The organism is Streptomyces sp. NPDC002640 (genome assembly GCF_053592575.1).
The window spans coordinates 1-180420 of sequence record NZ_JBSFVZ010000018.1 but is presented as its reverse complement, the minus strand read 5'-3'; the positions used below and the strand labels follow the sequence as shown (position 1 = coordinate 180420).

Genomic DNA, 180420 nt, shown 5'->3' with positions numbered 1-180420 from the left:
TTTCTTTTCTTCATTAACCGGCGCCCCGCCCGCTCTCCTCACTCCCGCACCCCCGGTCACCCCCCCCGTGGGCGGGGGGCTGGGTTCGGGGGCGGAAGCGCTCCGCCGCGCACGGCTCCCGACGACGCCATGGATCACCGCCCGTCGGACGCAGCCCGCTGAGGGCGGGCGGCCCGGGCCGGGCTTCGAGCGGCGGGCGGCCGGGACCGGTGCGGTCTAGGCATCCGAAGGGCGGGCCAGTGCGGCGAGTTCCGCGCCGGTGGAGACGGTGAGCGCGTGCATGCCGTAGAAGACGCGGCCGGTCACCGGGGAGAGGACCGGTGTCCGGCGGCCGTCCGCCGGATCCCGCACGTACCCGAGCACGCCGTCGGCCGTGACGTCGTCACCGGCGGAGAAGGCCGGGTACCACAGGCCGGTGGCCGGCGCGGTCACGGAGGCCGCCCATGTCCACGCGCGGACCGGCCCCGTCGACGCCGGAACGGACGGGGGCGTTACCTCCAGCACCGACAGCAGCCCCAGCAGCCGCAGCAGCCCACGGCTCAGCCGGTCGGCGGCCTCGGGGTCCCGTTCGCCGAGCCGGCCGGATTCGACCAGGACCGCGGGGACACCCGCGCGGGCGGCCGCCGCGTGGCTGTTGCCGCCGCTAGCGTCGAGTCCCGCGATCACGTCCAGGATGCCGATGGCGTGCGCCAACTCCCTCGTGCGGCGGTCCAGAACGGGGTCGCCGGTGAGCCGGTGGCCGACGAAGTCGCGCAGGTCCTCGTCGATGCCTCCGGAGTGGAGGTCGACGTAGGCGTCCGCGCCGGCGAGCAGGTGGGTGAAGTGCCAGGCGGCGAGCCGCTCGGTGGGCAGGCCGTCGGGGTCTCCCGGGAACACCCGGTTGATGTTGACGCCGTCGAGCGGTGACGCGGCCAGCCGGCCGTCGTACACCGCGGGCGGGTTGGCGACGGGGCAGACGACGACCTGGCCGTGGACCCGCCGGGGATCCAGGAGGTCCACGAGGCGGGCGGCGGCGTCGATGCCGGTGAACTCGCCGCCGTGCATCCCGGCCGTGAACACCACGCGCGGTCCGGGGTGCGTCCCGTCGACCACGACGAGGGGCACCTCCACGGCGGTGGTGCCCAGGTCGACCCGTATCCGGCCCCGGGTGACGTGGCCGGGTGCCGGGCGCAGCGGGGCGAGCGTCCAGGGGGCGGAGGTGGTCATCGGACGGCCCTTTCGTCGCCGGAGACCGTGGACGGCCCGGTGGAGTACAGCTCGCGTGCGGGGAGGGTGCTCACGATCCGGCCGTCGCGCAGGGTGGCCACCCGGTGGGCGAAGTGGCGGACGACGGCGAGGTCGTGGCAGATGAACAGGTAGCCCAGGCGCAGGCGTTCCTGCAGGTCGGTGAGGAGGTTGAGGATGCCGGCGCGGACCGAGGGGTCCAGGCCGGAGACGGGCTCGTCGAGGACCAGCAGGCGCGGCCCGCTCGCCAGCGCCCGCGCGATGCCGACCCGCTGGCACTGACCGCCGGAGAGTTCGTGCGGCCTGCGCCCGCCGAGGCGGACGTCGAGGCCCACCGTGTCGAGGAGTTCGTCGACGCGGTCCGGCCCGGTGACCGGGTCCCACCGGCCCTGCACCCGCAGGGGTTCCGCGATCGTGTCGCGGACGCGCAGGCGCGGGCTGAGCGAGCCGTAGGGATCCTGGAAGACCGGCTGGACGGCCGGGCGCGTCGCCCGGAGGGCCGCCGCGTCGAGGGTGGCCAGGTCCCGGCCTTCGAACAGCACCTGCCCGCTGTCGGGCCTGCGCAGCATGAGCACGGCGTTCGCGGTGGTCGACTTGCCGGCGCCGGAGGGGCCGATCAGGGTCAGCGTCTCCCCGGCCGCGATGTCGAAGGAGACCCCGTCGACCACCGGCCGGGACGTCCGGCGGCGCCCGCGGACGGGATGGCGGACGGTGAGGTCGCGCACGCTCAGCAGCGGGTTCACGCGGGGCTCTCCTTGCGGAACAGGTCCCGCGCGGTGGCGGGCACGTCCTGGTGGCGGTGGCAGGCCACCACGTGGTGGGCGGGGTCGTCACGGCCGGCGGGCCCCGCGGCGACGGGCTCGGGGGTGTGCGCGCGGCAGCGGGCGTCCGCCAGGGGGCAGCGGGGAGCGAACGCGCAGCCCGACAGGATGGCGAGCTCCTCGGGTGACGGCGGCGCCCCGCCGATGACGGGCAGCCGCCTCTCGGCCACCGGCTCGTCGGGAGGCAGCGAGGCCAGCAGCCCCGCGGTGTACGGGGCGCGCGGCCGGGACAGCACCGTGCCGACGGGGCCGGACTCCACGAGCCGGCCCGCGTACAGGACCAGCACCCGGTCGGCGTGGCGGCGGACCGCGGGCAGGTCGTGGCTGATCAGGAGCAGCGCCGCTCCGGTGGTCTCGCGCAGCGACCCGAGCACCCGCAGCAGCTGGTCCTGGGTCTCGTGGTCGAGCGCGGTGGTCGGCTCGTCCGCCACCACCAGGTCCGGCTCGTTGACCGTGGCCATGGCGATGACGGCACGCTGCCGCATGCCGCCGGAGAACTCGTGCGGGTACGCGCGGGCCCGCCGCTCGGCGTCGGCGATGCCGACCCGGTCGAGCGCGGCCACCGCCGCGGCCCGCGCGGCACGGCGTCCGAGGCGCTGCACCGAGCGTGCGGCGGCGGCCAGTTGCTCACCGACGGGATGGACGGGGCTGAGCACGGACAGGGAGTCCTGGGGGATCAGCGAGATCCGGCGTCCCCAGAGGCCCGCGTACGCCTTCCGCCCGGCCGGAAGGACCTCCTCGCCGTGGAGGCGGACACTGCCGGTCACCTTGGCGTCGGGCGGCGCCATGCCGACCAGGGCGCGGGCGGTCAGGGACTTGCCCGCTCCCGACTCCCCGGCCAGCGCGAGGATCTCGCCCGCCCGGAGGTCGAAGGAGAGGCCGCCGACCGGCCGGGCCACCGGCCTCGTGCGACCGCCGGGGAAGGTGACCGACAGGTCGCGCACGGACAGCAGCGAAGAGCGACCGGTCATGCGGTCACCTCCTTCACGGGAGACGGTTCCTGCAGAGGGGACGGGGCCTGCGCGGGGGAGGAATTCCGCACGGGAGACTGGTCCTGCGCGGGGGAGGGGTTCCCCACGGGGAACGGGGCCTGCGCGGGGGACGAGTCCGTCACGCGGGACGAGTCCGTCACGCGGGGCGGGCCGGAGGCACGGCGGGAGACGGTGAGGGCGGAGAGGGAGACCGCGAGGCCCGCCAGCAGGGCGAGGGCCGCGGCCGGAGCGAGCGCCGCCCAGGGAGCCCGCTCGATGTACGCGCGGGACTCGTCGAGGAGCAGCCCCCACTCCGGGGCGGGCGCCTGGGCGCCCAGGCCGAGGAAGCCGAGGGAGGCCAGCGCCAGCGCGATGCCCGGCAGCCGCAGGACCGCGTGCCGGGCCACCGGTCCGGCCACCGACGGCAGGATGTGCCGGGTCAGCACCCAGAACTCCGTGGCTCCGATGGCCCGTTGGGCGGACAGGAACCCGGCGGACCGGGTCTCCTGCACCAGCGCGGCGGCGTGCGCGGCGAGCGGCGGCCAGGAGATCGACGCCACCGCCACCGAGGCGCCCACCGTGCCGGGGCCGACGGCGGCGGCCACCAGGATCCCGGCGATCACCGGTGGCAGGGCGTTGGCGACGTCCGCCACGCCCGCGGCGAAGCGCGGCAGGAAGCCGACGACCAGGGCGAAGACGTAGCTGAGCAGGCAGACCAGGCCGGCGACCCCGACGGTGTCCCGGGCACCGTGCCCGAGCCGGGCCAGCACGTCCCGGCCCAGACCGTCCGTCCCCAGCGGATGCGCCCACGACGGAGGCATCAGCCGGGCCGCCGTGTCGACCGCGAAGGGGTCCCGCAGCATGCCCCACACGGTGACCAGCACCAGGACCGCCGCGAGGACCGCGGGCACCGCACGCCCCACCCGGCCGGTGGCGGCGCGTCGTGGCGCGGGCAGGGCGAGCGCCGCGTCCCGCAGTCCGGGACCGAGCAGCCGCGTGCGCGACACCTGCGCGGCGGCCCCGGCCGCGAGGCCCAGCAGCAGCAGGGCCAGCACCGCGCCCTGGAGCAGCGGCAGGTCCTGGGCCTTGGCGGCGCCCAGCGCGGTCCGGCCGATGCCGGGCACCGCGAAGACCGTCTCGACCGCCACGGCGCCTCCCGTGAGGCCCACCGCGACCAGTCCGAACTGCGGCGCCACCGCAGGGAGGGCACGCCGCAGCACCGCCCCGGCGATCCGCCGGGAGGAGACACCCGAGGCACGCCACAGCCCGGTCCACCGCTCGCCGGCCACGGCGGGCACGGCGTCGTCGACCAGCCGGCCCAGCAGGCCGCCCGCCGGCAGCCCCATGGCCAGGGCCGGCAGCACCATGGACCGGGGCCCCGTCCAGCCCGAGGTCGGCAGCGCCCCCAGCCACACCCCCAGCACCAGCAGCCCCACCGTGGCCAGCAGGAACTCCGGCACGGAGGCGAGCACGGCGGCCGGCGCCCCGGTGCCGGTGCGGCGCAGGGTCCCACGCCCCGCACGGACCACTGTGCCGGCGCACAGGGCGGCCGCGACCAGCAGGGCCACGACCAGGGAGACGCCCATCAGGGACAGCGACACCCGCAGGGCGCCGGCCACCGACGGCAGCACCTCGGCACCGGACACCCAGGACGAGCCGAGGTCGCCCCGCAGCAGCCCGGCCGCCCAGCGGGCCAGCAGCGCCGCCGGCCCGGCGTCCAGGCCGAGGTCCTCCCTGATCGCCCGGAGCGCCTCCTCGGTCGCGGCCTGCTCGGCGGACCGGGCGCGCAGCACGCTCAGCGCGGCGTCGCGCCCGGACAGCCACGGCAGCAGCCCGATCACACCGATCACGGTCACCAGCGCGGCAGCGCGCGCGGCGGCGGTTCTCATCCTGTGTCCTGTCCTGCTCGATCCTGTGATGCTGTGATGCTGTGATCCGGTGCCGGTGCCGGTGCCGGTGCCGGTGCCGGTGCCGGTGCTTATGCGCGGTGGGTGTCGGCGGTGACCAGCAGACGCTCGCGCGGGTCCTTCGCGGAGCCGACGACATCGGCGGCGTCACCCTGGATGACCCGCTCGTGCAGCATCGGGATCGCCGCGTCGCTGTTCAGGACGGCGGTCTCCGCCTCGAGGACCGCCGCGCGGCGGGCCGCGCCGGGCGGCGTGGTGTTCGCCTTGTGCAGGGCCTTGTCGACGACCGGGTCGGTGAGCTGGGAGAGGTTGAACGTCCCCTCGCTCCCGAAGTCGCTGGAGAGGTAGGCGGCCGGGTCCCCGGAGTCCAGCACCGTCGCCCGGGACAGGATGAACGCGTCGAACTTCCCGGCGAGCGCGTCGGACTCGATGTTGGCGTACTCGCGGATCTCCAGCTCGACCGTGAAACCGGCCTTCCGGAGCTGCTGCTGGAGCGTGGCGGCGACCTCGGGGAGTTCCGCGCGGTCGGTGAAGGTGCCGATGGTGATCTTCCGGCCGCGCGGATCGCCGGCCTCGACGGGCCTCGTGCGGCCCTTCCGCTGCTCGGCCCAGGGGACGGCGGGGCCCAGCAGCCCCTCGGCGACATCGGCGCGGCCCTCGTAGACGCCGTCCACCAGGGCTTCGGCGTCGATCGCCTCGCGGGCGGCGGCCCGCAGCGCGGGATCGGTGAAGGCGCCCCGTTCGGTGTTGAGGTACAGCGTGTTGGTGCGCGGCATGGGGACCTCGGTGATCTGGTCCTCCTCCAGCAGCGACGCCTGGGAGACCGGGACCGACTCCACGATGTCGGCCTCGCCGCTGCGCAGGGCGGCGGCCCGGGCGGTGCCGTCCGGCACGAACCGCACGTCGATGCCGGGAGCCTTCGCCAGGCCGCCCCAGTAGTCCTCGTTCCGGTCGAGCGTGGCCGAGCTGGTGCCGTGCACCTTCTTCAGGACGAACGCGCCGGTGCCGGTGCCGACCGGATTCACGGACCGGCCCGCGTACGCCTTGGCGGAGAGGATCGACAGCTGCGGAGAGGAGAGCCGGTGGGGGAGCAGCGGGTCGCCCTCGCCGGTGGTGACGGTGAGGGTGTCACCGTCGGCCTTCGCCGTCAGCTCGACACCGTCGAGGATGCGGGGCTTGGGGGCGGCCCCGGCGGCCTCGGTGAGGGAACGGGCCGCCGCCTCGGCGGTGAGCGCCGTGCCGTCGTGGAACCGCACGCCGTCCCGGACGGTGAAGGACCAGGTGCGCTCCCCGGTCCGCTCCCACTTCTCGGCCAGCGCCGCTCGGGGGTCGCCGTTGGCGTCCAGGGTGACCAGCGTCTCGGCGGTGCTCCACCGGGACAGCTTGAAGGCGTCGTCGCTCAGCGGGGACAGCCCGGAACGGGGCGGCTGCATCATGACCACCCGCAGCCGGCCCCCGTCACCGGAGGCGTCGTCTGTGTCGGGCCCGGCGGAGAAACAGCCGGTGAGCAGCAGGGCGGCGGCCGCGGCGAGGGAGGGGGAGGGCTTCATGGGGATGCGCACGGGGGTCTCTATCTATGTGGGGACACGCCTCGGGGGACTGACAGAGGACTATACATAAATGGTTATCGTTTCCAATAAGAGGGTGTGGGGTGGCACGCAAAAGCCCCGTCGGGGCGGGTGACCACAGGGGTCCCCCGCCCCGACGGGGCTCGGTCGGCCGGGTGGCGGATCACCGCCGCCCGGCCGGGGCCGGTGTCGTGTGCGGCGCTCTCCGGCTCAGGTTCAGCCGAAGTTCACGTCGCTGCACCACATGTAGGCCTGGTCCAGGTGCGAGGCCTGCCAGACCACGAACAGGATGTGGTGTCCGGTGTAGCCGGAGGTGTTGACGTTGAACCGGATGTCCTGCGCCGGGGCGTAGCGGCCGGTCTGCGTGATGAAGTCGAGGTTGCCCCAGCCCAGGGTCTGGGTCTTGGGGTTGAAGCCCTGCTTGCTCACGTAGACCTTGAAGTAGTCGGCGCCGTGGGACGCCTGGTCATGCAGCTGGACCGTGAAGTTGCTGGTGATGTTGGTCGTCTTCCACGCGCCGGGCTTGTCCAGGCTGGCGTTCCTCGAGAGGTTGTTGCTGCAGAGCGTCCCGTCGGGGGTCCGCGCCTGGAACTGGCCGCCCAGACCGTCGCGGAGGGCGCTCATCCAGTTCCACATGGTGTCGGCGTTGGCCTGGAACGCCTGGTAGCACATGGGGTCTTCGGTCTGCATGGCCGGGCTCATGTGGTTGCTGCCCCACGTCTTCCAGCACTGGTACGCGCGGGTGCCGGGGTTGACGATGGTGCCGTGGGCCTGTGCGGGGGTGGACCAGGCCAGTGCGCCGGCGACCACGGCGAACAGCATGACGAGCGCCTGGAGGGGTCGGCGGAGCGCCGACCGTGAGCGCCCGGGTAACGGACTCTTCTCGCGCATGTGGGGGGACTCCTTCCAAGGACAAAGCTATGATGGGAGCGCTCCCAACGCTACGACTTCTTCCTGAAATGTCAACGACACAAACGGAGTTGATTGCAAGGATGTCCGGTGAGCAGGGAGTTCACCCGCGAACCGGAACCCGGAACCGTCCCTGGAACCCTCCCCGAACCGGGCGCCGAGTCGCCTCGCCGGCCCGCGGGAACGGGCCCCCGGCAGCACCGGGCGGAGCGCGCCGGTCCACCGTCACTTCACCGAGATGAGATCTCATGAACCGCAACCGAGCCGCCGTCGGCGCCGTCGCCGTGACCCTGTTATCCGCCGGCCTCGCCGTCGGCCCGGCGACCGCCACCACCGCGACCGCCACAGCCACTGCCGCCACCTCGACCGAGACGAAGGCCCGCGTCGCGGCCGACTGGACGACCCAGTCGATCGTCTTCACCGCCGCCGCGGGGCAGGCCAACGACCTCAACGTCTTCGCCATGTACACCAGCGACGGGATCCGCCGGATCGGCTTCCGCGACGTGGTCCCGCTCGAACCGGGCGAGCACTGTGCGCACTCCAGTGCCGAGGACACCACCTCCGTCGTCTGCGAACTGCCCGCCGACAGCTCCCGGCCCGACAGGATCGACGTCCACCTCGGCGACGGCGACGACAGGATCGCCGCCTTCACCCCCGGGGTCGGCACCGTCGACGGCGGCGCCGGGGACGACGAACTGCACGCCCACACCGCACGCACGGTGCTGGGCGGCGCCGGCAACGACATGGTCATGGGCCCCGCGGCCCTGTACGGCGGCGACGGCATGGACCACCTGATGGGTGACGACGGCGACCAGCGCATGTGGGGAGGCCGGGGCGACGACATGATCGAGGGCTACGGCGGCGACGACACCGTGCACGCCGGCTCCGGCGACGACCACGCCATGGGCGGGGACGGCCGCGACGTCCTCCTCGGCGGTTCCGGCGACGACATGCTGGACGGCGAAGGCGACGACGACCTGGTCTGCGGCGGCACCGGGAAGGACGTCCTCGAAGGCGGAGCCGGCCGCGACATCGTCCTTCCGTAGACGCGCTTTCGGCTCCGGCTCCGGCTGTGGTCCTGGCCCGCGGCGCGAACGGCGTCGCGGGCACCGGGCCGCCGCGGCCGGTGGGCGCCCCGTCCTCCCCTCCCTCCCCGTGCCGCGTCAAAAGCACTGTCCTGTCTGCCAGTTGAGGCGGCCGGGGCGCAACACCCGCGGGTAGTCTCCTTACCTCCCGCCCTGTAGCCGGACACACGAGAGGAACCGACCATGCGCGCCGACAGACAGCAGCGCCTCGCCCGGCCGGACGAGAGGCGAGCGCTTCCTCGGCAGCCCGAGCAGGTCCCGGTCCTCCGCGAAGGCGGCCCCGCTGCCGCCGGGCGACCCGGCCCGATGTCCCCCGGGGGCGCGGGTGCCCTCCAGCGGACCATCGGCAACGCCGCGGTCGTCCGGCGCATGGAGCGCGAACGTCACCGGCACGGCCCCGACTGCCGTCATGCCACCGCCGTGCAGCGGCTGGCCGACGACGAGGAGGCGCAGACCGACGCCGTCGCCCAGGCCGATGCCGTGACCCGCACCGCGGGCAGCCCGATGCGGGCGGACGTCCGGCGCAGGATGGAAGGCGATTTCGGCGGGGAGGACTTCGGCGACGTCCGTGTCCACGTCGACCGCGGGTCGGCCGAGGCCCTCGGTGCCAAGGCCTACACCACGAAGACCAACCGGATCGTCTTCCGCAGCGCGGCCGACATGGACGACCACACCTTGCGGCACGAGTTGCAGCACGTCCGCCAGCAGCGAGCCGGGGGCGTACCCACGGGTGTCAGCCACCCCACGGACGCCCTGGAACGCGACGCCGAGAGCACGGCGGCCGAGCTGGGCCGGCAGCCGCAGGGCGTGCAGCGTGCCACGGCCGCGGAACACCCCACCACCAGGCCGGTGGCGGCCACGGCCCGCGCCGGTGTCGTGCAGCGCGTGCTGTCGAAGACCACGCAGAGCTTCTTCCAGACGTGGGCCGGAGCGGGCAGCCCTCGCCTCAACCCGGAGCAGAAGAACTGGGTGTGGAAGAAGCTCATCGAGATCAACAAGAACGAGATGGCGGTCAAGCGGCTCACGCCGGAGAAGGCGTTGGCGCAACTGGCCGAGCATGACCTGACCCCGGCCGCGATGGACGCGGAGATCGGCAGCGCGTCGACGGCGCGGCAGGCCGCGCCGCCGGAGTCCATGGAGCAGTACCAGGAGCGGGCCGAGGGCACCGTCCGCGACGCCGACCGCATCTGGCGCGAGCGACAGCCCGACATGCCCCGGCTGGAGACGCGGACCTTCGACATCGAGGGCCTGGGCCGGGGAACCGTCGCCATGCTCAAGAGCGCCTCGGCACCTCGGCACCCCGACATGCTGGCGTGGTTCTCGCACGGCTACGAGGACAAGCAGCCGATCGCCGTCGGCACGCCACGGCAGTACGGCTTCGCCGTCCAGTCGGAGCAGAGCCTGAACCGGGTCGGGGCCGACGCCCAGATCTTCGCGTCGCTGCCGGACGCCCTCGCGAACGCCGGGGTGGAGCCCACCGGCAACGCGCCGGGCGAGTACGTCCAGCCCCACCACGCCACCGAACTCTCCCTGGAGATCGACCGCGTGACCGGACTGGTGGACCACTGCGACGTGGCGGTCCTGCTGGACTTCCAGTGGTCCGACCAGGTCGCCGATGCCTTCGCCGAGGCCAGGAAGGCCGAAACCCCGCCGCTCGCCGTCATCGTCGACCAGGCACAGGCGCTCAACAGGTACACGTCGCTGCTGATCTACGCCTGCCGGACACCCTGGTCGGTCAACGCGGCCGCGGAGGGCAGCAGCAAGCTCAAGGCGAGCCTGCAGAAGGAACTCATGAGCCAAGGAGGGCTCTCCGCGGCCGAGGCGCTGGCGCAGGCCCAGGAGAAGTACGAAGGCTCTCCGCAGCGCGGCAAGGTCTACCGGTAAGGCGCCGCCTCGTCCGGCCGGGGAGACCTTGCGCTGGCGGTGGAGGCGGTTGCGGCGGTCGAGGCGACTGGCGCGGTCGACGCGGGCGAAGGGGCCGTTGCGGCCGGCCCGGCCGACGCCGCTCCCGGGCCTGGCCGTGCGGACCCTGGTGAGCGTGCGGACCGTGGAGTCCGGCGGGTCAGCAGCACCACGCCCCGGGCGGCCGCGGCGAACCCGGCCGTGGCGAGGAGGACGCCGAGGGTTCCGCCGTGGAACCGCTCTCCGAGCAGCCACAGGCCGATCGCCGCCGCGGCCAGCGGATTGGCGAGGGTCGAGGTCGCCAGGGGGGCACCGAGGCCGCCCCGGTATGCCGACTGGGCCAGCAGGACCGAACCGACCGCGAACCCGACTACCAGGACCGCCAGCACCACGGTCTGCGCCGCAGGCACGGAACGGGCGCTCCCTCGGGCGAAGGAGACCGCCAGCGTCTGGGCGAAGGCGGACCCCACCGCCGAGGCCACCCCGGACGCCACGGCGCGGAGCAGTCCGGCCGGGTCCCGGGGCGCGCACAAGGTGACCAGCAGCACCACCGTCCCGCCGGCCACCGCCAGCGTCGAGGCCGGTGACAGCGCCCGGTCCGGGGCCGGACCGGAGACGGTGAGGAGCAGGGCGGTGAGGCCCAGCAGGGTCAGGGCGGTGCCGCGCCGTTCGGTCCGGTGCACCCGGCGTCGCGCGACCCGTGCGCCCATCGGCACCGCGACGACGAGCGTCAGCGCGCCGAGCGGCTGCACGACGGTGAGCGGGCCGTAGCGCAGGGCGCCGATGTGCAGCAACGCGCCGCCCAGGTTCAGGCAGGCCGACGCCCACCAGGCGGGCGTCACCAGCAGTGCGCCCAAGGAGGCGCCGCGGGCGCGGGCGACGAGACGCTCCTGGCTCACGGCGGCCGAGGCGTAGGCGACGGCGGAGGCGAGGGACAGGGCGACGGCGAGGGCCGTGGCGTTCACCTGCCCGCCCCACCGCCGCTGAGGTCACCGGACTCGGTCCTCGCCACCCGCGCGGACTCGGTCCTCGCCACCGGCGCCGGGGTCTGGGCGTCGCGGTCGGCGAGCTCGGAAGGGGCTCTCATCTCCAGCCTTCTCACGGACGGTCGCACTGTGGCCGACCACGCACGGCGGCCGGTGTACAGCGTTATCGAAACGGTCTAGTATCGGTACGGCAGAGTACCGGTACGCGTCCGTATCGGTGAGGGTGGGGTGCCTCGCACGTGGCGGAAGGGGAGAGCGCATGGCCTCGCGGACGGAGGAGGGGGCGCGGCCGGACGGCTCGTCCCGTCGTTCCAAGATCACGCCCGAGCGTGAGCGGGAGTTCTTCGAGGCCGTGCTCGATCTGATCCGGGAGAGCGGCTACGAGGCCGTCACCATGGACGGCGTGGCGGCCGCGACGCGGTGCAGCAAGTCGACGCTCTACCGTCAGTGGAAGTCCAAGCCCCAGTTCGTGGCGGCCGCGCTGCGGGCCCGCCGCCGCGGCCGGTTCGCCGACGTCGACACCGGGTCGCTCGCCGGGGACCTGCGGAAGGTGGCCACCGTCATGGGGGAGAGGTCCGGCGGGGACACCCGCCTGTTCCAGGCCCTGGGCCACGCCGTCACGGTGGACAGCGACCTCCGCGACGCCCTCCGGGAGTCACTGGTCGCCCCCGAGGTCGCCGATCTGGAGGCGATCCTGCGCAGGGGAGCCGACCGGGGCGAGATCCCCGCCGGCCATCCGGCGCTGTCGTTCGTGCCGGACATGCTCTTCGGCGTGCTGCGCATGAGGCCGGTCGTCTCCGGCCGGTACGCCGACAGCGACCACATGGTGCGGTTCGTGGACTCCGTCGTCCTGCCCGCCCTGGGTGTCGATGTGGGGGCCGAGCCCGGGGCCGACGTCAGGGCCGCTCCCGGGGGTGGATGAAAGACCGGGCCGGCCGCCCGTGGGATGAGGCGGCGGGTCTGAGCGTGCCGCACGTGGGGACGGCGCGGCGCGCGACACGGACCGGGTGGAACGCCTCTTCGAGCGGGGAGGCGTCCCACCCGGTCCTTTTCCGTCCGTCCGGCTGTGGCGAGCCACTCAGCCGCTCCGTGGCGGCCACGGCAGTGCGGTTGCGTGACGCGAGGCGGCCCCGGACGAGGCGGCCGCATGCAGGAAGGCGCGGCGTCTCTCCAGCGCACGCGCGGCAGTTACTCGACGGCAAGGCCTGGCAGGCTCCCTGGAGCCGAGGGCGTTGCCCGGCGTATTCGCCGCTGCCCGGGAGGAGTTGGGCGGAGCCGACGCCTGGGGCCGTGGACTTTGTGAAGGTAGCGTGACCTCAACGCGAAGATCGGGAGGGGCGCATGCCGAGCAGGGCTGTGGTCATTGGCGCGAGCTTGGGCGGTCTGCTGGCCGCGGTGGCTCTCAGCAGCCACTTCGACCAGGTCGTTCTGATGGAGCGGGACGGTCTGCCCGACTCCGCCGAGGGCAGGAAAGGCGTCCCGCAGGGCCGTCACGCGCACATCCTCCTGCCCAGCGGCCGGGAGGCGATGGAAAGCCTGATACCGGGTCTCGATCTGCGGCAGACGGTTCTCGACGCCGGCGGCCGCGAGATCTCGATGACCGCCGACGCGCTCATGACGGGGCCCGCCGGCTGGTTCCGGCGCTGGCCGCGGAGGAGCCACTGCCTGCTCACCTGCAGTCGCGACTTCCTGGAGTGGACGGTCCGCCGCCACGTACTGGCCCGGCCGAACATCACGGTGACGAAGGACGAGGCCGACGGCCTCCTCGGCGACGCGGACCGGGTCACGGGCGTCCGCGCCGGCGCGGCACCGGTTGACGCGGACTTCGTCGTCGACGCGAGCGGACGGGGGTCGCGGGCCACCAGGTGGCTCGAAGGCCTGGGAACGACGGGCATCACCGAGGAGGTCGTGGACGCGGGACTCGTCTACGCGAGCCGCCTCTACCGCATCCCCGCCGGTGCGGAGCGCTTCCCCCTGGTGATGCTGCAGGCGAGCCCCGATCCCGGCACGCCCAGCAGGTCGGCGGCCCTCGTGCCCATCGAGGACGGCCGGTGGATCGTCAGCCTGAGCGGAACCCGTGGCGGCGAGCCCCCCGCGGACGCGGACGGCTTCGTCCGTTTCGCCCTGGGGCTCCACCACCCGCTCGTGGGCCAGCTGATCTCAGGTGCCGAGCCGATCTCCGACGTCCTCCGCACCCACAGCACCCGGAACGGACGGCGGTACTTCGAGAAGGCGCGTTCCTGGCCGGACGGGTTCGCCGTCCTGGGCGATGCGGTGGCGTCGTACAACCCCGTCTACGGGCAGGGCATGAGCGTGGCGGCGCTGAGCGCACGGGCACTCGCTCGCGAGCTGGAGCGAGGCGGCCCGGGGGCGACCGGCACGGCCCGCAAGGCGCAGAGGGCGATCGCGCGGGAGGTGGACGCGGCCTGGGCCCTCAGCGCCTCGCAGGACAGGTGGGTGCCCGGAGTCGAGGGAGACGGCCCGTCACTGGTGGACCGGCTCCTCACCCGGTACACCCGGCGCATGGCCCTGGTGGCCACCACCGCCTACGACGTCTCCGCGGCGATGTGTGACGTGACCACCCTTCAGCTGCCCGGCACGCACCTGTTGCGTCCCTCTCTACTGGCCGCGACGATCGCGGGTCCGAAGCTGCCACCCCTCGACGGTCCGCCGCTGACCGAGGAGGAGAGGGCGATCGTGCGCAAGCTGGACCGGAAGGCGAACCATCCCTGATCACGCCCGACCGCCCGCGGGTGACCGCGGACCGGGCCCCACCTAGTCGGTGAGCCGTTCAGGGCGGCTGCTGCTCCCGCTCAGTCCGGCCGATTCATGGGTCTCGGTTCGGAGGAGGCTGTGCAGTGCCGGGTCGCGCAGGGCCTGGGACAGCTCCACCAGAGCGGCCTCGTGCAAGGACACGAAGCCCCGGTGCTCCTCGGGTACTTCGGCCCGGCCGGGCCGAGCGGCCACGGAAATCATCGCGGCCGCGGCCAGCACGTCGACGCGCTCCGGGGCGCATCCCGCCCGAGCGGCATGTCGACGTGCCCGACGGTGCACGCGGTCGTCCAGGCTCCCGTTCAGGCGGTACAGGGCATCGCGGATCGCGTTGACCCGGCGCGTGAGGTGGAGGTGACAGTTCAGGCCCGACAGGCCGCCCAGCCGGACGGTGTAGCGGCTGTCGGACGGCACGAGGAGTCGGTGCAGCGGGCGGAGCCGAAGGACCACCAGGAAGGGCTCCAGCTTCCTCCGTCCCACGGGTACGAGGTAGCCCAGCATCACGAAACAGGTGCCGACAGCGACAAGGGCCGGCGCCACGTCCGTGCTCAGCGTGTCCCAGGAACGCCCGCCCCAGCGCGCCGCCACCGCCATCAGCTTGCAGACGCTGTACGCGGTCACGCTGATCCACCCGGTGAGGAGGAGGAGAAGCGAGCCGCGTACCCACCCGGTCGTCCGGCGGGACCACCGTGCGCAGAGCACCGCGGTGGCGAGTGCCGCGGTCAGGTGTGCCACCAGGTACACCACGATCATTTCCCTGATGAAGGGCGTCCCCGCGTAGTAGGTGTCGAAGTCGCGCCGCCTCTCGACCGGAGCGTCGCCGGCGAAGAACAGCGTGAACAGCGCCACGGTCACGAGCGCGTAGGCGACACCGCACACCAGGTTGGTGCGCCGCACGCGAGCTTCCGGTCCGCCGTACCACTGGATCATCAGCGTCAGCGACGCGGCGCTGAACGCCATGACGGCGCTGTAGGCGAGCGGTGCGGCCACGTTCGGCGTCGACGTGACGCTGTTCACCGCCGTCACGGTCGCCGGCGCACCGAAGACGAAGCTGCAGGCCCCCACGAAGGCGATGATCGCCACGGTGCGTCGGAGCGGGTCGTCCCGCAGGGCGCGGAAGCCCGGCCATTGAGCCAGCAGCCCTGTCAGGAGAGACCCGGCGGCCAGGTAGTAGATCCAGGATTCCATGTCAAGGAGTCTGGCGGGGGGTGGTCACCGGCGAGCTCCAGACAGCAAGGCAGACGAAGTTGCGACGACGATAATGCGCGCGAGCACCGGCTGACCATACTTCCGACACCTCGCCCCCCGGCCCCACGATCCACGATCCGGAACGAGGGCCTCGGGTACGCGCGGCCGGCGACGGCGCCGCCCCGACGAGGGGTGGTGAGCTACTCGCCGCTCCGTGGCGGCCACGGCAATGCGGTCGCGTGACCGGAGGCCGGCTCGGACGAGGCCGCCCGGCGCAGGTGTTCGGCGAGCGCCGCGGTGGCCGGGGACCCCGTGTGGTCCTTGTTGCCCCACGCCAGCAGGTGGTGGCGGCGGGCCCAGGCGTCCCGCAGCGGGCACACGTCGAGGGGCAGGCCGGGGTCGACGGCACGGCGCGGTACGACGGCGAGACCGGCGCCGGCGGCGGCCAGGGAGACGAGGACGTTCAGGTCGGCGACCGTGGTGCGGTGGCGCACGACCGGGGCGTGCGGCCCGAGACGCTTCTCGATCCAGCGGCGCAGCGAGGAGCCCGCGTCGAGGCCGACGAGGGGGTGCTCGGCGACCTCGTCGTAGGTCACCGCGGACCGTCCGGCGAGGACGCCGCCGGCCTGGCCGATCGCGACGAGGGAGTCGTCGCCGAGGGGCTCCATGCGCAGGCCGCGGTCCCCGGCCTCGTTGTCCAGGACGACCCCCAGATCCGCCGCTCCCTCGGCGAGCAGCCGCACGGTCCGCGGCGTGCGGCTCTCGGACACCGTGACATCGGTGTCCGGGTGGGCGCGGAGGAACGAGATCAGGGCCTGCGGCACCAGCCGGTGCATCGCGGAGCCCCCGCCCAGCAGGACGAGGGGAGCGGTCGGCGGGCGGGTGTAGCTCGCGACGGCGCTCTCCAGCCGCGCGGTCCGGTCGAGCACGTCGCGGGCGTGGCGGGCCAGGGTCGTGCCCGCCGGTGTGGGCCGCACGCCCCGGCGGCCGCGGACGAGCAGCGTCACACCGGCCTGGTGTTCCAGCGAGCGCACCCTGGCGCTGGCCGAGGGCAGGCTCAGGTGCATGCGGTGGGCGCCCGCCGTGATGGAGCCCTCCGTGACGATGTGGAGGAACAGCCGCAGGTCGTCCAGGTCGTAGCGCACCGGATCAGCCTACGGCCCAGGCTACGGCCCACCCGTGGGTTCAGCCTTGGGCCGAGCCTTAGGTCCAGCCTTAGGCAGGGTGCGCCGATTCCGCATTGTGGAACCGCGTCGCCGCGGGCGATCCTCGGCGGGTGATCGAGTTCCTCCTTGTCCTGCTGGCCGGAGTCGGCGCCGGAGCCCTGAACGCCATCGGGGGCGGCGGGACGTTCGTCGCGCTGCCCGTCCTCGTCGCCGTCGGCCTGCCACCGGTGACGGCGAACGCGGTGTCACGGATCGCCCTCGCCCCCGGCGCGGTGGCCGGCGCGTGGGTGTACCGGCGCGAACTGACCCCTGTCGGGGCCGCGTCCATCAGGGCGGTGACCGCCGTCGACGTGATCGGCGGTGGCGTCGGCGCCGGGCTGCTGCTGACCCTGCCCGCCGCGTCGTTCGACGTCGCGGCGCCGTGGCTGCTCGCCTTCGCCACGCTGGTCCTCGCCTTCGGCCACCACCTCTCCCGGGCGTGGGGCCGGGTCGCGGGCCGCTCCGTCGGCATGAGCGCGCGGGCCCTCCTGATCGGACAGTTCGCCCTAGCCGTCTACGGCGGTTACTTCGGCGGAGCCGTAGGCATGCTGATGCTGGCGCTGTGGAGCATCGGCCTCGGGCTCGACCCCGCGGCCGGCAACCCGATGCGGGTCGCCCAGCTCGCCGCCGTCCACCTCAGCGCGTCGGTGCTGTTCCTCGTCGCCTCCGACGCGCTGAGCGCTCCCCGCCCCCTCACCGCGATGCTGCTCGGCGCGGTGGCCGGGGGCTTCGCCGGCGCCCACCTGGCCCGCCGCCTCTCCTCCCGGCTGCTCCGGGGCATTCTGCTGGCGACCGCCGTGATCACGACCGTCCTGTACTTCCTGCGCGGCTGACCGCACGGAAAGGACCCGCCCGGCGGGCAGCCGGGCGGGTCCGTCGTGCGGGGTGGTGCGCGGCGGCCAGGTGCCTCCGCTGTCATGCGCGTGAGCCCGTGCCGAACCACGCCTCGGCGAGCGACGACAGCGTTCCTTCGGCAGGGGCGTCCAGTTCCCTCATGTACCAGGGGAGGTTGCTGTACACGTGCAGCAGCGTGTGGGCGAGCAGTTGGGACGGCTCGAAGATGTGGCCGTACGCCCTGGCGAGCCGGGCCAGCAGGTCCGGATCGCCGCCGGTGACGAACAGGCCGACGCCCACGAAGTCGTAGGCGCGGTCACCGATCATGGCCGGTTCGAAGTCGAAGAGCCCGGTCAGGCGCCACCCGTCGGGGTCGACGAAGAAGTGCTGCCGCATGACCTCGGTGTGCAGCAGGGAGCGGTGCGGGGCGCGCGGCAGGGGGACCGAGCCGAGGAAGTCCGGGATCTGTTCCAGCCAGGCGGCCGGCAGCCCGCGGGCGCGCTGCCGCTCCACGGCACCGGCGGTCTGACGGTCCAGGAACGCACCCCAGTCCCCGGGCCCGAGGACGTCCTCGAGGGGGTCAGGGCTGATCGAGTGCAGGACCGCCAAGGTCTCACCGATGTCGGCGACCAGCCGTTCACGGTGGCGTCGCGGCACGCGAGCCCACGCGTGGGCCAGGTTCTCACCGCGGAGCCGCGACATCAGGACGTACTGCCAGCCGTTCTCGTGCGGGCCGAACGCACGCACCCGCGGTGTGGGCACCGGGAGCCGCCCCTCGACGTGCGTCAGGACGCGGCCCTCGGCGACGCCGTCCGCTGCGGCCGCTTGGGGAACAGCTTGAGGATGTGCTCGTCCCCGACCGCGTAGACCGGCTGCGACCCGTCCGGGAGACGAGTGAGCGGCAGGCCGGCGAGACCGAGGCGGGCGCAGAGATCCTCCGCTCCGGGCCGCATCACCGTCTCGTCGGGGACGACGGCGTCCCACTCCTCGTCCGTTTCCACCAAAGGCAGCATGACCGGAGACGGTAGGTCGCCCGGTGCGGGGAAGCAACGCGGTTTTCCCGCGGAGCAGTCACCGGTCACCGGCGGCTGCACCGGCGGCTGCACCGGTGGCCGCACCGGTGGTGCGGCGAGGGGCCGTTGCCCTGTGACTGATCGATCGTTCTTACATTTCCCCTGGTACGGTGCGTGCAGCATTCGAGGAGTGGCCAGGGAGAAGGAGCGGGACCCGTGCCCAGCCAGCCCGCAGGACACAAGGCGATCGTGGAGGCGGCCCGCACGGAATTCTCCGAGCAGGGCTACGGCGCCACATCGATCCGGGACATCGCGAAGCGGGCCGGGGTGAGCCTGTCCGCGCTGTACTACTACTACAAGGGCAAGCAGGAACTGCTGGTCGCGATCCTGGACGAGGGCCTCGACGCCTACTTCGGCGCCTGCGAGCAGGCACTCGACGCGGCCGGCGAGGATCCCGCCGAGCAGTTGGAGGCACTCGTATCCGCGACGGTCCGCTTCCGCAGCGAACACCCCGTGAAGAGCAGCATCGTGCTCACCGAAGGACGCAGCCTCGAGCCCGAACACCTCGCGCGCTACCGCGAGAACGAGGAGCGGGGCACCCGCCAGTTCCGGGACGTCATCGAACGCGGTGTGGCCGAGGGCGTCTTCCTGACGCCGTTCCCGGACGACGCCCGTCGCGCGGTGATCGCCATGTGCAATGCCGTCGCGCAGTGGTACCGGCCCGACGGCCCGCTGGGCGTCGAGGAACTGGTGGAGCGGTACGTCTCACTGGCCCTCACCGTCGTCGAGTACCGCCCGCGCAGCGCGCGGCGCCCGGTGCGCGCCTGACCGGGAGCCTCGGTCGGGGGCTCGCCGGGCGCGGTCAGCGGGAGGGCAGGCCGCGCTGTTCGAGGACCTCCCGGAGCCGCTCGCGGCCACCCAGGCTCGCGGGGCCGGCGAGCCGGGCCAGGACGCGCGCGGTCCACGCGCCGGTGAGCCCGTGGGCACGGTTGTAGGCGGCCAGGCGCTCGTCGTACGCCGGGAGCGCGGCGTCGGCCCCGCCCGCGTCGTAGGTCTCGCGGTGCAGGACCGCGGTCTGGGGGAGGCGGGGCTTGACACCGGCGTCCTCCGCGGGGTCGGGGTGCCCGACCGCCAGCCCGAACACCGCCACGCTGTGCGGTGGCAGGTTCAGTTCCCCGGCGAACTCCTCGGGGTGGTCGCGGACCGCGCCGACGAAGACCGAGCCCAGGCCGAGCGACTCCAGCGCCACGACCGCGTTCTGGGCCGCCAGCGCGGCGTCGATGACGCCGAGCAGCGTGGACTCCAGGTAGACCGTGGCGTCGAGCGGCGAGCCGTTGCGTTCGGCCAGGCGGTGACCGCGGTCCAGGTCCGCCACCCACACCAGGAACAACGGCGCCTCCGCGACGAACCGCTGCCCAGCCGCCAGGTCCGCGAGCCGCCGCCGGCGCCCCGGATCGGTCACCGCGACGACGCTCCACGCCTGCAGGTTCGAGGAGGTCGACGCCGACGACGCCGCGGCCACCACGGCCCGCAGCTCGTCCTCGGTGACGGGGGTGGGCAGGAAGGAACGCACCGAGCGGTGACGCAGCTGCTGCTCGATGACCGGCGAAGTCGCCGCGAGGACGAAGTCCGGGTCGCCGTAGCGGGCGCCCGCCCGGTTGAGGGTCGTGGGATCGGTGAGGGTCATGAGGGACGCCTTCTGCGAAAGAGGGAGGGCCGGGGGAGGGGGAGTGCGGGTCGGAGTGTGACATGGGCAGGGCAGGGCAGGGTTGCGGTGCAGGGGCCCGGCGCCGACGGCGTGACGCCACCGCCGCGGCTGCGGGGGGTCACGGTCGCACGGTCACCGGGGCGCCCTCCGACGCGCGGAGCCTCGGCAGCAGTTCGTCGCCGATCCGGGCGATCTCCCGCTTGTAGGGCGTGTCCGACAGGACGAAGTGCGAGATGCCGAGCTCGCGGTAGCGCCGCAGCGCCCCGGCGACGTCGTCGGCGGAACCGACCAGCCAGGTGGTCCCGGCCCCGCCGCCGCCCACCGTGCCGGGCGTGGTGTAGAGGCAGGTGTCCAACACCTCGCCGCGGGCGGCCAGTTCGAGCAGCCGCCGCTGGCCCACCGCGGTGCTCCGGTTGCCGACAGCGGCCCAGCCGGGGCCTGCCACGCTCCCGGCCTGCTCGGCCATCGCGGCCACCTTGGCCTCCGCGTCGCGCCACGCCTCCTCGGTGGTGTCCCGGACCAGTGTGGTGATGCGCAGGCCGAACTCCAGCGGCTTGTGCCTGCGTTCGACCGCGGTCTCCAGCCGCCTCAGCCGCTCGATGCGTTCGGCCAGGCCCTCCAGCGGCTCCCCCCAGAACAGCTGCACGTCCGCCTCGGCGGCGGCCACCCGCTCGGCGGGCTCGGAGGCGCCGCCGAAGTAGAGGGTCGGATGCCGGTCGGGGTACCCGGCGGGGTGCGGCAGGACGGAGGAGTCCTCCACGGCGAAGTGCTCGCCCCGGTAGGTGACGTTCTCCTCCGTCCACAGGCGCCGGACCAGGTGGAGGAACTCGCGGGTGCGCTCGTAGCGGTTGGCCGGGTCGGTGGTGTGGTCGCCGTAGGCCGCGAGGTGGTCGAGCCCGCTCACGACGTTGACCAGCACCCGGCCGCCGCTCAGGTGGTCGAGCGTGGCGGCGCTGCTCGCGAAGTGCGCGGGCTGCCAGTAGCCGGGCCGCACCGCGATCAGCGGCTTGAACGTCGTGGTCCGGGCGGCCAGCGCGGCGCCCAGCGTGAAGGTGTCGGGGCGGCCCCAGCCGGTGCCCAGCAGGGCGCCCTCCCAGCCGTGGTCCTCCACGGTGCGGGCCAGATCGGTGGAGTGGGCGAGCGTGCCCCAGCCCTGCTCCCCGCCCGCGTCGTCGCCGCGGTGGCCCGGTTCGATCTGGTTGGGTATGTACCACAGGTAACTCATGTCGGTGTCCTGTTCCGTCAGGGATCCGCGCACGCCGGAAGGGGCGTGTCGGGACGCACGGCGGCAGCGGGCGCCGCAGCGTCAACAGCTGGTCTGGCGCGGGGAGTTCAACCGTGAGGACGCGGCGGCGAGGCGCACGCGCCGGGAGGCCGGGAGCCGGCGGAGGGGAAGAGCCGTCAGCGGGCGTGACAGGCGCTGGTGGCGATCAGCATGTGATCGACCACCCGGCGACTGGTCAGCGGGGTCCGCGGCATGGGCGAGAGACTGGCATCCGCCGAGAAGGGCGGTCAAGAGCCGCCCCGACCTGTTCGCGGACCCGTCACGCCACCGCAACACGCCCGCCGCGGCGCGCGGGGGACGGAGCCGGACGGCCGGGCCCGGGAACGGGCCGGACGGCCGGGCCCGCACCCGTCCTCCCCCCCCCCACTGCCCCGGTCGCCCCCGGTTGCCGCCGTCACGGCCGCCGGGTGAAGCACGTCACCGTTCGCCCGCGTTGGCCCGCACCGGCCCGGCCGGTAGGTTCCAGCGATCAAAGGGAAGGACGCTGTACGACTTCCTCGAACGCAGATACCCCTCGCACCATCCTCTGACGAGAGATACAGGTCATGTCTGCCCAAGAACCCACACCCAACCCCCCGCAGCGCATCGGCGTGGTGGCCGAGTCCGTGCCCGGCGAGACGCGGGTCGCGGCGACGCCCGCCACGGTGCGGCAGTTGCTGAAGCTCGGTTACCAGGTCGTGGTCGAACCGGGAGCCGGTGAGCCGTCCGGCTTCACCGACCAGGCGTACGCCGACGCGGGCGCCGGGACCGGTACGGCCTGGGACGCCGACGTCGTGCTGAAGGTGAACGCCCCCTCCGAGGCGGAGATCGCCCACCTGAGACCGGGCGCGACCCTGGCGTGCCTGCTCGCCCCCGCGCAGAAGCCCGAACTGCTGCGGGCGCTGTCCGACGCCGGGGTGACGGCCATCGCCCTCGACGCGGTGCCACGCATCTCCCGCGCCCAGTCCATGGACGTGCTCTCCTCCATGGCGAACATCGCGGGCTACCGCGCGGTCGTGGAGGCCGCGCACGTCTTCGGACGGTTCTTCACCGGCCAGGTCACCGCGGCGGGCAAGGTGCCGCCGGCCAAGGTGCTGGTGGCCGGCGCAGGCGTCGCCGGACTCGCCGCGATCGGCGCGGCCTCCAGCCTCGGCGCGATCGTGCGGGCCACCGACCCCCGTCCGGAGGTCGCCGACCAGGTGAAGTCCCTGGGCGGCGAGTACCTGCCGGTGCACGTGGAGCAGGAGGCGAGCACCGACGGCTACGCCAAGGCGACCTCCGCCGACTACGACCGCGCCGCCGCCGAGCTCTACCACCAGCAGGCCGCCGACGTGGACATCGTGATCACCACCGCGCTGATTCCGGGCCGGCCCGCGCCGCGCCTGCTGACGGCCGAGGACGTGGCCGTGATGAAGCCGGGCAGCGTCGTCGTCGACATGGCGGCCGCCCAGGGCGGCAACGTCGAGGGCACCGTGCCGGGGCGCACGGTCGTCACCGAGAACGGCGTCACCCTCATCGGCTACACCGACCTCGCCTCCCGGCTGCCGGCCCAGGCCTCGCAGATGTTCGGCACCAACCTGCTCAACCTGGTCAAGCTGCTCACCCCGGGCAAGGACGGCCGGCTGGCCGTCGACTTCGACGACGTCGTGCAGCGGGCCGTCACCGTGGTGCGCGACGGCGACGTCACCTGGCCGCCCCCGCCGGTCGCGGTGTCGGCCGCGCCCGCCGCACCGGCCGCCCAGCCGGCCGCCGAGTCCGCCGGGGCCGCGCCGAGGAAGAGCGGGACCACGCCCGCGGTCCGCTTCGGCCTGATCGGGCTCGGCCTGCTGGCGATGTTCCTGCTGGTGGCCTTCGCTCCGGCCCAACTGGCCCAGAACTTCACGGTGTTCACCCTCGCCGTGGTGATCGGTTACTACGTCATCGGCAAGGTCCACCACGCGCTGCACACACCGCTCATGTCGGTGACCAACGCCATCTCCGGGATCATCGTGCTCGGCGCCCTGCTCCAGATCGGGCACGACAGCCGGATCGTCACCGTCCTGTCCTTCACGGCCATCCTGCTGACGAGCGTCAACATCTTCGGTGGTTTCGCCGTCACCCGCCGCATGCTGTCCATGTTTTCGAAAGGCTGAGCCGAGATGACTTCCCTGACGGCATCCCACGCGGCGGACCTGGTCGCCGCCCTGTTGTTCATCCTCAGCCTCGCCGGGCTGTCCCAGCACCGCACGTCCCGGGCGGGCGTCGTGTACGGCATCGCCGGCATGGGTCTCGCGCTGGCCGCCACCGTCGTGGTGGCGGCCGATTCCGGCACGGCGGGCACGGTCGGGCTGATCCTGCTCGCGACGGCGCTCGGCGCGGTGATCGGTCTCTGGCAGGCACGCCGCGTCGAGATGACGCAGATGCCCGAACTGATCGCCGTGCTGCACAGCTTCGTGGGCCTGGCCGCCGTGTTCGTCGGCTGGAACAGCTACCTGGAGGCGGAGTCCGACGACCAGGCGCGGCAGGCCCTGGCGGACGCCGGGCTGCTCGGCATCCACCACGCCGAGGTGTTCATCGGCATCTTCATCGGCGCGGTCACCTTCACCGGCTCGATCGTCGCGTACCTGAAGCTGTCCGCCCGGATCAAGTCCCGTCCGCTGACGCTGCCGGGCAAGAACGTGCTGAACCTCGGCGCGCTCGGGGCCTTCGTGGTGCTGACGGTCTGGTTCGTCCTCGCCCCGAGCCTGCCGCTGATGATCGCGGTCACCGTGCTGGCCATGGCGCTCGGCTGGCACCTCGTGGCCTCCATCGGCGGCGGCGACATGCCCGTGGTGGTCTCCATGCTGAACAGCTACTCGGGCTGGGCGGCGGCCGCGGCGGGCTTCCTCCTCGACAACGACCTGCTCATCGTCACCGGCGCGCTGGTCGGCTCCTCCGGCGCCTACCTGTCCTTCATCATGTGCAAGGCGATGAACCGGTCCTTCCTCTCCGTGATCGCGGGCGGCTTCGGCATCGAGGCGCCGTCCGGAGGCCCGGAGGAGCAGGGCGAGCACCGCGAGGTGCGGGCGGCGGAGGTGGCCGAGGCGCTGGCCGGCGCGCGGTCGGTGATCATCACCCCCGGCTACGGCATGGCCGTCGCCCAGGCCCAGCACCCGGTCGCCGACCTCACGCGACGGCTGCGTGAGCGCGGGGTCGAGGTCCGCTTCGGCGTCCACCCCGTCGCGGGCCGCCTGCCCGGGCACATGAACGTGCTGCTGGCGGAGGCGAAGGTGCCGTACGACGTCGTCCTCGAGATGGACGAGATCAACGACGACTTCGCCGCCACGTCGGTGGTGCTGGTGATCGGCGCGAACGACACCGTCAACCCGGCGGCGGAGGAGGACCCGGCCAGCCCCATCGCCGGCATGCCGGTGCTGCGGGTCTGGGAGGCGGAACAGGTGATCGTCTTCAAGCGGTCCATGGCCTCCGGCTACGCGGGCGTGCAGAACCCGCTGTTCTTCCGCGAGAACACGGGCATGCTCTTCGGCGACGCCAAGCAGAGCGTCGAGGAGATCCTGCGCGCGCTCGACGCCGGCGGCGCGGGCGGGTCCGCCGACGGCCGCGCGGCGGGCACCGACGGCGGCCTCGCAGTCGCCCGCTGACCCCGGCCGCCGCCAGGGGCGGGCCGCCCGGGCGGCTCTGGGCCGGGGCCCGGCCGGCCGGGGTGGTGGGGCGTCGGTCCGGGGGCGGGGCCCTGCGGGGGCGGCGCGGCGCCCTGTGGCCCGGGGGCGGGCCTCGGCGGTTCCGGGCGGGCTCGGGCGTCGCGGTCCGGCCCCTGGCGGTCCGGGGGCGGGGCCGGGCTGTCCGGGGTGGTGGGACCCGGTCCAGGGCGGTGCACCGCTGGGCGGGAGCGATGTCCCGCAGCCTGGGGCGGGGCTCGGCGGTCTCCGAGTGGCTTCGGGGCGGTGCGGGTCCCCTTCGGCGGGCCGGTCCGGGTTGTCCGGGGTGGTGGGGTGCCGGTGCAGGGCGGTGCCTCGCGGGGGCGGGCTTCGGTGGTGTCCGGGCGGGCTTGGGTGGTCCGGGGCCGGGCTGTCCGGAGTGCGGTGCCGGTTCCGGTGCGGTGTCTCGCGGGGGCAGGGTTTGGGTGGTCCGGGCCCTCGGTGGTCCGGGCAGGCTCGGGCGGTCAGGGCGGTCAGGGCGGTCAGGGCGGTCAGGGCGGTCAGGGCGGTCAGGGCGGTCCGGGCGGTCCGGGGTCGGCCCGGGCCCGGCGGCCGGGGCGGTCGCGTGGCCGGGGCGGGAAGGGGCCGTGTCGTGCCGGGCGGCGGGTGTGAGGGGCCGCCTTCCGTGGGTGGGGCCGGAACCGGCGGCCGCGCCCAGGAGGGTGCCGTGTGGCCGGGGTGGGGTTCTGCGGGGTGGGGAGGGGCCGTGCCGTGCGGGTCGCGGCAGTCGTGAGGGGGCCGCCTTCCGGGGGTGGGGGGTGAGGGGGCCCGCGTGGCGTCGCTCGGTCGGGCGTCGTGCGGGCGAGCATGTGCGGGGCCAGCACCCCCGTCCCGTACCGAGGCGATGCGATGCCCGACCGCGCCGACGGCTCCCACCGTGAGGGCGTCGCGCCCGGCGAGAGGCCGCGACGCCGCCCGCCGGAGCGCTGGCTCTTCGGCGGCACCTACGGACTGGTGCTGGCCAGCGCCATGATCTCCGCGCTGGACGCGACGGGGGAGACGGCCGACCCCGGTTCGGACGCGCTCTGGCTGCTGCTCACCGCGCTGGCGTCGGCCGTCGCCCACGGGTACGCGCACGTCATCGCCCACCGGGCGACCGGCCACGCGGGAGCGGGCACCACCCGGCGCAGGGCGGTGCTCGCCGAGTGGCCGCTGGTCGCCGGCGTGCTGCCCACGACGGCGCTGCTCCTCGCCGCCCTCGCCGGGTGGTGGAGCGAGGACGCGGCGGTGGACGTGGCCCTGCTGTTCAACACCGTCGCCCTGTTCTGCGTGGGCGCCTGGGCCGCCCGCGCCGCCGGCCGCGGCCGGCTGTCCGCCCTCCGGGCGGGAGGAATGGACATGATGATCGGCTTCCTGATCATCGCGGCGAACGCGTTGATCCATTAGGAGGACCGCCCCCGGACGGCGCGTATGGTGGGAGGAGTGGCCCTCGGCGGGACCGGTCACCACCGCCCGCCGGCCCCGGGGCCCTCTTCGTACAGCGGTGGCGACACGGGCCGCCGCCGTCACCGCCACCCGACCGGGACAGGAGCAGCGCTGTGGACCGGACCCCGGCCGCCTCCTCCCCGGACGGCTTCGAGCAGCAGACGCTCTTCGACTGGTCCGCCGCGCCGGCCGCCCCGCCCCAGGGCGGGTTCCGGGACAGCCCCCGGGCGCGCAGGATGCTGGACGTGCGCCACGTGTACGCCGAACCCGCCGCGCTCGACTCCCCGCGCGGCCGGCAGATCCTGGCGCGGCTGCCCGACGTCCCCGTCACCGAGGTGCCCGGCCACTGGCGCATCCCCTCGCTCCACGGCGACGACGCCAACGTCGCCCGCTGGGCCCGCGTCAAGACCGAGACGCTCGTGCTGGGCGTCAAGCAGACCCTGACCACCCGCCCCAACGGCCGGTCCGCCGACTGGATCGCACCGGGCGCCTCCAACGGCTGCGCCATGGCCTGCGCCTACTGCTACGTGCCCCGCCGCAAGGGCTACGCCAACCCGATCACCCTGTTCACCAACATCGAGGCCATCGTCGCCCACGTACGGCGCCACGTCCTGGCGCAGGGCCCCAAGCGGGAGCCCAACCAGTGCGACCCCGAGGCGTGGGTGTACGACATCGGTGAGAACGGCGACTGCTCCGTCGACGCCCTTGTGAGTGACAACACCGCCGACCTCGTCGCCGCCTTCCGCCGGCTGCCCACCGCGAAGGCATCCTTCGCGACCAAGTTCGTCAACCCCGACCTGCTCGCCCTGGACCCCCGGGGCCGCACCCGGGTGCGCTTCTCGCTCATGCCGGAGCCGGACTCCCGCGTCCTGGACATCCGCACCAGCCCCGTGCCGGACCGCGTCGCCGCCGCCGCCGACTTCCTCGACGCCGGGTACGAGGTCCACTTCAACCTCTCCCCGGTGGTGCTGCGCCCGGGCTGGCAGCAGGACTGGGCCGACCTCCTCGACCACCTGGACGACGTCCTTCCCGCCCGGGTGAAGCAGCAGGCGGCCGCCGAGATCATCATGCTCACCCACAACCAGCAGCTCCACGAGGTCAACCTCGGCTGGCACCCCCGCGCCGAGGACCTGCTGTGGCAGCCCGCCGCGCAGGAGACCAAGCGCTCCGAGAACGGCGCCGTCAACGTCCGCTACGCCCGCGAGGTGAAGCGCGACGCCCTGGCGCGCCTGCGGGAGCTGATCGCGGTCCACGCCCCGTGGCTGCGCGTCAGGTACGCGTTCTGACCCGCGCACCCCGCGCGGCGTGCGACATTGCCTGGTGCAGGATGGGTTGATCCGTTCACGACGAGGGGGGCCGTGGTGCCGGGAAGACACGGGTGGTTGCTCGCGGGTGCGCTGGTGGCGGTCTGCGTGCCGCTGATCGGCCCGGCCGCGCCCGCCGGCGACCTCGTCGCCCGGCCCCTGCCCGCCGAAGCGGCCCCGGGCGTCGTCCCGAACCGGGTGATGACCTGGAACCTCTGCAACCCCTGCGGCGCCCGGAACGCCGACCGGGCGAGGGAGATCGCCACGTACGCCCCGCAGGTCGTCGGGGTGCAGGAGGCGTGCGTGGGCGACGTGGAGAGGATCCGCCACTACCTGCGGGCCCATTACGGGCTCGACTACCACGTCGCGTACGGGCCGGTCCTCGGCAGCCGGGGGCGTTGCGGGGGAACACCGTGGGCCCCGGGGGGCTACGGGCAGGCCGTCCTGTCGGCGGCGCCGGTCACGGACCGGGTGTCCGCCGAGTACCCCGGCGGCGGGTCGGAGGACCGTGGATATCTGGCGGTCACGACACGGGTGGGTGACCGGTCCGTGCGGGTCTTCGTCACGCACCTCGCCCAACGGCGCCAGGAGTCGGTCCGCGCGCGGCAGGCCGACGTCCTCGCCGGCGCGATCGGCGAGCACGACCGCGCCGTCGTGCTCGGTGACTTCAACGCCGTCCCCGCCGCCCCCGAGCTGGCCCCGCTGTGGTCCGTGGCCGGCGGCGCGGACGCCCGCTGCCGTCCGTCGTCGCCGGGCGCGGACTGCCCGACGACGACGGACTGGCTCAGCAGGTTCGACTACGTGTTCCTGCGGGGCCTCACGGCGCACGGGGAGCGGGTGCGGCCCACGCCCCACTCGGACCACGACCTGCTGTACGCGGACCTGGACGGGTGAGGCGCGACGGTGCCCGGCCGGGCGGCCGGGCACCGGGGACACCGGTCAGCAGTACAGGTTGCCGCCGGGGTCGACGCCGAGGATCTGGGCGAAGCGCTGGTAGGTGCTCACCCGGCTCTGCACCTGCGCGGGGTTCTTGCCGTCGCACTCCAGCGAGCCGTTGATGGAGCGGATGGTGTGGCCGAAGCCGGCGTTGTTCACCATGGCGTTGTGCGCGGTCATGGTGCCGGGACCGGACTGGGTGTTCCAGTACCAGAGGCCGGTCTTCCAGGCCACGGCCGCGTCCCGCTCGACCAGCCAGGGGTTGTTCAGCAGGTCGATGCCGAGCGCGGCGCCGGCCGCCCGGTAGTTGAAGTTCCAGCTGAGCTGGATGGGGCCGCGGCCGTAGTAGGCGGCCTGGCCCGCGGGACAGCCGTACGGCTGGCTCCAGTCGCAGTAGTGGGGGTAGTTGGCGGTGTTCTGCTCGACCACGTGCACCAGTCCGCCGGTCTCGTGGCTCACGTTGGCCAGGAACGCGGCGGCCTCGCGCTTCTTGGTGGCCTCGTCACCGGTGGTGGCGAAGCCGGGGAAGGCGCTGAGCGCGGAGGTCAGGCCGCCGTACGTGTAGAAGCCGTTCCGGCTCGGGAACATCTGGTTGAACTGCGCCTCGGTGACCACGAACGAGCCCACCGGCGTGCCGGGCCCGCTGTCGCAGGCGTACGGCTCCCAGTACCAGGTGCTGATGACCGGGTCGTAGCCCGGGTTGGCGTGCTCGGCGCGGTAGGCCTTTCCATCGGTGTAGCGGACGATGTCACCGGCCGCGTAGGACCGGCCGGCGACCCAGTTCGGGTAGCTCGAGCAGGCGGCCGCGGCGGCCTCACCCGCCGGCATGAGCACCGGTGTGACAGCGGAGAGGGCGAGAACGGCGACGACGGCGGACAGGCGGCGTCTCGACACGAGATCAACTCCCTTGCGGGCGGGGCCGTGACCCGCCGGAACGGACCGGGCGGCGTGCGCCGGGGCGCGCGGCCGGGCCGGCCGTGTCGTGGGGGACGGCCGTGGTGGGGGAGCCACACTCAACCGCATTGGTCTGTACCAGTCAAGACCGGCAGTCGGTCAACTGGGCACTGAAGCATGGGAGTTGCCGCTGTCGCGGCCCGGGGTGGCGTCCGCCACCGCGGGTCACGGTCGCCGTCCCACGGCTCGACGGGATCCGGTCGTCGCCGTCCCCCCCCGCTCGACCAGGCGCGGGGCCGCCTCGCCCAGGGTGGTGGAGTCGTCCCCCGGACGGCCCTGCCGGGACCGCCCCGCCGCTTGATCGTCCGCGTGCGGGGTAGCGCAAGGACATGGCCACCGACGACACCACCGCCGCCGCGAGCGGCTATGTGCAGCCCGAGGTCGACGTCAGGGCACTGACCGAGGTGCTCGACGGCGAGTACGCCGAGATCCGTGACCTCGTCCGAACCAACCTGGTGACGTACGCCTCCGTCCTCGAGGAGGCCGAGGAACTCGGCGTCGACGCCTTCCGCGAGCGGGTGCGCGAGCTCGTGGTGGAGATGGCGGCGACCGGGCAGACCGGCATGGGCTTCCCGAGCCGCTACGGCGGCGGCGGAGACATCGGGGCGTCGATCGCCGCGTTCGAGACGCTCGCCTTCGGCGACCTGTCGGTGCTGGTGAAGGTCGGCGTGCAGTTCGGGCTCTTCGGCGGGGCGATCCTCCACCTCGGCACCGAGCGCCACCACGCGGCCTACCTCCCGGACCTGATCACCGGGAAGCTGATGGGCTGCTTCGCGATGACCGAGACCGGGCACGGCTCCAACGTCCAGGCGATCGGCACCGTCGCGCGGTACGACCCCGACGCCCAGGAGTTCGTGATCACCACCGAGGGCGACCAGGCACGCAAGGACTACATCGGCAACGCGGCCCGGCACGCCGAGCTGGCGATCGTCTTCGCCCAGCTCGAGGTGGGCGGGAAGTCCGAGGGCGTGCACGCGCTCGTCGTGCCGGTCAGGCGCGACGGCGAGGTGGTGCCGGGCGTCCACATCGAGGACGACGGCCGCAAGATGGGCCTCAACGGCGTCGACAACGGCCGCATCCGGTTCGACGGCGTCCGGGTCCCGCGTGAGGCGCTGCTCAACCGGTTCGCCGACGTCACGCCCGACGGCGTCTACCGCAGCCCCATCGAGAACCCGAACCGGCGGTTCTTCACCATGCTCGGCACCCTGGTCCAGGGCCGGGTCAGCGTCGGCGGGGCCGGGATCAACGTCGCCAAGGTGGCCCTCACGATCGCCACCAGGTACGCGGTGCGGCGCCGCCAGTTCGAGGCGGCCTCGGACCAGGAGGAGCAGCTGCTCCTCGACTACGGGCTGCACCAGCGGCGGCTGCTGCCGCTGATCGCGAGGACCTACGCGCTGCACTTCGCGCAGGACGCGGTGCGCGACCAGCTCCACCAGGTGTTCTCCTCCGCCGAGGACGACCCGCAGGCACGGCGCAAGCTGGAGGCGCGGGCCGCCGGCACCAAGGCGCTCGGCACCTGGCACGCCACCCGGGTGGTCCAAGAGTGCCGGGAGGCCTGCGGCGGCGCCGGATACCTCGCGGTCAACCGGTTCGCCGCCCTCAAGGCCGACAGCGACATCTTCACCACCTTCGAGGGCGACAACCACGTCCTGCTCCAGCTCGTGGCCAAGGGACTGCTCACCCACTACGCGAGCGAGTTCGAGGACCTGGACCAGCTCGGCATGGTCCGCCACGTCACCAACCTCGCCGTCGAGACCGTCATCGAGAAGGCCTCGGTCCACAAGCTGCTCGAGCGCGTGCGCGACCTGCTGCCCGGGGGAGACGACTGGGACCAGGAGGCGGGTCTGCTCGACTCCGAGTACCAGCTCGCCATGCTCCGCTACCGCGAGGAGCACATGCTCGCCGGGCTGGCCCGCCGGCTCAAGCGCGGAATCGACCGCAAGCGCAACCCGGGGGTCGTCTTCTCACGGGTGCAGGACCACGTCATCGCCCTCGCCCACGCGCACGTCGAGCGGCTGGTCCTCGAGGCGTTCGTCGACGCGGTGCGGGCGCAGCCGGACGGCGGCAACAAGGTGGCGCTGGGCCTGCTCTGCGACCTGTTCGCCCTCTCGACCATCGAGGCCGACCGGGCCTGGTTCATGGAGCACGGCCGGCTGACCGTCCAGCGGTCCAAGGCCATCAGCCGCGAGGTCGGCTCGCTCTGCCGCAAGATCCGGCCCCTCGCCGTCGACCTGGTCGACGCGTGGGGCGTGCCGCCCGAGATGCTGCGCTCGCCCGACCTGGTCGGCTGAACGGCAGCCCGGGGCGCCCCGGGAGCGGCCGGGGAACGGCCCGTGAGCCGGGCCGGCCCCGGGCCGCACGGCCAATCCGTTGGCGCCGCGGACCGGGGCCGGGGCAAGGTGGCGGGCGTGAACGCGCTGACGGGCGGACTCGCCGCCAACCCCTCCCTGCCGAGCCGGCTCGTGGACCGGCTGATCGCGACGGCGGACGAGGAGCTCGCCCGGGAGCTCGCGTACCGCTCCGACCTCACCGAGCGGCAGGCCGCCGCCCTGGTGGCCCGCTTCCCCGGGACGGGCGTGCCCCTGGCGCGGGCCGGACGGCTGACCCCCGGGCAGGTCGATCCCGCCGAGCTCCCGGACACCGCGCTGGCCCTCCTCGACGAGGGTGCGGGGCCGCCCGAGTGGGCCCGGCTGTTCGCCCGCGACGCGGACACCGACCGCCGGACGCGGCTGGCCGCCTGCCCCGGGCTCCCGCCGGACGTGACGGCCGCCCTGGCCGACGACCCCGAGGTCGAGGTCGTCGCGGAACTCGCCCTGTTCGCGCCGGCCGAGGCGGCGGCCCGGCTCGCCGGGCACCCGCACGCCGAGGTGCGCTCCGCCGTCGCGGCCAACGAGAACACACCGCCCGAGGTCCTGGTGGCGCTGCTCACCGGCGAAGGGCTCGAACCGGCTCGGCACTGCCTGGTCTGCGACACGGCACCGGTGCCCTTCGTCCACGATCCCGGCTGCCCGAACCCCGACTGCGGCCTCCCGCCGGGCGCCGCCTGCGACGGCGGCCACGCCTCGACGCTGCTGGCGACGCGGGAGCGGGCCCTGCGGAACCCGGCCGTGCCCGGGGAGGTGGTGGTGCGCTTCGCCGGAGACCCGGTGCTCTGGATACGCGAACTCGTCGCCGCACACCCCCGGCTCCCGGCGGACGCCGGCACGCCGCTCGCCGCGGACCCGTCGCCCGCCGTGCGCGGCGCCCTCGCCCGGAACCCGGTGATCGGCGAGAGCCTCATGCGCGCCCTCTCCGCCGACGCCGATCCCGCAGTCCGCAGGGAGCTCGCGCACAATCCGCGACTGCCGCTCGACCTGCTCGCGGAGCTGACCGGCCGTTTCCGGTCCGGCGGCGGGCCGCTGCCCCGCGTCGCCTCCGCGTCCCCGGCGGAGGTCGCGCGACTCGCCGCGTCCCCGCACGCCCGGCTCCGCGCCCTGGTGGCGGCCCGTGGCGACCTCCCCGCCGCGACACGGGACGCACTGGCCGCCGACCCCGACGCCCAGGTCGCCAAGAACGTCGCCCCCCACCCGGGCCTCGACGAGGCGCTGCTGCGCGGCATGCTGGAACGGCACGGGGAACGCGTCGCGGCCAGGGTGGCGGCCAACCCCGGGGCGACCCCGCCGCTCCTGGCGGAGCTGACCCGGCACCTCCCCGGTGCCCGGAAGGCGCTCCGGGTCGTCGCCCGGCATCCCGCGGCCCCCGCCGGAGCCCTCGAAGCCTGCCTCGACGACCGGCAGGCCCGCCCCCTGGTCGCCCGCCACCCGCGGCTGCCCGTACCGCGGATCCTCGCGCTCCTCGACGACGGTGACGAGCGGGTGGTGGAGGCCGCGGCGGCCAATCCCTCGCTTCCGGTGGAGGAGATGGAACGGCTCGTGCCCTGAGCACGCGGCGACGGAGACCGCAACTCAAGTGAGACACAACGCGGTTGCGCGGCTGCCGTAGGTGTGGTGCGGCGGCGCCGGGTACACTCGCCGCACTGCTCCGGCAGGGCCTTGTCGTCGGCGAAAGAGAACTGGTGGACGAGCGTCACGCGTCGGAAAGCACGGTCACACATCCGCCTGCCCCCGAGGGGCCGTGGGTGCCGTTCCCGTCGGAGGCCCCGGCAGGGGCCGGCCTGACCGGCGTCGCCCCGCAGTGGTCCCCGTACGACGGCGACGGGTGGGACACCGGGGCCTACGACGGCTACGCGGCCCAGTACTTCGCGGAGGCCCACTTCTCCGCCCACGACACCGGCGCGCACGCGACGACGACGTGGGACACCGGGGTCCACGACACCACGGGTTGGGACACCGGCGCGCACGCGACGACGACGTGGGACACCGGGGCCCACGACACCACCGGTTGGGACACCGGGGCTCACGACACGACGGGCTGGGACACCGGCGCCCAGTACGCCGTCCGCGTGCCCGAGCAGCCCACCGGCGGACCCGACGCGGAGGACGGCTGGAGCGAGCGGGCGGCCGGCACCACCCCACCGGCCGGCACCACCCCGCCGCGGCCGGACCACGACAGGACCCCCGCCGATGTCGTGCCGGAGCCCGGGAGTCGCTCCCGCTCCGGCTCGCGCGGCCGCCGGCGCCCGTCCGCCCGGCGGTCACCGCTGCTGACCGTGGCCGTGCCCTCGGTCTGCGCGCTGGGAGTGGCCACGGTCGCCGCGGTCGCGGTGGCCGACCCCGCCGACGAGACGGCCTCCGCCGCACCGTCCTCCGAACCCAGACCGGTGCAGCCCTCCACCGACGACGCGTTCGCCTCACGGGTCAGCGGGCTCACCGACACGGCCAACGACTTCGGCGACCGGGCCAGCCGCGAGCAGGAACGCACCGACCTGATGGAGCGGCGCCAGGGCGAGATGCAGAAGGCGGCGGCCGAGGCCGCCAAGAAGGAACGTCTGCGCCCCAAGGTCGTCAGCCCGGTCACGCAGCGCGGGCTGAGCGCCTACTACGGGGCGGCCGGCGCCCGGTGGGCGCGCGGGCACACCGGCATCGACTTCCCCGTCTCCTACGGCACCCCCGTGTTCGCGGCCACCGACGGGGTCGTGAGCACCCGGACCCACGGGGCCCTGGGCAACATGGTCATCGTCACCGCCAAGGACGGAACCGAGACCTGGTACTGCCACCTCGCCAACTTCAAGCTCGCGCCCGGCGCGGTGGTGAAGGCCGGCGACACCATCGCCTGGTCCGGCGACACCGGCAACTCCAGCGGCCCGCACCTGCACTTCGAGGTGCACCCGGGCGGCGGCCCCGGCATCGACCCGCTGGGCTGGCTGGCCAGCCACAACATCGACCCCACCTGACAGCCGCCCCGCGGCGGCTCCCCGGGCGACACCGACGGGACGGACCAGGCGCACGGCCCGCCCCGCCGACGGCGTCAGCGGTCAGCGGTCGGCAGTCGGCGGTCGGCGGTCGGCGGTCGGCGATCAGTAGTCGGCATCGGAGTACACGACGACGCCACGCAGGTTCCGGCCGGCCGCCATGTCCGCGTAGCCCTGGTTGACCTCCTCGAGCCGGTAGGTGGTGGTGACCAGCTCGTCCAGCTTCAGCTGCCCGGACCGGTAGAGGCGCAGCAGCTTGGGGATCTGCGTGCGCGGCCCGACCCCGCCGAAGATCGGGCCCTGCACCCGATTCTGCAGCAGCGTCACTTCGAACAGGCTCATCCGCACGTCGAGGCCCGCGACACCGCCCATGCCGGTGACCACCACCTGGCCGCCCTTGCCGGTGAGGTCGAGCGCCTGCTGGACGTACTCGCCCCGCATCTCGCCCACGGCGACGACCACGACCTCCGCCATCCGGCCCCAGGTGAGGTCCGGGAGCTCCGCCGCCGCCTCCTCGACCGAGGCGTACGCGTGGGTGGCGCCGAACTCCAGCGCCTTCTTCCGCTTGAAGTCGACCGGATCGACGGCGACCACGTACCGGGCCCCGGCGAACCGGGCCCCCTGCACCGCGTTGATGCCGACGCCGCCGACTCCCATCACCACCACGCTGTCCCCGGGACGGGTGTCGCCGATCTCGGTGGCCGAGCCCCAGCCGGTGGAGACGCCGCAGCCCAGCAGGGCCGCCTTGTCCAGCGGGATGTCCTTCTCGATCCTGACGACCGAGGCCTGGTGCACCGTCACATAGGGCGAGAACGTGCCCAGCAGGCATATCTGCACCACCGGCCGGCCGTCGAGCGTGACCCGGAAGGACTTGTCGGAGATCGCCTGGCCGGACAGCAGCCCCGCACCCTCGTCGCACAGGTTCTGCAGGCCCGCCGCACACGGCGGACAGGTCCCGCAGGCGGGGATGAAGGCGGTCACCACATGGTCGCCCACCTCCAGGTCCCGCACGCCCGGGCCCACCTTGGTGACCACACCGGCGCCCTCGTGGCCGCCGAGCACCGGGTACAGCTCGACCGGTGAGGCCCCCGACGCGATGTGGGCGTCCGAGTGGCACAGCCCCGATGCCGCGAGCCGGACCTGCACCTCGCCCTCCACGGGATCACCCAGATCGACCTCGGTGATCCGCCACGGTGCGCCGACCTCGTCGAGAACCGCCGCCTTGACCTTCATGTGGTGCCTCCTTCACGCCGCCGGACAGGTGAGGGAGAACAGGTGACGGCCGCACCGGCAGGCGCGGGCGGCCCGTCAGCAGGAGCAGGGGACCGGGCTCCAGCGGCCCAACTATGGCGGAAGCCGCTCGCCGGGAAGGGCGCCCGCGCCACGACCCGCCCCTCCGGCGTGGCGTTCGGGGTGAACGAACGAACGATCCGTTCGCCGCCGTCCCGTCGCGGGTCTTGCCGGCACCTCGCACCTGCCCTAGAAACGGTCGCAAGCGCCGCACTCCGCGGCGGACCCGCCGCGGAGCAGGTCACGAAGGGATCCCCATGTATCCGGGTGCCCACGCAGTGAAGGACCCGCACCGCCCCGCCGTCGTGATGGCCGGGTCCGGCGAGCGGCTGACCTACGGGGAACTGGACGAACGATCCATCAGGCTCGCCGCCGTCCTGCGTTCCTCGGGTCTTCGCCGTGGCGACGTGGTGGCCCTCCTCTCCGACAACTCCCCGCACAGCTACGAGGTGTACTGGGCGGCCGTCCGCTCCGGGATGTACATCACCGCCGTCAACAGCCACCTCACCGCCCCGGAGGTCGCCTACGTCGTGCGGGACTCCGGCGCCGCCGCCCTGGTGGCCTCGCACGGCGTGGCCCCCCTCGCGGAGGAGATCGCCGGCGAGGTTCCCGGCGTCCGGGTGCGGCTCGCCTACGGCGGACCCGTCGCGGGATACGGCGACTACGAGACCGCGCTGGCCGCCGCGTCCCCGGAGCCGCCCGCCGACCAGCCCCGCGGCGCCGACCTCCTGTACTCCTCCGGCACCACCGGCCGCCCCAAGGGCATCAAGCCCGAACTCCCCGACCGTCAGGTGGACGAGCCCGGCGACGTCCTGGTCGAGGTGCTGCGCGCCTTCTACGGGTTCGGCCCCGACAGCGTCTACCTCTCGACCGCCCCGGTGTACCACGCCGCCCCGCTGCGCTACGGCGCCTCGGTGCACGCCCTCGGCGGCACCGTGGTCATGATGGAACGCTTCGACGCCGAGGGCGCGTTGCGCGCCGTCGAGCGCCACCGGGTCACGCACAGCCAGTGGGTCCCCACCATGTTCATCCGGATGCTGCGCCTGCCCGAGCGGACGCGCGCCGCCTACGACCTGTCCAGCCAACGGGTGGCCGTGCACGCCGCCGCGCCGTGCCCGCCGGACGTGAAGCGGGCGATGATCGACTGGTGGGGGCCCGTCCTCCACGAGTACTACTCCTCCACCGAGGGCGTCGGGATGACCTTCATCACCTCGCAGGAGTGGCTGCGCAAGCCCGGCTCCGTCGGACGGGCCGTCCTCGGCGAACCGCGGGTGTGCGACGACGAAGGGCGGCTGCTGCCCGCCGGGGAGACCGGCACCGTCTACTTCGCCCGCGACGAGAACACCTTCGCCTACCTGGGCGACCCCGAGAAGACCAGGGCCGCCTACCACCCGGAGCACCCCACCTGGGCCACCACCGGCGACATCGGACATGTCGACGAGGACGGCTACCTCTTCCTCACCGACCGCAAGGCGTTCACGATCATTTCCGGTGGGGTGAACATCTACCCGCAGGAGGTGGAGGACGCCCTCGCGCTGCACCCCGCCGTCCTGGACGTGGCCGTCATCGGCGTGCCGGACGCGGAGATGGGGGAGGCCGTCAAGGCGGTCGTCCAGCCGGCACCCGGCCACCTCCCGGGGCCGGAGCTCGAACAGCGGCTCATCGACCACGTCCGTGCCCGCATCGCCCACTACAAGGCGCCCCGCAGCGTGGACTTCGTCGACGAACTGCCGCGCACCCCCACCGGCAAGCTGGTCAAGGGCAGGCTCAAGGCCCGGTACACGGAGGGCTCCGGACCGGCGTCCTGACGCCGCGCCCCGGCCCGGGGGGCGATGCCCTCCCGGACCGGCCGGAGGGCGGGTGCCCGTCCCGGACCGGCCGGGGGCGGGGTGCTGTCCGTCCCGGGGACGGGCAGGTGGCCGGCCCGTCCCCGGGGCCGGCCACCTGGGCGGTGAACCACCGCCTCACAGCATCGACTTGAGCGTCTCCAGGTCGGTCAGACGCCGGGCCGGGTCGGGCGACACCGGGTCCACCTGGAGCGTCGTGACCCCGGCCTGCCGGTAGGCCTCGACCCGTTCGGCGACGTACCGGGCCGGCCCCACGAGCGAGATGCCGCGCAGCAGTTCGGCGGGGACCGCGGCCGCCGCCTCCTCCTTGCGGCCGGCCAGGTACAGGTCCTGGATCCGGGCGGCCTCGGCCTCGAAGCCGTACCGGCAGGCGAGGTCGTTGTAGAAGTTGCGCCCGCGCGCGCCCATGCCGCCGATGTACAGGGCGAGTTGGGGCCGGGCCAGGTCGAGGAGCCCGTCGACGTCGTCACCGATCGCCAGGGGCGCCTGCGCCACCACGTCCAGCGGGCCGAGCGCCGGGTCGCGCCGGGCGGACCCCTCGGCCAGCGACTGCCCCCACACGTCGCCGGCCTTCTCCGGGTGGAAGAAGATGGGCAGCCAGCCCTCGGCGATCTCCGCAGCCAGCGCCACGTTCTTCGGCCCGATCGCCGCCAGTATCACCGGGATGCGCTCCCGGACCGGGTGGTTGATCAGCCGCAGCGGCTTGCCGAGTCCGGTGCCCCGGTCGGCCGGAAGCGGTATCTGGTAGTGCCGCCCCTCGTGGACGACCTTCTCGCGGCGCCACACCTGACGGCAGATCTCCACCAGCTCCCGGGTCCGGCCCAGCGGCGCGTCGTAGGACACCCCGTGGAACCCCTCGATCACCTGCGGCCCGGAGGCGCCGATGCCCAGGGTGAACCGGCCGCCCGAGACGTGGTCCAGGCCGGCCGCCGTCATCGCGGTCAGGGTGGGAGTACGGGTGTACACCTGGAGGATCCCCGAGGCGATCTCCAGGCGTTCGGTGCTCGCCGCGATGTAGCCGAGCTGGCTGACCGCGTCGAAGGAGTACGCCTCGGCGACGAAGACGATGTCCAGGCCGGCCTTCTCGTAGTCGCCGAGCAGGGCGACGGTCTCCTTGAACCCGCCGCTGTAGCTGAGCGCCATGCCGATCCTCATGCCGTGGCCCTCCTCGTCCGCCGTGCCGTCCGCGACGGTGCGCGACCGTGTCGCGGTGCTGTGCTGACCGGGATCATCCGATGACTCCTCGTGCGGAGAGACTGTCGAGTTCGGTGTCGGTGAGGCCCGCCTCGGCGAGCACCCGCCGGGTGTCCTCGCCCGCCTCCGGCACCGGGCCGGGGGTGGTGGGGGGCGTGGCGGAGAACCGGGGCGCGGGGGCGGCCCGCAGCGGGCCGTCGCCCTCCAGGAAGGTGCCGCGGGCCGCGTTGTGCGGGTGCCGGGGCGCCTCGGTCAGGGAGAGCACGGGAGTGACGCAGGCGTCGGTGCCCCGGAAGTGCTCGTCCCACTCGTCCCGGGTGCGCCCCGCGAAGACCGCGGCGAACCGCCGGCGCACGCCCGGCCAGGTGTCCGGCGGGCCCTGCCGGGCGCACTCCGGATCCTCCGCCAGGCCCAGCCCCCGCACCAGCGCCGCGTAGAACTGCGGCTCGATCGCGCCGACCGCCACGTGCTCGCCGTCCGCGCAGCGGTAGGTGGTGTAGAACGGCGCGCAGCCGTCGAAGAGGTTGACGCCGCGTTCGTCGCGCCACATGCCTTGGGCGAGCATGCCGTGGGTCATGGACAGCAGGAGAGCGCTGCCGTCGGTCATGGCGGTGTCCACCACCTGGCCCTCGCCGGTCGCCCGGGCGTGGAGCAGCGCGGCGGCCACCCCCAGGGCGAGCAGCATCCCGCCGCCGCCGAAGTCGCCGATCAGGTTGAGCGGCAGGACCGGGTCGCCGTCCGCGGGGCCGATGGCGTGCAGGACGCCGGTGAGCCCGATGTAGTTGATGTCGTGACCGGAGGAGTGGGCGAGCGGCCCGTCCTGCCCCCAGCCGGTCATCCGCCCGTACACCAGGCGGGGGTTGGCGGCGAGACACTTCTCGGGCCCGAGCCCCAGCCGCTCGGCGACACCCGGCCGAAACCCCTCGATCAGCGCGTCGGCGGAGGACGCCAGGCGCAGCACGGCGGCGGCGCCCTCGGGCTGCTTGAGGTCCACGGCGGCCGAGCGGCGCCCGCGCAGCAGCACCGCGTCGGCCGGGGAGGTGACGGCGCCGGGCCGCTCGACCCGGACGACCTCGGCGCCCAGGCCGGTGAGCATCATCCCGGCGAACGGGACCGGGCCGATGCCGCCGAGTTCCAGGACGCGCACGCCGCTCAGCGGCCCGCCCGTCGGCCCGCCCGCGGCGGCCATCAGCGGCCCGCCCGGAACAGGGGGTGCGCGGGCCCGGTCGGCCGGACCGCCGGGCCGCAGTCGACCTCGGGGAGGCCGGGCCCGGGATCCCGGGGCCGGTGGACGGTGACGGCGACGCCGTCGGGGAAGGAGGTGCGGACGGCGTCGGGCATCGTGTCTCCGTGGGGGCGGGTCGGCGGGGATACGAGGGCGGATGCGGGAAGGCTGCTGCGGGGAGAGCCGCTGCGAGGGCGCTGCTGCGAGGGCGCCGGCTAGGGTCCGCTGCGGCCGGGCTACTTCGGGGCCATGCGGATGGCGCCGTCGAGGCGGATGACCTCGCCGTTGAGCATCGGGTTGTCCACGATGTGCGCGACCAGGGAGGCGTACTCCTCCGGCGCCCCGAGGCGAGAGGGGTGCGGCACCTGCCGGCCCAGCGAGTCGCGGAGCTCCTGCGGGGCCCGCCCCAGCATCGGGGTGTCGAACAGGCCCGGCGCGATCGTCACCACCCGGATCAGCCGGCCGGCCAGGTCCCGGGCGATCGGCAGGGTCATCCCGACCACGCCGCCCTTGGACGCCGCGTACGCGGCCTGCCCGATCTGGCCGTCGAAGGCCGCCACCGAGGCGGTGTTGACGACGACGCCGCGGTCGCCGTCCAGCGGCTCGTTCCCGGCCATCGCCGTGGCGGCCAGCCGGATCACGTTGAAGGTGCCGATCAGGTTGACCGTGACCACCTGGGTGAAGCGGTCCAGCGGATACGGCCCCTCCTTGCCGACCGTGCGGGCCGCGCCGCCTATGCCGGCGCAGTTGACGGCGATCCGCAGCGGGCCGCCCGCCGTCGCCGCCTCCACCGCGCGGGTCACGTCGCCCTCGTCGGTGACGTCACCCGCCACGAAGGCGGCGCGGTCGCCCAGCCGCTCGGCCACGGCCTCGCCGCCGGAGGACGGCAGGTCGAACAGGACCACCCGGGCGCCCGCGGCCAGCAGCCGCTCGGCGGTCGCCAGACCGAGGCCCGAGGCCCCGCCCGTGACCAGTGCGGAGACACCGTCGACGCGCATGGAACAACCCCACCTTCCCTGTGGCGGCGCGTGAGCTGCCGCGCAACGTACTTAGCGATCGTTCAGCGAGGGGCACTCAGGCAACCACAGGGCCCTGGCGGTGTCAACGCGGCTGCCACAGAGCCCTGTTGGCCTCGCGCTACGGGCGGGCGGCCCGTCCTCGTGGCATGCCCGGGACGGGGGAGCGGCCCCTCTGGACAGCGGCCGGAGTCGTCGTTAGCTTAGCGATCGTTCGACAGCCTCACCCCGCCGTGCCGTCGCCTCGAAGGAGCACCGTCATGCGTGACGCGGTCGTCGTCGACGCCGTCCGTACCCCCATCGGCAAGGGCAGGCCCGGCGGCGCCCTCGCGGGCATCCACCCCACGGACCTGTCCGCGCACGTCCTCCGGGCGCTCGCCGAACGCAACGGCCTGGACCCGGGCACCGTGGACGACGTCGTCTGGGGCTGTGTCTCCCAGGTCGGCGAACAGGCCGGCTGCATCGGCCGGTACGCCGTCCTCGCCGCGGGCTGGCCCGAGCACGTGCCCGGGCTCACCATCGACCGGCAGTGCGGCTCCTCCCAGCAGGCCGTGCACCAGGCCGCCGCCGGGGTGATCGCCGGCCAGTACGACATCGCCGTGGCCGGCGGGGTGGAGTCCATGTCGCGGGTGCCGATGGGGGCCACGCGTGCCGAGGGGCGGTTCGGGGAGGCGTTCGGCCCGCTGGTCGCCGGACGCTACGACCACGTCGTCTTCAACCAGGGCATCGGCGCGGAGATGATCGCCGAGGAGTTCGGCCTCGACCGCGCCGCCCTGGACGAGCACGCCCTCGCCTCGCACGCCAAGGCCGCCCGGGCCGCCGACGAGGGCCGGTTCAAGAACCAGATCGTGCCCGTCACGGTCATCGGCGAGGGCGGCGCCACCCGGGTGTTCGACACCGACGAGGGCGTGCGCCGCGGGGGCACCCCGGAGGCCATGGCCGCGCTGAAGACCCCCTTCAAGGAGGGCGGCGTCATCTCCGCGGGCAACTCCTCGCAGATCTCCGACGGCTCCGCCGCCCTGCTGATCACCACCAGTGAGATCGCCCGGCGCAACGGCTGGACCCCGATGGCGCGCTTCCACACCGGGGTGGTCGTCGGCGCCGACCCCGTCACCATGCTCAAGGGCCCGATCCCCGCCACCCGCAAGGCCCTCGACCGCGCGGGCCTCACCCTGGAGGACATCGGCGTCTTCGAGATCAACGAGGCCTTCGCCTCCGTCTCGCTCGGCTGGCAGTGGCAGACCGGCGCCGACCCGGCCCGCCTCAACCCCAACGGCGGCGCCATCGCCCTCGGCCACCCGCTGGGCGGCTCCGGCGCGCGCCTGATGACCACCCTCGTCCACCACATGAAGGACCACGGCATCCGCTACGGCCTCCAGTCCATGTGCGAGGGCGGCGGCATGGCCAACGCCACGATCCTCGAACTCCTGTGACCCCCGCGGCCGCCGGGTGAGCGGGCCACCCGGCGGTCGCGGAAGGCCGCGCGAGCACCGTTGACAGGGCGCACCCCCTCCAGCACGTTGGGCATGGCCACCGCCAGGTGACGGAGGGGTGAGCGCATGACGGACGAGAACGCCGAACCGCACCGCACCACCGAACCGCGCCGGACTGCGGCGCCGCGCCCGGCCGCCGTGCCGCGCCGGGCCGTCGGGCCGAGGTCCGCCCCGCTCCCACGGGCCGTCCCGGTGCAGCGTCGCGGCGACCGGGGGCTGCCGTACGTCGGCCAGCTGCTGGAGTACGCCGAGGACCCCCGTCGCCCTCTTCCGGCGGAGCTGGGGGCGCTACGGCCCGGTGGCCCCCTTCCGCGCCCGGGGCAGGAACTCGGTGATCCTCCTCGGCCCCGACGCCTGCGGCGAGGCGCTGCTCAACAAGGACAAGGCGTTCGCCAACGGGCCCCGGGCTGGAGGTCAAGGCGATCATGCACCGGCTGCTGCGCCACCACACCTGGACCGTCGACCCCGGCTACGTGCCGCCGATCGACCACCACTCCCTGCCGTTCCCCGAGGACGGGCTGCCGATCGCCCTCGCCCGCCGCTGACGACGGAGCCGTCCGCCTTCCGCCCCGTCGCACTGTCGTCCCCGCGGCCGTGATCGTCTAGCATGTCCATGTCATTCAGTGGGCGTCACCGGACCCAGGGGCAGGACCAACGATGAGAACGAAGGCGTACACCATCCTCGGAACGCTCGTGCTGGCGGCCGGCCTGGCCACGGCCCCCGGCACCGCCGTCGCCCAGGAGTCGGCGGCCGCGGCGGTCACCAAGATCAGCCACTCCACGGCGACCACGATGTTCCGCAACGCCGGCATCGGCTGGACGTCCAGCGGTGGCTGTTCCGACCGCAACAACCCGACCTGTACCTCGTTCGAGCAGCTCAACCTGGCCAGCGCGCAGGGCGCGGTGACGCTGCGGAACGCGTCGGGGTGTGCGATGACCATCACCGGCGGGACCGAGACCGGGCACGCGAGCGGGACGTACAGCCACTGGAACGGCTACAAACTGGACTACAGCCTGACCACCTGCCTCGGCAACTACATCACCGGCACCTTCACGCGCATCGCCGACCGCAGTGACGGCGCCGCCCAGTACCGGTCCGCCTCGGGGAACATCTACGCCCGCGAGAGCAACCACTGGGACGTCCTGTACTACAACTGCGGAGGCTGCTGACCCGGCCGGTCCCGCGGCGCGGTCCGCTCGCCGGGGCGGTGCAACGCCTCGGCGGCGGCCGCGAGGACGGCCTCCGTCACCCGGGCGAGGGCCGGGACGTCCAGCTTCCACTGCTGCCAGAACAGCGGGACGTCCAGCCGCCGGCCCGGCACCAGCTCCGTCAGCGCGCCCGTCCGCAGCAGCGGCTCCGCCTGGGGCTCGGGGACCAGTCCCCAGCCGAGGCCCGCGGCGACCGCGTCGCAGAAGCCCTCGGACGTGGGCACGTAGTGCCGCAGCCGCCCGGCCCCCGGGGCGTCCGGGTCCAGTGAGCGCGCGAACCGGTCCTGGAGCTCGTCCCGCCGGTCGAAGACGATCACGGGCGCCCGGGGCAGCAGGCGTTCCACCGGCCCGCCGGACAGGTGCCGCCGCGCGAACCCGGGGCTCGCGACCGGCAGGTAGCGGGCCAGCCCGAGCGGGCGCACCGTGCAGCCGGCCACCGGTTCCGCCGACGAGGTGAGCGCCGCCATGACCTGCCCGTCCCGCAGCAGGGCCGGGGTGTGCCCCTCGTCCTCGCGCCGCAGTTCGAAGGAGATCGGCGGATCCTGTGGCACCCGGGACAGCACCGGCAGGAACCAGGTGGCCAGCGAGTCGGCGTTGACCGCGATCGGCACCCGGGCCGGCGCCCCGGCGTCCGCCAGCCCCAGCTCGACGCCCGCGTCGTGCTCCAGCGCGGCGAGCTGGCGGGCGAACCGCACCACCACCTGCCCCGACTCGGTCGGACGCACCGGCTTGGTGCGGGTCAGCAGCACCCGTCCGGTGCGCTGCTCCAGCGTCTTGATCCGCTGGCTGACCGCGGACGGCGTGATCCGCAGGACGGCGGCCGCCGCGTCGAAGGTGCCCTCGTCGACGACGGCCAGCAGCGTCCGCACCTGGTCGTGCGGCAGGTCGGTCATCACGTCGGCTAATGATAGTTAAGAAAGTTGAGCTGTACTAATGAAGGGGGGCCGCCTAGCGTCGGACCCCGTGAACAGCGCTTTCCTCCCGGCGGCCCTCGCCGGATTCGGTACGGGACTCTCCCTCATCGTCGCCATCGGTGCCCAGAACGCCTTCGTCCTCCGGCAAGGGGTGCGGGGGCAGGCGGTGCCGGCCGTGGTCGCCATCTGCTTCGTCTCCGACGCCCTCCTGATCGCCCTCGGCGTGGCCGGGCTGGGCGCGGTGGTCACCGCCTGGCCCGGGGCCATGACCGTGATCGGCCTGGCCGGCGGGGCCTTCCTGCTCTGCTACGGGGCGCTGGCCGCCCGCCGCGCCCTGCGGCCGGCCGGTGAGGCGCTCGACGTCCAGGGCGCGGCCGCCGGCTCGGTCCGCGGCGCCGTGCTCACCTGCCTGGCGCTGACCTGGCTCAACCCGCACGTCTACCTCGACACGGTGCTCCTGCTCGGCTCCGTCGCCGCCGACCAGGGGTCGCTCCGCTGGGTCTTCGGGGCCGGAGCGATGCTGGCCAGCCTCGTCTGGTTCACCGGGCTCGGCTACGGCGCCAGGCTCCTCGGCGGTGTCCTCGCCCGCCCCGCCGCCTGGCGGATCCTCGACGCGCTGGTGGCCACCACCATGCTGGCGATGGGTGTGATGCTGCTGGTCCGGGCCCTGTGACCCGCCGGGCGGCGGGTGCGGGCGCCGGACTCCCGAGGACGCGCGCTTGGTGAAGCGCGCGCCCTGCCGCAGGATGGTGGTTATGGGTGTTCTGCGCAGAAACAGGGTGAATGTCGTCGGCGACCCCGACGGCCCGGTCGTCATGCTGGCGCACGGCTTCGGATGCGACCAGAGCATGTGGCGCCTGATCGTGCCCCGCCTGGCCGCCCGCCACCGGCTGGTCCTGTTCGACTACGTGGGCGCCGGCGGCTCCGACCCGTCCGCCTGGAGCGAGGAGCGCTACTCCTCCCTGGAGGGATACGCCCGGGACGTGGTCGAGATCAGCGAGGAGCTGGACCTGCGGGACGTCGCCTTCGTCGGCCACTCCGTCAGCTCCATGATCGGCGTCCTGGCCGCCCGCGCGGCGCCCGAACGGATCACGGCCCTCGCCATGATCACCCCGTCGCCGTGCTACATCGACAAGGGCGAGTACCACGGCGGGTTCAGCGCCGAGGACATCGACGAACTCCTGGCCTCGCTGGACGCCAACTACCTGGGCTGGTCCTCCGCCATGGCGCCGGTCATCATGGGCAACCCGGACCGTCCGGAGCTCGGCGACGAGCTCACCGAGAGCTTCTGCTCCACCGACCCGGCCATGGCCCGCGTCTTCGCGCAGGCCACCTTCCTCTCCGACAACCGCGACGACCTCGCGGGCGTGGACGTCCCCACGCTGGTCGTGGACGTCTCCCAGGACGCCATCGCGCCGCCCCAGGTCGGCGCCTTCGTGCACGACCACATCCCCGGCTCGCGCCAGGTGACCCTCGACGCCAACGGCCACTGCCCGCAGCTGAGCAACCCGGACGCCACCGCCGACGCCGTCCTCGAGTTCCTGGACCGCGCGCGGTGAACCACGGGCACCCGCCGGAGGACGCGGACGCCCCCTGCCCGGTGGAGGAGCCCGGGGACGACGCCGAGGAACTGTACGACTCGGCGCCCTGCGGCTACCTGTCCACGAGGATGGACGGCACCATCGTCCGGATCAACTCCACCCTGCTGAGATGGCTGGGGGCCGAGCGGTCCGACACCGTGGGCCGCACCCGGTTCGCCGACCTCCTCACCGCAGGGGGAAAGCTGTACCACGAGACCCACTTCGCCCCGCTGCTGCGCATGCACGGCCAACTGGGCGGCATCGCGCTGGAGTTGAAGACCGCCGACGGCTCACGGCTCCCGGTCCTGGTGTCCTCCACCGTCAAGTACGGCGAGGACGGCGAACCGCGGCTGATCCGCACCACCGTGTTCGAGGCCTCCGACCGGCGCAGGTACGAGGAGGAACTGCTGCGGCAGCGCAAGGAGGCCGACCGGGCGCGGGCGCGGGCCGAGGAGGCGCGACTGGACGCCGAGCGGGCGCAGCGGGAGGCCGAGACCGCACGGCGGCAGGCCGACACCGACCGGGCCCGCCGCGACGAGGCGTTCCACGTGCTCCAGCAGGCGCTGCTGCCGCCGGCCCTGCCCGTCGTCCCGGGCCTCGACCTGTCCTGCCACTACCGGGCGTTCTCCCCCGACCGGCTCGGCGGCGACTTCTACGACGTCTTCGAGATCGGCGGCGGTCGCTGGGCGTTCTTCCTCGGCGACGTCAGCGGCCGCGGCCTGGAGGCGGCCGCGGTCACCTCGCTCACCCGCTACACCCTGCGGGCCGCCGCCTTCCACGACCACGACCCGCTGGGCGCCCTGAGGTCGCTGAACGCCGCCCTCTGCGAGCGCAACGAGGGCGACGACGGGAACGTGCGCTTCTGCACCGCCGTGGCGGGAGTGGTGGAACCGGAACCCGGACGCGGCCGGGCCCACGTGCGGCTGGGCTCCGGGGGACACCCGCCCGCGCTCGTCCTGCGGGCCTCCGGCGCGATCCAGTACCTCGACACCCCCGGCGGGATGCTGATCGGCATCGTGCCCGGCGCCGACTTCGTGACCGCCTCCACCACGCTCCTGGCGGGGGACACGCTGCTCCTCTACACGGACGGGCTCACCGAGGCCAGGACCGGCGACGGCCCCGGCGACCTCTTCGGCGGCGAGGGCCTGCGGGACTTCGCCCGCCGGCTCGGCCCGCTCGGCGCCGCCCGGCTCGTCGACGAGGTGAAGGCGCTCCTCGACCGCTTCGGCGAGGACCTCGACGACGACACCGCGCTGCTCGCCCTCGGCGTCCCCGCCCGGCCGTCCACCACCCTTCCGGACTGACGGGCCCTTCCGGACCGACGGGCGCCGCCCTCGGACCGACCGCGCCGCCCTCAGGCCGGCCCGCGCCGACCGGGCCTGTCCGCGGCGCCGGACCGCGCCGACCGGGCCCGCCCGCGGTGCCGGACCGCGCCGGTTCAGACGTCCCCCGTGATCGGGTGGCGCCGCCCGGCGAAGGTGTGGGCCACCCCGGTCTGCCAGCCCGGCAGCGGCAGTGCCCGGACCCCGTCGAAGCCCGCACGGCGCATCCGGGCGGCGAACTCCGAAGCGGTGTCGAACTCCAGGACGCTCTGCCACAGATGCCGGTACAGCGCCCGGTCCCCGAGCGCCGTGCCCAGCGGCACCACCAGGCCCCGGCAGACCGCCGACCACACCGCGCGGTCGGCGCGCCGGCCGCTCAGCGCGTACTCGTGTGCCACCAGACGGCCGCCGGGCGCCAGCAGGTCGTGGACGCCGCGCAGGACCGCGTCCGGGTCGGTGACGTTGCGGAAGAGGTAGGCGGCGAAGACCGCGTCGAACGGCCCGTGCGCACCGTCCGCGACCAGTTCCTCCGCCGTCGCGTGGACGAACCGCACCCGCTCCAGGCCTCGCCGGGCCCGTGCCCGGGCCAGCATCGCCGACGAGGCGTCGGCGCCCACGATCTCGGCCCGCGGGAAGGCGGCGGCCAGCGCCGCGGTCGACCCGCCCGTGCCGCAGCCGAGGTCCAGCACCCTGCGGCCCGCGCCGCCCTCGGGCAGCGCCAGCCGGCGGGCGGAACGGCGCAGGTGGGCGTGGTGGCCCGGGCTGAGAGCGACCAGGCGGTCGTAGGACCCCGCGCCCCGGTCGAACGCGGCGGTCAGTTCGGCGTCGTACAGCAGGGTCATCGATCGGCTCCGTCCGTCCGGTGCACGCGCACTTCCTCTCCTCGGGCGGTTCCGGCGCTCGGGCCGGCTCCGCGGAGTATCGCGCCGCGCCGCACCGGCTCGGCGGCACCGGCGCGGCGGGTACCCGCCGGACGGGTGGCGTACCCACGGGTTCGGGCCAACCGCGCACGCTCCACGGGACCCGCGATCACGACCGGAGGGCGGGTTCCTAGAGTGGTCCGGGCGGCGGCGGAACCGCAGCCCGCCCCGCCCGCCGTCCTCAGCCCGCATCCCGCCGCCCGCATCCCGTCCCGCATCGGAGCATCGTGCGTACACGCCTCCTCGACCGCCTCGGCCCGACCCTGCCCGTCCTCGCCGCGCCCATGGCGGGCGGCGCCGGGACACCCGAGCTGGCGCTGGCCGCCGCCCGGGCCGGAAGCCTCGGCTTCCTGGCGGGCGGATACCGGACCCCCGACGCGCTGGCGGCGCAGATCGAGCGGGTGCGGGCCGCCGGCGTCCCGTTCGGCGTCAACCTGTTCACCCCGCCGCCCGTGCCGGTGGAACCGCGGGCCTACCGCGACTACGCCCGCACCCTGGCACCCGAGGCGGAACGCCTCGGCATCGCCCTCCCGGACGGTCCGCCCGTGGAGGACGACGACCAGTGGGAGCGGAAGACCGAACTGCTGCTCGCCCGGCCGGTGCCGGTGGTGTCGTTCACCTTCGGGCTGCCCGGCGCCGAGCTGGTGGCGGCGCTGCGGAAGGCCGGCACGGCCGTCCTACAGTCGGTGACCTCGCCCGAGGAGGCGGCACGCGCCGCCGACCGGGGCGTCGACGCGCTCGTGGTGCAGGCCTGCGCGGCCGGCGGCCACTCCGCCACCCTCACCCCCGGGCGGCCGCCCGCCGACGTGCCGCTGCCCGACCTGGTCGACGCGGTGCGCCGGGCGGTGCCGCTGCCGGTCGTCGCCGCGGGAGGCGTCGCGGGCCCCGAGGACGTGGGGGCGGCACTGCGCGCGGGCGCCGAGGCGGTCTCCGTCGGCACCCTGCTGCTGCGCACCTCGGAGAGCGGGGCGTCCGCACCCCACCGGGACGCCCTCGCCGACCCCGCCTTCACGGAGACGGTCCTCACCACCGCCTTCACCGGCCGCCCCGCCCGGGCCCTGCGGAACCGCTTCACCGACCTGCACGGACCGTCGGCCCCGCTCGGCTACCCGGCGCTGCACCACCTCACCGCCCCGCTCCGCAAGGCGGGCACCGCCGCCGGGGACACCTCGGTCGTCCACCTGTGGGCCGGCACCGGATACCGGCAGGCACGGACCGAACCCGCCGCGGACACCCTGCGCCGCCTGGCCGCCGGCGCGCCGTAGGGGAGCCGGGCACGGTAGGCGCACAGGCACCGCGACCGCCCCGCGGCCCCGCGGACGGTGCGGGTCAGTGGCGGCCGCGGACCACGATCACCGGGCAGTCGGCGTGGTGCAGCAGGGCCTGGCTGACCGAGCCCAGCAGCATGCCCTGGAAGCCGCCCCGGCCGCGGGCGCCCACCACGACCAGCCGCGCCTCACCACTGGCCTTCAGCAGGGCGGCACGGATCCGGGAGCGGACCAGCCGGGGCTCGACCCGGACGTCCGGGTGCGCGGCCCGGTACGGCGCCAGCGTGTCGTCGAGCAGGCGCCGCTGCGCCGCCTCCAGCCGGTCGACGTCCACCACGATGCGCATCGGGTCGAGCGGGTCGTCGAGGGCGTCCTCGCTCCGGCTGTTCCAGACGTGCAGCGCCACCAGCGGCGCCCCACGCAGCTCCGCCTCGGCGAAGGCGAAGGCCACCGCCGCCTCGCCGGCGTCCGACCCGTCCACGGCGAGCAGCACCGGGCCGGCCGGGGAGGGGCGTCCCCGGACCACCATCAGCGGGCAGTGGCCGTGCGCGGCCAGGTGCACCGCCGTGGAGCCGAGCAGCAGCGAGGAGAAGGTGTTCAGGCCCCGGCTGCCCACGACGGCCAGGCTCGCCGAGCGGGACTCGATGGTCAGGACCTCCAGCGGCTCCCCGGACACCACCGAACGGGTGACCTCGAGGCCCGGCACCCGGGCGCGTGCCCGCTCCTCCGCCTCGGACGGCACTCCGTGCACCAGCCCGGCCAGCCCCCGCCCGCTCATCTCCGGGGTCGGCGTGACGCCCGGGAACCGGCCGGGCCGGTTGCCGAAGGCGTGCACGATCCGCAGGGGGACGCCCCGCAGCCGGGCCTCGTCGGCCGCCGCGTCGACCGCGGCGAAACCGGACGGCGAACCGTCCACCCCTACGATCACTGGCTCGTTCACTTCCGGCTCCCGTCCCGGCCCGTCGTCGCCTCGCCGCCGCCGTGGTCCCCCTCCAGCCTCCCCGAGCCCGCGCCCCGGGGCCACCGGACAGGGCCCGGCCGGTGGCCCGGCCCGCGTCGGCCTGCGTCGGCCACGTCGGCCACGTCGGCCGCGTCGGCCCGCGTCGCCGCGACGAGGCGCTTCGGCCGCGCTTCACCGGAAGGCGGGGCATTGGTCATGTGCGCGCTGCCGAATGCGGGCAGGTTCGGCCCATGGCATTCCGAGAGAACACCACGCGCCCCCGCCGGAGACGCCCGGTCCTGCGCGACGCCGTCGCCGCCGCACTCGCGGTGTGGCTCGTCGCGGGAGCGTCCGCCGGGGCCTCGGCCTCCGAACGTCCGCACCACAAGCGTGCGTTCGACCTCCAGGCGCACCGCGGCGGCGCGGCGATGACGGTGGAGAACACGCTGCCCGCCTTCGCCCGCGCCCTGGAACTCGGCGTCACGACCCTGGAGTTGGACGTCCAGGTCACCGAGGACGGGTACGCGGTGGTCACCCACGACCGCGACGTCCAGGAGCGCAACTGCCAGGACACCGGGCCCGCCTTCCCGGGTGACCCCGAGTACCCGTACGTGCCCGGCAAGAAGTACGTCAAGGACCTCACCCTCGCGCAGATCCGCACGCTGGACTGCGGATCGCTGCGTCAGGCGAAGTTCCCGGGCCAGCGCCTGGCGCCCGGGGCGCGGATGCCGCTGCTGTCCGAGGTCTACGCGCTGGTGCACCGGTACCGGGCCTACGGGGTCACCCTGAACGTGGAGACCAAGGTGGAGGCCGGCGCCCCGCACGAGACCGCGCCGCGGGAGCGGTTCGTGCGGACCGTGATCGACGAGACGCGGCGCGCGCGGATGCTGCGGCAGGTCACCGTGCAGAGCTTCGACTGGGGCGCCCTGATGCGGGTGCGGGAACTGGAGCCCCGGCTGCCGGTGGTGGCGCTCACCAACGGGCAGCAGTTCCTGCAGCAGGGCCTGCCGGGGGCCTCGCCCTGGCTGGGCGGCCTCGACATCGACGACTTCGAGGGCTCCCTCCAGCGGCGCTACGTGGCCGCGGCGGCCTCGTTCGGCGCCGACGCCGTCTCCCCGGTGCACGGCGACCCGCAGGGCGGCGGCGTCGAGGACCCGGGGTACGTCCCCTTCACCACGCGGGAACTGGTCGACTCCGCGCACCGGGCGGGGCTCGAGGTCGTGCCGTGGACCGTCGACGACCCGGCGACCGTCCGGCACCTGCTCGGGCTCGGCGTGGACGGCCTGATCACCGACGCCCCGGACGTCGTCCGCGACGTCCTCGCCGAGGAGGGCTACCGCCTGCCCCGCGCCTACCGGGCGAAGCCGTAGCGGCCCCGCCTCGCCTCCCCGGCCGCGCCCCCGGGGAGGCGGGCGGCTCCGCCCCCGCGCGACCCCTGTTGGATTCCGGAGCCGATGCCGTCGGGCGCTCAGGGGGAATGCCGTGGTTCCGGAACGCGTACGCACACCTGTCAACGTCCTGCTGTGCCTGGCCGCCGTCGCGGGATGCGTCTGGGGCGGCACGCTGATCTGGCAGGCCGTGGCCAACCGCCACCGCATCGCTGAGGCCTGCGGCGGCCTGGTCCCCGCCGGGAGCGTCCTCGAACTGTCCCCGGCGGGCGGCGACGTCACGCTGCGGCAGGGCGACGAGGGGAACATCGACCTCTCGGAAGGGTTTCCCCAGATGTGCGAGCTGTTCAGCACGGAGGCCGCCGAGAAGGCCGGTACGGGGGCCGAGAGCCGACGGTTCTTCACGGCGGCGGTGGGCGGACTCGAGCACGGCCACGGGTCCCCCGAGAAGACCTACGACTCGGTCCTCAACGACGACAACTGGTACAAGAGCACCACGCACCCCTCCCAGCCCCTCGGCAAGGACATCGCCGGGCTGGTCACCGACGCCGGCGTCACCGTCAGCCTTCCCTGCCCCGGCGGCGAGGTGAACGGCCACTCCGTCGAGGAACTCTGGGCGAGGGCCGGCCTCGACACCGGACGCCCCTTCACCGCCGCGGACGGCCAGATCACCGGTCACGACCGGGACGTCCTCGCGGAAACGGCCGTGGCCACCGCCAACAACCTCGCGGAGAAGGCCGGCTGCGAGGACCGCCTGCCGGATCCGCCCGAGGGCATACCGGCCCTCCCGGAGGGAGACGTGCCGGCCGCACGGGCGGAGGACACCTGCGCCTGGTACCGCGAGGGCGGCTTCGCGAAGGACCCGGACCGCCCCGACAAGGTTCTGGAGAGCCGCGTCGACGACCGGCTGTGGGACGAGCGCTGCGCGCTGGTGCTGAGCGAGTCCCGCAGGTCCTCGGCCGCGGAGACCCACCGGCGGACGCGCGAACTCGACCACCCCTTCCGCCCCGGGGACTGGTTCGTCTCGTTCCACACCTACCGGGGCGAGCGGGCGAGGAACATCCACCTCGACACCATGGGACATCCCGCGCCCGGCGTCCCGGCCGAGCCCGGCAAGGCCGGCCGCGCCGCCGACGACTCGCTGTGGTGGGCGTCCTCCGTCTGCGCCGGGAAGCGTCCGCAGGTCCACACCATGACCGCGTCCAGCAGCTACGACCGGGTGGTCCCGCGACGACGCCTCGAAGCGCTCTTCCGGGCCTACGTCGACGAGGTCACCACCCGCAGGGACTGCGCCTCGGTGACGTTCCCCGCCCCCGCGGACTTCGCGACGCCCGAGGAGGACTGACCACCCCGGGCCGACGGCGGGAGCCGGTCAGACGTCGCTGTCGCCGGCCGCTCCCGTGAGGATCCGTCCCATGGAGGCCAGGACGGACGGCGCGACCCGGTAGTAGACCCAGGTCCCGCGGCGCTCGGAGGTCAGCAGGCCGGCCTCCCTCAGCTTCTTCAGGTGGTGCGAGACGGTCGGCTGGGAGACGCCGACGTCGGAGATGTCGCAGACGCAGGCCTCGCCGCCCGGGTGCGAGGCCACCGCGGAGAACAGCCGCAGCCGGACCGGGTCCCCGAGGGCCTTGAACATGCGGGCCGCGGTCTCCGCCTCCCGGGCGTCCAGCGGGCGCTCGGTGAGCGGCGGGCAGCACGGCACCGCAGCGGCGTCGGGGGCGGGGTCGAGGAGCGGGAGGGAGGTCCTGGCGTCGGGCATGACCCCATTGTCCCACCCGGTTCGACATGCGTCTATGTCGATGCCTGTCGAAGCAGGAGAGGCCGCTCCGTGCCGGTGTCCGGGCAGGTCGTAGGCTTTGCAGTGCCCTGACCGGGCCGACCCGCGGTCGTCAGGGCTGCCGCCCGCCCAACTCTCGGGGGAGTAAGTCCCGTTGAACTTCTGGTCGCTCTACCAGCACGGCTTCGCGCGGATCGCCGCCTGCACCGGTCACACCGCGATCGCCGACCCCACCGCCAATGCCGAGGCGGTCCTGCGGCAGGCCCGCCGGTGTGACGAGGACGGAGTCGCCGTCGCCGTCTTCCCGGAGATGAACCTCTGCGGATACTCCATCGAGGACCTGCTGCTCCAGGACGCCCTCCTGGACGAGGTGGAGACGGCGCTCGCCACCGTGGTGGCCGGCTCCGCCGACCTGCTGCCCGTCCTGGTGGTCGGCGCCCCGCTGCGCCACCGCAACCGGCTGTACAACTGCGCGGTGGTGGTCCATCGCGGCCGCGTCCTCGGCGTGGCGCCCAAGTCCTACCTGCCGAACTACCGCGAGTTCTACGAGAAGCGGCAGATCGCCGCCGGCGACGACGAGCGCGGCGGCACCCTCCGGATCGGCGGCCAGGATGTGCCGTTCGGCGTGAACCTGCTCTTCGCCGCCGAGGACGTGCCCGGCCTGGTGATCCACGCCGAGGTCTGCGAGGACATGTGGGTGCCGGTGCCGCCCAGCGCCGAGGCCGCGCTCGCCGGGGCGACGGTGCTGCTCAACCTCTCCGGCAGCCCGATCACCGTCGGCCGCGCCGAGGACCGCAAGCTGTACTGCCGCTCAGCCTCCTCCCGCTGCCTGGCCGCCTACGTCTACGCGGCGGCCGGACTGGGCGAGTCCAGCACGGACCTGTCCTGGGACGGGCAGACCATGATCCACGAGAACGGCGTGCTGCTCGCGGAGACCGACCGGTTCCCGCAGGGCGACCGGTACGCGGTGGCCGACGTCGACCTCGACCTGCTCCGGCAGGAACGCCTGCGGATGGGCACCTTCGACGACAACCGCCGCACCCACGCCGCCCGCACGGGCGACTTCCGCGAGGTCTCCTTCCGGCTCGACCCGCCCACCCGCGACCTCGGACTGCGCCGCAGCCTCGAGCGGTTCCCGTTCGTGCCCGCCGACCCCGAGCGCCTCGCCCAGGACTGCTACGAGGCGTACAACATCCAGGTCAGCGCGCTCCAGCAGCGGCTGGCCGCGATCGGCGACCCCAAGATCGTCATCGGCGTCTCCGGCGGCCTGGACTCCACCCACGCGCTGATCGTCGCCGCGCAGACCATGGACCGCGCCGACCGCCCGCGCAGCGACATCCTCGCCTTCACCCTGCCCGGCTTCGCCACCAGCGACCACACCAAGGGCAACGCGCACAAGCTGATGAACGCCCTCGGCGTCACGGCGGCGGAACTGGACATCACTCCCACCGCGCGGCTGATGCTCCAGGAGATGGACCACCCCTTCTCGGCGGGTGAGCCGGTCTACGACGTCACCTTCGAGAACGTGCAGGCGGGCCTGCGCACCGACTACCTGTTCCGGCTGGCCAACCAGCGCGGCGGCATCGTGCTCGGCACCGGAGACCTGTCGGAGCTGGCGCTGGGCTGGAGCACGTACGGCGTCGGCGACCAGATGAGCCACTACAACGTCAACTCCGGCGTCCCGAAGACCTTCATCCAGCACCTGATCCGGTGGGTCATCGGCAGCGGCCAGTTCGACGAGGCGACCGGCGAGACGCTGGCCGCCATCCTCGACACCGAGATCAGCCCGGAACTGGTCCCCGGCGAGGAGATGCAGTCCACCGAGTCGAAGATCGGCCCCTACGCCCTCCACGACTTCACCCTCTTCCACGTGCTCCGGTACGGCTTTCGGCCGTCGAAGATCGCCTTCCTGGCCTGGCACGCCTGGCACGACGCCGCCGCGGGCGCCTGGCCGGCCAACTTCCCCGAGGCCAAGCGGGTCGCCTACGACCTCCCCGAGATCCGGAAGTGGCTCGAGGTGTTCTGCCGCCGCTTCTTCGCCTTCGCGCAGTTCAAGCGGTCGGCGATGCCCAACGGCCCCAAGGTGGCGGCCGGCGGTTCGCTCTCGCCGCGCGGCGACTGGCGCGCCCCCTCCGACAGCTCGGCGGCCACCTGGCTCCGGGACCTCGCCCGGATCGACAGCGTCCTCGACACGCCCGACGCCTGAGCCGCGCGGCCCCCGACGCCTGAGCGCGGCCCCCGCCGACACGGCGGGGGCCGCGCTCAGCCGGACGAGGCGGAGCCGCGCGCCTGCGGGCGGAGCGACCGGCTCCGCTTGAATATCGGGATGCGCCCGACACCTCCCGTTCATCCGGGCCGTCGGGGAATGTCCCGTTCCGGGAGCACGCTCCCCGGTGTGAAACGCATCGCAGGCATCGTCCTCGCCGTCCTCCTGATCGGCGGTGTGGTGGCCGCCGTCCTGATGGGACGGGACACCGGGGGGACCGGGGAGACCGGCACGGCGACGAAGACCGTGCGAGGAGTGATCGGGTCGGAGAAGACCGAGTTCTTCGCCGACCCCGACGTGGTGAAGGCCCTCGCCGACGAGGGCTGGACGGTGAAGACGGAGACCGCCGGGTCCTGGGCCATGGAGAGCATGGACCTCGAGGGCTACGACTTCGCCTTCCCGTCCAGCCAGGCGCCGGCCGACGCCCTGGCCGACCGGCACAAGGTCCGCAAGCCGCTGCCGCGGCCGTTCTACTCGCCGCTGGTGGTGGTGGCCCACCGCTCCGCCGCCGAGGTCCTCGCGGCCAACGGGCTGGCGGAGCTGGACCCGAACCGCGGCGTGCTCAGGATGGACGCGTACCTCGAGGCGGTGCGGGAGGACCGCACCTGGCAGGAGCTCGACGGGTCCGACGCCCACGGCGAGCTCTCCGGCACCCTGTTCATCACCACCACCGACCCCGAGTCCTCCAACTCCGGCGCCCTCCACCTCGCCGCCGCCTCCTACGTGGCCAACGGCGGCAAGGTGGTCGCCGACCGGGCCGGCCTGGACCGCACCGGGCCGCTGATGCGGAAGCTGACCGTCGTGCAGGGGGCGCAGCAGGCGAGCTCCGACGCCGCCTTCCGTGACTTCGTCAGCGGCGTCGGCAATCCGCTGGTGCTGGTCTACGAGTCCCAGGTCGCCGCGCTGCTCACTGCGGGGCAGGACCCGGGCGACATGATGGTCCTCTACCCGGACACCACCGCCAACAGCGACCACACGGTCGTGCCGCTCGGCGAGGACGGCCGGGCGCTCGGCGAACTCCTGGGCACCGACCCGGAGTTGCGGGCTCTGGCAGTGCGCCACGGCTTCCGCCCGCAGGGCGCCGGCGCCGAGTTCGTCCAGGCCACCCAGGACCACGCGGACCACCTCAACCAGGAACTCACCGGCGTCCGGCAGGCTCCCGTGCCCACCTTCGAGGTGCTGCGCGAACTGGTGCTGCGGGCGCGCGGACAGGGGGAACAGCAGTCATGACACACCTCCAGGCGCCCGACGGCGCGGACGACTTCATCCTCACCCCGCCCGAGCCGGTGGCGGCGGTGCCCCGGGACAAGGCCGGTGGACTGGTGCCCGTGGGCGACCAGGTCCGCGACGAACTCGCCCGCAAGGCCGAGGCACATGTCCAGGAGATCGCCCGACTCGACGCACGCTCACCGCAGTTCGCGCGGCGGATCGGGGAGATCACAGACCTGGGCGCGGGCGACATGCGCGCCGCGGCCGCCCAGTCCAACCGCATGCTGGAACGGACCGTGCGCAGCCTCGCCGCGGGCGGCGGCGACGCGCAGAGCAGGGTCACCGGCTCGCTGGTCGAACTGCGGCGCGTCGTCGAGGACCTCGACCCGGGCGAGCGGCCGGCCGGCCGGGGACGCCGGCTCCTGTCCCGGCTGCCCGGCGGCAACAGGTTCCGCGACCACGTCGCCACGTACGCCTCCGCGCAGGGCACGCTCAACGCCGTCGTCGGCGCGCTGCGCAGCGGCCAGGACGAACTGCGCCGCGACAACGCCGCGTTGCAGACCGAGCGGGTGCGGCTGTGGGAGACCATGGAGCGGCTCCAGGAGCACGCCGTGCTCACCGAGGCCCTGGACCGCGCGGTGGAGGAGCACATCGCCGCCGTCGAGGCGTCCGACCCGGTGCAGGCCGACGCGCTCCGCTCCGACGTGCTCTTCCCCGTCCGGCAGAAGCACCAGGACCTGCTGACCCAGCTCGCGGTCTGCGCCCAGGGCTACCTCGCCATGGACGTGGTGCGCCGCAACAACGAGGAACTGGTCAAGGGCGTCGACCGGGCGGCCACCACCACCGTCTCGGCGCTGCGGATCTCGGTGATGCTGGCGTCCGCGCTGGAACACCAGCGGAAGGTCGCCGCCCAGGTGGACGCGCTGCGCGGCACCACCGAGGACCTGATCCGGGCCAACGCGGAGATGCTCGCCACCCAGAGCGGCGACATCCAGCGGATCGCCGCCGACCCCGCCGTGGGCGCCGAGACCCTGCGGGCGGCGTTCCAGCAGATCTTCCGGACCCTGGACGCCATCGACACCTACAAGGCGAAGGCGACCGAGACCATGGCCGCCACCGTCGAGTCGCTGACCGGCGAACTCCAGGCGGCGAGCGGCCACCTGGAGCGCAGCCGGAACCAGGGGGAGCCCGCATGAGAATCCCGAAATCCTGGGCCGCCGTCCTGGCCGCCCTCACCCTGCTCGCCGGCGTCGCCTCCTGCACGGGGGCGCGGGACGACGACGGCGGCCGGGACGACACCGTCCGCCGTCCCGGCGTCCTGCGCATCCTGGCCTCCAGCGAGCTCGCCGACATGGAGAAGATTCTCGACGGGCTGCGCGAGGACACCGGACTCACCGTCCGCCCCACCTACATGGGCACCCTGGACGCCGTCCGGCTGCTGGAGAGCGGCCAGGCCGACGGACGCTACGACGCGCTGTGGCTGTCGTCCAACGACTACCTCCGGCTCAGCCCCGAGGCCGCCCGGAAGGTCGTCTCGGAGACCCCGGTGATGACCAGCCCGGTCGCCCTGGGCGTTCGTCCGGAAACCATGACCGAGCTCGGCTGGGAACCCGACGCGGTCACCTGGGCCCAGGTCGAGCGGGCGGTCCGCGACGGCCGCCTCACCTACGGCATGACCGACCCGGCACGCTCCCACTCCGGCTTCGCCACGCTGATCTCGGTCGCCTCCGCGCTGTCCGGCGCCCAGTCCGCGCTGACCGAGGGCGACGTGGAGAAGAGCCGCCCGAGACTGCGCGAGTTCTTCGCCGGGCAGCGGCTCACCTCCGGCTCCTCCGGCTGGCTGGCCTCCGCCTACCGCCGCCGCGACGACGTGGACGCGCTGCTGAACTACGAATCGGTCCTCGAGGGCATCCCCGGCCTCACCGTGGTCCGCCCGACCGACGGCGTGGTCACCGCCGACTACCCGCTGACCTCGCTGGCCGCCTCGGACGCCGAGGCCCGGGACGAGGTCGCCCGGCTCGCCGAGGCCCTGCGCTCCCCCCAGGCCCAGCGCAGCATCACCGAACAGACCCTGCGCCGCCCCGTCGTCCCCTCCGTGAAACCCGCGGCGGGGCTGGACGACTCGCGGCGCCGCGAACTGCCCTTCCCCGGCAGCAGGACGGTGGCCGACGGACTCATCGACTCCTACGAGAACGAACTGCGCCGCCCGTCCCGGACCGTGTACGTCCTGGACACCTCGGGCTCCATGCGCGGGGACCGGCTGGAGGACCTCAAGACGGCGCTCACCGGCCTGACGTCCGACTTCCGGGACCGCGAGGAGGTCACCCTGATGCCGTTCGGCAGCGAGGTGAAGGACGTCCGCACCCATGTGGTCGACCCCGCCGACCCCGACACCGGCCTGCGGGCGATCCGCCGGGACGCCGAGGCGCTGGAGGCCGCCGGGGACACCGCGGTCTACTCCTCGCTGATGGAGGCGTACGACCATCTCGGCGCGGACGACTCCGCCTTCACCTCGATCGTCCTGATGACGGACGGCGAGAACACCACCGGCCGCGCCGCGGACGACTTCGACAGCTTCTACCGGGGGCTCGACGTCCACCGGCAGCGCACCCCGGTCTTCGCCGTCCTGTTCGGCGACTCCGACCGCGACGAGCTCACCCACGTCACCGAGCTGACCGGCGGCCGCCTCTTCGACGCCCGGGACGGCTCGCTGGACGGCGCCTTCGAGGAGATCCGTGGCTACCAGTAGGAGCGGCCGGGTGCTGAGGTTCCTGGAGTCCCGCAAGAACCTCGCGGGCGGCGCCGGGGGAGTGGTGGGGCTCGCCCTCACCTTCACCGGCGTGGCCGGAACGTACTGGCCCGCCGTGGTCGCCGGGCTCTACGGGGCCGGTGCGCTGATCGCCCCGCCGGAGCGGCCCGCGCCGCCGGACTTCCCGGACCCGTCCTCCGCACTGGCTGCGGTCCGCGGCGACCTGGACCGGCTGACCGCCTACCTGGACGGCCTCGACCTGCCGCCCGCGGCCTCGGGCCGGCTCGTCGAGCTGACGGACCTGCTGGGCGCCCTGCTGGACCCGGGGTGGAGCCGGGAACTGCTCGCCCACGACCCGGAGGCCGTGCACAGCCTGGCCCGCACCGTACGGCAGGACGTCCCCGAGGCGGTGGACGCCTTCGTCCGCACCCGCTGGTGGACCCGGACGGCCCCCGGCCAGGAACCCCCGGAGCGGCACCTCGACCGCCAGCTCACCCTGCTGCACGACGAGTGCCTGCGCCTCGCCGCGACCCTGCGCGAGGCCGAGGCGCGGCGGCAGGAGACCCACACGCGGTACCTGGAGGACCGGTCGCCCTGACCGCGGCCGTGCAGCGCCCCCGGGGGGCCCGGGCACCGGGCCCCCCGGCACGGCGGGTTCACCCCATCCGGCGCAGCGCCTCCCGGGCCCGGCGCGCGTCGCGCAGCCGGCGCTCGTAGGTGGTGCCCAGCAGCAGGAGCAGCAGACCGGCCGCCGCCGGGGGAGCCCAGCGGGGGAGGGCGCCCAGAGCGTGCACCAGGTAGGGCGCGAGCTCGTGCAGGGCGTCCAGGACCAGCACCGTGCCGCCCAGCACCAGGGGCGCCTGCAGGCGCCGCACCGCTCCGGCGACGGTGACCGCCAGGGCCGCGAGGCCCAGCAGCAGCGGCCGGGTCGCGTGCGCGTCGGCCCAGGCCGCGAGCAGGCTCGGCAGCAGGCCCGCGGCCAGGCCGGGGGCGTACGCCGACCAGGAGGACACCGAGGTGTCCCGGCGGCGGCGCAGCACACCCAGCACCAGCATCGGCACCGCGACCGGCAGCGCGTACGCCTCCGGGGCGGTGACCTCCCAGGCCGCCAGCCGCACCCAGGCGGCCAGCAGGAACAGCGCGCCCGAGGCGTACCCCACCGGACGGCGATCGGCGCGCAGCGCGGTCGCTCCGGTGATCACACCCGCCAGGGCCAGCGCCACGGCGAACACCGGCGCGTCCAGCAGGGTGAGCAGCAGCGCGCAGACCCCGATACCCGCGCCGGTGGCCTCCACCGGGACGGTCGCCGGCCCGGTCCCGGGCCGGGCCGCGAGGAGCGCCGCGGCGGCCGGCACCGCGAGCAGCAGCAGTCCGGCCGTGGACGCCTCCCAGTCCCGCAGGGCGGCGACCGAGCAGACCAGCAGCGCCGCGTGGGCCAGGGCGGCGGGCAGACCGGCCCGGGCGAGCGGGCGGCGGGCCAGGGAGAACGCCGTGAACAGCGCGACCAGCACCGGCAGCACCACCAGGGGCGCCCACCGGTCGGACATCGCCGACACCGCGGTCCCGCCCGAGGCGACCAGGGCCACCACCACGGCGGTCCACGCCCCGCCGGCCGTCCGCCGGGCGACCTCCAGGGCGCCCGCCACCACCAGGACCCGGACGGCGAGCCCCGCCTCGTGGGGCAGCTCGAACACCGTCGGCAGCGCGTACAGCGCGGCGGCGCCGAGGACCGTCGCCCCCCGCCGGCCACGGGCCCGCCACGCCTCGTCCGGGCCCGCCACCGGCAGCACCGCCGCGACGACCGCGAGGACCGCGAGGACGAGCAGCGCCGGGCCGTCGTGGGCGAGCTCCGGCCGTGCGACCGGCTCCGCCAGCGCCACGACGGGCAGCGGCAGCGCCCACAGCAGCGCGGCCCCCTGCACACCCGCAGAGGCCCACAGCGCGCCCCCGCGCAGCACGGCGGGCAGCGGCGCCGTCCGGGCCGCGCCGAGCAGCAGCAGCGCACAGGCCAGGTACACCGGCACCGCCCACACCCCCGGCACCGCGGGCCGCACCGGGCCCCCGGCGGCGGCCACCGCGAGCACCGCCGCGACGACCGCCAGGGCCGTGGCGGACCCGCCGACCCGCAGCCGCCACGCCGCCACCCCGGCGATCGCCGCCGCGAAGGCGAGCAGCAGGCCGGCGGGCACGGAGCCCCCGGGCCCGTCCGCGGACGCCGACAGCCACAGCGCGAGGGGCACCGCCGGCACGGCCTGGACGCAGGCCCCGACGGCCGCCGCCCACCGCACCGGCGTGCGGCGCAGCCACAGCGCGGCGGCGGTGTCCAGGGCGGCCGTCGTGAGCAGGGCCGCGACGAAGAGCTCGCCGCTGCCCTCCGACGCCCACAGCGGCAATGCGAGCTGCGCCACCGCGACCGCCGAGGGCCACGGCCCGCGCAGCTCCCGGAACAGCAGGCCGTAGCCCGCCCAGACCGCCGCCAGCAGCGCGCACGCCCCCGCCGCGTACGCGGTCGCCGGCGCCTCGGGCCACACCGCCCGGTGCAGCGCGTACGCGTCCAGCACGGTCAGCGTCATCCCGAGCCCGGCCGTCGCCTCCGCCGTGGCGCGCAGCCCGCGCCGCAGCAGCGGCGCCGGCGACGCCAGCACCACCGCGGTGAGCGCGCCCAGCACCAGCGCCCGGCCGCCGATGCCCATCGAGCCCCACGCCACCACGGTGAACACCAGCGAGGCGATGCCCAGCAGCAGCCCGCCCAGCAGCAACAGCACGTTCTGCACGTCCGGCGCGGACGCCTCGCCCCGGGGCCCGGCCGTCCGCGTCGGGGAAGCGGCCGCGGGAGTCCGCGCCGCCCACAGCACCTGCGTCAGCCAGGCACGACGGGCCAGCAGCTGGGCGCGCCGCGCGTCCAGGGCCCGCAGCTCGGCGTCGATGAGCCGCAGCTCCTCGGCCGGCGGTGGTGTCGTCGTCATACCGGCACGATGACGCGGGCCCGGCCCGCGCACATGAGTGCGGATACTCAGAACCGGTACTCACGGGCTCCTCGGGCTTCCGTTGCCGGTGGCGGGAGGGGTGTCGCGGGAGGGACCGGGGCGACAGGTACGGTTTTGCCCGGACGCTTGTCTTTTTCGAGCGCGGTCGTGTCAGGAAGGGAATCACCATGGACGTCGGACTCAAGCGTGAGCTGGAGCGGAAGGTTCGGGCCGGTGAGCGCCTGACCCGGGAGGACGGCATCGCGCTCCACGAGTCGGACGACCTGGCCTGGCTGGGCGCGCTGGCCCACGAGGCCCGTACCGCGCGCCACGGCGAGGTGGCCTACTTCCACGGCACCGAGGCCGGCGGCGGGCTCGCCCTCGGCTTCGGCGGCGGGCGGGAGCGGGCCGCCGACGTCGACGCGATGCTGCGGTTCCGCGAGGAGTGGGACGGCCGGGAGCAGGCCGCCGTCCCGACCGCGGACCGGTCGCTGTCCGGGCTCGAGGTCCTGAAGGCGTTCGCGGTGGCCCGTCTGCTGCTGGACAACGTCCCGCACCTGAAGGTCCTCCGCGGGACCTACGGCGACCGCACCGCGCAGCTCGCCCTCCAGCACGGCGCCGACGAGATCGACGGCCCGGCCGGCGACGAGCTGGTGGAGCTGGTCCAGGACGCCGGTTTCCGCCCCGTCCGGCACGACGGCGACTACACGGTGGTCCAGACGTACGACGGACCCGACCCGGCGCGGCGCGACGAGCCGCAGGCGATGCGCCTCTGACCGGCCCCGCGGCCCGAGGGCGGGGGTGAGGACCGGCCGGCCCTCACCCCCGCCCGGTCACGTCAGCCCACGGTCCACTTCTGGTTGGCGCCGCCGGTGCAGGTCCAGATCTGCAGCCGGGTGCCGTCGGCCGAGGAGTTGCCCTTGGCGTCCAGGCACTTGTTCGAGCCGGTGTTGGTCAGGTCGCGGGCCGCGGTGTGGACCCATCTCTGCGCGCCGGTGCCGTTGCAGGTCCACAGCTGGACCACCGCGCCGTCGGCCGTGGAACCGCCGGAGACGTCCAGGCACTTGCCCAGGGCGCGCACGGTGCCGTCACCGGGGAAGCTCCACCGCTGGGCCGCGTGACCGGTGCAGGGGTGCAGCTGGATGGGCGTACCGTCCGCGGTGCCCGCGCCCGCCACGTCCACGCACATGCCGCCGATGCCGCGGATCGGCCCCGGCGCCGGGGCGGGCACGGAACCGCCGTCCGAGGTGGCGACGCGCACGTGATCGATCGTCATGGTCTGCGGGAAGCCGGTCGAACCGTCGGGGCTGCCGGGCCAGTTGCCGCCCACCGCCAGGTTGAGGATCAGGAAGAACGGGTGGTCGAAGACCCAGCGGTCGCCGCCCAGGTCGGCCGGGGTCCGGGTCTGGTAGGCGTTGCCGTCGACGTACCAGGTGATGGAGCCGGGGCTCCAGTTCACCGCGAAGGTGTGGAAGCCGTCGGCGAAGGCCTGGCCGCCGGGCAGGGTGTAGCCGGCCCCGACGGCCTCGGCGCCGGAGTAACCCGGTCCGTGGAGCGTGCCGTGCACGGTGCCCGGCTCGCGGCCGATGTTCTCCATGACGTCGATCTCGCCGCTGGTGGGCCAGCCCACGCTGCCCAGGTCGTTGCCCAGCATCCAGAAGGCCGGCCAGATGCCCTGACCGCGCGGGATCTTGATGCGGGCCTCGAAGTGGCCGTAGGCCTGGGTGAAGGTGCGCGCGGTGTTCAGACGGGCCGAGGTGTACTGGCAGGTGCCGTACCAGCACTGGAGCCCGGTGTCGGTGTTGCGCCGGGCGGTGATGACCAGGTTGCCGCTGCCGTCGAGGGCCGAGTTGGCCCGGTTGGCGGTGTAGTACTGCAGCTCGTTGTTGCCGTTGCCCGAACCGCCGGTCTCCAGCGTCCACTTCGCCGGATCGGGGGCGCTGCCGGCCGGCCCGTCGAACTCGTCCGCCCAGGTCTGGACGGCGGCGGCCGCCCGGGCCGGGGCGGAGTCCGGCGCGGCGGCCGCGCGGGGGGCGCCCGTCGCGAGCAGCAGCGCCGCCGCCAGCGCGGACGCGAGCAGCAGCGTGAGGGCTGTGAGGGGGAGGCGGAGCGCCGAACGAGGAAGTCTCATGGCTGTACGTCCCTTGCGAGTGGGGGGCAGGGAGTCGAGGGCCGTGCGCGCGCCGTGCCGCGGGAGCGAGCGCCCGGGCGGGACGACGGCTTCCGCTGATGCCAGATGGTATGGACCTGAGCCGGTGCGGCCAATGGGGTCCGGGCCACCGATCGGCCCTGCGGACAACATGGCCGGATCCGCTCGGCGTCCGGTCGCGCCCACCGGGACGAAGCTCGCCCGGCGGACTTTCCGTCCGGCCGAGAGGAGGGGCGGACCGCGCTCCGGCCGCCGAGCTCCGTCCAGCCCCTGTTGCCGCGGCGGGCCGGTGCTTAGCCTCTGCGCATGACACACGGAGCACCCCTGATCCCGCCGGTCCGCAGGGTCGCGGTCGTCGGCGCCGGGGCCGCCGGGCTGACCGCCGTCAAGGAGCTGACCGAGGCCGGGCTCGAGGTGGTCGCCTTCGAGCGGCGCGAGCGGCCCGGCGGGCTCTGGGTACGGGACCCGCGGGGCGGCGCCTCGCCCGCGTACGCCTCGCTGCACCTCAACACCAGCCGCCGGCGAACCGAGTTCGCCGCCCACCCGATGCCCGCCGACTGGCCGGACTACCCGTCCGCCGACCTGGTCGCCGGCTACCTGGACGACTACGCCCGCCGGTTCGGCCTGAACGAGGCCATCCGGTTCGGCGTGGAGGTGACCCGGGTGGAGCGCGGCCAGGACGGGGACGGCTGGCTGGTCACCGCGGAGGAGGACACCGAGCGGTTCGACGCGGTGGTGGTCGCCAACGGGCACAACTGGGACCCGCGCCTGCCCGACCCCGCCTACCCGGGCGAGTTCACCGGCGAGCAGATGCACGCCCACGACTACGAGGTCGCCGACGTCTTCGCCGGCCGCCGGGTCCTGGTCGTCGGCATGGGCAACTCGGCCGTGGACATCGCCGTCGACGCCTCCTACCGGGCCGAGGGGCCCGTCCTGCTGTCGTCGCGGCAGGGCGTGTACGTGATCCCCAAGTACCTGTTCGGCAAGCCCGCCGACGCGACCAACGGCAGGCTCTCCAAGCTGCCCTGGCGGCTGCGGCAGCGGATCTCCCGTACGGCGCTGCGGCTGGCCACCGGGCGTCCGGAGGCATACGGCCTGCCGAAACCGGCCAGGGGCCTGCTGGAGAGCCACCCCACGGTCTCCGACACCCTGCTGCACCGGCTCACCCACGGCGAGGTCGCGCCCCGCCCGGGCATCGAGCGCTGCGACGGCGGCGAGGTCGTCTTCACCGACGGGCGCCGCGACACCGTCGACCTGATCGTGTGGGCCACCGGCTACCGGGTGACCATCCCCTTCCTCGACGAGCGCTGGCTCGGGCCCGACCCGGAGGAACTGCTGCTCTACCACCGGGTGTTCCACCTCGAGGACCCCACGCTCTGCTTCGTGGGCCTGATGCAGTCCACCGGCGCCGCCTTCCCCGTGGTGGAGGCGCAGTCCCGGCTGGCCGCCGACGTGCTCTCCGGCCGGGCCGCGCTGCCCCGGCCGGACGAACAACGCCTCGCCGCGGAAAGGGCGTTGCGGGCGAGCGCCGACCGCTGGGGAGGAGACCGCCGCCCCGCCATGCGCGTCGACTTCGACGGCTACCTCGCCGAGACGGCGGCGGTACGGAGCGCGGCGGTGAACCGGGCCCGCGCCGGACAGGGCGTACGGGTGCGGCCGGCCGCCCCGCAGAGCATCGGAGGACAACGATGAGGACGCCGGACGCAGCAGGGCGACGGGTGATCGTCACCGGGGCCTCCGGGACGTTCGGACGGGAACTGTGCCGCCGCTTCACGGAGTCGGGGGCCACCGTCGTCGGCCTCGACCTGGTGGCCGACGGGAGCGGCACGGTGCCGGTCCTGCCGTGCGACATCACCGACGACGACGCCGTGCCCGCGGCCGTCGCCGCCGCCGTCGAGCGGCTCGGCGGCCTCGACGTCCTGGTCAACAACGCCGGGACCGGCGGCCCCGCCCCCGCCGAGCGCGCCCCGGGCGAGGAGGTCCGCCGCCAGTTCGAGGTCAACCTGTTCGGCGCCTGGCGGGTCACCGCCGCCTGCGCGCCCCACCTGGTCGCCGCCCGCGGCCGGGTGGTCATGGTCAGCTCCCGGATGGCGGTCCTCCAACTGCCGCTGGCCGCCGCGTACGGGGCGTCCAAGCGCGCCCTCGTCGCCTACGCCGACGCCCTGCGCCACGAGATCGGCACCCACGTCGGCGTCTCCTGCGTGTACCCCTCCATGGTGCGCAGCCCCATCCACGACTCCACCGCACGGGCCGGCCTCTCGCTGGAGGGGATGAGCTCCTACGAGCCGCTGGACGGCGTCGTCGACGCGGTCCTGCGGGCCGCCACCGCCGCCCGGGCCCCCCGCGACGTGGCCACCACCCGGCGCGGCGCGGTGGAACTCTGGCTGGCCCGCCACCTGCCCTCGGTGACCGACCGGATCGTGGCCCGCACCCTCGCCGGACGGGTCCGCTCCGGCGCCTTCGAGGGCGCCGACCTGGCCTCCGGGGTCGTCGCACGCCACGCCGGCGCGGACGGAGCGCGGTCATGAGCGGCGTCGAGCCCCTGCGCGAGGAGCCGCGGGCCGGCCGTGAGGAGCCGTGGGCCGGCCGCGAGGGGCACGCGGTCGCGGGGACCGGGGGAGCGCCCAGGGCGTCCACCGGCGCCCTGCTGCGCTACTCGGCGGGATCCCTGGGCATGGGCGTCTGGATCACGGTCCCGGGCATGCTGCTGCTCTACTTCATGACCGACACCCTGGGCGTCGCCCCCGCCCTGGCCGGAGTGACCCTCCTGATCCCGAAGGTCATCGACGCGGTCGCCCACCCCGCCCTCGGCACCTGGTCCGACCGCGAGGCCAGGCGCCGCGGACACCGCCGGCGGATGCTCACCCTCGGACTCACCCTGGCGTTCGCCCTGACCGCCCTGTTCACCGTGCCGTCCGGGCTCTCCGGCGTCGGCGCGGCGCTCTGGGTCGGCGTCATGTACACGGCCGGCAACCTGCTCTTCGCCTGCTTCCAGGTCCCCTACATCACCACCCCCGCCGAACTGCGCATCGGCTACCACGAGCGCACCCGCGTCTTCATGTTCCGGATGGCAGCGCTCACCGTCGGCCTGCTGGCCACCGGCGTCGCCGCCCCCGCCCTGGTGGCGTCCGGCGAACGCGACGCCTACTCCCGCGCGGCGATGCTGCTCTCCGCGTTCATGATCGTCACCGGGCTGGTCGCGGTGCGCGGCGTACGGCAGCTCACCGAGGAGTGCGGCACCCTGGCGCCCCCGGAGGAACGGCACTCGGTCCTCGCCGACATCCGGGCGGCGCTGCGTGACAGGAACTTCCGGCCCCTGCTGCTCGCCTACCTCGTCACCAGCACCACCACCCACCTGTTCCTGGCGGCCGTGCCCTACTACACGGCGTACGTCCTCGGGAACGAGAAGCTGACCTCGGTGCTGATGGGCGCCTTCCTCGGCCCGGCGATCGTGGTCGGCCCCCTCTGGCAGGCGTTCTCCCGCCGGCACGGCAAGCAGCGGGCCCTGATGACCGCCCAGGCGCTGTTCCTGGCGGGCTGCCTCGGCCTGTGGCCGGCCGGTGAGCTCGGCGTCCCGGCCACGGTGGCGGTCGCCGTGCTGCTCGGGGTCTCCTTCGCCGGGCTCCAGCTGCTCTCGTTCAGCATGCTGTCCGACGCCGTCGCCGCGGCCGAGGCCCGCGGCGCCACCCGCGCGGGCGCCTACTCCGGCATCTGGACGGCTACCGACGCCACCGGAACGGCGGTCGGCCCCTACCTCTACGCGCTGGCCCTCGCGGCCGGCGGGTTCGTGGCCACCACCGGCGGGACCGCGCCCCAGCCGCAGCGGGCGCTCGACCTGCTGCTGATCGGCTTCACCGCCCTGCCGGCCGTGCTGATGGCGCTCGCCCTGCTGTTCCAGCGTCGCTGCCGGCTCGACGAGCACCTGAGGCCCGGCACGGCGGGCTGAGGCCGGGCGTCGTCGTCACATGGTGGGCGCGGAACGGATCGCCGCGATGTCGAACTGCAGGCGCACCTTCTCGCTCACCATGGCGCCGCCCTCGGCCAGCCTGCTGTCGTAGGTCAGGCCCCAGTCCGAGCGGTTGATGGTGGTGGTGCCGTCGAACCCGGCCCGCTGGTAGCCGAACGGGTCCGTGACGTTGCCGATGTAGGTGAGCTCCAGCGTCACCGGCCGGGTGACGTCCTTGATGGTGAGGTCCCCGGTCATCAGGTAGACGTCGCCGTCCGCCACCTCCACCGAGGTGCTCACGAACCGCATGGTGGGGAAGTTCGCGGAATCGAGGAAGTCCCGGCCGACGAGGTGGGCGTCACGCTGCTCCACCCCGGTGTCCACGCTGCCGGTGTTGATGACGATCTCGGCCTGGGAACGGGTCGGCTTGGTGCCGTGGAAGAAGAGCCGGCTGCTGTACTCGCGGAAACAGCCGCGGACCGTGGTCACCATGGCGTGCCGCACGGAGAAGCCGACGCGACTGTGCGCCGGGTCGATGAACCACTCGCCGGTCAGTGCGGCGAGGTCCGGGTCGACGGGAACGACCTGCGCGAAGGCGGATCTCGCCTCGACGGCGGGGTCCGTCACGGCGAGAGGCTCCGGGCGAGTGGGGGCCGCGGTTCGCTTGAAGAGATTCACACTTCACCTGTGGGATTCGCTCGGGACTGCACGCATGACTGCGGGATCCTATTCCCTAGGCCCGAATTCCGGCACGGTATGCGGGTGCGCGCAGAATCCCCACACATTCCCCACGTGGTGGTCCGCATTCCTGTCCGTGAGGCCGGATTCACGGGCTTCGCCGCGTCCCGGAGGTGCTGTAGCCGCCCTGGTCAGGGGTGATGACGGTCACCGGAACTCCACTACCCGCCACCGCGGCGGCGAGACGTGAAAAAGCTCACCTTTACCGGTCGACGCCATTTCTTGAAGGGTGCCGAGGGGGCGCCGAGGGGCAATTCCCTGCTTGAGGAGAGAAATCCGGCAGGTCGGTACGGGACGCGTTCGAGAGCTCCGCGACATGGCCGGCCCATCGGGCTCCCGCTCACGCGCGGGCCGGGGCGGGGCGTCAGGCCTGCGGCACCGGGGGCACGGCCACCGCGCGGAGGAACGTGTCCGCGAAGATGTCGCAGACCTCCTCGGCGGACGGCAGCGAGGTGTCGGTCGTGGTTTCGATGCCGGGCCGCAGCAGGAAGTGGGTGAGGACGGGACCGGCCAGCTGGTGCATCAGCAGCAGCGGCGGCAGGTCGCGGATCCGCCCGGCAGCCACCTCCGCGGCGAGCCAGCGCCCGACCCCGCCCAGTATCCGGGGGAAGACCTGCCGGGTGAGCGACCCGACGGCGGGGTCGTGCGGCCGGGCGAGAACCTCCGCCAGCATCGCCTGCATCACCCGCGGCTGCCGGGCGAGGGCGGCCGCGAGCAGCCGGTGCATCTCCCGCACCCGGTGCTCGAGACCCAGGTCGGGCCCGGCCAGCAACGCCTCGACGTCCAGGATGGGGCTGTACCGCTCGTACGTGGCGAACAGCAGCTCGTCGCGGCCTCCGAAGGCGGCGTAGAGGCTGTGCACCGAGCAGCCCGCCGCGGCGGCGACCCGCTCCAGGGAGACCGACGCCAGCCCGTTCTCCCCGATCAGCGCGGCCGCCGCCTCCACCGCCCGCTCGCGCACCGGCCGGCGGCCGCCCGGGTCGGCCCCGGCCGCGCGCACCGCCTCGTCCAGTGCCCGCCGGGTGCCCCCCAGACGGCGCAGCAGGGTGCTGCGTGAGACGCCGGCCTCCCGTGCGACCGCCTGGATCGGCACCTCGGCGACGGGCACCCCCCTCGCCTCGGCCGCACGCAGTGCAGCGTGGACCAGTTCCGGGGAGATGCCGGGGCGCGAATCGTCTGTCGTTGACACATGGGTAAATGTAACTTGTAATCGGATTCCAGGCCAGTCCCACGGTGAGCCGGACCGGACGGCCCGACGGACGACCCCACCACCCCACGACGCCACGGCGAGGAGCCCGCGATGTCCGCATCACCCGAGACCCCCGAGACTCCCGAAAACCCCGGAACACCCCCGCCCGCGCCGCGGCCCGCCGCCGGGAGGCTGATCACCGTGGTGCTGGGCCTGACCGCCCTGGTCGTCGCCATGCTCGTCGCGTTCGCCCTGCCCGCCGTCAACGGCGGCCCGCAGGACATCCCGATCGGCGTGACCGGCCCGGCCCGGGCCACGGCGGGCCTGGAGCGGGCGACCGCCGGGACCGAGTGGGAGGTCACCCGCTACCGGGACGCCGGGGAACTCACCGCCGCGGTCGAGGACCGCGAGATCGTGGGCGGCATCGCCGTGACCCCCTCCGGCGTGACCCTCTACCAGGCCACCGCCGCCGCCCCGCAGGCCGCCGCCGCACTGACCGCCATGGCGACGGGGGCGGCGGAGCGCCAGCAGGCGCGGCTCACCGTCGAGGACCTCGCGCCCTTCCCGGCGGACGACCCGAGCGGGGCCGGGTTCTCCGCCGCGGCGCTGCCCATGGTGTTCGGCGGCATCGTCCCGGCGATCGTCCTCGCCCGGCTCTTCCCCACCCGGGCGGGGGTCCGGCTGGCGGGCGCCACCCTCTTCTCGGTCGCGGCCGGCTTCGCGGTCGCCGCGATGCTCCAGTTCGGCATCGGCTCCCTCGCGGGCGACTACTGGGTGAACGCGCTGGGCCTCGCCCTCGGCATCGCCGCCCTCGCCCTCACCCTGCTGGGCCTGGAGGCGGTCTTCGGGCTCCCCGGCTTCGGTGTGGGCGCGGCCCTGATGATGCTGCTGGCCAACCCCCTCTCCGGCTTCGCCAGCGGCCCGCACTGGCTGCCCGGCGGCTGGTCCGACCTCGGCCAGCTCCTTCCGCCCGGCGCCTCCGGCAGCCTGCTCCGCGCCAACGCCTTCTTCGACGGCGCGGGCGCGACCGGCCCCGCCCTCGTCCTGGCGGGCTGGGTGGTGCTGGGGACGGCGCTGCTGCTGGCGGGGGGACGCCGCCGGAACGCGCGCGCGGCGCGGGCGGACGCCGCTGCGGCCTGATCCCCGGCACCCGTGCACGGGCCGGTGCTCAGGCGTGCGACAGCCCGAACGAGACCAGGAACCCGCACACCGTCACCAGACCGATCGCCAGGTGCGCGTCCTCGAACGCCTCCGGGATCATCGTGTCCGCCACCATGGCCAGGATCGCCCCGGCCGCCACCGCCGTCACCGCGGCGATCACCGCCGGGGAGAACGCCCCCACGACCGTGTAGCCCAGGACCGCCGACACGGTGCTCGCCGCCGCGATCGCGCCCCACACCCCGAACACGTAGCCCTTGCCGCGGCCCGCCCGCCGCATCCCCGCCGAACTCGACAGTCCCTCCGGCACGTTGCTGATGAAGACCGCCACCACCGTCACCAGGCTGACCGCACCCCCGTCCAGGAGACTGACGCCGATCACCGCCGACTCCGGGACCCCGTCCAGCAGCGCCCCCAGGGCCAGGGCCGTGCCCGAGCCGCCCTGCTGCTCCTCCGAGGGCTGCGCATGGGCGGCGTGCCGGCCCGACCGCTTCCGGTGCCGCGCGCCCCGCCGGGCCAGCCACACGTTGCCCACGGTGTACGCCACCGCCCCGGCCAGCGTCCCGAGGGCGGCGGGCGCCAGCCCGGCCTGGTCGAAGGCCTCGCCCACCAACTCGAACGACACCGCCGACAGCAGCACTCCCGCGCCGAAGGCCATCACCGTGGCGATCACCTTCGGCGGCACCGGCACGCCGTACCCGGTCAGCGCCCCGACCAGCAGCGCCGAGCCCGCCACCAGCCCCCACAGTCCCGCCTCGACCACCTCAGCCATACGGCACCCCCTACCCGGGGGAGCGGGCCCGGGCCCACCGGAGCGCAGGCGTTCACACGGCCGGTCGAGCGCGGTCCGTTCCGTCGCCCGGGGCGGCCGGGGGCGGGTCCTCCCCGAACCCGAGGAGCGCCCCGCGGGCGTCGAAGCGGGCCGTGCGGGCCCAGGCGAGCTCCCACCGGTTGCCCTCCGGGTCGGCGATGTACGCGGAACGGCCGCCCCACTCCCGGTCGGCCGGCCCCGCGACGGCCTCGGCCCCGGCGGCCACCGCGGCACGGAACGCGGCGTCCACGTCCTCGCGGCGGTCCAGGTTGCAGGCGAGGGTCACCCCGGACCAGCCGGGCGCGGGGCGGGGCGCGCCCGGAGCCGCCTCGGCCGTCAGGTCGTCGACCGGGAACAGGGCGAGCAGCACACCGCCGAGCAGGAACCCGCACCAGTCGTCGTCGCTGCCGGGCGCCTCCTCCCAGCCGAGGCCGCGGTAGAACCGGCGGAGGGACGGAAGGTCCCGGGCGCCGAGGGTCAGGACGGTGAGACGGGACGGGAGTCGCAACATGGCGGGAGGGTAGCGCCCTTCACCGACGTCACCCGTGACGGTGATCCGGCCGCGTGGTGCCGCCCGTGGACTGGGCCGTTCGGAGCAAGGTGACTCCATGATCCGAACCCGGCCGCTGGTCCTCGCGCTCCTCGTCCCCCTCCTGGTCACCGGCTGCGTCGCGGTGGCTCCGACGGCCGGCCGCCCGACCGGTGACCTCCCGCCGGGCGCCGCCGGCCGTCCGGCCGAGGAGAGGACGGCGCCCTCACGGGGGCAGGCGGACCTGGTCGAGAGCGGCCGGCGCACGTCCGGGACGGGCGAGAAGGACGAGAAGGGCGAGAAGGACGACGAGGACGGCAAGGGCGGAAAGGCCGGCAAGGACGGGAAGCGCCGGGATCACGGCGCGGCCGGGGCCCAGGACGAGGCCGTCCGGGAGTCCGGTCGAGGCCGGGCGGCCGGCCTCCGCTCCCAGGGCGAGGGCCGGGCCGTCGGAGCCCGGCCGCCCGCCGCGGGACGCCAGGCCACCGGAGCACCCCGCTCCGTCTCCAGGCCGCCCCGCACCCGGCGGAAGGCGCCCACGGCACGGGTGCGCCCCTCGCGGCCCCGGCAGCCCCGGGGCCACCGCGCGCGGCAGCGTCCGGGCTTCCGCATGGGGGAGTGGTGCCGGCAGGCCCGCGGGGTCGCCTCCTCCGACGTCGTGTCGCTGTGCCACTCGGCGTACGGCCGCTGACGCCCCCCGAACTCCGCCGCACCCCGCCGGACCACGCCGGGTCAGGCGCGGGGGCGCTCCAGCGTCAGCAGCAGACCCTCGACCGCGCCCGGGCCCATGCGGCCCTTCACGTCCGCCGAGGTGATGGTCTTCAGCCGCCAGCCCTCCTCGGCGTGCTCGTTGAGCGTCTTCTCGAGCTTGTCCCCGTCCAGCGCGTCGCCGATCAGCGACTCGCGGAAGGTGACGACCTTGTACTCGTACGTGCCGGGGCCGCTCATGCGGTGGCCTCCTGAAGCGTCGTGGCCCGTGCGGGCCGGCGTGATCCGTTCGACAAGGCCACACCCAACCACGGCCGTGCGTCCGGGGGGAGACCCGGCGGACACGGCGGAGGGGCCGGTCCCGCCGTCGGGCGGGACCGGCCCCTCCGCGTCGCGTACGCGGGGCCCTGGCTTCAGCGGCCGGCGTTCTCCCCGCCCGCCGCCTTCTCGGCCTTCTCGGCCTTCTCGGCGTGGAGCCGCTTGATGCGCTCCTGGTCCTTGCGGACCTCCGCCTGAAGGGCCTGCTCCTTCTCCAGCCACTCGGGACGCTCGGTCTTGATCGCCTCGATCTGCTCGGTGGTCAGCGCCTCGGTGACGCCGGCCCGGGCGAGGCCGGAGGCGGATACGCCGAGCCGGGCGGCGACGACCTGACGCGGGTGCGGGCCGTTGCGCCGCAGCTCCCGCAGCCACTCGGGCGGGTCGGCCTGCAGCTGGTTCAGCTCGGCGCGCGAGACGGAACCCGCCCGGAACTCGGCGGGCGTGGCCTCGAGGTACACACCCAGCTTCTTCGCCGCGGTCGCGGGCTTCATCGTCTGGGTGCTCTGGTGCGAACTCATACCGCCCAGCGTAACGACCGCGCGGAGCGCCCCCGACCACGCCCGGTAGCCTGGGCCGGGTGACCGACTCCGCCGCATCCCCCGTTTTCCGGCTCGCCTACGTACCGGGAGCCACGCCCGCCAAGTGGGTGCGGATCTGGAACGAACGCTTTCCCGCCACCCCGCTCGAGCTGGTGACCGTACCGGTCCACGAGGCAGCGGATCTGCTGCGCGGCGGCGCCGCCGACGCCGGCCTGGTCCGGCTGCCGGTCGACCGCGACGTGTTCAGCGCCATCCCGCTCTACACCGAGGCCACGGTGGTGGTCGTCCCCAAGGACCACCTGATCACCGCCGTGGACGAGGTGTCCCTGGAGGACCTCGCCGAGGAGGTCGTGCTGCACCCGCTGGACGACGTGTTCGGCTGGGAGCGCCCGCCGGGGGAGGAGGCGTTCGAGCGGCCCGCCACCACCGCCGACGCGGTCGAACTCGTGGCCGCCGGCATCGGCGTCCTGATCGTTCCCCAGTCCCTGGCCCGGCTGCACCACCGGCGGGACCTCACCTACCGGACGGTCGTGGACGCACCGCAGTCCGAGGTGGCGCTGGCCTGGCCGCAGGAGGCCACCACGGACCAGGTGGACGACTTCATCGGCGTGGTCCGCGGACGCACCGCCAACAGCACGCGCGGACGCAGGACCGCCGCCCCCGAGCAGAAGCAGACCCCCGCCCGGAAGGCTCCGCAGAGCGGCAAGGCCAAGCCGGGCAGGGCGCAGGCCGGGGGCGGCGCCCGGGGCGGCCGCGGCGCCACCACCGGCAAGGGCGGAACCCCGCGCCGCGGCGGCGGACGCCCCAAGCGGCGCGGCTAGCCACCCGCGTCCCGGGCGGCCACCCGGCCCGAAACGCGGGGCGCGGGGGCGCCCCGGCCCGTCACCGCGCCTCGGCGGCCGCCCGGCCCACGGACTCCACCAGCGGCAGCAGGCGGTACGGCACGCGCTCCCGCAGCGCGACCTCGGTACGCGTGCGGACCACCCCCGGCAGGCTGATCAGCTTCTGGATCACGTCCTCCAGGTGCCCGTTGTCCCGGGCCACCACCCGCGTCAGCAGGTCGCCGCCGCCCGTGATGGAGAACGCCTCCACGATCTCCGGCACCGCCGCCAGCTCGTCCCCGACCTCGTCCAGGTGCCCCTGGGTCACCTCGATGTGGACGAACGCCAGCACCGGATGCCCCAGCGCGGCGGGGGAGAGGCTCGGCCCGGTCCCCGTGATCACCCCCCGGCGCTCGAGCTGGTCCAGCCGGGCCTGCAGGGTGCCCCGGGCCACCCCGAGGATGCGCGCGTACTCACGGGCGCTGGTGCGCGGCTGCTCCAGCAGGAGCCGCAGGATGCGGGTGTCGAGTTCGTCCACGGACATGGCCGCCGACTGTACCAACGGCCCGCCCGGCAGCCCGCACGCCCCGCACGCCCGGCCCGCGGAGCCCCGGCACGGTGGTCCGATGGCCTCCTCCCGGCCGAGGCCGAGCCGCGAAGGCTGGGCCAATGGCCCAGCGGATCGGCAGTCGTTTGAACCAGGAGCACCGCACATGGTGAAATGGTCGGGTCAATGGCGCTGCGGCTTCCCGCGGCGCCTTTTTTGTGCCGCTTTTCAAGGCGCCGGTCTCCCGGGCAGCCCGGGACGGCGTCGAGGAGGGTGAGATCTTGGTCCTGACACAGAACACGGGCCGGTCGCGGTGGACGGCGCCGATCCGCACCGCACTGGTGCCGCCGGCCGACCCCGGACTGATCCGGCTGCGCTTCGCCTCGCGGGGCGTGCTCGGCATCGCCCTGGCCGTCACGGCCTGCGGGCTGCTCGGCCACGACATCGCCGGCATGGCCACCGGCGGCCTCGCCGCCCTGCTGGTCCTGTTCACCGTCACCGACCCGACGGTGCGCGGCCAGGCCGTCACCGTTGCGCTCCAGCCCGCCGTGGGCCTGCCCGTGCTGGCCGCGGCCGCGCTGCTGCACGACCGTCCGGTCGCCGGCGGCCTGGTCTTCGTGGCGATCGGCGGGCTCGGCGTGTACGCGCGCCGCTGGGGTCCGCGCGGGCACACCCTGGGCGCCTTCGCCTTCATGTGCTTCTTCGTGGCCCAGTTCGCCCGCGCCACGCCCGCGGTGCTGCCCTCCCTCTGTGCCGCCGTCCTGGTCTCCGTCGCCGTGGCCGCCGCCGTCCGCTTCGGGCTGTGGTGCTACGAGCGCCGCTTCCCGCTCCCCGTGCCGCCGGCGCCGCCCACCGGCGGCACCGGACTGCGCCGCATCACCACCCGCCAGGCCGTCCAGGTCACCGTGGGCTGCCTCCTCTCGCTCCCGGTGGGCCACCTGCTCTCCGACGAGCGCTGGTACTGGGCCGTCGGCGCCACCTGGTGGATCTTCGTCAACGTGACCTCCCGCGGGGAGACCGCCGTCCGCGGCTTCCGCCGGGTCCTGGGCACCTGCGTGGGCGCGCTCCTCGGCGCGGTGCTGACCCTGCCGCTGCACGGCGCTCCGGTGCCCTCGGCGGTCGTCGCCGCCGTCGCGACCTTCGGGATCTTCTACACGGCGCAGACCTCCTACACCTGGATGATGCTCTCGGTGACCGTGCTCGCCCAGGCGCTGTACGGCGTCGCCGGCCTGCTCGACGCGGGTCTGCTGGCGCTCCGCGTCGCCGAGACGCTGGCCGGCGCGGCCGGTGCCTGGCTGGCCGTCCTCCTGGTCCTGCCGGTGACCACCCACGCCTTCAACGACGCGTGGATCAGGCGCGCCGTCCGCTGTGTGCACGCCTGCACCACGGAGGCCGCGGCCCGGCTGGCGGGCGACCCCCACGCCGACCCGGCGCCGCGGGTCGCCGAACTGGAGGCGCTGCTGGCCCAGGTGCGCAAGACCGTGGCGCCTCTGGTCCACCCGCTGTACCTCGGCAGGGCCCGCCGCGAGCGCGCCCGCCGGGTGCTGGTGCTGCTCGACGAGTGCGCCCGTGAGGTGCGGGCGCTGGTCTCCGTCGCCGCGGACCCCGAGGCCTCGCACGACGCCCGGCTGGCCGCCGCCTGCTGGCGGGTGGAGGCGGCGGTCGAGGCGCTCGGCCGCCCGATCGCGGGGCGACCCGGGGACGAACGCCGGGCGGAACCGGTCTCCGACGGGGCGCTGGCCCACCTGCACGGCGTGGAGCGGGCCCTGGTCGCCCTCGCCGAGCCGCTGCGGGCCGCGGCGACGTCCGAGAGGTCCCTGCCGGCCCGCGTCTGACGCCCGCATGCCGCGGGAAACGGTCGAGAACCTCACCCGTTTGGTCTAGGCCAATGGCCGCCGACTGCTACCGTCGCCCTGCCGGCCGGCGGAACCGGCGGGCGGCGCGGGGCGGCGAGAGGGGACACGCGGTGACGGACGGCGGAGCACGACGGCCCAGGGCCTACATCGGGTCCTTCACGGCGGCCGGGGGTCCCGGCCTGGTCACCGCCGACCGGGACCCGGTCACCGGGGCCCTCACCCTCGCCGGCGCCTCGGACGACCTCCCCGACCCCTCCTACCTGGCCCTCTCCGAGGACGGCGAGGTCCTCTACGCGGTCAGTGAGACCGCGCGCGGAGCCGTCGCCGCCTACCGGGTCACCGGGGAGCTCCCCGTCCGGCTCGGCCCGCCCGTCCCCGTCGGCGGCAGCGGGCCCACCCACCTGAGCCTCTTCGCCGGGCGCGTGCTCACCGCCAACTACAGCTCCGGCAGCGTCTCCGCCCTGCGGATCCGTCCCGGCGGAGCCCTGCACCGCGGCCCCGCCGCCGTGCTCGCCCACACCGGCTCCGGCCCCTGCACCGTGCGCCAGCAGGGCCCGCACGCCCACCAGGTGCAGCCGGACCCCAGCGGCCGCTGGGCGGTCAGCGTGGACCTCGGCACCGACTCCGTGCGGGTCTGCGCCCTGGAGGAGGACGGACTGCGGGTGCACCGGGAGATCAGGACGCGGCCCGGCTCGGGCCCCCGCCACCTGGCGTTCCACCCGGACGGCGACCGCGCCTACCTGGTCAACGAGCTGACCCCCTCCGTCACGGTCTGCCGCTGGGACGCCACTGAAGGGCTCCTGGAACCGCTGTGCGAGCTCGGGGTGCTGCCCGGGGCCGCCGAGGGCGACGCCTACCCCTCCGGCGTCGTGGTCGCTCCTGACGGCCGCTTCGTGTGGACCGCCACCCGGGGCGCGGACGTCGTCTCGGTGTTCGCCGTCGAGGGGGAGACGCTGAAGCTGTCCGGCACCGTGCCCTGCGGCGGTCACTGGCCGCGCGCCCTCGCCGTCGACGGGCGGTTCCTCTACGTGGCCAACGAGCGCTCCGGCGACGTCACCTGGTTCGAGACCGACCCGCTCACCGGCCTGCCCGAGCGGCGCGGCTCCGTGTCCCTCCCCGCCGCCTCCTGCGTGGTCGTCGCCTGACGCCTTCCGCGCTACGACTGACGCCTCCCCGGTACGACGAACGGCCGTGGGCCACGCCCCGGGTCACATGGACCGGAGGCGGGTCCCACGGCCGTACCGCCGCTTGGACCACGGGTATCCGCAGGGACCGGTGGTCTAGCGGACGGGCATGCCCTGCGGCTGCTGGGGCGCGATGCCCAGCGCGGTCGTGTACTTGGCGAGCGCCAGCTTGCCGACCGCCGGGTAGGCGCCGAGCGGCGCGGAGGCCGGGCAGCCCGCCTCCTGCGCGGCGGCCTCCAGCAGCTCCGGCGAGACCTCCGGACCGATCAGGTACGGGGCCAGCGCCAGCTGCTGCGAGCCGGAGGACCGCAGCTGCTCGGTCACCGACACCAGGGAACCCTCCTGGTCCAGCGCCGCCGCCATCACCGGCACGGCGAGGCGCGCGGCCAGCAGCATGCCGGTGATCCCGGCCGCCTGGACGGCCTCCTCACCGCCCACCGTGGCCAGGACGATGCCGTCCGCGGCCGTGTGCACGGTGAACAGGCGGGCACGGTCGGCGCGGGCGTGACCCGCCTCCGACAGGCGCACGTGCAGCGCCTCGGCCAGCAGCGGATGCGGGCCGAGCGCGTCGGTCAGGTCGGCGGCGACCCGGCTGTCCATGACGGCCTGGCGCACCCTGCGAAGCAGCGCGCTGTCCGGACCGGCCAGCAGCGGCACCACGACGGCGACCGGGCCGTCGGGCTCCTGCACGTCCGCACCGGCGGCCCGGGCCAGCTCGTAACGGGCGGTCCGCTCCTCGGCGGCGCGGGTCAGCACGGACTGCAGGGTCGGGAACTCGTCGTCGTCCCCGTCCAGATAACCGATGCGCCCGTCCAGGCCGGGAAGCTCGGAGCGGGCGATGCTCACGACCTCCTCGGCGAGACCGCGGGTCTCGGTGGTGGGAGTGCCGGGCACCGCCAGCACCAGCGCCGGCGCGCCCTCGGGGGCGGCCAGGGGCTCGGGTCGGCGGTGCCGGCCGGGCTGGCGGGGTCGCGGCATTCGTACAGGCAGGCCTGCGGGCCCAGTGGGGGAGCTCATGGCGCCGCATGCTACTGGCTCCAGGGGCTCCTCTGTTCGGGGAGGGGGCGGGTGAGCGGTATCCGTCCGCATTTGTCTGCCCGTGATGTGGCAAGCGGAACGATTCCGCGCCTTCCGGGTACGGCGGCGGGCGCCTTCGGCCCGAGGCCCCGCGAACAGCGACGCCCGGACGTGACGGTGCGCCCCGAGGGCGACCTGACGCCGCATCATACGGAAGCCGGCCGTGCGGCCCCCGCGGGGAGCGGACGCCCCCGCCGACGGGCCACAACCTCCGCGGAATCTTCACCTCCGGACGGCCGGGATCGTGGATCCAGCTCGGAGCGAGGAGGGGTGATTTGTCGACATGGCGTCATCGCGCTACTCACGCCCCGGCTCACTCCCGATGACCCGTCGGCGCCGACGGGTCACGGCCGGGCGGCCGGTGTCACCTGGAGCATCCGGGCGTCCCGGGGGAGCGCGGGACCGCCGAGGGCGAGCCCCGCGGCAAGGCGGAAGGCCCCCGTCAGGGGGTCGCCCTCGGGCGCCACCCGACGCGCGTGCGGCAGGGCCTTGGCCAAGGACTCCTCCAGCGGCGCGAGCAACGGCTCGCCCAGCCGCGCCAGACCACCCGTCACCGAGACCACGGGCGCGCCCTCCTCCGGGCACACGGCGGCCGCCGCGCCGGCCATGTGCCGGGCGGCGTCCCGCAGGATGCCCTCCGCCACCGGATCCACCGGCGCGCAGGCCGCGACCTGCGGCGCGAACGAGGCCAGCACCGCGGGCCGGTCCGTGCGCGGGTACAGAGCCGCGGGCCAGCCGGCCGGGGGCCCCAGCAGCGACTCCCCGCGCTCCAGGAGGACGGAGGAGCCACCAGGCCGGCCGTCGTGCGCGCGCAGGGCCGCCTCCAGGCCGGCCCGGCCGATCCAGGCGCCGCCACCGCAGTCGCCCAGCAGATGGCCCCAGCCGTCCGCCCGGCGCCAGCGCGACAGATCGGTGCCGGTGGCCGTGAGCCCCGTGCCGGCGGCGATCACGGCGCCCGGGCGGTTCCCCAGGGCACCCACGTACGCGGTCACCGCGTCCGACGCCAGCGCCACGCCCGCCCAGCCGCGCCGTGCGCCGTCGAACCGCCGGGCCAGCTCCGCGGGCAGCTCGGCACGCCAGGCGTCGCCCAGCGAGGCGAAGCCCGCCGCGCCCACCGCGACCGCGTCCGGCGCACCGTGTCCGGCCTCGGCCAGCGCCTCCTCGGCGAGCGGCATCAGCAACTCGACGAGATGGACGGGATCGAGCCCCCGCTCTCCCGTCCGCACCGGCTCTCGTCCCGAGCACCGCGCCACCGGGCCGCTCTCCGGCGTGCCCACGGCGACCCGCAGCCCGGAGCCGCCCGAGTCCACCGCCAGCACCACCCGCTCCCGCGGCCCGGCCCCGCTCACGGCAGTCGCCAGTCCACCGGCTGGGCGCCCTGCTGGAGCAGCAGTTCGTTCGCCCGGCTGAAGGGACGCGAGCCGAAGAAACCGCGGTCGGCGGAGAGCGGCGACGGGTGCGGCGACTCCACGGACGGGTAGGTGCCCAGCAGCCGGCGCGCGGCCCGGGCGTGGCTGCCCCACAGGATCGCCACCAGAGGCTTGCCGCGCTTGGCGAGGGCCCGGACGGCCTGCTCCGTCACCTCTTCCCAGCCCTTGCCCCGGTGGCCGTTGGTCTTGCCGGGAGCCGTGGTCAGCGAGGTGTTGAGGAGCAGCACGCCCTGCTGGGCCCAGGGCGTGAGGTCGCCGTTGGACGGCTGGGGCGCGCCCAGGTCGCTCTGCAGCTCCCGGAATATGTTGATCAGGCTGGGCGGCAGCGGACGCACCTCCGGGGCGACGCTGAACGACAGCCCGACCGCGTGCCCCGGTGTCGGATAGGGGTCCTGACCGACGATCAGGACACGGACGTCGTCGAAGGGCTGCTGGAACGCGCGCAGGATGTCGGGTCCCGCGGGGACGTACCTGCGTCCCGCCGCGATCTCCGACCGGAGGAAGTCACCCATGCGGGCGATCCGGTCGGCCACGGGTTCCAGTGCCTCGGCCCAGCCGGGCTCGACGATTTCATGCAAAGGTCTAGGTGCCACGGGCGTCACCCTACTGCCGGGGTCCGACAGGCGATCAAGCTCTGGCCCACGCCGGAGGAGGGCGACGCCGCGGCCCCGTCAGCCGACGACCGCGGCGCGGACACAGAGCACGTCCGGGAGGTGGGAGGCCAGGAGACGCCAGCTCTCGCCGTCGTCCGCGGAGGCGTAGACCTCGCCGTTGCGGGTGCCGAAGTAGACCCCGGCCGGGTCGGCGTCGTCGGTGCAGAGGGCGTCGCGGAGCACGATGCCGTAGTGGTCCTCCTGCGGCAGGCCGGCGGAGAGGGGCTCCCAGGTGCGCCCCGCGTCGGTGGTGCGGAAGACCCGGCAGCGGCGTCCGGCCGGCACCCGGTCGGTGTCGGCGGTGACCGGGAACAGGTAGGCCGTGTCCCCGCGGTGCGGGTGGGCGGCGACCGCGAAACCGAAGGTGGTCGGCAGGCCCTCGCCGATGTCCGTCCAGTGGGCACCCGCGTCGTCGCTGCGGTACACGCCCCAGTGGTTCTGCAGGTACAGCCGGTCCGGATCGGCGGCGTCGCGCGCGATCTTGTGCACGCACTGGCCGAACTCGGGGTCGGGACCGGGCAGGAAGTCCGCCCCCACGCCGCTGTTGGAGGGGGACCAGCTGCCGCCGCCGTCCTGGGTGCGGAAGACGCCGGCGGCGGAGACCGCCACCGTCACGGCCCGCGCGTCGCGCGCGTCGGTGAGGATCGTGTGCAGCCCCTCGCCGCCTCCGCCGGGCACCCAGCGGGAGCGGGTGGGGTGCTCCCACAGCGGGCGGACCAGGGAGAACGACTCGCCGCGGTCCTCGGACCGGTACAGCGCCGCGGGTTCGGTGCCCGCGTAGACCACGCCGGGCTCCGCGGCGGACGGGTGCAGTTGCCAGACCCGCTCCAGCGAGGTGCCGGTGTCCTCCGGGAACCGCACGGCGGGGCTGGCCGGTTCGGTCCAGGTGCGGCCCAGGTCGTCGGAGTGGAAGACCGACGGACCCCAGTGGGAGCTGACGCCTCCCACCAGGATCCGCGGCGCCGGTTCCCGGGTGTCCAGGGCGACCGAGTAGACGGCCTGGGCGTTGAAGTGGGGAGCGGGGTCGAACTCCCAGTCGCCGCCTCCCCGGCGGCGCGCGAGGAACAGACCCTTGTTCGTCCCCACGGCGAGCAGTACGTCGGCCATCCGGGCCACCTCCAGGACATCGTCGTCCAGATGCGTGTCAGTCGGACACGGCACAGTCTGCACCGTGCCACCGACAACGCCCGGGAGGTACCGGCGCGGCCCGGGCGACGGCCGCCCGCGCACGGCGGCGCGTCGACCCGGACCGGCGCCCCGTCAGGCGGTGGGCCCGGCCGCCGCACCGTCCGGCCGCGCCGCCGTGGGCGCCGTGCCGGACACCTTCTCCGGCCCGGCTGCCGCCTCCGGCGCGGACGGTGACGGTGCACCACCGTTGCCCGCCAGGTGGTTGAAGACGAGGTTGAGGATCACCGCGGTGAGACAGCCCGCGCTGATGCCGCTGTGCATCACCGTCTGGAACCAGTCCGGGAAGGCGTCGTACACGGTGGGGACGCCGACCGGCAGCATGCCCACCGCCAGGGAGACGGCCACGACGGTCAGGTTGTGGCCGTCGCCCAGCCCCGCGTGGACCAGCGTGCGCAGTCCGCTGGCGGCCACCGTCCCGAACATCACCAGGCCCGCGCCGCCCAGCACCGGGGCCGGGACGGCCGCGACCAGCGCGCCCAGCTTGGGCAGCAGTCCGAGCAGCACCAGCAGACCGCCGGCCGCGGCGACCACCCAGCGGCTGCGCACCCGGGTCATCCCGACCAGGCCCACGTTCTGGGCGTAGGCCGTGTAGGGGAAGGTGTTGAAGACGCCGCCCAGCACGGTGGACAGGCCGTCGGCCCGCAGACCGTCGGCCAGGGCCCGCGGCTCGACCTTGCGGCCGGTCAGCTCGCCCACGGCGATGAGGTCACCGGTGGTCTCGGTCATGATCACCAGGGCCACCACCAGCATCGACACGATCGCCGAGACCTCGAAGACCGGCGCGCCGAAGTGGAACGGGGTGCTGATGCCCAGCCAGGCGGCGTCCGCGACCCCGCCGAAGTCGGTGAAGCCCAGCGGCACGGCCACGACCAGACCGACCACGATGCCCACCAGCACCGCGATCCTGCTCAGGAACGGCGGTGCGAACCGCTGCACGCCGAGGACGATCACCAGGACGAAACCGGCCAGGGCCAGGTTCCCCGGCGCGCCGAAGTCCTCACTGCCCTGACCGCCCGCGGCCCAGTTGCCCGCCACGGGCATCAGGGAGAGGCCGATGATCAGGATCACGGTGCCGGTGACCAGCGGGGGGAAGAACCGCAGCAGCCTGCCGAAGACCGGCGCCAGCAACAGGATGGCCAGCCCGGCGACGATGACCGCGCCGTAGATGGCGGGCAGCCCGCCGCCGGTGGTGCCGATCATGACCATCGGGGAGACGGCGGCGAAGGTGCAGCCCTGCATGATCGGCAGTCGGACGCCGAACCGCCAGAAGCCGATGCACTGGATCAGGGTCGCTATGCCGCAGACCAGCAGGTCGGCGGTTATCAGGTACGCCAGGTCGGCGGCGGACAGGCCCATCGCGCCGCCGACGATCAGCGGGACCGCCACGGCGCCCGCGTACATGGCGAGGACGTGCTGCAGCCCGAAGGCGGCCAGGTGCCGTACGGGGGGCACCTCGTCGACCGGATGGACGGAGGGTGTGGGGGAGGGGACGGGTGAGGAGGCGGAGGATCCGGCGGGTACGGGGGTCGGCATGAGGGCTCCCGGAGACAGGGGGCGGGCAGGGCCGCGAGCCCGGCACCGCGCCGCCGTCCGGGCTCAACTCCAGTGAACCGTAGGGCCGTTCAACAGTTTGTTGATTTCCGGGATGTTGCCGGCACATCTCGCCGTGTTGCGATCCCCGCACCGCCGCACCGCCGCACCGCCGCACCGCCGCGCCTCACACCGCCCCACCGCCGCACCGGTCCCGTCGCCCGCGCGGGCTCACGGCGCAGTGGTGCCCGCGCTCAGCGCATGTCCTCCATGCGCGCGATCTCCGTGGTCTGCGTGGCGATCACGTCGTCCGCCATCTCCTCGGCGCGGATGTTGTTGCCCTCGGCCTTCACGTCCGAGGCCATGGCGATCGCGCCCTCGTGGTGGGCGATCATCAGGTCCAGGAAGAGCGCGTCGAACTCCGCGCCCTCCGCGGCCGCCAGCTTCTTCATCTGCTCGGGCGTGGCCATGCCCTTCATCGCCTCGTGGTCGTGGCCGGCGGCGTCCTTCTTTGCGCCGTGCTCGTCGAGCCAGCCCTCCATCATGTCGATCTCGGCGCCCTGCACGTCCGAGATGCGCGAGGCCAGGCCCTTCAGCTCCTTCGACTTCGCCCGGTCGGGGGCGAGCCGGGCCATCTCCAGGGCCTGTTCGTGGTGCTCGATCATCATCTGCACGTAGCCGATGTCGGCGGTGTTGGGGGAGTCGTCCTCCTTGCGGTGCTCGGCCGCCTCCTCCGGGGACAAGGTCCGGTTCGACTCGCCCGGCTTGCCCGGGGCGAGTACCGAAGAACCCTGCGCCGCGCCGGACTTGGCCTCGGAGCCGGAGTCGCAGCCGCCCAGGGCGAGGACGGCCAGGGCCAGTGTGGTGGTGACGAGCGAGGCTCGTGGAACACGGCGGATGGGCACGGCGACCTCCCGGGAGCGCGGCGGTTGACGGTTGTTCGACGGTTGTTCGTGTGTGTAGACGACCGTCCTAGCACGGTTTTGTCGGTGCGTGATCAAAAAATCTTGTGACAATCGCATTGCCAGTCTGTTGATCTGTGCATGATGCAGACGATACTCAGGGGCGTCCGTGCCCGCTCGGTTGCGAGTACGGGTCGATGAGGGAGGACGAAGTGCTCAGACGGAACCCCCGAACGCAGCGCAGAAGGCTGGGGATCGCGGCCACCGCCGCCGGTCTGATGGCCGCACTGCTCACCGCCGCCCCCGCGGGCGCCGTTCCCGGACCGGGCGACATCCCGGAGAAGCGGCTCTCCAGCAGCGCCAAGGCCGAGGTCGAGGCGGCCATCGAGAGCGGCGAGATACCCGGCGTGGACGAGATCGTCCACAGCGCCAACATCACGCACGTCAGCAACACCCCGAAGGACCTGCTGCCCGGCACCAACTCGGACCTCGCCTTCCAGGGCGACTACGCGTTCTCCGGCAACTACGACGGCTTCAAGGTCTTCGACATCAAGAACCCGAAGAAGCCGAAGGTCGTCGCCCAGGTGCTCTGCCCGGGCTCGCAGAACGACATCTCGGTCTCGGGTGACCTTCTCTTCCTGTCCACCGACTCGTCGCGCAGCGACGACTCCTGCAACAGCACCACGCAGCCGGTGACGGAGAAGTCCTCCTGGGAGGGCATGAAGATCTTCGACATCAGCGACATCCGCAACCCGCGCTACGTCGCCGCCGTCGAGACCGCCTGCGGTTCCCACACCCACACGCTGGTTCCGGACCGCGACGACGTCTACGTGTACGTTTCCTCGTACTCGCCGAACGCCGCCTACCCGGACTGCCGGCCGCCGCACGACGGCATCTCCGTCATCAAGGTCCCGACCGACGCGCCGGAGACCGCGAAGATCGTCAACTTCCCCGTGCTCTTCCCCGGTGAGGGCGACCTCGGCGGCGGCAACCCCGGCTCCCCCGTGAACCCGGGCGTCTCCCGCACCACTGGCTGCCACGACATCACCGCGCTCCCCTCGAAGAAGATCGCGGCGGGCGCCTGCATGGGCGACGGCATCCTGATGGACATCTCCGACCCGGCCAACCCGGTGGTCATCGACCAGGTCCAGGACAACGTGAACTTCGCGTTCTGGCACTCGGCGACGTTCAACATGGACGCCGACAAGGTCGTCTTCACCGACGAGCTCGGCGGCGGCGGCATGGCCACCTGCAACGCGGAGATCGGCCCGAACCGCGGCGCCAACGGAATCTACGACCTCGTCGGCAAGGGCAAGAACGCCGAGCTGAAGTTCGTGAGCTACTACAAGATCCCGCGCCACCAGGCCGACACCGAGAACTGCGTCGCGCACAACGGCTCGATCATCCCGGTCAAGGGCAAGGACATCATGGTCCAGTCCTGGTACCAGGGTGGCGTCTCCGTCTGGGACTTCACCAACTCCGCCAAGCCGAAGGAGATCGCCTTCTTCGAGCGCGGCCCGCTGCCCGACGGCGCCGGCGGCGGCACCTGGTCGACGTACTGGTACAACGGCTACCTGTTCTCGAACGACATGGCCAAGGGCTTCGACGTGCTGAAGCTCAACGACCCGCGCACCAACCAGGCCAACGGCGTTCACCTGGACGAGCTCAACGTCCAGACGCAGCCTGAGTACTACAAGAAGAGGAAGTAACCCCGGTACCGGGCGGCCCCCGGGCCGTCCGGCACCACCCCCGTTCCCGCCGCGCGGCACGTCCGCACGGCGGGAACGTCGTTCCCGGGCACGTGCGGGGCGGGTGCGGGGCACGTGCACGGCAGGGCAGGACAGGGTCAGGGGTCTCGCGCCGCGGGGCCCGTTGACCGGACGGCGGCCCGGCGCCATCCTGTAGGCCCGTCCGGGGCGACGCGGGGGAGCGCCCCGGGCGGGTCTACGCGCGGTGCCGCGGCTCCGGCCCCTGCCGGGGGCGGTCGCCGTCCGGGACCAGGGACAGCACCGCGCGCAACGCGTCCGGCCGCAGCCGGGCCGGGAGATGGTCGACGAAGTGCACCGCGCAGCCGAGCGCCGCGGCGCCCCCGTCGGCCCTGCGGTCGTCGCCCACCATCAACGTCCGTGACGGGTCCGCCCCCAGCGTGTCCAGGGCGACGCGGAACAGCCCCGGATCGGGCTTCTGCACGCCGTGCTCGAACGACAGCACGTACGCGTCCACCTGGGGGTCGAGCCCGTGGGCCCGGAACACCGGGCGCAGGTCCCAGCCGATGTTGCTCACCACGCCCACGGCCACGCCCCGGCGGCGCAGTTCCCCCAGCACCTCGAGGGCGTCGGGGTAGGGCTCCCAGGCGCCGGGCGTCATGTGGCGGTCGTACAGGGCGCCGTGGAGCGCGGGATCCGGAAGCCGCACGCGGCGCGACAGCGCCGTGTAGGCGGCCCGGTGCGACTCCGCCGTCCGGTCGCGGTCCTCCCAGAGGCCGGCCAGTTCGGCGGGCAGTTCCCTGGGCGCGGCGCCGCCGGGCAGCGCGCCCGCCTCCTCGAGCTCCCGCGCGGCGCGGGCGGTCTCCTCCTCGGTCATGCGGATCCCGGTGTCCCGCAGCACGGCGCGCAGCCAGCTCTCGGCGGACTCCACGCGCAGCAGCGTGCCGGAGAAGTCGAACAGCACGGTCGAGAAGGCGGTCATGCGCCAGAGCGTAGTCCCGGACGGACATCCGCCGCGGGGCGCTTTCCGGCCTCCCGCAGGCGCGGCACCCCCTCGAACACCGCGACGGCCACCGCCACCACCAGCGCTCCGAGCAGCCAGCCGCCCACCACGTCCGACAGCCAGTGCACCCCGAGCCACACCCGGGTCAGCCCCACCCCCACCACACTCACCACGGCGGTCGCTACGGCCGCCCGCCACCGGCGCGGCCCGACGCCCTCTCGGCGCACCACCCACAGCAGCAGGCCGCAGCAGACCGTCGCCGTCATGGCGTGGCCCGAGGGGAAGGCGGCGAAACGGGCGTCGTCGACCGGGTCGGACCACACCGGCCGGGGCCGGTCGACCGCCGCCTTGAGCACCTGCTGCAGCACGGCCGCGACGGCCACCGTCGCCACCAGCCACAGCGCGGGCCACCCCTGCCCCCGGCGCCACACCAGACCGACCGCCACCGCCACGGTCAGCGCACGCAGCGTGATCGGGTCCCAGAACCAGTCGGTGAGGACCCGCGCCACCGCCGTGACGCCGTCCTCCCGGACCGCCCAGCGGTGCGTGGTGCGGGCCACCTCACCGTCCAGGGCCATCAGCGGCTGCCAGGACGCCTCCACCAGGGCGAGGAGCACCAGCGAGCACAGGGCCAGCAGGGCCGCGGCGCGCAGCGCGGCGTCCTGGAGCGCCTGGTGCGGACCGGACGACGGCGTGGCGGGGGGAGGAGCGGGCGAGGAGAGGCGCATGGGGCCGATAGTGACCCACCGGGGGCCCCTGAAACCATCCTTTCGCGCCGTTTCGCCGTTCCCCATCGGTCGAGTTCGCCGTCGGTCGCGTCCGTCGTTCGCCGTCAGTCGAGGTGGAGCACGCCCAGCCCCGGGGCGAAGGCGATGAGCAGCGGAACGGCCGGGACCAGCGCGCCCGCGGCCGTGAGTCCGAGGCGGCGGACCGGGCTGAGCCGGCGCGGGGGAGTGATCAGGCGGTCCACGCGGCGCGGCACGTCGGCCCGCGGGCCGGACGGGGCCGGGGCGAAGACCCCGCGGTCCTCGTTGAGGCCGACCAGGGCCAGCGCCACGGCGAGGCGGCCGTGGCGGCGGGAGGCGGAGTCGTCGGCGGCCAGTTCCACCAGGCGGTGGATCTCGTCGCGGAACGCCGCGAAGACCGGCACCCGAGGGAACCCCTCCGCCAGCGCGGAGGAGCAGTGCAGCAGCCAGTCGTGACGCGCCCGGGCGTGGCCCTGCTCGTGGGCGAGGACCGCGTCCAGTTCCCGCTCGCCCAGGCGGCGCAGGGCGGCCGTGGTGATCACCAGGCGGGGCGTGGGGCCGGGCAGCCACCAGGCGTCCGGGCGGTCGGACTCCAGCACCAGGAGACGGTCGCCCGCCGCGCCCTCGCCGGGCAGCCGCGGCGCCCGCTCCAGCAGGGCCGCCCGCTCCCGGCGGCGGCGGGACCGGGCCCGGACCACCACGCGGGCCAGCATGGCGAGCGTCCACAGTCCGCCCGCGGCCAGCGCCAGCGCCGTCCCCGCCGCCCAGGGCCCGGCTGTGCCCTCGAGGGCGTAGACGTCGACCACCTGGCTGGGCGCGGGAGCGAAGACGTGTCCGCGCACCGCCTGCCAGGCGGCCGCCGCGCTGAGCGTCATCGACAGCGCGAAGGACAGCAGCACGGCCGCGACCACGCACTGCCAGACCCAGAGGGCCACCACCGGCTCCCGGTCCACGTCGGCCGGCGCGAGGACACGGGGAGCGACGACGGCGGTCAGCACGCCGAGCAGCAACAGTGCCGCGGGGACCATCATGGTGGCAGCGTAGGAGGCCCGTCGGCGCCGTGGAACAGGGTCGCGCCGCGAGTGACGCACGACACGGCGGGCGGAGGCGTCCGGCCCTCGCGCGGCGACCCGTCACATCGTCAGGAGCATGGCCAGCATGGCGATCCCCATCGCCAGCCGGCACACCCGGGCCAGCTCCGGCCGGTCCCCCCAGCGCACCCCGCCGCCGGCGGACGCCACGGCACCGGAGGGCAGCAGCCGCGCCCCGGCGACCAGGACGTAGCCGGCGAAGTACAGCAGCAGAACCCCCGTCAGCAGCGGGACGCCCGTGACCCCGCCGTCCGCGTGGCCCGCGTGCCCCGCCGGCGCCGCGGTCATGGCCAGCGACATGTGGACCATGGCCAGCGCGCCGACCGCGTGGTGCAGGTGGTGCGCGCTGCTCCGGGCCGCCCACAGGGCGTGCAGCGCCGCCGCGCCGAACACCGCCGCGTACACCGGCCACACCCAGCCGGGCGGCCCGAGCGCCGCGGCCGGCACGGCCATGGCCGCCATGCCGAAGCCCATCACCGCCTCCCCGCCGGCGGCCCTGCGCTGCTCCTCGACCCTGCTGCCCATCCGCAGCACGCAGTAGGCGCCCGCCGCCGCGCACAGGGCGACCATCAGCCATCCGGTCGTGGCCGGTCCGTGCACTCCCGCCCCCTTCCCCCGAGGTCCCCGCCGGCCTCGGCGGTCGGTCGAGGGATGCCCGTCCCGGGCGGCGCGCATACGGGCGCAGAGGGGCGTACGGGGAGCATCGGGCGGAGCGTGACGGAAGCCTCCGATCATTTACGAGTGAAACACCTGTTAAGGTCGAAGGAGTGGCTCGCGGAGTGACTCGCAGGAGTGACTCGAAGAGTGAAACGTCCGTCCGTCGTCCACAGAGAGGTGTCCCAGGGTGCGCCTGCCGCTGCTCCAGGCACTCCGGCCAGGCAGGCCGGCCGACATCTGGTACAAGCACGCCGTCAGCGTGGTGGCGGCCACCGCGCCGCCGAACCTGCTGCTGGTCGCCCTGGACCGCCTGGACCTCGCCGTCTACACGATGGCCGGATCGCTGTGCGCCCTCTACGCCCACAACCGCCCCTACGCCGCCCGGGCCCGCACGCTGGCCTGGCTGGTGGCCGGCATGGTCGCCGGTGTGGCGGTGGCGCTGACCGCGGCCTCGCTCACCTCCTCGGGCGTGGTGCTGGTCGCGGTGGGAGCGGTGCTGGCCGCCGCACACAAGGTGCTCTGCGACGCCACCCGGGTGGGTCCGCCCGGCAACGTGATCCTCACCTTCGTCTCCTCGGCGGCGCTCTTCGTCCCGCAGACCCTCGGCCAGGTGCCCGGCCATCTGGCGCTGGCCCTCGCCGCCGGAGCCTTCGCCTGGCTGGTGGGCATGGCCCCCGGCCTGCTCCGCCCGCACGGCCCCGAGCGCCGGGCCGTCGTCCAGGCCCTGCGGCAGGTCGCCCGGTACGCCGGGACCGCCGACCGGGCGGAACCGGGCGGAGAACCGGGCCCGCGACCTGCCGGCACCTCCGGCGTCGACACGGACGCGCAGGCCAGGGCGGACGCCGCCGGGGCGGTGCAGACCGCCTGGCAGATGCTGCTGATGACCGGCCGGCGCTCCGCGTCGCGCCGCCCCCTGGGCCGGCTGCTGGTGCGCGCCGAGGCCGTCCTCGCCGCGCCCGCGCCCGGTGACGCGCAGGCGCTGCGCTCCTGGGCGGACCGGCTGCACGGCCTCGGCCGCGTCCCCGACACCTTCGGCCCCGCGCTCGACGCGGGCGACGAGGACGAGCTGCTCGGCGTCGAGATCGAACGTGCCGCCTCCGCGCCGTCGCTCCGGCAGCGCCTGGCCCCGCTCCGCGCCGTCGCCCTGCGCACGCTGCTGGGCTGCGCGCTGGCCGGCTGGGCCTCGCTGGCCCTGGGCGTCGGCCGCCCCTACTGGGCGCTGGTCACCGCCGCCGCCCTCTTCCAGATCAACCTCACGCTGACCTGGAGCCGCGGCGTCCAGCGCGTCGTCGGCAACCTGGCCGGGGTGGCGCTCTTCGCGGCGCTGGCCCCCGTCGCCCACCTCAACCGGTGGACGCTCGTCCTGACCTGCCTCGCCCTGAACTTCGGCGCCGAGGCGCTGATCTCCCGCAACTACTGGCTGGGCAGCGTCTGCGTCACCCCGATGGCCCTGCTCGTCACCGAGTACGCCCACTGGCAGAGCACCCCGGAACTGGTGCTGGACCGCACGGTCGACACCCTGGTCGGCGCGCTGGTCGGTCTGGCGGCGGCCGTGGTGGTCACCGACCGGCGGGCCGTCGACCGGGTCGCCGAGGCCCTTCGCCGGGCGGAGGCCGCGCGGCACCGGGCCGACACCCTGGTCGCCGGGACCTCCGCCGCCCCGGCCGCCCTGGCCGTGGCCCGGCGCGACCTGGCCGCGGCGCTGGTGACCCTGCGGGGCACCACCCAGGCGGCGTCCGGCGAATGGTGGCGGCGTGCCCTCCCGGTGGAGGAGGTGACGCGGGAGGAACGAGCCGGACACCGTACGCTCGCGGCGACGGTACGGCACCCGGCCCCCGGGTCCGCCGCCGCGGTCACGCGACCGTCGCACCGCCCCGGCACCACGACGGAGGACGCCACGTCATGACGGAGAACGGGAACCGCCCCGAGGGGGAGCCGGCCACCGCGGCGGACACCGTCGCCGCTGTGGTCCGGCAGTGGCGGGAGGTCCTCCCCGAGCTGGACACCGACCCGATGGAACTCATCGGGCGGATCAACCGCAGCGCGGCGCTCCTGCGCCAGGCCGAGGACGCGCCCCTGCGACGTGAAGGGCTCACCCGCCCCGAGTTCGACCTCCTGGGCGCCCTCCGGCGCACCGGCCGGGAGCTCACCCCCGGGGACCTGGCCCGCGAGACCTTCTCCTCGGGGGCGGCCGTCACCAAGCGGCTCAAGCAGCTCACCGAGCGCGAGCTCGTCGAGCGGCGCACCGACGCCAGGGACCGGCGCGTCGTGCTGGTGCGGCTCACCGAGGCCGGCCGGGACCTGGTGGACTCCGTGCTGCCGCAGCAGCTGTCCTTCGAGGCGGACGTCCTCGCCGGACTCGGCGCCGACGAGCGGGACCACCTGGCGCGGCTGCTCGGGAAACTTCTCACCCAGCTCGAGGGCCGGCTCTCGCCACGACTGTGAACGCCACGGCTGTGACGGCCACGGCTGTGACCGCCGCGAGGAGGCGGACAGGGGGTGCGAGGGTGCGGGACCTCAGATGCCGGGCCGGTGGCGCAGCGGATGGTCCGCGGGGATCTCGACCAGGACGATCGGCAGGCCGTCCGGGTCGGCGATCCACATCTCGATCAGCCCCCACGGCTCGCGCACCGGCTCGCGGACGATCTGCACGCCGCGCCCCGCCAGCTCGTCCCGCGCGGCGGCGGCGTCCTCGACCTGGAGCCACAGCCGCACCGCGCCGCCGGGAGCCGCCGGCTCCCCGGGCTCCCGCCGCCCGGACAGCTCGAGGAAGCCGCCGCCGAGGAAGTACACCGTCCCCCGCTCGTCGCCGGTGCCGAACTCCCGGTACACCGCGAGGCCCAGTTGCCCGCCGTAGAACGCGCGGGAGGCCGGCGGATCGAGGGGGCGGATCAACGTCCTGCTGCTCAGTACGTGCACCATGGCCGCAGCCTAGACACCGGAGAGAACATGCACCCCACCGACAGCCCGGCCCCCACCCTGGTCTTCCGCGAGGCCACCGCCGAGGACGTCGACGCCCTGGTCGAGCTCGTCCAGTCCGCCTACCGCGGGGACGCCAGCCGCGCCGGATGGACCACCGAGGCCGACCTCCTCGACGGGCAGCGCACCGACCCCGAGGCGGTCCGCGAGATCGTCGCCGACCCCTCGGGACGGGTGCTGGTCGCCGAACGCGACGGCGTGACCGTCGCCTGCTGCCAGCTCGAACACCGCGGTGCGCACGCCTACTTCGGCATGTTCGCGGTCCGCCCCGGCCTCCAGGGCGGAGGGCTGGGCCGGGCCGTCCTCACCGAGGCCGAGCGGTTCGTCCGTGCGACCTGGGGCGTCACCGAGATGCACATGACGGTGATCTCGGTACGGGAGGAGCTGATCGCCTGGTACGAGCGCCGCGGCTACCGCCGCACCGGGCGGACCAGCCCCTTCCCGTACGGCGACGAGCGGTTCGGAGTCCCCCGCCGCGCGGACCTGGAGTTCGAGCTGCTGGTGAAGGAGCTCCCCGCCCCGGGCGTCAGCCCCGCTTGATCTCCGGTCGGTCGGTGACCACCCCGTCGAGCCCGAACGCGTGCGCGAGGCGCAACTGCTCCGGGGTGTTGACCGTCCAGGCCAGGACGCGGAGGTTCTCCCGCCGGGCCCGCTCCACCGTCTCCAAGGTGAGCCGGCGGATGTTCAGGGACATGGTCCGGGCCCCGGCCCGGACCGCCCGGTCGACGACCTCCGCGTCGTAGCGGCTCGCCACCAGCGCCGTCCGCACCCCCGGCACGAGGCGGGCGATCTCCTCGATCGCCTCGGCGTGGAACGAGATGACCTCCACCCGTTCCGTCAGATCGCGCCCGACCATCACCTCGGCCAGCCGCTGGGCGGCCGCGACGTCCTTGATCTCGGCCTGCAGCGGCGCCGTCACCGCGTCCAGCACCTCTTCGAACACGGGGATCCGCTCGCCCGACCCGGCGTCCAGCGTGCGCAGTTCGGCCAGGGTCCGCTCCACGATCGGGCCCGTGCCGTCGGTGGTGCGGTCGACGGTGGCGTCGTGCATGACCACCAGCGCCCCGTCCTTGCTGAGATGCAGGTCCAGCTCGATCAGGTCGAGCCCGGCCTTCTCGGCCGCGACGAACGACCGCAGCGTGTTCTCCGGCTCGACGCCCATGAGTCCGCGGTGGCCGATGGTCAGGAAGTCCACGATCTTCTCGCTCCCGTGCGCGTGTGTCTGTCCGCCCGCAGCCTAGGCGCCGCCGTGCGCCCCGCAGCCCTCCCGCCGTGTCACCCGCACAGCCCCTTGACAGGAAAATCCCCGCCGAAAAGGGCCCTGCGCAACAAGTTTTCCCAAGATCCCCTCTTGCTGAAAAAGAAGATGGTGCATACGGTGAGTCCACCCGAGGTACTCCCGTGGAGGGTGAGAGATGACGGAGGTTCTTGTGCAGGTGGGCACTCAGGGGCAGCACCAGGCTCCCGGGGCGCGTGTGGTGGACCACCCGGCGTGGCCCGCGCTCAAGGGCGCGGTCGAGCGCATCCGCCCCTGGCAGAGCAAGGACGGGTCCATCGACCTCACCGCCGACGGCGCGCCCGCCCGCGCCGAGGCGGAGCGGGCCGTCGCCGAGGTGACGGACGCCGTCACCGCCCTGGCGCCGCTGCTCCCGCACGACACCGAGTACCACGAGGTTCTGGTGAAGGACCTGCGCCGCTGGGCCGACGACGGCTTCGGCGTGCCGGACTTCCTGGACTCGCTGCTGGCGTTCCAGCCGGCCGCGCGCCGTGAGGACGGACTCCAGCACCTGGTCGTCTTCCCGATGTACACGCAGAACGGCAACCCGGACCGCAACCTCGAGGCCGTCGTGCTCCGCATGGTCTGGCCCGACTGGCTGGCCGAGCTGGAGCGGACCCGGTACGACAACCCGCTCTTCTGCGCCATCACCTTCGAGGACTTCACCTCCGGCTACGACACCAACTCGGCCGTCCTCTTCCCGGAGACCGTCGCCGTCCGCGAGGCCCCCGAGCGCTTCACCTGGGGCGGCATCTTCTGCGACCGCGAGGCCGCCCGCTTCCGCCGCGTCACCGAGGCCGCCGTGGACATCCTCGGCCTGGAACTGCCCGAGGACGTCGCCGCGATGGTCCACGACCAGCAGCGCTGCCAGGACGCCTTCGTGCTGTGGGACCTCGTCCACGACCGCACGCACAGCCACGGCGACCTGCCGTTCGACCCGTTCATGATCAAGCAGCGCCAGCCGTTCTGGATGTACGGCCTGGAGGAGCTGCGCTGCGACCTCACCGCCTTCAAGGAGGCCGTGAAGCTGGAGGCCGAGGGCGTCCCGCAGGCCCGCGACGTGCAGATGGCGGTCCTCTTCGACCGCATGTTCCGCTTCCCCGTCACCGGCGAGCGCACCCGCAACTACGACGGCCTCGGCGGTCAGCTGCTCTTCGCCTACCTGCACAAGCACGACGTCGTCCGCTGGACCGACAACAAGCTGCACATCGACTGGCGGCGCGCCCCCGAGATCACCAACCAGCTCTGCGCCGAGATCGAGACGCTCTACCGCGACGGCATCGACCGGCCCAAGCTGGTCCACTGGTTCGCCGGCTACGAGCTGGTCTCCACCTACCTGTCGCCGCACCCCGGCTCCCGCTGGGCCAAGGGCCCCGACGCCCTGGACCTCACGCAGCCCCCGCGCAAGCTGGTGGACGACGTGCTGCCGGACGAGTTTCCGCTCAGCATGTTCTACGAGGCGCTCGCCAAGAAGCTGAAGAACGTGATCGCCTCCACCAAGGGGATCCGCGTCGAGGCCGGCGACCTGCCCGCCGCCGCGTAGCGGACGCGGTCACACCGCGACCCGGCCCGGGCAACGGCCGGACGATCGAGCGAGAACGCCGAGGAGGCGAGAGCGATGGGGAACGGAAACGGAGCGCTCGAGGGGGCGGTCGTCGCGGTGGCGGGCGCGGGAGGCGCCGCCGGGCGGGCGACACTGCTGCGCCTGGCGGAGGCCGGCGCGATCGTCGTCGCCTCGGACAACGACCCCGAGCGCCTGGCGGAGGCCGTCGACGCGGCCCGCTACGCGCACGGCGGGGCCACGGTCACCGGCGAGCCGGTCGACCTGCTGGACCTGGACGCGGCGCGCGCCTGGGCCGCCGAGACCGAGAAGGAGTTCGGCCGGATCGACGGCATGGTCCACCTGGTCGGCGGCTGGCGCGGCAGCGCCTCCTTCGCCGGCACCGACCTGGGTGACTGGGAGCTGCTGGAGAAACTGCTGATCCGCACGGTGCAGCACACCTCCCTGGCCTTCCACGACGCCCTGGTGCGCAGCGACCGCGGCCGGTTCGTGCTCATCAGCGCCGCCGGCGCCACCAGGCCCACCGCGGGCAACGCCGCCTACGGCGCCGCCAAGGCCGCCGCTGAGGCGTGGACGCTCGCCCTCGCGGACGCCTTCCGCAAGGAGGGGGGCGAGGACGGCCCCGCCGCCGCGGCTGCGATCCTGGTGGTGAAGGCACTGGTGCACGACGCCATGCGCGCCGAGCGCCCGAACGCGAAGTTCGCGGGCTTCACCGACGTCGAGGACCTGGCCGAGGCCATCGCCGGAGTCTGGGACAAGCCCGCCAGTGAAGTGAACGGAAACCGTCTGTGGCTGACCGAGAAGCCGTGAATCCGCCGAAGACCGACGCGCGCCGTCGTCACGACCCGTCGGTCAGCGGCTTCGCCAGCGACAACTACGCGGGGGTCCACCCCGAGGTGCTCGCCGCCCTGGCCCTGGCCAACGGCGGGCACCAGGTCGCGTACGGCGAGGACGTCTACACGGAGCACCTGCAGCAGGTGGTGCGCGGCCACTTCGGCGCCACCGCCGAGGCCTACCCCGTCTTCAACGGCACGGGCGCCAACGTGGTGGCGCTCCAGGCGGTCACCGACCGCTGGGGCGCGGTGATCTGCGCGGAGAGCGCCCACATCAACACCGACGAGGGCGGCGCGCCGGAGCAGGTGGCCGGCATCAAGCTGCTCACCGTGCCGACCCCCGACGGCAAGCTCACCCCCGAGCTGATCGACCGCCAGGCGTTCGGCTTCGACGACGAGCACCGGGCGATGCCGCAGGTCGTGTCGATCACCCAGTCGACCGAGCTCGGCACCGTCTACACGCCGGGCGAGATCCGCGCGATCTGCGACCACGCCCACGCGCACGGCATGACGGTCCACCTCGACGGCTCCCGCCTCGCCAACGCGGCGGCCTCGCTGGACGTGCCCATGCGGGCCTTCACCAACGCCGCCGGCGTCGACCTGCTCTCGCTCGGCGGCACCAAGAACGGCGCCATGTACGGCGAGGCCGTGGTGGTGATCAACCCCGAGCGGGTGCGCCGGATGAAGCACCTGCGCAAGACCTCCATGCAGCTGGCCTCCAAGATGCGCTTCGTCTCCGTGCAGCTCGAGGCGCTGCTCGCCAAGGACCTGTGGCTGCGCAACGCCCGGCAGGCCAACGAGATGGCCCAGCGGCTCGCCGAGGGCGCCCGGGCCGTGGACGGCGTCGAGATCCTGTACCCGGTGCAGTCCAACGCCGTCTTCGCCCGCCTCCCGCACGCCGTGACGGAGCGGCTGCAGAAGCGCTTCCGGTTCTACTTCTGGGACGAGGCGGCCGGTGACGTGCGCTGGATGTGCGCGTACGACACCACGGCGGACGACGTCGACGCGTTCGTCGCCGCGCTCAAGGAGGAGATGGCGGCCCGCTAGGCCGACCGGCACCACGGCCTACGGCACCCGACATCACTGCATAGGTATGCGACTGTCTGCAAACTGATTGACCGCAGACGGTCGCATTCCTATGATCACGAGGCATGGAGACCATCCAGCAGAGCCCTGATCTGTCCGCGTATCTGGCCGCGTCCGAGGTGATCGACCACGAGCATCCGGTGGTCCGCGAGAGTGCCGCCCGCCTCGCGTCGACGGCCCTGGATTCGTATGACTATGCGCGCGCGGCCTTCGCCTTCGTCCGGGACGAGATCCCCCACTCCCACGACGCGGACGACCCGCGCGTCACCTGGCGCGCCTCCGACGTGATCCGGCTGCGCACCGGCATCTGCTACGCCAAGGCCCACGCCCTGGCCGCCCTGCTGCGGGCCGAGGACATCCCCACCGCGCTCTGCTACCAGCGCCTGGAGGACGACCGTGGCGGCTTCGTGGTGCACGGACTGGTCGCCGTCCGCTTCCACGGCGCCTGGCACCGCCAGGACCCCCGGGGCAACAAGCCGGGGGTCGACGCGCGGTTCTCGCTGGCGGGGGAGCGGCTGGCGTTCCCGGTGGACGTCACGCGGGGCGAGCGGGACCACCCCGAACTGCACGCCGAGCCGCACCCCGCGGTGCTCGCGGCGCTGCGCGGTGCGCGCGACCGGGCCGAGCTGTGGCGGACGCTGCCCGCGGACCTGTGACGCGGGCAGCGGCGGCGGAGGGGTGCCCGCCGGGAGCGCCGGTCAGCGCTCCTCGCGGCGGGCGACCTCCTCGGGCGTGGGGGCGGTGCCGCCGAGGTGGGCCGGCAGCCACCAGGAGTCCTCGGTTCCGGCGGGGCTGTCCGGGTAGTCGCGCCGGGCGTCGTCCAGAAGCTCCTGCACACGGCTCTTCAGGCGCCCGGTGAGCTCCTCGGTGGACGCCCCGGCCGTGTCGATCGGCTTGCCGACCCGGATGGTGACCGGCGTGTGGCTCCGGCTGAAGTCGCGCTTGCGGCCCTTGGTCCACAGCCGCTGGGTGCCCCACAGCGCCATCGGGATCAGGGGCACGCCGGACTCCTGGGCCAGGCGCGCGGCGCCCGACTTGAACTCCTTCAGGCAGAACGACTGGGAGATCGTGGCCTCGGGGAAGATGCCGACCACCTCGCCCGAGCGCAGCGAGTCGAGCGCGTGCGCGTAGGCCGCCTCCCCTTTGCGGCGGTCCACCGGGATGTGCCGCATGCCGCGCATCAGGGGGCCGGACACCTTGTGGCGGAAGACCGAGTCCTTGGCCATGAACCGCACCAGCCGCTTGCTCGGACGGGCGGCGTACCCGTCGAAGATGAAGTCCAGGTAGCTGATGTGGTTGCTGGCCAGTACCGCGCCGCCCGACCGGGGTATGTTCTCCGCGCCCCGAAGGTCGATCTTCAGGTCCCACGCCTTGAACAGTGACAGGGCGAGGCCGATGACGGGACGGTAGACGAGCTCTGCCATGGGTGGGACGAGCCCCCTTCTCTGTGTGACTGCCAGGGAAAGGGTTACCACTCCTGGCCGAAGCAACCTACGCGGCCGTAACTTACGGACGCGTAGAGATCGTGCCCCAAGAACGGGTAAACGACCAGACGAAGTGCCCGACGTGGAGGAGATCCTCGTCACGTCGCCCGAAAGGGCCCCTGACCGGGGAATCTTCACCCCCCGCCCACCGCTGGGAGTTACCGACAGGCCATGATGGGTGACGCCGCGAAGGCGGCGGAGCGGAGGAGTGCGGGTGAGCGGGCGCCACGACGGGCCACGGATCGACGCCGACGTGCTCGATCCTGATGTACCCGACGCCGATGTGCTCGACGCCGACGTGCTCGGCGGCCGGGTGGGGGAGCGGGCGACGCTGCTGCAGTTCTCCACCGCCTTCTGCGCGCCCTGCCGCGCGACCCGGCGGGTGCTCGCCGAGGTGGCCGCGATGGTGCCCGGCGTGACCCATGTGGAGGTCGACGCGGAGGCGCACCTGGTGCTGGTCCGCGCGCTGGAGATCGAGGCCACTCCGACCACGCTGGTGCTCGACGCGCGTCGCCGCGTGGTGCGCCGGGCCGCCGGAGTGCCCCGCAAGGCCGATGTGATCGCCGCTCTCGGAGAGGCGATATCCCTCGGAGAGGCGACATGAGGAAGGACGGCCCGGTGACGGTCGAATCCATGACGGTCCGGTCCACGACGGCGCGGCCGGTGAACGGCGGGCACTCGACACCCCCGGGCGCCGGGCCCTCCGAGCTGCTGCGTTCCGTCTTCCGGCGGCACGCCGCGGGAGTGGCGGTGATCACCGCCGGTCACCAGGGCCGCCCCCACGGCTTCACGGCCACCTCCCTCACCTCCGTCTCCGCGGAACCCGCCCTGGTCTCGTTCGGCATCAGTGAGCGCTCCTCCTGCTGGCCGGCCGTCGCCCGGGCGGAGTACGTCGGCGTCCACATACTCGGCGAGCACCAGGCCGGCCTCGCGGCGACCTTCGCCCGCAGCGGCGCCGACCGGTTCGCCCCGCCGACCGCCTGGCGCGAGGGCCCCGGCGGGGTACCGCTGCTCGACGACGTCGTCGCCTGGCTGGTCTGCCGCCCGGTCGCGCGCGTGCCCGCGGGGGACCACCGGGTGGTGGTGGCGGAGGTGACGGCCGGGGACCCGGCCGGCGAGGGCGGTCCGCTGCTCTACCACCAGGGCCGGTACGGCGGTCTCCGCGACGTGGACCCGCGGAACTGACCGACCGGTCGTTACGGAGCGTTACGCAGGTCACACTGCAAAGCGCTTGCTTAGTCTGGCGTGACCGGGTGTACTACTGGCGAGTAATTTATTCGTCGGGGGACAGACACTCCCCGGACGGAAGTGGCGGCTTCGGACGCATATGCTGCGTGGCAGGAAGCAGCCCGACATGACGATGCAGTAGGAGAGCCGGCGTGAGCTTGAGGATCGTTGTCACCGTTAAGTACGTGCCCGACGCCACCGGCGACCGGCACTTCGCCGACGACCTGACCGTCGACCGCGACGACGTCGACGGTCTGCTGTCGGAGCTCGACGAGTACGCCGTCGAGCAGGCGCTCCAGATCTCTGAGAACGCCGACGACGCCGAGGTCACCGTGCTCACGGTCGGCCCCGAGGACGCCAAGGACGCCCTGCGCAAGGCGCTGTCCATGGGCGCCGACAAGGCCATCCACGTCGAGGACGACGACCTGCACGGCACCGACGCCATCGGCACCTCCCTGGTGCTCGCCAAGGCGATCGAGAAGGCCGGCTACGACGTGGTCATCTCCGGCATGGCCTCCACCGACGGCACCATGGGCATCGTGCCCGCGCTGGTCGCCGAGCGCCTGGGCGTTCCGCAGGTCACGCTGCTCTCCGAGATCGCGGTCGAGGACGGCAAGGTCACCGGTCGCCGCGACGGCGACGCCGCCTCCGAGCAGCTCGAGGCCTCCCTCCCGGCCGTCGTCTCCGTCACCGACCAGTCGGGCGAGGCGCGCTACCCGTCCTTCAAGGGCATCATGGCCGCCAAGAAGAAGCCGGTGGAGTCCTGGGACCTCTCCGACCTCGACATCGAGGCCGAGGAGGTCGGCCTGGAGGGCGCGTTCACCAAGGTCGAGTCCGCCACCGAGCGTCCGGCCCGCACCGCCGGCACGATCGTCAAGGACGAGGGCGAGGGCGGCAAGCAGCTCGCCGAGTTCCTCGCGGGCCAGAAGTTCATCTGATCCCGCCCCAGCTGACCGCCCCTCAGACTTCGCAATCCGCAGGAGAGCATTCCCATGGCTGAAGTTCTCGTCTACGTCGACCACGTCGACGGCGCCGTCCGCAAGCCCACCCTCGAGGTGCTGACCCTCGCCCGCCGCATCGGCGAGCCGGTCGCCGTCGCCCTGGGCGCCGGCGCCGCGGCCACCGCCGCCACGCTCGCCGAGCACGGCGCGGTGAAGGTCCTCACCAACGAGTCCGCCGAGCTCGCCGACTACCTGGTCGTCCCGAAGGTCGACGCCCTCCAGGCCGCCTACGACACTGTGTCCGCCGGCGGCTCCCTGGCCGCGGTGCTGCTGCCCACCTCCGCCGACACCAAGGAGATCGCGGCCCGCCTGGCGCTGCGCATCGGCTCCGGCATCATCACCGACGCCATCGACGTCGAGGCCGGCTCCGACGGCCCGGTCGCCACCCAGTCGGTGTTCGCCGCCTCCTTCACCACCAAGTCGGTCGTGTCCAAGGGCACCCCGGTCATCACCGTCAAGCCGAACTCGGCCCCGGTCGAGGCCGCCCCGGCCGCCGGCGCGGTCGAGGAGCTCTCGGTGACCTTCTCCGCCCTCGCCACCGGCACCAAGATCGTCTCCCGCACCCCGCGCGAGTCGACCGGCCGCCCCGAGCTGACCGAGGCCGCCATCGTGGTCTCCGGCGGCCGCGGCGTGAACGGCGCCGAGAACTTCGCGATCATCGAGGCGCTGGCCGACGAGCTCGGCGCCGCGGTGGGCGCGTCCCGTGCCGCCGTCGACGCCGGCTGGTACCCGCACACCAACCAGGTCGGCCAGACCGGCAAGTCCGTGTCGCCGCAGCTGTACATCGCCAACGGCATCTCCGGCGCCATCCAGCACCGCGCCGGCATGCAGACCTCGAAGACCATCGTGGCCGTCAACAAGGACGCCGAGGCCCCGATCTTCGAGCTCGCCGACTACGGCGTCGTCGGCGACCTGTTCCAGGTCGTCCCGCAGCTCACCGAGGAGATCAAGGCCCGCAAGGCCTGATCACCCCACGAGGCACCCGAGGGGCCCGCGGCCGGAACACCGGCCGCGGGCCCCTCGCGTCGTCCCCCGCCCGGGTGCGCCCAAGACCCTGTTGACCGGCCCCGGACGGGCGGTTAGCCTCCCGGCGAGTTCAACGAACTGTTGAAACGACCCGTCGCGGCGGCCCGCCGGGACGGATGCCGAAGGCCCGCGAGGGCCGGAAGGGGCGCCCCGCATGAGCCCGGACGTGCCGACCTCTCTGCCGGGCGCGGTCCACGACCGGCTCGACGCGCTGCTCGCCCCCGTCGACGCCGACCTGGCGCGCCGCTACCCCGGCGACCCCGGCACCCGGCAGCCCGTCCACACCGTGTACGTGCCCGCCGACGAGTTCACCGCCGGGACACCGCGCGACTGGGGCGACCGCGCGCTCGCCGCCCTCGACCGGCACGCCCCCGACGCCGCCGCCTTCGCCGCCGTCCTCGGCCTGCCCGCCGACCTCGCCGATCCGGTGTACACCCGGGTCCGCGCCAAGCTCGAACGCGAACCCGTCGAGGACCTGCGGATCGACTTCGAGGACGGCTACGGCCCGCGCCCCGACGCCGAGGAGGACGCGCACGCCACCCGGGCCGCGCACCTGCTCGCCCGGGCCGGGCGCGACGGCACCGCACCCCCGTTCGCCGGCATCCGGATGAAGTGCCTGGAGGCCCCCGTCCGCCGCCGCGGGATCCGCACCCTGGACATCTTCCTCACCACCCTGCTGGAACACGGCCCGCTGCCGGACAGCCTGCTGCTGACCCTGCCCAAGGTCACCTCCGCCGACCAGGTGACCGCCATGGTCCGGCTGCTGGAGGAGTGCGAGAAGGCACTCGGCCTCGAGCCCGGTCGGCTCGGCTTCGAGATCCAGGTGGAGACCAGCCAGGCCGTCCTCGGCCCCGACGGCGCCGCCACCGTCGCCCGCATGATCCACGCAGCCGAGGGGCGCGCCACCGGCCTGCACTACGGCACCTTCGACTACAGCGCGGCCCTCGGCGTCTCCGCCGCCCACCAGGCGAGCGACCACCCGGTGGCCGACCACGCCAAGGCCGTGATGCAGGTGGCCGCCGCCGGCACCGGTGTACGGGTCAGCGACGGTTCCACCAACGTGCTGCCGGTGGGCGACACCGAGCAGGTGCACGAGGCGTGGCGGCTCCACCACCGGCTCACCCGCCGGGCCCTGGCCCGCGCCTACCACCAGGGCTGGGACATGCACCCCGGCCACCTCCCCACCCGCTACGCCGCCGTCTTCGCCTTCCACCTCGAAGGGTTCGACCGGGCCGCGGAACGCCTCGCCCGCTACGCCGCCCGAACCTCCGGCGACGTCCTCGACGAACCCGCCACCGCACGCGCCCTGGCCGGCTTCCTGCTGCGCGGCCTCGACTGCGGGGCCTTCGACCCGGACGCGGTGACGGAGCGGACCGGACTCACCCGGGCCCGGATCGAGGCCTACGCCCGGCCCGGGGCGGCACGGTAGGCGGGTCGTGGGCTCAGCCGGCCGGCGGCAGTTCCCCGGACCCGCGCGCCACCAGACGGGTGGTCAGCTCCACCACGGTGGGCACCAGCCCCGGCTGGTCCAGCCGGGCGAACAGCCGGCGCGCCGCCACCCGGCCGATGCCCGCCGGGTCCTGCGCCACCACGGTGACCCCCGGCCGCAGCAGGTCGGCCAGTTCGAAGTCGTCGAAGCCGACCAGGGCGACAGGGGCGCCTTCCTCCCGCTCGGCGAGCACCCGGACCACCGTGACCGTCACCCGGTTGTTCCCGGTCAGCAGGGCCGTCACCGGCTCGGGACCGCCCAGCATCCGCTCGGCCTCCCGCCGCACCCGTTCCGGGGCGGTGCTCCCGACGGACACCCAGCCGGGCCGCACCGGCAGCCCGGCCCGCGCCATCGCCGAACGGTAGCCGCGCAGCCGCTCCGCGGCCGTGTGGATGCCCTCGACGTCCCCGATGTAGCCGATCCGCCGGTGCCCGTGGGCGATCAGGTGCGCCACCCCGGACCGCGCGCCGCCGTGGTTGTCGCTGAGCACCGTGTCGGCCTCGACGCCGCGGGCCGGACGGTCCACGAACACCGTGGCGATCCCGGCGCGCATCTCCGGCTCCAGGTACGTGTGGTCGTTCCCCGCCGGGACCACCAGCAGGCCGTCCACCCGGCGGGCGCACAGCGCCAGCGCCAACTCCCGCTCACGCAGCGGGTCCTGAGCGCTGGAGCCGTTGATCAGCAGCGTGTCGTGGGCCCGCGCCACCTCCTCCACCGCGCGGGACAGCGGTCCGTAGAAGGGGTCGGCCAGATCCTCGAGGATCAGCCCCACGGTGGCGGTGCGGCCCTTGCGCAGCACCCGGGCACTGTCGTTGCGGCGGAACCCCAGGGCCTCTATCGCGTCCTGCACCCGCCTGCGGGTCTCCGACGTCACGCCGGGCTCCCCGTTCACCACCCGCGACACCGTCTTCAGCCCCACCCCCGCGCGGCTCGCCACGTCCTTCATCGTGGGACGGCTGCCGTAGCGGGTGGCCGGACGGCCGTCGGTCAGGGTCACGATGCGCTGAGTCCTGTCCTGAGGGGCGGATGGGGCGACGTGCGGCGACGAGCATAGAGTCTGGACATCGTTGTCAGGCAGGGACATCGCAGGAAAGCAGGGGACATGACGTCGACGCCGACCGCCCTCCCGCCCACCGGCCCGGTGGCCGCCCTGGACATCGGGGGAACCAAGATCGCCGGCGCGGTGGTGGACACCGACGGACGCATCCTGCTGCGCGCGCGGCGTCCCACCCCCGCGACCCGGGACGGCGAGACCGTGATGGCCGCCGTGGCCGCGGTGCTCGACGACCTCCGGACGTCCCCGCTCTGGCCGTCCGTGCGGGCGGTGGGCATCGGCAGCGCGGGCCCGGTGGACCGCGCCGCCGGAACCGTCTCACCCGTCAACATCCCCGCCTGGCGCGGCTATCCGCTGCGCGACCGGGTGCGGGAGCTGGCCGGCGGGCTGCCGGTGGAACTGATCGGCGACGGAGCCGCCGTCGCGGCCGCCGAGCACTGGGTGGGCGCGGCGCGGGACGCCTCCGACGCCCTGTGCATGGTGGTCTCCACCGGCGTGGGAGGCGGCCTGGTCCTCGGCGGACGGGTCCGGCCCGGTCCCACCGGCAACGCCGGCCACATCGGCCACATCAGCGTCGACCTCGACGGCGACCCCTGCCCCTGCGGCGCCCGCGGCTGCGTCGAGGGCCTGGCCCGGGGGCCCGTCATCGCCCGGCGGGCGGTGGAGAACGGCTGGCGTCCGGGACCCGGCGAGAACGTGTCGGCCGTCGCCGTGGCCGCGGCGGCACGGGCCGGGCACCCGGCGGCGGTGGCCTCCTTCGCCCGCGCCGGACGCGCCCTGGCCGCCGCGATCGCCGCGGTGGGGGCGCTGGTGGAGATAGAGGTCGCGGTCGTCGGCGGGGGAGTGGCCGAGGCCGGCGAGGTCCTGTTCGCCCCGCTGCGCGCGGCCCTCCCCGAGTACGCGACGCTGTCGTTCACCAGGAACCTCAGGATCCTCCCGGCCCTGACCGGCTCCGACGCCGGCCTGATAGGCGCCGCCGCGGCGGGGCTGGGGCGGCTTCAGGGGTGACCGGGGCGGTGGGCTCGCTCTGGGGGCGACCGGGGCGGTGGGCTCGCTTCGGGGGTGACCGGGGCGGTGGGGCCGCGGGCGGGGTCCCGTCCGGGGTTGTCGGTCGGTGTCGCTTTCGGTGGCACGGCGCGGTGGGGCGTGACCGATGTCGACCGAGTCGGCGTCCCGCGGGCGTGTCGCGGTGACCCGGGCGCCCGCTGCGCTGTTGTAGCGGCATGAAGAAGCGCAGCATGCTCGCCATCGCCTCCTTCGCCGCGGGGTGCGTCCTCGCGGCGGTCACCCCCTCCCACGCGGAGGGCGAGGAACTGGAACGCCCGGTCGATGACGTGCACACCACCGTGGAGGAGCTCACCGGCGACGACAGCATCGCCCGCCACGAGATCTTCGGACCGTCCGCCGACACCACCGTCCACGAGGGAGAGGCATACCTCGAGGGCCTGGAGGACCTGCGCGCCCTCGACACCCTCGAGGCCCTGCCGGCCCCCGACGCCGGGGTGTGGCCCGCCCTCTGACGACCGTCCTCCGACGCTTGTCCGGCCTGTCCTCCGACGTTCGTCCCCGCCGCCTCGGCCGTTCCGCCCCCGGATCCCTCCCCGCCCGGGCGGCGGAGCCCGCCGCCCGGCTCTCCCGCCGCCACCGTGCTCCCCCCGTGCACCCCCTTTTGCCCCCTCAACTGCGGCTGGTTTCCGGTGCAGTGTGGGGCGGGCACGTGACAGTCGTCCGGAGAGGACGAAGATCCGGAGAAGAGGGGGAACAGTGATCGTCTGGATCAACGGCGCGTTCGGCGCGGGCAAGTCCAGCACCGCGAGGGAACTGCTGGACCTGATGCCCGACAGCGCGCTCTTCGATCCCGAGGTGGTCGGGGGCGCGCTGACCCGCATGCTCCCGCCCAAGCACCTTGCCGGGGTCGACGATTACCAGGATCTGCCGATCTGGCGGCGGCTGGTGGTGGACACCGCTGCCGCGATGCTCTCGGAGCTCGGAGGCACCCTGATCGTTCCCATGACCCTGCTGCGCCAGGAGTACCGCGACGAGATCTTCGGCGGTCTGGCGGCGCGCAGGATTCCGGTCCGGCACGTGCTGCTCACCCCGGCCGAAACGATTCTCCGGCGGCGGATCGCGGCCGCCGAGGACCCGGCGGGCCCGCCCGACACCGAGCGCCGCATCCGCCAGTGGCGGGACGACCACGTCGAGCCGTACCGGGCCGCCCTCGGCTCCTGGCTGGCCGCCGACGCGCACCCCGTGGACAACGGCACGATCACCCCCCGGCAGACCGCCGAGCGGATCGCCCGGGCGGTGGGCAACGGGGAGGCCGCCGCCTGCGACATCGTGCAGACCCCCGAGCCGAAGGCCGAGACGGTGGCCTCCGGCGTGCTGCTCTTCGACCAGCAGGACCGGTTCCTGCTGGTCGACCCCACCTACAAGCCCGGCTGGGAGTTCCCCGGCGGCGTGGTCGAGCGGGGCGAGGCGCCCGCGCAGGCGGGGTTGCGCGAGGTGGCCGAGGAGACCGGGCTGCGGCTGGCAGGCGACCCCCGGCTGCTGGTGGTGGACTGGGAGTCCCCGCAGCCCCCCGGCTACGGAGGGCTGCGGTTCCTCTTCGACGGCGGTCGCCTCGACGGCGAGGACGCCGGCCGGGTGCTGCTGCCGGGCCCCGAACTGCGCGGCTGGCGGTTCGTCACCGAGGCGGAGGCCGCCGACATGCTGCCGCCGGTGCGGTTCCGGCGCCTCCACTGGGCGCTGCGGGCCCGGGAGAGGGGCTCGGCGCTGTACCTGGAGGCGGGGGAGCCGGTGGGCTGACCCGGACCTCGGGCGGCGGCCGCCGCCGTTCCCTTCGACCGTCGTTCCCGGTGGCCGCGGGCTCCGCGCTCCCGCCGCTGGGGCGGGCCGGCCCTCGTCCCGCGAGGGGCGAGGGCCGGTTGCGGCGGGGCGATCGAGGGCCGTGGCCGGGCCGTTGCCGCGCCGTCGTCGGGCCGGCGGCCGTTCGCGGGCCCACCGGGGGCGGTGGGCGGTGCGTGGGCAGACCGGGCGGTCGGTCGCAGGCCGCGGCGGCCTCCGGCCAGCCGGCCGCCCGGTCGGCTGGTTGGCCGGCTGGTCGGCTGGTTGGTCGGCCGGCTGGACGGCTGGTTGGTCGGCCGGTCGGCTGGACGGCGAGGCTTCGGCGGGCGGCCGGGAGCGCGCCCGGTCGGCGAGGCTTCGGCGGGGGCTTCGTCAGCCGGCCGCGTACTCCCGCAGGAACAGGGCCTCGGCGACCGACAGCCGCTCCAACTCCTCGGGCGACACGCTCTCGTTCGGCGCGTGGATCTGCGCCTCCGGCTCGCTGAGGCCGATCAGCAGGATCTCCGCCTCCGGGTAGAGCGTGCCGAGGGTGTTGCAGAGCGGGATCGAGCCGCCCTGACCGGCGAACTGCATCTCCTGGCCCGGGTACGCCTCGGCCATCGCCCGCGCCATCGCCGTGTACGCCGGGCTGCCGGCGTCCGCGCGGAACGGCTGACCCTGGCCGATCCGGTCGACGGCGACCCGGGCGCCCCACGGGGTGCGGCTCTCCAGGTGCGCCTGCAGGAGCTTGGCGGCCTCCTCGGCGTCCACGCCCGGCGGCACCCGAAGGCTCACCAGCGCCCGCGCGCTCGCCTGCACCGACGGCGTAGCGCCCACCACCGGCGGGCAGTCGATGCCGAGGACGGTGACCGCCGGCCGCGACCAGATCCGGTCGGCGACCGTGCCGGAACCGATCAGCTCCACACCGTCCAGCACCTTGGCGTCGGCACGGAACTGCTCCTCGTCGTACTGCAGGCCGTCCCAGACCGCCTCGCCGGACAGGCCGTCCACCGTCGTGGAGCCGTCCTCGGCGCGCAGCGAGTCCAGGACGCGGATCAGCGCCGCCAGCGCGTCCGGCGCGGCGCCGCCGAACTGGCCCGAGTGCAGGTTGCCCTGCAGGGTGTCCACCTGGATCCGCACCAGCGTCATGCCGCGCAGCGTGGTCGTCACGGTGGGCAGACCCACCCGGAAGTTGCCCGAGTCGCCGATCACGACGGCGTCGGCGGCCAGCAGTTCGGGGTGCTGCTCGGCGTACCGCTCCAGACCGCCGGTGCCCTGCTCCTCGGAACCCTCCGCGATCACCTTCACGGTGACCGGCACCCCGCCGTTCGCCTTCAGCGCGCGCAGCGCCAGCAGGTGCATGATCACGCCGCCCTTGCAGTCGGCCGCGCCGCGCCCGTACCAGCGACCGTCACGCTCCGTCAGCTCGAACGGCGGGGTTACCCAGGCCGCCTCGTCCAGCGGGGGCTGCACGTCGTAGTGCGCGTAGAGGAGGACGGTCCGGGAGCCCTCGGGCCCGGGCAGGCAGCCGTACACGGACTGCGTGCCGTCCGGGGTGTCGAGCAGCGCGACGTCCTCGAAGCCCTCGGCGCGCAGAGCGTCGGCCACCCAGTTCGCGGCGCCCTCGCTCTCGCCGCGCGGGAACTGCTCGAAGTCGGCGACCGACTTGAAGGCGACCAGCTCGGCGAGTTCCTCCTTCGCCCTCGGCATCAGCGAGGCGACGGTCGCGGCGACCGGGTTCGACGACATGGGCGGGGCTCCTCGTAAGGTCTCGGGACTGACGTCAGCCCTGTCCCTCCGGATCCGGACGGACAGGCCCCGCGCCGCGGTCCTCGCAGGACGTGGCCCGCTCGCGGGGGCGCGGACGGGGCGTCTGGTTCCGCGGTCCGCAGCGTCGATACTCCCACAGTGGCCTGCGACGATCGCCGCCGTAGTATGCCGGGGACGGTTCGGCAGGCATCGTGACGGTGATCGGGAGCGGTGACGATCGTGAGCGGCGGCAACGGCGACAACGGCGACAACGGCGGGCTGGAGGAGAACGGCGGGCAGGAGGAGAACGGCGGGCTGGAGGAGAACGGCGGGCGGGGCGCGGGCGCGGCCGGGATGCCCGGAGGGGCGGAGGACCCGGCGGGGCCGCCCGCCGACGAGCGGCGCGTCTGGGACGTCGTCGTGGTGGGCGCGGGCCCGGCGGGAGCCTCCGCCGCCTACGCCGCGGCGGTCGCCGGGCGGAGCGTCCTGCTGCTGGAGAAGGCCGAACTGCCCCGTTACAAGACCTGCGGAGGCGGCATCATCGGCCCGTCCCGGGACTCCATGCCGCCCGGCTTCGACGTGCCGTTCCAGGACCGGGTGAAGGCCGTGACCTTCTCCCACAACGGCCGCTTCACCCGCACCCGCCGGTCCCGCCGCATGCTCTTCGGGCTCGTCAACCGCGCCGAGTTCGACAACCGGCTGGTCGAGAGCGCGCAGAAGGCGGGCGCCGAACTGCGCACCGGCGTCACGGTCTCCCGCCTGGAGCAGCACGGTCCGACCGTGCCCGACCGCCGAACGGTGGCCGTGGTGCTCCAGGGCGGTGAGACCCTGCTGGCCCGCGCGGTGGTCGGCGCGGACGGCAGCGCCGGACGGACGGGGGCCCACGTCGGCGTCAAGGTCGGTCAGGTGGACCTCGGCCTGGAGGCCGAGATCCCGGTGCCCGACACCGTCGCCGAGGACTGGAAGGGACGCGTCCTGATCGACTGGGGCCCCCTTCCCGGCAGTTACGGCTGGGTGTTCCCCAAGGGCGACACCCTCACGGTCGGCGTAATCTGCGCCCGCGGCGAGGGCGCCGCGACCAAGCGCTACCTGGAGGAGTTCATCGGCCGCCTCGGCCTGGCCGGCTTCGAACCCTCCGTCTCCTCCGGCCACCTCACCCGCTGCCGCACCGACGACTCCCCGCTCTCCCGCGGCCGGGTGCTCGTCTGCGGCGACGCCGCCGGGCTGCTGGAACCCTGGACCCGCGAGGGCATCTCCTACGCGCTGCGCTCCGGACGGCTGGCCGGCGAATGGGCGGTACGGATCGCCGACGCCTACGACGCCGTGGACGTGCGGCGCGAATCCCTCAACTACGCCTTCGCGGTCAAGTCCGGGCTGGGTGTCGAGATGAGCGTCGGACGGAAGCTGCTGGCCGTCTTCGAGCGCAGGCCCGGAATGTTCCACGCCGGGCTCACCGGGTTCCGGCCCGCTTGGCGCGCCTTCTCCGACATCACCCGCGGGGCGACCACGCTCGCGGAGATCGTCCGCTCCCACCCCCTGGCGCAGCGGGTGCTGGTGGCCCTGGAACGGTGAGGGGCGGCCGTGCGGCGGTGACCGGGTGCAGGCCTCAGGAGGTGACCGTGAGGCGGAAGACGGGGTGGTCGGGGGCGGCCGCGAGCAGTTCCTCGTCGGTGGAGTGGGCGGTGACCCCCTGGAAGTACTGGTTGACCTCCCAGCCCCACTTGTCGAGGTAGCCCCGCAGGATTGCGACCTTCCGGTCGTCGGACAACTCGGTGGCGGTGAACCGGCGGACCTTCCGGCCGACCCGCAGCTCCCCACCGCCGGCCGCGCGCATGTTGCGCACCCACTGCGAGTGGCCGCGGGCCGAGACCAGGTACTGCTCGCCGTCGTGCCGGTACGGGTTGACCGGGATCCGCTGCATGGCCCCGCTCTTCCGGCCCCGCACGGAGAGTTCGGCGCTGCCCATCAGGCTGACGCCGTGCCGGGCGAGCCAGCCGACGACGGAGTTGAGGCGCGCGGCGAAGGGGCCCGCCTTCAGGTAGTAGGGCGTGGTCCCGGTCCCGGTCCCGGTCCTGGTCCTGGTTCTCGGCGTCCGCTGGTCGGCGTTCTGCATGGGGTGCCCCTCCGGGAAAAGAGAGCGGTGCTCTCGCTTGAGAACAGTGTGCGCCGGATCGGTGTGTCAAAGCAAGATCGGTGCTCGCGTTTTTGAGCGACGCTCTCGTTTATGTGCGCCGATCACCAACGTGTGCACCGCTCTCGTTCCGTGGCACACTCGGATCATGAGCGCAACCGAAGGCGTACGGGCGCGTGCCCGCCGAGAGATCACCGCCGCCATCAAGGACGAGGCGCGACGGCAGCTCGCCGATGAAGGGGCGGCCAAGCTCTCCCTCCGGGCGGTCGCCCGGGAGCTGGGGATGGCCTCCTCGGCCGTCTACCGCTACTTCCCGAGCCGTGACGACCTCCTCACCGCCCTGATCGTCGACGCCTACGACTCGCTCGGCGCCGCCGCCGAGGCCGCCGAGGCGAAGGCGGCCGCGGCCCCGGACGCGCCACCGCTGGTCCGGTGGACCGCCGTCTGCGAGGCGGTGCGCGGGTGGGCCCTCGCCCACCCGCACGAATACGCGCTGATCTACGGCACCCCGGTCCCCGGCTACCGTGCGCCGCAGACGACCGTGCCGGCCGCCTCGCGGGTCGGGCTGCTGCTCATCGGCATCGCCCGCGACGCCCACCGGGGGCCCGCCGGGCTGTCCCGCACGCCGCTCCCGGAGGGGCTGCGCCCCGAGGCCGTGCGGATGACCGCCGACCTGGCGCCCGACCTGCCCTCGGAAACCGTGGTGGCGCTGGTGGCGGCCTGGGCGGAGCTGTTCGGCCTGATCGGCTTCGAGTTGTTCGGCCAGTTCCACCGGGTCGTCGAGGACCGCGCGGTCTTCTTCCGCCACGCGGCCGCTCGGCTCGCCCACGAGGTGGGCATCGCCTTCCCAGGCGCCACCCCGGACGCCTGACACCGCGCCCGCCCGGTCCCCGCGCACGAGGGCCGACGCCGGGCGGCACCGTGCGGCGCCGCCCGGCACGGTCAGCCGATCGGGGAGGTCTCCCGCCACAGCGCCGCCGTCTCCTGGTCGCCGCTGACCGAGGGGAACGGAGCGCGGTTCCACAGGGCGGCGTACAGCTGTGCCGCCGTTCCGGAGACCTCACAGAGGGCCGCAGAGCCCCCGTCCCCGGCCCCGCCCCTGCCCCCGGCATCGCCGAGGCCGTCGCCCTCGCCCTCTCCCCGCACCGTCACGGGCGGTTCCTCGGATATCCGCACCGTCCACACCGCCCCCGCCACGTCGGTGGCCCGTACCCGCAGCACCCGCGGTCGCGGCGAGCGCACCTTGCTGGAGCGGCGGCCATGGAAACCGGACAGCAGCTCCTCGATCCCGTCGACCGCGAACTCCGGTTCCGTACCGGTCGGTTCACCGCCGCGCGCGAGCTCGGCGTCGATCCGGTGCGTCGCCGTCTCGTGCGCCTGACGGCGCGCCCAGAACACCGCGGGCGACGGGGCGGGCAGGAAGTGCCAGCAGTCCGTCTCCGCCGGATCGGCCGAGGCCAGCGTGGCCGTCAACTCCCGGTGCCCGTCGGCGAACCAGGCGAGAAGGTCGGCGCCGTCCAGGTCCGGCGGACCGTCCGGCTGCCGGGGCGAGGTGATCCCCTGCGCCACGAACGCGGCGGCCCAGCGGTGCACCGCTCCGGTGTGCCGCACCAGATCGCGCACCCGCCACCCCGGGCACGACGGCACGGGCGCGTCCGTTCCGGCCTCCGTCGCGGCCTTCAGCATCAACTCGCCCTCACGGCGCAGCGCTTCGACATACTCGATCATCTCCATGCCCCGATTCTGGGCCAAGCGGCTGTATGGTGCACCCGAACGTGCCTCGCCGTGGAGGGATGCGGAAGTGACCTACGTCGAAGACGAGTTGACCAGCCAGCCCGAGTGCTGGCAGCAGGCGGCGGACGAGGCGCCGGAACACCGTGCGGCCCTCCCGGCCCCGGGGGAGAGGGTCGCGATCGTGGGCTGCGGCACCTCGTGGTTCATGGCGCAGGCCGCCGCCGCGCTGCGGGAAGGGTCCGGCCAGGGAGAGACCGACGCCTTCGCCGCCTCCGAGTTCCCGTACGGCCGCCGCTACGACCGGGTCCTCGCCCTCACCCGGTCCGGCACCACCACCGAGGTCCTCGACCTGCTGGCCCGCCTGCGCGCCGAGGGCGTCCCCACGGCCGCGATCACCGCGGACCCGGACACCCCCGTCATGGAGGCCGCCGACCGGGTCGCCGTCCTCGCCTACGCCGACGAACGGTCCGTGGTCCAGACGCGGTTCGCCACCACGGCGCTCACCCTGCTCCGCGCCCACCTCGGACTGCACCCGCGCGCCGCCGTCGCCGACGCGCGCGCGGCGATCGCCGCCCCGCTGCCCGAAGAACTCGTGGCGTGCAGGCAGTTCACCTTCCTCGGCCGGGGATGGACGGTCGGCCTGGCCAACGAGGCGGCGCTGAAGATGCGCGAGGCGTCCCTCTCCTGGACCGAGGCGTACCCGGCCATGGAGTACCGGCACGGCCCGATCAGCGTCTCCACCCGCTCCACCGCCACCTTGATGCTGGGCGAGGCCCCGGAGGGGCTGGCCGACCAGGTGCGCGCCACCGGCGCCCTCTGGATCGACGGCGGACTGGACCCGCTCGCCGAACTGGTCCGCGCCCAGCGGCTGGCCGTGGCCGTGGCCGCCGCCCGCGGACTCGACCCGGACAGTCCCCGTCACCTCACCCGCTCGGTGATCCTGGCCGAGACCCCTGCCTGAAGGAGAGCCGTGCCCCTCGTCCCCTCCGGCGACCTGGTGACGGAGGCCGCCGCCGCGCGCCGGGCCGTCGCCGCCTTCAACGTCATCACCCTGGAACACGTCGAGGCGGTGATCGAGGGCGCCGAGCGGGCCGCCGCGCCGGTGATCCTGCAGGTCAGCGAGAACGCGGTGGCCTTCCACGGCGGCCGCCTGCTGCCGCTGGCCCGGGCCGCCGCGGCGTCGGCCGAAGGGGCGGGCGTGCCGGTGGGGCTGCACCTGGACCACGTCACCCGGGAGGACCTGCTGCGCTCCGCGGCGGAGGCCGGCTTCAGCTCCGTGATGTACGACGCCTCCCGGCTTCCGCACGCCGAGAACCTCGCCGCCACCCGCGCGGCCGCGCGCTGGGCGCACTCCCAAGGGCTGTGGATCGAGGCCGAGTTGGGGCAGGTGGGCGGCAAGGACGGGATGCCCGCGCTGGACGCCCACGCGCCCGGCGCCCGCACCGACCCGCTGGACGCCCGGGCCTTCGTCGCCGAGTGCGCGGTCGACGCCCTGGCCGTGGCGATCGGCAGCGTGCACGCCATGACCGGCCGCACCGCCGCCCTCGACCACGCCCTGCTGGCCCGGCTCGCCGCGGCGGTCGACGTCCCCCTGGTGCTGCACGGCTCCTCCGGCGTCCCCGACGCGGAACTGGCGGCCGCGGTCGCCGGGGGCATCGGCAAGGTCAACGTCGGCACCGCCCTCAACGTGGCCCTGACCGGCGCGGTGCGCGCCCACCTGACCGGGCACCCCGAGCAGGTCGACCCCCGCCGCTACCTCGCCCCCGCCCGGGAGGCCATGGCCGACACGGTGGTGCGCTTCCTGGAGGTGGTCCGCGGCGCGGACGCCACCGCGGACGCCGCCGACGAGGCCACCGCCGCGGTCACCGGCGGCTGACCGGAACCACCGGCCCGGACGGCGGGGGACCGCTCCTCAGCCGCGTCGAACCGCCCGCAGCACCACGAACTTCGGGTCGGAGGCGACCAGTTCCGCGTTGCCGAAGATCCGCCGCAGCTTCACGTGGTACCCCAGGTGCCGGTTGCCCACGATCCACAGCTCGCCCCCAGGCCGCAGCACCCGCCGGGCGTCCTTGAACATGCGCCGGGCGACCGCGTCGGTGGTGGCCTGGTGGGAGTGGAACGGCGGATTGCTGAGCACCAGGTCCGCGCTCCCCGACGGCACGCCGTCCAGCCCGTCGCCGACGCGGAACTCGGTCCGCCCGCCGAGCCCGTCGAGCCCATTGGCCCGGCAGGTCTCCTCGGCGGAGGCGACCGCCTGGAACGACTCGTCGGTGAACAGCACCTCGGCGTCCGGGTCGGCCAGCGCCACCGCCGTGCCCACCACGCCGTTGCCGCAGCCCAGGTCGACGACCCGGCCGAGCCCGGGGCCGGTCGGCAGGTGCTGGAGGAAGAAGCGGGTGCCGACGTCGAGGCGGTCCGCGCAGAAGACCCCCGCGTGGTTGACCACCGGACGGCCCGCCACCAGCGCGGCGTCGCCGGGCAGGTCGTACCGCAGCGGCCACGGGTTGGGTCCCCGCCCGGCCGGTGCGGCGGGCGTCGCGAGGATCAGCCGCGCCTTCCGCTCCGCGAGCGAGGTGCGGGTGGGGCCGACGATCCGCTCGAACAGGGCCAGCGTGGAGGTGTGGATCTCCTTCACCATGCCGGTGCCGATCACCACCGAGTCCTCGTGCAGCGCCGGGGCCAGCCGGTGCAGCTGGTCCTCGAGCAGCGCCAGGCTCTTGGGCACCCGGACCAGCAGCACGTCGATCCGCTCCGGCGGCGCGTCCCGCGTGGTCAGCAGGGTCGCCGCGTCCGGGGCGAGGCCGTTGGCGGCCAGGTTGGCGCGGGTGGCCTCCCGGGTCAGGAACGACTCGGTGATCTGGACGACCGGGCTGTCGGCCCCGGCCCCGGTCCCGGCGGCCCGCGTCACGGCGGCCCCCGTCCCGGCGGCCCGAGCCGCGAGCGCCGTGGTCAGCGCCCCCCAGCGGTCCCCGACCACCACCACCGCGCCGGCCGGGGGAGGCGTGAGGGCCGCGAGGTGCCGCAGCAGGTAGTCGTCGGAGGCGTCCCAGGCCCGCAGCCGGTCGCGCGGATCCCGGGGGAAGCGGGAGAGGGCGAGCTCGGCCCAGGGGGTGGTGAAACGGTCGTTCATCGTGCGTCCCAGGCTAGCCGAGCCACCGGGGGCCGCCGTCCGGCCGTCCGCCGGCCCGGATCATGAAAGACTCGGCGGCATGAACGGCAACGCGGCCCCCCGAGCGGAGGGGGAGGCAACGACCCGGACCCGGCTGGACCGCGGGCGCGGCGCGCTCGGACCGGCCCTGCAGCTCGTGCACACCGGACGCGCGCCCACCCGCGCCGTGCTCACCTCCGAACTCGGCGTGACGCGGGCCACCGCGGGAGCCGTCGCCGCGGAACTGGAGGCACTCGGACTGATCGAGGTCGACGCCCACCCGGTCGCCGCCGCGGGCTCGCAGGGCCGTCCCTCGCACCGGCTGATGGTCGCCGAGCGCGGCCCGGTCGTGCTCGCCGCCCAGGTGCACGTCGACGGGTACCGCACCGCCCTGGTCGGGCTGGGGGGCCGGATCGTCGCCACCGCGAACAGCGCGGTGGTCGTGGAGGAGGACCCCGCGCAGCTGCTCTCGGTCGCCGTCCGGGCGGGCGCCGGGCTGCTGCGCGAGACGGGCCTGCGGTGCGTGGGGGCCGGGCTGGCCGTGCCGTTCGCGGTCACCGAGCCGGACGGCGTCGGCCTCAACCCGCTCCTGCTGCCCTGGTCGGCCGGGGCGCCTGTGCTGGACGTCTTCGCCGAGTGCCTGCGCGAGGCCGGGATCGAGGGCCCCGCCTTCGTCGGCAACGACGTCAACCTCACGGCGCTGGCCGAGCACCGGCATGCCGCCGGCCGCGGCGCCGACCACCTCCTGTGCGTCGCCACCGGCCACCGCGGCGTCGGCGGCGCCCTGGTGCTGGACGGCCGCCTGCACACCGGCAGCGCCGGCCTCGCCCTGGAGGTCGGGCACCTGACCGTCGACCCGGACGGCCGCCCCTGCCACTGCGGCAGCCGGGGCTGCCTCGACGTGGAGACGGACCCGCTGGCGTTCCTCGCCGCGCTCGGACGCGAACCAGGACCCGAGGGCTCGCTGCTGCGGCAGGCCGAGGACCTGATCCGTGACGGATACGCCCATGACCCCGCGGTACGTGCGGCGGTGCGGGCGCTGATCGACCGGCTCGGCGTCGGACTCGCCGGCCTGGTCAACATCCTCAACCCGGACCGGATCATCCTCGGCGGCCTGCACCGGGCGCTCCTCGAGGCCGAACCGGATCGCCTCCGCGAGGTGGTGGCCCGGCGCAGCCTCTGGGGACAGAGCGGAGCCGTCCCGCTGGACGGCTGCACGCTGCCGTTCAACAGCCTGGTGGGGGCCGGTGAACTGGCCTGGCAGCCGGTGTTCGACGACCCCCTGGGCGTGCTGGCGGGCTGACCCCCCGGACGGCGCCGGGTGGGTCACCGCCCGGTCAGCCGGGAACGGCCGACCGGGCGGGAGCGGGGGAGGAGGTGACGGCGGCCTCCAGCAGGGCGGGCTCCGGCACGGGCCGGGGCCGCGCGTCGGGATGCGGTTCGGTGTGCGGCACGGGCTCGGCGCCGGACGGACCGACGTCGGCCAGGGCCGGGGTCGGCTCGGGTTCCCGGCGGCCGTCGTGGACCTCGTCCGCGGTGGGCAGGGTGAACCAGACGACCTTGCCCGCCTCGCCGTCCGGACGCGCCCCCCAGCTCTCGCTGAGGGCGTCGATCATCGCCAGGCCGCGACCGCAGGTGGCCAGCGAGTCCGCCAGGCGATCGGCGTCGCCCAGCACCGGAAGACGGGGGTCGTGGTCGTGCACCGACACGGTGAGCCGGTCGAGCAGCAGCTCGAGCCGCACGGTGCACGTCTTGTCCACCCCGGCGTGCCGGTGGACGTTGGTCAGCAGTTCGGTCACACCGAGCGAGGCCCGCTCGATGAGGGAGTCCAGATGCCAGTAGCGCAATTGTGCCGAGACGATTCTGCGGACCTGACCGATCCGCGACGGCAGGGCTTGGAGCTCCACCGCGCAGTGCCTGCTCGGGTGACTGATCACGGCTGCAACTCCCCGACGTAGAGGTCCGGAAGAAGGCGACCACCGGCTTTCGGCGTAGTCGCCGGTAAACCCAGAGTGACGTGAGAACAGCGTGACCCAGCGCCCGTACCGCCGCAACTCGCGGCATCCGCCGGAGCTCTCGGGCACCCCGGCGGCGGGCGATCAGGCCTGTTCAGCGAGGTCCGGCGGCCGTACGCACCGCCCGGGCGAAGCGCGCTGCCGGCGACTCCCCGGCCTCCGGCCGCCGCCCGCCTCGCCTCCGGAGCGGCCCGTGACCGGCGTCCTCGTCACAGAACGTCAGGACGTAACGGGCACCCCCCAGCTCCGCCAGGACCCGGTCGGCACGGCCCAGCCGCATCCGCAGCACACGCGCCTTCCTCGCGGGCGCGGCTCCGACGACGCGCCCGCCGCTGTTGAGCAGCTCCACCAGACCGCCCCGCACCCGCACCTCGCCGGCCCGGGTCAGCGACCGCAGGCCCCGCTCGATGCGCACTCCCGTCGCGGTGAACTCGTCCTGGCCGCCCGGTGGTTTCCGGTCGTCGGGCCCGGCCGGGAGGAACTCCTCCGTGGCGGTGAACTCCGGCTCCGGCATGCTGACGCCCCACCCTTCACGCTTCACGCTTGTCCGCTGCACCCGGTCGCACCCCCTACGAGAAGTCTGACGGGACGCGCGGCCGGACGAAAGGGCGTCCGGAGGCCCGCGGGTCGGCGCGCGCGGCACGTCGGCCCGGTTCGTCGCGGCCGTCGTGCGCCCCCTGTCACCGGCGCGCTCCCAAGGCAGTGCTTGAGGTCTCCAAAGATGCGTTTATGCAGGTGAGAAGGGTGTGGAAGGTGTCTATGATCGGGGCTCCCGGCTCTGCCGGGCCGTCTGAGGAGCCCGCCATGCCCAGCCCCGTTCCCCCTTCCGGCGCCGACGCCACGCTGGACGTCGACCGCAGTGACGTCACCTACCGTGCCTGGCTGAAGGAGGCGGTCCGCCGGGTCCAGGCGGACGCCAACCGGTCCGCCGACACGCACCTGCTGCGCTTCCCGCTGCCCGAGCAGTGGAACATCGACCTCTACCTCAAGGACGAGTCCACCCACCCCACCGGCAGCCTCAAGCACCGGCTGGCCCGTTCGCTCTTCCTCTACGGACTGTGCAACGGGTGGATCCGGCCCGGGCGCCCCGTGATCGAGGCGTCCAGCGGTTCCACCGCCGTCTCGGAGGCCTACTTCGCCAAGCTCATCGGCGTCCCGTTCATCGCGGTGATGCCGCGTACCACCAGCGCGGAGAAGTGCCGCCTCATCGAGTTCCACGGCGGCCGATGTCACTTCGTCGACGACCCGCGCCGCATGTACGAGGAGGCGGGGCGCCTCGCAGCGGAGACGGGGGGCCACTACATGGACCAGTTCACCTACGCCGAGCGCGCCACCGACTGGCGGGGCAACAACAACATCGCCGAGTCGATCTTCCGTCAGCTCCGGATGGAACGCTTCCCGGTGCCCGCCTGGATCGTCGCCACCGCCGGCACCGGTGGCACCTCGGCGACCCTGGCCCGCTACGTCCACTACATGCAGTACGACACCCGGATCTGCGTCGCCGACCCGGAGAACTCCGTGTTCTTCGACGGATGGACCACCGGAGAGCCCGAGCCGGTCTGCGAGGGCGGCTCCCGGATCGAGGGCATCGGCCGGCCGCGGATGGAGCCCAGTTTCGTGCCCGGCGCGGTGGACCGCATGATGAAGGTGCCCGACGCGGCGAGCGTGGCCGCCGTGCGCGCGCTGGAGCGGGTCATCGGCCGCAAGGCGGGCGGCTCCACGGGCACGGGGCTGTGGAGCGCGTTGAAGATCGTCGCCGAGATGGTGGCCGCGGGCCGCTCGGGCAGCGTGGTGACCCTGCTGTGCGACCCGGGCGACCGCTACCTCGACAAGTACTACTCCGACGAATGGTTGGAGGGGCAGGGGCTGGAGATCGGCCCCTACGCGGCGGTCCTGGACCGGGTGCTGGCCACGGGCGTCTGGCCGGACTGATCCCGGGCGGCGGGCCCCGGCGCTCCCGCGTGCACCGGGACACGGCGACCGGTCGACCGGCCCGGAGCGCGCGGCGGCCGCGTGCCCGCGGAGGCCGGGTGCGTGCGGCGGTCCGGTGCGCGAGGCGGTCAGGTGCGTGTGGCGGCCGGGGTCAGCCCGCGCGGGGCGGGCGGTAGGACTCCGGCAGTTCGCCGTCCACGCCGCCCTCGCCGTCCAGGCCGCCCTCGCCGGCCACCACCAGCCGCAACGGCAGCTCGGCCAGCTCGGCGCGGGTGACCGAAGGCAGCCCGGCGTCCGTCACCAGCACGTCCACCTCGGACAGCGAGGCGAACGAACTCAGCCCCACCGTGCCCCACTTGGTGTGGTCCGCGACGACCACCACGCGCCGCGCGGAGGTCACCAGCCGCCGGTTCGTCTCCGCCTCCGCGAGGTTCGGCGTGGACAGCCCGGCCTCCACCGAGATGCCGTGCACGCCCAGGAACAGCACGTCGAAATGGAGCGACGCTATCGCCCGGTCGGCGACCGGGCCGACCAGCGAGTCGGAGGGCGTGCGCATCCCGCCGGTGAGGACCACCGTCGGCCCGCCGTTCTCCGTCCCGTCGGGGGAGCGGCGTGCCGCGTGCAGCACGTCGGCCACCCGCACCGAGTTGGTCACCACCGTCAGGTCCGGGACCCCGGCCAGCATCCGGGCCAGCGTGTACGTGGTGGTGCCCCCGGAGAGCGCCACCGCCGAACCGGGCGTCACCAGGGCGGCCGCCGCGCGGGCGATCTGCTCCTTCGCGGCGGGCTCCCGGCCCGTCTTCTCCTCGAACCGGGGCTCGTGCACGGTCGGCTCGGTGCCCTCCACCGGAACCGCGCCGCCGTGCACCTTCTCCAGTGCCCCCAGGCGGGCCAGGGCGTCCAGGTCGCGGCGGACCGTCATGTCGGACACGCCGAGCCGCTGGGTCAGCTCGTTCACCCGCACCCCGCCGCGGCGGCGGACCTCGTCCAGGATCAGCGCCCGCCGTTGCTCCGCGAGGAGGTTCTGCCGCTCCGCCACCTGTTCCCCTCGTCCTTTCCACTCCCGCGGTCGCACCCGCGCCCCCGGACCGCGTCGCCTGACGCTGTGACCAGGCGATTTCCGCTCCGGCGCCGGGCCGGACGGTATTCCATCCTCGCACGACACGCCGACATGCGGTCAGGTGACCGAAGCGCCGGCCCGGGCGCGCTCGTCACCCGATCGAGGGGAGATTCGGTGAGGAAGGGTTGAGGGGGTCCGGGAACGGAGATCCCACGGGCGGAACATCGCATCACATGTTCGAATGAGGCGCGGTCCGGGAGGGCGCGCCGGACGACGCGGAGAACCGCAGGACACGGGGGGAGTGGAGCAGTGCTGTCCGAGCCCGGCACGCCGGAGGCGCCGACGCCGGAGGGGAAGACCTCCCCGCCCGGTGGCGCGACGCTGGAACTGCTCGTCCACGGAGTGGGCGGCACCACCCCCGAGGAGATGCTCGACGACCCGCGCACGGTCCGTGTCACCGGCGACGGCACCGCCGCCATGTTCCGGCGCGCCGACGACGTGGACGCCGAGCGCGCCGCGGCCCGGGGCGCCCCGCCGGCGGCCGGCCGGCCGGCCGGCGGGCCAGGAGTCGGGGAGCCCGTCGCCCCCGTCCAGGAGGCCTACGTCTGGTGCAATCTGACCTCCGGGAACGGCAGCCGCGCCCTGTGGCTCCTGCTGCTGCCCTTCATGGTCGTCAACCTGGCCCATTGGATGCGCCCCGCCGCCCGCGGACACGAACGCGCGGTCCGCCTCCACGGCACGCTGGTCCGCCTCGCCGGGCTCAGCCTGACCGTGCTGCTGGTCGCGGCCGCCTGCGAGGTGGCCCTCGACCTCGCCGCCTGGCAGTGCGCCGGCACCCCCGCCTGCGCCGCCGCCCACTCCTGGCTGGAGTTCCTCACCGACGGCTGGTGGAGCGCCCCCGGCCGTCGCCTCGCACTGGCCGCCACGGTGCCCGCCGCCCTGACCGTGCTGCTCTGGTACCTCTCGCACCGCACCTGGACCGCCTACGAGTCCCAGCAGCCGCTGGCCGGGGCCGAGCACGAGGAGAGCGCGGGGGACGCCGCGCCGCTGGGCCGACCCGGCTTCTGGTACGGGCGCCGCCTGGTCGCCCGGCTACGCGCCGCCCACACCGCCGCGGCCCTGCTCACCGTCGCCGCCGCCCTGACCGCCGCCGCGGCCCGCCACGACCGGGCGCCGGGCGGCCCCGCGCTCCTCGACCTGCTCGGCCGGGCCCTGGAGACCGCCCTGGCGGTGGCCGCGCTGTCCGTGGTGTGGGTGGTGTGCCGCCGCGGCCGCAGCGAGCGCCGCGTGGACCACACCCTGGACGCCCGCCTGCAGCGGGTCCTCCCGCTCGGCGCCGCCGGCCTGCTGGCCCTCGCCCTGGTGTACGCCTGCTGGTCACGCCCGGGCTGGCGGTCGGCCGGGCCCCTGCCCGGGGACGCCGTCTTCGGCGCCCTCTGCCTCGCCCAGGGCCTGCTGGTGGTCGCGCTGGCCGCCGTCGCCCGCACCCTGCACCGGTCCCGGCCCGACACCCGCGCCGCCCTGCGCGGCCTCGCGGGACCCGCGGTCGCCCTGCTGGCCTGCGCGCTCGGCGGAGTGATGTCCGGCGGCGTCGCCCAGCGCGTCGCCGACTGGCTCGACGGCCGCAGCGGCACGCTCACCGGCCCGCCGGTGGTGCTGACCTGGCAGGCCTCCACCCTCCCCGTGCTCCTGGCGGTCCTGCTGATCCTGCTCGCCGTCCTCGCCCACCGGGCCTGGCGGTCCGTGCGGGGCGAGATCCCCGCCGTGCTGGACGACCACCCCGGCGAGCCGCACGACCCGGTCCGGGTGCGCGGCGTCGCCCGCATCCGCGCGTTCGCCGCGCTCACCGACCGGGCGCCGCTGCTCGTCGGCGTCGTCGCCGCCGTCACCTTCCTGCTCGGCGCGGGGGCGGTGGCCGGCGCGCTCGGCACCGGCCACGCCCCCGCCGACGCCGCCCAGGGCACGCCCGCGGCCGTCGAGGCCACCGCCGAGGTCGCGCAGGCCATCGGCTCCTGGCTGATCGGGCTGGGCTTCATACTCTTCGTCACCTTCGGCCGCCGCGCCTACCGGGACCCCTCCGCCCGCCGCACCATCGGCATCCTCTGGGACGTCGGCACGTTCTGGCCGCGCGCCGCCCACCCCTTCGCACCGCCCTGCTACGCCGAGCGGGCCGTGCCCGACCTCACCTGGCGGATGGCGACCTGGACCGCCTCCACCGGAGGACGGCTGGTGCTCTCCGGGCACTCCCAGGGCAGCGTCCTGGCCGCCGCGGCAGCCTGGCAGCTCCCCGCGCCGGTGCGCGCCCGGGTTGCGCTGCTCACCTACGGCTCACCCCTGGAACGCCTCTACGGACGCTGGTTCCCCGCCCACTTCGGCCCCGAGGCGCTGCGCCGCCTGCACCAGGAGGTCGACTGCTGGCGCAACCTCCACCGCCGCACCGACCCGATCGGCGGGCCCGTCCTGGTGGCGGGCGACGCCGACTCCGGGGCCGACGCCGACGCCGGGGCCGACGCGGGTTCGTGGGCCGACGCCGACTCCCCCTCCGGGGCCGATACGGCCTCCTCCTCCGGGGCGGACGGCGGCCCGCGGCCCTGCGCGCCCGTCGACCGGGAGCCCCTCAAGGACCCGCTGTCCCTGGGCCGCACCACCGAACACCCGCTGCCCGCGCCCGTCCTCGGTCACGGCGACTACCAGGCCGACCCGGTGTTCGCCGAGGAACGCGCGGCGCTCCTGGCACGCCTGGCGACCGGCCTGCCCGCCCCCCGCAGCGGGGGAGACGGGCGGGACGCCGCTCAGTCCAGCGCGGGGAGGTCCTCCGGGTAGAGCAGGGTGAGCGCCTCCGTGCTCGCGTCGGGCAGCTGTGCCACCCGCCCCGCGTGCCGTTCCACCATCGCCTCGAAGGTCTGGCGCGCGGTGCGGCCGTTGCCGAACGCGGGCCCCTTGGGGATCTCCGCGAAGTACTTCAGCACCGCCTCCGCGGTGCCGTCCGCCAGCCGGTACTCGTGCTCCTCGGCCTGCTGCTCCACGATCCGCAGCAACTCGTCGGGGCCGTAGTCGCCGAACCTGATGGTCCGCGAGAAGCGCGAGGCGACACCGGGGTTGACGGTAAGGAAGCGTTCCATCTCCTCCGTGTAGCCGGCCACGATCACCACCACCGCGTCCCGGTGGTCCTCCATCAGCTTCACCAGCGTGTCGATGGCCTCCCGGCCGAAGTCCCGGCCCGAGTCCTCCGGCGAGAGCGCGTACGCCTCGTCGATGAACAGCACGCCGCCGCGCGCCCGTTCGAACGCCTCCTGGGTGCGGATCGCGGTGGAGCCGATGTGCTCGCCGACCAGGTCCACCCGGGAAACCTCGACGAGGTGACCCTTCTCCAGCACGCCGAGGGAGGCGAGGATCTCCCCGTAGAGCCGGGCCACGGTGGTCTTGCCGGTGCCGGGGGAGCCGGTGAAGACGAGATGGCGCCGGACCGACGCCGCCTTCAGCCCCGCCTCCTGCCGGCGACGCCCCACCTCGATCATGTCGGTGAGCGCCCGCACCTCCCGCTTGACGCTCTCCAGCCCGACCAGCGCGTCGAGCGCCCCGAGGACCTCGCGCGCCTCGCGGACCTGTCCGGGTGCCTCCGTGACGGCCGCCACCGTCCCGGCGCGCGGGGCGGGCACGGCGCCCAGCAGCCCTCCGGAGCTCACCTGGGCCGGGGCGGTCAGCACCGCGCCGTCCCCGGAAGGGGAGCCGTTGGCGAACGAGGCGCCGGCGCCCGCGCTCTCGTCGCCGGTGCAGTCCTCCACCTCGGGCCCGCCCGCGCTGCCCGGGGTGGCGTCGGCGAACTCGTACCCGCCCCGCGCGCACCGCTCGGTGCGGCACTTGCGCAGCGTGGTGCGGCAGCCGTCGAGGACGTGGAAGCCGTAGCCGCCGCTGCCGGTCACCTTGCAGCCGACGAAGGTGCCCCGGCCGCCCGCCGAGACGTAGAAGCCGGCCTCGGCCGGCCCGTCGACCGTGCACCGCTCCACCGTCGGGTCCGCGCCCTTGGTGACGATCACGCCCGTCTGGGTGCCGTCGAGTGTGCAGTTGGCCAGGGTGCCGCCACTGCCGTGGTCGCGGAACCAGGCGCCGGTGGCCGCGTCCCGGATGCGGCAGTCGTCCAGCTGGGCCGTCGCTCCGTCGCTCACCGACACGGCCGTGTTGCGGACCTGGGTCAGGTCGCTGTCCACCACGTCGGCCCGCGAGCCGCGGTCCAGCACGAACAGCGCGTCCGGCACGTCGTGCACCCGGCAGGAGTCCAGCACCGCGGTCGCGCCGTCGCTCACCCAGACCGCCGGGTAGTCGCCGGTCGAGTCGAAGATCTCGCACTGGTGGGCGTCCACCCGCGTCCCCGGGTCCCAGACCGACAGGCCGTTGCGCCCGAACCGCCGCACCGTGGTGCGGGTCAGCGTCAGCACCGAACGGGACCGCAGGTCCACCGCGTTCTCCGGGACGTCGTGGATCCGGCAGTCCGCCAGGGTGAGCACCGCGTCGGTGTCCATCGTGACGCCGTCCCCCGCGGTGCGGTGCACGTCGCAGTCGGTGAGCTGGCCGGTGGCCCGCCCGGTGATCTGCACCCCGCTGCCGCGCACCTCGTAGATCTCGCAGCCCACCGCCTCCACGAAGGAGTTCTCCCCGGCGGCGCTCAGCCCCGGACCGGAGGCGTGGTGCACCCGGCAGCGCTCCAGCCGGGGACGGGCCCCGCCGTGCACCGCCACTCCCGCCTGACCGGCCGCCGTCACCTCGCACTCCTCGAAGACCCCGCCCGCGGCATCGGTGACGACGATGCCGACGCCCGCCGGGTTGTCGACCGAACAGCGGCGCACCGTGGGACGCGCCGACCCCCGCACCTCGATACCGGCCGCGGACCGCGTCATCACCCGGATGTCGGTGATCTCCGGGCTGCCCTCCTCCACCAGCAGCGCCGGCGCCGACGAGTCCTGCCCCTCCAGGTGCAGGCCCTGCACCACGGCGGAGCCGCGCACCGTCAGCGGCACGCCGTCCGCGGGTGCGATGCGCACGGCCCCCGGCTGCCCCTCGGGCCCCCGCAGTGTCACCGCCCGCTCGACGAGGAGGTTCTCCCGGTAGGTGCCGGGGGAGACGGTGAGCACGTCCCCGTCGCCGGCGGCCTCCAGGGCCGAGGCGAGGGAGGAGTACTCACCCGTGCGGCGCCGCCACCGCGACGTGCCGGTGTGCGTCACCTGGACCGTGCCCTGTGCCATGGTGCTTTTCTGTCCCCACCTCGTCGTACACGGGATGTAGCGGATTGGGCCGAACGTGTCCGGACGTGTCGGCCCGACCACCGTAGCGCGCGCCTGGACGGTGGGTTGCCCGGTGAACGATCGTGATCAGCTTCCGGTACCGGCCCGTCCCCAGTCGGGGCCGGCCCGTTCCCAGGCGCGGTCGAGGAGTTCGTGACGGAGCCGGGTGAGCCGACGGAGCGTCAGACGGCGGGCGGACTCGGCGACGGCGACGGTCAGGAGGGCCGCGCCGACACCGGCCAGGCCGGCGTGGAAGGTGACCTCGCCGGCGTCGAGGGGGCGGGCGACCGGGATGCCGCGGCGGTCGGTCCAGACGGCGAAGCGCCGGCCGGGAGCCGGGTCGCGCAGGGTCGTCCAGGTGTGGGCGCGCCGTGCGGTGCCGTCGGGCGCGGTCCAGGAGGCGAGGACCCGTCGCCGTCCCTCCTGCTCGCCGGGGCGCACGGAGTCGGCGGCGGCCGGGGCGACGACCGCCGTGGCGTCCAGGACGGTGGCCGCCACCCGGTGCCGTGCCGCGAGCTGCTGACGGGCCGTCCGGCCGAGCGAGTCGTGCGCCGCGGATCCGACGAACAGGCCGACGAGCGGCGCGCCCACCACCATCAGCAGCAGGGCGGCCAGGGCGGCCCACGCCTCCACCAGGTCGGTCGTGCGCCGCAGCGGATTGTGCCGCCAGCGCCAGATTCCACGGATCGCCCCCACGACGCTCCCCCCTCTCCTCTCCGTGATAGCCCTCCCGGCGGCCCTTCACGCGCCGAACGCCGGGAAAGAGAGCGACCTCACCCTTTCGCGGCATCCCGGACACGGACGGCCGGCGTCACCGCAGGACGGTGACCCGGTCCCCGACGCGGACGGTGCCGGTGGTCAGCGGCACCAGGTACTGCCCGAAGACCAGCCGCCCGCCGAGGCGGCGGTGACGGCCCAGCGTGAGCAGCGGTTCGCGGCCGCGCCGGGCGGACTCCTGGTCAGTCGTGGTCACCACGCAGCGTCCGCAGGGCTTGGCGACGCGGAAGAGGACGTCACCCACCGTCAGGCGGTTCCAGCCGTCCTCCGCCCACGCCTCGGAGCCGTCCACCACCAGGCTGGGGCGGAAGCGGTCCATGGGGAGCGGGCCCTCCTCCGGGTGGTCGCCCTCGGCGATCAACGCGTTGAGGGCGTCGAGGGAGGCCAGCGACGTCAGCAGCAGCGGATATCCGTCCGCGAAGGAGACGGTCTCACCGGGCAGGGCGTACGCGGGGTCGACCGGACGGCGGACCGCCGGGTCGTCCATGTGGACCAGGCGCACCGGAGTACCCAGGAAGGCGCTGCACCAGGCGTGCGCCGCCCCGTCGGCGAACACGCCGCGGACCCGGTCGCCGAAGATGTCGACCTCCGCCGCGCCGGACGACCCCGCGTCGGGCACCCGGACGGTGACCGGGTCCGCGCCGGGTGCGGACAGACGGACGCCGCCGGGCCGTAGCTCGGCGGCGGCCAGTGCCAGGCGGGGCTCCTGGCGCTGCGTGACGACCTTTCCCCTGCCGTCGATCAGTACCCAGCGCCGGTCTCCGGCCGGTCCCCAGGGCTCGACCAGGACCTCCGGGAGCGCCTGTCCCCGGAAGGCCTTGACCGGATGCACGTGGATCGAATGGATGTCCGCTGTCCCCATGCGGTCATCGTGCCACCGGACCCGGACCGATCCGGCCGGACCCCGGTCAGTAACCGCCGCGGTACTCCTGCTGCTGGCCGTACTGCTGCTGGTAGGAGGCCGGAGCCTGCTGACCGTAGGGCGCGTTGTACGGGGCCTGCTGACCGTACGGAGCCTGCTGGGCCGGCGCGGGACGCGGGGCGGCGGGTCGCATCGCCTCGTACCCGGTGCCGGGCTGCGGCGCGGGACGGGGCGGCTGCTGGTGCGGCGCCGGGTAGCCGCGCGAGCCGGAGGCCTGCTGCGGGATGTACGGCGCCGGCACGGGCGAGGGCCCCGGCGGCAGCGCGGCCGCGGGCAGGGCGGGCTGCGCCTGCTGCGGGTAGCCGTAGCCGGGAGCCGGGGGCTGCGGGGCCGGCGGCTGGTACGAGGGGCTCGACGGCAGCGCGGGGAGCGCCGGCAGGTGGCCGCCCCCGTGGTCGTAGGAGGGACGCGCGTCGTAGGACGGCGTGTCGTACATCGGCGGGACGCGGATCGGGGCGATCTGAGGCGTACCCCGCTCGGCGACCAGGGAGTCGTAGATCGGGGTGTCCGGGAACGCGGACGACGAATAGCCGCCGCCGTAAGCGGAGCGGGGGGAGGTCATACCCATAAGTTAAGCCCACGATGTGGTCGTTGGGGAGACGGATAAGAAGGTTGTTTTTGCGTGTCGGCGGTGATGTTGGATACCCAATCCGAGCCAATTTGGCAAAAAGACGCCTCGTGTCCACCAGGGATCGTGTATGGGACCGGTTTCCGTTAGGTTACCGGAGGTTCGTGCGATCGTCCGAGGAACCTTCCGGGGTCCTCCGAAGAGCCGTCAGACCCTCGTTCGGCCGCGTCCGTCCGGCCGCCCGGAACGTGCTGCGAACGGGCGGGGGCGCCGCCACGGCCGGCAGCGCCGGGCTGTGCCGCAACTGGGCGTGGGCGCTGCGCGTCACCATCCCCACGGGTCCCGCGGGGATGGGTAAGGGCGCACGCCGACCACGCCGTCGGCGAGGCCCCGCCGAGGCCCAGTCAGATCCGCGCGCCGGGCGACCGCCGCTTCACGGCACGCGCCGGCGCGACGTCGTCGACGACCGGGAGAGGACCGTCAGCGGCAGTCCCGCGGCCGCACCGCCGGGTCCCGCCGCTCGGGAAGCCGCACGCCGGTGCGCCGGAAGCGGCCGTGCCCGAGCAGCGGCCAGAGCCGGACGGGGAGGGACAGCGCGGAGATCCACTCCACGACGCTCGTCGCCGCAGTGCGCATCACGGAACGGGCCGTCGCGCGTTCATCGTCTATGGTGACTGAGTGAAGATCGCGCTCATGGACTCCGGAATCGGGCTGCTGGCGGCGGCCGCCGCGGTACGCCGGCTCAGGCCCGACGCCGATCTGGTCCTCTCCTCCGACCCCGGCAGCATGCCCTGGGGCCCCCGCACCCCCGAGGACGTCACCGGCCTGGCGCTGGCGGTCGCCCGCGCCGCCGCCGCCCACCGCCCGGACGCCCTGATCGTCGCCTGCAACACGGCCTCGGTCCACGCGCTGCCCACGCTCCGCGCCCACCTCGAGCCCGGCCTGCCGGTCGTCGGCACGGTGCCGGCGATCAAGCCCGCGGCGGCGGACGGCGGCCCGGTGGCCATCTGGGCCACCCCCGCCACCACCGGCAGCCCCTACCAGCGCGGGCTGATCTCGCAGTTCGCCCAGGGCGTCGACGTCACAGAGGTGCCCTGCCCCGGCCTCGCCGACGCCGTCGAGCACGCCGACGAGGCCGCCGTGGACGCCGCGGTCGCGGCCGCCGCCGCGCTCACCCCGGCCGACGTGCACACCGTGGTCCTGGGCTGCACCCACTACGAACTGGTCGAGGAGCGGATCGGAGCCGCCCTCGAGCGCGCCGTCGGCCGCCGCCCCCGGCTGCGCGGCTCGGCCGGAGCGGTCGCCGCCCAGGCGCTGCGACGCCTCGGTGACGCGACCGGCCCCCAGGCGTCCGCCGGCGGGGCCACGCTCACCGTGCTGCACGGCGGCGCCGAGTCCGACCTCACCCAGGCCGCCCTCTCCTACACCGAGGGCCGCGGCCTCCGCGAGGTCAGCGCCGCCCGCTGACGCGGCAGGTCGCGCTGGCCAGGGGCCCGGGGCCGCACGCGGGCGAGGGGCCCTGGGCCGCACGGGGGAGAGCAAGGTCACCCGGTGGGAGGCGGCTGCGCTCCGGGTCGCTCCCGGTACCGTCGACAGCGTCCCCCACCGGCCTGCGCGACCCCCGCCGCCGAGGGGAGGCCACAGCCCGGTCCCGTCGACCCTCTCCAGGCCCCTGACATGCGCCGTAGACTCCACCAGTGACCGTGACCGCACCCACCACCGACGCCACGGGCGACCGGCCGCCCACCGGATCCGACGCGCCCCGCGGCAGGACCGCCGCCCGGCTGCGCCGCTTCCTGCCGGCAGTGACCGCCGCCCTCTCCGGCCTGCTGCTCTACGCCAGCTTCCCGCCCCGCACCCTGTGGTGGCTGGCGCTGCCCGCCTTCGCCCTGCTCGGCCTGACGTTGCGCGGGCGCCGGTGGAAGCCCGCCCTCGGTCTCGGCTACCTCTTCGGACTCGGCTTCCTGTTGCCGCTGCTGGTGTGGACGGGCATCGAGGTCGGCCCCGGTCCCTGGCTCGCGCTGGTCGTCGTGGAGGCCGTGTTCCTGGGCCTCACCGCGGTCGGCATCGCCGCCGTCTCCCGGCTGCCCGCCTGGCCGCTGTGGGCCGCCGCCGTCTGGACGGCGGGCGAGGCGGCCCGCGCCCGTTTCCCGTTCGGCGGCTTCCCCTGGGGCAAGATCGCTTTCGGTCAGGCCGACGGCCTCTTCCTCCCGCTCGCCGCGCTCGGCGGCACACCGCTGCTCGGCTTCGCGGTGGTGCTGAGCGGCTTCGGGCTCTGCGAGGTCGTACGGCAGGCCCGCGCCGCCCGGCGGACCGGTGCCGTGCGCCGCGGCGCCGCGACCGCCGCGCTGCTCGCGCTGCTGGCCCCGCCGGCCGCCGCGCTCGTCGCGCGGGCCGCCGTCGACGCGGGCGCCGAGGACGGCACGGCCACCGTCGCCGTGATCCAGGGCAACGTGCCCCGGCTGGGCCTGGACTTCAACGCCCAGCGGCGCGCCGTGCTCGACTACCACGTCCGGGAGACCGAGCGGCTGGCCGAGCGCATCGAGGCCGGACGGGCCGAGCGGCCCGACCTGGTCCTCTGGCCGGAGAACTCCTCCGACATCGACCCCTTCGCCAACGCCGACGCCGCCGAGGTGATCGACCGGGCCGCCAAGGCCGTGGGCGCGCCCATCGCCGTCGGCGGCGTCGTCGAGCGGGACGGCAAGGTCTACAACGAGCAGATCCTCTGGGACCCCGAGAAGGGCCCGGTCGACACCTACGACAAGCGCCGGACCCAGCCGTTCGGCGAGTACCTGCCGCTGCGCCCGCTGATCGGCGCCGTCAACGAGACCTGGACCGGCATGGTCCGCCGCGACTTCAGCCGCGGCACCGAGCCAGGCGTGTTCCGGATGAACGGCACCGGCGTCGGACTGGTCACCTGCTACGAGGCCGCCTTCGACTGGGCGGTGCGCGACACCGTGGAGGCCGGCGCGCAGATGCTCTCCGTGCCCAGCAACAACGCCACCTTCGGGCGCAGCGAGATGACCTACCAGCAGCTCGCCATGTCGCGGGTGCGTGCCGTCGAGCACGGCCGGACCGTGACCGTCCCGGTGACCAGCGGGGTCAGCGCCGTCATCCTGCCCGACGGGAAGGTGACCGGACGCACCGGCATGTTCGTGCCCGGCACGCTGGTCCGGGAGGTGCCGCTGCGCTCCTCGACCACCCTGGCGACGGCGCTCGGCACCCTGCCCGAGTGGCTGCTGGTCGCGCTCGCCGCCGCGGGCGGGGGCTGGGCGGTCGCCCGGACCGTCCGGACGAGGCGGTCGGGCGCGGACCGATAGGGTCCGACCATGGCAACCCCGGACTTCATCCGCACGCTCCGCGCCAGCGCCGGGCAGCAGCTCCTGTGGCTGCCCGGCGTCACCGCGATCGTCCTCGACGACCAGGACCGCGTCCTGCTCAACCGGCGCGCCGACACCCGCGGCTGGGCGGTGATCGGCGGCATCCCCGAGCCGGGGGAGCAGCCCGCCGCCTGCGCGGTGCGCGAGGTCTTCGAGGAGACGGCCGTGACCTGCGTGCCGGAGCGGGTGCTGAGCGTCCAGGCGCTCCGCCCGGTGACCTACGAGAACGGTGACGTCTGCCAGTACATGGACATCACCTTCCGCTGCCGCGCGGTGGGCGGCGAGGCCCGGGTCAACGACGACGAGTCCCTGGACGTGGCGTGGTTCCCGGTGGACGACCTGCCCGAGCTCGACGCGTTCGGGCTGACGCGGATCAAGCAGGCCCTGTCGGATGCCCCCACATGGTTCGACCCTATGAGCTGACCCCGAAGTATGGGTCCTGACCACATGGGGCGGGGTCGGGCCGCTGCCTAGGGTCGGACCATGACCGAGCAGCCCAGCACCTCCGGGGGCCTCGACACCCCCCTCGACCCGTCCCCGCTCGACCTCGCGGGACGCACCGCCCTGGTCACCGGCGCCGCCGGCGGCATCGGGCGCGCCTGCACCCTCAGGCTGGCCGCCGCCGGCGCCACGGTGCGGGCGGTCGACCGCGACGAAGGCGGCCTGGCCGAGCTGACCGGACAGGCGGCCGGACTCAAGGGGACGGTGGAGCCCCTGGTCCTCGACCTCACCGACCTGGACGCCGCCGAGCGGGCCGCCGCGGGCGTCGACGTCCTGGTCAACAACGCCGGGCTCCAGTTGGTGCGGCCGGTCCACGAGTTCCCGCCGGACGTCTTCCACACCGTGCTCACGGTGATGCTGGAGGCGCCGTTCCGGCTGATCCGCGGCGCGCTGCCGCACATGTACGAGCAGGGCTGGGGACGCATCGTCAACGTGTCCTCCGTCCACGGGCTGCGCGCCTCCGCCTTCAAGTCGGCCTACGTGTCCGCGAAGCACGGGCTGGAAGGGCTCTCCAAGACCGTGGCGCTCGAAGGCGCCCCCCATGGAGTCACCTCGAACTGTGTGAACCCCGGCTATGTGCGCACGCCACTGGTGGAGAAGCAGATCGCCGACCAGGCGGCCGTGCACGGCATCCCCGAGGAACGGGTGGTCTCCGAGATCCTGCTGCGCGACACCGCCGTCAAGCGGCTGATCGAACCGGCCGAGGTGGCCGAGGCGGTGGTCTTCCTCTGCGGCCCGGCCGCCGCCACCGTCACCGGGTCGTCGTACGTCATGGACGGCGGCTGGACCGCGCACTGACCGTCCGGCGCGGGGCGCCGGCCGCCCGCCGTCCCGCGCCCCGAGCGGCCGTCGTCCACAGGGCTGTCCCAGGGCCCCGGCCATGGTGAATCCTGTGCCCATGTCCCACGAGCACCAGCAGGGCGTGCGCCTCCCGGCCGCCGGCCCCTCCACGGAACCGTCCGCTCCGCGCCCGGCGACCGCGCCCCCCGCCCCCGCGCCCGGCCCGGAGACGCCCTACCTGGAACTGCTGGCCCGCGGCGCCTCGGCCGACGCCTACGACCGCCCCGTGCTGGTCGCCCGCGCCGAAGGCCGCCCCGAGGCGGAGGTCGCCGCACTCGGCCGGGCCCGGGAGCTCGCCCTGCGCGTGCGCTCCGAACTCGAGGGCAGACGCCGCCGCGAGGAGGAGCTGTCCGCCCTCTTCGCCACCGCCCACGACCTCGCCGGGCCCCGCGACGTCGACGCCGTGCTGCGCGCCATCGTCCAGCGCGCCCGCTCCCTCCTCGGCACCGACGTCGCCTACCTCTCCCTCAACGACCCGGCACGCGGCGACACCTACATGCGGGTCACCGAGGGCTCCGTCGCCGCCCGCTTCCAGCAGCTGCGCCTCGGCATGGGCGAGGGCCTCGGCGGCCTGGTCGCCCAGACCGCGCGGCCCTACGTCACCCGCGACTACTTCAACGACGAGCGGTTCCTGCACACCGGGTCCATCGACGCCGGCGTCCGCGACGAGGGGCTGATCGCCATCCTCGGCGTGCCCCTCATGCTCGGCGACCACGTCATCGGCGTGCTCTTCGCCGCCGACCGCCGCGCCCGCGTCTTCGAACGCGCACAGATCGCCCTGCTCAGCAGCTTCGCCGCGCTCGCCGCGGCCGCCATCGACACCGCCAACCTGCTCACCGAGACCCGCTCCGCGCTCGCCGAGCTGGAACGCGCCAACGAGATCATCCAGGACCGCAGCGCCGTCATCGAGCGCGCCTCCGAGGTCCACGACCGCCTCGCCGAACTGGTCCTGCGCGGAGGTCAGGTGCACGACGTGGCCGCCGCCGTCTCCGAGGTGCTCGACGGCACGGTCGCCTACGCCGACATCACCGCCGTCCCCGCCGAGGCGCTGGAGGCGTCCCGCGCCGAGGGCCACGCCGTGCGGCACGGCGACGACTGGATCGCCGCCGTCACCGCGAGCGGCGAACTGCTCGGCGCGCTGGTGCTGCGCGGCCACCCCGTGCTCGACCCGGTCGACCAGCGCACGCTGGAGCGCGCCGCCATGGTCACCTCGCTCCTGCTGCTCGCCCGCCGCTCCGCCGCCGAGGCCGAGCAGCGGGTCCGCGGCGAACTCCTCGACGACCTCCTCGACGCCCGCGACCACGACCCCCGGCTGCTGCGGATGCGCGCCGCCCGCCTGCACGCCGACCTCGACGTCACCCACGTGGTGCTCGCCGCCCGCCTGGAGGCCACCGCCCCCGGCGGCGACGCCGAGGCGGAAGCCCGCCGCCGGCTGTGGTCCGCGGCCTCCCACCTCGCCTCCACCCGGCACGGCCTGGCCGCCGCCCGCGACGGCGGGACGGTGCTGCTGCTCCCCCTGCCGCCCGGTCGCAGCGCCACCGACCTGGCCCGCGACGCCGCCCGCCGGCTCAGCACCGCCGTCCACGACGCGGTCACCGTGGGGGCGTCCGCGCCGCAGGAGGTGCTGTCCGCCGGGCCCGACCAGGTCGCCGTCGCGTATCAGGAGGCCCGCCGCTGCCTGGACGCGCTGCGGCTCCTCGGGCGTGCCGGGGACGGCGCGGCGGCCGAGGACTTCGGCTTCGTCGGCCTGCTGCTGGCGGGGGACCGGGACATCACCGGCTTCGTCGACCGGACCATCGGAGAGGTCGTCTCCTACGACGAGCGCCGCGGCACGGACCTGGTGCGCACCCTCGACGCCTACTTCGCCTGCGGGATGAGCCCCGCCCGGACCAAGGACGAACTCCACGTCCACGTCAACACGGTCGCCCAGCGGCTGGAGCGGGTGGGCCGGCTGCTCGGCGAGGACTGGCAGCGTCCCGAGCGCGCCCTCGAGATCCAACTCGCCCTGCGCCTGCAGCGCCTGGCCTCACCCTCACGCGCCTGACCACCCGCCGCGCCGACACGGCACCCGCAGTGCCCCTCGGCTCCCGCACCGCCCCGCAGGGCCCGCCGCCCCACCCCGCACCCGAACGTCCGCAGGCCCCCGCACCGGGTGTGCGGGGGCCTGCGTCAGGCGGTACTGGATCAGACGGCCTGTTCGCTCCTGACCGGGGCGGCCTTGCCGGACGGCGTCGCGTCGGCCGTGCCCTCGATGTCGTTGAGGTCGCGGTGACGGGTCTCCTTGGCCACGCCCACCGCGATCAGCGTGATGACCGCGGCGGCGATCACGTACAGCGAGATCGGGGTGGAGGTGCCGTAGCTGTTCAGCAGCGCGGTCGCGATCAGCGGCGCCGGCGCGCCCGCCGCCACCGAGGCGAACTGCGCGCCGATGGAGGCGCCGGAGTACCGCATCCGGGTGGCGAACAGCTCCGTGAAGAACGCGGCCTGCGGGGCGTACATCGCGCCGTGCAGGATCAGGCCGACCGTCACCGCGGTCAGCAGGCCCAGGAAGGTGCCGGTGTCGATCAGCCAGAAGAACGGGAAGACCCACAGACCGATGCCGGCCGCGCCGAGCATGTACACCGGGCGGCGGCCCCAGCGGTCGGACAGCGCACCCCAGGCCGGTACCGCGCAGAAGTGGATCGCCGAACCGATCAGCACCGCGTTCAGCGCGGTCTGCTTCGAGACCTCCGCAGCAGTCGTGGCGTACACCAGGATGAAGGCGGTGATCACGTAGAAGCTGATGTTCTCCGCCATGCGGGCGCCCATGGCGACCAGGATGTCCCGCCAGTGGTTCTTGAAGACGGCCACCAGCGGCAGCTTCTCCGCGGCGCCGTCCGCCTTGCGGGCCTCGGCGGCCGCCATCGCCGCCTTGAAGACGGGCGACTCGTCCACGGCCAGACGGATCCACAGGCCGATGATCACCAGCACGCCGGAGAGCAGGAACGGAATGCGCCAGCCCCAGGCGACGAAGGCGCTCTCCGACATCGTCGCGGTGAGCAGGGCCAGCACACCGGTGGCGAGCAGCTGGCCGGCCGGGGCGCCGGTCTGCGGCCAGGAGGCCCAGAAACCACGGCGCTTGGGGTCACCGTGCTCGGAGACCAGCAGCACCGCACCACCCCACTCGCCGCCGAGCGCGAAGCCCTGCACCAGGCGCAGCACCGTCAGCAGGACCGGCGCCGCGGTGCCGATGGTGGCGTGGGTGGGCAGCAGGCCGATGGCGAAGGTCGCCCCGCCCATCATCAGGAGGCTGAGCACCAGCAGCTTCTTGCGGCCGAGGCGGTCGCCGAAGTGACCGAACACCAGGGCGCCCAGCGGACGGGCGAGGAAGCCGACGGCATAGGTGAGGAACGAGAGCAGCGTGCCGACCAGCGGGTCCTCGTCCGGGAAGAACAGGGTGTTGAAGACGAGCGCGGCGGCCGAACCGTAGAGGAAGAAGTCGTACCACTCGATGGTGGTGCCGATGAGGCTCGCGGCGACGATCTTCTTGAAACTGTTCGGCGTCGGGGGCGCGGCTGCCGATGAGGCCATGGTGACCACTTCCAGATGTGGGATGGGGACGTCTACGTGTCGGCACACCGTAGGAATCCGCAGGTCAACCGCACATGTGGCGGGGCAACATAGTTTCGGCCGCAGCAGTGCGTGTCTCCACCATGACGGTGCGATCGTTCCTCGCCAGAGCCCGTCCGGCGGCCGAAAACCGCCCCGCAGGGCCCCTGTCCGAGTTGCCCTGACGAGGCCCGTTCTGGAACCGCCGTGCCGACTCCCGTGCTGGTGCGGTGCTGACTGGAAGCCCACGCGTCACCCGTCAGCTTGATCGGCGCGGAGTCGTTGCACGGTGGGCAAGCCGGACCGGGTGCATCCGGCGACTTGTAGTGGCCGACTCCACCGGCCGGGGCGGCGGCGTTGTGACCGGCCTCCACAAGCCCCGCACGTCCGTGCTGGGCAACGCCGGATTCGCGGGCACCAAGCTGGGCACAGGGGACTGGTGACCGTCGAACCGCTCGATCCACCGACGCCACGCCGGAGGGCCGTTCGGGTGCGGGGCAAGCCGGGACAGGACGGTGGCGGCACTCCCGGCCTCGGCCAGAACCGCCTGCGGCAGCCGCACCGCGGCGTCGAGCCGTAGATCAACGGCCGTGGGAAGCTCGCGCACCCGCGCCCGTAAAGCGGCCGGCAGCGCCTCGGCGGGATCCGTGACGGTGGCGGGGGCACGGAGCGAGGACCGCAGCAGCCGCAGACGGAGCAGTTCTGCGAGGAGCCGCACGCGTCCAATTTCACAGGTGCTGGGGCCATACAACCATTCGCCGATCTCCGCTGTCTTGATCCCCGTGAAGAAGACGCTCATCGCCTCCGCCGCCGCACTCGGCGCGCTCGCCGCCGTCACCGGCCCCGCCGCGGCCCCCGCCGCAGCCGCCTCCGACGCCCTGTGGCTCTGGTCCGACCCGTACGAGGTCACCCTCGCGGGCCCGTCCGAGGACGGCTCCCCCGCACCGTCGCAGTCGCTGACCGTGCAGATCAGCCACGACAACACGGCGACCACCGTCCCGGCCGGCACGCTCACCGTCGACGCCTCCGGAGTCGCCTCGTTCGCCGAGATCACCTGGCCCGCGAACTGCCGCCCGGAGAACGAGACCACCGCCGTCTGCACCACCCCCGAACTCCCCGGCGGCGCCAACGCCCCCGCCGCGCGGATCGGCCTGACCGCCAAGCCGGGCGCCACCGACGGCAACGACGGCTACGTCCGCTACACCGCCCAGGCCGGCGGCATGAACGCCTACCCGGGCGAGACCTACGTCGCCGTCAACGACGGCCCCGCACTCGGCCTCACCCAGGCCGAGTACCGCACCGGCATGGCACCCGACCAGCCCTTCGACTCCTCCGTCGTCCTCGGCAACCAGGGCAACCGCACCGCCGACCGCACCCTGCTCACCGTCTTCACCTCCCGCGGCATCCGCCTCGGCATGTCCGTCCCCTCCAACTGCGAGTCCACGAACGCCGTCACCGGCCGTACGTTCCTCTGCGTCCTGGACGAGCGGACGACCCCGGGCTCGTACCACTCCCTCCCGCTGAGGTTCCGCACCAAGGACATGGCCCTCTTCGACCGCGTCGACTATTCGGCGCAGCCCTACTCCGAGCAGGCGCTCGCCGAGGCCCGCGCCGGCCGCGCCTTCACCCCGGGCGCCGGCCCGGAGCTGAACCTCACCCCGGCCGCCGCCCCCTCCGACGAGCTCCAGCCATACCGCAGCTTCACGGTGAAGACCGTCAACCAGGCCGACTACCGGCTGACCGCCTCCACCGTCTCCGGCGCGGCCGGCGACACCGTCCCCGCCACCGTCACCGTCCACAACGCGGGCCCCGCCTGGGTCGCCTCCCTCGGTGCGGGCGAACCCGCCGCGACCGTCGACATCGACATCCCCGCCGGCACCTCGGTCGCCTCCGCCCCCGACGCCTGCTGGTCCCAGTCCGAGACCCGCTACCGCTGCAACACCCCCATCTACCTCACCGAATCCGGCAAGCCCGCCACCCACACCTTCCCCTTCACCCTCCACATCGACGAGGTCATCCCGAACGCCACCGCCCGCGCTGCCGTCTACAACGACGCCTACGAACCCGCCGTCCGCACCTTCGACCCCGACCTGACGAACAACACGGCCACCCTCACCGTCAACCCCTCGACGAGCTGACGCAGGCCCCTCCGGCTGCCCGGCCCGACCCCTGCGCCGACCCTGTACGAGCCGGGCAGCCGACCCCCGCACCGCCCCGGTGACCCCAGCCGCACCACCTGTGGGGAGCAGAGGGCACCGGGGCAGCGAAAACCTTCCTGCGCCACGTCCGTGACCGGACTTCCGCGAGGACGAATTCAAGATCCGCACCGGCCACCTGCCCCGCACGGTGGCCTCCCTGCGAAACCTCGCCGTCGGCCCTCGGCCTCACCTGACGAACCCGGACAAGGTCACACGCCTGCACGCCGACCGGGGCTACGACTGCGACAAGTACCGCCGCTGCGAACGCCGGGCGGACCTTCACCAAGGGCTGCTCGAACCCGCCTGCTCGCTCATCTGCCTGCGGCGGCCGTACCGACCTGGAGTGGGATCACAGCCGCAGGCGCACGAGGGCATCAGCCGGCGGGGCCGCAGGCGTCCGTCCGGGCCCGGCATGCTCGCGGATCAGCGCAGTAGGCCGTCGAGGAAAGGGCTGGACACCACGTGGTGGGGGTCGAGCCGCTCCAGGGTCGTGACGGCCTCGTCCCAGCCCGGGCCGCCTTCGGCGCGCAGACTGGCGGGGACGGTGCGGGTGAGGACGTCCGGGTCGGACCACGCGGCGGTGTCGGTGTAGGCCCAGCCCTTGGACCACTCCACCCGGACCGTCGCCCTGTTCCCGTCCAGGGCGAACAGGAACTGCTCGATCTCCCGGTAGAAGCGGTGCAGGGCGGGTGTGGCCGGCAGGGAGAGGATGTCGATCCATACGGCGGTGTCGGCGTCCGGCCTGTCGGGGTGCGGTCGCAGGGCGGACAGCAGGGGTGGCCGCGCGCCGGGTACGCCGCACGCGGACGGGTCCTCCAGACCGGTCACGCGGATCTCCACCTGGCCGTTGACCGGGTACTCGCCGCGCGCGGCGTACTCGGCGAGCAGCGTGCGGTAGAAGTCGGCGAACCGGCTGACCACCCACTGCAGATCGGCGCGGCGGACGAGGACGGCATAGCCGTTGGCCGTCTCGCGCAGCGTGGTGGGCCGTATGTACTGCAGCAGGTTGCGGGAGGCGCCCCACAGGTCCGACCGCAGCCCGCCCGCCAGCAGGTGGGTGAGTACGTCGCCGGTCAGCACGTCCCGTACGAGGTCGTCGGAGAGCAGCACGTCGGTGATGTCGCCGGTCAGCGCCACCTTGGCCAGCAGGTACTGCAGCCGGCCGAAGAGCGGCGCGCTCGCCCAGGCCCCCGAGACCAGAGATCCGGCCAGCCGTGCCACCGGCTCGGGGAGGGAGTCGGAGAACGGGTAGTTGTACGGCTCGTCGACCGCGCGGGAGCCCAGCGGCCGTCGCGGAGTGACGCTCCAGACCTTCAGCCAGGGCTTGTCGGTGAAGGCGAACCAGATCGCCTCGGCCCGGCCGGTCCGGTCGACGAAGTGGGCCAGGGTCCGCTTCCCGGCCGCGTCGCCGGGGGCGGCGAACAGTTCGGCGGCAGGGATGTCCAGGAGGGACTGGCAGCGCAGGTTCTGGTCGGCGCCCACGCGCAGGACGGCCTCGGTGACGAGCGAACGGCCGAGGTGGATGAGGAGCGCGTCGCAGTCGGGATCCGCCCGGCCGACGGTCCGCAGCACGTAGCGGCCGGTGCCCTTGTCCCAGACGACCGCGGTCAGTTCGGTGACCAGATTGCTCAGCGAGCCGTAGCCGTGGCCGGGCGGCGGGTTCTCGCCGACGGCGGGAACGGCCGTGCCGTGCGCACCGATGGCGAGCGCGCCGCCGACCGACAGCTGTCCGGGTGCCGGCGCGGCGGTGACGCCGTGACCGGCGGCGCCGGCGAACGCGAGCAGGTCCTCCAGGGTGGCACCGGTCTGGACCCGGATCTCGGCCGAGCCGTCGGCGGCCGGCCGCTCCAGCGACATGGCCGTGAGGTGTGCGGTCGTGTCCAGCAGGACGACCTGGGTTGCGGCGGGTGTGCCGTCGGCCACCGTGAGCGGGGCCCAGCCGTGCCGTTTGCCTTGCGCGCGTACCGTCCAGCCGGCGCGGTGCGCCCAGTTGACGATGTCGAGGACGTCCTGGGGGTGGCGCGGGGTGCACGTCCACAACTGGTCGGTGTGGATCTCGCCGGCCCAGTTCTCGTAGACGCGTCGGTGGATGTCGGGCCCGGCCGGGAAACCCGGTGGCGCCGGGAGCGCGTCGGCGGCGTACGCGCCGTCCGGCCGGACCAGTCCGCGCAGCAGCCACACCGTGCCACCCGCAGCGGCCGACGACGCGAGCAGTTCGCGCCGTGACAACCCACCGCCGTGGACCGAAGAATCGCCCGCCATCCCGGAGACCTCCCCTGTCCCGCCGGACTCGGCCGTCCGGAGCAGATCGCATGCACAGGCTACTTGGCGACAGGCAGGCGTGCCCGGGCATCCGGCGATTCCACGACGGGGCTCCGCGCGCGGAACACAGGCCCCAGCTGCGGAGGCCGACCGCGCGGGCAGGCGCAGGCGGTGCCGACAGACCCCCGTTGTCGGTGGCGGCTGCCAGGCTGTTGTGGATGAACGGAGACGAGCAACTGCTGAACGGCCGGGTCTACGGGGCGGAGCACGACGACCCCCATCCCGGACCGCTGCCACACCGGACCTACGCCGAACTGGTCGGCGGGCCGCTGGACGGTCTGCTGCTCGACATCCACGGCTGGCGGACCGAGGACATCGACGACGGTGTCGCCCTGACCACCGAACTCTCCCGGTGGCCCGGCGGGCGTGCGCTGTACGACCCGCGCCCCGGCGAGCCCCGCACGCCCGGCCCCGGTGTCGCCTGCCACCTGTACCACTCCGGCGACACCCCCTGACTGCCGGCATCCTCGGAGACGACGGTCTGGCCTGGTTCCCTCCGAAGTGCCGGGATGCGGGCCGCGTTAAGTGCCACGCAGCGCCGCGCCGTCGCGCCTATCGTGCCGCCCATGGTGATCGTCCAAGGCCTGCTGTTTCTGCTCGGTACAGGGGCCTATTACATGGTGTACTCGTACATTTCCGTGCTTCCCGGCGAACGGGCCAAGGCGAAGCGGTTGCGGAGCCTGGAGGAGGCCGGCATCCCGGTGGAGGCCCGCCTGGTGGCCATGACCCCGCTCCCGGGTGAGCGCACCGTTTCCGCCGTCTTCGCCGTCGACGTCCCTGGTGGCGACACGGTGCGGCAGAGGCAGTCCGTGCCTCTGACACCCGAGTTGCGGGTCGGCGGGCCTTACCCCGCCATCCGCCACCGCCAGTTCCCGGAGCGCTTGTGGATAGGCGACCGGGGGTCTCTGGAGCGTTCGCGCCGGCACCACGAGAACGCGCCCCGCAGTGCGCTGCGCTGGGCGGCCGGCGCCTTCACCGTCGGCACCGTCCTCATCCTGGCCGGTGCCGCCGTCTGAGCGGCAACCGGACGATGCGCGGGCGTGATGGCCAGTGCCGACGGACGGCTCTTGCCGTTTGCCGGCGTTCGGTCAGGAACGCGCGCTCGGTGTCGTTCTCCGTCAACTCCAGCGCCTGACGACAGGCGAGCGCAGCCTCCTCCGGGCGGCCGAGGCGACGCAGCAGGTCCGCCTTGATCGCGGGCGGGTACTGGTACCGCGCGAGTCGGCTGTCCTTCTCCAGCGCCGTGACCTCTGCCAGCGCCCGCGCCGGCCCGGAGACCATCGATACAGCCCCCGTGCGGTTCAACGCCACCGCCGGTGAGCGCCACACCGACAGCAGCGTGTCGTACAGGCTCACGATCCGCGGCCAGTCCGTCCGGTCGTACGACGGTGCCTCGGCGCAGAGCGAGACGATCGCCGCCTGCTGGGCATAGCGGCCCGGCCGACGTCCGCGCAGCCCGTCCACGATCAGGTCGTGCGCCTCCGCCATCGCAGCGCGGCCCCACAGCGATCGATCCTGGCCCTCCTGGTCACGTGCGGCCGGCTCGGGACGAGGCTGGAGTCCGGGCAATGAACACTCCCGACCCCGGTCGTCGGCCTGGCAACCAGGAGCCCCGGCGGACGGTGTCGGCCGTCCGCCGGGGCTCGCCGGGGCTCCGGATCACCCGTGGTGGCGGGTTACTTCAGGTAGCTTCCGGCGGTGCCGATCCTGCCGGGGCCGTTGAGGACGTACACCCGCAGGTTGCCCTTGCCGGGGGCGGCGACGGAGAGCTTCCCGTCGGTGACGACCCGGGTGTCACCGGTGACGGCGTCCCTGTAGGTGCCGTTGGGGATGCCGCTGTAGGTGGCGGCGTGGGTGACGGTGATCAGGGCGAAGCTGTCCGTGCCGCCCGCGGTGTACCGGCGCTTGTAGGCGATCTCGCCGCTGATGCCCTCGGTGGAGTACTGCCCCATCTGGAGGGCGGGGATCGCGCGGCGGATCTCGTTGAGCCGCTGCACGTGCTTGACCAGCGGCTGCGACAGCGTGGTGGCGACGGCGCCGGAGGCGGAGTCGACCTTGCCGAACTGCGATGCCGTCACCTCCCCCTGCAGGTGGTCGCCGTAGTAGGCGCGCCCGGTGGTCGCCAGCGGGCAGGTGGGCCCGCAGTCGATCTTCTTGCCCTTCTGGAACTCGATCTCGGAGCCGTAGTAGAGGGTCGGTATGCCGCGGAAGGTCCACATCAGCGACATGTTCTCGGCCCAGGCGTCCGTGCCGCCGGTGTAGCGCTCACCGCTCTTGTTCGGGCCGTAGTCGTGGCTGTCGACGTAGACGACGTTGTAGGTGGCGTCGTTGACCGAGTCGTCGGAGTCCTTGCCGTTGTGGAAGGCGTTGGACGCGTCGCCGAAGTTCATGTGCATGCGCATGTCGATGATGTTCATGCCGGAGAACCGGCTGTGGTCGGGCGCGTGGTACTCGTTGCCCGCGAGGAACGCGTTGGCGGACGTCGGCTGGGCCGCCGTGCCGGCGTTGTTCTCGTACTCGTACATCTCGAGCGCGGCCTTGGCGTCGTCGGCGCTGTACTCCTTGCGCTCCTTCCAGGTGAAGAACTGCGCGGAGTGGTTGACCGAGCCGCGGTTCCACTTGTCGTTGACGAAGGCGCCGACCTCGCCGAAGACGAAGAAGTTCTTCGCGGCGTCGGCGCCGTGCTGCTGGGTGACCCGCTCCTGGATCGCGGGCAGGAAGCGCCGGTTCCAGGTGGTGCGCGGGATGTGCACGGCGGTGTCGACGCGGAAGCCGTCGACGCCCATGTCGATGTACTTGTTGTACGCGCCGATCAGGTAGTTCTGCGTCCTGGCGCTCTCGGTGTTGAAGTCGGCCAGGTCGTCGTGGAGCCAGCAGGAACGGGAGTCCTCGCCCTCCCAGTTGCCCAGCCAGCAGGTGTGGTAGATGTCCTTGGGCCACGCGCCCGAAGTCGCGTTCGGCCACTGGCAGTTGTAGATGCGGTACCCCTCGGGCGAGGTGGAGGGGGTCGGCTTGCCCCAGTTGAGGCAGGTGTTGCCGGTGGGCTCGGCGGTGGACCACAGGTCGCCGTTGTAGTGGGACTTGCCGGACTTCGGCTCGACGGACAGGCCGTCGTACTCGAAGGAGGAGTTGGGCTCGTCGTAGTACCAGCTCCACTGGGCGTCGCGGACGCCGTAGTGCTTGGGCGTGAACAGCCCCTTGGCCCCCCACCGGGAGGAGTGGTTGTAGACGACGTCCTGGTAGATCTTCATGCCCTTGGCGTGGGCGGCGTTGATGAGGTCCTGGTACGACGCGCCCGCGGACTCCAGGCGGCGGTCGACCTTGTAGAAGTCGTAGCCGTGGTAGCCGTGGTAGTCGTAGTCGGACCGGTTGAGGACCACCGGGGTGATCCAGATCGCCGACATGCCGAGGCCCTTGATGTAGTCCAGCTTGTTGATCAGGCCCTTGAAGTCGCCCCGGAACATGGGGTCGTTGTTGGCGGCGTTGCCGGACCGCTCGTGCTGGCCGCCGCCGCGGTTGTTGGAGCTGTCACCGTCGTTGAACCGGGCGGTGAGGACGAAGTAGATGGGGTCCTTGCGCGGGTCGGTGCCCAGCGGCTTGCCCTGCGCGGCGGCGGGCGGCTTCACGCCGGTGGTGGCGGTGGCCGCCGCGGAGGCGGCGGAGAGGTTGCCGGCGGCGTCGGCGGCGCGCACGGTGAAGGTGTAGGCGGTCTTCTCCTCCAGGTCCGCCACCGACAGGACGGTCGAGGCCACGTCGGTGACCACCGTGCCCTTGGTCCCGCCGGTGCGGGTGACCTGGTACCGGGTGACCTGCTTGTCGTCGGTGGACGGCTCCCAGGTCAGCAGGACGGAGACGCCGTCGGCCTTGGCGGTCACCTTCGCCGGCACGGACGGCGCCTGGGTGTCCGGCACCTGCGCCGCGCAGGGGTCGGCGGCGTTCTTCACCACGACCCGGTCCTTCACGGTGCTCACCCCGGTGGTGAGCGTGTAGTCGCCGCCGTTGTTGTTGTCCCAGGTGCCGTTGCCGTTGTTGAACGCGGCCTTCATCGACGTCGCCGAACCGAGGTCGACGGTCCGTCGCATCCAGCCGGTGCAGGCGGCCTCCATGCCGATCCCGGGCACGGCCGTCCAGGCGCCGCCGGCGGGCTGGTAGTGCAGGTTGGTGGTGGTCCAGCCGACGGTGGCGGTCGAGTAGAAGACGGTCGCGCTGTTGGCGCCCTGGCCGGGGGAGGGGTTCGGGCTGGGGTCGGTCCCGGGTTCCCCGGTGCCCGCGCACGGGTCGCTGTGGGCGACCACCCCATCCTTGACGGTGATGGCGCCGGTGCCGAGGTCGTAGTTCTGGCCGGCGTTGTTGTCCCAGGTGCCGCTGCCGTTGTTGAACGTCGCCCGCAGCCCGCCGGCCGTGCCGAGGGTGACCGTCTTCTTGACCCAGTCCGTGCAGGCGGCCTCCATCGCCACCCCGGGGACCGTGGTCCAGGAGCCTCCGTCGGGCGCGTAATGCAGGTTGTACGCGGCCCAGTTCTTCGTCTTCGTGTAGTAGAAGACGGTCGCCGTGGACTCGGCGGCGGCCACCGGGGCCGCGTCCACGTCGGAGAACGACGTGGCGGGCAGGGTCATCAACAGGCTCAGGGCGCCCGCCGCGGCCGTGACGGCCGACAGGGGGCGTCCCGGCAACCCGCGGCGTCGCGGGGTGGTGCGTTCTCTCATGCGTGATCTCCAGCGAACTGGGCCGCCAGGCCGCGGAGTTCACCACGGCGGTCTGCTGCCTGGCTGCCGAATGGGGGGAGGGAGGGACCGGTTGAAAGTTCTGTCGGAATCTTTCTGCAAGGAATTGCGACCGGATGGTGGCAGACGCCCGGCGGGGACGTAAAGGGGTTCGGCGCGAACTGATGCACTCGCCGCCGAAGATCGTCGGCGGTGCGCCGGCTGCCGTGCCTCGTCCGGCCGGTGCTTGCGACGGCCCGCGGGGCGAGTGGCAGCCTGCCGGCCGTGGTGGCGTGCAACGTGTACGGCCACCGGGGCTGCCCGAGCGGTGCGTCGGGCGGCGAACCGCACACTGGAGAGGGGGCGTTGCCGAGCGGGGGCGTGGCTTGTGGCCGCCTGCCCCGGCGAGGGCGCCGGAAGGCGCCGCAGCGCGCAGGAGCGGGTCGGAGCCGCAGGCGACGGCCGGGGCGCGCCGGGCGCCGACGGCCCTCCCTCAGGCCGGGGCCGGGACCCGAACGGCCCCGGTGCTCCTCCCTGTGGGAGGGCGACCGGGGCCGGACGGTGCGGGGAGGCGGGGGTCAGTCGTCGTACGTCAGGCCGTGACCGGCGGGGAAGAGGACCTGCGAGGGGGTGTCGGCCCGCTGGACGGGTACCGGCAGCTTGCCGCGCGGGTCCACCCGGCCGGCGATCACCCGGGCGGCGGCGCGCAGTTCGACCTCGGTCCAGCAGTAGGAGACCAGGGAGGCCGGGACCTCGCCGAGGTGGGTGATGTCGTAGGGGTTGCGCACCGCGAGGTGGACGACGGGGACGCCGGTGGCGAGCAGCCGGGACACCAGGGTGCGCTGGGCGCTGGTGGCGCCCACGTTGTCGGTGGTGACCACCACCGCGTCACGCCCCTGTGCCGCGGCCACCGCCGCGTCGATCGCCGCCGCGTCGGGCGCCCGGCCGGTGGCGAGGTGGGCGGTGCTGTAGCCCAGTGCGTCGAACGCCGCGGCCAGTTCCGGCACCGTGGACCGGGTGGCGTCGGTCGGGAAGGCGGGACTCGCCCCGACCACCAGCAGCTTCCGCTGCCCGCGGCGCAGCGGAAGGGCCCCGTCGCGGTTGACCAGCAGGGTGGTGGTGCGCTCCGCGATCCGGTCGGCGGCGAGCCGGTGCCGGCGGGCGCCGACCACCCGCTCGATCTCGGACGCGGAGGTGTAGGGGCTGCCGCGGAGCAGGCCGACCTTGTCCTTGAGCCGCAGGATGCGCAGGACCGACTCGTCGAGCCGCTCCTCGGTGATCTCCCCGCTGCGGACGGCCGCCAGGACGCCGTTGAAGGCCACGTCGATGGCGGGCGGGAACAGCAGCTGGTCGGCACCGGCCTTGAGGGCGAGTACCGGCACGCGGTCGTCGCCGTACTTGGTGCGCACGCCCCGCATGTTGAGGGCGTCGGTGACGATGACGCCGTCGAAGCCGAGCTCTCCGCGCAGGACGCCCTGGAGGATCGCGGGCGACAGGGTGGCCGGCTCGTTGCTGGGATCGAGCGCGGGAACCTGCAGGTGCGCGGTCATGATCGAGTCCACGCCGGCGGCGATCGCGGCCCGGAAGGGCGGCGCGTCGACGCGGTCCCACTCCTCGCGGGTGTGGGTGATCACGGGCAGCCCGGTGTGGCTGTCCTCCGCGGTGTCCCCGTGGCCCGGGAAGTGCTTGGCACAGGCCACGACGCCGGCCTGCTGGTACCCCCGCACCTGGGCCGCCACCATACGGCTGACCTCGCCGGGGTCGGCGCCGAAGGACCGGATGTTGATGATGGGGTTGGCCGGGTTGACGTTGACGTCGGCGACCGGGGCGAAGTTCTGGTGGATGCCCAGGGCGGCGAGTTCGGCGCCCGAAATCCGTCCGGCGGTGCGCGCGTCGGAGAGCGAGCGGCCCGCGCCGAGCGCCATCGCGCCCGGCAGCTGGGTGGCGCCGCTGCCGATGCGGACGTTGGCCCCGTGCTCCTGGTCGATGGAGATCAGGGACGGTACGGGCGTGGGCAGGGCGAGCGAGGCCCGCTGCACCCCGTCCGACAGGGCCGCCACCTGGCGGGGGTCCTGGATGTTGTTCGCCCAGCCGGAGAAGAAGATGACACCGCCGACGTGGTACTTGGCGATGAGCTCGGCCACGGTGCGGACGCCGAGTTCCTTGAGGTTGCGTTCCTGGTCGTACTGGCTGGGGGAGGTCGCCGACGTGCCGTAGAAGTACGGCACGAACAGCTGGCCGATCTTCGCCTCCACGCTCATCGTGGAGAGGATGCGCCTGAGGTGGCGGTCGTCGCGCCGGTGCGCGACCGCGGGGGCAGCCGCCGCGCCCACGACGCCCGTCGCACTCGCGGCGACCACGGTCGCGGAGGCGAGGACGGTGCGTCGGGACAGATTCCGGTCCTGCATGCGGGCATGCTCCTTCCAGCCTTGCTCGACAAGGGAGTTGGAGGAAGAGTGAAGGGCTCCGAACTGCGGGAAACGTAGCCCGCGGATCACCGGCGGGCAAGAGGTCTAGACAAAACAGGTCTAGACAAATCCAGCCGTCCGCCGCGCCGATCCGACGCGGACGCCGTCCCGTGCCGCCTGCTCCATGCCTTCCGCCGGCACCGTCCGCGGAGGTCAGACCGAGTCGGCCAGGCCCGGGAAGAGGTCCGCCACCGGCTGCTCGCCGCCCAGTTTCTGCTCCGACCAGATGGTCTTGTCGTGCCGGCTGTGCCGCACGCCCCACCGCTCGCTGAACTTCATCACGATGAACAGCCCCCGGCCCCCCTCGTCGCTCTCCCGCGCCTGACGCAGGTGCGGGCTGGCGCTGCTGCGGTCGGTGACCTCCGACAGCAGGCGGTGGTCGTCGTGGATGAGGCGCAGCAGGATCGGGCCCTTGCCGTACCGGATGGCGTTGGTGACCAGCTCGCTGACGATCAGTTCGGTGGCGTACGAGATCTCCTCCAGCCCCCACGCGGTGAGCTGCTGCTCCACCAGGCGGCGGGCGGTGGCCACGACGGAGGACTCCGAGGGCAGCGTCCACTCGGCGACCTGGTCCCGGGAGAGGGCGCCGACCCGCGCGAGGAGCAGGACGGCGTCGTCCTCGCCGGTGGGCGCCATGTGGTAGACGGCGGCGTCGCACAGTTGCGGCAAGGGCCGGTCGGTGGGCGCCAGGACGCGCTCCAGGTGCCGCCGCGCCAGCGCGGGGTCGCTGTGCGTCGCGACCAGGCCGTTGGTGTAGAGGGCGAGCAGGCTTCCCTCCGGCAGCCGGTCGGTGACCGGCGTGTACGCGCGCCGGCCGCCCGCGCCGAGCGCGGGTCCCTCCGGCACGTCCAGGGTGCGGACGGAACCGTCGGGGCCCAGCACCACCGGGGAGACATGACCCGCCCGGACGGCGGTGCAGAGCTGGGAGACCGGGTCGTAGACGGCGATCGCGCAGGTCGCCACCGCGTCACCCGGGTCGGGCGCCGAGTGCTCGAGCTGGGCGGCCACCTCGTCCAGATGGGTGAGCAACTCCTCCGTCTCCAGGTCCTGGAGCGCCAGGGCGCGCAGCGCGGTCCGCAGCTGGCCCATCGTGGCGGCCGCCTCGATGCCGTGCCCGACGACCTCGCCCACCACGAGCCCGACCCGCGCGCCGGACAGGGGGATCACGTCGAACCAGTCGCCCCCCGCGCTCTCCGGCAGGTAGACGTGCGCGGTCTCCGCGGCGGACATCCGCGGGACGGTTCCGGGCTGCAGCCGGCGCTGCAGCGTCGAGGCGATGGTGTGCTCGCACCGGTAGCTGCGGGCGTTGTCCAGGTGGGCCGCGGCGGTCAGGGCGGCCTGCCGGGCCACCTCGAGGTCGTCCGCCCCGAACGCGTCGGGCCGGTTCCGGTACACGGTGAGCAGCCCGAGCGTCGCCTCCCGGGCGATCAGCGGCGCCACGATCATCGAGTGCACGCCCGCCTCGAGCAGCGGGGCGAAGCCTTGCGGGTCCGTCGCGATCCACGGCTCGTCCACCCCCACGGACACCAGCCGGGGGTGCGTGTCGTTGAGGACCTGGGTGTGCGGGGTGGGGAAGGGGAACGGGGCGCTGTCGCCCGGGTCGCGCACCCGGGCGTCGGCCGACGGCGGCTTGAACGCCGCCCGGCGCAGCGGGGTGTCGGAGGAGAGCGGTCCCACGGGCCGGTTGCGGTCGGGCGCCCCGTCGTCGACCAGGTCGACGCTCGCCGCGTCGGCGAACCGGGGGACCAGGGCCTCCACCAGTTCGTGCGCCGTGGCCTCCTCGTCGAGGGTGGAGCCGACCGACTTGTGGACCTCCCCGAGGACGGCCAGCCGCTCGGACGCCGCGTGCCGTTCCGTGACGTCCTCGACGACCGCCACCAGGCCGGGCGCCCCGGCCCGCGCCGCCTGCCCGGCCCGCTGCCCGGCCTGGGTCGCCTGCCTGGCCTGGTCGGGGTGCCGCAGGGGGAACAGGGACACCTCCAGCGCCAGCGTGACGTTGGGTTCGGAAGGCGCCTGACCCCGGATCAGCCGCCCGCGGACCGCCACGCCCCGGGTGGACACCTCGTCGAAGAGAGCGGTCAGTTCCCGCTGGTCGAAGCCGGGGGCGAAGGCGTCGAGGCCGCGGCCGACGACGTTCTCGGCCGGCAGCCCCCGCACGCCCCGCCCGGACGGGTTGTAGCGCACCACCCGCCGCTCGGCGTCGAACACGAACATCCCCTGAGGGGAATCGCCGAGCAGTGCGTTCAGGACCATCGAGTCGTCGGCGTGCCCGGCCTCCATCGCGCTCCCTCCACGCACCTCTCCGTCCCACCCTCCACCATCGGCCGGACGCGGCAACTCGGGCGCGGGCGATCGGGCGGCGGCCCGCGGGCCGCCGGGTCACCCGCCGTGCGGCCCGCGCGCGGTCCGGTCAGAAGTCCGCGTCGCTGGGCCGACGCGCCGTGCGGTCGTCGGCGCGTCCGCAGACGCGGAGCGCCAGCAGCGGCAGGACCAGCACCGAGATCATCGCCGCGCCGACGAGGGCGGCCGCCTCCTCCGTGCCGATGCTGCGCCCCTCCACGCCGATCGTCGTGATCGCCACCACCATCGGCAGGCAGGTGGACGAGTACAGGGCGAGCGCCCTCCGCTCGGGCCGGGCGAGGTCCCCGGGCGCGAGGAGGAGCACCGGCAGACCGCGCACCAGCAGGAACAGCGCGAGGAAGACCGGCACCAGCAGCAGGGCCCTGCCGCCCGAGAGCAGCGCCCCCAGATCGAACTCCACGCCGCTGATCACGAAGAACAGCGGCACGAGGAACCCGAAGCCCATGGCCTCCACCTTCGACATCGCCGTCCGCCGTGTGTCGGCGGAGGTACCCGACAGCAGGAGCTTGGCGACGACTCCGGCGGCGAACGCGCCGAGCAGCACGTCGAGGCCGAGCGCCGCCGAAAGGGCCAGCATCGCGGCGAGCAGCAGGGTGACGAGGCGGACCGCGAAGTGACCGCTGCTGTGCACCGTCCGCTCGGCGACCTTCCTGAACCACGGGGTGCGGGGCCGGGACGCCCACCAGACGGCCGCCGCGGTGACCAGGGCGAACCCCACCAGCACCAGGGCGGAGTCCAGGGGCCGGCGCCCGCTGAGGAACAGGGACACCGCGATGACCGGGCCGAACTCGCCGACCGCGCCGAAGGACAGCATCACCGTGCCGAAACGGCCTCCGAGCTGCCCGTTGTCCGCCAGGATCGGCAGCACGGTGCCGAGGGCGGTGGTGGTGAGCGCCGTCCCGATCACCAGACCGCGATGGACCTCCCCGCCCGACAGCACCGTGGCCGCTCCGACCCCGATGCCGAGGGCGAGCAGCCACGAGGCGACCGCGCGCCGGACCGTGCCGCCGCCCGCGGCCACCAGGTCGAGCTCGTAGCCGGCCAGGAAGATGAGCATGGCCAGGCCGAGTTCCGAGAGCGTGTCCAGCACCTCGTCGGTACGGACCCAGTCCAGCACGTCCGGTCCCAGCAGGATGCCCAGCCCGATCTCGAAGATCACGACCGGCACCCGGAGCACGCGCATCCCGGCGAAGGCCAGCAGCGGCGCGAGGGCCGAGGCGGCCATGACGAGGAGGAACGCGTCGATATGCCCCATGCGGGCATTCTTCACGGGCGGTGATCGTCCGAACGGCCGCGACACCGCGACACCGCGGCTCCTCTACTTGTCCCGGATCTCGTCGAGCGAGTCCTGCATCGCCGCGTGCGCACGGACGAACCAGTCGGCGAGGACGGCCGTCTCGTCGGGGGTGTAGTCGGCGAAGAGCGCGCCGAGCCGCTCGTAGTGGGGGCCGTACACGGCGAAGACGCGGGCGGCCGCCGACGCGTCGAGGGCGACGCGGACCCGTCGGCGGTCGTTCGGGTCGGGCTGCCGGTGGACGTAGCCGGCCCGCTCCAGACGGTTCAGTACGCCGGTGACGGCGCCCGTGGTGATGTTCGCGCGCTCGGCCAGATCTCCAGCGGCCAGGTGCTGCGTCCCGGCGCCGATGATGTGGCCCAGGCAGGTCAGGTCGGTGACGTTCAGCCCCAGCCGCTGGGCGATGTCGTGCTGCGAGACGAGGGCGAGGGCGATCAGCCTGTCCATGGCATCCAGTGCCTGCTTCGGCGTCGCTTCAGGACGGGGCTTGCCCTCCATCGACATTCTCCTTACGATCTAAGCTACTTAGCTCGTGAGCTAAATTGTTCGGTGCTCGAAACGAAGATACAGACGCGGTCGGTAGAAGGAGACACATGAGCGGCATGCACGGCGACCACGATCTTGGTCACACGGTCGCCGGATGGGCCGGTGCCTGCCTCGCCCTGGCCGGCTTCGCCTTCTCCGGCGCGGCCATGGTCGCGGGGTGGCCTGCCGGCTTCTGGCTCGGCCTCGGTGTGGTCGCCCTGGCCGTGCTCGTCGCCTGGGCGCTGCACCTGGGCGGCTGGGGCAAGCCCAGCGGTCCGCGACCGCCCGTCGACCAGCACTGGCGCACCAGGGACCGGGCGGCCGCGCAAGGGCACCCGGACTGCTGGGGCTGCCGCATGGCGGGGCGCGGTCGTCGTCGCCATGCCGAACGCCCGCTCGAACCGGTGCGGCAGCCGGTCGCCGACGCCCTGTGAAGCGGGTCGCGGGGGTGGGAACCGGGTGGCGCGGGGATGACGTGACGGTCGCCGCTCTCCCCGCGAGGCGTCAACCGCTCCCGCGCACGATCTCCTCGGCCTCCTCCAGGCGGTCGAGCAGGAGCAGCGCGGCCTCGTGCCGGGCCTTGGCGTAGACACGGAGCGGCCCGTCCACCGCCTCGGGGCGGTCCAGCGGCTCGGCCAGGGGATAGGTCGAGGCGAGGGTGTAGGCGCAGGCCAGCCGGACGGTGGCGGTCAGGTCGTCGACGCGGGCGGCGGGATGCTCCCGCCGGTAGGCGGCGAGGAGCCGGGGCAGGCCCTCGAGCCACTGGTCGCCCAGCAGGACGGTCCGCGGGTCGAGGCCGATCCGGGCGATCTCCCACGTGGTGAACCGGGGCCGGGGCGGCGAGAAGTCGATCACGGCCGCCACCTCGTCCCCGCGCAGCAGGAGGTCGGGGGAGGCGAGGTCTCCGTGGACGATCTGGTGGGTCAGCGGCGGAAGGCTCGCCAGCAGCGCGGCGGCCCGGCCGAGCAGGTCCCGCCGCTGCTCGGCGGCCTCCAGGGCCCACGCCTCGAACGGGTCCGCGGGGCCCCGGCGGCGGTACTCGGCGATCATCCGGTCGAACCGCGCCCGGTTGCGCCGCAAGGGGGACGCCTCCCGGCCCGGGCGCAGGGCGGGCACGGCGGCGGGATGCGTGGCCAGGTGGCGGTGGAGCCGCCCCAGCGCCGCGCCGACGGCCGGCCAGCGGGCCCCGGTGAGACCCCCCTCGGCCGTCCCGGCGTCGGCCACCCAGGTCCACAGGGACATCCGCAGGGGCTCCACGGTGATCCGCCCGCCGTCGCGCGTGCGCCGTACCTCCGGTACCGGAACGCCGCCCGCACGGGCGAACTCGGCCAGTTCCGTCGCGGCCAGCTCCGGTTCCAGCGCCCCCGGGGCGCGGTAGACCTTGGCGAACCAGAGGCGGCCGTCCTGGTCGGTGACGCGGTAGTTGGCCGTGGCGGTGCCCGCGGGGATGCGGACGGCCTCGGCCGCGTCCAGGCCGTAGGCCCGCCGGAGGGTCGCGCCCAGCAGGCCGTTCACCGGTCCTCCCAGTCCCACGTCTCGACGTAGGCGGTGGTGCCGGTGCGGCGCGCTTCCAGCAGGGCCGCGAGACGGAGCAGGTCCCGCCGCGGCATGAGCGGACGCCACGCGTCGAGGGGGAGGGCGCGCGCGTCGTCGTGCTCCTCGGGGTCCAGGACGAGGCCGCGCAGTTGCCGGCGGGTCAGCCGGCCGGCGTCGAACACGAAGCCGACCGTGCTGTACGGCCACGCGGGGCCGGGCAGGCCGTAGACGGTCGCGAGCAGGCGCGGCGGCCCGGTGTAGGCGATGCCGGTCTCCTCCGCGCACTCGCGCAGCGCGGTCCGCCAGGGCCGTTCGCCCGGTTCCATGGCGCCCCCGGGCAGCTGCCAGGGGTGGAACTCCGAGTAGACGGAGTGGAGTTGCAGGGGGTTGTCGTCCTCGTCGGTGAAGAAGAGGCAGGCGAAGCCGGTCGCCTTCATCAAGGTCTCGGCGTACTGCTCGGGCGGAAGCCAGGTCGGGGTCACACGGGTCCCTTCCGTCGACGCGGTGGCGGTGCGCGGATGTGTGCGCGTGCCCACCGCCAGTTGACCCCCGCGGGGCGCCGCCTCACCAGGGCGCACGGAGCGCGCCGGGGGCGCCGGGGGAGTCCGCACCGTCGCGGGCGGGCTCCCCCGGGCGGTGGCCAGGGGTGCGGGTCAGCGGTCCTGGGAGAGGCGGAGCAGTTCGGCGAAGGTTCCGCCCGCGTGGACGAGGTCGTCCCAGTGGCCCTGTTCGGTGATCCGGCCCTGCTCCATGACGACGATGTGGTCGGCGATCCTGGTGTTCTCCAGACGGTGCGTCACCACGATGGTGATGCGGTCCGCGGCGATGGCCTTGATCCGCTCGAAGATCTGGTGCTCCCCGCGCGGGTCCATCTGCGAGGTGGGTTCGTCGAGGATCAGCAGCGCGGGGCGGCGGTAGAGGGCCCGGGAGCAGGCGATGCGCTGCCACTGGCCGCCGGAGAGCTCGGTCCCGCCGAAGGTGTCGCGGGACAGGAGGGTGTCCAGGCCGGAGGGGAGCGCGTCGACCGCCTCGCGCAGGCCGACGGCGTCGATCGCCTCCCACACGGCGTCGTCGTCGTGCGTGCGGGGCTGGCCGAGGGTGACGTTCTCGCGGACCCGCAGCGGCCACTGGGCGAAGATCTGGGGGACCAGGCCGGTGCGGGCCCACACCGTGGCCGGGTCGGTGTCGGCGAGGTCGGTGCCGTTCCAGGTCACCCGGCCCTTGTCGGGGAGGTAGATGCCGGTGAGCAGCCGGGTGAGCGTCGACTTCCCCGAGCCGTTCGCCCCGACGATCGCGAGGATCCGGCCGCGTTCCAGCGTGAGGGAGACGCCGGAGACGGCGGGCTCGTCCTTCCCGGGGTAGCGGTAGGAGACTTCGTCGAGCCTGATCTCCTCGACCGGCGCGGTGAGCCGGCCGGGTCCGCGACGCGGGGCCCGGGCGGTGGCGTCGTCGAGGAACGCCTGCAGGTCGCTCAGGTAGAGGCTGGTGTGGAAGACCGCCGCGCCGTTGACGACGACCTGGGAGAGCGCGGCGAGGGTGGTCTGGACGGCGATCACCGCCGTGGCGGCGACCGCCAGGTCGATCCGGCCCGAGACCGCCAGCCAGGCCAGGGCGCCCCAGGTCGCGACGAGGAACACGCCGCCGGCGAGCGCCGCGAGCAGCGCGATGCACAGGGTCCGCGGCGCGGCGGCCAGGGTGCGCCGGTCGCAGCGCTCGGAAAGGGCCCGGTACCAGTGGACGAGGTAGTCGGTCATGGAGTTGGCGCGGACCTCGTCGCCGTACTTGGAGGTGGTCGCCCACCAGCGCATCATGCCGCGCACGTTCCGGTCGGCGATGTTGGCGTAGTGGATGTCGTAGTCGACCCGGGCCGTCAGGACGGCACCGACCCCCGCCGGCAGCACGGCCAGCAGGAGCAGCGGCAGCAGCAGCGGGTTCAGCACCGAGAGCACGCCGCCGGCGGTGACCATGCGGATCAGCGCGGCCGTGAACCGCTGGGCGTCCGCGACCATGACCTGGGTGCGGATGACGCCCATCTCGGCCGCCTCCTGCCGGTCGGAGAACCCGCCCTCCGCGTACACCGCCGCCTCGACCCGGCACACCGCCTCGACCAGGGCGCTGTCGGTGCGCGTGGTCAGCAGCGGAGTGATCCGCCGGTCGGCGTACGCGGCCACCGCCGTGGCGCAGCGGGTCAGGGCGGCCGCGACCGCCGCCACCAGCAGGGCGGGAAGGGCCGCGCCCAGCCGGTCGGCGGCGGAGCCGTCCCCGAGGAGCGGCGCCATGGCCCGGGCGGTCGCGGTCAGCAGCACGGCGGCGGACACGCCGGTGACCACCTGGCAGCCGAGCAGGAGCTGCACGGCGCGGCGGTCGGTCTGCCAGGCGAGCCGGAGGATCCGGCCCAGTACCGAGGGAATGCGGGCGCACATCCCCCGGAACGAGGCCTCGGCCAGCGGATTGACGGAGTAGTGCCCCTGGTACGTGATCTCCGCGGGAGGCGGCGGAGGGGGTGGGGTGTCCTGCTGTTCGTTGCTGGCAGCCGAGGTCAACGTGGAGCCCCCTGACGGTCGTCCGGTGTGGTCGTGAGGCTCAACGACCCCGGCCGCGAGTCGAACACATGTGTTTCGGTCGCTCCGGGAATCCCGGAAACGGAGGCGTGGCGGAGCATGGAGGATGCATCCACCCGCCCCCGTCACGGGATGTCAGGGGGAACGGGGGTGGCCGAAACGCCGACGGTCGCCGCCCCGAAGGTGCGAGGCGCTTCCGCCGCGCTCGGACCGGGCCGACCGGGTCGGCGAGCCGACCGGGTCGGCGACGTCGGCCAGGACGCGTCAGCCGACGTCGGCCAGGACGCGTCCGTCCGCCGCGACGCGGGAGGCGAAGCCGCCGTAGTAGGACTCGACCCGGGACCGCTCGGTCAGGTTCGGCACCGCGTTGGTGCAGCTGACGCCCGCGCTGGAGCCGGACATCAGCTGGGAGCAGGGGCCGGGCTTGGTGTCGGGCAGGCCGAGGCTGTGGCCGAGCTCGTGGGCGGCGATACGGGTCTTGTTGTAGCCCTGGGCGACGGCCTGGCTGCCGAGTTCGACCCGCACCTGGCCGCCCGGCCGCACCGGTCCGAGCGTCGCCTGCGGCCAGCCGCTGGTGGCGACGATCACGATCTCGGCGCGGGTGCCGGGGGCCGCCTCGACCAGCTGGACGTTGTCGACGGTCTGGTTCCAGGAGGCCACTCCCGCGGCGACGGCCGCTTCCCAGCCCGTGGCCCGGCTGTCGTCGTAGCGGAGGGTCACCGCCGCCGCGGAGTGCGCCGCACCGGCCGGTGCGGACGCGGGCGCGGGTGCGGCGTGGGCGGCGGTCGCCGCGGCCAGGGTGGCGGCGACGGCGGTGCCGACCGCCTTGAGCCACAAGGACTTCTGCATGGCTGTCCCTTCTTCGTGGGGGACCGCCCCGGCTCGTGACCGGGACGGGGTGAGGGGCGCGCCGCCGGGTGGGACGGGGCGCGGCTCGTGTGGAGCGTCAAGGAGCCTGCCCAGCGCGACCGTCGGGACATGCTCATGCCATGCGGATTGGCCGGAAGGGACGGGTGCGGCCGGGTGGTTCGCGGCGTGGGCCGGGAGCGGTGGGCGCAGGCCCCTCCGGGTGGCGAGCCGTCGGGGCCACCGCCTCGCGGGCGCGGGCCGGTTCAGGTCAGGTCATCCGGATTCCGCCCTTGACCGGGGCATGCCACTTCCCCACGATGAGCGCCACACCCGTACCGGCATGTCGTACGCGCGTGTCACACCCCGGCACGACCCCCGCTCCACTCCCCAGAGCCGGAACAATCCGGAACTCCAGGAGAAAAGAGGAGACTTCATGCGACTCACCCACCGCGGACAGGGCGTCCGAAGCCGCAGACGCACCGCCGCCCTCGCCGCCGTGCTGGCCCTCGCGCTGGCGGCCCCCGTCTCGGCCGTGGCCGACGACACCCCCGCGGCGACGACGCAGGCGGCCGCGGAAGAGGTCCGCCAGTACGAGATCCACCTGCACTCCACGGCGGAGGACCGTACCGCGCTGCAGCGCGCCGGCGTCACCGTCGACGAGGTGCACGGGCACGGCGTGGTCGTCTCCGGCCGCGCGGGGCAGATCAAGAAGCTGCGCGCGCAGGGCTACGACATCACGCCGCTCGGCCAGGTACCCGACCGGTCCGCCGGCGAGGACGACGTCCGCCCCCTCGACTTCCCGTCCGCGGACTCCCGGTACCACAACTACGCCGAGATGAAGGCCGAGATCGACGCGATCGTCCGGGCCAACCCGCAGATCGCCTCGCAGCGGGTCATCGGCACCTCCTACCAGGGGCGCGACATCGTCGCCCTGAAGATCAGCGACAACGTCGCCACCGACGAGGCCGAGCCGGAGGTGCTGTTCACCCACCACCAGCACGCCCGCGAGCACCTCACCGTCGAGATGGCGCTCTACCTGCTCCGCGAGCTGACCGGCGACTACGGCACCGACTCGCGGGTCACCGACATGGTGAACGGGCGTGAGATCTGGATCCTCCCGGACCTCAACCCGGACGGCGGCGAGTACGACATCGCGAGCGGTTCCTACCGCTCGTGGCGCAAGAACCGCCAGCCCAACTCCGGCTCCTCCTACGTCGGCACCGACCTGAACCGCAACTGGAACTACCGGTGGGGCTGCTGCGGGGGCTCGTCGGGCTCACCCTCCTCCGACACCTACCGCGGGACGGCCGGCGAGTCGGCCAAGGAGGTCAAGGTGGTCGCCGACTTCGTGCGCAGCCGCGTGGTGGGCGGCAAGCAGCAGATCAGGGCGGGCGTCGACTTCCACACCTACAGCGAGCTGGTGCTCTGGCCGTACGGCTACACCTACTCCGACACCGCGGCCGGCATGACGGCCGACGACCGCAACGCCTTCGCCGCGGTGGGCCAGAAGATGGCGGCCAGCAACGGCTACACCGCCCAGCAGTCCAGCGACCTGTACGTCACGGACGGGTCGATCAACGACTACCTCTGGGGCGTGCACAAGATCTTCTCGTACACCTTCGAGATGTACCCGGCCTCCAGCTCCGGCGGCGGGTTCTACCCGCCCGACGAGGTGATCGAGCGGGAGACCTCGCGCAACCGTGACGCGGTGCTGCAGCTCCTGGAGAACGCGGACTGCATGTACCGGTCGATCGGGAAGCAGGCGCAGTACTGCGCCTAGGCCCCCGCTGCCCCGTCGCCCCCGCGGGGTGAAGGTCCTGCGGGTTCTCCCCGCCGCGCGTCCGGCGGCGGGGAGGACCGCGGTGGTGTCACCGCTGTCCGGCGAGCCACTCCTCGAAGGTGGTCGGCGCGATCCGGGCGTCCTCGCCCGGCAGCATGACCTCGCCGGCCATCTCCGTGCCGAACAGCCCGGACCAGGTGGGCACCAGCCTGACCTTGCGGCCACGCGCCTCGTTGGTGCGCCGGGCCATGTCGACCAGGTCCTGCGGCTCGGGACCGGCGACGTCGCGGTACAGCCCCAGCGGTTCGCCCGTGGCGATCTCGGCGAGGATCTCGGCCACGTCCCCGGGCGCGATCGGCTGGAGGAGCAGCGGAGCGACCGTCGCGGCGCCGTCCCGCTCGGTCCAGCCCGTCACCATCGCGGCGAAGTCGTGGAACTGGGTGGCGCGGACGATCGTCCACGGCACCGGGCCGCCGGAGACCAGGCGCTCCTGCTCGCGCTTGCCCGCGTAGTGCGCGTTGCCCTCGACGCGGTCCAGGCAGGCGATCGAGAGCAGGACGTGGTGGCGCACGCCGGCCCGCGCCGCGGCGGCGAGCAGGTTGCTGGTGGTGGTGCCGAAGTACGCCACCGCCTCCTCGCGGTCGGCGGCCGTGCCGTTGGTGGCGTCCACCACGGCCTCGACCCCCTCCAGGGCGGCGTCCAGGCCCTCCCCGGTGGTCAGGTCCACCCCCAGGGAACGGCTGATGCGCACGACCTGGTGCCCGGACCGCTCCAGGGCGGCGACGGTGAGGGCTCCGATGTTGCCGGTCGCTCCGGCGACGGCGATCCGCATGGCTGACATGACGACCTCTCCTCTGTCTCGCGTGCCGGTCCGACGCTATCTCGGACAACATAGGTCCGCAATGTCTTTGATTAGGATCGGGGGCATGAAGCTGCCTGTGAGCACAGAATGGCTGTTGCACTGCGCCACCTCGCTGGCGCAGCTCGACGCGGGGGCCACCGCGTCCGCGGCGCAGCTCGCCCAGTACTACGACCTCCCGGCGCCGTACCTCGCCAAGCAGCTCCAGTCGCTGGTGAAGGCCGGCGTGCTGGCCGCGACGACCGGACCGCGCGGCGGATTCCGGCTGGCCCGGCCCGCCTCCGAGATCACCCTGCTGCAGATCGTGGAGGCGGTCGACGGGACGTCCTCCCCGTACGAGTGCCGTGAGATCAGGATGCGGGGGAAGGGCGCGCTGCCCGCCGAGGAGTGCCGGAACCCCTGCGTGCTGGCCGCGAAGATGGCCGAGGCCCACGAGGCGTGGCGCGGCACCCTGGCCGCGACCACCCTCGAGGAGATCCTCGCCGCGCTGCCCCCGTCGGCCCCGGCCCGCACCCGCCTCCGGCTCACCGGCACGGCGTGACCGGCTCCGCGCACCGTGCCCGACCGCCCGCCGGGGTCATGACGCGGCGACGGTCTCGCCGGTGATGCCGCCGAGGACCTCCAGCAGCCGCTCCTGGACGTCGAGGTCGTAGGCGGCGGGATTGGCCTCCAGGGACACCCTGTGCTTGAGGTAGCGGCCGGTGACCAGCGCCTCCGGTTCGTCCGAGACGGCCAGCCAGACCGGCGTCCCGGCGCCGTCCGGCAGCGCGTCCGTGGCGTTCGGACCGCCGAGCCGGGTACGGACCCAGCCGGGATCCACCGCGTTGACGACGGTGTCCGGCCACCTCCGGGCCACCGCGAACGCCAGGACGACGTCCATCAGTTTGCTGTCGGAGTAGGCCTGCATGCCGTCCCACTCCCGCTTCTCCAGCGTCAGGTCGTCGAAGTCGAGGCGGCCCGCGGACTCCAGCCCCGAGGTGAGGTACACCAGGCGCGCGGGCCGCGGACACAGCGCGGTCAGCAGGTAGGGCGCCACCACGTTCACCTGGAAGATCCGGCCCAACCCGTCGGCGGTCACCTCCCGGCGGGAGGCGCCGCCGCCCACGCCCGCGTTGTGGACCACCGCGTCGAACGGGCCCGCCGCGGTCACCGCCGCGGCCAGCGCGCGGGTGCCCTCCAGCGACGAGAGGTCGCCGGTCAGCACGGCGGCGGCGCCGGGCAGCGAGGCGCGCACCTCGGCCGCGCGCCGCTCGTCCCGGGCGTGGGCCACCACCCGGTGCCCGGCCTCGATCAGCACCCGGGCCGTCTCGTGGCCGATGCCCTGGGCCGAACCGGTGATGAAGACGCTGCGCACGATGCTTCCTCTCTGCCGAAGGATCCACGGGGCGGGCCGTCGGGCCCGCCCTCGGGAGATGATCACCGCCAGGATCCCCCGCCGGGACGCCCCGTGGGGCCGGGGCGGCAGAACCAGCCGTTTGACCCTGACACGGTGGCAAGGTCTTCACTGGTCGCCGAGGAGGTGGTCCTGATGACGGTCACCAGGCAGAACACCGAGACGCGGAACGCGGCGACGGCGCGGGCACTGCGGGCGCTGGAGGACGACCGCGCGTCCGTACGGCTGAAGGCGGCGCTGGCGGTCGGCACGGCACCCGACCCGGACTTCGTCCCCCCGCTGATCGAACGGTGCGCGGTGGAGCCCGAGTTCTTCGTCCGCGACATGCTCACCTGGGCGCTCACCCGCCACCCGGTGGGCCTCACCCTGCCCGCGCTGCTCCGCGAGCTCGGCTCCGGGCGGACGCAGGCGCGCAGCCAGGCCCTGCACACCCTGTCCAAGGTCGGCGACCGGCGGGCCTGGCCGGCGATCACCGACGCCCTGCTGGCGGACCCCGAGGACGAGGTGGCGCGCAGCGCCTGGCGTGCCGCGGTGGTGCTCGCCCCGGAGGGCGACCGGCCCGCACTGGCCGCGGCGCTGACCACCCAGCTCGGCCGCGGCGGCCGGGAGACACAGCTCAGCCTCAGCCGTGCCCTGGTGGCGCTGGAGTCCGCCGCGGAACCGGCCCTGCAAGCCGCCGCCCGGGCCGACGACCCCGGCAGGCGCGCCCACGCGCTTGCCACCCGGATCCTGATGCGCGACCCGGACGCCGGGTTCGCGTTCGCCGTCGAGGAGGCGAAGCGCGTCGTGGCCCTCGACGGAGCGCCGGGCGGGGGAGCATAGACCGTGCTGATCGGCGAGGTGGCGAGACGGTCCGGGGTCAGTGCCCGCATGCTCCGGCACTACGAGTCGCTGGGGCTGGTGCGCCCCTCGGGCCGCACCGGCTCCGGCTACCGGGAGTACGACGCGCAGGACATCCAGCGGATCTTCCAGATCGAGAGCCTGAGGTCGCTGGGCCTGTCGCTGCGGGAGATCGGGCGCGTCTTCGACGACCCCGGGTTCACGCCCTCCGCGCTGGTCGACGACCTCGTCCGCCGGACGCGGGAACGCATCGCCGCCGAGACCGAACTCCTCACCCGGCTGCGGCGGATCGACGCCACGGACCCCGCCGGCTGGGAGGACGTGCTCCAGGTCGTCGCGCTCCTGCAGGCCCTCGGCTCGCAGAGCCCCGACACGCGCCAGCGCGCCGCGCTCTCCTCGGGCGACGCGGCGCCGGTGCCGGTGGACGCCCTGGTCGAAGCGGCGCTCGGCGAGACGGACCCGAACGTCGCCGGAGCCCTCCGCTGGGCACTGGCGCGGTCGGGGGCGGGCGTCGCGGCGCTGCTGGCCGAAGGTCTCGGCTCGCCGGTGCCCGCGGTGCGGGAACGTGCCGTCCTGGCCCTCGCGGAGAGCGAGGACGGCGAAGCCGCCACATTCCTGCGGGACGCCCTGCGGAGCCCCGACGACACGGTCCGCCGGCACGCCGCCCTCGCGCTCGGAACCCGTGGCGGCACCGCCGCAGTGCCGACGCTGGTGGACATGATCGTCGACGGCCGGAACGACACGGACGCGGCGGACGCGCTGGGCGCGCTGGCGGCCGACGCGGCGACCGCGGACCGGATCGCGGCGATGCTCCTCGGTCGCCTCGCCGACGCCACCACCGGCGCGCCCGCCCGCGGACGGCTGACCCAGGCACTGGCCGGCCTGCCCGGGCCGAGGGCCACGGACGCCCTCGCGGACCTGTCGCAGGACGCCGACCGCGCCGTGGCGCTGACCGCGACGTACCTGCTGCGGCTGCGGGGGCCCGAACGGCCCGCCGCGGAAGGCGACCCGGAGCCGCCCACGCCGCGTCCGGGCAGGTGAAAGTGGTTTGCCCGGGCATCGGGCACCGGCTAGCTTCGCCGCCGTGACCCCGAACCTGCGCACCGAGCGCCTGCAGTTGGAGCCGTACCGCCCCGAGGACGAGGACGACTTCGTCGCCCTGTTCCTCGATCCACGGGTCTCCCGGTGGATGGGCGACGGCCCGGCCCCCGAGGCCGACTACCGCGCGATGTTCGGACGCGTCTTCACCAAGGTCTACGCGCGGGAACTCTTCGACGTCTGGGCCGTGCGGCAGGACGGCCGGCTGATCGGTCACGCGGAGATCAAGCCGACCGAACAGGTGGGCGGCCATGAGATCATCTACGCTCTCGCCCCGAAGCGTTGGGGAGAGGGCCTCGGCACGGAACTGGCCGAGGCGATCGTCGCCCACGGCTTCGGCACGCTCGGCCTGGCGGAGGTCCACGCCACCGTCGCGGCGCCGAACACCGCCTCCACGGCCGTGCTGACGAGGCTCGGCTTCGAGCACGTCCGGGACGTGACCGAGGACGACGGCACGGTCACGAAGGTGCTGACCCGCCGACAGGCCGGCCGGTAGCGCCGCGGGGGTACGAGCGGGCGGGGCCCATGGTCCCGTCCGAGCGGCGTGCGCGACGCACCCGGCGGCGGGAACGGCGTGATCCGCCGGACAGGAACGTGCACGCGCGGGCCCGCAGTGCGTGGACATCGACGCGTAGGCGGCCTGGTATCGGGGCGGGAGAGGCACTAGCGTCCCGGCGGGGCACATTCGTAGTACCGGTGTGACAGAGGCCCGCCGCGGGGCGGGTCCGCGCCGCGCCGCCCGTCCGCCGTTGACTGACTGGAGCCGTCCATGTTGAGAAGACGATTACCGCGCCGCTGGATCGGTCTGCTGCTCGCCCTCCCGCTCGCCGTGACCGGTCCGCTGTCCCTCCCCGCCGCCTCCGCCGAGGCCCCGCAGTCCGCCGAGGCCCCGCAGTCCGCGCAGGCCATGGAGACGCGGGCCACCGCCGCGGCGGTGCCGCCGCTGGAGGAGGTCACCGCCACCGCCACCCAGGTCGCCTTCGGCCTGCGCCGCCCCACCGCCCTCGTCGCGCCGAGCGACGGCACCAAGCGGCTGTTCATCACCGAGAAGTCCGGTCGGGTCCGCGTCTACCAGCCGGACACCGGCCTCTCCGCCACCCCGCTGCTGGACATCGTCGACAAGGTCGACGAGTCGGGCAACGAGCGGGGCCTGCTCGGCATCGCGCTGCCGCCCGACTTCAACCAGAGCCAGAAGCTCTACCTCGCCTACACGGCGCTGCCCGACGGCGCGGTCACCCTGGCCCGCTACAGCCTCGCCGACGCGAAGCTGGAGGTGCTCCTGCAGCAGCCGCACGCCGACTACAGCAACCACAACGGCGGCCAGCTCGCCTTCGGCCCCGACGGCAAGCTGTACATGGCCATCGGCGACGGGGGCGGGTCCGGCGACCCGTTCGACACCGGCCAGCGCAAGGACACCCTGCTGGGCAAGATCCTCCGCCTCGACGTCAGCCGCAGTTGCGGCTCGCTCCCGTACTGCATCCCGGCCGACAACCCGTTCGCCGGCACCGCCGGTGCCCGGGGCGAGATCTGGCTCTGGGGCACCCGCAACCCGTGGAAGTTCTCCTTCGACCCGGCCGACGGGTCGATGTGGGTGGCCGACGTCGGCCAGGGCCGGTGGGAGGAGATCACCCACCTGACGCGCGCGGAGCAGGCGGGCGCGAACCTCGGCTGGTCCTGCTACGAGGGCCCGCAGGTCTTCGACGAGACCCAGTGCGCCTCCGGCGCCCGCTACACCCCGCAGGACTTCTACTACTCGCCCTACAACGGCAACTGCGCGGTCATCGGCGGGCAGGTCTACCGCGGCAAGCAGTTCGCCGACCTGGTCGGCGGCGCCTACATCGCCACCGACTACTGCTCGTCCCAGGTCTGGGCGCTGCGCCCCGACGGCAACGGCGGCTTCCGCCAGGCCGACATCGGTGACCTGCCCACCCAGGTGACGGCCGTCGGCACCACCCAGGAAGGCGAGTTCTACGTCGTCAACGACCTGCCGGGGGGCCTCCACAAGGTGTCCTTCGCACGTACCACGCCGACCTGCAAGGTCGACGTGAAGAAGACCGCCTGGGGCACCGGCATGACGGTCGACCTCACCGTCACCAACACGGGCACCACCCCCGTGAACGGCTGGTCGCTGATGTTCCCGCTGCCCTACGGGCAGACCGTCACCTCCGACTGGAACACCGACCTGACCCGCCTCGGCGACATCCACACGGCGTCCGACTCCGACCACAACGCGGTGATCCCGCCGGGCGGTTCCGTCACCCTCGGCTACCTCGTCACCCACACCGGTGACACCTCCGCACCGGGTCGCTTCACCCTCAACGAGGCGGCCTGCGCCCGCACCGGCAGCGGCTGACAGCCCGTGCGCCCGGGCCGGTCCACGGCGGACACCCGCCCTGGACCGGCCCTTCGGCGTCAGCGCAGCACGGCCGCCACCAGGTCGGACCCCACCGAGGTCACCGCGGTGACGTCGAGGGTGTGGCGGACGTGGCGGCCGTGCCGCCGCGCCGTGAGCAGGCCGGCGCGCCGGAGCACGGCGAGGTGCCGGGAGACCTCCGGCAGGGACAGCTCCCAGGTGTGGGCCAGCTCCCCGGTGGTGTGCGGGCCGCGCGCCAGGGTGCGCAGGAGCCGCAGACGGACCGGGTGGGCGAGCGCCTCCAGCCGGAGCGTGACGGTCTCGAGCGTCACCGTCCCCGGTGACGTCGCGCCCCGCAGCGCCGTGTCCGGCGACGCCTGCGCCGAGGCGCCCCGGTGTTCCGGCGGACCCGGCTCGGCGACGGGGTACTGCACCACCGGCCGCCAGCCGGATGTGTGGACCGCGACGAGATGCGGGCGGGAGAACACGCTGGGGATGAAGGTGACGCCGCTGCCGCGGGCGGTGGTCGCCCTGTCCTGCAGCTTGTCCACCACCACGCAGTCACCGGCCGGGGTGAGGGTGAGGGCAGCGGAGACGGAGGCCAGCGCCGCGGCGAGGCCCTGACGCCGCAGCAGGTCGTTCTTGACGCGCAGATCCCCGGCGAGCCGCGCCACCACCTCCCGCCAGGCGGCGTCGAAGAAGGCCTCGGCGCACTGCTCGAGGGTCCCGCGTACCCGGGCGCGCGCCGCGGCGGGGTCCGTGAGCAACTGCCGTGCGAAGGCCGCCCGGCCGGGTCCGCGGGCCTCGGCCAGACGCAGGGCCCGGGCGCGGGCGGCGGGGTCGCCGAGCGGCGAGGGAGCGTCGAGAGGGTCCCGGTTGCCGCCGCAGGTCGTCACCAGCGCGGCGGTCGCGTAGGCGGCGTCGTCGATCCGGTCCACGTCGTCGAGTTCCTCGGCGAGGCGGGGCCGCGGCCGGGCGGGAAGCAGGAAGTCGGCCTGGGAGGAGCGCCAGAGGGGCTCGGCCTCGCGCAGGCGTTCGGCCAGCTCCGGCCGCAGCCCCGCCCGGACCTCCGCGGCCCAGGCGGCGAACGCGGGGTGGTGCCCGGGTTCCGCCAGCACGTGCAGCATGGCGGTCAGTTCGGCCAGCGGCGAGGCGGCGAAGCGGATCCGCCCGGGCGGCAGGCCGGTGATGTCGATCCTCAGCGTCACCCGCCCATCATCCGCGGCATCCTGGCGCGCGGACGGGCATCGGTGGAATCGCTTGACGGTGATCGTCAAGCGGCGTGCTCCGCGTGCCCCCTCGCGGCGAGCGTGAAGCCATGACCTCTACCATGCCCTCCACCACCCTCACGACCCGGACCCGTGATCTCGTCCGCGCGTCCGGCGGCCCCCGCTACGCCGTGGCCCTGGCCGTGGACGCCCTGGGAGCCGGCATGCTGCGGCCCTTCCTGCTGCTCTACGGCGTCACCGTGCTGCGGCTCTCCGCCCCGGTCACCGGCGTCGCCATGACCGTCGCCGTCGTCCTGAGCCTGGTGTGCATGCCCGTCGTGGGCCGGTGGCTGGACCGGGGCGCCCGCAGCGCGGTCGTGGCGGCGTCGATGCTGGTGCGGGCGGCGGGGGTGGCCGTCCTGCTGGCCGCCCCGGCCGGGAACCTTCGGATGTTCGCCCTCGCCGTACTGCTGCACGGCATCGGCAACCAGGCGTGGCCCGCCGCCCACGCCGCCGTGGTGGCCACGCTCGCCCACGGCCGGGAGCGCGACACCGCCCTGGCGGCGGGCCGCACCCTGCGCAACGCCGGCATGGGGGCGGGCGCGCTGATCGCCACCGTCTGCCTCGCGGGCGGCGCCGGGGCGATGCGGGCCCTGGCGGCGGCCACCGGACTGGCCTGCCTGGTGGCGGCGGTACTGGTGCGGTCGGTACGCCTGCGGGTGAGCCCCGCCGCGGCCCCCTCGGGCAGGGACGACGGTCCCGTGCCGCCGATGCCCGCGCTGCTGGCGGCCAACGTCGTCTACGTGTTCTGCCTCAACGTCCCCGAGATCGCGCTACCGCTGGTGCTGGTGACCCAGCTGGACGCCTCACCGGCCTGGTCGGCGGCGGTCTTCGTCGCCAACACGGTGCTGGTCGTCACCCTTCAGGTGCCGGTCACCGTCCTGCTCTCCCGCTTTCCCCGGCGGAGCGTGCTCGCCTCGGCCGGCGTGGTGCTGGCCCTGTCCTACCTCGGGTTCCTGGCCGCCGCGTCGCTGGGCGGCAGCCGGGCGGCCCCTGCCGTCGCCGCGGTGTCCGTGGTGTGCACGTTCGGCGAGATCGTCTACACGGGCAGCGCCACCGCGCTGGTCACCCATCTGGCGCCGCCCCGCCGCCTGGGCCGTGTGCTGGCCCGCTTCGAGGTCTCCACGGGCCTCGGTCTCGCGGTCTCGCCCGCGGTCATCACCCTGCTCGCTCCGCGGGGACCGGCCGCCCTCTGGGGCACCCTCGCCGCCGCGACCCTGGTCTCCGCCGGCGCCGTCGCGGCGGAGAAGGACCACGGCCCCCGCTCCGGTCCGGGCGGTGTCCGACCCCGGCCGTAAGGTACGGGTCGTCCCGCGAACCGCCCCGGAGGCGTCCATGACCACCCGGCACACCCCGCCCCGGCCCCTCGACGTCGAGGCGTACTTCCCGGAGCTCGCGCCCCACCGGCGGGAGGCGCTGCGGCTGCATCCGCGGGCCGGGGAGCCGTCGTACCGGGACAGTTCGCTGGGCGGGCCGCTGCTGTGGCCGGCGGAGGAGGACTGGCCGGTCTGCGGGGACGCCGAGGCACATGCCGACCTGGGGCAGGGCGTGCCGGCCGAGGCCGGCGTGCCGCTCGTGCCCCTGCTGCAGATCCACCGGGCGGAGGCTCCCGGCACCCCCTTCCCGGACGGGTGCGACCTGCTGCAGGTGCTGTGGTGCCCGTTCGACCACGACCCGCAGGACTGCCCCCACCCCGTGGTGCGGTGGCGGGCGGCGGAGGCGGTCGGCGAGGTCCGGCCCACCCCGCCGGCGCCGGCCGACGCGATCGAGGAGTACCTGCCGCGGCCGTGCGTACTGCATCCGGAGCGGGTGACCGAGTACCCCGGCGCCGATCTCCCCAAGGAGCTGCGGGACGCCCTCGGGGAGCGCCTCCAGCGGCTCGGGGAGGGGACCGGGTGGGACTACGAGACCGACCTGGCCTCTCGGCACCCGGTACCAAGCTGGGCGGGTACCCGGGCTGGACCCAGAGCCCGCAGTGGCCCGGCTGCGCCGCCTGCGGCGGCCCCATGGAGCACCTGCTGACGGTCGCCAGCTGGGAGTACGACGGGACATGGAGCAGCTGGACACCGGTCGAGGACCAGGCCGCGGCCGAGGGCGGACGGGAGGACTTCGACGACGCGTCGGCGAAGGCCGTCCGGGAACCGGCCGGGCTGATGCTGGGCGACGCGGGCGGCGTGTACCTCTTCGAGTGCCGGACCTGCCCCGACCGCCCGGTCGAGCACCGCTTCGACTGCTCCTGAGCGGCGATCGGGCCGCACTGGGCCATGTCGGGCCGCACTGGGCCGCGTTGACCGCGATCGGGCCGCGATCGGGCCGGGGTCGGGCCGGGGTCGGGCCGTGCCTGGGCCGCGGTCGGGCCGCCCGCCGGGCCGCCGCGTTCCCCGCCGGGGAAGGCGCGGGCCGTGTTTGAGTACGGGTACTCATGCCCCCGCCGGCGGCCTCGGGGGAGTCTGGTGGCGCACGCCAACACGAGGGGGAACCATGAGCCGTCCGCTGCTCTTTCTCGATGTCGACGGACCGCTCAACCCGTATGCCGCGGCGCGGCCCAACCCCCTTCCCGGCTACCGGACCCGGCCCGTCCCCGCCACCCTCCCGGTCCGCCCCTGGCGGCTCTGGCTGAATCCGGCCCACGGCCCGGCCCTGCTCCGTCTCGGCTTCGACATCTGCTGGGCCACCGCGTGGATGTCCGAGGCCAACCGTCACATCGGCCGGGTGCTCGGCCTCCCGGACCTCGACCACGTGGACTTCGGCGCGGACCTGTGCCGGGAGCGCCCCGACGGCGTGCACTGGAAGACCGCCGCCGTGGTGGAGCACGCCGCGGGCCGCCCGTTCATCTGGGTCGACGACGAACTGAGCGTCCTGGACGACCTCTACGTCGACGCCCACAACCCCGCGCCCACGGCCCTGCACCACGTCGATCCACGGGTGGGTCTGCGGCCGGAGGACTTCGCCGCGCTGCTCGACCTGGCGGCCACGCTCACCGACCGCGCGGAGCTGCGCGCGGCGGGCTGAGGGCGGCGGGGGACCGGAGGGGTCGGAAGGGCCGCGGGGCCGGAGGGGCCGGAAGAGTCGATAGGCTGATCATTTCTCATGACCGGTCCGCCGTGTTCTGACAGTCACGCGGTCAACATCTGTCACTCCTGATCAACCTTTCTCCGGGTCGGATCGATCCGCGTACGTTGCGGTCGCAGGAGGGCCCGGAACCGGGGTCGTTCCGCCGACAACCAGCCGACAACCAACGGAGGCTCCGCATGGCGAGCGTGGAAGTTGCACTCAAGGAACTGATGACCGAGATCGAGGGCTCGCTCGGGGCGGCCGTCGTCGACTACACCAGCGGCATGGCGCTGGGCAGCCTCGGCGGCGGCAAGGACCTGGACCTGACCGTCGCGGCGGCCGGCAACACGGACGTCATCCGCGCCAAGGTCCGCACCATGGAGCACCTCGGCCTCAAGAGCCAGATCGAGGACATCCTGATCACGCTGGGCACCCAGTACCACCTCATCAGGCTGGTGACGGGGCGGAACGGCAACGGCCTGTTCCTCTACCTGGTGCTGGACAAGGACCGCTCCAACCTGGCCATGGCCCGCCACGTGCTCAAGCGGGTCGAAGCGCAGCTGGACGTCTGACCGCTCCGTGACCAGGCAGACGCATGCCCATGACTTGCAGACTTCTTCAAGTCATCACATGGAGATCATTCCAACCTGTGAACGTGCGCTGTCCGGGCCGACAAGATGACCGGAGAAGAGCCCAGGGCGCGGTGGGGGAGCGCCGCGCCCTGGGGGCCAGCCACCCGACCGGCAGGAAGACCGCCATGCAACTGCCCCTCTACCAAGCCAAGGCAGAGTTCTTTCGCATGCTGGGGCATCCGGCACGCATCAGGGTCCTGGAACTGCTGCAGCACGGACCCGTCCCGGTCCGGGACCTGCTCGCCGACATCGAGATCGAGCCGTCCAGCCTGTCGCAGCAGCTCGCCGTTCTCCGGCGCGCGGGCATCGTGGTCTCCATCCGGGAGGGCTCCACGGTCAGCTACGCCCTCGCCGGGGGCGACGTGGCGGAGCTGCTGCGCGCCGCCCGCCGCATCCTGACCGAGCTCCTGGCGGGACGGAACGAGCTCCTGGCGGAACTGCGCGAGAACGACGCCTCCCCGCCGCCGGTCACCGCGGTGTCCGGGCAGGGCCCGACGTGCGCCCCCGTTTCCGTCGGCCGGTCGGGGGCAGGCGAAGAGTGACCGCCTACGAAGGGAGTGCCATGAGTGCCGGAGAGAAGGCCAAGGCCAAGGCCGAGCAGATCGCGGGCAAGCTGATCCGCAAGGGCGCCCACAGCGCGGGTGACGACACCACCGCCGCCAAGGGTGGCGCCCTGGAAGGCCGCGGACACGCCCGCGGCACCAAGGAGAAGGGCAAGGACGCCTTCAAGCGCTGACCGGAGGCCGCAGCACCCAAGTGGTGCGGACCACGGACGACGGACGACCCCGGATGCGGACCCCGCATCCGGGGTCGTCCGTCATGTGCGGCCCCTGTCGCGGGCGGGGGCCGGGCCCCTCCGCGCCCCTCGCGGGCCGGCCGGTGTCTTGACCGGCCGTCAGGCGGAGTCCTACAGTGCAGGCGCGGTTCGCACATGAGAATGGCGTCCACATATGTAGACAACGGGAGCCCTGAGGTGCCGAAGCTCGACGGCGTACTGTTCTTCCCGGTCACCCCCTTCACGGGCGCCGGACACATCGACACGACGGCGCTCGCCGACCACGTGGGACGGGGGCTGGACTTCGGGCCCGGCGGCGTCTTCGCCGCGTGCGGCACGGGCGAGTTCCACACCCTGGACCCGGAGGAGTACGGCCAGGTCGTCCGCACCGCCGTCGAGGCGACGGCAGGCCGGGTCCCGGTCTTCGCCGGCACCGGCGGCCCGGTGTCCCTGGCCCGCAGCTACTCCCGCATCGCCCAGGAGGCGGGCGCCGACGGCCTGCTGCTGCTCCCGCCGTACCTGGTCGAGGCCCCGGCCGCCGGACTGATCGCCTACACGCGGCAGGTCGTCGCCGCGAGCGACCTGCCGGTGATCGTCTACAACCGCTCCAACGCCCGTTTCACCCCGGAGGCCGCGGCCGAGGTGGCGTCGATGGACAAGGTCGTCGGCTTCAAGGACGGCGTCGGCGATCTGGACCGGCTCTCCCGCACGGTCTCGGCGGTCCGCTCGGCGCTGTCCGGGCGCGACAAGGACTTCCAGTTCTTCAACGGCCTGCCCACCGCCGAGACGACCGTCCCCGCCTACCGGGGCATCGGCGTCGAGCTGTACTCCTCCGCCGTCTTCTGCTTCGCGCCGGAGGTCTCGCTGGCCTTCCACCGGGCGGTCACCACCGGCGACCAGGACACCGTGGACCTCCTCCTGCGCGACTTCTTCCACCCGCTGGTGGCCCTGCGCGACGAGGTTCCCGGCTACGCCGTCTCCCTGGTCAAGGCGGGCATGGCCGTGCGCGGCCACGACGTCGGAGGCGTCCGGCCGCCGCTCACCGACCCGTCGCCCCAGCACCTCGAACGGCTGCGCCGCATCGTCGACGCGGGGCTCGCCGTCGTCGGCCGCGACGGCGAGGAGGCCGCCCGATGAGCGACGCGATACGGATCACCTCGGTCACCGTCACCCCCGTCGCCTTCCGCGACCCGCCGCTGCTGAACGCCGTCGGCGTCCACGAGCCCTACGCCCTGCGCGCCGTCCTCGAGGTGCACACCGACCAGGGGATCACCGGCCTCGGCGAGACCTACGCCGACTCCGGCCACCTCCGCCGCCTGTGCACCGCGGCCGACGCCCTGACCGGACAGGACGTCCACCACCTCGGCCGGATGCGGGACGCCGTCGCCCGCGCGCTGGGCGGCGACACCGGCAGCGACGGCCACGGACTCACCGGCATGATCACCACCAGCAGCACCGTCGACCGGGTGTTCTCCCCCTTCGAGGTCGCCTGCCTGGACATCCAGGGCAAGGCCGCCGGCCGGCCGGTCAGCGACCTGCTGGGCGGAGCGGTCCGGGAGCGCGTGCCGTTCAGCGCCTACCTCTTCTACAAGTGGGCCGCCCACCCGGGCGCCGAGCCCGACGACTGGGGCGAGGCCCTCGACGCCGACGGCATCGTCGCCCAGGCCCGTCGCATGCTCGACGACTACGGCTTCGGCGCCCTCAAGCTCAAGGGCGGCGTCCTCCCGCCCGACGAGGAGATCGCGACCGTCCACGCCCTGCGCGACGCCTTCCCCGGAGTTCCGCTGCGGATCGACCCCAACTGCGCCTGGACGGTGGAGACCTCGCTGCGGGTCGCGCGTGAACTCGACGGCGTCCTGGAGTACCTGGAGGACCCCACGCCCGGCCAGGACGGCATGGCGGCGGTCGCCCGTGAGGCCTCGATGCCGCTGGCCACCAACATGTGCGTGGTCTCCTTCGACGAGGTGGCCCCCGCGGTGGCCCGGGGCGCCGTGCAGGTCGTCCTCTCCGACCACCACTACTGGGGCGGTCTGCGGCGCTCCGGCGTCCTCGCCGGGATCTGCGACACCTTCGGCCTGGGCCTGTCCATGCACTCCAACTCGCACCTCGGGATCAGCCTCGCCGCCATGACCCACCTGGCGGCCGCCACCCCGAACCTGACCTACGCCTGCGACACGCACTGGCCGTGGAAGGACGAGGACGAGGACGTCGTCGCCCCCGGCGTGCTCGCCTTCCGGGACGGCGCGGTGGCCGTGCCCACCGGCCCGGGGCTGGGTGTGGAACTGGACCGCGACGCGCTGGCCCGCCTGCACGAGCAGTACCTCGCCTGCGGGCTGCGCGACCGCGACGACACCGGCTACATGCGGCGGATCGACCCCTCCTACGAGAAGAGGACGCCCCGCTGGTGAACCGGGACGGCGCCGCACCGGCGCCTCGGCGGACCGCACGCCGAACGGCGCGGCCCCGCCCGCCGGTGCGGACGGGGCCGCCCGCGCCCGTCAGGGCTCAGCGGAACGCGGCCTCGCCGGTGAGGGCCTTGCCGATGACCAGGGAGTGGACCTCGCTGGTGCCCTCGTACGTCAGCACCGACTCCAGGTTGTTGGCGTGGCGGAGCACCGGGTACTCCAGGGTGACGCCGTTGGCGCCGAGCAGGGTGCGGCACTCGCGGGCGATCGCGATGGCCTCGCGCACGTTGTTCAGCTTGCCCACGCTGACCTGCTCCGGCGACAGGCGCCCGTCCTCCTTCAGGCGGCCGAGGCGCAGCGCCAGCAGCATCGCCTTGTCGAGCTCCAGCGCCATGTCGGCCAGCTTCTGCTGGGTCAGCTGGTAGGAGGCGAGGGGGCGGCCGAAGACCGAGCGGTCCGCCACGTAGGAGAGCGCGGTCTCCAGGCAGTCCCGCGCCGCGCCCACCGCGCCGAACACGATGCCGAACCGGGCCTCGTTCAGGCAGCCCAGCGGGCCGGACAGGCCACGGGCCTCCGGCAGCATCGCCTCGGCGGGCAGCCGGACGTCCTCCAGGACGATCTCGCCGGTGACGCTGGCCCGCAGGGAGAGCTTGCGCCGGATCTCGGGTGCCGAGAAGCCGGGCGTGCCGGCCGGGACCAGGAAGCCGCGGACGCCCTCCTCGGTGCGCGCCCACACCACGGCGACGTCGGCCACCGAGGCGTTGGTGATCCACATCTTGGTGCCGTTGAGGACCCAGTCGGAGCCGTCCCGCCGGGCGTTGGTCCGCATCGCGCCGGGGTCGGAGCCGGCGTCCGGCTCGGTCAGGCCGAAGCAGCCGATGGTCTCACCCGCCGCCATGCCGGGCAGCCAGCGCTGCTTCTGCTCCTCGGAGCCGTACTTCCAGATCGCGTACATCGCCAGCGACCCCTGGACCGAGACCAGGCTGCGCAGACCGGAGTCGACCGCCTCCAGCTCCAGACAGGCCAGCCCGTAGGAGACCGCGCCCGCACCGGCGCAGCCGTAGCCCTCCAGGTGCATGCCCAGCACGCCCAACTTGCCCAGCGCCCGCGCCAGTTCGCGCGCGGGGATCGCGCCCTCCTCGAACCAGTCGGCGACCTGGGGGCGCAACTCCCGGTCGCCCATCGTCCGCACGGTCCGCCGGATCTCGCGCTCCTCGTCGGTCAGCAGTCCGTCGACGTCGACCAGGTCGAAGGGGTGGACGGTCGTGCTCTTCATCTCCGGGCCTCCGTGGGACGTGCGCCGAGGGCGGCTGAGGGGGTGCTCCTGCGGGCCACAGTTAACCCCGGAACGGATGGTCGATCCAAGTAGTTGGTCCCGCAGGAACCGCGGACGGCCGTCACCGGCGGCGTACCCGAGCCCCGGCACACCCGTCCGCCACAACGCCCCGGCCACCCGACCGGCCCTGCTGCGGGCCGGCTGAGCGTTACGGGAGCGGCCAGCCCGTGTAGCCCTCGGCCAGGTAGGCGTGCCCTGCCGCCGACCCGACGACCGTGCGCAGTTCGCCCAGCTGCCGCATCCGGTCGAACGCGTCGGCCCCCGGCCGCAGGTGCAGCATGTTCGTCATCCACCAGGAGAAGTGCTGCGCCTTCCAGATCCGCTGCAGGGCGGTCTCCGGGAAGGCGTCGAACAGGGACGCGTCCCCGTCCAGGAGCAACGCCCGCAGCGCGTCGGTCAGCAGGACGACGTCGGCGACCGCCAGGTTCATCCCCTTGGCGCCGGTGGGCGGCACGGTGTGCGCCGCGTCGCCGACCAGGACGACCCGGCCGCGCCGCAGTTCCCGCGCCACGAAGCTGCGGAAACGCAGGACGTCGCGCTGGAAGACGGGCCCCTCCTTGAGCGTGGTGCCCGGGACCCGCGCCTGCAGGATCTCCCACAGCCGCTCATCGGAGTACGCCTGCGGATCCGTCTCCGGGTCGCACTGGAAGTACATCCGCTGCACCTCGTCGCTGCGCCGGCTGATGAGGGCGAAACCCTCCGGCGAGTTGCTGTAGATCAGCTCCTCGGAACTGGGCGGCGCCTCGCAGAGGATGCCGAACCAGGCGAAGGGGTACTCCCGGTAGTGCCCGTCGCGCGCCGAGCCGTTGACCGCCTCGCGGGTGACGCCGCGCGAACCGTCCGCGCCCACCACCACGTCGGCCTCGATCTCGATCCGGCGGCCCTCGGCGTCCCGGGCGATCACGCGCGGCCGGTCGGTCCCGGCGTCCTCCACGCGCTCGGCGGTCACCTGGAACCGCAGGTCCTGTCCGGCGGCCAGGCGCGCCGCGACCAGGTCCTTGAGCACCTCGTGCTGGGGGTACAGCCAGACCGCGCGGCCGACGGTCGCGGCGAAGTCGATCCGGTGGCCCTCGCCGTCGAAGCGCAGCTCGACGCCCTCGTGCTTCTGCCCGACGGTCAGCACGCGGTCCGAGGCGCCGCTCCGGTCGAGGATCTCGACGGTCCCCTGCTCGAGGATCCCGGCCCGGATCGTCGTCTCGATCTCCTCGCGGCTGCGGCCGTCGATCACCACCGACTCGATGCCGTGCCGGTCCAGCAGGTGGGACAGCAGCAGGCCGGCGGGGCCTGCGCCGACGATCGCGACACGGGTGCGTACGGACATGACGTCTCCTTCGACCGGGGTGGAACGGCAGGAGTCTGGCGCGGACGGGACCGGGTTGACGACGGGCTTTCCCGTTGAACGGGAATCCGTCTACGGGCGGCGGGCGCCCAGGGCCGCCGAGATGCCCGCGGCGGCGGCGCGCAGCTCGTCCACCACCGGCCGGGTCGGCGTCTCACGGGGCAGGACGACCGACAGCGCGGCCACCACCCGGCCGCGCCCCTCGCGCACCGGGACCGCCACACCCGTCGACACGCTCTCGATCGTGCCCGGCGCCACCACGATCCCGTCACGGCGGACGGCGGCCAGCACCTGGCGCAGCCGCGCCGGGTCGGTGACCGTCTCCGGGGACACCGGCCCGAGCGGCCCCGCCAGCACCCGGTCCTGCAACTCCCGCGGGGCGTGGGCGAGCAGGACCAGGCCCGAGGAGGAGGCGTGCAGGGGCAGCCGGCCGGCGATCCGGGTGATGTTCGCCCCCGCCTGCGGGTGCGACAGGCGCTCGACGAAGAGGGTCTCGTCGTTCTCCAGCACCGCCAGCTGGGTGTGCTCCCGCACCCGCGCCTGCACCCGTTCCATGTACGGCAGCGCCGCCTGGCGCAGCCGCAGCGCGTGCGAGCCGCGCAGGGCCAGCTCCCACAGGCGCATGCCCAGCCGCACCCGGTGCTCCTCGTCCCGTTCGAGCAGCCCGCACTGCACGAGTTCGGCCACCATCCGGTGGGCGGTGGACGACGGCAGGTTCGCGCGGCGTCCGATCTCCGACGCCGTCTGCACGGTGCGGTCGGCGTCGAACGTCTCCAGCACGCGGACGATCCGCTCGGTGACCGTCTCGCCGGACCCTGAGTTCGCCATGGCGCCCACGGTGCCACAGACGCGGCGGGGGGGGGGGGGGCCCCCGGGGGGGGGGGGGGGGCCGGGGGGGGGGGGGGGGCGGCGGGGGGGGGGGGGGGGGGGGGGAATAGAAGGGGGGGGATGTGATA

General features: G+C 74.1%; 160 protein-coding genes and 1 pseudogene. 84 read left to right on the top strand and 77 right to left on the bottom strand.

Features of this window, described 5'->3' with window-relative positions; genetic code table 11:
- Positions 1-216: 216 nt before the first annotated feature.
- The 6 genes from ACWD3O_RS23335 to ACWD3O_RS23310 all read right to left on the bottom strand — a co-directional run bounded on the left by ACWD3O_RS23335 (position 217) and on the right by ACWD3O_RS23310 (position 7313).
- Complete coding sequence (locus ACWD3O_RS23335; protein WP_451417218.1) at positions 217-1206, bottom strand: ethanolamine utilization protein EutE; 990 nt, start codon at positions 1204-1206, stop codon at positions 217-219.
- Positions 1203-1967: an ATP-binding cassette domain-containing protein gene (locus tag ACWD3O_RS23330; RefSeq protein ID WP_451417217.1), complete on the bottom strand. Its 765-nt coding sequence runs from the start codon at positions 1965-1967 to the stop codon at positions 1203-1205. The genes ACWD3O_RS23335 and ACWD3O_RS23330 overlap by 4 nt, the downstream gene beginning before the upstream one ends.
- Positions 1964-3016 (bottom strand): ABC transporter ATP-binding protein, encoded by a 1053-nt coding sequence (locus ACWD3O_RS23325; protein ID WP_451417216.1) that lies wholly within the window; start codon positions 3014-3016, stop codon positions 1964-1966. Before ACWD3O_RS23325 ends, ACWD3O_RS23330 begins: the two co-directional genes overlap by 4 nt.
- On the bottom strand, positions 3013-4905 hold the full coding sequence (locus ACWD3O_RS23320) for an ABC transporter permease subunit (RefSeq protein WP_451417215.1): 1893 nt from the start codon (positions 4903-4905) through the stop codon (positions 3013-3015). Before ACWD3O_RS23320 ends, ACWD3O_RS23325 begins: the two co-directional genes overlap by 4 nt.
- Positions 4906-4994: 89 nt before the next feature.
- Positions 4995-6473 carry an ABC transporter substrate-binding protein gene (locus ACWD3O_RS23315; RefSeq protein WP_451417224.1) on the bottom strand — a complete coding sequence of 493 codons (1479 nt, stop codon included), beginning with the start codon at positions 6471-6473 and terminating at the stop codon, positions 4995-4997.
- 234 nt (positions 6474-6707) lie between these two features.
- Positions 6708-7313, bottom strand: coding sequence for a lytic polysaccharide monooxygenase auxiliary activity family 9 protein (locus tag ACWD3O_RS23310; protein WP_451411721.1), 606 nt, complete (start codon positions 7311-7313; stop codon positions 6708-6710).
- Positions 7314-7648: 335 nt separating this feature from the next.
- Between ACWD3O_RS23310 and ACWD3O_RS23305 the strand changes: the two genes are divergently transcribed.
- Both ACWD3O_RS23305 and ACWD3O_RS23300 read left to right on the top strand, forming a co-directional pair.
- Entirely contained in the window at positions 7649-8446 is a 798-nt protein-coding gene (locus ACWD3O_RS23305) for a calcium-binding protein (protein WP_451417214.1), read from the top strand.
- Positions 8447-8668: 222 nt separating this feature from the next.
- Entirely contained in the window at positions 8669-10369 is a 1701-nt protein-coding gene (locus ACWD3O_RS23300) for an eCIS core domain-containing protein (RefSeq protein WP_451411578.1), read from the top strand.
- On the opposite strand, the gene ACWD3O_RS23295 is transcribed toward ACWD3O_RS23300, so the two are convergent.
- Positions 10360-11352, bottom strand: a complete 993-nt coding sequence (locus ACWD3O_RS23295; protein WP_451417213.1) for a hypothetical protein — start codon at positions 11350-11352, stop codon at positions 10360-10362. The two genes, ACWD3O_RS23300 and ACWD3O_RS23295, sit on opposite strands and share 10 nt — an antisense overlap.
- Positions 11349-11474 carry a hypothetical protein gene (locus ACWD3O_RS23290; protein ID WP_451417212.1) on the bottom strand — a complete coding sequence of 42 codons (126 nt, stop codon included), beginning with the start codon at positions 11472-11474 and terminating at the stop codon, positions 11349-11351. The genes ACWD3O_RS23295 and ACWD3O_RS23290 overlap by 4 nt, the downstream gene beginning before the upstream one ends.
- Positions 11475-11632: 158 nt before the next feature.
- On the opposite strand from ACWD3O_RS23290, the gene ACWD3O_RS23285 reads away from it, so the two are divergent.
- The gene (locus ACWD3O_RS23285) at positions 11633-12295 is read left to right on the top strand and encodes a TetR/AcrR family transcriptional regulator (RefSeq protein WP_451417211.1); all 663 of its coding nucleotides are present in this window, start codon (positions 11633-11635) and stop codon (positions 12293-12295) included.
- 419 nt (positions 12296-12714) lie between these two features.
- Positions 12715-14106 carry an FAD-dependent oxidoreductase gene (locus ACWD3O_RS23280; protein WP_451417210.1) on the top strand — a complete coding sequence of 464 codons (1392 nt, stop codon included), beginning with the start codon at positions 12715-12717 and terminating at the stop codon, positions 14104-14106.
- 42 nt (positions 14107-14148) lie between these two features.
- On the opposite strand, the gene ACWD3O_RS23275 is transcribed toward ACWD3O_RS23280, so the two are convergent.
- Both ACWD3O_RS23275 and ACWD3O_RS23270 read right to left on the bottom strand, forming a co-directional pair.
- The gene (locus tag ACWD3O_RS23275; protein ID WP_451417209.1) at positions 14149-15333 is read right to left on the bottom strand and encodes a DUF6545 domain-containing protein; all 1185 of its coding nucleotides are present in this window, start codon (positions 15331-15333) and stop codon (positions 14149-14151) included.
- A gap of 200 nt (positions 15334-15533) precedes the next feature.
- Complete coding sequence (locus tag ACWD3O_RS23270) at positions 15534-16478, bottom strand: LysR family transcriptional regulator (protein WP_451417208.1); 945 nt, start codon at positions 16476-16478, stop codon at positions 15534-15536.
- Positions 16479-16609: 131 nt separating this feature from the next.
- Here ACWD3O_RS23270 and ACWD3O_RS23265 point away from each other — a divergent pair, with 131 nt between their 5' ends.
- Positions 16610-17371 (top strand): sulfite exporter TauE/SafE family protein, encoded by a 762-nt coding sequence (locus ACWD3O_RS23265; protein ID WP_451417207.1) that lies wholly within the window; start codon positions 16610-16612, stop codon positions 17369-17371.
- An 82-nt stretch (positions 17372-17453) separates the two neighbouring features.
- Here the strand turns inward: ACWD3O_RS23265 and ACWD3O_RS23260 are convergent.
- Positions 17454-18385: pseudogene (locus tag ACWD3O_RS23260) on the bottom strand (phosphotransferase).
- Positions 18386-18601: 216 nt separating this feature from the next.
- Here ACWD3O_RS23260 and ACWD3O_RS23255 point away from each other — a divergent pair.
- On the top strand, positions 18602-19213 hold the full coding sequence (locus ACWD3O_RS23255; RefSeq protein ID WP_451411587.1) for a TetR family transcriptional regulator: 612 nt from the start codon (positions 18602-18604) through the stop codon (positions 19211-19213).
- Between the two features lie 34 nt (positions 19214-19247).
- Here the strand turns inward: ACWD3O_RS23255 and ACWD3O_RS23250 are convergent, their stop codons facing one another.
- Positions 19248-20072: an NADPH-dependent oxidoreductase gene (locus ACWD3O_RS23250; protein ID WP_451417206.1), complete on the bottom strand. Its 825-nt coding sequence runs from the start codon at positions 20070-20072 to the stop codon at positions 19248-19250.
- Positions 20073-20211: 139 nt separating this feature from the next.
- Positions 20212-21318, bottom strand: coding sequence for an LLM class flavin-dependent oxidoreductase (locus ACWD3O_RS23245; protein WP_451417205.1), 1107 nt, complete (start codon positions 21316-21318; stop codon positions 20212-20214).
- 605 nt (positions 21319-21923) lie between these two features.
- On the opposite strand from ACWD3O_RS23245, the gene ACWD3O_RS23240 reads away from it, so the two are divergent.
- The 5 genes from ACWD3O_RS23240 to ACWD3O_RS23220 all read left to right on the top strand — a co-directional run bounded on the left by ACWD3O_RS23240 (position 21924) and on the right by ACWD3O_RS23220 (position 28657).
- A complete protein-coding gene (locus tag ACWD3O_RS23240) occupies positions 21924-23489 on the top strand; it encodes a Re/Si-specific NAD(P)(+) transhydrogenase subunit alpha (protein WP_451411590.1) in 1566 nt (521 codons plus the stop codon).
- Positions 23490-23495: 6 nt separating this feature from the next.
- On the top strand, positions 23496-24977 hold the full coding sequence (pntB, locus tag ACWD3O_RS23235; RefSeq protein WP_451417204.1) for a Re/Si-specific NAD(P)(+) transhydrogenase subunit beta: 1482 nt from the start codon (positions 23496-23498) through the stop codon (positions 24975-24977).
- Between the two features lie 906 nt (positions 24978-25883).
- Positions 25884-26420, top strand: coding sequence for a hypothetical protein (locus ACWD3O_RS23230; protein WP_451417203.1), 537 nt, complete (start codon positions 25884-25886; stop codon positions 26418-26420).
- A gap of 152 nt (positions 26421-26572) precedes the next feature.
- A complete protein-coding gene (locus ACWD3O_RS23225) occupies positions 26573-27745 on the top strand; it encodes a spore photoproduct lyase family protein (protein WP_451417202.1) in 1173 nt (390 codons plus the stop codon).
- Positions 27746-27820: 75 nt separating this feature from the next.
- Entirely contained in the window at positions 27821-28657 is an 837-nt protein-coding gene (locus ACWD3O_RS23220; protein WP_451417201.1) for an endonuclease/exonuclease/phosphatase family protein, read from the top strand.
- 45 nt (positions 28658-28702) lie between these two features.
- On the opposite strand, the gene ACWD3O_RS23215 is transcribed toward ACWD3O_RS23220, so the two are convergent.
- Positions 28703-29593 carry a glycoside hydrolase family 19 protein gene (locus ACWD3O_RS23215; RefSeq protein WP_451417200.1) on the bottom strand — a complete coding sequence of 297 codons (891 nt, stop codon included), beginning with the start codon at positions 29591-29593 and terminating at the stop codon, positions 28703-28705.
- Positions 29594-29982: 389 nt separating this feature from the next.
- Here ACWD3O_RS23215 and ACWD3O_RS23210 point away from each other — a divergent pair, with 389 nt between their 5' ends.
- From ACWD3O_RS23210 to ACWD3O_RS23200, 3 genes are all read left to right on the top strand, one after another.
- Complete coding sequence (locus ACWD3O_RS23210; protein WP_451417199.1) at positions 29983-31944, top strand: acyl-CoA dehydrogenase family protein; 1962 nt, start codon at positions 29983-29985, stop codon at positions 31942-31944.
- A 117-nt stretch (positions 31945-32061) separates the two neighbouring features.
- Positions 32062-33573 (top strand): hypothetical protein, encoded by a 1512-nt coding sequence (locus ACWD3O_RS23205; RefSeq protein ID WP_451417198.1) that lies wholly within the window; start codon positions 32062-32064, stop codon positions 33571-33573.
- Between the two features lie 197 nt (positions 33574-33770).
- Positions 33771-34985: a M23 family metallopeptidase gene (locus tag ACWD3O_RS23200; protein WP_451417197.1), complete on the top strand. Its 1215-nt coding sequence runs from the start codon at positions 33771-33773 to the stop codon at positions 34983-34985.
- Between the two features lie 123 nt (positions 34986-35108).
- On the opposite strand, the gene ACWD3O_RS23195 is transcribed toward ACWD3O_RS23200, so the two are convergent.
- Positions 35109-36236 carry an NDMA-dependent alcohol dehydrogenase gene (locus tag ACWD3O_RS23195; protein WP_451417196.1) on the bottom strand — a complete coding sequence of 376 codons (1128 nt, stop codon included), beginning with the start codon at positions 36234-36236 and terminating at the stop codon, positions 35109-35111.
- Between the two features lie 335 nt (positions 36237-36571).
- On the opposite strand from ACWD3O_RS23195, the gene ACWD3O_RS23190 reads away from it, so the two are divergent.
- Positions 36572-38101 carry an acyl-CoA synthetase gene (locus ACWD3O_RS23190; protein ID WP_451417195.1) on the top strand — a complete coding sequence of 510 codons (1530 nt, stop codon included), beginning with the start codon at positions 36572-36574 and terminating at the stop codon, positions 38099-38101.
- A 156-nt stretch (positions 38102-38257) separates the two neighbouring features.
- Here ACWD3O_RS23190 and ACWD3O_RS23185 read toward each other — a convergent pair whose 3' ends face one another.
- The 4 genes from ACWD3O_RS23185 to ACWD3O_RS23170 form a co-directional block, all read right to left on the bottom strand.
- Entirely contained in the window at positions 38258-39295 is a 1038-nt protein-coding gene (locus ACWD3O_RS23185; RefSeq protein ID WP_451417194.1) for an LLM class F420-dependent oxidoreductase, read from the bottom strand.
- Positions 39296-39368: 73 nt separating this feature from the next.
- A complete protein-coding gene (locus tag ACWD3O_RS23180) occupies positions 39369-40523 on the bottom strand; it encodes a CaiB/BaiF CoA transferase family protein (protein ID WP_451417193.1) in 1155 nt (384 codons plus the stop codon).
- Positions 40523-40675, bottom strand: a complete 153-nt coding sequence (locus ACWD3O_RS23175; protein ID WP_451417192.1) for a hypothetical protein — start codon at positions 40673-40675, stop codon at positions 40523-40525. Before ACWD3O_RS23175 ends, ACWD3O_RS23180 begins: the two co-directional genes overlap by 1 nt.
- A gap of 120 nt (positions 40676-40795) precedes the next feature.
- A complete protein-coding gene (locus tag ACWD3O_RS23170) occupies positions 40796-41557 on the bottom strand; it encodes a 3-hydroxyacyl-CoA dehydrogenase (RefSeq protein WP_451417191.1) in 762 nt (253 codons plus the stop codon).
- Positions 41558-41835: 278 nt separating this feature from the next.
- On the opposite strand from ACWD3O_RS23170, the gene ACWD3O_RS23165 reads away from it, so the two are divergent.
- Together ACWD3O_RS23165 and ACWD3O_RS23160 are read left to right on the top strand one after the other, a co-directional pair.
- Entirely contained in the window at positions 41836-43008 is a 1173-nt protein-coding gene (locus ACWD3O_RS23165; RefSeq protein WP_451417190.1) for a thiolase family protein, read from the top strand.
- Positions 43009-43725: 717 nt separating this feature from the next.
- The gene (locus tag ACWD3O_RS23160; RefSeq protein ID WP_451411606.1) at positions 43726-44238 is read left to right on the top strand and encodes a hypothetical protein; all 513 of its coding nucleotides are present in this window, start codon (positions 43726-43728) and stop codon (positions 44236-44238) included.
- Here the strand turns inward: ACWD3O_RS23160 and ACWD3O_RS23155 are convergent.
- Entirely contained in the window at positions 44217-45170 is a 954-nt protein-coding gene (locus tag ACWD3O_RS23155; protein ID WP_451411722.1) for a LysR family transcriptional regulator ArgP, read from the bottom strand. The two genes, ACWD3O_RS23160 and ACWD3O_RS23155, sit on opposite strands and share 22 nt — an antisense overlap.
- A 70-nt stretch (positions 45171-45240) precedes the next feature.
- Between ACWD3O_RS23155 and ACWD3O_RS23150 the strand changes: the two genes are divergently transcribed.
- The 3 genes from ACWD3O_RS23150 to ACWD3O_RS23140 all read left to right on the top strand — a co-directional run bounded on the left by ACWD3O_RS23150 (position 45241) and on the right by ACWD3O_RS23140 (position 48075).
- A complete protein-coding gene (locus ACWD3O_RS23150) occupies positions 45241-45864 on the top strand; it encodes a LysE/ArgO family amino acid transporter (RefSeq protein ID WP_451417189.1) in 624 nt (207 codons plus the stop codon).
- Between the two features lie 82 nt (positions 45865-45946).
- Positions 45947-46750, top strand: coding sequence for an alpha/beta fold hydrolase (locus ACWD3O_RS23145; protein ID WP_451417188.1), 804 nt, complete (start codon positions 45947-45949; stop codon positions 46748-46750).
- The gene (locus tag ACWD3O_RS23140; protein WP_451417187.1) at positions 46747-48075 is read left to right on the top strand and encodes a PP2C family protein-serine/threonine phosphatase; all 1329 of its coding nucleotides are present in this window, start codon (positions 46747-46749) and stop codon (positions 48073-48075) included. Before ACWD3O_RS23145 ends, ACWD3O_RS23140 begins: the two co-directional genes overlap by 4 nt.
- A 134-nt stretch (positions 48076-48209) precedes the next feature.
- On the opposite strand, the gene ACWD3O_RS23135 is transcribed toward ACWD3O_RS23140, so the two are convergent.
- Entirely contained in the window at positions 48210-48935 is a 726-nt protein-coding gene (locus ACWD3O_RS23135; RefSeq protein WP_451417186.1) for a class I SAM-dependent methyltransferase, read from the bottom strand.
- A gap of 305 nt (positions 48936-49240) precedes the next feature.
- Between ACWD3O_RS23135 and ACWD3O_RS23130 the strand changes: the two genes are divergently transcribed.
- Positions 49241-50278, top strand: coding sequence for an NAD(P)H-dependent flavin oxidoreductase (locus ACWD3O_RS23130; protein WP_451417185.1), 1038 nt, complete (start codon positions 49241-49243; stop codon positions 50276-50278).
- Between the two features lie 64 nt (positions 50279-50342).
- Here ACWD3O_RS23130 and ACWD3O_RS23125 read toward each other — a convergent pair whose 3' ends face one another.
- Positions 50343-51221 (bottom strand): universal stress protein, encoded by an 879-nt coding sequence (locus tag ACWD3O_RS23125; protein ID WP_451411612.1) that lies wholly within the window; start codon positions 51219-51221, stop codon positions 50343-50345.
- A 251-nt stretch (positions 51222-51472) separates the two neighbouring features.
- Here ACWD3O_RS23125 and ACWD3O_RS23120 point away from each other — a divergent pair, with 251 nt between their 5' ends.
- Positions 51473-52591, top strand: a complete 1119-nt coding sequence (locus ACWD3O_RS23120) for a glycerophosphodiester phosphodiesterase family protein (protein ID WP_451411613.1) — start codon at positions 51473-51475, stop codon at positions 52589-52591.
- A 112-nt stretch (positions 52592-52703) separates the two neighbouring features.
- The gene (locus ACWD3O_RS23115) at positions 52704-53954 is read left to right on the top strand and encodes a hypothetical protein (RefSeq protein ID WP_451417184.1); all 1251 of its coding nucleotides are present in this window, start codon (positions 52704-52706) and stop codon (positions 53952-53954) included.
- A gap of 27 nt (positions 53955-53981) precedes the next feature.
- Here ACWD3O_RS23115 and ACWD3O_RS23110 read toward each other — a convergent pair whose 3' ends face one another.
- The gene (locus tag ACWD3O_RS23110; protein WP_451411615.1) at positions 53982-54368 is read right to left on the bottom strand and encodes an ArsR/SmtB family transcription factor; all 387 of its coding nucleotides are present in this window, start codon (positions 54366-54368) and stop codon (positions 53982-53984) included.
- A gap of 172 nt (positions 54369-54540) precedes the next feature.
- Here ACWD3O_RS23110 and ACWD3O_RS23105 point away from each other — a divergent pair, with 172 nt between their 5' ends.
- From ACWD3O_RS23105 to ACWD3O_RS23085, 5 genes are all read left to right on the top strand, one after another.
- On the top strand, positions 54541-56592 hold the full coding sequence (locus ACWD3O_RS23105; RefSeq protein ID WP_451417183.1) for an NAD(+) synthase: 2052 nt from the start codon (positions 54541-54543) through the stop codon (positions 56590-56592).
- Between the two features lie 189 nt (positions 56593-56781).
- Positions 56782-57882: a hypothetical protein gene (locus tag ACWD3O_RS23100; RefSeq protein WP_451417182.1), complete on the top strand. Its 1101-nt coding sequence runs from the start codon at positions 56782-56784 to the stop codon at positions 57880-57882.
- Positions 57879-59057: a toxic anion resistance protein gene (locus ACWD3O_RS23095; protein WP_451417181.1), complete on the top strand. Its 1179-nt coding sequence runs from the start codon at positions 57879-57881 to the stop codon at positions 59055-59057. Before ACWD3O_RS23100 ends, ACWD3O_RS23095 begins: the two co-directional genes overlap by 4 nt.
- Positions 59054-60610 (top strand): substrate-binding and vWA domain-containing protein, encoded by a 1557-nt coding sequence (locus tag ACWD3O_RS23090; protein WP_451417180.1) that lies wholly within the window; start codon positions 59054-59056, stop codon positions 60608-60610. The genes ACWD3O_RS23095 and ACWD3O_RS23090 overlap by 4 nt, the downstream gene beginning before the upstream one ends.
- Positions 60597-61208, top strand: coding sequence for a hypothetical protein (locus ACWD3O_RS23085; protein WP_451417179.1), 612 nt, complete (start codon positions 60597-60599; stop codon positions 61206-61208). Before ACWD3O_RS23090 ends, ACWD3O_RS23085 begins: the two co-directional genes overlap by 14 nt.
- A 58-nt stretch (positions 61209-61266) precedes the next feature.
- Here ACWD3O_RS23085 and ACWD3O_RS23080 read toward each other — a convergent pair whose 3' ends face one another.
- Complete coding sequence (locus tag ACWD3O_RS23080; protein ID WP_451417178.1) at positions 61267-63576, bottom strand: SCO7613 C-terminal domain-containing membrane protein; 2310 nt, start codon at positions 63574-63576, stop codon at positions 61267-61269.
- A gap of 188 nt (positions 63577-63764) precedes the next feature.
- Here ACWD3O_RS23080 and ACWD3O_RS23075 point away from each other — a divergent pair, with 188 nt between their 5' ends.
- On the top strand, positions 63765-64352 hold the full coding sequence (locus ACWD3O_RS23075; RefSeq protein ID WP_451411622.1) for a hypothetical protein: 588 nt from the start codon (positions 63765-63767) through the stop codon (positions 64350-64352).
- A 62-nt stretch (positions 64353-64414) separates the two neighbouring features.
- Here ACWD3O_RS23075 and ACWD3O_RS23070 read toward each other — a convergent pair whose 3' ends face one another.
- Positions 64415-65707: a ricin-type beta-trefoil lectin domain protein gene (locus ACWD3O_RS23070; RefSeq protein WP_451417177.1), complete on the bottom strand. Its 1293-nt coding sequence runs from the start codon at positions 65705-65707 to the stop codon at positions 64415-64417.
- Positions 65708-66031: 324 nt separating this feature from the next.
- On the opposite strand from ACWD3O_RS23070, the gene ACWD3O_RS23065 reads away from it, so the two are divergent.
- Genes ACWD3O_RS23065 through ACWD3O_RS23055 form a run of 3 tightly spaced genes read left to right on the top strand, consistent with a single transcriptional unit; the run spans position 66032 to position 69671 of the window.
- Positions 66032-67417 (top strand): flavin-containing monooxygenase, encoded by a 1386-nt coding sequence (locus ACWD3O_RS23065; RefSeq protein WP_451417176.1) that lies wholly within the window; start codon positions 66032-66034, stop codon positions 67415-67417.
- The gene (locus ACWD3O_RS23060) at positions 67414-68253 is read left to right on the top strand and encodes an SDR family NAD(P)-dependent oxidoreductase (RefSeq protein WP_451417175.1); all 840 of its coding nucleotides are present in this window, start codon (positions 67414-67416) and stop codon (positions 68251-68253) included. The genes ACWD3O_RS23065 and ACWD3O_RS23060 overlap by 4 nt, the downstream gene beginning before the upstream one ends.
- The gene (locus ACWD3O_RS23055; protein WP_451417174.1) at positions 68250-69671 is read left to right on the top strand and encodes an MFS transporter; all 1422 of its coding nucleotides are present in this window, start codon (positions 68250-68252) and stop codon (positions 69669-69671) included. Before ACWD3O_RS23060 ends, ACWD3O_RS23055 begins: the two co-directional genes overlap by 4 nt.
- Before the next feature lie 15 nt (positions 69672-69686).
- On the opposite strand, the gene ACWD3O_RS23050 is transcribed toward ACWD3O_RS23055, so the two are convergent.
- Both ACWD3O_RS23050 and ACWD3O_RS23045 read right to left on the bottom strand, forming a co-directional pair.
- Positions 69687-70349: a YceI family protein gene (locus tag ACWD3O_RS23050; protein ID WP_451411627.1), complete on the bottom strand. Its 663-nt coding sequence runs from the start codon at positions 70347-70349 to the stop codon at positions 69687-69689.
- Between the two features lie 424 nt (positions 70350-70773).
- Positions 70774-71598: a TetR family transcriptional regulator gene (locus tag ACWD3O_RS23045; RefSeq protein ID WP_451417173.1), complete on the bottom strand. Its 825-nt coding sequence runs from the start codon at positions 71596-71598 to the stop codon at positions 70774-70776.
- A gap of 111 nt (positions 71599-71709) precedes the next feature.
- On the opposite strand from ACWD3O_RS23045, the gene ACWD3O_RS23040 reads away from it, so the two are divergent.
- On the top strand, positions 71710-72738 hold the full coding sequence (locus ACWD3O_RS23040) for a hypothetical protein (RefSeq protein WP_451417172.1): 1029 nt from the start codon (positions 71710-71712) through the stop codon (positions 72736-72738).
- A gap of 28 nt (positions 72739-72766) precedes the next feature.
- On the opposite strand, the gene ACWD3O_RS23035 is transcribed toward ACWD3O_RS23040, so the two are convergent.
- Positions 72767-73528, bottom strand: coding sequence for a ZIP family metal transporter (locus ACWD3O_RS23035; protein ID WP_451411630.1), 762 nt, complete (start codon positions 73526-73528; stop codon positions 72767-72769).
- A 52-nt stretch (positions 73529-73580) separates the two neighbouring features.
- Positions 73581-74078, bottom strand: coding sequence for a VOC family protein (locus ACWD3O_RS23030; protein WP_451411631.1), 498 nt, complete (start codon positions 74076-74078; stop codon positions 73581-73583).
- 97 nt (positions 74079-74175) lie between these two features.
- Here ACWD3O_RS23030 and ACWD3O_RS23025 point away from each other — a divergent pair, with 97 nt between their 5' ends.
- Entirely contained in the window at positions 74176-74787 is a 612-nt protein-coding gene (locus tag ACWD3O_RS23025) for a hypothetical protein (protein ID WP_451417171.1), read from the top strand.
- A gap of 41 nt (positions 74788-74828) precedes the next feature.
- Here ACWD3O_RS23025 and ACWD3O_RS23020 read toward each other — a convergent pair whose 3' ends face one another.
- Positions 74829-75044: a DUF4177 domain-containing protein gene (locus ACWD3O_RS23020; RefSeq protein ID WP_451411633.1), complete on the bottom strand. Its 216-nt coding sequence runs from the start codon at positions 75042-75044 to the stop codon at positions 74829-74831.
- Positions 75045-75217: 173 nt separating this feature from the next.
- Positions 75218-75640 (bottom strand): DUF5997 family protein, encoded by a 423-nt coding sequence (locus tag ACWD3O_RS23015; RefSeq protein WP_451417170.1) that lies wholly within the window; start codon positions 75638-75640, stop codon positions 75218-75220.
- A gap of 59 nt (positions 75641-75699) precedes the next feature.
- Between ACWD3O_RS23015 and ACWD3O_RS23010 the strand changes: the two genes are divergently transcribed.
- The gene (locus ACWD3O_RS23010; protein WP_451411635.1) at positions 75700-76482 is read left to right on the top strand and encodes a LysR family substrate-binding domain-containing protein; all 783 of its coding nucleotides are present in this window, start codon (positions 75700-75702) and stop codon (positions 76480-76482) included.
- A 61-nt stretch (positions 76483-76543) separates the two neighbouring features.
- Here ACWD3O_RS23010 and ACWD3O_RS23005 read toward each other — a convergent pair whose 3' ends face one another.
- On the bottom strand, positions 76544-77026 hold the full coding sequence (locus tag ACWD3O_RS23005; RefSeq protein ID WP_451411636.1) for an Lrp/AsnC family transcriptional regulator: 483 nt from the start codon (positions 77024-77026) through the stop codon (positions 76544-76546).
- A 329-nt stretch (positions 77027-77355) separates the two neighbouring features.
- Between ACWD3O_RS23005 and ACWD3O_RS23000 the strand changes: the two genes are divergently transcribed.
- Complete coding sequence (locus tag ACWD3O_RS23000) at positions 77356-78864, top strand: FUSC family protein (RefSeq protein WP_451417223.1); 1509 nt, start codon at positions 77356-77358, stop codon at positions 78862-78864.
- Between the two features lie 131 nt (positions 78865-78995).
- Complete coding sequence (locus ACWD3O_RS22995) at positions 78996-80030, top strand: lactonase family protein (protein ID WP_451417169.1); 1035 nt, start codon at positions 78996-78998, stop codon at positions 80028-80030.
- Between the two features lie 135 nt (positions 80031-80165).
- On the opposite strand, the gene ACWD3O_RS22990 is transcribed toward ACWD3O_RS22995, so the two are convergent.
- From ACWD3O_RS22990 to ACWD3O_RS22965, 6 genes are all read right to left on the bottom strand, one after another.
- Positions 80166-81086 (bottom strand): sirohydrochlorin chelatase, encoded by a 921-nt coding sequence (locus ACWD3O_RS22990; RefSeq protein WP_451411638.1) that lies wholly within the window; start codon positions 81084-81086, stop codon positions 80166-80168.
- Positions 81087-81490: 404 nt separating this feature from the next.
- Positions 81491-82495, bottom strand: coding sequence for an N-acetylglucosamine kinase (locus ACWD3O_RS22985; protein ID WP_451417168.1), 1005 nt, complete (start codon positions 82493-82495; stop codon positions 81491-81493).
- Positions 82492-83169, bottom strand: a complete 678-nt coding sequence (locus tag ACWD3O_RS22980) for a uracil-DNA glycosylase (RefSeq protein ID WP_451417167.1) — start codon at positions 83167-83169, stop codon at positions 82492-82494. Before ACWD3O_RS22980 ends, ACWD3O_RS22985 begins: the two co-directional genes overlap by 4 nt.
- A gap of 78 nt (positions 83170-83247) precedes the next feature.
- Positions 83248-84336, bottom strand: a complete 1089-nt coding sequence (locus ACWD3O_RS22975) for a WD40/YVTN/BNR-like repeat-containing protein (protein ID WP_451411641.1) — start codon at positions 84334-84336, stop codon at positions 83248-83250.
- A gap of 153 nt (positions 84337-84489) precedes the next feature.
- Positions 84490-85950, bottom strand: coding sequence for a nucleobase:cation symporter-2 family protein (locus ACWD3O_RS22970; RefSeq protein WP_451417166.1), 1461 nt, complete (start codon positions 85948-85950; stop codon positions 84490-84492).
- Between the two features lie 251 nt (positions 85951-86201).
- The gene (locus tag ACWD3O_RS22965) at positions 86202-86852 is read right to left on the bottom strand and encodes a DUF305 domain-containing protein (RefSeq protein WP_451411643.1); all 651 of its coding nucleotides are present in this window, start codon (positions 86850-86852) and stop codon (positions 86202-86204) included.
- A gap of 275 nt (positions 86853-87127) precedes the next feature.
- Here ACWD3O_RS22965 and ACWD3O_RS22960 point away from each other — a divergent pair, with 275 nt between their 5' ends.
- Positions 87128-88558 (top strand): LVIVD repeat-containing protein, encoded by a 1431-nt coding sequence (locus ACWD3O_RS22960; protein ID WP_451411724.1) that lies wholly within the window; start codon positions 87128-87130, stop codon positions 88556-88558.
- A gap of 235 nt (positions 88559-88793) precedes the next feature.
- Here the strand turns inward: ACWD3O_RS22960 and ACWD3O_RS22955 are convergent, their stop codons facing one another.
- The 4 genes from ACWD3O_RS22955 to ACWD3O_RS22940 form a co-directional block, all read right to left on the bottom strand.
- Positions 88794-89537: an HAD family hydrolase gene (locus tag ACWD3O_RS22955; RefSeq protein WP_451411644.1), complete on the bottom strand. Its 744-nt coding sequence runs from the start codon at positions 89535-89537 to the stop codon at positions 88794-88796.
- Positions 89534-90286: a phosphatase PAP2 family protein gene (locus ACWD3O_RS22950; RefSeq protein ID WP_451411645.1), complete on the bottom strand. Its 753-nt coding sequence runs from the start codon at positions 90284-90286 to the stop codon at positions 89534-89536. Before ACWD3O_RS22950 ends, ACWD3O_RS22955 begins: the two co-directional genes overlap by 4 nt.
- Before the next feature lie 104 nt (positions 90287-90390).
- Positions 90391-91335, bottom strand: coding sequence for a M56 family metallopeptidase (locus tag ACWD3O_RS22945; RefSeq protein WP_451411646.1), 945 nt, complete (start codon positions 91333-91335; stop codon positions 90391-90393).
- A 102-nt stretch (positions 91336-91437) separates the two neighbouring features.
- A complete protein-coding gene (locus ACWD3O_RS22940) occupies positions 91438-91995 on the bottom strand; it encodes a DUF5134 domain-containing protein (RefSeq protein WP_451411647.1) in 558 nt (185 codons plus the stop codon).
- A 244-nt stretch (positions 91996-92239) separates the two neighbouring features.
- Between ACWD3O_RS22940 and ACWD3O_RS22935 the strand changes: the two genes are divergently transcribed.
- Positions 92240-93958, top strand: a complete 1719-nt coding sequence (locus ACWD3O_RS22935) for an FUSC family protein (protein ID WP_451411648.1) — start codon at positions 92240-92242, stop codon at positions 93956-93958.
- Entirely contained in the window at positions 93955-94497 is a 543-nt protein-coding gene (locus ACWD3O_RS22930) for a MarR family winged helix-turn-helix transcriptional regulator (protein WP_451411649.1), read from the top strand. Before ACWD3O_RS22935 ends, ACWD3O_RS22930 begins: the two co-directional genes overlap by 4 nt.
- Before the next feature lie 72 nt (positions 94498-94569).
- Here ACWD3O_RS22930 and ACWD3O_RS22925 read toward each other — a convergent pair whose 3' ends face one another.
- Positions 94570-94974 (bottom strand): VOC family protein, encoded by a 405-nt coding sequence (locus tag ACWD3O_RS22925; protein WP_451411650.1) that lies wholly within the window; start codon positions 94972-94974, stop codon positions 94570-94572.
- Positions 94975-95001: 27 nt separating this feature from the next.
- On the opposite strand from ACWD3O_RS22925, the gene ACWD3O_RS22920 reads away from it, so the two are divergent.
- Entirely contained in the window at positions 95002-95571 is a 570-nt protein-coding gene (locus ACWD3O_RS22920; RefSeq protein WP_451411651.1) for a GNAT family N-acetyltransferase, read from the top strand.
- On the opposite strand, the gene ACWD3O_RS22915 is transcribed toward ACWD3O_RS22920, so the two are convergent.
- Positions 95558-96226 (bottom strand): glycerophosphodiester phosphodiesterase, encoded by a 669-nt coding sequence (locus tag ACWD3O_RS22915; protein WP_451411652.1) that lies wholly within the window; start codon positions 96224-96226, stop codon positions 95558-95560. The two genes, ACWD3O_RS22920 and ACWD3O_RS22915, sit on opposite strands and share 14 nt — an antisense overlap.
- Before the next feature lie 220 nt (positions 96227-96446).
- Here ACWD3O_RS22915 and ACWD3O_RS22910 point away from each other — a divergent pair, with 220 nt between their 5' ends.
- The 4 genes from ACWD3O_RS22910 (at position 96447) to ACWD3O_RS22895 (ending at position 100443) form a co-directional block, all read left to right on the top strand.
- The gene (locus ACWD3O_RS22910; protein WP_451417165.1) at positions 96447-97850 is read left to right on the top strand and encodes a DUF6421 family protein; all 1404 of its coding nucleotides are present in this window, start codon (positions 96447-96449) and stop codon (positions 97848-97850) included.
- A gap of 75 nt (positions 97851-97925) precedes the next feature.
- Positions 97926-98678, top strand: a complete 753-nt coding sequence (locus ACWD3O_RS22905) for an SDR family NAD(P)-dependent oxidoreductase (protein WP_451411654.1) — start codon at positions 97926-97928, stop codon at positions 98676-98678.
- Positions 98675-99748: a threonine aldolase family protein gene (locus ACWD3O_RS22900; protein WP_451411725.1), complete on the top strand. Its 1074-nt coding sequence runs from the start codon at positions 98675-98677 to the stop codon at positions 99746-99748. Before ACWD3O_RS22905 ends, ACWD3O_RS22900 begins: the two co-directional genes overlap by 4 nt.
- Before the next feature lie 104 nt (positions 99749-99852).
- A complete protein-coding gene (locus ACWD3O_RS22895) occupies positions 99853-100443 on the top strand; it encodes a transglutaminase domain-containing protein (RefSeq protein WP_451417164.1) in 591 nt (196 codons plus the stop codon).
- 42 nt (positions 100444-100485) lie between these two features.
- Here the strand turns inward: ACWD3O_RS22895 and ACWD3O_RS22890 are convergent, their stop codons facing one another.
- Entirely contained in the window at positions 100486-101211 is a 726-nt protein-coding gene (locus tag ACWD3O_RS22890) for a lysophospholipid acyltransferase family protein (protein ID WP_451411656.1), read from the bottom strand.
- A 238-nt stretch (positions 101212-101449) separates the two neighbouring features.
- Here ACWD3O_RS22890 and ACWD3O_RS22885 point away from each other — a divergent pair, with 238 nt between their 5' ends.
- From ACWD3O_RS22885 to ACWD3O_RS22865, 5 genes are all read left to right on the top strand, one after another.
- Entirely contained in the window at positions 101450-101875 is a 426-nt protein-coding gene (locus tag ACWD3O_RS22885; RefSeq protein WP_451417163.1) for a thioredoxin family protein, read from the top strand.
- A 29-nt stretch (positions 101876-101904) separates the two neighbouring features.
- Positions 101905-102456 (top strand): flavin reductase family protein, encoded by a 552-nt coding sequence (locus ACWD3O_RS22880; RefSeq protein ID WP_451411726.1) that lies wholly within the window; start codon positions 101905-101907, stop codon positions 102454-102456.
- Positions 102457-102650: 194 nt separating this feature from the next.
- Positions 102651-103436 (top strand): electron transfer flavoprotein subunit beta/FixA family protein, encoded by a 786-nt coding sequence (locus tag ACWD3O_RS22875; protein ID WP_451417162.1) that lies wholly within the window; start codon positions 102651-102653, stop codon positions 103434-103436.
- Between the two features lie 54 nt (positions 103437-103490).
- A complete protein-coding gene (locus ACWD3O_RS22870; RefSeq protein ID WP_451417161.1) occupies positions 103491-104465 on the top strand; it encodes an electron transfer flavoprotein subunit alpha/FixB family protein in 975 nt (324 codons plus the stop codon).
- A gap of 214 nt (positions 104466-104679) precedes the next feature.
- Entirely contained in the window at positions 104680-105954 is a 1275-nt protein-coding gene (locus ACWD3O_RS22865; protein WP_451417160.1) for a DUF6986 family protein, read from the top strand.
- 13 nt (positions 105955-105967) lie between these two features.
- Here ACWD3O_RS22865 and ACWD3O_RS22860 read toward each other — a convergent pair whose 3' ends face one another.
- A complete protein-coding gene (locus ACWD3O_RS22860) occupies positions 105968-106960 on the bottom strand; it encodes a LacI family DNA-binding transcriptional regulator (RefSeq protein WP_451417222.1) in 993 nt (330 codons plus the stop codon).
- 156 nt (positions 106961-107116) lie between these two features.
- Here ACWD3O_RS22860 and ACWD3O_RS22855 point away from each other — a divergent pair, with 156 nt between their 5' ends.
- The 3 genes from ACWD3O_RS22855 (at position 107117) to ACWD3O_RS22845 (ending at position 109873) form a co-directional block, all read left to right on the top strand.
- Entirely contained in the window at positions 107117-108076 is a 960-nt protein-coding gene (locus tag ACWD3O_RS22855; protein WP_451417159.1) for an ROK family protein, read from the top strand.
- 215 nt (positions 108077-108291) lie between these two features.
- Positions 108292-108588 (top strand): hypothetical protein, encoded by a 297-nt coding sequence (locus ACWD3O_RS22850; protein ID WP_451411731.1) that lies wholly within the window; start codon positions 108292-108294, stop codon positions 108586-108588.
- 244 nt (positions 108589-108832) lie between these two features.
- Positions 108833-109873: an NUDIX hydrolase gene (locus tag ACWD3O_RS22845; protein ID WP_451417158.1), complete on the top strand. Its 1041-nt coding sequence runs from the start codon at positions 108833-108835 to the stop codon at positions 109871-109873.
- 411 nt (positions 109874-110284) lie between these two features.
- Here ACWD3O_RS22845 and ACWD3O_RS22840 read toward each other — a convergent pair whose 3' ends face one another.
- Positions 110285-111640, bottom strand: a complete 1356-nt coding sequence (locus ACWD3O_RS22840; RefSeq protein WP_451411663.1) for a M20/M25/M40 family metallo-hydrolase — start codon at positions 111638-111640, stop codon at positions 110285-110287.
- Positions 111641-111994: 354 nt separating this feature from the next.
- Between ACWD3O_RS22840 and ACWD3O_RS22835 the strand changes: the two genes are divergently transcribed.
- Positions 111995-113212, top strand: a complete 1218-nt coding sequence (locus ACWD3O_RS22835; protein ID WP_451417221.1) for a geranylgeranyl reductase family protein — start codon at positions 111995-111997, stop codon at positions 113210-113212.
- Between the two features lie 34 nt (positions 113213-113246).
- Here ACWD3O_RS22835 and ACWD3O_RS22830 read toward each other — a convergent pair whose 3' ends face one another.
- Positions 113247-113753, bottom strand: coding sequence for a nitroreductase family deazaflavin-dependent oxidoreductase (locus ACWD3O_RS22830; protein ID WP_451417157.1), 507 nt, complete (start codon positions 113751-113753; stop codon positions 113247-113249).
- Between the two features lie 166 nt (positions 113754-113919).
- Between ACWD3O_RS22830 and ACWD3O_RS22825 the strand changes: the two genes are divergently transcribed.
- Positions 113920-114642: a TetR/AcrR family transcriptional regulator gene (locus tag ACWD3O_RS22825; protein WP_451417156.1), complete on the top strand. Its 723-nt coding sequence runs from the start codon at positions 113920-113922 to the stop codon at positions 114640-114642.
- Between the two features lie 71 nt (positions 114643-114713).
- Here ACWD3O_RS22825 and ACWD3O_RS22820 read toward each other — a convergent pair whose 3' ends face one another.
- Positions 114714-115505: a maleylpyruvate isomerase family mycothiol-dependent enzyme gene (locus ACWD3O_RS22820; protein ID WP_451417155.1), complete on the bottom strand. Its 792-nt coding sequence runs from the start codon at positions 115503-115505 to the stop codon at positions 114714-114716.
- Positions 115506-115572: 67 nt separating this feature from the next.
- On the opposite strand from ACWD3O_RS22820, the gene ACWD3O_RS22815 reads away from it, so the two are divergent.
- The gene (locus ACWD3O_RS22815) at positions 115573-116466 is read left to right on the top strand and encodes an SIS domain-containing protein (protein WP_451417154.1); all 894 of its coding nucleotides are present in this window, start codon (positions 115573-115575) and stop codon (positions 116464-116466) included.
- Positions 116467-116475: 9 nt separating this feature from the next.
- A complete protein-coding gene (locus ACWD3O_RS22810; RefSeq protein WP_451417153.1) occupies positions 116476-117381 on the top strand; it encodes a class II fructose-bisphosphate aldolase in 906 nt (301 codons plus the stop codon).
- 36 nt (positions 117382-117417) lie between these two features.
- Here the strand turns inward: ACWD3O_RS22810 and ACWD3O_RS22805 are convergent, their stop codons facing one another.
- On the bottom strand, positions 117418-118635 hold the full coding sequence (locus ACWD3O_RS22805) for a methyltransferase (protein ID WP_451417152.1): 1218 nt from the start codon (positions 118633-118635) through the stop codon (positions 117418-117420).
- A 79-nt stretch (positions 118636-118714) separates the two neighbouring features.
- On the opposite strand from ACWD3O_RS22805, the gene ACWD3O_RS22800 reads away from it, so the two are divergent.
- The gene (locus ACWD3O_RS22800; RefSeq protein ID WP_451411670.1) at positions 118715-119956 is read left to right on the top strand and encodes an ROK family protein; all 1242 of its coding nucleotides are present in this window, start codon (positions 118715-118717) and stop codon (positions 119954-119956) included.
- A 34-nt stretch (positions 119957-119990) separates the two neighbouring features.
- Here the strand turns inward: ACWD3O_RS22800 and ACWD3O_RS22795 are convergent, their stop codons facing one another.
- Both ACWD3O_RS22795 and ACWD3O_RS22790 read right to left on the bottom strand, forming a co-directional pair.
- Positions 119991-120590: an ATP-binding protein gene (locus ACWD3O_RS22795; RefSeq protein ID WP_451411671.1), complete on the bottom strand. Its 600-nt coding sequence runs from the start codon at positions 120588-120590 to the stop codon at positions 119991-119993.
- Between the two features lie 172 nt (positions 120591-120762).
- Complete coding sequence (locus tag ACWD3O_RS22790; protein WP_451417151.1) at positions 120763-121182, bottom strand: hypothetical protein; 420 nt, start codon at positions 121180-121182, stop codon at positions 120763-120765.
- Between the two features lie 290 nt (positions 121183-121472).
- Here ACWD3O_RS22790 and ACWD3O_RS22785 point away from each other — a divergent pair, with 290 nt between their 5' ends.
- On the top strand, positions 121473-122600 hold the full coding sequence (locus ACWD3O_RS22785; RefSeq protein ID WP_451417150.1) for a PLP-dependent cysteine synthase family protein: 1128 nt from the start codon (positions 121473-121475) through the stop codon (positions 122598-122600).
- Between the two features lie 151 nt (positions 122601-122751).
- Here the strand turns inward: ACWD3O_RS22785 and ACWD3O_RS22780 are convergent, their stop codons facing one another.
- Positions 122752-123639 (bottom strand): DeoR/GlpR family DNA-binding transcription regulator, encoded by an 888-nt coding sequence (locus tag ACWD3O_RS22780; protein WP_451411674.1) that lies wholly within the window; start codon positions 123637-123639, stop codon positions 122752-122754.
- Positions 123640-123972: 333 nt separating this feature from the next.
- Between ACWD3O_RS22780 and ACWD3O_RS22775 the strand changes: the two genes are divergently transcribed.
- A complete protein-coding gene (locus ACWD3O_RS22775) occupies positions 123973-126483 on the top strand; it encodes a hypothetical protein (RefSeq protein ID WP_451417220.1) in 2511 nt (836 codons plus the stop codon).
- Here the strand turns inward: ACWD3O_RS22775 and ACWD3O_RS22770 are convergent.
- The 5 genes from ACWD3O_RS22770 to ACWD3O_RS22750 form a co-directional block, all read right to left on the bottom strand.
- Positions 126453-128900, bottom strand: coding sequence for a right-handed parallel beta-helix repeat-containing protein (locus tag ACWD3O_RS22770; protein ID WP_451417149.1), 2448 nt, complete (start codon positions 128898-128900; stop codon positions 126453-126455). The genes ACWD3O_RS22775 and ACWD3O_RS22770 overlap by 31 nt on opposite strands.
- A 126-nt stretch (positions 128901-129026) precedes the next feature.
- Positions 129027-129635: an Rv1733c family protein gene (locus tag ACWD3O_RS22765; protein ID WP_451417148.1), complete on the bottom strand. Its 609-nt coding sequence runs from the start codon at positions 129633-129635 to the stop codon at positions 129027-129029.
- Positions 129636-129750: 115 nt separating this feature from the next.
- Positions 129751-130578, bottom strand: a complete 828-nt coding sequence (locus ACWD3O_RS22760; RefSeq protein WP_451417147.1) for an MOSC domain-containing protein — start codon at positions 130576-130578, stop codon at positions 129751-129753.
- A 46-nt stretch (positions 130579-130624) separates the two neighbouring features.
- Complete coding sequence (locus ACWD3O_RS22755) at positions 130625-131200, bottom strand: DUF6643 family protein (protein ID WP_451417146.1); 576 nt, start codon at positions 131198-131200, stop codon at positions 130625-130627.
- Positions 131201-131686: 486 nt separating this feature from the next.
- Positions 131687-131842 (bottom strand): hypothetical protein, encoded by a 156-nt coding sequence (locus tag ACWD3O_RS22750; RefSeq protein ID WP_451411679.1) that lies wholly within the window; start codon positions 131840-131842, stop codon positions 131687-131689.
- 42 nt (positions 131843-131884) lie between these two features.
- Between ACWD3O_RS22750 and ACWD3O_RS22745 the strand changes: the two genes are divergently transcribed.
- The 5 genes from ACWD3O_RS22745 to ACWD3O_RS22725 all read left to right on the top strand — a co-directional run bounded on the left by ACWD3O_RS22745 (position 131885) and on the right by ACWD3O_RS22725 (position 137971).
- On the top strand, positions 131885-132673 hold the full coding sequence (locus ACWD3O_RS22745; RefSeq protein ID WP_451411680.1) for a glutamate racemase: 789 nt from the start codon (positions 131885-131887) through the stop codon (positions 132671-132673).
- Between the two features lie 230 nt (positions 132674-132903).
- On the top strand, positions 132904-134526 hold the full coding sequence (gene lnt, locus ACWD3O_RS22740) for an apolipoprotein N-acyltransferase (protein ID WP_451417145.1): 1623 nt from the start codon (positions 132904-132906) through the stop codon (positions 134524-134526).
- Positions 134527-134535: 9 nt separating this feature from the next.
- Positions 134536-135009, top strand: coding sequence for an NUDIX hydrolase (locus ACWD3O_RS22735; protein WP_451411682.1), 474 nt, complete (start codon positions 134536-134538; stop codon positions 135007-135009).
- A 60-nt stretch (positions 135010-135069) separates the two neighbouring features.
- Positions 135070-135885: a 3-hydroxybutyrate dehydrogenase gene (locus tag ACWD3O_RS22730; protein WP_451411683.1), complete on the top strand. Its 816-nt coding sequence runs from the start codon at positions 135070-135072 to the stop codon at positions 135883-135885.
- A 100-nt stretch (positions 135886-135985) separates the two neighbouring features.
- The gene (locus ACWD3O_RS22725; RefSeq protein ID WP_451417144.1) at positions 135986-137971 is read left to right on the top strand and encodes a helix-turn-helix domain-containing protein; all 1986 of its coding nucleotides are present in this window, start codon (positions 135986-135988) and stop codon (positions 137969-137971) included.
- Between the two features lie 140 nt (positions 137972-138111).
- On the opposite strand, the gene ACWD3O_RS22720 is transcribed toward ACWD3O_RS22725, so the two are convergent.
- Together ACWD3O_RS22720 and ACWD3O_RS22715 are read right to left on the bottom strand one after the other, a co-directional pair.
- The gene (locus ACWD3O_RS22720) at positions 138112-139497 is read right to left on the bottom strand and encodes an MFS transporter (RefSeq protein ID WP_451411685.1); all 1386 of its coding nucleotides are present in this window, start codon (positions 139495-139497) and stop codon (positions 138112-138114) included.
- Between the two features lie 277 nt (positions 139498-139774).
- The gene (locus tag ACWD3O_RS22715; protein ID WP_451411686.1) at positions 139775-140314 is read right to left on the bottom strand and encodes a lantibiotic dehydratase; all 540 of its coding nucleotides are present in this window, start codon (positions 140312-140314) and stop codon (positions 139775-139777) included.
- On the opposite strand from ACWD3O_RS22715, the gene ACWD3O_RS22710 reads away from it, so the two are divergent.
- Positions 140298-141653 (top strand): hypothetical protein, encoded by a 1356-nt coding sequence (locus ACWD3O_RS22710; RefSeq protein WP_451417143.1) that lies wholly within the window; start codon positions 140298-140300, stop codon positions 141651-141653. The genes ACWD3O_RS22715 and ACWD3O_RS22710 overlap by 17 nt on opposite strands.
- A gap of 483 nt (positions 141654-142136) precedes the next feature.
- Here ACWD3O_RS22710 and ACWD3O_RS22705 read toward each other — a convergent pair whose 3' ends face one another.
- Positions 142137-143975 (bottom strand): cholesterol oxidase substrate-binding domain-containing protein, encoded by a 1839-nt coding sequence (locus ACWD3O_RS22705; protein WP_451411688.1) that lies wholly within the window; start codon positions 143973-143975, stop codon positions 142137-142139.
- A gap of 218 nt (positions 143976-144193) precedes the next feature.
- On the opposite strand from ACWD3O_RS22705, the gene ACWD3O_RS22700 reads away from it, so the two are divergent.
- Both ACWD3O_RS22700 and ACWD3O_RS22695 read left to right on the top strand, forming a co-directional pair.
- Positions 144194-144490, top strand: coding sequence for a hypothetical protein (locus ACWD3O_RS22700; protein WP_451411689.1), 297 nt, complete (start codon positions 144194-144196; stop codon positions 144488-144490).
- Between the two features lie 111 nt (positions 144491-144601).
- The gene (locus tag ACWD3O_RS22695; protein ID WP_451411690.1) at positions 144602-145051 is read left to right on the top strand and encodes a hypothetical protein; all 450 of its coding nucleotides are present in this window, start codon (positions 144602-144604) and stop codon (positions 145049-145051) included.
- Here ACWD3O_RS22695 and ACWD3O_RS22690 read toward each other — a convergent pair.
- The 6 genes from ACWD3O_RS22690 to ACWD3O_RS22665 all read right to left on the bottom strand — a co-directional run bounded on the left by ACWD3O_RS22690 (position 145026) and on the right by ACWD3O_RS22665 (position 155359).
- Complete coding sequence (locus tag ACWD3O_RS22690) at positions 145026-145523, bottom strand: hypothetical protein (RefSeq protein ID WP_451411691.1); 498 nt, start codon at positions 145521-145523, stop codon at positions 145026-145028. The two genes, ACWD3O_RS22695 and ACWD3O_RS22690, sit on opposite strands and share 26 nt — an antisense overlap.
- A 188-nt stretch (positions 145524-145711) precedes the next feature.
- On the bottom strand, positions 145712-148741 hold the full coding sequence (locus ACWD3O_RS22685) for a carbohydrate binding domain-containing protein (protein ID WP_451411692.1): 3030 nt from the start codon (positions 148739-148741) through the stop codon (positions 145712-145714).
- Positions 148742-149316: 575 nt separating this feature from the next.
- Complete coding sequence (locus ACWD3O_RS22680) at positions 149317-151146, bottom strand: glycoside hydrolase family 3 protein (protein WP_451417142.1); 1830 nt, start codon at positions 151144-151146, stop codon at positions 149317-149319.
- Positions 151147-151359: 213 nt separating this feature from the next.
- Complete coding sequence (locus ACWD3O_RS22675; protein WP_451417141.1) at positions 151360-153486, bottom strand: SpoIIE family protein phosphatase; 2127 nt, start codon at positions 153484-153486, stop codon at positions 151360-151362.
- Between the two features lie 130 nt (positions 153487-153616).
- The gene (locus ACWD3O_RS22670) at positions 153617-154822 is read right to left on the bottom strand and encodes a cation:proton antiporter (RefSeq protein WP_451417140.1); all 1206 of its coding nucleotides are present in this window, start codon (positions 154820-154822) and stop codon (positions 153617-153619) included.
- A gap of 63 nt (positions 154823-154885) precedes the next feature.
- Positions 154886-155359 (bottom strand): MarR family transcriptional regulator, encoded by a 474-nt coding sequence (locus ACWD3O_RS22665; protein ID WP_451411696.1) that lies wholly within the window; start codon positions 155357-155359, stop codon positions 154886-154888.
- Positions 155360-155454: 95 nt separating this feature from the next.
- Here ACWD3O_RS22665 and ACWD3O_RS22660 point away from each other — a divergent pair, with 95 nt between their 5' ends.
- Complete coding sequence (locus tag ACWD3O_RS22660) at positions 155455-155820, top strand: HGxxPAAW family protein (protein ID WP_451411697.1); 366 nt, start codon at positions 155455-155457, stop codon at positions 155818-155820.
- Between the two features lie 70 nt (positions 155821-155890).
- Here the strand turns inward: ACWD3O_RS22660 and ACWD3O_RS22655 are convergent, their stop codons facing one another.
- The 4 genes from ACWD3O_RS22655 to ACWD3O_RS22640 form a co-directional block, all read right to left on the bottom strand.
- A complete protein-coding gene (locus ACWD3O_RS22655) occupies positions 155891-156901 on the bottom strand; it encodes a phosphotransferase enzyme family protein (RefSeq protein WP_451417139.1) in 1011 nt (336 codons plus the stop codon).
- Positions 156898-157404, bottom strand: coding sequence for an NUDIX domain-containing protein (locus ACWD3O_RS22650; protein WP_451417138.1), 507 nt, complete (start codon positions 157402-157404; stop codon positions 156898-156900). The genes ACWD3O_RS22655 and ACWD3O_RS22650 overlap by 4 nt, the downstream gene beginning before the upstream one ends.
- A gap of 171 nt (positions 157405-157575) precedes the next feature.
- Positions 157576-159465, bottom strand: a complete 1890-nt coding sequence (locus ACWD3O_RS22645) for an ABC transporter ATP-binding protein (protein WP_451411700.1) — start codon at positions 159463-159465, stop codon at positions 157576-157578.
- A 282-nt stretch (positions 159466-159747) separates the two neighbouring features.
- Complete coding sequence (locus ACWD3O_RS22640; RefSeq protein WP_451411701.1) at positions 159748-160332, bottom strand: snapalysin family zinc-dependent metalloprotease; 585 nt, start codon at positions 160330-160332, stop codon at positions 159748-159750.
- Positions 160333-160765: 433 nt separating this feature from the next.
- Between ACWD3O_RS22640 and ACWD3O_RS22635 the strand changes: the two genes are divergently transcribed.
- Entirely contained in the window at positions 160766-162112 is a 1347-nt protein-coding gene (locus ACWD3O_RS22635) for a M14 family metallopeptidase (protein WP_451411702.1), read from the top strand.
- An 88-nt stretch (positions 162113-162200) separates the two neighbouring features.
- Here the strand turns inward: ACWD3O_RS22635 and ACWD3O_RS22630 are convergent, their stop codons facing one another.
- Complete coding sequence (locus ACWD3O_RS22630) at positions 162201-162953, bottom strand: SDR family oxidoreductase (protein WP_451417137.1); 753 nt, start codon at positions 162951-162953, stop codon at positions 162201-162203.
- Positions 162954-163038: 85 nt separating this feature from the next.
- On the opposite strand from ACWD3O_RS22630, the gene ACWD3O_RS22625 reads away from it, so the two are divergent.
- On the top strand, positions 163039-163512 hold the full coding sequence (locus ACWD3O_RS22625) for an RrF2 family transcriptional regulator (RefSeq protein WP_451417136.1): 474 nt from the start codon (positions 163039-163041) through the stop codon (positions 163510-163512).
- Positions 163513-163548: 36 nt separating this feature from the next.
- Here the strand turns inward: ACWD3O_RS22625 and ACWD3O_RS22620 are convergent, their stop codons facing one another.
- Positions 163549-164325 (bottom strand): SDR family NAD(P)-dependent oxidoreductase, encoded by a 777-nt coding sequence (locus tag ACWD3O_RS22620; RefSeq protein ID WP_451417135.1) that lies wholly within the window; start codon positions 164323-164325, stop codon positions 163549-163551.
- Between the two features lie 174 nt (positions 164326-164499).
- On the opposite strand from ACWD3O_RS22620, the gene ACWD3O_RS22615 reads away from it, so the two are divergent.
- The 4 genes from ACWD3O_RS22615 (at position 164500) to ACWD3O_RS22600 (ending at position 168655) form a co-directional block, all read left to right on the top strand.
- Complete coding sequence (locus ACWD3O_RS22615) at positions 164500-165186, top strand: HEAT repeat domain-containing protein (protein ID WP_451417219.1); 687 nt, start codon at positions 164500-164502, stop codon at positions 165184-165186.
- A gap of 3 nt (positions 165187-165189) precedes the next feature.
- Positions 165190-166245: a HEAT repeat domain-containing protein gene (locus ACWD3O_RS22610; protein ID WP_451417134.1), complete on the top strand. Its 1056-nt coding sequence runs from the start codon at positions 165190-165192 to the stop codon at positions 166243-166245.
- Between the two features lie 43 nt (positions 166246-166288).
- Positions 166289-166798: a GNAT family N-acetyltransferase gene (locus tag ACWD3O_RS22605; protein WP_451417133.1), complete on the top strand. Its 510-nt coding sequence runs from the start codon at positions 166289-166291 to the stop codon at positions 166796-166798.
- Between the two features lie 273 nt (positions 166799-167071).
- A complete protein-coding gene (locus tag ACWD3O_RS22600; protein WP_451417132.1) occupies positions 167072-168655 on the top strand; it encodes a PQQ-dependent sugar dehydrogenase in 1584 nt (527 codons plus the stop codon).
- 59 nt (positions 168656-168714) lie between these two features.
- On the opposite strand, the gene ACWD3O_RS22595 is transcribed toward ACWD3O_RS22600, so the two are convergent.
- Positions 168715-169863 (bottom strand): DUF5937 family protein, encoded by a 1149-nt coding sequence (locus tag ACWD3O_RS22595; protein WP_451417131.1) that lies wholly within the window; start codon positions 169861-169863, stop codon positions 168715-168717.
- Positions 169864-169973: 110 nt separating this feature from the next.
- Here ACWD3O_RS22595 and ACWD3O_RS22590 point away from each other — a divergent pair, with 110 nt between their 5' ends.
- From ACWD3O_RS22590 to ACWD3O_RS22550, 9 genes are all read left to right on the top strand, one after another.
- Positions 169974-171221 carry an MFS transporter gene (locus ACWD3O_RS22590; RefSeq protein WP_451417130.1) on the top strand — a complete coding sequence of 416 codons (1248 nt, stop codon included), beginning with the start codon at positions 169974-169976 and terminating at the stop codon, positions 171219-171221.
- A gap of 37 nt (positions 171222-171258) precedes the next feature.
- Positions 171259-171945, top strand: coding sequence for a hypothetical protein (locus ACWD3O_RS22585; protein ID WP_451417129.1), 687 nt, complete (start codon positions 171259-171261; stop codon positions 171943-171945).
- The gene (locus ACWD3O_RS22580; RefSeq protein ID WP_451417128.1) at positions 171930-172163 is read left to right on the top strand and encodes a hypothetical protein; all 234 of its coding nucleotides are present in this window, start codon (positions 171930-171932) and stop codon (positions 172161-172163) included. The genes ACWD3O_RS22585 and ACWD3O_RS22580 overlap by 16 nt, the downstream gene beginning before the upstream one ends.
- A gap of 241 nt (positions 172164-172404) precedes the next feature.
- A complete protein-coding gene (locus ACWD3O_RS22575) occupies positions 172405-172935 on the top strand; it encodes a hypothetical protein (protein ID WP_451417127.1) in 531 nt (176 codons plus the stop codon).
- Positions 172936-173174: 239 nt separating this feature from the next.
- Positions 173175-173549 carry a hypothetical protein gene (locus ACWD3O_RS22570; protein ID WP_451411713.1) on the top strand — a complete coding sequence of 125 codons (375 nt, stop codon included), beginning with the start codon at positions 173175-173177 and terminating at the stop codon, positions 173547-173549.
- Between the two features lie 185 nt (positions 173550-173734).
- Entirely contained in the window at positions 173735-174151 is a 417-nt protein-coding gene (locus ACWD3O_RS22565) for an ArsR/SmtB family transcription factor (RefSeq protein WP_451411714.1), read from the top strand.
- 20 nt (positions 174152-174171) lie between these two features.
- Complete coding sequence (locus ACWD3O_RS22560; RefSeq protein ID WP_451411715.1) at positions 174172-174345, top strand: hypothetical protein; 174 nt, start codon at positions 174172-174174, stop codon at positions 174343-174345.
- Positions 174346-174546: 201 nt separating this feature from the next.
- Complete coding sequence (locus ACWD3O_RS22555) at positions 174547-175521, top strand: 5-dehydro-4-deoxyglucarate dehydratase (protein ID WP_451417126.1); 975 nt, start codon at positions 174547-174549, stop codon at positions 175519-175521.
- A complete protein-coding gene (locus ACWD3O_RS22550) occupies positions 175518-176792 on the top strand; it encodes a glucarate dehydratase family protein (RefSeq protein WP_451417125.1) in 1275 nt (424 codons plus the stop codon). Before ACWD3O_RS22555 ends, ACWD3O_RS22550 begins: the two co-directional genes overlap by 4 nt.
- A 97-nt stretch (positions 176793-176889) precedes the next feature.
- On the opposite strand, the gene ACWD3O_RS22545 is transcribed toward ACWD3O_RS22550, so the two are convergent.
- The 3 genes from ACWD3O_RS22545 to ACWD3O_RS22535 all read right to left on the bottom strand — a co-directional run bounded on the left by ACWD3O_RS22545 (position 176890) and on the right by ACWD3O_RS22535 (position 180292).
- On the bottom strand, positions 176890-178065 hold the full coding sequence (locus tag ACWD3O_RS22545) for an acyl-CoA dehydrogenase family protein (RefSeq protein WP_451417124.1): 1176 nt from the start codon (positions 178063-178065) through the stop codon (positions 176890-176892).
- A 208-nt stretch (positions 178066-178273) separates the two neighbouring features.
- Positions 178274-179446, bottom strand: coding sequence for a 4-hydroxybenzoate 3-monooxygenase (locus ACWD3O_RS22540; protein ID WP_451417123.1), 1173 nt, complete (start codon positions 179444-179446; stop codon positions 178274-178276).
- Between the two features lie 90 nt (positions 179447-179536).
- A complete protein-coding gene (locus tag ACWD3O_RS22535; RefSeq protein WP_451417122.1) occupies positions 179537-180292 on the bottom strand; it encodes an IclR family transcriptional regulator in 756 nt (251 codons plus the stop codon).
- Between the last annotated feature and the right edge of the window lie 128 nt (positions 180293-180420).

Bases quoted from the DNA above. Each gene is read 5' to 3' on its own strand.
- ACWD3O_RS23335 (WP_451417218.1), bottom strand. From the start codon at position 1,206: ATGACCACCTCCGCCCCCTGGACGCTCGCCCCGCTGCGCCCGGCACCC.
- ACWD3O_RS23325 (WP_451417216.1), bottom strand. From the start codon at position 3,016: ATGACCGGTCGCTCTTCGCTGCTGTCCGTGCGCGACCTGTCGGTCACC.
- ACWD3O_RS23320 (WP_451417215.1), bottom strand. From the start codon at position 4,905: ATGAGAACCGCCGCCGCGCGCGCTGCCGCGCTGGTGACCGTGATCGGT.
- ACWD3O_RS23315 (WP_451417224.1), bottom strand. From the start codon at position 6,473: ATGAAGCCCTCCCCCTCCCTCGCCGCGGCCGCCGCCCTGCTGCTCACC.
- ACWD3O_RS23310 (WP_451411721.1), bottom strand. From the start codon at position 7,313: ATGCTGTTCGCCGTGGTCGCCGGCGCACTGGCCTGGTCCACCCCCGCA.
- ACWD3O_RS23305 (WP_451417214.1), top strand. From the start codon at position 7,649: ATGAACCGCAACCGAGCCGCCGTCGGCGCCGTCGCCGTGACCCTGTTA.
- ACWD3O_RS23300 (WP_451411578.1), top strand. From the start codon at position 8,669: ATGCGCGCCGACAGACAGCAGCGCCTCGCCCGGCCGGACGAGAGGCGA.
- ACWD3O_RS23290 (WP_451417212.1), bottom strand. From the start codon at position 11,474: ATGAGAGCCCCTTCCGAGCTCGCCGACCGCGACGCCCAGACCCCGGCG.
- ACWD3O_RS23285 (WP_451417211.1), top strand. From the start codon at position 11,633: ATGGCCTCGCGGACGGAGGAGGGGGCGCGGCCGGACGGCTCGTCCCGT.
- ACWD3O_RS23280 (WP_451417210.1), top strand. From the start codon at position 12,715: ATGCCGAGCAGGGCTGTGGTCATTGGCGCGAGCTTGGGCGGTCTGCTG.
- ACWD3O_RS23275 (WP_451417209.1), bottom strand. From the start codon at position 15,333: ATGGAATCCTGGATCTACTACCTGGCCGCCGGGTCTCTCCTGACAGGG.
- ACWD3O_RS23250 (WP_451417206.1), bottom strand. From the start codon at position 20,072: ATGACCCTCACCGATCCCACGACCCTCAACCGGGCGGGCGCCCGCTAC.
- ACWD3O_RS23245 (WP_451417205.1), bottom strand. From the start codon at position 21,318: ATGAGTTACCTGTGGTACATACCCAACCAGATCGAACCGGGCCACCGC.
- ACWD3O_RS23240 (WP_451411590.1), top strand. From the start codon at position 21,924: ATGTCTGCCCAAGAACCCACACCCAACCCCCCGCAGCGCATCGGCGTG.
- pntB (WP_451417204.1), top strand. From the start codon at position 23,496: ATGACTTCCCTGACGGCATCCCACGCGGCGGACCTGGTCGCCGCCCTG.
- ACWD3O_RS23230 (WP_451417203.1), top strand. From the start codon at position 25,884: ATGCCCGACCGCGCCGACGGCTCCCACCGTGAGGGCGTCGCGCCCGGC.
- ACWD3O_RS23210 (WP_451417199.1), top strand. From the start codon at position 29,983: ATGGCCACCGACGACACCACCGCCGCCGCGAGCGGCTATGTGCAGCCC.
- ACWD3O_RS23195 (WP_451417196.1), bottom strand. From the start codon at position 36,236: ATGAAGGTCAAGGCGGCGGTTCTCGACGAGGTCGGCGCACCGTGGCGG.
- ACWD3O_RS23185 (WP_451417194.1), bottom strand. From the start codon at position 39,295: ATGAGGATCGGCATGGCGCTCAGCTACAGCGGCGGGTTCAAGGAGACC.
- ACWD3O_RS23180 (WP_451417193.1), bottom strand. From the start codon at position 40,523: ATGGCCGCCGCGGGCGGGCCGACGGGCGGGCCGCTGAGCGGCGTGCGC.
- ACWD3O_RS23175 (WP_451417192.1), bottom strand. From the start codon at position 40,675: ATGCCCGACGCCGTCCGCACCTCCTTCCCCGACGGCGTCGCCGTCACC.
- ACWD3O_RS23170 (WP_451417191.1), bottom strand. From the start codon at position 41,557: ATGCGCGTCGACGGTGTCTCCGCACTGGTCACGGGCGGGGCCTCGGGC.
- ACWD3O_RS23165 (WP_451417190.1), top strand. From the start codon at position 41,836: ATGCGTGACGCGGTCGTCGTCGACGCCGTCCGTACCCCCATCGGCAAG.
- ACWD3O_RS23160 (WP_451411606.1), top strand. From the start codon at position 43,726: ATGAGAACGAAGGCGTACACCATCCTCGGAACGCTCGTGCTGGCGGCC.
- ACWD3O_RS23155 (WP_451411722.1), bottom strand. From the start codon at position 45,170: ATGACCGACCTGCCGCACGACCAGGTGCGGACGCTGCTGGCCGTCGTC.
- ACWD3O_RS23145 (WP_451417188.1), top strand. From the start codon at position 45,947: ATGGGTGTTCTGCGCAGAAACAGGGTGAATGTCGTCGGCGACCCCGAC.
- ACWD3O_RS23135 (WP_451417186.1), bottom strand. From the start codon at position 48,935: ATGACCCTGCTGTACGACGCCGAACTGACCGCCGCGTTCGACCGGGGC.
- ACWD3O_RS23120 (WP_451411613.1), top strand. From the start codon at position 51,473: ATGGCATTCCGAGAGAACACCACGCGCCCCCGCCGGAGACGCCCGGTC.
- ACWD3O_RS23110 (WP_451411615.1), bottom strand. From the start codon at position 54,368: ATGCCCGACGCCAGGACCTCCCTCCCGCTCCTCGACCCCGCCCCCGAC.
- ACWD3O_RS23095 (WP_451417181.1), top strand. From the start codon at position 57,879: ATGACACACCTCCAGGCGCCCGACGGCGCGGACGACTTCATCCTCACC.
- ACWD3O_RS23090 (WP_451417180.1), top strand. From the start codon at position 59,054: ATGAGAATCCCGAAATCCTGGGCCGCCGTCCTGGCCGCCCTCACCCTG.
- ACWD3O_RS23080 (WP_451417178.1), bottom strand. From the start codon at position 63,576: ATGACGACGACACCACCGCCGGCCGAGGAGCTGCGGCTCATCGACGCC.
- ACWD3O_RS23075 (WP_451411622.1), top strand. From the start codon at position 63,765: ATGGACGTCGGACTCAAGCGTGAGCTGGAGCGGAAGGTTCGGGCCGGT.
- ACWD3O_RS23070 (WP_451417177.1), bottom strand. From the start codon at position 65,707: ATGAGACTTCCTCGTTCGGCGCTCCGCCTCCCCCTCACAGCCCTCACG.
- ACWD3O_RS23065 (WP_451417176.1), top strand. From the start codon at position 66,032: ATGACACACGGAGCACCCCTGATCCCGCCGGTCCGCAGGGTCGCGGTC.
- ACWD3O_RS23060 (WP_451417175.1), top strand. From the start codon at position 67,414: ATGAGGACGCCGGACGCAGCAGGGCGACGGGTGATCGTCACCGGGGCC.
- ACWD3O_RS23055 (WP_451417174.1), top strand. From the start codon at position 68,250: ATGAGCGGCGTCGAGCCCCTGCGCGAGGAGCCGCGGGCCGGCCGTGAG.
- ACWD3O_RS23040 (WP_451417172.1), top strand. From the start codon at position 71,710: ATGTCCGCATCACCCGAGACCCCCGAGACTCCCGAAAACCCCGGAACA.
- ACWD3O_RS23035 (WP_451411630.1), bottom strand. From the start codon at position 73,528: ATGGCTGAGGTGGTCGAGGCGGGACTGTGGGGGCTGGTGGCGGGCTCG.
- ACWD3O_RS23030 (WP_451411631.1), bottom strand. From the start codon at position 74,078: ATGTTGCGACTCCCGTCCCGTCTCACCGTCCTGACCCTCGGCGCCCGG.
- ACWD3O_RS23025 (WP_451417171.1), top strand. From the start codon at position 74,176: ATGATCCGAACCCGGCCGCTGGTCCTCGCGCTCCTCGTCCCCCTCCTG.
- ACWD3O_RS23020 (WP_451411633.1), bottom strand. From the start codon at position 75,044: ATGAGCGGCCCCGGCACGTACGAGTACAAGGTCGTCACCTTCCGCGAG.
- ACWD3O_RS23015 (WP_451417170.1), bottom strand. From the start codon at position 75,640: ATGAGTTCGCACCAGAGCACCCAGACGATGAAGCCCGCGACCGCGGCG.
- ACWD3O_RS23005 (WP_451411636.1), bottom strand. From the start codon at position 77,026: ATGTCCGTGGACGAACTCGACACCCGCATCCTGCGGCTCCTGCTGGAG.
- ACWD3O_RS22990 (WP_451411638.1), bottom strand. From the start codon at position 81,086: ATGAGCTCCCCCACTGGGCCCGCAGGCCTGCCTGTACGAATGCCGCGA.
- ACWD3O_RS22975 (WP_451411641.1), bottom strand. From the start codon at position 84,336: ATGGCCGACGTACTGCTCGCCGTGGGGACGAACAAGGGTCTGTTCCTC.
- ACWD3O_RS22970 (WP_451417166.1), bottom strand. From the start codon at position 85,950: ATGCCGACCCCCGTACCCGCCGGATCCTCCGCCTCCTCACCCGTCCCC.
- ACWD3O_RS22960 (WP_451411724.1), top strand. From the start codon at position 87,128: ATGGCCGCACTGCTCACCGCCGCCCCCGCGGGCGCCGTTCCCGGACCG.
- ACWD3O_RS22955 (WP_451411644.1), bottom strand. From the start codon at position 89,537: ATGACCGCCTTCTCGACCGTGCTGTTCGACTTCTCCGGCACGCTGCTG.
- ACWD3O_RS22950 (WP_451411645.1), bottom strand. From the start codon at position 90,286: ATGCGCCTCTCCTCGCCCGCTCCTCCCCCCGCCACGCCGTCGTCCGGT.
- ACWD3O_RS22945 (WP_451411646.1), bottom strand. From the start codon at position 91,335: ATGATGGTCCCCGCGGCACTGTTGCTGCTCGGCGTGCTGACCGCCGTC.
- ACWD3O_RS22930 (WP_451411649.1), top strand. From the start codon at position 93,955: ATGACGGAGAACGGGAACCGCCCCGAGGGGGAGCCGGCCACCGCGGCG.
- ACWD3O_RS22925 (WP_451411650.1), bottom strand. From the start codon at position 94,974: ATGGTGCACGTACTGAGCAGCAGGACGTTGATCCGCCCCCTCGATCCG.
- ACWD3O_RS22920 (WP_451411651.1), top strand. From the start codon at position 95,002: ATGCACCCCACCGACAGCCCGGCCCCCACCCTGGTCTTCCGCGAGGCC.
- ACWD3O_RS22910 (WP_451417165.1), top strand. From the start codon at position 96,447: ATGACGGAGGTTCTTGTGCAGGTGGGCACTCAGGGGCAGCACCAGGCT.
- ACWD3O_RS22905 (WP_451411654.1), top strand. From the start codon at position 97,926: ATGGGGAACGGAAACGGAGCGCTCGAGGGGGCGGTCGTCGCGGTGGCG.
- ACWD3O_RS22895 (WP_451417164.1), top strand. From the start codon at position 99,853: ATGGAGACCATCCAGCAGAGCCCTGATCTGTCCGCGTATCTGGCCGCG.
- ACWD3O_RS22890 (WP_451411656.1), bottom strand. From the start codon at position 101,211: ATGGCAGAGCTCGTCTACCGTCCCGTCATCGGCCTCGCCCTGTCACTG.
- ACWD3O_RS22880 (WP_451411726.1), top strand. From the start codon at position 101,905: ATGACGGTCCGGTCCACGACGGCGCGGCCGGTGAACGGCGGGCACTCG.
- ACWD3O_RS22870 (WP_451417161.1), top strand. From the start codon at position 103,491: ATGGCTGAAGTTCTCGTCTACGTCGACCACGTCGACGGCGCCGTCCGC.
- ACWD3O_RS22865 (WP_451417160.1), top strand. From the start codon at position 104,680: ATGAGCCCGGACGTGCCGACCTCTCTGCCGGGCGCGGTCCACGACCGG.
- ACWD3O_RS22860 (WP_451417222.1), bottom strand. From the start codon at position 106,960: ATGAAGGACGTGGCGAGCCGCGCGGGGGTGGGGCTGAAGACGGTGTCG.
- ACWD3O_RS22855 (WP_451417159.1), top strand. From the start codon at position 107,117: ATGACGTCGACGCCGACCGCCCTCCCGCCCACCGGCCCGGTGGCCGCC.
- ACWD3O_RS22850 (WP_451411731.1), top strand. From the start codon at position 108,292: ATGAAGAAGCGCAGCATGCTCGCCATCGCCTCCTTCGCCGCGGGGTGC.
- ACWD3O_RS22840 (WP_451411663.1), bottom strand. From the start codon at position 111,640: ATGTCGTCGAACCCGGTCGCCGCGACCGTCGCCTCGCTGATGCCGAGG.
- ACWD3O_RS22835 (WP_451417221.1), top strand. From the start codon at position 111,995: ATGCCCGGAGGGGCGGAGGACCCGGCGGGGCCGCCCGCCGACGAGCGG.
- ACWD3O_RS22830 (WP_451417157.1), bottom strand. From the start codon at position 113,753: ATGCAGAACGCCGACCAGCGGACGCCGAGAACCAGGACCAGGACCGGG.
- ACWD3O_RS22825 (WP_451417156.1), top strand. From the start codon at position 113,920: ATGAGCGCAACCGAAGGCGTACGGGCGCGTGCCCGCCGAGAGATCACC.
- ACWD3O_RS22820 (WP_451417155.1), bottom strand. From the start codon at position 115,505: ATGGAGATGATCGAGTATGTCGAAGCGCTGCGCCGTGAGGGCGAGTTG.
- ACWD3O_RS22805 (WP_451417152.1), bottom strand. From the start codon at position 118,635: ATGAACGACCGTTTCACCACCCCCTGGGCCGAGCTCGCCCTCTCCCGC.
- ACWD3O_RS22800 (WP_451411670.1), top strand. From the start codon at position 118,715: ATGAACGGCAACGCGGCCCCCCGAGCGGAGGGGGAGGCAACGACCCGG.
- ACWD3O_RS22790 (WP_451417151.1), bottom strand. From the start codon at position 121,182: ATGCCGGAGCCGGAGTTCACCGCCACGGAGGAGTTCCTCCCGGCCGGG.
- ACWD3O_RS22785 (WP_451417150.1), top strand. From the start codon at position 121,473: ATGCCCAGCCCCGTTCCCCCTTCCGGCGCCGACGCCACGCTGGACGTC.
- ACWD3O_RS22770 (WP_451417149.1), bottom strand. From the start codon at position 128,900: ATGGCACAGGGCACGGTCCAGGTGACGCACACCGGCACGTCGCGGTGG.
- ACWD3O_RS22760 (WP_451417147.1), bottom strand. From the start codon at position 130,578: ATGGGGACAGCGGACATCCATTCGATCCACGTGCATCCGGTCAAGGCC.
- ACWD3O_RS22755 (WP_451417146.1), bottom strand. From the start codon at position 131,200: ATGACCTCCCCCCGCTCCGCTTACGGCGGCGGCTATTCGTCGTCCGCG.
- ACWD3O_RS22750 (WP_451411679.1), bottom strand. From the start codon at position 131,842: ATGCGCACTGCGGCGACGAGCGTCGTGGAGTGGATCTCCGCGCTGTCC.
- ACWD3O_RS22735 (WP_451411682.1), top strand. From the start codon at position 134,536: ATGGCAACCCCGGACTTCATCCGCACGCTCCGCGCCAGCGCCGGGCAG.
- ACWD3O_RS22730 (WP_451411683.1), top strand. From the start codon at position 135,070: ATGACCGAGCAGCCCAGCACCTCCGGGGGCCTCGACACCCCCCTCGAC.
- ACWD3O_RS22725 (WP_451417144.1), top strand. From the start codon at position 135,986: ATGTCCCACGAGCACCAGCAGGGCGTGCGCCTCCCGGCCGCCGGCCCC.
- ACWD3O_RS22720 (WP_451411685.1), bottom strand. From the start codon at position 139,497: ATGGCCTCATCGGCAGCCGCGCCCCCGACGCCGAACAGTTTCAAGAAG.
- ACWD3O_RS22715 (WP_451411686.1), bottom strand. From the start codon at position 140,314: ATGAGCGTCTTCTTCACGGGGATCAAGACAGCGGAGATCGGCGAATGG.
- ACWD3O_RS22705 (WP_451411688.1), bottom strand. From the start codon at position 143,975: ATGGCGGGCGATTCTTCGGTCCACGGCGGTGGGTTGTCACGGCGCGAA.
- ACWD3O_RS22700 (WP_451411689.1), top strand. From the start codon at position 144,194: ATGAACGGAGACGAGCAACTGCTGAACGGCCGGGTCTACGGGGCGGAG.
- ACWD3O_RS22695 (WP_451411690.1), top strand. From the start codon at position 144,602: ATGGTGATCGTCCAAGGCCTGCTGTTTCTGCTCGGTACAGGGGCCTAT.
- ACWD3O_RS22690 (WP_451411691.1), bottom strand. From the start codon at position 145,523: ATGGCGGAGGCGCACGACCTGATCGTGGACGGGCTGCGCGGACGTCGG.
- ACWD3O_RS22685 (WP_451411692.1), bottom strand. From the start codon at position 148,741: ATGAGAGAACGCACCACCCCGCGACGCCGCGGGTTGCCGGGACGCCCC.
- ACWD3O_RS22680 (WP_451417142.1), bottom strand. From the start codon at position 151,146: ATGCAGGACCGGAATCTGTCCCGACGCACCGTCCTCGCCTCCGCGACC.
- ACWD3O_RS22675 (WP_451417141.1), bottom strand. From the start codon at position 153,486: ATGGAGGCCGGGCACGCCGACGACTCGATGGTCCTGAACGCACTGCTC.
- ACWD3O_RS22670 (WP_451417140.1), bottom strand. From the start codon at position 154,822: ATGGGGCATATCGACGCGTTCCTCCTCGTCATGGCCGCCTCGGCCCTC.
- ACWD3O_RS22665 (WP_451411696.1), bottom strand. From the start codon at position 155,359: ATGGAGGGCAAGCCCCGTCCTGAAGCGACGCCGAAGCAGGCACTGGAT.
- ACWD3O_RS22660 (WP_451411697.1), top strand. From the start codon at position 155,455: ATGAGCGGCATGCACGGCGACCACGATCTTGGTCACACGGTCGCCGGA.
- ACWD3O_RS22640 (WP_451411701.1), bottom strand. From the start codon at position 160,332: ATGCAGAAGTCCTTGTGGCTCAAGGCGGTCGGCACCGCCGTCGCCGCC.
- ACWD3O_RS22635 (WP_451411702.1), top strand. From the start codon at position 160,766: ATGCGACTCACCCACCGCGGACAGGGCGTCCGAAGCCGCAGACGCACC.
- ACWD3O_RS22630 (WP_451417137.1), bottom strand. From the start codon at position 162,953: ATGTCAGCCATGCGGATCGCCGTCGCCGGAGCGACCGGCAACATCGGA.
- ACWD3O_RS22625 (WP_451417136.1), top strand. From the start codon at position 163,039: ATGAAGCTGCCTGTGAGCACAGAATGGCTGTTGCACTGCGCCACCTCG.
- ACWD3O_RS22615 (WP_451417219.1), top strand. From the start codon at position 164,500: ATGACGGTCACCAGGCAGAACACCGAGACGCGGAACGCGGCGACGGCG.
- ACWD3O_RS22600 (WP_451417132.1), top strand. From the start codon at position 167,072: ATGTTGAGAAGACGATTACCGCGCCGCTGGATCGGTCTGCTGCTCGCC.
- ACWD3O_RS22590 (WP_451417130.1), top strand. From the start codon at position 169,974: ATGACCTCTACCATGCCCTCCACCACCCTCACGACCCGGACCCGTGAT.
- ACWD3O_RS22585 (WP_451417129.1), top strand. From the start codon at position 171,259: ATGACCACCCGGCACACCCCGCCCCGGCCCCTCGACGTCGAGGCGTAC.
- ACWD3O_RS22580 (WP_451417128.1), top strand. From the start codon at position 171,930: ATGGAGCACCTGCTGACGGTCGCCAGCTGGGAGTACGACGGGACATGG.
- ACWD3O_RS22575 (WP_451417127.1), top strand. From the start codon at position 172,405: ATGAGCCGTCCGCTGCTCTTTCTCGATGTCGACGGACCGCTCAACCCG.
- ACWD3O_RS22570 (WP_451411713.1), top strand. From the start codon at position 173,175: ATGGCGAGCGTGGAAGTTGCACTCAAGGAACTGATGACCGAGATCGAG.
- ACWD3O_RS22565 (WP_451411714.1), top strand. From the start codon at position 173,735: ATGCAACTGCCCCTCTACCAAGCCAAGGCAGAGTTCTTTCGCATGCTG.
- ACWD3O_RS22560 (WP_451411715.1), top strand. From the start codon at position 174,172: ATGAGTGCCGGAGAGAAGGCCAAGGCCAAGGCCGAGCAGATCGCGGGC.
- ACWD3O_RS22555 (WP_451417126.1), top strand. From the start codon at position 174,547: ATGGCGTCCACATATGTAGACAACGGGAGCCCTGAGGTGCCGAAGCTC.
- ACWD3O_RS22550 (WP_451417125.1), top strand. From the start codon at position 175,518: ATGAGCGACGCGATACGGATCACCTCGGTCACCGTCACCCCCGTCGCC.
- ACWD3O_RS22545 (WP_451417124.1), bottom strand. From the start codon at position 178,065: ATGAAGAGCACGACCGTCCACCCCTTCGACCTGGTCGACGTCGACGGA.
- ACWD3O_RS22540 (WP_451417123.1), bottom strand. From the start codon at position 179,446: ATGTCCGTACGCACCCGTGTCGCGATCGTCGGCGCAGGCCCCGCCGGC.
- ACWD3O_RS22535 (WP_451417122.1), bottom strand. From the start codon at position 180,292: ATGGCGAACTCAGGGTCCGGCGAGACGGTCACCGAGCGGATCGTCCGC.